The sequence below is a fragment of the Geobacter sp. AOG2 genome, assembly GCF_019972295.1.
Taxonomy (GTDB): domain Bacteria; phylum Desulfobacterota; class Desulfuromonadia; order Geobacterales; family Pseudopelobacteraceae; genus Oryzomonas.
Genome location: NZ_BLJA01000001.1, coordinates 1,188,069 through 1,418,754, shown reverse-complemented (window position 1 = coordinate 1,418,754; position 230,686 = coordinate 1,188,069). Strand labels below are relative to the sequence as shown.

General features: G+C 54.6%; 197 protein-coding genes, 7 tRNA genes and 1 pseudogene (2 of these 205 only partly in view). 92 read left to right on the top strand and 113 right to left on the bottom strand.

Annotated features, from left to right (window positions below; genetic code table 11):
• From LDN12_RS06490 to LDN12_RS06480, 3 genes are all read left to right on the top strand, one after another.
• On the top strand, positions 1-1,382 hold the 3' portion of the coding sequence (locus LDN12_RS06490; protein ID WP_223921866.1) for a c-type cytochrome. Its footprint begins 400 nt before the window's first position; the window shows 1,382 of its 1,782 coding nt (coding positions 401-1,782); its start codon lies beyond the left edge, outside the window; the stop codon is at positions 1,380-1,382.
• Positions 1,379-2,434 (top strand): hypothetical protein, encoded by a 1,056-nt coding sequence (locus tag LDN12_RS06485; protein WP_223921865.1) that lies wholly within the window; start codon positions 1,379-1,381, stop codon positions 2,432-2,434. The genes LDN12_RS06490 and LDN12_RS06485 overlap by 4 nt, the downstream gene beginning before the upstream one ends.
• Positions 2,435-2,565: 131 nt before the next feature.
• Positions 2,566-4,260 (top strand): mechanosensitive ion channel family protein, encoded by a 1,695-nt coding sequence (locus LDN12_RS06480; RefSeq protein WP_223921864.1) that lies wholly within the window; start codon positions 2,566-2,568, stop codon positions 4,258-4,260.
• Positions 4,261-4,343: 83 nt separating this feature from the next.
• Here LDN12_RS06480 and LDN12_RS06475 read toward each other — a convergent pair whose 3' ends face one another.
• Positions 4,344-5,822 (bottom strand): FAD-dependent oxidoreductase, encoded by a 1,479-nt coding sequence (locus tag LDN12_RS06475; RefSeq protein ID WP_223921863.1) that lies wholly within the window; start codon positions 5,820-5,822, stop codon positions 4,344-4,346.
• A 68-nt stretch (positions 5,823-5,890) separates the two neighbouring features.
• A complete protein-coding gene (rbr, locus tag LDN12_RS06470; protein WP_223921862.1) occupies positions 5,891-6,427 on the bottom strand; it encodes a rubrerythrin in 537 nt (178 codons plus the stop codon).
• A 458-nt stretch (positions 6,428-6,885) separates the two neighbouring features.
• Between rbr and LDN12_RS06465 the strand changes: the two genes are divergently transcribed.
• Both LDN12_RS06465 and LDN12_RS06460 read left to right on the top strand, forming a co-directional pair.
• On the top strand, positions 6,886-7,284 hold the full coding sequence (locus tag LDN12_RS06465) for an iron-sulfur cluster assembly scaffold protein (RefSeq protein WP_223921861.1): 399 nt from the start codon (positions 6,886-6,888) through the stop codon (positions 7,282-7,284).
• Positions 7,285-7,410: 126 nt separating this feature from the next.
• Entirely contained in the window at positions 7,411-8,298 is an 888-nt protein-coding gene (locus LDN12_RS06460; protein ID WP_223921860.1) for an Mrp/NBP35 family ATP-binding protein, read from the top strand.
• Between the two features lie 181 nt (positions 8,299-8,479).
• On the opposite strand, the gene LDN12_RS06455 is transcribed toward LDN12_RS06460, so the two are convergent.
• From LDN12_RS06455 to LDN12_RS06375, 17 genes are all read right to left on the bottom strand, one after another.
• A complete protein-coding gene (locus LDN12_RS06455) occupies positions 8,480-9,433 on the bottom strand; it encodes an L-lactate dehydrogenase (RefSeq protein WP_223921859.1) in 954 nt (317 codons plus the stop codon).
• A 330-nt stretch (positions 9,434-9,763) separates the two neighbouring features.
• Positions 9,764-10,747 carry an MDR family oxidoreductase gene (locus tag LDN12_RS06450; RefSeq protein ID WP_223921858.1) on the bottom strand — a complete coding sequence of 328 codons (984 nt, stop codon included), beginning with the start codon at positions 10,745-10,747 and terminating at the stop codon, positions 9,764-9,766.
• 566 nt (positions 10,748-11,313) lie between these two features.
• Positions 11,314-12,351: an ABC transporter substrate-binding protein gene (locus LDN12_RS06445; RefSeq protein WP_223921857.1), complete on the bottom strand. Its 1,038-nt coding sequence runs from the start codon at positions 12,349-12,351 to the stop codon at positions 11,314-11,316.
• A gap of 19 nt (positions 12,352-12,370) precedes the next feature.
• Positions 12,371-13,183, bottom strand: a complete 813-nt coding sequence (locus LDN12_RS06440) for an ABC transporter ATP-binding protein (RefSeq protein ID WP_223921856.1) — start codon at positions 13,181-13,183, stop codon at positions 12,371-12,373.
• Positions 13,183-14,193 carry an iron ABC transporter permease gene (locus tag LDN12_RS06435; protein WP_223921855.1) on the bottom strand — a complete coding sequence of 337 codons (1,011 nt, stop codon included), beginning with the start codon at positions 14,191-14,193 and terminating at the stop codon, positions 13,183-13,185. Before LDN12_RS06435 ends, LDN12_RS06440 begins: the two co-directional genes overlap by 1 nt.
• A gap of 21 nt (positions 14,194-14,214) precedes the next feature.
• Positions 14,215-14,991 carry an energy transducer TonB gene (locus tag LDN12_RS06430; RefSeq protein WP_223921854.1) on the bottom strand — a complete coding sequence of 259 codons (777 nt, stop codon included), beginning with the start codon at positions 14,989-14,991 and terminating at the stop codon, positions 14,215-14,217.
• Between the two features lie 4 nt (positions 14,992-14,995).
• A complete protein-coding gene (locus tag LDN12_RS06425) occupies positions 14,996-15,613 on the bottom strand; it encodes a class I SAM-dependent methyltransferase (RefSeq protein WP_223921853.1) in 618 nt (205 codons plus the stop codon).
• A gap of 19 nt (positions 15,614-15,632) precedes the next feature.
• The gene (locus LDN12_RS06420; protein WP_223921852.1) at positions 15,633-17,603 is read right to left on the bottom strand and encodes a TonB-dependent siderophore receptor; all 1,971 of its coding nucleotides are present in this window, start codon (positions 17,601-17,603) and stop codon (positions 15,633-15,635) included.
• Between the two features lie 35 nt (positions 17,604-17,638).
• Entirely contained in the window at positions 17,639-18,220 is a 582-nt protein-coding gene (locus tag LDN12_RS06415; RefSeq protein ID WP_223921851.1) for an FmdE family protein, read from the bottom strand.
• Positions 18,210-19,112, bottom strand: coding sequence for a DUF364 domain-containing protein (locus tag LDN12_RS06410; protein ID WP_223921850.1), 903 nt, complete (start codon positions 19,110-19,112; stop codon positions 18,210-18,212). Before LDN12_RS06410 ends, LDN12_RS06415 begins: the two co-directional genes overlap by 11 nt.
• Positions 19,109-20,251 carry a hypothetical protein gene (locus LDN12_RS06405; protein ID WP_223921849.1) on the bottom strand — a complete coding sequence of 381 codons (1,143 nt, stop codon included), beginning with the start codon at positions 20,249-20,251 and terminating at the stop codon, positions 19,109-19,111. Before LDN12_RS06405 ends, LDN12_RS06410 begins: the two co-directional genes overlap by 4 nt.
• Positions 20,248-21,258, bottom strand: coding sequence for a radical SAM protein (locus LDN12_RS06400; protein ID WP_223921848.1), 1,011 nt, complete (start codon positions 21,256-21,258; stop codon positions 20,248-20,250). The genes LDN12_RS06405 and LDN12_RS06400 overlap by 4 nt, the downstream gene beginning before the upstream one ends.
• The gene (locus LDN12_RS06395) at positions 21,255-21,650 is read right to left on the bottom strand and encodes a biopolymer transporter ExbD (RefSeq protein ID WP_223921847.1); all 396 of its coding nucleotides are present in this window, start codon (positions 21,648-21,650) and stop codon (positions 21,255-21,257) included. The genes LDN12_RS06400 and LDN12_RS06395 overlap by 4 nt, the downstream gene beginning before the upstream one ends.
• Entirely contained in the window at positions 21,631-22,065 is a 435-nt protein-coding gene (exbB, locus tag LDN12_RS06390) for a TonB-system energizer ExbB (RefSeq protein ID WP_223921846.1), read from the bottom strand. The genes LDN12_RS06395 and exbB overlap by 20 nt, the downstream gene beginning before the upstream one ends.
• Positions 22,066-22,964: 899 nt before the next feature.
• The gene (locus tag LDN12_RS06385) at positions 22,965-23,222 is read right to left on the bottom strand and encodes a hypothetical protein (protein WP_223921845.1); all 258 of its coding nucleotides are present in this window, start codon (positions 23,220-23,222) and stop codon (positions 22,965-22,967) included.
• A gap of 647 nt (positions 23,223-23,869) precedes the next feature.
• Positions 23,870-24,826 (bottom strand): hypothetical protein, encoded by a 957-nt coding sequence (locus LDN12_RS06380; RefSeq protein ID WP_223921844.1) that lies wholly within the window; start codon positions 24,824-24,826, stop codon positions 23,870-23,872.
• A gap of 276 nt (positions 24,827-25,102) precedes the next feature.
• Positions 25,103-26,029, bottom strand: coding sequence for a hypothetical protein (locus LDN12_RS06375; protein ID WP_223921843.1), 927 nt, complete (start codon positions 26,027-26,029; stop codon positions 25,103-25,105).
• Positions 26,030-26,335: 306 nt separating this feature from the next.
• Between LDN12_RS06375 and LDN12_RS06370 the strand changes: the two genes are divergently transcribed.
• Positions 26,336-26,623, top strand: a complete 288-nt coding sequence (locus tag LDN12_RS06370) for a hypothetical protein (protein WP_223921842.1) — start codon at positions 26,336-26,338, stop codon at positions 26,621-26,623.
• Positions 26,624-26,769: 146 nt separating this feature from the next.
• Here the strand turns inward: LDN12_RS06370 and LDN12_RS06365 are convergent, their stop codons facing one another.
• The 18 genes from LDN12_RS06365 to LDN12_RS06280 form a co-directional block, all read right to left on the bottom strand.
• Positions 26,770-27,222 carry a DUF2147 domain-containing protein gene (locus LDN12_RS06365; RefSeq protein WP_223921841.1) on the bottom strand — a complete coding sequence of 151 codons (453 nt, stop codon included), beginning with the start codon at positions 27,220-27,222 and terminating at the stop codon, positions 26,770-26,772.
• Positions 27,223-27,328: 106 nt separating this feature from the next.
• Positions 27,329-28,216 carry a YihY/virulence factor BrkB family protein gene (locus LDN12_RS06360; RefSeq protein WP_223921840.1) on the bottom strand — a complete coding sequence of 296 codons (888 nt, stop codon included), beginning with the start codon at positions 28,214-28,216 and terminating at the stop codon, positions 27,329-27,331.
• A 101-nt stretch (positions 28,217-28,317) separates the two neighbouring features.
• Entirely contained in the window at positions 28,318-30,327 is a 2,010-nt protein-coding gene (locus tag LDN12_RS06355) for a PAS domain-containing sensor histidine kinase (RefSeq protein WP_223921839.1), read from the bottom strand.
• A 23-nt stretch (positions 30,328-30,350) separates the two neighbouring features.
• A complete protein-coding gene (locus tag LDN12_RS06350; RefSeq protein ID WP_223921838.1) occupies positions 30,351-31,691 on the bottom strand; it encodes a sensor histidine kinase in 1,341 nt (446 codons plus the stop codon).
• Positions 31,692-31,725: 34 nt separating this feature from the next.
• Positions 31,726-31,875 (bottom strand): lmo0937 family membrane protein, encoded by a 150-nt coding sequence (locus LDN12_RS06345; protein WP_223921837.1) that lies wholly within the window; start codon positions 31,873-31,875, stop codon positions 31,726-31,728.
• Positions 31,876-31,972: 97 nt separating this feature from the next.
• Positions 31,973-32,287 (bottom strand): BON domain-containing protein, encoded by a 315-nt coding sequence (locus LDN12_RS06340; RefSeq protein ID WP_223921836.1) that lies wholly within the window; start codon positions 32,285-32,287, stop codon positions 31,973-31,975.
• A gap of 118 nt (positions 32,288-32,405) precedes the next feature.
• Positions 32,406-33,542, bottom strand: coding sequence for an OmpA family protein (locus LDN12_RS06335; protein ID WP_223921835.1), 1,137 nt, complete (start codon positions 33,540-33,542; stop codon positions 32,406-32,408).
• A 943-nt stretch (positions 33,543-34,485) separates the two neighbouring features.
• Positions 34,486-34,998, bottom strand: a complete 513-nt coding sequence (locus LDN12_RS06330) for a Spy/CpxP family protein refolding chaperone (protein ID WP_223921834.1) — start codon at positions 34,996-34,998, stop codon at positions 34,486-34,488.
• Between the two features lie 119 nt (positions 34,999-35,117).
• A complete protein-coding gene (locus tag LDN12_RS06325) occupies positions 35,118-35,297 on the bottom strand; it encodes a CsbD family protein (protein ID WP_223921833.1) in 180 nt (59 codons plus the stop codon).
• Between the two features lie 74 nt (positions 35,298-35,371).
• Positions 35,372-36,043 (bottom strand): DUF2959 family protein, encoded by a 672-nt coding sequence (locus LDN12_RS06320; RefSeq protein WP_223921832.1) that lies wholly within the window; start codon positions 36,041-36,043, stop codon positions 35,372-35,374.
• 37 nt (positions 36,044-36,080) lie between these two features.
• Entirely contained in the window at positions 36,081-36,692 is a 612-nt protein-coding gene (locus LDN12_RS06315) for an outer membrane beta-barrel protein (protein WP_223921831.1), read from the bottom strand.
• A 382-nt stretch (positions 36,693-37,074) separates the two neighbouring features.
• The gene (locus LDN12_RS06310; protein ID WP_223921830.1) at positions 37,075-37,890 is read right to left on the bottom strand and encodes a Crp/Fnr family transcriptional regulator; all 816 of its coding nucleotides are present in this window, start codon (positions 37,888-37,890) and stop codon (positions 37,075-37,077) included.
• Between the two features lie 9 nt (positions 37,891-37,899).
• Complete coding sequence (locus tag LDN12_RS06305) at positions 37,900-38,223, bottom strand: putative quinol monooxygenase (protein WP_223921829.1); 324 nt, start codon at positions 38,221-38,223, stop codon at positions 37,900-37,902.
• Between the two features lie 108 nt (positions 38,224-38,331).
• On the bottom strand, positions 38,332-38,895 hold the full coding sequence (locus tag LDN12_RS06300) for a hypothetical protein (RefSeq protein WP_223921828.1): 564 nt from the start codon (positions 38,893-38,895) through the stop codon (positions 38,332-38,334).
• A gap of 98 nt (positions 38,896-38,993) precedes the next feature.
• Positions 38,994-39,149, bottom strand: coding sequence for a DUF3309 family protein (locus tag LDN12_RS06295; protein WP_223921827.1), 156 nt, complete (start codon positions 39,147-39,149; stop codon positions 38,994-38,996).
• A gap of 395 nt (positions 39,150-39,544) precedes the next feature.
• The gene (locus LDN12_RS06290) at positions 39,545-40,261 is read right to left on the bottom strand and encodes a PEP-CTERM sorting domain-containing protein (RefSeq protein WP_223921826.1); all 717 of its coding nucleotides are present in this window, start codon (positions 40,259-40,261) and stop codon (positions 39,545-39,547) included.
• Between the two features lie 637 nt (positions 40,262-40,898).
• Positions 40,899-41,270: a hypothetical protein gene (locus tag LDN12_RS06285; protein ID WP_223921825.1), complete on the bottom strand. Its 372-nt coding sequence runs from the start codon at positions 41,268-41,270 to the stop codon at positions 40,899-40,901.
• 15 nt (positions 41,271-41,285) lie between these two features.
• Positions 41,286-41,612 carry a BON domain-containing protein gene (locus tag LDN12_RS06280; protein ID WP_223921824.1) on the bottom strand — a complete coding sequence of 109 codons (327 nt, stop codon included), beginning with the start codon at positions 41,610-41,612 and terminating at the stop codon, positions 41,286-41,288.
• 892 nt (positions 41,613-42,504) lie between these two features.
• Between LDN12_RS06280 and LDN12_RS06275 the strand changes: the two genes are divergently transcribed.
• The 4 genes from LDN12_RS06275 (at position 42,505) to LDN12_RS06260 (ending at position 45,413) form a co-directional block, all read left to right on the top strand.
• Positions 42,505-44,028 (top strand): B12-binding domain-containing radical SAM protein, encoded by a 1,524-nt coding sequence (locus tag LDN12_RS06275; RefSeq protein WP_223921823.1) that lies wholly within the window; start codon positions 42,505-42,507, stop codon positions 44,026-44,028.
• 226 nt (positions 44,029-44,254) lie between these two features.
• The gene (locus LDN12_RS06270; protein ID WP_223921822.1) at positions 44,255-44,407 is read left to right on the top strand and encodes a hypothetical protein; all 153 of its coding nucleotides are present in this window, start codon (positions 44,255-44,257) and stop codon (positions 44,405-44,407) included.
• Between the two features lie 122 nt (positions 44,408-44,529).
• Positions 44,530-44,712, top strand: a complete 183-nt coding sequence (locus LDN12_RS06265; RefSeq protein ID WP_223921821.1) for a hypothetical protein — start codon at positions 44,530-44,532, stop codon at positions 44,710-44,712.
• Between the two features lie 59 nt (positions 44,713-44,771).
• Complete coding sequence (locus LDN12_RS06260) at positions 44,772-45,413, top strand: DUF4124 domain-containing protein (protein WP_223921820.1); 642 nt, start codon at positions 44,772-44,774, stop codon at positions 45,411-45,413.
• Between the two features lie 85 nt (positions 45,414-45,498).
• On the opposite strand, the gene galU is transcribed toward LDN12_RS06260, so the two are convergent.
• The 6 genes from galU to LDN12_RS06230 form a co-directional block, all read right to left on the bottom strand.
• On the bottom strand, positions 45,499-46,368 hold the full coding sequence (gene galU, locus LDN12_RS06255; RefSeq protein ID WP_223921819.1) for a UTP--glucose-1-phosphate uridylyltransferase GalU: 870 nt from the start codon (positions 46,366-46,368) through the stop codon (positions 45,499-45,501).
• A 70-nt stretch (positions 46,369-46,438) separates the two neighbouring features.
• Positions 46,439-46,990, bottom strand: a complete 552-nt coding sequence (locus LDN12_RS06250; protein ID WP_223921818.1) for a PLDc N-terminal domain-containing protein — start codon at positions 46,988-46,990, stop codon at positions 46,439-46,441.
• 76 nt (positions 46,991-47,066) lie between these two features.
• A complete protein-coding gene (locus LDN12_RS06245; protein ID WP_223921817.1) occupies positions 47,067-47,294 on the bottom strand; it encodes a GSU3473 family protein in 228 nt (75 codons plus the stop codon).
• A 339-nt stretch (positions 47,295-47,633) separates the two neighbouring features.
• The gene (locus tag LDN12_RS06240) at positions 47,634-47,906 is read right to left on the bottom strand and encodes a hypothetical protein (protein ID WP_223921816.1); all 273 of its coding nucleotides are present in this window, start codon (positions 47,904-47,906) and stop codon (positions 47,634-47,636) included.
• Positions 47,907-47,981: 75 nt separating this feature from the next.
• The gene (locus LDN12_RS06235) at positions 47,982-49,706 is read right to left on the bottom strand and encodes a sigma-54-dependent Fis family transcriptional regulator (RefSeq protein WP_223921815.1); all 1,725 of its coding nucleotides are present in this window, start codon (positions 49,704-49,706) and stop codon (positions 47,982-47,984) included.
• Positions 49,693-52,350, bottom strand: coding sequence for a chemotaxis protein CheB (locus LDN12_RS06230; RefSeq protein ID WP_223921814.1), 2,658 nt, complete (start codon positions 52,348-52,350; stop codon positions 49,693-49,695). The genes LDN12_RS06235 and LDN12_RS06230 overlap by 14 nt, the downstream gene beginning before the upstream one ends.
• A gap of 384 nt (positions 52,351-52,734) precedes the next feature.
• On the opposite strand from LDN12_RS06230, the gene LDN12_RS06225 reads away from it, so the two are divergent.
• The 17 genes from LDN12_RS06225 (at position 52,735) to LDN12_RS06145 (ending at position 80,473) form a co-directional block, all read left to right on the top strand.
• Positions 52,735-54,006, top strand: a complete 1,272-nt coding sequence (locus tag LDN12_RS06225; RefSeq protein WP_223921813.1) for an alpha/beta hydrolase — start codon at positions 52,735-52,737, stop codon at positions 54,004-54,006.
• 19 nt (positions 54,007-54,025) lie between these two features.
• Positions 54,026-54,811 (top strand): VacJ family lipoprotein, encoded by a 786-nt coding sequence (locus tag LDN12_RS06220; protein ID WP_223921812.1) that lies wholly within the window; start codon positions 54,026-54,028, stop codon positions 54,809-54,811.
• A 99-nt stretch (positions 54,812-54,910) separates the two neighbouring features.
• Positions 54,911-57,391 carry an AMP-binding protein gene (locus LDN12_RS06215; RefSeq protein ID WP_223921811.1) on the top strand — a complete coding sequence of 827 codons (2,481 nt, stop codon included), beginning with the start codon at positions 54,911-54,913 and terminating at the stop codon, positions 57,389-57,391.
• 79 nt (positions 57,392-57,470) lie between these two features.
• Entirely contained in the window at positions 57,471-58,598 is a 1,128-nt protein-coding gene (locus tag LDN12_RS06210; protein WP_223921810.1) for a mechanosensitive ion channel family protein, read from the top strand.
• A 323-nt stretch (positions 58,599-58,921) separates the two neighbouring features.
• Complete coding sequence (locus tag LDN12_RS06205; protein ID WP_223921809.1) at positions 58,922-59,290, top strand: HPF/RaiA family ribosome-associated protein; 369 nt, start codon at positions 58,922-58,924, stop codon at positions 59,288-59,290.
• 67 nt (positions 59,291-59,357) lie between these two features.
• A complete protein-coding gene (locus tag LDN12_RS06200; protein WP_223921808.1) occupies positions 59,358-59,744 on the top strand; it encodes a DUF302 domain-containing protein in 387 nt (128 codons plus the stop codon).
• Between the two features lie 19 nt (positions 59,745-59,763).
• Positions 59,764-60,168, top strand: a complete 405-nt coding sequence (locus LDN12_RS06195; protein ID WP_223921807.1) for a hypothetical protein — start codon at positions 59,764-59,766, stop codon at positions 60,166-60,168.
• A 127-nt stretch (positions 60,169-60,295) separates the two neighbouring features.
• On the top strand, positions 60,296-60,613 hold the full coding sequence (locus tag LDN12_RS06190; RefSeq protein ID WP_223921806.1) for a lipopolysaccharide assembly LapA domain-containing protein: 318 nt from the start codon (positions 60,296-60,298) through the stop codon (positions 60,611-60,613).
• 64 nt (positions 60,614-60,677) lie between these two features.
• On the top strand, positions 60,678-61,595 hold the full coding sequence (locus tag LDN12_RS06185; protein ID WP_223921805.1) for a mechanosensitive ion channel family protein: 918 nt from the start codon (positions 60,678-60,680) through the stop codon (positions 61,593-61,595).
• 16 nt (positions 61,596-61,611) lie between these two features.
• Positions 61,612-63,930 carry a heavy metal translocating P-type ATPase gene (locus tag LDN12_RS06180; RefSeq protein WP_223921804.1) on the top strand — a complete coding sequence of 773 codons (2,319 nt, stop codon included), beginning with the start codon at positions 61,612-61,614 and terminating at the stop codon, positions 63,928-63,930.
• An 89-nt stretch (positions 63,931-64,019) separates the two neighbouring features.
• Positions 64,020-64,382 carry an STAS/SEC14 domain-containing protein gene (locus tag LDN12_RS06175; protein WP_223921803.1) on the top strand — a complete coding sequence of 121 codons (363 nt, stop codon included), beginning with the start codon at positions 64,020-64,022 and terminating at the stop codon, positions 64,380-64,382.
• A gap of 28 nt (positions 64,383-64,410) precedes the next feature.
• Positions 64,411-64,881 carry a universal stress protein gene (locus tag LDN12_RS06170; RefSeq protein WP_223921802.1) on the top strand — a complete coding sequence of 157 codons (471 nt, stop codon included), beginning with the start codon at positions 64,411-64,413 and terminating at the stop codon, positions 64,879-64,881.
• Between the two features lie 265 nt (positions 64,882-65,146).
• A complete protein-coding gene (locus LDN12_RS06165) occupies positions 65,147-67,576 on the top strand; it encodes a plasma-membrane proton-efflux P-type ATPase (protein WP_374045084.1) in 2,430 nt (809 codons plus the stop codon).
• A 37-nt stretch (positions 67,577-67,613) separates the two neighbouring features.
• On the top strand, positions 67,614-68,852 hold the full coding sequence (locus tag LDN12_RS06160; protein ID WP_223921800.1) for an MFS transporter: 1,239 nt from the start codon (positions 67,614-67,616) through the stop codon (positions 68,850-68,852).
• Between the two features lie 215 nt (positions 68,853-69,067).
• Positions 69,068-70,108 carry a hypothetical protein gene (locus LDN12_RS06155; RefSeq protein WP_223921799.1) on the top strand — a complete coding sequence of 347 codons (1,041 nt, stop codon included), beginning with the start codon at positions 69,068-69,070 and terminating at the stop codon, positions 70,106-70,108.
• Complete coding sequence (locus LDN12_RS06150; protein WP_223921798.1) at positions 70,105-71,034, top strand: DUF6268 family outer membrane beta-barrel protein; 930 nt, start codon at positions 70,105-70,107, stop codon at positions 71,032-71,034. The genes LDN12_RS06155 and LDN12_RS06150 overlap by 4 nt, the downstream gene beginning before the upstream one ends.
• 277 nt (positions 71,035-71,311) lie before the next feature.
• Positions 71,312-80,473, top strand: coding sequence for a GH36-type glycosyl hydrolase domain-containing protein (locus LDN12_RS06145; protein WP_223921797.1), 9,162 nt, complete (start codon positions 71,312-71,314; stop codon positions 80,471-80,473).
• Positions 80,474-80,915: 442 nt separating this feature from the next.
• Here LDN12_RS06145 and LDN12_RS06140 read toward each other — a convergent pair whose 3' ends face one another.
• On the bottom strand, positions 80,916-82,202 hold the full coding sequence (locus tag LDN12_RS06140) for an ATP-binding protein (protein WP_223921796.1): 1,287 nt from the start codon (positions 82,200-82,202) through the stop codon (positions 80,916-80,918).
• Between the two features lie 287 nt (positions 82,203-82,489).
• Here LDN12_RS06140 and LDN12_RS06135 point away from each other — a divergent pair, with 287 nt between their 5' ends.
• From LDN12_RS06135 to LDN12_RS06120, 4 genes are all read left to right on the top strand, one after another.
• A complete protein-coding gene (locus LDN12_RS06135) occupies positions 82,490-82,867 on the top strand; it encodes a ribbon-helix-helix protein, CopG family (protein WP_223921795.1) in 378 nt (125 codons plus the stop codon).
• Between the two features lie 77 nt (positions 82,868-82,944).
• Complete coding sequence (locus LDN12_RS06130) at positions 82,945-84,204, top strand: replication initiation factor domain-containing protein (protein WP_223921794.1); 1,260 nt, start codon at positions 82,945-82,947, stop codon at positions 84,202-84,204.
• Complete coding sequence (locus LDN12_RS06125) at positions 84,201-84,503, top strand: AlpA family transcriptional regulator (RefSeq protein ID WP_223921793.1); 303 nt, start codon at positions 84,201-84,203, stop codon at positions 84,501-84,503. Before LDN12_RS06130 ends, LDN12_RS06125 begins: the two co-directional genes overlap by 4 nt.
• A 78-nt stretch (positions 84,504-84,581) precedes the next feature.
• A complete protein-coding gene (locus tag LDN12_RS06120; RefSeq protein ID WP_223921792.1) occupies positions 84,582-85,883 on the top strand; it encodes an Arm DNA-binding domain-containing protein in 1,302 nt (433 codons plus the stop codon).
• A gap of 16 nt (positions 85,884-85,899) precedes the next feature.
• Here the strand turns inward: LDN12_RS06120 and LDN12_RS06115 are convergent.
• From LDN12_RS06115 to LDN12_RS06105, 3 genes are all read right to left on the bottom strand, one after another.
• A tRNA-Gly gene (locus tag LDN12_RS06115) sits at positions 85,900-85,974 on the bottom strand.
• Positions 85,975-86,052: 78 nt separating this feature from the next.
• Positions 86,053-87,438 (bottom strand): threonine synthase, encoded by a 1,386-nt coding sequence (thrC, locus tag LDN12_RS06110; RefSeq protein WP_223921791.1) that lies wholly within the window; start codon positions 87,436-87,438, stop codon positions 86,053-86,055.
• A gap of 72 nt (positions 87,439-87,510) precedes the next feature.
• A complete protein-coding gene (locus LDN12_RS06105) occupies positions 87,511-88,125 on the bottom strand; it encodes a YdcF family protein (protein ID WP_223921790.1) in 615 nt (204 codons plus the stop codon).
• A gap of 82 nt (positions 88,126-88,207) precedes the next feature.
• On the opposite strand from LDN12_RS06105, the gene rpmB reads away from it, so the two are divergent.
• Positions 88,208-88,399: a 50S ribosomal protein L28 gene (gene rpmB / locus LDN12_RS06100; protein ID WP_223921789.1), complete on the top strand. Its 192-nt coding sequence runs from the start codon at positions 88,208-88,210 to the stop codon at positions 88,397-88,399.
• Positions 88,400-88,513: 114 nt separating this feature from the next.
• Here the strand turns inward: rpmB and LDN12_RS06095 are convergent, their stop codons facing one another.
• From LDN12_RS06095 to LDN12_RS06075, 5 genes are all read right to left on the bottom strand, one after another.
• Positions 88,514-88,894, bottom strand: a complete 381-nt coding sequence (locus LDN12_RS06095) for a RidA family protein (protein ID WP_223921788.1) — start codon at positions 88,892-88,894, stop codon at positions 88,514-88,516.
• Positions 88,891-91,041, bottom strand: coding sequence for a bifunctional (p)ppGpp synthetase/guanosine-3',5'-bis(diphosphate) 3'-pyrophosphohydrolase (locus LDN12_RS06090; RefSeq protein ID WP_223921787.1), 2,151 nt, complete (start codon positions 91,039-91,041; stop codon positions 88,891-88,893). The genes LDN12_RS06095 and LDN12_RS06090 overlap by 4 nt, the downstream gene beginning before the upstream one ends.
• Positions 91,042-91,146: 105 nt before the next feature.
• Entirely contained in the window at positions 91,147-91,356 is a 210-nt protein-coding gene (rpoZ, locus tag LDN12_RS06085) for a DNA-directed RNA polymerase subunit omega (protein WP_223921786.1), read from the bottom strand.
• Positions 91,357-91,415: 59 nt separating this feature from the next.
• A complete protein-coding gene (gmk, locus tag LDN12_RS06080) occupies positions 91,416-92,024 on the bottom strand; it encodes a guanylate kinase (RefSeq protein WP_223921785.1) in 609 nt (202 codons plus the stop codon).
• A gap of 372 nt (positions 92,025-92,396) precedes the next feature.
• Entirely contained in the window at positions 92,397-93,275 is an 879-nt protein-coding gene (locus LDN12_RS06075; protein ID WP_223921784.1) for a YicC/YloC family endoribonuclease, read from the bottom strand.
• A 221-nt stretch (positions 93,276-93,496) separates the two neighbouring features.
• Here LDN12_RS06075 and LDN12_RS06070 point away from each other — a divergent pair, with 221 nt between their 5' ends.
• The gene (locus tag LDN12_RS06070; protein WP_223921783.1) at positions 93,497-94,801 is read left to right on the top strand and encodes an aminotransferase class I/II-fold pyridoxal phosphate-dependent enzyme; all 1,305 of its coding nucleotides are present in this window, start codon (positions 93,497-93,499) and stop codon (positions 94,799-94,801) included.
• 104 nt (positions 94,802-94,905) lie between these two features.
• Here the strand turns inward: LDN12_RS06070 and LDN12_RS06065 are convergent, their stop codons facing one another.
• Positions 94,906-96,225, bottom strand: a complete 1,320-nt coding sequence (locus tag LDN12_RS06065; RefSeq protein ID WP_223921782.1) for a DEAD/DEAH box helicase — start codon at positions 96,223-96,225, stop codon at positions 94,906-94,908.
• 255 nt (positions 96,226-96,480) lie between these two features.
• Between LDN12_RS06065 and recC the strand changes: the two genes are divergently transcribed.
• Both recC and recB read left to right on the top strand, forming a co-directional pair.
• Positions 96,481-99,711, top strand: coding sequence for an exodeoxyribonuclease V subunit gamma (gene recC, locus LDN12_RS06060; protein ID WP_223921781.1), 3,231 nt, complete (start codon positions 96,481-96,483; stop codon positions 99,709-99,711).
• Positions 99,708-103,316: an exodeoxyribonuclease V subunit beta gene (gene recB, locus LDN12_RS06055; RefSeq protein WP_223921780.1), complete on the top strand. Its 3,609-nt coding sequence runs from the start codon at positions 99,708-99,710 to the stop codon at positions 103,314-103,316. Before recC ends, recB begins: the two co-directional genes overlap by 4 nt.
• A gap of 84 nt (positions 103,317-103,400) precedes the next feature.
• Here the strand turns inward: recB and LDN12_RS06050 are convergent, their stop codons facing one another.
• The 4 genes from LDN12_RS06050 to rsmD form a co-directional block, all read right to left on the bottom strand.
• Entirely contained in the window at positions 103,401-104,513 is a 1,113-nt protein-coding gene (locus LDN12_RS06050; protein WP_223921779.1) for a PilZ-like domain-containing protein, read from the bottom strand.
• A gap of 51 nt (positions 104,514-104,564) precedes the next feature.
• Positions 104,565-104,756, bottom strand: a complete 192-nt coding sequence (locus LDN12_RS06045) for a DUF1858 domain-containing protein (RefSeq protein ID WP_223921778.1) — start codon at positions 104,754-104,756, stop codon at positions 104,565-104,567.
• Between the two features lie 108 nt (positions 104,757-104,864).
• A complete protein-coding gene (gene coaD / locus LDN12_RS06040; RefSeq protein WP_223921777.1) occupies positions 104,865-105,350 on the bottom strand; it encodes a pantetheine-phosphate adenylyltransferase in 486 nt (161 codons plus the stop codon).
• Positions 105,347-105,910, bottom strand: coding sequence for a 16S rRNA (guanine(966)-N(2))-methyltransferase RsmD (gene rsmD, locus LDN12_RS06035; RefSeq protein WP_223921776.1), 564 nt, complete (start codon positions 105,908-105,910; stop codon positions 105,347-105,349). Before rsmD ends, coaD begins: the two co-directional genes overlap by 4 nt.
• 180 nt (positions 105,911-106,090) lie before the next feature.
• Here rsmD and LDN12_RS06030 point away from each other — a divergent pair, with 180 nt between their 5' ends.
• The 3 genes from LDN12_RS06030 (at position 106,091) to LDN12_RS06020 (ending at position 107,975) form a co-directional block, all read left to right on the top strand.
• Entirely contained in the window at positions 106,091-107,026 is a 936-nt protein-coding gene (locus tag LDN12_RS06030) for a tetratricopeptide repeat protein (protein ID WP_223921775.1), read from the top strand.
• A gap of 95 nt (positions 107,027-107,121) precedes the next feature.
• Positions 107,122-107,889: an Ig-like domain-containing protein gene (locus tag LDN12_RS06025; RefSeq protein ID WP_223921774.1), complete on the top strand. Its 768-nt coding sequence runs from the start codon at positions 107,122-107,124 to the stop codon at positions 107,887-107,889.
• A 9-nt stretch (positions 107,890-107,898) separates the two neighbouring features.
• Positions 107,899-107,975, top strand: a tRNA-Arg gene (locus tag LDN12_RS06020).
• 505 nt (positions 107,976-108,480) lie between these two features.
• Here the strand turns inward: LDN12_RS06020 and LDN12_RS06015 are convergent.
• The 13 genes from LDN12_RS06015 to LDN12_RS05955 form a co-directional block, all read right to left on the bottom strand.
• Positions 108,481-108,981, bottom strand: a complete 501-nt coding sequence (locus tag LDN12_RS06015) for a JAB domain-containing protein (RefSeq protein WP_223921773.1) — start codon at positions 108,979-108,981, stop codon at positions 108,481-108,483.
• Positions 108,971-109,207, bottom strand: a complete 237-nt coding sequence (locus LDN12_RS06010; RefSeq protein ID WP_223921772.1) for a hypothetical protein — start codon at positions 109,205-109,207, stop codon at positions 108,971-108,973. The genes LDN12_RS06015 and LDN12_RS06010 overlap by 11 nt, the downstream gene beginning before the upstream one ends.
• A gap of 286 nt (positions 109,208-109,493) precedes the next feature.
• The gene (locus LDN12_RS06005; protein ID WP_223921771.1) at positions 109,494-110,096 is read right to left on the bottom strand and encodes a hypothetical protein; all 603 of its coding nucleotides are present in this window, start codon (positions 110,094-110,096) and stop codon (positions 109,494-109,496) included.
• Between the two features lie 537 nt (positions 110,097-110,633).
• A complete protein-coding gene (locus LDN12_RS06000) occupies positions 110,634-111,785 on the bottom strand; it encodes a cysteine desulfurase family protein (RefSeq protein ID WP_223921770.1) in 1,152 nt (383 codons plus the stop codon).
• Positions 111,772-111,978, bottom strand: a complete 207-nt coding sequence (locus LDN12_RS05995) for a hypothetical protein (RefSeq protein WP_223921769.1) — start codon at positions 111,976-111,978, stop codon at positions 111,772-111,774. The genes LDN12_RS06000 and LDN12_RS05995 overlap by 14 nt, the downstream gene beginning before the upstream one ends.
• Positions 111,978-113,432, bottom strand: coding sequence for a BREX system Lon protease-like protein BrxL (gene brxL, locus LDN12_RS05990; RefSeq protein WP_223921768.1), 1,455 nt, complete (start codon positions 113,430-113,432; stop codon positions 111,978-111,980). Before brxL ends, LDN12_RS05995 begins: the two co-directional genes overlap by 1 nt.
• Positions 113,433-113,453: 21 nt before the next feature.
• A complete protein-coding gene (pglZ, locus tag LDN12_RS05985; RefSeq protein ID WP_223921767.1) occupies positions 113,454-115,553 on the bottom strand; it encodes a BREX-4 system phosphatase PglZ in 2,100 nt (699 codons plus the stop codon).
• Positions 115,554-115,557: 4 nt separating this feature from the next.
• A complete protein-coding gene (locus LDN12_RS05980; protein ID WP_223921766.1) occupies positions 115,558-119,712 on the bottom strand; it encodes a transposase in 4,155 nt (1,384 codons plus the stop codon).
• A 29-nt stretch (positions 119,713-119,741) separates the two neighbouring features.
• Positions 119,742-122,027 (bottom strand): phosphoadenosine phosphosulfate reductase family protein, encoded by a 2,286-nt coding sequence (locus LDN12_RS05975; protein WP_223921765.1) that lies wholly within the window; start codon positions 122,025-122,027, stop codon positions 119,742-119,744.
• A gap of 58 nt (positions 122,028-122,085) precedes the next feature.
• Positions 122,086-123,234, bottom strand: a complete 1,149-nt coding sequence (locus tag LDN12_RS05970) for a helix-turn-helix domain-containing protein (protein WP_223921764.1) — start codon at positions 123,232-123,234, stop codon at positions 122,086-122,088.
• Positions 123,235-123,613: 379 nt separating this feature from the next.
• Positions 123,614-124,210 carry a FlgO family outer membrane protein gene (locus tag LDN12_RS05965; protein WP_223921763.1) on the bottom strand — a complete coding sequence of 199 codons (597 nt, stop codon included), beginning with the start codon at positions 124,208-124,210 and terminating at the stop codon, positions 123,614-123,616.
• 71 nt (positions 124,211-124,281) lie between these two features.
• Entirely contained in the window at positions 124,282-124,953 is a 672-nt protein-coding gene (locus tag LDN12_RS05960; RefSeq protein WP_223921762.1) for a FlgO family outer membrane protein, read from the bottom strand.
• The gene (locus LDN12_RS05955; protein WP_223921761.1) at positions 124,946-125,287 is read right to left on the bottom strand and encodes a lipoprotein; all 342 of its coding nucleotides are present in this window, start codon (positions 125,285-125,287) and stop codon (positions 124,946-124,948) included. The genes LDN12_RS05960 and LDN12_RS05955 overlap by 8 nt, the downstream gene beginning before the upstream one ends.
• 133 nt (positions 125,288-125,420) lie before the next feature.
• On the opposite strand from LDN12_RS05955, the gene LDN12_RS05950 reads away from it, so the two are divergent.
• Positions 125,421-125,762, top strand: coding sequence for a helix-turn-helix domain-containing protein (locus LDN12_RS05950; protein WP_223921760.1), 342 nt, complete (start codon positions 125,421-125,423; stop codon positions 125,760-125,762).
• A gap of 409 nt (positions 125,763-126,171) precedes the next feature.
• Here the strand turns inward: LDN12_RS05950 and LDN12_RS05945 are convergent, their stop codons facing one another.
• The 3 genes from LDN12_RS05945 to LDN12_RS05935 form a co-directional block, all read right to left on the bottom strand.
• Positions 126,172-127,095 carry a hypothetical protein gene (locus LDN12_RS05945; RefSeq protein ID WP_223921759.1) on the bottom strand — a complete coding sequence of 308 codons (924 nt, stop codon included), beginning with the start codon at positions 127,093-127,095 and terminating at the stop codon, positions 126,172-126,174.
• A gap of 88 nt (positions 127,096-127,183) precedes the next feature.
• Positions 127,184-127,765 carry a hypothetical protein gene (locus LDN12_RS05940; protein WP_223921758.1) on the bottom strand — a complete coding sequence of 194 codons (582 nt, stop codon included), beginning with the start codon at positions 127,763-127,765 and terminating at the stop codon, positions 127,184-127,186.
• Position 127,766: 1 nt separating this feature from the next.
• Entirely contained in the window at positions 127,767-128,231 is a 465-nt protein-coding gene (locus tag LDN12_RS05935) for an AlpA family transcriptional regulator (RefSeq protein WP_223921757.1), read from the bottom strand.
• 456 nt (positions 128,232-128,687) lie between these two features.
• Between LDN12_RS05935 and LDN12_RS05930 the strand changes: the two genes are divergently transcribed.
• On the top strand, positions 128,688-129,512 hold the full coding sequence (locus LDN12_RS05930) for a transposase (protein ID WP_223921756.1): 825 nt from the start codon (positions 128,688-128,690) through the stop codon (positions 129,510-129,512).
• Here LDN12_RS05930 and LDN12_RS05925 read toward each other — a convergent pair.
• The 8 genes and pseudogenes from LDN12_RS05925 to LDN12_RS05890 all read right to left on the bottom strand — a co-directional run bounded on the left by LDN12_RS05925 (position 129,491) and on the right by LDN12_RS05890 (position 145,212).
• Positions 129,491-130,843, bottom strand: a complete 1,353-nt coding sequence (locus LDN12_RS05925) for a site-specific integrase (RefSeq protein ID WP_223921755.1) — start codon at positions 130,841-130,843, stop codon at positions 129,491-129,493. The two genes, LDN12_RS05930 and LDN12_RS05925, sit on opposite strands and share 22 nt — an antisense overlap.
• 488 nt (positions 130,844-131,331) lie before the next feature.
• Complete coding sequence (locus tag LDN12_RS05920) at positions 131,332-132,249, bottom strand: PLP-dependent cysteine synthase family protein (protein WP_223921754.1); 918 nt, start codon at positions 132,247-132,249, stop codon at positions 131,332-131,334.
• A 231-nt stretch (positions 132,250-132,480) separates the two neighbouring features.
• Positions 132,481-135,162: a response regulator gene (locus LDN12_RS05915; protein ID WP_223921753.1), complete on the bottom strand. Its 2,682-nt coding sequence runs from the start codon at positions 135,160-135,162 to the stop codon at positions 132,481-132,483.
• 8 nt (positions 135,163-135,170) lie between these two features.
• Positions 135,171-135,296 (bottom strand): annotated as a pseudogene (locus tag LDN12_RS17955) (hypothetical protein); the annotation flags it as partial.
• Positions 135,297-135,505: 209 nt separating this feature from the next.
• Positions 135,506-136,735, bottom strand: coding sequence for an EAL and HDOD domain-containing protein (locus LDN12_RS05905; protein ID WP_223921751.1), 1,230 nt, complete (start codon positions 136,733-136,735; stop codon positions 135,506-135,508).
• 161 nt (positions 136,736-136,896) lie between these two features.
• Complete coding sequence (locus LDN12_RS05900) at positions 136,897-140,127, bottom strand: PAS domain S-box protein (protein WP_223921750.1); 3,231 nt, start codon at positions 140,125-140,127, stop codon at positions 136,897-136,899.
• A gap of 40 nt (positions 140,128-140,167) precedes the next feature.
• Positions 140,168-141,976, bottom strand: a complete 1,809-nt coding sequence (locus tag LDN12_RS05895; protein WP_223921749.1) for a bifunctional diguanylate cyclase/phosphodiesterase — start codon at positions 141,974-141,976, stop codon at positions 140,168-140,170.
• A complete protein-coding gene (locus LDN12_RS05890) occupies positions 141,925-145,212 on the bottom strand; it encodes a PAS domain S-box protein (RefSeq protein ID WP_223921748.1) in 3,288 nt (1,095 codons plus the stop codon). Before LDN12_RS05890 ends, LDN12_RS05895 begins: the two co-directional genes overlap by 52 nt.
• An 821-nt stretch (positions 145,213-146,033) precedes the next feature.
• Here LDN12_RS05890 and LDN12_RS05885 point away from each other — a divergent pair.
• Both LDN12_RS05885 and LDN12_RS05880 read left to right on the top strand, forming a co-directional pair.
• On the top strand, positions 146,034-147,461 hold the full coding sequence (locus tag LDN12_RS05885; protein ID WP_223921747.1) for a bifunctional diguanylate cyclase/phosphodiesterase: 1,428 nt from the start codon (positions 146,034-146,036) through the stop codon (positions 147,459-147,461).
• 162 nt (positions 147,462-147,623) lie between these two features.
• On the top strand, positions 147,624-147,863 hold the full coding sequence (locus LDN12_RS05880) for a hypothetical protein (RefSeq protein WP_223921746.1): 240 nt from the start codon (positions 147,624-147,626) through the stop codon (positions 147,861-147,863).
• Between the two features lie 145 nt (positions 147,864-148,008).
• Here the strand turns inward: LDN12_RS05880 and LDN12_RS05875 are convergent, their stop codons facing one another.
• The gene (locus tag LDN12_RS05875) at positions 148,009-148,599 is read right to left on the bottom strand and encodes a hypothetical protein (RefSeq protein ID WP_223921745.1); all 591 of its coding nucleotides are present in this window, start codon (positions 148,597-148,599) and stop codon (positions 148,009-148,011) included.
• 317 nt (positions 148,600-148,916) lie between these two features.
• Here LDN12_RS05875 and LDN12_RS05870 point away from each other — a divergent pair, with 317 nt between their 5' ends.
• Complete coding sequence (locus tag LDN12_RS05870; protein WP_223921744.1) at positions 148,917-149,297, top strand: hypothetical protein; 381 nt, start codon at positions 148,917-148,919, stop codon at positions 149,295-149,297.
• A gap of 167 nt (positions 149,298-149,464) precedes the next feature.
• On the opposite strand, the gene LDN12_RS05865 is transcribed toward LDN12_RS05870, so the two are convergent.
• Both LDN12_RS05865 and LDN12_RS05860 read right to left on the bottom strand, forming a co-directional pair.
• Positions 149,465-150,670 (bottom strand): TCR/Tet family MFS transporter, encoded by a 1,206-nt coding sequence (locus LDN12_RS05865; RefSeq protein WP_374045083.1) that lies wholly within the window; start codon positions 150,668-150,670, stop codon positions 149,465-149,467.
• Positions 150,671-150,794: 124 nt separating this feature from the next.
• The gene (locus LDN12_RS05860) at positions 150,795-151,400 is read right to left on the bottom strand and encodes a hypothetical protein (protein ID WP_223921742.1); all 606 of its coding nucleotides are present in this window, start codon (positions 151,398-151,400) and stop codon (positions 150,795-150,797) included.
• 539 nt (positions 151,401-151,939) lie between these two features.
• Between LDN12_RS05860 and LDN12_RS05855 the strand changes: the two genes are divergently transcribed.
• A complete protein-coding gene (locus LDN12_RS05855; protein ID WP_223921741.1) occupies positions 151,940-153,976 on the top strand; it encodes an ABC transporter substrate-binding protein in 2,037 nt (678 codons plus the stop codon).
• A gap of 115 nt (positions 153,977-154,091) precedes the next feature.
• Here LDN12_RS05855 and LDN12_RS05850 read toward each other — a convergent pair whose 3' ends face one another.
• The 3 genes from LDN12_RS05850 to rimI form a co-directional block, all read right to left on the bottom strand.
• The gene (locus LDN12_RS05850; protein WP_223921740.1) at positions 154,092-155,006 is read right to left on the bottom strand and encodes a dihydroorotate dehydrogenase; all 915 of its coding nucleotides are present in this window, start codon (positions 155,004-155,006) and stop codon (positions 154,092-154,094) included.
• Between the two features lie 2 nt (positions 155,007-155,008).
• Entirely contained in the window at positions 155,009-155,827 is an 819-nt protein-coding gene (locus tag LDN12_RS05845) for a dihydroorotate dehydrogenase electron transfer subunit (protein WP_223921739.1), read from the bottom strand.
• Positions 155,828-155,972: 145 nt separating this feature from the next.
• The gene (gene rimI, locus LDN12_RS05840; RefSeq protein WP_223921738.1) at positions 155,973-156,401 is read right to left on the bottom strand and encodes a ribosomal protein S18-alanine N-acetyltransferase; all 429 of its coding nucleotides are present in this window, start codon (positions 156,399-156,401) and stop codon (positions 155,973-155,975) included.
• Between the two features lie 229 nt (positions 156,402-156,630).
• Between rimI and LDN12_RS05835 the strand changes: the two genes are divergently transcribed.
• Together LDN12_RS05835 and merA are read left to right on the top strand one after the other, a co-directional pair.
• Entirely contained in the window at positions 156,631-156,996 is a 366-nt protein-coding gene (locus tag LDN12_RS05835) for a hypothetical protein (RefSeq protein WP_223921737.1), read from the top strand.
• A gap of 123 nt (positions 156,997-157,119) precedes the next feature.
• Positions 157,120-158,538, top strand: coding sequence for a mercury(II) reductase (gene merA / locus LDN12_RS05830; RefSeq protein ID WP_223921736.1), 1,419 nt, complete (start codon positions 157,120-157,122; stop codon positions 158,536-158,538).
• 146 nt (positions 158,539-158,684) lie between these two features.
• Here the strand turns inward: merA and gabD are convergent, their stop codons facing one another.
• The gene (gene gabD / locus LDN12_RS05825; protein WP_223921735.1) at positions 158,685-160,139 is read right to left on the bottom strand and encodes an NADP-dependent succinate-semialdehyde dehydrogenase; all 1,455 of its coding nucleotides are present in this window, start codon (positions 160,137-160,139) and stop codon (positions 158,685-158,687) included.
• Positions 160,140-160,285: 146 nt separating this feature from the next.
• Between gabD and LDN12_RS05820 the strand changes: the two genes are divergently transcribed.
• The 12 genes from LDN12_RS05820 to LDN12_RS05765 all read left to right on the top strand — a co-directional run bounded on the left by LDN12_RS05820 (position 160,286) and on the right by LDN12_RS05765 (position 174,343).
• Positions 160,286-160,873, top strand: coding sequence for a TetR/AcrR family transcriptional regulator (locus LDN12_RS05820; RefSeq protein ID WP_223921734.1), 588 nt, complete (start codon positions 160,286-160,288; stop codon positions 160,871-160,873).
• Between the two features lie 68 nt (positions 160,874-160,941).
• On the top strand, positions 160,942-161,526 hold the full coding sequence (locus tag LDN12_RS05815; RefSeq protein ID WP_223921733.1) for a flavin reductase family protein: 585 nt from the start codon (positions 160,942-160,944) through the stop codon (positions 161,524-161,526).
• Positions 161,523-162,101: a flavodoxin family protein gene (locus tag LDN12_RS05810; protein WP_223921732.1), complete on the top strand. Its 579-nt coding sequence runs from the start codon at positions 161,523-161,525 to the stop codon at positions 162,099-162,101. The genes LDN12_RS05815 and LDN12_RS05810 overlap by 4 nt, the downstream gene beginning before the upstream one ends.
• Before the next feature lie 14 nt (positions 162,102-162,115).
• A complete protein-coding gene (locus LDN12_RS05805; protein WP_223921731.1) occupies positions 162,116-162,970 on the top strand; it encodes an epoxyqueuosine reductase in 855 nt (284 codons plus the stop codon).
• A gap of 48 nt (positions 162,971-163,018) precedes the next feature.
• Positions 163,019-163,822 carry a nitroreductase family protein gene (locus LDN12_RS05800; RefSeq protein WP_223921730.1) on the top strand — a complete coding sequence of 268 codons (804 nt, stop codon included), beginning with the start codon at positions 163,019-163,021 and terminating at the stop codon, positions 163,820-163,822.
• Between the two features lie 83 nt (positions 163,823-163,905).
• Positions 163,906-164,559 (top strand): flavodoxin family protein, encoded by a 654-nt coding sequence (locus LDN12_RS05795; RefSeq protein WP_223921729.1) that lies wholly within the window; start codon positions 163,906-163,908, stop codon positions 164,557-164,559.
• A gap of 1 nt (position 164,560) precedes the next feature.
• A complete protein-coding gene (locus LDN12_RS05790) occupies positions 164,561-164,989 on the top strand; it encodes a cupin domain-containing protein (RefSeq protein ID WP_223921728.1) in 429 nt (142 codons plus the stop codon).
• A gap of 272 nt (positions 164,990-165,261) precedes the next feature.
• Positions 165,262-165,840, top strand: a complete 579-nt coding sequence (locus LDN12_RS05785; RefSeq protein WP_223921727.1) for a TetR/AcrR family transcriptional regulator — start codon at positions 165,262-165,264, stop codon at positions 165,838-165,840.
• A gap of 31 nt (positions 165,841-165,871) precedes the next feature.
• Entirely contained in the window at positions 165,872-168,511 is a 2,640-nt protein-coding gene (gene pepN / locus LDN12_RS05780; RefSeq protein WP_223921726.1) for an aminopeptidase N, read from the top strand.
• 44 nt (positions 168,512-168,555) lie between these two features.
• Positions 168,556-170,121 carry an efflux transporter outer membrane subunit gene (locus tag LDN12_RS05775; RefSeq protein WP_223921725.1) on the top strand — a complete coding sequence of 522 codons (1,566 nt, stop codon included), beginning with the start codon at positions 168,556-168,558 and terminating at the stop codon, positions 170,119-170,121.
• Positions 170,118-171,239 carry an efflux RND transporter periplasmic adaptor subunit gene (locus tag LDN12_RS05770; RefSeq protein ID WP_223921724.1) on the top strand — a complete coding sequence of 374 codons (1,122 nt, stop codon included), beginning with the start codon at positions 170,118-170,120 and terminating at the stop codon, positions 171,237-171,239. The genes LDN12_RS05775 and LDN12_RS05770 overlap by 4 nt, the downstream gene beginning before the upstream one ends.
• 2 nt (positions 171,240-171,241) lie before the next feature.
• On the top strand, positions 171,242-174,343 hold the full coding sequence (locus tag LDN12_RS05765; protein WP_223921723.1) for an efflux RND transporter permease subunit: 3,102 nt from the start codon (positions 171,242-171,244) through the stop codon (positions 174,341-174,343).
• Positions 174,344-174,709: 366 nt separating this feature from the next.
• On the opposite strand, the gene LDN12_RS05760 is transcribed toward LDN12_RS05765, so the two are convergent.
• The 14 genes from LDN12_RS05760 to shc form a co-directional block, all read right to left on the bottom strand.
• On the bottom strand, positions 174,710-176,209 hold the full coding sequence (locus LDN12_RS05760; protein WP_223921722.1) for a hypothetical protein: 1,500 nt from the start codon (positions 176,207-176,209) through the stop codon (positions 174,710-174,712).
• 69 nt (positions 176,210-176,278) lie between these two features.
• Positions 176,279-177,031 (bottom strand): Ig-like domain-containing protein, encoded by a 753-nt coding sequence (locus tag LDN12_RS05755; protein ID WP_223921721.1) that lies wholly within the window; start codon positions 177,029-177,031, stop codon positions 176,279-176,281.
• A gap of 92 nt (positions 177,032-177,123) precedes the next feature.
• A complete protein-coding gene (locus LDN12_RS05750; protein ID WP_223921720.1) occupies positions 177,124-178,749 on the bottom strand; it encodes a S8 family serine peptidase in 1,626 nt (541 codons plus the stop codon).
• Entirely contained in the window at positions 178,742-179,221 is a 480-nt protein-coding gene (locus LDN12_RS05745) for a hypothetical protein (RefSeq protein ID WP_223921719.1), read from the bottom strand. The genes LDN12_RS05750 and LDN12_RS05745 overlap by 8 nt, the downstream gene beginning before the upstream one ends.
• Positions 179,222-179,236: 15 nt before the next feature.
• Positions 179,237-180,619 (bottom strand): hypothetical protein, encoded by a 1,383-nt coding sequence (locus tag LDN12_RS05740; protein ID WP_223921718.1) that lies wholly within the window; start codon positions 180,617-180,619, stop codon positions 179,237-179,239.
• 17 nt (positions 180,620-180,636) lie between these two features.
• Positions 180,637-182,259 (bottom strand): multicopper oxidase domain-containing protein, encoded by a 1,623-nt coding sequence (locus LDN12_RS05735; RefSeq protein WP_223921717.1) that lies wholly within the window; start codon positions 182,257-182,259, stop codon positions 180,637-180,639.
• Between the two features lie 26 nt (positions 182,260-182,285).
• Complete coding sequence (locus tag LDN12_RS05730; RefSeq protein ID WP_223921716.1) at positions 182,286-183,485, bottom strand: multicopper oxidase domain-containing protein; 1,200 nt, start codon at positions 183,483-183,485, stop codon at positions 182,286-182,288.
• Between the two features lie 35 nt (positions 183,486-183,520).
• Positions 183,521-189,151 (bottom strand): right-handed parallel beta-helix repeat-containing protein, encoded by a 5,631-nt coding sequence (locus LDN12_RS05725; RefSeq protein WP_223921715.1) that lies wholly within the window; start codon positions 189,149-189,151, stop codon positions 183,521-183,523.
• A gap of 312 nt (positions 189,152-189,463) precedes the next feature.
• Complete coding sequence (locus tag LDN12_RS05720) at positions 189,464-191,137, bottom strand: cytochrome c (RefSeq protein WP_223921714.1); 1,674 nt, start codon at positions 191,135-191,137, stop codon at positions 189,464-189,466.
• A 119-nt stretch (positions 191,138-191,256) separates the two neighbouring features.
• On the bottom strand, positions 191,257-191,685 hold the full coding sequence (locus LDN12_RS05715) for a pyridoxamine 5'-phosphate oxidase family protein (protein ID WP_223921713.1): 429 nt from the start codon (positions 191,683-191,685) through the stop codon (positions 191,257-191,259).
• 532 nt (positions 191,686-192,217) lie between these two features.
• Positions 192,218-193,216 carry an adenosyl-hopene transferase HpnH gene (hpnH, locus tag LDN12_RS05710; RefSeq protein ID WP_223921712.1) on the bottom strand — a complete coding sequence of 333 codons (999 nt, stop codon included), beginning with the start codon at positions 193,214-193,216 and terminating at the stop codon, positions 192,218-192,220.
• A 192-nt stretch (positions 193,217-193,408) separates the two neighbouring features.
• Complete coding sequence (dxs, locus tag LDN12_RS05705) at positions 193,409-195,283, bottom strand: 1-deoxy-D-xylulose-5-phosphate synthase (RefSeq protein ID WP_223921711.1); 1,875 nt, start codon at positions 195,281-195,283, stop codon at positions 193,409-193,411.
• Positions 195,284-195,326: 43 nt separating this feature from the next.
• On the bottom strand, positions 195,327-196,319 hold the full coding sequence (hpnA, locus tag LDN12_RS05700) for a hopanoid-associated sugar epimerase (protein WP_223924034.1): 993 nt from the start codon (positions 196,317-196,319) through the stop codon (positions 195,327-195,329).
• A 148-nt stretch (positions 196,320-196,467) separates the two neighbouring features.
• A complete protein-coding gene (gene shc / locus LDN12_RS05695) occupies positions 196,468-198,516 on the bottom strand; it encodes a squalene--hopene cyclase (RefSeq protein ID WP_223921710.1) in 2,049 nt (682 codons plus the stop codon).
• 243 nt (positions 198,517-198,759) lie between these two features.
• Here shc and yhbY point away from each other — a divergent pair, with 243 nt between their 5' ends.
• The 17 genes from yhbY (at position 198,760) to LDN12_RS05610 (ending at position 209,344) form a co-directional block, all read left to right on the top strand.
• On the top strand, positions 198,760-199,080 hold the full coding sequence (gene yhbY / locus LDN12_RS05690; RefSeq protein ID WP_223921709.1) for a ribosome assembly RNA-binding protein YhbY: 321 nt from the start codon (positions 198,760-198,762) through the stop codon (positions 199,078-199,080).
• Entirely contained in the window at positions 199,077-199,730 is a 654-nt protein-coding gene (locus LDN12_RS05685) for an HAD family hydrolase (RefSeq protein ID WP_223921708.1), read from the top strand. Before yhbY ends, LDN12_RS05685 begins: the two co-directional genes overlap by 4 nt.
• Positions 199,731-199,736: 6 nt before the next feature.
• Positions 199,737-201,476: an aldehyde ferredoxin oxidoreductase family protein gene (locus LDN12_RS05680; protein WP_223921707.1), complete on the top strand. Its 1,740-nt coding sequence runs from the start codon at positions 199,737-199,739 to the stop codon at positions 201,474-201,476.
• Positions 201,473-201,895 carry a YraN family protein gene (locus LDN12_RS05675; RefSeq protein ID WP_223921706.1) on the top strand — a complete coding sequence of 141 codons (423 nt, stop codon included), beginning with the start codon at positions 201,473-201,475 and terminating at the stop codon, positions 201,893-201,895. Before LDN12_RS05680 ends, LDN12_RS05675 begins: the two co-directional genes overlap by 4 nt.
• A gap of 16 nt (positions 201,896-201,911) precedes the next feature.
• Positions 201,912-202,760 carry a nitrilase-related carbon-nitrogen hydrolase gene (locus LDN12_RS05670; protein WP_223921705.1) on the top strand — a complete coding sequence of 283 codons (849 nt, stop codon included), beginning with the start codon at positions 201,912-201,914 and terminating at the stop codon, positions 202,758-202,760.
• Positions 202,760-203,581, top strand: a complete 822-nt coding sequence (locus LDN12_RS05665; RefSeq protein WP_223921704.1) for an NAD+ synthase — start codon at positions 202,760-202,762, stop codon at positions 203,579-203,581. The genes LDN12_RS05670 and LDN12_RS05665 overlap by 1 nt, the downstream gene beginning before the upstream one ends.
• Before the next feature lie 74 nt (positions 203,582-203,655).
• A complete protein-coding gene (locus LDN12_RS05660; RefSeq protein WP_223921703.1) occupies positions 203,656-204,102 on the top strand; it encodes a hypothetical protein in 447 nt (148 codons plus the stop codon).
• A gap of 30 nt (positions 204,103-204,132) precedes the next feature.
• The gene (locus LDN12_RS05655; protein ID WP_223921702.1) at positions 204,133-204,477 is read left to right on the top strand and encodes a stress response translation initiation inhibitor YciH; all 345 of its coding nucleotides are present in this window, start codon (positions 204,133-204,135) and stop codon (positions 204,475-204,477) included.
• Positions 204,478-204,573: 96 nt separating this feature from the next.
• Positions 204,574-204,658, top strand: a tRNA-Leu gene (locus LDN12_RS05650).
• Between the two features lie 63 nt (positions 204,659-204,721).
• A complete protein-coding gene (tig, locus tag LDN12_RS05645; RefSeq protein ID WP_223921701.1) occupies positions 204,722-206,038 on the top strand; it encodes a trigger factor in 1,317 nt (438 codons plus the stop codon).
• Positions 206,039-206,047: 9 nt separating this feature from the next.
• A complete protein-coding gene (gene clpP, locus LDN12_RS05640) occupies positions 206,048-206,647 on the top strand; it encodes an ATP-dependent Clp endopeptidase proteolytic subunit ClpP (RefSeq protein WP_223921700.1) in 600 nt (199 codons plus the stop codon).
• Positions 206,644-207,900, top strand: a complete 1,257-nt coding sequence (gene clpX / locus LDN12_RS05635) for an ATP-dependent Clp protease ATP-binding subunit ClpX (protein ID WP_223921699.1) — start codon at positions 206,644-206,646, stop codon at positions 207,898-207,900. The genes clpP and clpX overlap by 4 nt, the downstream gene beginning before the upstream one ends.
• Before the next feature lie 216 nt (positions 207,901-208,116).
• Positions 208,117-208,398, top strand: coding sequence for an HU family DNA-binding protein (locus LDN12_RS05630; RefSeq protein WP_149309799.1), 282 nt, complete (start codon positions 208,117-208,119; stop codon positions 208,396-208,398).
• A gap of 29 nt (positions 208,399-208,427) precedes the next feature.
• Positions 208,428-208,504: transfer RNA gene (locus LDN12_RS05625), tRNA-Asp, on the top strand.
• A gap of 9 nt (positions 208,505-208,513) precedes the next feature.
• Positions 208,514-208,589: transfer RNA gene (locus LDN12_RS05620), tRNA-Val, on the top strand.
• Between the two features lie 154 nt (positions 208,590-208,743).
• A tRNA-Asp gene (locus LDN12_RS05615) sits at positions 208,744-208,820 on the top strand.
• Positions 208,821-208,876: 56 nt separating this feature from the next.
• On the top strand, positions 208,877-209,344 hold the full coding sequence (locus LDN12_RS05610; protein WP_223921698.1) for a PaaI family thioesterase: 468 nt from the start codon (positions 208,877-208,879) through the stop codon (positions 209,342-209,344).
• A 53-nt stretch (positions 209,345-209,397) separates the two neighbouring features.
• On the opposite strand, the gene LDN12_RS05605 is transcribed toward LDN12_RS05610, so the two are convergent.
• Positions 209,398-210,381: an AMIN domain-containing protein gene (locus LDN12_RS05605; RefSeq protein ID WP_223921697.1), complete on the bottom strand. Its 984-nt coding sequence runs from the start codon at positions 210,379-210,381 to the stop codon at positions 209,398-209,400.
• A 455-nt stretch (positions 210,382-210,836) separates the two neighbouring features.
• Between LDN12_RS05605 and LDN12_RS05600 the strand changes: the two genes are divergently transcribed.
• Positions 210,837-211,229: a TonB C-terminal domain-containing protein gene (locus tag LDN12_RS05600; protein ID WP_223921696.1), complete on the top strand. Its 393-nt coding sequence runs from the start codon at positions 210,837-210,839 to the stop codon at positions 211,227-211,229.
• Positions 211,230-211,388: 159 nt separating this feature from the next.
• On the opposite strand, the gene LDN12_RS05595 is transcribed toward LDN12_RS05600, so the two are convergent.
• On the bottom strand, positions 211,389-213,251 hold the full coding sequence (locus LDN12_RS05595; protein WP_223921695.1) for a lipopolysaccharide assembly protein LapB: 1,863 nt from the start codon (positions 213,249-213,251) through the stop codon (positions 211,389-211,391).
• Between the two features lie 275 nt (positions 213,252-213,526).
• On the opposite strand from LDN12_RS05595, the gene LDN12_RS05590 reads away from it, so the two are divergent.
• From LDN12_RS05590 to LDN12_RS05565, 6 genes are read left to right on the top strand one after another with little or no spacing between them, the layout of a single operon-like run.
• Complete coding sequence (locus LDN12_RS05590; RefSeq protein ID WP_223921694.1) at positions 213,527-214,486, top strand: GTPase-activating protein; 960 nt, start codon at positions 213,527-213,529, stop codon at positions 214,484-214,486.
• 31 nt (positions 214,487-214,517) lie between these two features.
• Positions 214,518-215,153 carry a DedA family protein gene (locus LDN12_RS05585; protein WP_223921693.1) on the top strand — a complete coding sequence of 212 codons (636 nt, stop codon included), beginning with the start codon at positions 214,518-214,520 and terminating at the stop codon, positions 215,151-215,153.
• Positions 215,150-215,893, top strand: a complete 744-nt coding sequence (locus LDN12_RS05580; protein WP_223921692.1) for an RNA methyltransferase — start codon at positions 215,150-215,152, stop codon at positions 215,891-215,893. Before LDN12_RS05585 ends, LDN12_RS05580 begins: the two co-directional genes overlap by 4 nt.
• A complete protein-coding gene (locus LDN12_RS05575; RefSeq protein ID WP_223921691.1) occupies positions 215,890-216,153 on the top strand; it encodes a SemiSWEET family sugar transporter in 264 nt (87 codons plus the stop codon). The genes LDN12_RS05580 and LDN12_RS05575 overlap by 4 nt, the downstream gene beginning before the upstream one ends.
• Positions 216,154-216,193: 40 nt before the next feature.
• Entirely contained in the window at positions 216,194-216,778 is a 585-nt protein-coding gene (locus tag LDN12_RS05570; RefSeq protein ID WP_223921690.1) for a LemA family protein, read from the top strand.
• Positions 216,779-216,803: 25 nt separating this feature from the next.
• Positions 216,804-217,691 carry a YgcG family protein gene (locus LDN12_RS05565; protein WP_223921689.1) on the top strand — a complete coding sequence of 296 codons (888 nt, stop codon included), beginning with the start codon at positions 216,804-216,806 and terminating at the stop codon, positions 217,689-217,691.
• A 19-nt stretch (positions 217,692-217,710) separates the two neighbouring features.
• Here LDN12_RS05565 and ruvA read toward each other — a convergent pair whose 3' ends face one another.
• The 6 genes from ruvA to LDN12_RS05535 form a co-directional block, all read right to left on the bottom strand.
• A complete protein-coding gene (gene ruvA, locus LDN12_RS05560; RefSeq protein WP_223921688.1) occupies positions 217,711-218,310 on the bottom strand; it encodes a Holliday junction branch migration protein RuvA in 600 nt (199 codons plus the stop codon).
• Entirely contained in the window at positions 218,307-218,843 is a 537-nt protein-coding gene (gene ruvC / locus LDN12_RS05555; protein ID WP_223921687.1) for a crossover junction endodeoxyribonuclease RuvC, read from the bottom strand. Before ruvC ends, ruvA begins: the two co-directional genes overlap by 4 nt.
• A gap of 138 nt (positions 218,844-218,981) precedes the next feature.
• Positions 218,982-219,164 (bottom strand): hypothetical protein, encoded by a 183-nt coding sequence (locus LDN12_RS05550; RefSeq protein WP_223921686.1) that lies wholly within the window; start codon positions 219,162-219,164, stop codon positions 218,982-218,984.
• Positions 219,165-219,171: 7 nt separating this feature from the next.
• Positions 219,172-219,897 carry a polyprenol monophosphomannose synthase gene (locus LDN12_RS05545; RefSeq protein ID WP_223921685.1) on the bottom strand — a complete coding sequence of 242 codons (726 nt, stop codon included), beginning with the start codon at positions 219,895-219,897 and terminating at the stop codon, positions 219,172-219,174.
• 168 nt (positions 219,898-220,065) lie between these two features.
• A complete protein-coding gene (gene amrS, locus LDN12_RS05540) occupies positions 220,066-221,079 on the bottom strand; it encodes an AmmeMemoRadiSam system radical SAM enzyme (protein ID WP_223921684.1) in 1,014 nt (337 codons plus the stop codon).
• 37 nt (positions 221,080-221,116) lie between these two features.
• Entirely contained in the window at positions 221,117-222,364 is a 1,248-nt protein-coding gene (locus LDN12_RS05535; protein WP_223921683.1) for an NAD(P)/FAD-dependent oxidoreductase, read from the bottom strand.
• 173 nt (positions 222,365-222,537) lie between these two features.
• Here LDN12_RS05535 and LDN12_RS05530 point away from each other — a divergent pair, with 173 nt between their 5' ends.
• Positions 222,538-222,858 carry an Hpt domain-containing protein gene (locus LDN12_RS05530; RefSeq protein ID WP_223921682.1) on the top strand — a complete coding sequence of 107 codons (321 nt, stop codon included), beginning with the start codon at positions 222,538-222,540 and terminating at the stop codon, positions 222,856-222,858.
• 125 nt (positions 222,859-222,983) lie between these two features.
• Entirely contained in the window at positions 222,984-223,475 is a 492-nt protein-coding gene (locus tag LDN12_RS05525; protein WP_223921681.1) for a DUF4118 domain-containing protein, read from the top strand.
• Between the two features lie 6 nt (positions 223,476-223,481).
• On the opposite strand, the gene LDN12_RS05520 is transcribed toward LDN12_RS05525, so the two are convergent.
• Positions 223,482-224,183: a GGDEF domain-containing protein gene (locus tag LDN12_RS05520; RefSeq protein WP_223921680.1), complete on the bottom strand. Its 702-nt coding sequence runs from the start codon at positions 224,181-224,183 to the stop codon at positions 223,482-223,484.
• A 268-nt stretch (positions 224,184-224,451) separates the two neighbouring features.
• Between LDN12_RS05520 and LDN12_RS05515 the strand changes: the two genes are divergently transcribed.
• The 7 genes from LDN12_RS05515 (at position 224,452) to LDN12_RS05485 (ending at position 229,499) form a co-directional block, all read left to right on the top strand.
• Positions 224,452-225,399: a CopD family protein gene (locus tag LDN12_RS05515; protein ID WP_223921679.1), complete on the top strand. Its 948-nt coding sequence runs from the start codon at positions 224,452-224,454 to the stop codon at positions 225,397-225,399.
• A gap of 8 nt (positions 225,400-225,407) precedes the next feature.
• Entirely contained in the window at positions 225,408-225,734 is a 327-nt protein-coding gene (locus LDN12_RS05510; RefSeq protein ID WP_223921678.1) for a cupin domain-containing protein, read from the top strand.
• The gene (locus tag LDN12_RS05505) at positions 225,727-226,347 is read left to right on the top strand and encodes an HAD family hydrolase (RefSeq protein WP_223921677.1); all 621 of its coding nucleotides are present in this window, start codon (positions 225,727-225,729) and stop codon (positions 226,345-226,347) included. The genes LDN12_RS05510 and LDN12_RS05505 overlap by 8 nt, the downstream gene beginning before the upstream one ends.
• A gap of 47 nt (positions 226,348-226,394) precedes the next feature.
• The gene (locus LDN12_RS05500) at positions 226,395-227,264 is read left to right on the top strand and encodes a YitT family protein (protein WP_223921676.1); all 870 of its coding nucleotides are present in this window, start codon (positions 226,395-226,397) and stop codon (positions 227,262-227,264) included.
• A 61-nt stretch (positions 227,265-227,325) separates the two neighbouring features.
• Entirely contained in the window at positions 227,326-227,748 is a 423-nt protein-coding gene (locus LDN12_RS05495; protein WP_275951772.1) for a (deoxy)nucleoside triphosphate pyrophosphohydrolase, read from the top strand.
• Positions 227,745-228,671, top strand: a complete 927-nt coding sequence (locus LDN12_RS05490) for a DMT family transporter (RefSeq protein WP_223921674.1) — start codon at positions 227,745-227,747, stop codon at positions 228,669-228,671. Before LDN12_RS05495 ends, LDN12_RS05490 begins: the two co-directional genes overlap by 4 nt.
• A gap of 132 nt (positions 228,672-228,803) precedes the next feature.
• The gene (locus LDN12_RS05485; protein ID WP_223921673.1) at positions 228,804-229,499 is read left to right on the top strand and encodes a Bax inhibitor-1/YccA family protein; all 696 of its coding nucleotides are present in this window, start codon (positions 228,804-228,806) and stop codon (positions 229,497-229,499) included.
• Between the two features lie 313 nt (positions 229,500-229,812).
• Here LDN12_RS05485 and LDN12_RS05480 read toward each other — a convergent pair whose 3' ends face one another.
• Positions 229,813-230,067, bottom strand: a complete 255-nt coding sequence (locus tag LDN12_RS05480) for a hypothetical protein (RefSeq protein WP_223921672.1) — start codon at positions 230,065-230,067, stop codon at positions 229,813-229,815.
• A gap of 290 nt (positions 230,068-230,357) precedes the next feature.
• Between LDN12_RS05480 and LDN12_RS05475 the strand changes: the two genes are divergently transcribed.
• Positions 230,358-230,447: transfer RNA gene (locus LDN12_RS05475), tRNA-Ser, on the top strand.
• Positions 230,448-230,559: 112 nt separating this feature from the next.
• Here LDN12_RS05475 and LDN12_RS05470 read toward each other — a convergent pair.
• Positions 230,560-230,686, bottom strand: partial view of a hypothetical protein gene (locus LDN12_RS05470; protein WP_223921671.1) — the 3' portion only. Its footprint extends 29 nt past the window's final position; 127 of the gene's 156 nt are visible here — the last part of the coding sequence; its start codon lies beyond the right edge, outside the window; the stop codon is at positions 230,560-230,562.

Below are 230,686 nucleotides of genomic sequence, written 5' to 3'. Positions count from 1 at the left end.
TGGGCTGGATTTATTTCATCGCCGCCTGGTTCAGCCTATTGCTGATCAACGGAATCATCAACTTCATGCTCTCCCCCGGCGCCTGGCTGGAAAACGGCTCCTTCTGGTCCGGCTTCTTCAATCCTCTCTTTTGGCCGTCGCTCTTTTTCAGGACCGCCGTTGCCTGCATGCTGGCCGGGGTATATGCATTCCTCACCAGCGCATTCCTGAAGGATATGGCCACCAAACTAACCATGACCAGGTTCTCCGCAAAGTGGGTGCTTGCCTCATACCTGGCCGCCATTCCTTGCGGAATATGGTATTACTCCAGTACCCCGCCGCCGGCGCGGGCTCTGATAGCCGGTACATCGCCGACTATACAGCGGGCGTTACAGGTCGGCTTCTGGGCGCTGATCGCCCTTGCCGTGCTGACGCTGGTCCTTGCCATCCTACGGCCATCTCTCCATTCCCGACCGACGGCACTATTCGTCTTTGTCAGCGCATTTTTGTTCATGGGGGCGTTCGAGTGGACCCGAGAGGCGGCGCGGCGCCCCTATGTGATCAACAATGTGATGTACTCCAACGCGATCCTCAAGGCTGAGGCGACAGGCCTGAAACAGATCGGCTTCCTTCACACCGCCCGCTGGATACAACACAAGGATCTTCAGGAGGAAAGCCTGCTGGAGACAGGCAAGGAATTGTTCATAAACCAGTGCTACGCTTGCCACAGCATTGGCGGAATTAACAACAATATACTAACCCGCACCAAAGCGATGTCCTATCCCGCCATGCTGGCCTACCTCAAAACAATCCACGATACCCGGTATTTCATGCCGCCCTTCGCCGGAAACGAGGCCGAAGCACGGGCATTGGCCGCCTACATTGTCGAGGGACTCCAGGGGAAAACGATTACCGAAGGCAACGCTCCAGGCGGCGGTAACGGACAGGAATTGTTCGAAGCACATTGCACAGCCTGTCACGATCAAAACCGTATCCGCTCCCTGACAAAAGGATGGGACCGGGCCAAGGTCAGAAAAGGCCTCGAAAAGTTGAGCGCCCTCAACCCTGCAATGCCGGATTATCAGGGGACAGCAGCGGATAAAGAGGCTCTGGCAGATTTCATCGTTTCGCTTAACAGCCAACAGCCGGCAGCGGCTACTGTGGCCCCCGGCCGCGGCAAGGAGATCTTCGAGCAGCACTGTTCCATGTGCCACACCTTGCGTGGAGGAGGCAACCCGCTCCTGCCGAAACTAGCTGGCTGGGATCGACAGCGCATCAGAAGCACACTCGACATGCTCGACAAGTTGCGGGGTGGCATCATGCCGCCATTGAGTGCGCCGCCGGCTGACAAGGATGCCCTGGCAACGTTCCTGTCATCATCACTGCAAGGAGGTGTAGAATGAATGCGCTTATTCCAGCCCCCGACACCATTCCGGTTGCCTGGGGCTGGTTCCAGGTTTTCTTGATGCTTGTGTTCCCACTCCATCTGCTCCTGATGAATGCCATGCTCGGCAGCACGGCCATATCCCTGTACGCCAGAATTAAGGGAGGCGAAACCAATCTCAGGCTGGCCCATGAACTGGCCAAGGTGCTCCCATTTCTGATCGCTTTCACCATCAACCTGGGGGTGGCGGCCCTGCTATTTATCCAGGTGCTTTTCGGAAATTTCCTTTATACCAGCTCGGTGTTGATGGCGGTTTTCTGGCTAAGCGTACCCCTGCTCCTGATCGTTGCCTATTATGCGGTCTATATCTACGATTTCCGGTTTGCCTCGCTCGGTAAGGGAGGTACGTTCCTGATTGGTCTGGCGCTGGTCATCTTGCTGGGAATTGCCTTTTTCTTCAGTAACAACATGTCCCTTATGCTGGAACCACCGCGTTGGAGCGCCTATTTCAGGAATCCGGGCGGCACCATTCTGAATGTCGGCAGCGCAGTAATCTGGCCCCGCTATCTTCATCTCGTCACTGGCGGTTTGGCCGTGGGGGGGCTGTTCGTTGCCCTCTATGGCCGGTTCAAGGGACGGCACGATACACAACTCGCTGCACGCGCGGCTGAAGTCGGCATGAAGGTGTTCATATCTTTTACGATGGTGCAGTTCGTGATCGGTTCCTGGTTTCTTCTCAGGCTGCCTCGTCCGGTGATGCTCCTGTTCATGGGTGGAAATCCGGCGGCAACGACTTTGTTTGTCATTGGTATGCTTTTGACCGTTGCCGTCTTGGGGGCAGGATTCAGAAAAAAAATTGTCTTAAGCGCCTCCCTGACATTCCCATTGGTTTTTGTCATGGCTTTCATGCGCGATGCGGCTCGCGGCGGCTATCTGAAGCCGTTTTTCACTCCGGATATGCTGAGGGTGATCCCACAATACTCGCCGATGTTCATGTTCATCGTTACCCTGATCGGCGGGATTGCCACTATTTTCTGGATGTTGCGCAAAACAGTCAAACTCTACAAGTAATCCCGGTTTTCATTACTCCGTAAAATAAGTATAAACTATTTTCAAAGGCAGATATGCCATGCGCTTTGACTGTCGGAAAATCAATGGGTTCCCGTGTGTCAATGAAAGAGAGCTGCCCTAGAGGAGCGCCCGTGGTCAAGAAAATCTTTGCTGTAACCGCTTTTTTCGTCCTCGTGGGTACTTGTGCGTTTGCCGATTCTAAGCCGACAACGAACAAGCCGGTCGTCCCGGTAACGGCCCAACTTCCCGAAGGGCAGGTAGTTTTAGATGGGAAAACCATTTTCAACATCAAGGAGCGAGTTCTTTCCTTTACCCCGGCAGACAGGGCTCGCGCCATTTCCGGCCGTCTTGCCAATATACTCAAAGACCCGCTGTTTCGTACCGACTCCATCACAACTATTGACGGTGAAGCCACAACTGACATCCTGGTTGGCGACACCGTCTTGATGTCCGTCACGGAGAGCGATTCCAAAGCCGAGGGGAAGCCACGCAAAGAGCTGGCAGAAGATCTGGTCCGGAAAATCCGTGCTGCACTCGTAAACCACAACAGGGAATACAGCTTGAACAGCCTCCTGATCGGGGGGCTGTATGCCGTTGCGGCAACAATTGTTCTTTTTGCCCTTATCATCTTTATCAGACACATTTATCCCAAATATGTTGCAAAGGTAGTGTCCTGGCGGGGTACCCGCATCCGCTCAATTCGATTCCAATCAATTGAAATCATCCAGGAAGAGCGCATCGCAGCTATACTCATCGGAGCGGCAAAATGGGTAAGGCTCCTCGTTATCCTGGGCCTTCTCTACCTGTATATTCCCCTCGTCCTCAGTTTTTTCCCCTGGACAAGGGGCCTTACGCCGACACTCTTGGATTATGTCCTGATTCCGGCTGAGAAGAGCGGACACGCGGTTATATCCGCCATGCCCAATCTTTTCTTCATTATTGTCATCCTGATCATCACTCATTACATCATCAAATTCACTCGTTTCTTTTTCAAGGAAATCGAGAAACAGACCATCACTCTCCCCGGGTTCTATCCTGACTGGGCCGACCCTTCCTTCAAGATCGTCCGCTTTCTGATCATCGCGTTTGCCGCGGTAGTGGCCTTCCCCTACCTTCCCGGATCAGATTCGCCCGCCTTCAAGGGCATCTCCGTCTTCCTCGGTGTGCTATTTTCCCTTGGCTCAACTTCTGCCGTCGCTAACGTCGTCGCCGGGGTCATTCTTACCTATATGAGGGCGTTCAAGCTGGGAGACCGGGTTAAGATTGCCGAAACGGAGGGCGACGTGGTGGAGAAAACCCTGCTGGTAACGCGTGTCCGCACTATCAAGAACATCGACATCACCATTCCGAACGCCATGGTCCTTAGCAGCCACATCACCAACTACAGTTCCTCGGCCCAGGCATACGGCCTCATCCTTCACACTACCGTCACCATCGGTTATGATGCCCCCTGGCGCCAGATACACGAACTCCTGATATCTGCGGCAGTCGCTACGGAAAGCATCCTGGAGATTCCTGCCCCTTTCGTATTTCAGACCGGCTTGGATGACTTCTACGTCCGTTACCAACTGAATGCCTATACCGATAAGCCTTCGATTATGGCGAAGACCTATTCTTTGCTCCACCAGAACATTCAGGATAAGTTCAACGAAGCCGGGGTCGAAATCATGTCTCCGCACTATTCACAGATCAGAGACGGAAGCAGAACAACCATTCCCGAGACCTATCTGTCCGATGATTATGTGCCTGATGCTATTAGGATTTTTCAAACAGGCAACCATACCCGCCAATCCGGGGGGAACCGGAAAGATGGCACGGAGGTTTAACGGGGGTCCGATAGGGTTTGCTTTTATGATGGCGAAGCAAAGTAATGAGATCTTCGGAATTCTGTGCGGGACAACACCACGGATTACAGCTTCAACATATTGGATTTATCTATTAACTGGCCTAGTTCCGGACATTCGGAAACCTGCCGGCGGCTTTCCACTATCTCCTTGAGTAATCCAGCAAGGTTCGTATCACCGTAAAGGACTGCTCCGACAAGTTGCCCGTCCCGACAGAATAATGCGCGGTAATTGTCTCCGTGAACATCCTCATAACACATCGTACTGGCATCTTCTTGTTGGATCTGGCCGATACTGAACAAGTCAATATCAAGTACCTTGATTCGATTTGAAGGTGCCACACCATTAAATTCGGCCTGCCCTCCGACTGCATTGACTCCGGCGATTATACCTTGGGCATAGCTGGCTGGCCAGATGCCATAAAGTTTGCCAAGATGTTCCGCAACATCTCCGGCGGCAAGAATCGCCGGGTCGGATGTGTACATCCAGTCATCGACAATAACACCATTATGGACTTTCAGACCGCTCTGCCGGGCAATATGGCTGTTGGGACGGACGCCTGCGGCAATGACAACAAGATCAGCCGGCAACTCTTCCCCATTGTTCAACAAAACGCCATGCACACTCTCGTCACCAGTCAGTTCCATCACCTGCACCCCACAACGAACAATGAGTCCCTGAGACTCAAGCCTTTGCTGTAAAAGCAGTCCTGCCCGAGGGGGCAACTGTCGCGGCAATAACCAGGAAAACCCCTCGACGACCGTGACATTCAAACCATGGCGAGCAAGGGCGCCAGCCGATTCAAGCCCCAACAACCCACCACCGATACAGACAACATTTTTTACTGAGACAAGTCTGGCCAAAATGGCATTGGCATCTTCCCGGGTCCTCAATACATGAACGCCTTCGCGTGTTGCCCCGGGTAAAGGGGGGATGAACGGATGCGCGCCATTAGCCAAAACGAGCCGGTCATATGCAAGCGTTCTTCCATCACGCAAGCAGACCTGCCGCTTTTCCCGGTCAAGCCCCGTGGCATCTGCCACCAGAAAATCAATATGCTGCTCGTCAAACCATTGTTGCGGCCGCATGCAGATTTCAGATTCTTTTATATCACCGGCCAGAAAACGCGTCAGGTTAAGGCGGAAGTAAGGGGGGGCCGGTTCTCGTGACAGGACGGTGATTTTTACATCCGGCGAGCTGCGTCGGGCTTCGCCAGCCGCGGTTATACCGGCAATGCCGGCCCCCAGTATAATGACATGGCGAATGTCGGTGTTATAGGTGGAGTTTGGATGCTTACCAGCCTGGGGCCTGAAGAGATTACCCGGCGAGCCACAGACCGGACAACTTGCCGGCGGTTCCGGTCCCTGGTGCAGGTAGTCACATATTCCGCATTGCCAGGCACCGGACGTTGCCGGGATAGCGATCTCACGTTGGATTTCCATTAAACTGAACAAACCTTGATCTGCACCACAAACCGGGCAAGGGCTTGGAGGCCCTTCACCGTTATGAATGTAGCCACAAATCTCGCATTTCCAAGCTTTCATAGCGCTTGTCCCGTTCCCGGAGATTCCTCCATCGGTTTGCTTAAAATGGTCCAGACTGTTCGATGCCCTCAGTAATGCTCTTCCACCAACTCAAAATATGCCTGGGGATGTTTGCAGACAGGGCAGATTTTGAGGGCTTCCGGACCTTCATGGACGTGGCCGCAATTACGGCATCTCCAGCGTACCGGCTCATCTTTGGCAAAGAGGGTATTTGTTTCCAACTCCTCGAGTAGTTTCTGGTAGCGTTCCTTATGAGCTTTTTCGATTTTACCTATTGACTCCAGCACAAAGGCGATTTCGGGGAATCCCTCTTCCCGGGCTTCACTGGCCATTCGCGGGTACATGTCGGTACATTCTTCGAGTTCACCGGCCGCAGCAGCTCTCAAATTGTCGGCAGTTGAGCCTATCCCGTTGAGGTACTTGAAATGGAGTTTGGCATGCTCCTTTTCATTTTCGGCTGTCTCGAGGAAGATGGCCGCCACTTTTTCATACCCCTCCTTCTTAGCAACCGAGGCAAAGTAAGTATACTTGTTGCGGGCTTGCGATTCTCCGGCAAATGCATCCATGAGGTTTTTTTCTGTTTTTGTTCCTTTGAGTTCAGGCATCGTCATTCCTCCTTTGATGGTTTCTTTACTTAATCAAGACAAAAGCTCCTTAACCACTTCCCGCAGAAATCAGTTTATTTCTGCAGTGGATTCTTCTCTTGGCAGTTTACCCACACCTCCCTGCTATGGCAGCGCCTATCAGGAAAAAATTATCTCTCCCATTCTCTGGCTGTCAAGGTGCTGTAATGACAGAGGGACATGTTTATTCTCCACTGAGACGGTTCCGTGAAGAAATATGACTTTTATGCCTCGCGTGCCATGCAAAAGGCAAGAATCACTAACTTCTAGATATTATTTCATATTTTGGAGCTCACGATCCAGCCAACAAGAACGTGGTCCAGTATATCTTTTTTATACTGCTAACGGAATCCATAATGTGTTTATGCACAAAATTTAATTGACATACAGATATACGAATGTAATTATGTGCATATACACAATACGAAAGGAATCGCTCAGTGAGTGAATTGTATTCAGCGAAGGTATTGGATCATGTCCAAAATCCGCGCAATGTTGGATCTCTGGAGGATGCCAATGTGGTGGTACAGACGGGCGATCCGAACTGTGGCGATGCCCTTGTCTTTTTTATCAAGATTGAAAATGACGTCATTTACGACATCAAGTTTCTCATCAAAGGATGTGGCGCAGCTATCGCGACATCCTCGATAGCCACAGAACTGGTCATGGGCAAAAATCTAGATGAAATTCTCACCATCAATGACCAAGGAATAGCCACAGCTTTGGGGGGATTGCCGGAGGAAAAGATGCACTGTTCGAACATGGCGGCTTCGGCATTACATGCGGCGGTACAGCAATACCGGGCAACTGTCGCTGGAGAAGCACGCCCGGTTGTTTAATTTAGCAGGTTACCCCCTTAAACGTTTGGAAGTGGCAAACAGTCAAAAAATGTGTATGCCGAGGGGTGAGTCAAAGGATATCTCCCGGCAGAGCCGTTTCATAAGTAATTACAGAAGGGAGCACATGTGAGCAGCGAACATCATGGCAGTACTGTCGGCGAAGCTTGCTGGGGCGCAGAAGAGACGCGACGTCTTCGGGAACTGAAGGAGCAACTTGACCTGCAGGAAAACCTGGTCAAGATCGGACACAAGATCGTTGTCCTGTCCGGCAAAGGTGGTGTGGGCAAGAGTTCCGTAGCAACGAACCTGGCGGTAGCCCTCTCTCTTCAAGGCCAAAAAACCGGTCTTCTCGACGTGGACCTCCACGGGCCGAGCATCCCGACACTTCTCGGCATTGAAAGACAGCTTACGCCAACCGGTGGTACCCGCATTGAGCCGGCCGCCTATAACCCAAACCTTAAAGTGATGTCCGTTGGGTTGTTCTTAAAGGATCAGGACGAAGCAATGATTTGGCGCGGCCCTGCCAAGCATGGCGTCATCAAGCAACTTCTGACTGCCGTCGAGTGGGGCGATCTTGATTATCTAATCGTCGACTGCCCGCCGGGGACCGGAGACGAGCCGCTGTCAGTGATCCAACTGTTGGAGGGTGCCGCCAGCGCCATCGTCGTAACCACTCCACAGGATGTAGCACTCAACGATGTTCGTAAGTCAGTCACCTTCTGTCGCCAAGTAAAGTTGCCGGTGATCGGGGTGGTGGAAAACATGAGTGGTTTTGTCTGTCCCCATTGCGGCGAAAGCATCGATATCTTCAAAAGTGGCGGCGGCAGCAACATGGCCGGAGAGATGAATGTTCCGTTTTTGGGAAGGATCCCGCTCGATCCGGCCCTGGTCTCCGCAGGGGACAAAGGATTGCCGTTCGTGGAACACCTAACTGCGTCGCCAACGACCGAAGCCTTCGACAAGATCGTGGCTACCGTTATAGCTTGGTGCAATCCCACAGCTAAGTCGGCATAGGGGCAGCAATGATGGCCAAAATCGTGGTATTAAGGACGAAATTGAAAAAGGTGTGCGAAGGACAAGAAAAATACTGACAACGAAATCCGCCACGTTCAGCATAAACTTTTATAAATGACAGACCACGCGAGACTACGATGGATACTCTTGTGCCAAGCCAAAGCGTTATCTTGACCGTATTTTATGTCTTGGGCGGCACATCCAACCCTTCGATGGCACTGCGGACCACTGCGGCACTGGCCTGGAGCGACGATTCCTCCTCAGGAGTCAGGACCGGCGAAAAGGTCGCCAGCACTCCCGCCTCACCCACCAAGTGAGGTAGCGAGACGGTCACGTCGCCTTCCGTCCACGATTCAGACAGAGGGGTGCAGACGGTAAGGATGGCCCGCTGATCACAGAGAATCACATCGACAATGCGCGCCAACGCGCTGCCGACCCCGTAATAGGTGGCCCCCTTCCCCTTGATGATGGCATAGGCAGCCCCGCGCACGCTGTGATCGATCCTTAGCCGCTGGTCGACATCAAACTGAACGCCGCGCAAACGGCAAAACTCTTTCAAGGGAATCCCCCCAACCGTCACCAGCGACCAAGTCAACACCTCGGAATCGCCATGTTCCCCAAGCACGTAGCCGTGGACATGGTGCGGGTCCACACCAAGGTGGCTTCCCAGGAGGGTACGAAAGCGGGCGGTATCAAGCATGGTGCCGGAACCGAGGACCCTGCTTGACGAAACTCCGTGAACCTTCGCGTAGCGCGCCGCCAAGTGGGTCATCACATCCACCGGGTTGGTGGCGATCACCAGTACGGCGTCAGGAGCATGGGCAAGTACCTCCGGCACAACATCACGAAACACGGCAGCATTGCGTTGCAGAAGTTCCAATCGGCTCTCGCCCGGCTTCTGGTTGACACCGGCGGCGATGATGACGGCGCGGCTCCCCTTCAGGTCGGCATAACCGCCGCTGGTCACTTTCAGCGGCCGGGCAAAGGGAACGGCATGGTAAATATCGTTCGCCTCAGCGCGGCTGCGGGCTTCATTCTTGTCGATCAGTACGATCTCCCGGCCGACTCCCCCCATCACCATAGCGTATGCCGCGGTCGCCCCAACAAAACCACCTCCGACAATACCGACTTTCATACCATCTCCTCGTGGCGAAACAGAGCCAGTTGCAGCATCTCCAGAATACGGCACGCACAGCCATTTCAGCCATGGACATGCCACCAGCGTATGCCGCAATTCTCCTAAAAACAACTACTGTTCCGAGTGCTGAAAAAGATAAGACGTAAGCAACTTGGGATGGAGACGCCAGCAATGTTGCTGCAATCGGGACAATATCACTCGCGACAGACGAAATTACAGGGGCAAATGCGGCCTGGACTGGCCGTGTTCACAGGGTCTCTCCGTAATGCCAAACTTGTCACGGGGATGTGCCCCAGAGTAACACGCGACGGAACACATAGCATTAAGTCAGGCATTCACATCAACGACAATCCGCCCGCGAACCTGACCGTCCAACAGTTTTGTTGCCATGGGAATGGTTTCACTGAGGCCAATCTCATTGGTGATCAGGCTCAGTTTAGAAATATCAAGGTCCGTGCCCAAACGTTGCCAAGCGATGAGACGGTCGTTACGCGGGCACATCACGCTGTCGATGCCGGCGAGGGTCACCCCGCGAAGAATAAAAGGCGCGACAGTCGCCGGAAAATCCATGCCACCGGCAAGACCACAGGCGGTCACAACACCACGGTACTTGGTTGTAGCGCACACGTTAGCCAGTGTATGGCTGCCGACGACGTCGACCGCACCGGCCCAGCGTTCCCGCCCGAGAGGCTTACCCGCAGAGGAAAAGACTGACCGTTCCAGCACCTCGCTGCCTCCCAGACTTTTAATGTAGTCCGTTTCCTCCGGCCGTCCGCTCACGCCAACAACCGTATAGCCGAGCTTTGACAGTATCGCCACAGCGATGCTACCAACACCGCCGGCAGCTCCAGTGACCAGGATTTCTCCCTTGTCCGGCGTTACGCCGTAACGCTCCAGAGCGAGCACACACAGCATTGCAGTATAGCCCGCGGTACCTATGGCCATGGCTTGCCGGGGTGTAAATTGTGGAGGAAGTGGAACCAACCATTCACCTTTCAAGCGCGCCTTCTGAGCCAACCCCCCCCAATGACCTTCACCTACTCCCCAACCGTTCAGGAGCACGGTGTCGCCGACCCGATACGCCGGGTTGCCGGTTTCCTCGACAATACCGGCCAAATCAATCCCGGGCACCATCGGGAACGCGCGAACGACAGGACCCCGACCAGTAATTGCAAGCCCATCTTTGTAGTTGAGGGTTGAATGACTTACTCGTACGGTTACGTCTCCTTCAGGCAATTGTGCCTCATCACACTCTTTGAGAGTTGCCCGGTAACCCGCCTCGTCTTTCTCAATCATGATCGCTTTGAACATTTAGCTCTCCTTTTAATACCCGTACCGGACAGGGTGACCAAAATAAATGCTCTAGCCTCTCAAGAGAGGAGTGAGTCTCCTCAACAAGATGACGATTCTGCCTGCGTCAGCCTCCCTGCACGTACACAATGATAAAGCAATTTAAAATTAGGCACTTTAATCCGGCGTTGACCTGAAACTCGAATTTAGGACGGTCTGCCTGACGGTGTTACTTGTTGTATAACATCTTACAATAGGCTGAGAAATCAGCAACCGGCATCTATTTATTTTCCCTCTTTCGCTACCTGTGACTTCACGGGTTTAAGTTCACCTTCTTTTTGCGGGGTTATGTTCGCCGATACTCCCCCAACTCCTTACAGTATATCTTTGATGGAGCGCACTCAAAACTGAAAGGGGCTCTGTGGTGAGCCCCCTTCTCTCTTGCCTGCCAGTGCTGCCTCCGCCCCACCCCGCGCCATGTCGGTGTAATGGACAGAGTGCCAATCGTTGGGCGCTCGGTTTTCCGCCAAATACCGACACATAGGAACCCCGGCGGGTTTCCGCCGGGGCTGTTTCGTTCCTGCCGGCTAACGGTAGACGATCTTTTTTACATCCCCATTGGAAAGCGTTACCCCGAGGAACAGTTTGTAGAACTCCTTGGTCTCCTTTACGATATCGAGAGGAAATTCTTTCGGGTACAAGCAGTTCATAAGCCACTTCAACCCGAGGATACGCATGAATGACGGGGGACGGTCAAACCAGTTGAACGGGGTGCGCGGCACTAGGTAGACACGCCCATCGCGTACCGCCTTGACGGAACGCCATGCCGGATCGCTCTTTATCTTATCATAGAACACTTTCTCTTGAGCCACGATCACGTCAGGGTTGTACATGATGACCTGCTCCAGGGAGATCTTTTCAAACCCCTTGTGGTTCGACGTATGGCAACGGTGTACATCAACGTCGCCAGCGAGTTTCATAAGTTGTACATGAATGGAGTCGTCACATTCAGTGGAGAGGCCATCCACCCCTTCCGCATAGTAGACTTTCGGCCTTCGGCTGGTGGGAATCTTCCGCACCACAGCATCCACATCATGCAACGTTTTCCTCGTGTATTCAGCCTCTTTCGCCGTTTTGGCCTCCTTGCCCATCAGTTTGCCGAAAAATGCATAGGCGGCCGGATAGTCGTCCAGAGTATCCACCGTGGCATAGACAAAGGGTATATTCAGTTTTTTCAGAACCTCTTCTGCCTTCCGATTAAACGGAGTCGCCTTTCCCGCCCAGATCACGATGACATCCGGTTTTGCCCTCATCAGCACCTCGATGTTAGTCTGCATCGACTCGCCGGAAAACCCCCCGATCAACGGCAGATTACGAACGCTCGGATGCAGATACGGCTTATCCTCCTCCTTGAGCGCGAACATGAGCCCCGCCAGTTTTTCCGGCGCAACCGAGTACATCATGTAGGAACCGTAGGGAGACGGAGCATAGGCTTTCCTGATGACGTCCGGCACCGTCACCGTGCGTCCCGCCATGTCGGTGATCTCCCGCGCCTGTGAAGTGCCAGCCATGGACAGTGCCAACAGCGCCGACAGCCGGATGATACTTGCCAAGCATGATTTCATTGTTTTCCTCCGATCCATTTTATAAAGTGTTCTGCGCGGGGTGCCTGGCCGCGTGTTCCCACCGCAACGCCGGGATACAAACCGAAACCCCCGGCTCAATCGGGCAAAGGCGGACATCCACGCTGTAAAGTTCCAGCAGGTTTTTGCTGTTGATCGTTTCTATCACCGTGCCGTCATGGGTGATGCTGCCGCCGCGCATCATGACCACCCGGTCGGCGACCGCCATGGCATGGTCCGGGTGGTGGGTGGAAAAAACGAACGTGTACCCGTCTGCCGCCAGTCCTTTGAGCCGCTCCAGCAGGCGGATTTGGTTGCCGTAGTCCAAGCCGTTGGTCGGTTCATCCATGACGAAAACACGCGCGCCCTGAGTCATAGCGCGTGCGATCAGGGTCAATTGGCGTTCCCCGCCGCTGATCTCGGTATAGGGTTGTTCCGCGAGGCGCACAATACCGAGCTTTTCCAAAGCCTCGCTTGCGATCTGCCGGTCCGTGGCGCTATACGGCGAAAAGAAGCCCTTGTGCGGCATCCGCCCCATGAGCACCACGTCGACGACTCGGTAGGCAAACGCCTCCTTGTGCATTTGCGGCACGTACGCCATCTGCCGTGCCACTTCCCGGTGCCCGAGGGTGCGGATATCCGCGCCGTTCAGGTGGACATTGCCCCGCGTCGGCTTCAAAAGTCCGATCAGCAGCTTGAGCAGTGTGGTCTTGCCGCTGCCGTTGGGCCCCAGCAGCGCCGTTACCGCTCCTTCCCTAATGTCGAGATCGACACTGTTCAAAACCTCCAGCCGGCGATAGGAGAAGGCGATGTCCCGCACTTCGATCAGCGCCATCACTGCCACCCCTTCCGGCTGTTCTTCAATACCACCATGAAAAAGGGGATGCCCACCAGGGCTGTGACGATACCGATGGGGATCTCCACGTTGAACGTCAGGCGCGAGATGTCGTCCACCACCAGCAGATAGGAGGCCCCCACCAGTACCGATGCCGGCAGCAGCGTTTCGTTGTCCGGGCCAACCATCATCCGCACGATGTGCGGGATGATCAGGCCGACCCAGTTGATGATGCCGCCCAGCACAACGGTCAGCGTGCTGATGACCGTGGCGCAGACGATGACCGCCGTCCTGACCAGTTCCACGTTGACCCCCAACGCGCGGGCCTCTTCGTCCCCCATGCTGAGTACGTTGAGGTAGCGGGCCATGAAGATCAGGCAGATGATACCGAGACAGATCGGCACGCCGCACCTGACGGCCATATCACGGTCCGCCATGGTGGTGTTCCCCATGAGCCAGAAGGTGATGGCCGGCAACTGATTGTATGGATCTGATAGGTACTTGACGATGGAGAGGAGCGCGCTGAACAGCGCCCCGCTGATAATCCCACCCAGTACCAGCATGATGGTGCTGGGCATCCGGTAAACGCGAGCAATGCCGATGGTGACCGCCACAGCGGCAAAGCCGCCGATGATGGTGGAAATCTGCACGGCATACCAGGTTTTCATGAAGACCATCCCCAGTGCCGCTCCGAAAGAGGCGCCGGCAAGAACGCCGAGGATCCCCGGGGACACCAGGGGATTGATGAACATGGCCTGATAGGAAGCCCCCGACACCGACAATGCGGCACCAATGAGCGCAGACGTCATGATCCGTGGCAGGCGGATATCAAAAATGAGATTGTCCAGCAGTTGCAGACGTTCGGTACTGAACGAGCCATAGCCGGACACCCTGTAGAACAGAAAGCCGGTTATCTCGGCAAGGGGTAGCGGGTATTTCCCCAAGGTTAGGGACACCAAGACAACAGCAACGAAGAACAGGGCAAAAATGACAAGTTTCAACGATTTCATGAGAGATGCCAGCATTCCTTCCTATTCGAGCACATACTCCACCGGTATCACCAGCCGGGCGCTGACCGGGGGCCGGGGAAAAGGAGCGCTCCTTCGGACCGTATCCTCGGCGTTGCGGTCCAGAAGCGGCACTCCAGAGCTTTTGGCTACCCGGATAGCCTGCACGGACCCATCTTCCAGCACGAGGAATTCGACCTTGAGAGCCCCGCTCCACCCCAAGCGGCGAGCTTTTCCGGGATAGCGCAAATTACTGTTAATAAGGTCGCGGATGTAACCGTAATTCTTCCTGATGTAACCCTCCCGAAGGCTTTCGATACTTTCGCCCCGGGCCCCCGAGCCTGTTCCGGCAAGATCCAGGCCTTCTCCGGCACCGCTTCCACCATTTCCATGACCGGACGGCGAGGAGACGGGACCGGCTGCGGCCAGGGTGACGACCGCTGGGCCGGGCGCGACATTAACCGTTTCCGGCATTGCGGCAACAGCGACCGGCGCGGCTTCCGGTGCGGTCGACATCACCTCGGGCCGGGTGTTTGGACTGTCAGGTACGATTTCCCGAAGAGACGGTTGGGGAAGAATCGGGACAGGGAGAAAGCGTCGAGCATGGATTGCCGCCGGAGCGGTTGTTCCGGGGTTGCCACCCTGAGCCGCACCATCTGGCTGTTCTGCCGGGAGCAACGTAACGTCGACCGGAACCGGAGCAGGAGTTGCCTTGGGGAACGTGGCGCTCGCGACAGCGGCTCCCACAACCGCCAGATGCAGGCATGCCGAGATGAGATATGCCTTGCCTTCGGCCTTCACCCTGTTATCCTTTCCCGAATTCGATCCATGTCCCCTCGTCGCTACGGGTAACCGTAAAGTTCGCTATGCCGGCGGCGTTGAGCGCCTCCCGGTATTCAGCCGTGTCACGCCGTGGGATGGCATGTTCCCGTCCCTGCCATCCGGGATCTTCCCGCCGGGCCTGTTCCCGGAGCGCATCCCTCAGTTCCGGAGGGCCGAGCCCACCCCCTACGTAAGCCCGTCCCAAGGGCGCCAATACCCGGTGAATCTCCCGGAATGCCGCCGGAAGGTCATCCCAGAACGGCACCGAGCCCCTGCTCACCACCAGGTTCACGGACGCGTCATCCAGGGGGATGGCCTGAACCCGACCCTGGACGATGCGGCTTCTGGCGGCGAGCCCTTCGGCACGGATGTTTGTCTCGGCACAGCGGAGCATGGCCGGCGACTGATCGAGGAAAACGAAGTCGAAGTTTGAAAGCCGCGACAACGCCAATCCCAGATAGCCGCCGCCACAGCCGACGTCCAGGCATTTCCCCATTGAAATGCCAGTCCTTTCGAGAATACGGGTGGCGTAGAATGCATATATCGACACATTCGCGCTCAGGGCCACTCGGTTATATGCCGGAACGTCAGTTTCCTTCATGTCTCGCTCCCCGACAGGTCTAAAAACCGGCTTCCAGGCGCACCCCGAATGTGGTACCGACGTCGGCGTAATTTTGCGAGGTCTTGTACCGGTCATCCATCAGGTTGCGGCCAAAGACCATGATGCGACCGCTCAATTGATTGATCTTATAGTCGTAGCCGATATTGGCATCGAGCTTGAGCAGGTTTCCGTGAGGGGTGCTGGTGCCCTGGTCGTAGGCCGACACATACCGCATGGATACATTGGTCTTCAGTGGTCCATAGGTATGGCCGACCAGGAACGAGGCAGAGTCACGCGGCATACTGTTGTTATTTGATGAAACCGTGGATTCTTTGTGGGAATAGTTGGCCTTGTAGTCGAATCCATAGGGGACGCTGCCGCCGACGGAAACTTCGCCCCCCCACTGCCCTTCGTTGTACGAGTCGAACACGTTGTAGGTATACTGTACCCCACCGGAACTATACGTCTGGGTCTTCGCGACATTCTTCGAGTCCTTGATGTCGTAGTAAAAGATCGTCACCGTGGGGTTGAAGGCGGGGTGATAGGTTGCTCCCACCCCCAGTTCGTACTTGAAGCGTTCCTCGGCAGGCAGGTTCTTGTTGTCGACCGTGGCCAGATAGGAATCAAGGTCGGCATGGGTGTACCCGAACCGGGCATTGAGCGTGTAAATCGGGTCCAGTTTGTAGGCCGTGCCGATGCTGACTTCGTACACCGGCTTGGTCCATTCGTTCTTCATCTTCTTGTTCGTCACCATCGTAGGAGAATATTTGTCGACGCCGGTGGTCATGTAGTCCGCGTCTATTCTGAATCCACCGTCTACGGTAAGCCTGCCTCCCATGAACTTGTGTTCGTCCTGGATATAGCCGCCGATAAGGGTTTCTTCGCGCTCATTGCCGTCGTAGGAGGCATAACCGGTCGGTTCGTGCCACCAGACCATCTGGCCGCCCGCCTTGAGCGTGTTGTTGCCGAAGACCGCAGTGTGCCAGAGGTGGTAGTTGTCCGAACTGTCGCGCTGATGGCTGGATTTTGGGGTTTCCACACCTGTCGTGCCATTATAGGTGCTGGTCCACTCCGTATCCTCGACCATACCATGGCCGTAGTTCAAGGACGTAATCTGGGTCGGTGTCCAGAGCAGGCTGGCATTGAAGGAGAACCAGAGCCCCTCCAAGGGATCGTATCCCCAATGAGGGATGTTGGTGGCGACAGGACTCGTGCCGTCGGCTATCTGGAAATCACGCTTGCCGTTGTCGTAAAACAGCATGGAACTCACCTTGAGCTTCGGTCCTTCGTAACCGTTGCTGAACAGAAACGACATGGATTTTGCGTCGGCATACTCACCTGACCTGCCGCTGGTGCCGGTCGAGGTGCCGGTCAGGTGGTAGTCGAAGTTGCCGATTTTGTTGCCGTGATAAAATTGAAACTCGCGCGTATCAAGGGAACCATACTGGGCTACCACCCCTCCATCGGGCCGGTAGCCGCGTTTGGTGGTGATGACGACACACCCCTCATTCGGAGCGCTGGCATAGGAGGCGAATGCCTTGACCGGACCCAGTGACAGGCTTGTCGAATCGCGAATGATCCTGACCGACTCGATGGCGTCCACGGGGAATTGTGCAAGGATTCGGGACGCCTGGGTGCTGGGGATATACATCCCATCGAGGATGAGATTCAGCCCGCCGCCCTGACGGACGGTCATGAAGTTCATGATCTTGCGCCCTTGGAAGCTCTCCTGCATACCGGCGCCGCGGCTGATTAGGTCGTAAAAATCCACTGGGTTGGTGGCTTTTATCTCCTCACTATCGATGATCTCCGTAGTTAGTTTCGTGCTTTCCGTGGCGGCAACCGGGCTATACACAGGGAGGACATCCCGTTTGGCCTTTACCCCGATCCGCTCCATCTCCACCTGTTCGACGTCCGCTGCCCAAACTGCTGCCGGCGTAACCGCCACCCCCAGACAGAGAGCCAGACTTACTGCAACCAACCTCCGCATATCATCCTCCTCCTGTTATTGTAGTTACATCAAGTTCATGCACTGACCGCACGGGATGCAGGAGTGCGATAGTAGTCCGCACCATCGAAGCATGGCTTGCACAGGGTCTCACCCTGATGCTCTACTTCGCGCCCGTCCATCACGCTCTCCCCACACCGGTCGCAGATAACCCGACGCAACGGTTTCCCCGGCATATCCTCAGGCCTCAACGGCACCTCCACTTCCATGATGGAGAACAACTCATTCTCCGGCGCTCCCGCGAAATCAGGTTTCTCCCGCGGCGCTTCACTGTTCTGCTTGCGGCCCATCCGGGTCACGACCCGGATTGCCTTGCCCGACTCCAAGTTGATGAATGTAGCGGCCATCTTGCCATAATCGCGGATTTTCATGGTTCGCTTGCCCGGTTTGCAGCCGGTCAGCGCCATGATCGCATCAGTTGTGCACCGGTCCACCTCGACGAACACCATCAACTTTTTCCGGTCGGTTCCCTTGGGGTCGCTGATGCCGATACGTGCGAGCCCGCACATGGTCATACGTGTGCCGATCTCGATCCCGGTGCACACCTCACCGTGAAATTTGCCCGCCTCGGCCAGCAGAGCCGGATAATCATCCATCATGAAGGTTCCCTCCTCGAACTGCGTGATATGGTATGCCCAACTCTTCCAGCCGTGAGCCGTTCAACAGGTTTAGCTTGCGGACGCAGGTCCCGTACAACTGGTAGGCGCCGCCTCCCTCGGCCAGAATATCCAGGGCCCGGTTGCCGTCGTTGATGATGGCGGTTCCGGTCATGGCGACGTTTCTGCGGAAAAGCGCGTCCGGCACGCACCCGGCCGACGGCCCGACGACAGCCATCGCAGCAGAGCGGCCGACCATCGCGATCAACCCCGCCAAGGTCCCGTTGGCCATGGCGGCGCCGGTGAAGATTGCCGTATCGCACGCCGCCAAGGCGGAAGCGGCATCGTCCGGGTCGCTCAGGATGACTTCCGGTAACAGTTTCCGGGTATCCTGCTTGTGATCTATGACTATGATCTCGGCTGCCAGCCCGCTAATCTTCCTGATCAACGGCACGATTGCCCCCACCAGGCACACCCGGCGGCCGGCGAAGAGCGCCGTGGGTCCGGCTCCACCGGAGCTGTCCATCAGGTACTCTCCGCTGGTCAGCAGCGGGGCGGAAAGGGCGTTCAACAAGGCAAGCCGGATGACCTCGGCAAATTCGCCCGAGACGCCTCCGTCCAGTGCTTCACTGACCTGCATTCCTTTTACCATCCGGGTGTCGCGGGCCAACAGCCTGGTGCTGCCCCGGTTGATGATTTCCGGCGGTGTATAGGCAATGCCGGTCTGACCGTTGTCCAGCATGACCCCCACGAAGTATATCCCGACGATTACCCGTGCGATGCGGACATCGGCCTCTCTTCCTCCATACAATCGGCGCAGGACCGCCGCCGTTTCATCCAGAAGTACGGCGTTTTCGACACGCTCGACGCCCGTTCCGTCCGCTGTACCGGTCATGCCTTATCCTCGCGATGTACCACAGCTAGGGTGCCTTGGTTGTAGAGGTTCCGGGCAAAGCACTCCACGCAAATATCCGTACCGGCCACCATGTGCATGAACATGCTCTTATTGCCCACGGCAATGCTTCTGCCTGGAAAATCGACGCCGATGGTCCCGGCTGGAATTCGGTTGAAATATCCCGACAGCGGATATTCCTTGTGGCCGGAATCTTCAGCGTAAAAACGGTATCCCGGCGGATAGTCGAAGACCCGATGGGTTCCACCGGTAATGGTAAGATACTGGGCATCACCCGGTTCGTAGTGAAACCATCCTTTGCCGTTGCGGCAAGGGACGGCCTCCGCCGGAAAGTCGTCCATGCCGACCCCCTCTAGGACGATGAGAGCGACACGTCTCCCCCGACCGAGGGCATCCATGATGGCCGGCTTGATGGCGGTGATCTCCCCACCCGGTAAGATGTCACCCATGACCGGAATGTATTCGCCGGCCTCGGGAATCATGACAGAACGCCGGATCGTACAGCCCAAAGCACGGAAGGCGTGCCCCGGTTTGGCGACGAGCAGGTAATCGGGCACACGCCCCGCCTGCTCGTCTTCCCCGGCGAACAGGGCGAGGAATTCGGCCCGCGACACGATTCTCGCGACGTGTTTGTCCGCCGCCAGCAGTTCCAGATCGGCGGCGCTCGGGCCGTGCAATCCCGCATAACGCGCCGACCAGTGGGACAACGTAGCCAATCCGTTAAGCTTGGTGAGATCGATCTCGCCGGCCAACGGCATCATGCCGCCACGGCCCACGATCATGGTCTCGCAGCCGGACTGCCGGGCAAAGTACTCCGTCTCGGCAAAGACGTCCGCAATCATGGCGCGGCGCTCCGACTGCGTCAGCGAGCCGAATCGATCCACAAAGTACTGGCGGGCATAGGTCAGGAAAACGAATTGGGGCGCATACGTCTCGATCACCTTGAGCGCCATGTCCGATACCCAACGGTTGCTGGCCGGGTCCATATCACCGGGATAATAATGTGTCCCGATGATCCGTTTCACCTTGTCGGTGAGCGGGCCGGAGGCGTCCGCCTTTATGCCTGTCCGCAGATCAAACTGTTGTTGCCATTCCCGGGCGTCGATGATGGCGATGCTCATGACGTCGCCTCGCCGGAGTTCCAGGAGGTGAAGGTACCTGCGAGACGTATGGGCTCATGGCATTCCGGGCAGCGGCCATCTACACAGGAATAGGCCTGCAACCGGTCTCCGCCGCACCCCAGACTGAAACGTTCCATGACCGTCTCGCCGCAGGCTGGACAAACGGTATTGACCCAGTCGGAACCGACGAAGTTATGAAAGTAGATATAGGCAAGCCTGGACCGGACCGAGTCGAGGGTTCTGTTGATGGTCTCGATATCCGGATAATCCGCTGCTTTCATCTCGTCTTCCGGTAAAAGCCTCAGGACATGCCAGGGGATATTCCGATCCACCCCGGCTATGAAGTCGGCTATTTCTCCGATCTCGTTGTCATTTATTCCCTGGATTATCGGCGTGGTGATTTCAACGTGGCATAACTCCGCCAACCGGCGGATATTGCGCAGCACCGGCGCCGCAGAAGGGATGCCGATGCAGGCCCTGTTGAATTCCGGTGCCAGCCCTTTCAGGCTGACGTTGATAAACGAAAAAATCTTGGCCAATAGCTCGGTTGATTCTTCAGTGGTGTAGCCGTTGGTGAGGCATCCCATGTGAATCCCCGATCGCCGGGCCTCGTCGGCGACCTGTTCGAGGGTCGGCAACGAAACCGCGGGTTCGTTGACATTGAAAACAATGGCGTGACAACCCAGCTTGGCGGCCATGTTCACAATTTCATGCGGCGTGAAGGTATAGAGCGTTGGAAGCACATCAAGCGGGTCCTTTTTGGCGACGAAGGCGTTGGAACAGTAGGTGCAGGAAAAATTGCACCCCACGGTCCCGATGGTCAGGCAACGACTTCCGGGCCAAGCATGATAAAACGGTATGGTCTCGATTCGCGCCACCATATAGCCGCTCCACCTGCCGGGGAACCGCTCCCGGATGCCACCGTCAGTCGCCAGGTACATCCGGCAACGGCCACTGGCCGTTTCATCGAGACGACACCGCCATTCGCAATAATGGCATTGGGTCATATTCCGCTTCCTCCTTGTCTTTGATCAGTCTGCACGCTGACCTTGGCAAAACCGCTCCCCTTGATCAGGTCGAGCACATCAATAAAGTCCTGGAGCGGGATACCGCGGTCGGATCGGATGAGCACCGGCGTCGACCGAGGAGCCGGTTGCAGCCGTTCCCGAAGAAGCGGCAGCGTGACAGGCTCGGCTTTGAAGAAGATCGTGCCATGTGAGTCGATCTCGATGGTCAGGGTCTTCAGACCCTCCTCATGGCTGTGGGCCGCTCTGGGGAGGTCCACAGGGATTGCGCCCCGAGCGATGAAGGTCGAGGTGGTCAGCACGATGGTCAGCAGCACCAGCATGACGTCCACCAGCGGGATGACGTTCAGATAGTCAAACTCCTTCTCGTCCATGACGAATATCCCATTTCATAAGGAGTTCCTTGGCGTTGCGCAGCAACAGGTTGTAAAGCGTCACCGATGGGATGGCCACCAGGAGTCCCACAGCGGTGGCCTTCAAGGCCAGGGCCAGTCCGGTCATGATCCGGCTGCTGTCCATCATGCCCTCCTGCCCCATGGTGGCGAAGGTCAGCATGATGCCGAGCACCGTGCCCAAGAGCCCGATATAGGGGGCATTACTGCCGATCGTGGCGATCAGATGCAGTTTTCTCGTCAAGGCCAGTTCCAGTTCCCGTTTACAGGTAAAGTCACCGATACATACCCTTTTGAAGTACAATCCTCGCTCAATGGCGATACCCACCGCAGCCACGCTCAAGATAATCAAAAGCCCGATGACTCCGTAATCGATTGCCACTTTCAGCCAGTCCATCCCTTGTCCTTTTTCCCGAGTGGGGTTATCGCACCAGTCGATATATATGTATTTATATTTCGACTGGTGCTTGAGTGCGTCTAAAAAAGGGGGGGACTGTTCCCCCACCACATGAAAAGGAGGCTCACAAATGAGCTCGTGTAATACTGAAATTTCGTGTTGCCAAACAGAATAACCAGCGAGTCTAGCATCGATATAAATATATATTCATAACGCATGCCAAATTAACGCTAGAATACAAATACCTGTAAATAAACATTATTTATTTTACAACCGCTCAACGTTATTACATTATTTATACAACAACATATATCAGCTACTGACCCTGTTTAGCCTCAGCCCTATCGCCTGAACAGATAGGAGCCTGTAAATAAAAGCATGCTTTACCGTTTTGATAATAGATAGATCATTTTGATAATACCTGAAGAGGATAGATAAATAACAACGACAAATGCAGCTTTCATGAGCATCTTTTAGTCTGTTTGCGCGGTACGCAGTTCGTTATAGTTGAGGGCGCGGCCTGGCCTGGTTCAAAAGAGGCGGCTTCAACTCTGTGACATTCTTCATGCTGTTTCTAAAGTCCGACTACGGGAATACTTATCTGCGCAGACTCGGCGCATTTTCCATGACAACCTGCCGTGGTCGTTCCGTCTATTCTGTTGTTTCTACACACGAGGGTCCCCCATTACCGATGCCGCCCTTGCCCTAGATAACTCCCTGTCTCATACTCTTGCTCCGCTAATGAAGTCCAAGGGACAAAATGTTTCTCGTCCACACGGCATTTCCCTGTGCCGACAGGCGAATACCGCACGTCGTTATGCGGCGTCGGCGACTTCATCACCGTTTTTGTGCCGGCAACCGCCTTGGCCCCGAACCTGGACTGCCTATGGACATGAAGTTTAACTTTGTACTTCGTGGCCCGCAGTCATAGTCATCTCTCTTCTTTTCCTGCAACTGACGGCTAAAGGAAGCACGACGCTATGCTGCATAAGTGCATCTTCTTCATTCTGACCGTCAGTTACAAAAACATCCTCCGGGCTGTAGCGGGTGAGTGCAAAGCATTTTCCGTTTGCCCGCGAAAACACCTCAATGCCTAACACAGTGTCCATTAACGTAATTTCAGTTTTCCAGACCATCCCAGTCTGTTCCAGTTCCATGCGGCACCTCCTCAATGGAAACCGCTTGCGGTGTTTATTCACCTCATTTGCTTGGGGTAAATAAGAATCGTTTGACCACACCTTTGTGAAGAGCCCCACCTTTACCGGACATCTCTTATGTTTTATACGTCTGCGCTCCATACCTCGATATGTATGTGTATATATAACGAGCCGCACGGTTCAATGTGAATTCTGCGCCTTTGAAGACACTTAAATATTCCATTATTAAATAAATACACAATGCATGCCAAAATTCCGTTTTTATATCTTGTTGTAATAACGTAACAATTATTTTAAAAAACCATTTCGTTATATCATTTGATATATATCGATGCAGTCCATCCAAAAAATGCAACATTTTGATGCAATGAGGGAGGGGTGATTGTGAATCGGCTCTTTGCTTCGACCCGTGGTCGATGCCGATTCAGATCCCCCAATAGTAATAACTATCTATTATGATTGTAAAGTGGGTCAATTATATAAGCCGATTAACACCGGAGGAGCCAAACGCCAAGACAAACCTGAGCAGGCCAGAAAAAACACCGGCAGTGTCACTGGAGAAAAGCCTCCCAAACGAAAAAAAGGACCGGGGGGTGAAGGAGGCGAAGTATCCCCCGGCCAAAGTTTATATACCGAAGCGGTCAACTTCAAAACCGATAACCGATGCCGCCGAGGAATATGTCCGTGTCGCGGTCGTACCTAGTAATGATCCGGTCCCAGGTTGCCCGCATGAGCCAGTCCTGACTGATTCGAAAGCTCCCCGTCGTCGAGAAGATTATCGGGATTCGCACATGCTTGGCGTCGACACGGCGATCAATGGCAAAATAGGGACCACCGCCAACACCCAGGGCGAGACGGTCATGCAAAAAAGCTTTTGCCAGCCAGAGCTGGGTGGTCGCACCGTATCGGTCGATCAAAGAACTTCGTCCCTCGTAAAGGGCACCCGCGGTCCATTCCAGGTAACGCCAGAGCCCGCGCCGATATTCCAGGGCAACGGCGCCTGAATGACCGTTACCGGGAATGTTCACGACCGTTTCGCCGCCAAAAACCGTCAGTTCGTTGTCGGTGGTTCTTCCGGCCTGATGAGTTCCTTTTACGTCAGGTCCCTTTAAAGGCGGGGCATCGAGTTGGTAACCGATGCCGGCGAGCGCCGACAGGGAATCAAAGCTCTTGTCGCCCTTGATCCAGTAGCCTTGCACCTGAAAAAACACACGGCTCTTGGTATACCAGGTTGCCGCCACTTGGACCATGGTCCCCCAGCCGTGCAAGTCCCGGGGCGGGGCGGTGGCGGATAGTTTGGTGTCGTAATAGAAAACCCCCCCGACGCCGGCTCCCAGGGAAAGCTGCCGGTCGAGCAGGTTGGTTCGTACCCAGAGATTGGCGGCATTGCCGTCACGGTGGTGCGCGATAAAGTGTCCCTGGTTCAGGTACGACAAGGAGTAGGCGAAATGATCGCCAAGCCCCTCCATGTACTGCAATTGCCAGGCAAAGGTTTTCTCGACAGGGTTATCTGTCGCCCCATAACCGCTGAGTAAGCTGAGTTCCCCTGCAAAAGCTTGGCACGAAAGAAGACCGAACATAACAACAAAGACAATAAGCCGCATGGATAATCCCTCCTGACTTAATTTTGCAGAAAGCATGATCGAACTTATGCTCTGTAAAAGGGTTCAGCGCAACAAACGCGCCAAAGAGCACCCACGAGGACTGTGGTTGTAAGGGGCTAATTGTACTGGGCAAAGCGTGAAGGGAAGGTACGAGTGGAGGAAAATTCGTTAACGACATCCGTCATATTTAACATAACCACCATATATGGCGGACCGGATCGACTTCGACGTAACTTACTTTGTGTGTTACATGATTGGGGCGCTGTGTCCGGGCACTCACTGATTACCTGCCCCGATCCGCCGCTGGAGCGTCATCTGGTTCTCATGCTCTTTTACCTTGAAGGTAAGATAGTCCTTCTTGTCCAGATCGAAGAGCTGTTTTCTGTAGCGGGTTGTGAGATCGTACCACTCATTGGTTCTCATACTGAAACGGCTTTTTTCTGGGTAGTGTAAGGTATTCATAAAGGACTGGATCGCGAAATAGTACCGGACCGCACTGCGCTCGATCGCGCCGCGCGGTCCGCCGATATAGACGGGGCCGTCGTTTCCGTCCGTTCCAGTCACCGTGAACCCAACTTTGCCCCGGCCAAGTGTAGCGAAATATATCTTTGACACGAGGCGAAGCACAACACTGTCGCTGTATGCATACCTGACATGGACAAAAGTCTTTCCCCCGTCAAGCGGCAGTGCCTCGAACCTCATCCTGATATCCTTCGAGCCGAAGGGGCCGGTATCAGCATTTAGGGTGACATCCAGATATCCCGCTTGATCAATGCTCCGGTAATGGGAAATGACTTGGTGCGTGTCTTCAAGAGGCTGGTAGGTTTTGCTGCCGATGTAAAAAGTCAGGAGACTGCCATCCAACTGTTTCTGGTAGGTACATGCCTTGACATTAGGATGGAGCGATACGATATCGCACCAGTTTGCGGGAACATTGAGCACGTTGGCAACGCTTCTGAAGGGGAAATCTAAGATTCCATAAACATCCACGCGTATCCTGTCGTCAAGCTCAAAAGACTCCAGAAAAAGAGGAAAACCAAAGCTGTTTGCCTCAAGTCTTGCCTTGTTTTCGTGATAGATGTCGAGCAGGAGATCTTTGCCCTGCCGAGACACTTCGACCGCTGAAGCCGAACCGGTAAAGAAAAAAATTGCGGTGGCCACCATGAACAAGAATATTTTCGAAAGGTATATCATCTTATGCATCTGATTTCTGTGTTACCACAATGTTCGAATACCCAGAGTCGAGGCCAAATATGTCTATGGACATAATAACAAAAAAATTAATCGCTTTCATGGCAATATTGTACCAATAAAAAGCGTATTAGCCATTAGTCTCCACTTATTTCGCACATGGGTACTAACTTTATTTTAATATATTAGCAACTGATAGTTATAATTAAATATGTATCAAGTTTTAAATTGGGTTTATCAATAAATATGCGTACATAATTATCTAAAAGCGGTATAATTAGATAGTAGAGTGTGTAGCACAGAACTGAGGTTGACATCATGGACAATAAAACAGAGTACGTCGAAAAGCTTTCTGCTCAGCTGGTCGAATGGGATATGCAAATCGACCAACTCAGAGACAAGGCAGAGAGCGCCCCCCCCGAGTCGAAGACCGATTATTCCAAGGCAATCGCAGCGTTGCAACTCAAGCGGGATGAGGCTGCAGTAAAACTGCAAGGGATATCGGTCGCCAGCGACGATGAATGGGAAGACCTCAGAACAGGGACGGAGCATGTCTGGGGTGAGGTCAGGACGATCTTACACGACACTATCATGAAAATCACATGAGCAGACCGGTCGTCCAGACAGTCACTACTGCGGCAAGAGCGCCCTGATGTAAGTATGTCCCGTCGTCCATTGTTGTCACCTCCGTATGTGAAAATGGTGCAGAGAACTTCTCGCACATAACGGTTGATGCAATGGGCGGCTATTTCCTAACGGGTAAGGACGAAGTTGCGGCCAAAGAGAGAAATCCCGATATAGCCGCGCAACTCCAGTCGTTTCGGCGACTTCAGGTACATTTTGCACTTGTAGCTCTTGCCGGTTTCAGGATCGTAACAGACCCCGTGTTCCCACCGATTGCTACCCTTGGCGGTAAGCCCTTTCATTATCGGAAGGCCGAGAATAGGTCGGCTCCTCAGCGCCGGATTGGGATTTTTCCTGTCGGTCTTTGTTTTACCGACGGGCCCATCCTTCCTGTCGATGTAGTTAGGCACCTTTAGCCAGATGATTTTTCCGCAGATTTTATCCCCACACTTGAAAAATTCCAGTTGCGAATCGCCACCAGCAGTCTTCCAGAGGCCAAGAATGTCGCCCTGCCCAGCACCAAAAACGTTTGCCGCCGCCAGCAGGATTGCCGTGAATAGTGTCCAAGCCCATATCTTCATAAAACCCCTCCGTTACACAATTATGGAAAGATCAGCACGCGGAATCCGACTTCCCTCTCATGGGAGCCCCCTCCCCTTGGACTTCGTGTTTCATGGAAATACCTGCCTAAGATTCAGATTGGTCCTCATTGGCCGACCTTCCGGGCCGACGCTCCAGTTCTGCGATGACCTGGGCTCCAAACAACAGTATTACTGCTACGACCTGTATACTGAGAAGGGCCACCACTGTTATGGCAATGGTTCCATAAATGACGTTAACCATGGACACTGCAGCGTAATACCAGATCAGCACCCGGCGGGTGATCTCCCATAAGATTGTAGCGGTGATCCCGCCCGTGAGCGCATGACGAAATCTGACCCGCACCACGGGCATCACCGAGTAGATGGATGCAAACATCAGCACCTCGCCGGTTATCCCCAGGATATACAGTGCTACCCCGGTAGCGCCGCCAAGGTCCAGACTCCAACCATGCATTACCAACTGCCTGTTTTTAAGTGCCCCTAACGCCCCAACGACAAATGACACCAGCAAAATTCCCAGACCGATCAAAAAGATGTACGCATAGGGTATGATCGCAGAGACAAGAAAATTACGGCGGTGGACCTTGGCCCGCTGAGAAAAGATCACCTTCATAGCGTTTTCGAGCATGGAAAAGGCTGTGGAACCGAAAAACAGCATTCCGACAAAACCGATGGCACCGATCACCTTTCGGTGTCCAAGAAATGCCCGCACCTGTTCGGTCAACGTCGTTGCATAGTCGGGGATCACCATTTCCAGATACGTCGACAGGGTGTGGATCAACTGCCGTTCTTCTATAAAAGGGGTCAGGACGGTTAGGGCAAGGATTGATAGGGGGATGATCGACAGCAGGGTATAGTAGGCGATAGCACCGGACAGCAAAAGGCCCTGATTATGGTTGAATCCCCGTACCACCCGTTGCAGGAAGCCGAAGAGGCGACTCATCGCCCGTTTGATATCTTGTCGTCTGCTCATGATTGGGTACGATCCATCACAGCAACCGGTGCGGGATGACACCACGTCAGGTCTCGATCCCGTGCACAGCGCTTCTAGCCGCCAATAGCGGCATATTCCCCTCACCGACCCAGCAGAGCCTCTTGCACCTTGTTAGCTAGAACCGTCATGGAGAAAGGCTTCTGGATGAAGTTCACCCCTTCGTCCAGAACTCCTCGATGGGCGATCACGTCGGCCGTATAGCCCGACATGAACAGGATTTTCATGTCGGGACACAGGGACAGCAACCGTTTCGCCAAATCCCGGCCATTCATATCCGGCATGACGACGTCGGTGATGATAAGATTTATCTCGCTGGCGTGTTCCTCCACCAGTGCAATGGCCTCGCCCGGTGAACTTGCAACCAATACCCGGTACCCCAACTCTTCCAGCATTATTTTTCCCACTGTCTGAATCGCCGGTTCGTCCTCCACCACCAGCACCGTCTCGCCATGGCCCCGAGGGATTTCCGCCTTCTTCTCACGCAGGGAAACGACGGCTTGGTCGGCGTGGCGGGGCAGGTAGATTCTAAAGGTCGTTCCCTTGCCCGGTTCGCTGTAGACGTTGACGAAGCCGTTATTCTGCTTGACGATTCCATACACCGTCGATAAGCCCAGACCGGTCCCCCTACCTGGTGGCTTGCTCGTAAAAAACGGTTCGAAGATTTGGCCGAGTGTTTCTTTATCCATACCGTGGCCATCGTCGCTAACGCCCAGCAGAACGTAGTTTCCCTCGAGGAATCCGGTATGCCGGGCGCAGTAGGCCTCGTCAAAATAGGCATATCCTGTTTCGATAGTGACCTTGCCGATATCGGCAATAGCATCCCGTGCATTAACGCAAAGATTAGCCAGGATCTGGTTGACTTGCACAGGGTCCATCATGACCGGGCAGAGCCCATTCTCGGGCAGCCAAGCCAGATCAATGTCCTCACCCATGAGCCGACGGAGCATAGAGAGCATGCTCTCCACGTTCCGGTTCAGATCAAACACCACGGGCATAATGGTCTGCTTGCGGCCGAACGCCAACAATTGCCGGGTGATCTCAGCGGAGCGTTGTGCCGCCTTGAAAATCTCCTCAAGGTTGGCATGCAACGGTTGGTCCGGGTCCACCTTGTTCATGGCCAGTTCCGTCTGGCCGAGGATCACGCTAAGCATATTGTTGTAATCGTGGGCCACGCCGCCCGCCAGCAGGCCGACCGCTTCCATCTTCTGGGACTGGAGGAACTGGGACTCCAGGGAAAGTTTCTCGGTGATGTCCTCGACCAGTTCGATCGCCGCCTCAACCTCGCCGGACGAGTTGAAGATCGGGGACGAAACGATGCGGTAGTTACGCACGCCGGCTCTTTGCGTGGAGTGCGTTTGCGTCGTGTCTTCGTGAACCAGTCCGTCCAGCAGTGTCTTTTGGGTCGGACAGTTGTCGCACACGGCATCGCGGGGCGGTTCGTTGAACGTTTGGTAACAGATGCTGAGCTGCCTCTGCTCGATGGTTGGGAACCATTCGCGCATCTGGCGGTTCAATTCGAGGATCTCCATCCTGGGACTGATGAGGGCTACGCCGATGCCGATATTATCCAGGATGCTGCGCGTCTTGGCCTCGCTCTCCGCCAAGGCCTTCTCGGTCCGCTTGCGCGCGGTAATGTCGCGGATGTTGCACTGGATCACCTTGCCGCCGTCCACCAGATACACATTGCTGACAAACTCCACGGAAATGAGCTTCCCATCAGAGGCTTCCAACGGCAGATCCTCGTAACGGATATACTCATTGTCCTGCAGGACCTTGAAAGCTTCCCTGGACGCGGCGATATCCTTGAACTTGCCGACCTCCCAAAGATATTTTCCACAAATTTCCTCGTACGAGTAACCGAGCAACTTCATCAGGAAAGGGTTGGCATCGACCACCTTGCCCGAATCGGCATCGAGGATCAGGATACCGTCCTTGGCCGATTCAAAGAGCCTCCGGTAGCGCCTCTCGGAATCTTGCAGTGCCGCCAGGGTCTGTTCCTTTTCCCGTAATGCTTCTTCCAGCAGCGCAGTTCGCCTATTCAGTTCGTCGTTGGCGAGGAGAAGTTGGTTTTCGCCCACTTTTTCTGGCATAGCAACAGCCTCGTAAATTCGTGTCAGACCTCTAACCTGAACTCCGCTCCACTCCCAGTATTGCGCGCTGTCAGCCGTCCCCCCATGTTCTTCTCGATGATGGTTCTGGACATGAAGAGGCCAATCCCGGTTCCCTTATCCGGCCCCTTGGTGGTAACGTAGGGATCAAACAGGTTGTCAACAATCTCGTCGGCGATGCCGCCGGCATTATCGGAGATAGTCACCACCGAAGCGCCTCCTTCAGTGAAGGAGCGGATCACAATCCGGGCGTCACTGACATGGTCCCCGATCAATGCATCCCTGGCGTTTGTCAGGATATTCAAGAGCACTTGGGCGTATTCGTTGGGGTAGCCGCTGACTATTGGGTCGCCTTCCGTCTGGTGATCTATGGTTATGTGCTGGTCCTGGAAGCTTTTTTCGATGAGGGAGAGTGTGCGCGCGATCACCTGGTTGATGCCGAACGTAGTCATTTCCTTGTCGGAGCTGAAGAAGTTCCTGAAGTCGTCGATGGTCCGGGACATATGCTGAATCACCTCCATGCACCTTACGGTATGCTCCTCCAGAAGTTCCCTACAGGAGTCGACCGCATCATGGGAAAGTGTCAGATCCTGTATGTAGAGGGCAAGGATGTTCAGCGGCTGCCGCCATTGGTGGGTGATATTGTTGATCATCTCGCCCAGAACGGCCCGGCGGTCCTGCAGGACCAGTATCTGATCCTTCTGACGTGCATCGTCCACGGCTTGGGCAATCCGCGCCTCCAGGGAACGGTTGAGTTCTTCAAGCTTCCGACGTTTTTCGGCGAGCGCCGCCTCGGCACGTCTGCGCCCGGTGATGTCGATGACCGCGACGCGGCACTCTCGCCCTGACGCGAAGGCAACGGCCTCAATCTGCACGAAGAGCCGATTTTCCCCTGGCACGAGCGTTATCTCGCAGGACTCCTTGCCTTGTCCAGCAAATACCTGATCGAGAAAAGCGGTGAAATGCAGGCGGGCTCCGTCAGCGACGAATTGCCCGAAGCGCCTGCCGATGAGCAGGGAACGCTCGATCCCAAGCAGTGTGGCGCCGTTCAGGTTCAGGGCGCTGATGGTCCCATGGCGATCAAGGGTAAAATAACCGACCGGGGCGAAATCGTAGAGGTCGGCGTACCTTTCCAGAGCCTTCTCCATCTCATCCCTGGCTTGGCGCAACTCTCCATTTTGCACCTCCAGCTCGATCCGGTGCACCTCCAACTCATGGACAAGCCGCTGCATTTCATCCCCGGTGCGAGGGGACGTCAATTCAGCCGTTTTCGCACGCAGCCGTTCTTCCGCATGGCGGCGCAGTTCGGCGACTGCTGACAAATCCTTGTCGTTATCGATTCCCATTGGTAGCGCTCTCCGGTCCCTGGCATTTCGCGGCCTACAGGACCTTCCGCCCCTGAATGACGCGTACCAGCACCACTATTATAGCAATTACGAGCAGAATATGGATCAGGCCGCCCATGGTATATGACGTAACCATACCCAGCAGCCACAGTGCTATCAGAATCACACAGATTGTCCACAGCATGATATCCTCCCCATTTATTGGCGGTCGTCCGCCGCCACCCGGCAATCACTCGGCAGTGTCGAAAAAACCCGCCTGAGCGGGTCGTGAGATTATGCCGCTATTTTACAACCAAGTCGTTTTTCACCGATACGACACCATTGACGGTGCCGGCGACCTCACCCGCCTTTTTTACGCGCTGAGCTGAATCGACAAAGCCGCTTAACTGAACGACCCCTTTATAGGTTTTGACATTGATCTGCAACATTTTCAATGTTGCCTCGTCAAAGATTGCGGCTTTTACCTTAGTTGTGATGGCGGAATCATCGATATACTGGCCGGTGCTTTCGTGTTTTTGCGTGGCTGCGCACCCCATGAGTGCGGTTATCAGCGCAAAGCCGGCCATGGTTTTCATAATGTGATGCAGCTTTAACATGATGCTTCTCCTTTCCGTGTTCCGAAAACCTTAGAAAGCGAACGGTATGCTCTCCGCTCCGAGGTAAAGAGCGTAAGAGGGCGTACCGGGCACGCCCTCTTACGTGCGATTCTTCCCATTACTTCACGATCACACAGTCGATGATGGCATTGATTCTTCGGTTTTTCTGCCTCCCCTCGGGTGTGTTGTTATAGGCGATACGCCGGGTGGGACCGTATCCTTTGGCAGAAAGGCGGGAGCGTTCGATCCCATATTTTTCCTCCAGATAGTTCACCACATTTTCCGCACGCTGCCGGGAGAGCTTCATATTGTGCTCAAGGCCGCCGACGTCGTCAGTGTGCCCCTCAATCACGGCGGTGGTCGTCGGGTACTTTTTCATGTATTCGCCAACCTGGTCGATCTCGCCGTAATAGCTAGGTTTGATCTCTGCGCTATCCGTAGCGAATTCCATCTTCAAGGTCATGCAGAGCCTCTCGGGGGGTGGAACGAGTTCCTTGACGTCAAGGGCACAGTCTATGATGGCGTCGATGCGCCGGTTTCTCTGTTTTCCAGCGTCTGTTGCGTTGTCGGCAATCGGCCGCGCCTTGCCGTACCCCTTGGCGGAAAGGCGGGAGGGGTCGATACCAAAATCTTTCTCGAGGGATTTCACCACACTCTCGGCACGTTGCTGTGAGAGCTGCATGTTGTAATCATCACTGCCGACTTCGTCGGCATATCCTTCGATGACGGCGGTGGTTGTCGGATATTTTTTCATGAAGTCGCCGACTTTCGCCACCTCATCGTGATACTGCGGGCGAATGTCGGCCTTGTTGATGTCGTACTCAATGTCCAGGGAAACGCAATATTTCATCCGCTCCGGAGTCGGCTCAGCGGCCGGAATCGCTACAAGCGGGGCTACCGCCGGCGCGGCTTCCTCTTTCATGGCAGTTTGCGGAGGGCAGAGGGCGTTGGCCATTGCCGTGGCCTGTTTTGCCAGCGCGGCACCTTCCTCGGTGTGGCATGCCCTGAAGACATCATAGGCATGGTTCTTGGCATCCTCTGCGGCCTTGAATTCGGCAGGACAGGTCTTATCCTTCCCGGCCTGCCGCGCCGATTCCACCGCACGATCCGACTCCTGCATCTCGGCGCGGATATAATATCCCGGAATGTCGCCGCGCCCTGTATTCACCTCGTAATGAGCACACCCGAAGAGCATGGCTGTGGAGGTTGCCGCGATCAAAAAAGAAGAACTTCTCAATGCTTTTGTCATGTCCATTTTTATCTCCTTTACATAGGGTGTTGTTGCCCTACCTTCTCTCCTGCTTGTCCTCTGCACCTCTCTCAGGCCTTCCCTGTTGAGGTTTTGATTGCCGTGGCGCCTCTTGGTGCTGCGGCTGTACGTGCTGTGGTTGGCCTTCCCAGGGTTGCGGTCGTTGTCGTTGCGGCTGTTGTTGCGGCTTCACCGATTGAGATTGTGGCCTTGCCCGCTGTGGTTGGACCTCACGAGGTTGCGGCCGTTGTTGTTGCGGTTTAGCGGCCTCTCTGGATTTCGGCTTCGCCGATTGAGATTGCGACCGCGGTTGCTGCGGTTTGACATCTCGGGGTTGTTGCCCCTGTTGATGAGGTTTTACAGCCTCTCGAGGTTTCGGTTGGACCGCCTGAGACGGCTGCTGTGACCGCGCTCGGGGTTTCAGGCCTTGGACGCCCCACGTCTGTTGCTTCTCCCAATGTTTGTTCTTTTCCCAGCTACGCCAATTCCGTTGAACCTGTTGCTGTGGTATGCGCCGGTAGTTCCACTGGTGGCCTTCCCAACGATGTTCCCGGTAGTCATTCCTCCAACCTGACGGTATCCCGGTATAGAAGGATGGAACCCTTTGATAATAGGACCAACCCGAGGCATAGAATCGTGACCGATACCAACGCCCGTCCCACAGACGCCACCACCAGCCGTTGTAGAAATACATGTCCGCATCTATGTCAGGGACGGCATAGACATAGGTCTCTGGCAGCACGATCACCTCTGGTGGTGCGGAAAAGACTATGGGCGGGGGCAGAGAAATGCTGATGCCTATATCTACCCCGGCCATCGCAAGAGGAGGTGTTACCTGAACCAACGTAAAAATAAGCGTTCCTAAAAATAATTTTTTCATTGTGTCACCTCACCAGAATAACATAGCAATAAGTGAATTCATTGCAGGCTCTCCTTTGATTGCTTGTAACTACTTCTTCATCCTCTTCTTTGATGATTTTTTGTTATCCATCTTCATGGGCACCATCGTTTTCATTTTTTTGAACTGTTCGTCTGTCAGGATAGCCCTCATTTCTTTCATGTCCTTCAGCATTTCCAAATGATGGGCGGTTTTGATGTCGGCAATTTTTTTAACAGCCATACCGGCCTTCTCCAGGTCAAAGTCCTTCACGTCCATGATTTCCATAAGCTCGATCTCTGCAATCTTCACGTCGGCTTTAAATCGAGCCTGTTTCTTTTGCATTTCCCAATGGATAGGTTTCATCTTCCTGGTTTGGTCTTCGGAAAGCCCCATCTTGTCTGCATGCTCGGCGCACATGTTCGCCATGTCGCCCATCTTGTCCATTGTGCCCATTTCCATCGCCTGGCCTTTATGTGCGTTTGCGGACATGTCCATCATTTGTGAAAAGCCGGGCGCCGGAGCGCTGAGTGTCAGTAGGGTTGCAACCACCGTCGCCAGAGACATCGAATAGAGTGCTTTCATGGTATGTTTCCTTTCTCATTTTTAAGCTGTTTCTAAACTCTTTACTCCAAAGGCCTTGCAACCTTCGGAGTTTTATGGCGTATCACGCAAACACGGGACACGAGGGCACGCAGCGTTCACTACTTCCCCACAACCTTCTTGACTTGTCCGATCTTTTCCTGAACCTTGCCGGCTATCCTTTCACCGGTGCCTTGAGCTTCCAATTTTGGATTATCGCTCAGTTTCCCGGCGATTTCCTTGGCTTTGCCCTCCAGTTGGTGAAACACGCCTTGCGCTTGGTCCTTTGTGCTGGATTTCATGATATTCCTCCTTAATCTTAAATTGGACTGTTGGTTTGTTAGCCGCAGTACTGTTTTTTCGTCTGCATGTGCCATCACTTCCGGTTGCCACCGGTTGCAGGCTCCTTATTCATTCCGCCCTGGACCATATCGACCTTGACCAAGTCAATAGCGGCCAGCACGGGTTTGACCGTTTCCTTAAGGTTGTCGCCATCCGTCAAGGCCCTTTGTGCAATCGGCCTGATGGAGTCGACCCCCTGGGGCGTAAGGTCGTTGGCAAGGTACTTCTGAATTTCCCTGATATCCGTCAGATAGGATTTGAGAGCGCCTTTGACTCCGATGCTGGCCTCGGAAATTTTTACGTAACCCTCACGTATATCGATGCGCCGCCGTTCACTGAGTTCCCGGATTTCGGGATTTGTGTATGAACTTTCCCACTCCGTAAAGTATTCATTGCCCCGCACCCTCATCTTTTCGGTGTGCGTGTCCAGTTGTTTGCCTGACTTTTCCATCTTCTGAACATTATCGGTGTAGGCGTCGAAGGCCTTCTTCATATCGGCCTGGTTTGGTTTGACAAGCTCCTCCAATGATGCCCTGGTGGCATCTATCTGGACAGAGGCGTGCTTGTAATCCCCTTCCACCATCTGCATCGAGTTGGTGGTTTTGGTGGCCCGATCCATGCCGGTGGTCGCGCAGCCGGTCAGGCTGGTAAACGCTCCAAGGAGTACGGTGGTGAAAAATACGGCTGATTGGAATCTGAACTTCATGGATATTCTCCTTTTTTAACCTGCCTCTCGGCGAGGCTTAGAACCTGAATCCGAGATCGGCTGTCGTGGTAAACCCGTCCAGCCTGATATGCTGACCGCCGAATGAAGGCTCGGCCCAGAGGTATTTTCCTTCAACCCCCACAAACATGCTGTTCGAAAAATTGATGTTGAAGCCGCCCCCGGCGTGCAATCCATAGGTAATTTTCGTGGAACCATGAAAGTTGCCGGTATTGCCTGACACGTCCAAATCCGTGACATAGGCACCGATCCCGAACAAACCGTATGGCTCGAAGATACCGAGCGGAAGCAGCACCTTGCCGGTTGCAACCAGCGGTACGACTTTCAACATCGTGTCACCCGGTTCTGCCGCCGGGGAGCCCTTGCTCTGAAAGTAGCCGGCTCCAAGTTCCAGGGCCAACATGGGAAGGAAGTAATGACCGAGTGCGACCTCGCCGGCGAATCCGGTTTTGCTGTCCAGATGGGTCGTGCTGCCGCCGTTGAAGTTATTAACGTCGTGAGACAAACTGGGCGAATAGATCCCACCTTTGAACGCCACGTAGTTTGCCGGTTTATCCTCTGCGGCCGCCGGGGACGCGATACAGATCAACAAAACGGCGAGAGCCAGGAACAGAATATTGTTCGTTTTCATTAATTCCTCCTTGATGTGATGACATGTTTCTCTGCCGCCAAATAGCTCCCATTCGTGGAGTTCTCTATGCTGCTTTTCCATAACCTACCTCCTTAGGATAACAACAACTAAATTTGCATATTGAAGTACGATAGTCTTCATGCTCTACAAAGAAGGTACATCGCAACGAACATGCCAGAGAAAATTAGAACGAGGTGAAGGTTCAACTAGCGGATTGTACTGTAGTAAATGGAAAGAGTGGATTTGCGGTGAGAGGAAAGCCGTCAGTGTCATCCATCACATTTAACATAACCGCCAAATATGGCGGCCTCCCCCAGAGGCGAACCCGATGCAAGACATAGGTCAGTCCGAAAAAGGTTGCCACTACTTCTTGCAAAAGCGGCTAATGTTCATTCAATGTCAGGGATCGGGAAAACTTGGATTTCTCGAATTTTTCAAAAAAAGTGGTAAGTAGCTTAAAGTGCCGTCCCACCATCTCTATCTCATGTTGATCCTTCATTTTTTTCAGCACTCTGGATACCGTCTCGCGTTTAACTTGAACGCGGTCGGCGATATTTTGCTGTGAGAATATGGAGTTGATGATGATGCCATTGCAGTTTTGACTCCCCAATGACTTGCTATAATGCGCCAGGGTTGCCCTGACCTTTGATTCCGCATCGTTTGTCCCAATGAGGTCGTGAAATATCCAACTTTCACGCAGGCGCCCGCACAGTACCGCTATGACCTGAACCAATGCCTTATTATTCTCAAAAAAAAACTCGTCAAACACCCTCTTTGAAACCAAAAGAACCTTGCAGGGTTCCATGGCGATTACCGTGGCGGAATCGGTTTTGCCGTCAAGGAGACCCATATCACCGAAGTAGTCGCCGCGGCGGCGAAAAGCCATCACCCGCTCTTCGCCGTCGACAGTTATGTCCACAACCTTGACCCGCCCCTTGAGAACGATGTACATCTGGTTATTGTGTTCATCTGCCTGAATAATAATTTCATCCTTGCGGTAATTGTAGACGTTGGTTCTATCAAGCAATAGGGATAGTTCCTGTTCGGTAAATTCAGCAAACAGCGGAACCCCCTTCACAACTTTTTTCGCAAGTTCAGGATCAAAAAAATTGTGAATCATTGGTATACGTTCCCTCTCAACATGCATCTTTTTTGTATAACCCTTTCCCTGCTGCGCAGTGTACATCTCCGGCGGCATGCCAGGCTGTCACCACGTTCGCGCCGTTTTTATCGCCTCCGCTCCCGCCGTGGAGGCGATCGTATGGAACCTTATCTCCGGCTCCATGTCGAGCAGCTTCATTGCTCCGATCAGCACGCTGAAATGGGCGGACCTCAAGTGGGTGCCCAAGGCGTCCCTATTTTCCCACTCTTCCTTGAAAAAAATCGTGTTTTCGCTCTCGACATCCACGTAGCAGTTGCAGCTTATGCACCCATGTTCGCAGCGAATTGGGCCGAGTATTGCTTTAAAAGTCAGAAGGACCTCTTTACGTTTTTCGGGTGGCACGGTTATGGTAATAGAGGTGTCGATCATGAGCATATCCTTGAGTTATACCTTAAGAAGAATGGTGTGCCATAACTAACAGGAGCGGTACCGGAGCGAAAAAATTTTCCCCTTCGGTGGCCGTTTGTCATGCAAAAACTACTTGAATCTGTTTATATCCTTTTCCAGAGAATCAAGCCGGTTGGAAATATCTGTTCTCTCTTCTGACGTAGAGGATCTGCCGTCTTCCGTCATCCGCAGATATTCTCTCCGAATGGAGTCCAGTCTGTCCTGATACTCTCTCCCCTCCGTTGGAGGTAAGCGACCGCTGGTTCTTCCGTCATCAATTCTTCTTTGAAGTGTGACAATCCTGTCCCCATTCATCGGCCCTTCAATCTTCACAGGACGGGAAAGGGCTCTGTTTATTTCTTCTCCAAGCGCATCAAGCCGCACATGAAGCTTGTTCCATTCTTCCTCGGATACCTTTTTGTCTCTCAGTTCCGCATAATCAGTTCGAATAACCTTCAGCGTCTTCAGAAACATCTGGGACTGATCAAGGGAAAGCGCCCCGGTCTTCAGGCCATCCCCGATCTTCTCCTGGATTACGACCATCTTGTTCTCGGCGCTTCTTTCAGAATCGGGCCATGTGTGCATCGTGGCGCAGCCCAAAATCAAAGCCGACCCCAAAACCATTGCCATAGCCAAAATAATAAACTTCTTCATTTCGCTCCTCCTGTCTTTTGGGTTGGCAGAATCACGGGTTCATGCTAACCACTCCACTCTCAAAACCGCTTGAACCATCTTCCGCACATTTCGAGTACCTAAATCCGGCCCAGCACCAACAGAATTATAAGAATCAAAAGGATCAAACCAAGCCCGCCGCTCGGAAAATAACCCCACTGCCGGCTATGAGGCCAGGTGGGTAGCGTGCCTAACAACATCAAGATTACGACAACGATCAAAATGGTTCCCAACATAGCATTTCTCCTATATGAGCTAATCGCTGACCAGCGAACAGATTACGCGGCCTTGCCCATGTGAACGTTGCGTCTGCATCTATTGGAACGCGACTATTCATCCTCACTACACATTTTGCCGAAGACATGACCGTATTTCTGCTCTGTCCGAAAGATAAATCGCAACAAATATGCCAGAAGACACCTGCAGGCACTAAAAGCTCAAATAGCTTATTTTAAAGGATAAACCTACTAATACGGTAAGGGAACCGGGGATAAAGCCTCCAGCGCAATCCATCATATTTGGCATAATTGCCATATATGACGGACCACGCTGGTGACCATTACGGGTGAATCCTGCGAGACGATGGAGCGATGATATCAGCGCCTTTATGCCAATCCGTACCAGGCATGGATCAGGCTTCCAGATGGTTCATGCGGCGCTTACAGCAGGTGGCAACGGCAAACAGGCCTATGCCGAGCAAAACCATGGTGCCAGGCTCGGGTACGGGAAGCGCTGAGTTTCCTATCGCAATATTGTCAGCCTCGAAGGCAAAATTGGTACTTCCCATAACGAACCTGTCGAACAACGGGAGATCAAGAAAGTTCACATAGAGATTTGTTGAGGAAGCCGTCTGGTTTCCGTTCGCCACGCTTGCACTGATCGCATCCGCTCCGGTAAAGGATGCAACCAACATATCTCCATTATAAAAGGAAAGGGTGTTGTAACTATCCACAGAGCCCCACCACAGGCCAAAGTAATTGTACAGCGCCCCCAACTGAACGCGTACGCTGCCATTTGCAGTTGGATTCGGAACCGCCAGGAAATTGGATGTATCGGCTGTTCCCGCCCCAAATGGCGCAGCATACAGCCCGGTAGCAGAGCCATTTACAACCGTAGCCGTTCCGGTCCAGGTCCAAGGGAGATCGCTTTTGGTACTTGACGAATTGACATTCCCAGGGGTCGTACCATCAAACGTTAGCAACTTAAAGTCATTCAACGTACTGGAATAGTTAGATGTAAATTCAGAACCAGTTGTGGCATGCGAGTAATCGATAGTATATGCATTTACCGCTGTGTTTTGCGTTAGTAGCAAAACCGCCCCTGCCAGTAGTACCATCATTTTTTTCATAATCTTATTCCCCTTTTAACTGCAATTCCTCACACGAATCTGAGCGCTATTGCTCCAATTGCTACAAACAGCTCACCAACCTGATTAACAATGTATTCACCCCCTCTCTTTTTACTGCACAGGTTTTTAATGCAGAGTGTTCTCAATCATTACGTTGCAGGCATCAGGCATTGCTCATAACCGCTGAATCCTCACAGAATATGGCAGCGCATAAAGTCTCGCCTCCCAGGAACATCGCAACAAGTGCGCCAGAGTGGCACCTGCCAATATCATGTGAGCAACACTTTGAATACATTGGGATAAACGGAAGAATGGTACGCAGGAGAAAGAAAAAACCGCCAACAAACCCGTCATTGTTGACATAATTACCATATATGGCGGGCGATGCCGGCGGCTTTTCGGGGTGAATACTACTAAACTCAAGGTAGTATCTCGGCCAAGCGCACAGCACTTACCTTCGCCTTACCGGCGTGACGACATACCTCATTCCAAAGGGGGATGGCAGCCAAAAACTGTTTTTTACGTCGTTCTCCGGGTAACTCTGCCCGATGGCATCCCGTACCCAGGTCTCATGGCACCGGGCCAATACCGTTGGGCCTTTGTTCGCTTGGTATTTCTTCAACACGCCTGCCTCGATTCAGACGATCTTGCACGGGATAAGTTCGTCCTCGCTGAGCGAATAGACTGCGCACATCCTGTGGTAACCGTCCGCGACGATGACTTTACCATTGCTGCTTTCTCTAACCAGCAGAATCGGCGACAGCGGTTTCCCGTCTTCAATTTTTCCGCGGTCCTTCTCCACCTGGGAATTGCTGATACCCAACAACGACAACCCCGACGCCCTGAATATGTCCTTGGCCTTGAAGGTGGATACGGGAGCTGTCTTCAGCTTGCTCACGACCGCCTCGGTGGTCTTCTCGTCATAGATGAGGCTTAAGTACGATTCTGCCGCCGGGTAGTTCTTTTCCTCGGGTATCGGCAACCATTTGATCTCGATCTGTTTGCCCATTAAACAACTCCCAAACTATTTCACCAGCAGGTCGTTTTTCACCTCTTTAACCCCCTCGACGCTGCCGGCAACCTCTCCTGCTTTCGTCACGCTTTGGGGCGAATCGACAAAACCGCTCAACTGAACCACTCCTTGGAACGTCTTGACGTTAATCTGCAGCGTTTTCAGCGTTTTTTCCCCGAAGATCGCGGCTTTTACCTTGGTGGTGATGACGGAGTCATCCACATACTGGCCGGTGCTTTCGTGTTTTTCCGTTGCTGCATACCCCGTGAATGCGGTAAGAGGCGCGGCCGTCAGCATGGAGCAGACCAGTAATTTCAAAATGCGATGCGATGTTACCATGATGTTTTCTCCTTTTTGTTTGTGGATCGTTGTTGTCGTACGGAGGCCTTTCCAGCTCGCCCCGCAAGCCGCCTGAGCCGTTTTTCATCACGCTCGTGCCGCTTTAATCGCCTCCCGTTCCCGCCTGAAGGTTCAGGTGTGTTCAATGGCATTGCTGCTTGAATAGATACAAAGCAACTAACGCGCCAGAGAATACTACTGGATACTGCGAATGCAACGGCCTGATTGTACTGGCAAAACAAGGTAAAAAGCATCTGGTGTGGAGGGAAATACATCCATAATTTCCATCATATTTGGCATAACTGCCATATATGGCGGTCCATGTTGTGGCAAACTGTTTGTCCGCTTTGCATAGTATTCCATTTGATTACCTGATAATGCCGTACTTCCTCATTCAAATGCGAAGAACGCCTGAGGAGAAGCCTGTGAGCGCCTCCGACTCATTTTCCACTCGCTCTCCTACCGGTCTCATGAAATGCGTATAACCTTCCCACGTAGTCAGATCGTCAGACTGCCAAAGCCGCGCCGGTGCGCAGCACCTTCTCATCAATCCGCCCATCATAATCCGTCATATATGGCAGCCATGTTAAATCTGACGGATTCCGTTGGCGGCTTGCCCCTTTTCCGGCACTGCTCATCTTCATTTTTCTGCATACAATCAACCCCTTTTAATCCCCGTGTTCCCAGGGCTTCTCTGGCACGTTAGTTGCGATTTGCTCCATCATAGAACACGAGCTGTATCGTGCTTTGAGTCAAGGTTCTGCTGATATTTGGAAAGTAAACCCTACGAAATTCGCGACAGGGGCTTTTGCGGCATGATTATGCAAATGAAGTACGTGATGACCATGAAAACCGGTGAGAGAAAATCATTAATAGCGAGGCGAAAGAATATATGAAAATTTTGTTTGTTTATCCCGAGTACCCTGACACCTTCTGGGGGTTCCGCCATGCCCTGAAATTCGTAGGCAAAAAGGCGCCGTTCCCTCCGTTGGGTCTTCTGACAGTGGCCGCGATGCTTCCCAAGGCGTGGGAAAAAAGGCTCATAGACATGAACGTGCAGAAGCTTGCCGACAAGGATATTTCATGGGCGGACTATGTCTTCATCAGCGCCATGAGCATCCAGCGGCAATCCGTGAACGACATCCTGGAGCGGTGCCGGGGCCTGGGCGTCAGGACGGTTGCTGGCGGGCCGCTTTTTACCACTGCTCCGGCAGACTTTGACGCTGTCGATCACCTGGTTCTCGGCGAGGCGGAGATCACTCTCGGTCCCTTTCTGGAGGACGTGGAGAAGGGTTGTGCCGGCCACGTTTACCGCGCCGACGGATTTCCGGCTATGAAAGAAACTCCGGTTCCGCTCTGGCGATTAATTGATTCCCGAAAATACGGCGCCATGAATATCCAATATTCCCGTGGATGCCCGTTCGACTGTGAATTCTGCGATATTACCCAATTGTTCGGCCGAAAACCCCGGACAAAAAGCAGTGAACAGCTTGTCCGGGAGTTGGACGCCCTCCACCAATGGGGGTGGCGGGGAGGAGTGTTTTTCGTAGACGACAATTTCATCGGAGACAAACGCAAACTGAAGACCGACACACTGCCGGCGATTATCGACTGGGCGGACAGACATAACCACCCCTACGATTTTTACACCGAAGCGTCCATCGACCTGGCTGATGATGGTGTACTGATGGCCCTGATGGTCAAGAGCGGCTTTGAGGAGGTCTTTATCGGCATTGAAACCCCACATGACGAAGGGCTTAGCGAAAGCGGCAAGGTACAAAATAAAAACCGTGACCTTTTGGCCAGCGTCAGGAAGATCCAACTGGCGGGCTTGCAGGTGCAGGCCGGTTTCATTGTCGGCTTTGACAGCGATCCTCCGTCAATATTCGAGCGGCAAATCTCCTTCATCCAGGAGAGCGGCATCGTTACCGCCATGGTCGGGATGCTCACCGCCCTGAGCGGCACCAAGCTCCACCAGCGGCTGCTCCAGGAAGGCAGGTTGCTTGGGGAAACCTCGGGCAACAACACCGCCGTATCCCTCAACTTCATTCCAAGTATGAGCCCCGAGGAACTTATCAGTGGCTACCGCACCATTCTCACCACCATTTATGCCCCTCGCCAGTATTACCAACGGGTGATCAAATTTCTCAAAGTGTACCGTTCGCAACATCAAAGGCCGTTCCGCCTCAAGTCCGGATATATCGGCGCGTTCTTCAAATCAATGCTGTTCCTTGGGGTCATCGGCAAGGAGCGGTTCTACTTCTGGAAGCTCTTTTTCTGGTCGATTGTCAGGCAGCCCCGCCTGTTCAGCCTGGCCATCACCTTTGCCATCTATGGATACCATTTCAGGAAGATTACCGAAAAAATCAGTTGGGTCGGCATGTTCAACGACAACAGGTACCTGGAACAGCGATAACGGCCCAATGATACGTCCCCACCATAATCCGTCATATCTGGCGCTTATGTTAAACGTGACGGATTTCCATGGCGGCTTTTCCTGGCCGCGGGCTCATTCCAAACGAATATGCACAGCAGGATCAGCCTGTTGCGCTCGTGGCCTCCGCAGACTTCATCTGGCTCGTTCGTTGCTATATGATTATCAGATGAAAAGATTAAATTTAACGTACAGGGAGAACAAACACATGGACCACGCAAAAGACCAACACAAGGTGAACGCCTCCGGCAAAGAGAACATTGCGGATAAAGAACCCGGCAAAGGGACCGGCAAAGAAAAGTCTCCTTGCTGCACAGACCAGCACAAACAGCACACCCCGGTCAAAGAGCACCAAAAATAACAGGACCACGGGGATGTGAAACGAGGCGGCCCCCAACATCTATGCTGGGGGCCTTCTTACTTAAAAATGGGATATAATTAACTAGGGAAAGATATCGGTTGGATGGAGATGAGAGGTGGCAGATGAAAAAACATATCTGGGCCAGATTGGCAATCCTGATTGTTACGGTTTCGGCGCTGTCCGGTTGTATTTGGGTGCCGTATGATGACGGCGGCGGACGTGGACGCGGACGCGACAGTGGCAGAGAAAGAGAAGGCGGGCATTATGAAGAACATCACGGCGGCGACGAAGGCGGTCGTCGTTGATCGTGTTGCCACGTAACAGCGCTTCCGGATGGAAACTGACAAACGAGCGGAGACATACGATGAAAAGAGCTATGATACTCCTGCTGCTGATAATTTGTAGCGCGGCAACGGCCGATGGCGGGACCTACAAATGGACCGACGACCGGGGAGTGGTCAGTTTCACCGACGATCCCTCACAGATACCTTCCCGGTACCGCAGGAAAGCGGGTAAGGTACAGGATGTCACCAGCCGCGATCCCAAGGTTCTACAGGAGTTGAGGGAAGAGGTGGATAAGCCGCGCCAGGATACATCCACAGCGTCACGGAGCGTCACGACAGCCGGCAGCGAGCAGGCCACGCCGGCGATACCGGGAAGACAGCAGGAAATCAAGGGGCATCTGGGGGGCGATCAGGTGGACCCTACGCCACAGAACGTGAATAAGTCGCTACCAGTGACACCGAGGAGGCAGCAGGAAACCAAGGGCCATCTCGGGGGCGATCAAGCCGACCCCACGCCGCCGAGCATGAAACAGCCTCCGCCTCTGCCACTGGGCGATCAGCCCAAAAAAACGCCGGCGGGAATGGAACAGCCGAAACCGATACCGCTGGGGGATCAGCCGAAATCGATGCCCGCGGGCATGGAGCAGCCCAAGCCGATACATCTGGGGGATCAGCCGAAAGAGATGCCGGCTGGCATGGAGCAACCTGCGCCGATGAAATAGGACCAGAGGCGGAAAAGGGTCCCTGACCCCTGTTTTTTCCTGCTTGCCGGCGTGTCCCCAAAACAGGGCCGTTCGTACCGGCCTCTCATTCTTCCAGGCGCTGTTTGAGATACGATCTGAATTTGGCGTTGAACTCATCCCGTTTCAGCGCCATGTCAACGGTAGCCTTCAAAAAACCCAGTTTGTCGCCGCAATCATGACGGATGCCCTCGAATCGGCAGCCATAGACCGGTTCATGAGCCAGGAGCTTGCAGAGCGCATCGGTGAGCTGGATCTCTTCCCCCTTGCCCGGTTCCTGCTTTTCCAGGATCGGAAAGATGTCGGGGGTCAGAATATACCTGCCGATAATCGCCAAGTCCGAAGGGGCTTCCTCCTGCTTCGGTTTTTCGACCATATCGAGTACTCTGTAGGTCTGCTCGGAGATCATGGCTGCCTTGACGCAGCCATAGGCTGATATGTTTTCCATGGGGACCTTTTCAAGGGCCAGCACCGGCCCGCGGTATTCCCGGTAAACATCAATAAGCTGAGCCAGGCAGGGCCGTTGTTCCGCATCAATGATGTCGTCGCCCAGAAGAACCGCAAACGGTTCGTTGCCGACGAATTCCCGTGCGCAGAGGATGGCATGTCCGAGTCCCAAGGCCTGTCTCTGGCGGACGTAGAAGATATTGGCCATGTCGGCAATGTTCCGCACCTGGCGGAGTTCCTCTGTCTTGCCCTTGTCGTGAAGGATGGCCTCCAACTCGAAGGAGATGTCGAAATGATCCTCGATGGCACGCTTGCCCCGGCCGGTTACAAAGAGGATATGATCGATGCCGGAGGCGACCGCCTCTTCCACAACGTACTGGACCAGGGGCTTGTCGATGAGGGGCAGCATCTCCTTGGGCGATGATTTCGTGGCCGGCAGAAATCTCGTGCCGAGCCCCGCAACCGGGAAAACCGCTTTTTTGACCTGCATGACCATGCCTCCATCCCCCTCCTGTCTATCGAAAAACCCGACGCAAACAACCGCTCTCGTCTCGGATGGTTCAATTGCTTTTCTGACCAAGCCCCAGGATATAATAGCATACCATGCCAATACCGGGCATGAGGATCACCACGAACATCCATGCCGTTTTGATGGATGGCGTTATGAATTCGCTCTTACGTATATCGAAAATAGTGGCTATCCAGGCGATTGCAAGAAATAGCGCCGACAGTATGCAGACAACGACTGCGGTTGCCAATGAGGGAAAGCCATCCCTGACGTTCCTGGCGCCGACAGCGGTGGCCTTCGCCTGCATCTGTCGAATCGACGCCGCCGGCTGTCTTTGTAGATCAGGATATTCCTGATTGGCTGCGATCCGGCTTTCCTGGATGACAACCGGTAGCTTTCGCCGCGTTGCCTCAACCCTGGCCTGAAGAGGAGGGTTCTTGATCTGCCCCATGGCCTCGGAGGGCACCTTTTCGCGATACTTTTCGGGCACGGATGCAAGATCGTCCGTGAAGTTTATGCTGTTTTCGTCCTCCCACCGGTATATTTCCGCAGATGCAACTGAGGCGAGAAGAGCCGATAGGTAAATGATGATGGCCGTTTTCACTGTGCACCCATGTCTCCCAATAAACTGCCAAACGAACAAGAAAATCAGATATTTTCAAAGATCTGCCCAGGCCTGCCTAATTATTCGAAATCCGCACCAGAGACCTTTGATTGCTTCCTGTTTTCCGGTCCTTCCAACTCGCTCCTCTCCTGCCTTCCGGATCGCGCATCTCATCAAAACCAACCCTTACCCAGCCATCCGAACGGCGAAATGCCAATAAAGCATTCTTATGTAATAATTCATCAAGTTCGTCACTGTCGACGTAGCTTGGCGAAGCATTTGAAAATATTGCCGGGACTATCATCCGACGCCTCCTCTCTTCGAAGGAATTAATTACCCTTCAGCTCCTGATTTTCATCGCGTAGGGCTATCCATCCAACTTTCACAAAAAGGCATGACAATGGATGCTCTTCTGCCAAGAAGGTAAACAGCAACTAACGCGCCAGAGAGCGCTTGCGGACACTGCGAATGCAACGGTTTGATTATGTGGTTAAAATAGAAATTATAACGAGAGGAGTTAAATGAAAACCGTTAACGGCATCCATCATATCCGACATAACTACCAAATATGACGAGCCACGTTGAGGCAGACTTTTTGGGATGAATGTCCCTTTAGCTTTCAACAAAAATGCACAATTGCCGGTCAGCGCGGCACGATCTTGCGTTTGTCTGCTGGTGGTGCGGTCGTTGCCCCCTCCGGCTGTAAGGACTGCTCGGTCTGAAAAGGAAGGCGCTCGCCTTCGTTGGTCAGTTCAGGAGCCTTCTCGATTACCTGCCAGTTTTTGCCGACCGGCACGGCCAGAGGTTTGGGGGACTGCACTCCCGATGCCGGGTCGGGTTGTTTGTTGTAGAAAAGGGTACACGAGCAGAGGAAGAAAAGGGCGGTGGAGAGCATTGGCAGGTGCATGAATTTCATGGCAGGGTCCTTGGATTTGATTCTGATTTTTATGTATCCGGCGCATTGGGGCAAACTGACGCAAGGTATATTCCATCATTGCCGGGCGATGCCGTACTTGCGCATCCGGGCGCGAAGGGTGCTGGCGTTGAGGCCGAGGAGTGTCGCCGCCCCGTTTTTCCCTTCGATGCGCCAACCGGTTTTCTGGAGTACCTGGAGGATGTGGTCCTGTTCCAACTCGGCAAGGGCTTTGACCTCCTGCCCTGGCGACTCCCCCGCCTTCTTGAAGGTTTCGAACCGGTCCACAACCTGGAGTGCGCTCCCCTGGCTGGTGATTACCGCCCGTTCGATGACATTTTCCAACTCCCGAACGTTGCCGGGCCAGTGATACTCCTCAAGGGCGGTCATGGTTTCTTTTGATACGGCCTCTATCCTCTTACCCATCTTTTTGTTGAATTTGCCAATGAAGTGATTGACGAGCAGCGGGATGTCTTCCGTGCGCTGCCGGAGCGGCGGGATGGTGATGGGGAACACGTTGAGCCGGTAGAACAGGTCTTCCCGGAACTTGCCCTTCTTGATCTCTTCCTCCAGGTTCCGGTTGCTGGCGGCGATGATCCGGACATCTACCTTGGTGGTGCGGGGGCTGCCCAACCGCTCGAACTCGCCGTCCTGAATGACCCGAAGCAGCTTGCTTTGCAATTCCAGGGGCATTTCGCCGATTTCGTCGAGGAAGATGGTGCCGCCGTCTGCCAGTTCGAAGCGTCCCATCTGTCGCGCATGGGCCCCGGTGAAGGCCCCCTTCTCACGCCCGAAGAGTTCGCTTTCGATGAGGTTTGCCGGCAGCGACGTGCAGTTGACCGTTATCATCGGCCGATCCTTGCGGGCACTGTGACTGTGGATGGTGCGGGCGATGACCCCCTTGCCGGTGCCGGTTTCGCCCAGGAGCAGGACGGTCGCGTCCATGGACGCCACCTGCTCGACCCGGAAAAATACATACGAGATGGCGCTGCTCTGGCCGACGATCTCGCCGAAGTTGTACACCCGGGCGGCCTCCTGTTGCAGATAGCTGTTCTCGGCCTGGAGCCGGTCTTTCAACTGCTTTATTTCCGCATAGGCGTCCTGGAGCGCCGCTTCCGACCTCTTGCGTTCTTCTATCTCCTTCGTGAGGTGCTCATTCGCCTTGACCAGATCTTCTGTCCGTTCTGCGACAATCAGCTCCAGGTTGTCATGCGCCTTTTTCAGTTTCTCTTCCAATTGTTTGCGGACTGTGCCGTCAACGATGGAGGTAAGGATGTAGCTGGCCTTGTCATCGATGGCGACCACGACGCTCTGAAGCTGGCCGTGGATCACCGTGCCGTCTTTTCCCGTGAGTTTGATCTCACATCGCCGTATGACCTGCCGTCGCATAACCAAGGCAAGGTGATTGGAAAAGATCTCTCTCTCATTCACATCGGAAATAAAACCGGTAAAAGGCATGTTGGTCAGTTGTTGCCTCTCGACCCCCAATAATTGAGCACCGGTGAGATTTACCTCCAGGATGGTCCCGTGGGTATCAAAGGTGAAATAGCCGACAGGAGCATAGTCATAGAGTTCGGCATACTTGTCCCGGGACAGCTCAAGCTCATTCTGGGCGTCGCGCAACTCTGCATTCTGCATCTCCAGCTCGATCTGGTGGACCTCCAACTCATGGCCGCACCTCTGCATCTCGGTTTTGATGCGGTTCGGCTGCAATCCATCCCTTTTCGCCTGCAAACGGTCCTCCGCATGGCGGCGCAGTTCGGCGGCATCGGCTGATGGGCTCTTATCTTTAATGGTTCCCATGGCTACCCCCCCCCGCCTCAAGCAGGCCCTTGAGCCGTTCATTCTCCGCGCGCAGTTCGGCTTCAGCACGTTTGAAAGCGGTTATGTCCGCAAAGGTCATTACCACGCCGCCGATCACGTCCTCCATGGTGCGGTAGGGCATGATGCGCACCGAGAACCAACGCCCGTCGGTGGCGGCGATCTGCTTCTCGGAAAAGATCAGCGTCCGCAGCACCTCCCGCGCCTCTTCCATCATCTCGGGATAATTCAGGTCACTGGCAATGTCGCTGAGCGGCCGCCCCACATCCCCCGGAATCAGCTTGAAGAGCTTGTCCGCCCCGCTGGTGAACCGCCGGACATGGAGTTTGCCGTCCAGGAACACGGTGACGATCTCCGTGCTGTTGAGCAGGTTCCTCATGTCATCGTTCACCCGCGCAAGGTCGTCCATTTTGGATTGCTGCTCGGCATTCACCGTCTGCAGCTCTTCGTTCAGGGACTGCATCTCTTCCCGCGAGGTGGTCAACTCCTCGTTGGTTGACTGCAACTCCTCGTTGGTGGACTGCAACTCCTCGTTGGTGGATTTCAGCTCTTCCTGGGAGGATTGCATCTCCTCGCGGGTCGTCTGGAGCGCTTCGCGTAATTTCTGGAGTTCCTGCTCCAACTCAACAACCCTGGCGGAACCGGCAGTCGCAGACCTGGAGCGGCCCGACACTTTCTTTTCCAGGGGCGTCGCCACGTCGTTGAAGACGATCATCACCATACCCCGCATGGCCTCGGGTTCTTCAACCATCTTGACCGTGATATCGACGCTCTGGGGACCGCTCCCTCCCTCGACCTTGAGCCCCGTGACAAGGATCGCCTCTTTTTGGCGGAGCGCCTTCTGAAAGGCGGTGCCCAGATCGAACCGGAGCCCTTCGCGGGCCATGGCGAAGATGTTCCAGTTGGCCTTGCCGGCCGCCGGCTCAAGATATTTGCCGGTCCGGCCGCTGATGTAGAGGATATCGCCCTTGTCGTTGGTCAGTACGGCCGGCGGGGAAAAATACTGCAGCAGCAGTTGGTCGGCGAGTGATTGGAGATTGGCGGCTGGCTTCGGCATCATTAGTTCCTTGTGCGCTCCCGCTTCCAGGTGCGTGAATGTGGCGGGAAACGCGAGCGGTTCGGCACGCAGGACGGCTTCGCGCCGCCGGAAGAGTCTCGATTTGATGTTCAGCGGCCCAAAGAGGTCGGTGAAGGTGCTGACGGTTTCCGCGCTCCCCAGGAACAAGACCCCGTCCGGATTCAGGCTGTAGTGAAAGAGCGGCATGACTTTTTTTTGAAGCTCCGGCGTCAGGTAGATCAGAAGATTGCGGCAGATGAGGATGTCCAGTTTGGTAAAGGGCGGGTCCATGATGAGGTTCTGGGTGGCGAAGGTGACCATCTCCCGGATCTCCTTGCCGACCCGGTAGCCGTTCGCTTCCTTGATGAAAAACCGTTCGAGCCGCCCGGCGGAGACATCGGCGGCAATGTTGTCCGGATAGAAGCCCTGGCGGGCTTTGTCGATGGCGTCCGCATCCAGGTCGGTGGCAAAGATCTGCAGTTTGAAGTTCCCCGTGGGCTTAACCAGCTCCAGCGCTTCCTTGAACGCAATGGCCAGGGAATAGGCTTCCTCGCCGGTCGAACAGCCGGTTGACCAAGCCCGTAGCGTCCCTCCGGCCGGGCGGGACGCCAGGAGCGCCGGGATGGCCTCTCCCAGCAGATGTTCCCAGGCCGCCGGGTCGCGAAAAAAACTGGTCACGCCGATCAGAAGCTCCTTGAAGAGCAGATCCACCTCCTGGGGGTTCTCCTGAAGATAACGGACGTAAGCTGCGATCCGGTCGATCTGGTGAATGCCCATGCGCCGCTCGATCCGGCGATAGACGGTGCTCCTTTTGTACATGGAGAAGTCCTGGCCAGTCCTGGCCCGCAATAGTATCAGGACCTTCTCCAGGGCGCTTTGGTCCTTCTCCTCCAGCGGGTGCTCGGCCTTGGATATGATCAGGGCGTGCCGGAGATAGTCGCCGATTTTGGCCGGCAACTCCTCGGCCGGGGCCACCAGATCGGCCAGCCCGGCATCGATGGCGCTCCTGGGCATGCTGTCGAATTTGGCGGAGACCGGCTCCTGCACCAGCACCAGCCCCGCTTTTTCCTTGATGGCCCTCAGCCCCATGGTGCCGTCGGAACCCATGCCGGAGAGGATCACGCCGATACTCTGCTCCTGCCGGTCCTCGGCCAGGGAACGGAGGAAAAAATCGATGGGGAGCCGCAGACCGCGGGGCGCCGTCGGATCGAACAGGTGCAGCACACCGTGCAGAATGGACATGTCCCTGTTGGGGGGGATCACATAGACGCTATCCGGCTTGACCCGCATCCGGTCCCTGACCTGGAATACCTCCATTCCGGTCATGCGTTGGAGTAATTCGGGGAGGATTCCCTTGTGGGTCGGGTCCAGGTGTTGGACGATGACATAGGCCATGCCGCTGTTTGCGGGCACATGCCCCAGGAACTGCTCCAGCGCCTCCAGCCCGCCGGCCGAGGCGCCGATGCCGACGATGGGAAAGGGTGGCCGCTCCTTCCGGGGTGAGGTGGCCATTGGGGAGGTAGCGGCAGGTTTCTTATCGTTTATCGACGAGTTAGGTTCATTTTTCATAGCGTTTTAGTATATCAGCATTTTCTTTAATTGCACTAACAAGGAATGCAGGGCAGCGGAATTGAGGCCTGACGGGATTGTCCCTGTGGAAGTTAGACCGTGTCCCTGCACTACATCCCTCCATATATTGCGGTTCCACCAAATATTGAGGCTAACCGAATCGTTTCCTACTTCCCCGATCCCTTCCCGGCAACCTAATGGCCTGTTATTAAAGAGCAACTCCAGACTCCTGATTCTTTCGGTTCTTGGCAGGCTATTTGCCTTTATATTACCGATCATTGTCCTCTCGTATAACAGTGAGGCAATCACCATGGAGGACAAAATGAACGTCATCAAGGTAGTGGTGATCGTAGGTTCCCCGCAAAAGGCACAGGAGGCCTCCGCATGAAGCATCTGAGACTGTTGTTCATCGCCTGCATCGTCCTGTTGCCTTTGCCAGTCCTTGCGGCGGATGACAACTACGGCTACCCGATCACGGGAGCATATGAAGCCTCCATCATCGGGACACCGGCGAACCTCATCCCCGAATTCCCCGAACCTGCACGCACCCGCCAGCTCGTGCTCCATATCTTCCCGGACCGGCAGAGGGCGCCGATCTTCTTTTACGAAGATGGGCTGCACTGCACCTTTGCCTACCAGAAGCAAAAGGCGCCGCTGGTCTTTCTGATAGGCGGAGCCGGCGCCAACGACCGGACTTCCAAGCTGTTGACCATGATGAAGGCCTTCTACCAGGCCGGCTTCCATGTCATCACCCTGCCGTCGCCGTCCACCTCCAATTTTATCGTCACCGCTTCACAAAACGGCGTCCCCGGCGACCTGACCGAGGACGCGGCTGACTTGTACCGCGCCATGGAGGCCGCCTGGAAGCAGGTAGAAGGCGATATCGAGGTTTCTTCATTCTATTTGGGCGGCTACAGCCTGGGAGCTACCCAGGCCGCCTTCGTGGCCAAGTTGGACGAGGAGCGCCGGGTCTTCAACTTTCGCAAGGTACTCATGATCAACCCATCGGTAAGCCTGTACAATTCGGTGACACGGATCGAGGATATGCTGAAGCAGATCCCCGGAGGGTCCAAGAAACAGGGCGTCTTTTTCAACAGGATGTTGGCCAAGTTCAGCCAGTTCTATCGCTATGGCAATTTCGTCGCCATTAACGAGAACTTTATCTACGCGATCTATGCGGAGAAACTGTTCTCCCGCGAGGAAACCGCCGGATTGATCGGGCTTTCCTACCGCATTGGCCTGGCCGGCATGATCTTCTCGTCAGACGTGGTGACCAACAGCGGCTACGTCGTGCCGAAGAACCGGGTGCTGAGCCCCACCGACTCCCTGTTCGACTATTTCCTGGTCTCCAGCCACCTGAGCTTCTTCGACTATTTCAACGAGTATTTGTTCCCCTTTTTCCAGAAGCGGCGACCGGGGCTCACCAAGCAGGAGTACGTCGCTTCCCTGGGCCTCAGGAGCATCGAGGGGTACCTGAAGTCGTCCGCCAAGTTCGGCGTGATGACCAACGAAAACGACTTCATTCTGACCAAGGCGGAGCTCGATTACCTGCGGCAACTCTTCGGCGAGCGGGCCAAAATCTACCCGCGCGGCGGCCATCTGGGCAACCTGGAGTACAAAGATAACCTGGCCTACATGGTCGCATTCTTCAAATGATAAAAAGGAGGGTGCTTTGATGACTGTTATCCGATACCGGACCTGCCGGACAATCCTCGCCCTGAGTCTGTCGATAGTTTTAGCGGGGTGTGCCGCAACCGGGGCGAACATCCGGGCCGAGGTGCCCCCGATGCATACGATCGATGAGGTAAGGGATCAGCGCTTCGCCGATGTGGCGGACCCCTGGGAAGGGTTCAACCGGAACATGTACCGGTTCAACTTCTACTTTGACAAATACTTTTTCCTCCCCATCGTGAACAGTTACGAATTCATCACCCCCACCTTCCTCCAGAAACGGGTATCCAGCTTCTACAACAACATCGGGGAGGTCAAAAATCTCACCAACAGCCTGTTCCAGCTCAAGGGGGTCGAGTCCGCGACAACGTTTGGCCGGTTCCTGACCAACAGCACCGTGGGGCTTGGCGGCCTGTTCGATCCGGCCACCACGTTCGGCCTGGAACGGCACGACGAGGACTTCGGCAAGACCCTCGGCTACTGGGGGGCAGACTCCGGCCCCTATCTGGTGCTGCCGATCTTCGGCCCCTCGTCCGTGCGGGACGCGGGGGGGCTTGCCGTGGACACCGGCATCACGTACGGAATATATACGGGGATCGACCCGTTCGGCAGCGTCAACTACGGCTACCTCTACGATTACGGGATAACGGCCCTGGACGAGATCGATGCGCGCCATCAGCAGAGTTTCCGCTACTACGAGAGCGGCTATCCCTTCGAGTACTACATGGTCCGCTTCTTCTACCATGAGAAGCGCGAAATCGAGACCGGCAAGCCGCTCCCAGCAGAGTGACGGAGTTCGGCAGTCGGCTCACGGGCGAGCGGCCGGATTTTGTCATATCCTTGGGTCGGATTAGATACCGGTGGCGCGCCACGGATCGAAGGGGCATTTATGCAGACGTTGATCGATCTTTTCGGGACATTCGAGGCACTGGGTGATAAAACCGCCTTTGTGAACCGCACCGGCGTGCGGCGGCTCGTGGTCTCCTACCGGGAATTTCACAATCTGGCCCTGAGGATGGCTAACCTCCTGGCCCAAAAGGGCGTGGAACCGGGGGATCGAGTGCTCATCTGGGGGCCCAACTCCTCCTGGTGGGCGGTAGCCTACTGGGGAATCATCGTACGCGGCGCAATTGCCGTCCCGGTGGACTTCATGTCCGATCCGGCGCGTGCGGACTCCATCCGCAGCCTCACGAACGCCAAGGTCGTCCTGCAGAGCCGGTTCAAGGCCGAACGGCTGACCGCTGCCACATCGAAATCATTGCTTCTGGAAGATCTCCAGTACCTGCTCGAAGACATCAGCCCAATCGAGGGGATCGCTTCCGTCGCGCCGGAGGATACGGCTCAACTCATTTATACGTCCGGTACTACCGGGAATCCGAAAGGAGTCATCCTCACCCACAAGAACCTGATCGCCAACCTGACCCAGATCAACCGGCAGGTGCCGATCATCACCCCCGAGTTCACCTTCCTCTCCCTGCTCCCCTTATCCCACATGTTCGAACAGATGGGGGGGCTTTTCACCCCGCTCTACCGCGGCGCGGCCATCGTGTATCTGCGCACCCTCAAGCCCTCCGCGATCATGGATGCCCTGAGCGGGGAGGACATCTATGTCATCATGTCCGTTCCTCGACTCATGCAACTGCTCAAAACGACCATTGAGCGGGAACTGGAGGAAAAACACCTCGCGGGAGCGTTCCGGTTCATGACGCAACTCGCCACCACGTTTCCGAACAGGGTCCGCCGGTTACTCTTTTTACCGGTGCAGAAGAGGTTCGGCCGCAATTTCACCGTATTCGTATCGGGAGGCGCCCCCCTGGACCCGGAGGTCTTCGCGTTTTGGAGCAGCATGGGATTCACGGTCCTGGAGGGGTATGGACTCACCGAGACCTCGCCCGTGCTCTGCGTCAACACCATGGAGCGCCAGGTGGCCGGTGCGGTCGGGCCGCCTCTGCCGGGGGTTGAGGTGAAGATCGAGGGGAAGGAGGTCCTGGCGCGCGGGGACAACGTTTTCCCCGGCTACTACGAAAACGAGCAGGCAAGCCGCGACGCCTTCACGAGCGATGGCTGGTTTCGTACCGGCGACCTGGGGGAGATCGGCCCGGACGGTTGGCTGGTCATCAAGGGGAGGGAGAAGGAGTTGATTGTCACCGGTTCAGGGGTCAATGTCTATCCCGACGAACTGGAAGCGGTGCTGAACAGGGTCCCCGGGGTGAAGGAGTCGTGCGTCATCGGCGTCGAAAGGGGCGGCGGGGAAGAGGTGCATGCCGTGCTGCTCCTGGACGGAAGTGGTAAAGCCCCTGAAGATATCATCGCCCAGGCGAACAATAACCTGGACGCGCTGCACCGGATTACCGGCTACACCCTCTGGAGCGAGCCGGAATTCCCCAAGACCACGACGCTCAAGATCAAGAAGTTCGCGGTAAAAGAGACGCTTGAGAAGGGACCGGAGGAAGGGGATGCAACCGTCAGCCGGGACAGCCTGCTCAACCTGCTCGCCAAGGTAACCGGCACCGGCGTTTCACAGATCCGCGAGGAATCCCTGCTCGTGGCCGACCTGGGGCTTACCTCCATCGACCGGCTGGAACTGGTCAGCTTTCTGGAACAGGAATACCGCCTCGATATCGAGGACTCCCAGATCGGCTTGCAGACGCGCGTCTCTGATCTGCGCCGTATCATCGCAAAACGGGAGAAAACGACCCGACGCAACCACTTCCGCTTCTGGACCAATGCCCCCTTCTTCCGGGGGGTGCGGAGGGTCTGGGACGCCCTGTTCCACCAGCCCTTGTTCCGAAGCTTCGTCACCCTTGAGGTGCGGGGGCGGGAGAAACTGGAAAGCCTGGAAGGGCCGGTGTTTTTCGTGGCCAACCATTTAAGCTACTTGGACCAGCCTGCCGTCATGATCGCGCTGCCCCCGAAGATCCGCTCCAGATGCGCCACCGCTGCCTGGGCGGAGTTCTTTTTCGGCGACTACCATGGGTTTGATCGAATCCTCAGGCGCTTGAGCTACGAGTACGGCACCGTGCTGTTCAACCTCTTCCCCTTGCCACAGTCCCAGGGGTTCAGCGGTTCCCTCGCATACATGGGGAAGCTCGCCGATGCCGGCATCAACATCCTGATCTTCCCCGAAGGGGGGCATTCCAGGGACGGCAAACTGCATGACTTCCAGATGGGGTTGGGTATCATGGTCAAGGAGGTGAGGATTCCGGTCGTGCCGGTCAAGATCACCGGAACCGATCAGGTCCTCCCCCATGAGGCGCGTCTCCCCAAACGGGGCACAGTGACGGTAACCTTCGGAGAGCCGCTGCGGTTCCGCTACGAGGAACCGGCCGAGATCGCGGAAAAGGCGCGCCAGGCGGTGGAAAAGCTTTGAACCGCCGTGGGGGCGCACTGACCCAGCCGGGGCCGCTGCATATACTTTGAAATTGATGCCGATCATGATGGGGTAACGGATGGAGCAAATTCTACATCTCGGTGGGCTCGGCGAATGGTCGGCTACTGCTGCCTCTGCAGTGGCTTTGGCCGCTGTGGTCCTGTTCGGCTTGCTCGGGTACGTGATCCTGTTCAAGGTGCTGTTACGCTTCGCCGCCCGTCCGGACACCGCATTACACCAGGCGTTGGTGCGTCGCTGGCGGCATCCTGCCAAACTACTGTTGCCGCTCCTGGCTATACTCCTGACATTGCCCACGCTTCAGTTTTCCGATGGGTTAGCATCGTTGTTGCAGCATCTGTGCAGCCTTGCCCTGATCCTCGCCATTGCCTGGCTGCTGGCCGCCACAATCCTGGGCTTGCAGGAGATAGTCCTGCTGCGCTACGACGTCACCGCCAGTGACAACCTCAAGGCGCGAGAGGTTTCCACCCAGGTCAACATACTGGTCAAGATCGTCATGGTACTGATTCTCATTATTGCCGGGGCGGCCATGCTGATGACCTTCGACAGGGTGCGGCAGGTGGGTATGAGTCTGCTGGCCTCGGCAGGGATTGCCGGGGTCATCATCGGTTTCGCCGCCCAGCGCAGCCTTGCCACCTTCATCGCCGGCATCCAGATCGCCATCACCCAACCGATTCGACTCGACGACGTGGTAATCGTAGAAGGCGAATGGGGCCATATCGAGGAAATTACACTGACCTACGTGGTGGTCTGCATCTGGGATTTACGACGTCTGGTGCTGCCGATTACCTACTTCCTGGAGAAACCCTTCCAGAACTGGACCCGGGTCTCTGCCGACCTGCTCGATACGGTGACCCTGCACTGCGACTATCGGGTGCCGGTGGCAGTGGTTCGCTCCGAACTGGAGAGCATTCTTGCGGGCACTGACCTTTGGGATGGGAAGGCATCCGGCCTGGTTGTCCTTGACGCAACCGACAGGACGGTGGTGCTGCGGGCGCTGGTCAGTGCAAAAAATTCAGGGGAGGCCTGGGACCTGCGCTGCCATGTGCGGGAAAAGCTGGTCGAATTTCTGCAGCGCGAGTATCCGGACTGCCTGCCACGGGTACGGGCCGAGGTGGAAGGGCTTCCGAACGGAGTCCCTCGAACGCCTGAAAGAAGTTTATTGGATGGATGTTCCCATTCTGAATGAACCCAAGGAAAGATATGTAGTAGTACGATTGGTCACCTCAATATGGCCCGTATTATTTGGCAGTTATGTTAAATATGACGGTTTTCGTAGCCGACATACTCTCGCCGGCTCTTCCATTTTTTACTTTCCAGCCCACAATCAAATAGTTGTAAACCAGGGTTTATCGGTATGCCATGGCGCGCTAATTGCTCGTATCTTCTGCAGAGAACATCATCAAGGAGATATTTATGAGGAGAAAAACGGGAGATCACGACAAGTTTTGATGAAACTATATTGCATCAGTCGAGTACGATTTCCTACAAGAAACCAAAGGGGAGAGCACCATGCAGATCCAAATCAATACCGACCGCAACATTGAAAGCAACGAAGCTCTGGCTAACTATATCAGACAAGAAACCGAACAGGCCCTGAGCCGGTTCAGCGACCACATCACTCGGGTCGAGGTCCATCTGAGCAATGAGAACAGCGACAAAGAAAGGGGCAAAGACGGGCAGCGGTGCGTTATGGAAGCCAGGCCGGAAGGCCGTCAGCCCATTGCGGCCACTCATCAGGCCTTAACCCTGGATCGGGCCGTCAAGGGCGCAGCAGACAAGTTATCCAGATTGATCGAAAACACCACTGGAAGGATAAACAATCAGCGAAGTCTCAGAACTGAGCCGACTCTGGCCGAACTGGAGGAGTCGGAGGAGTGATGACGAATCCGCGCATCAAAAAAAGCGATTTAGTATTTAGTCCGGAATCTCAAACTGGAGGTTCACCATGCCGTTCTGTTTCAGCAAAACGATAGACAAGGGTTTTAATGAAGCCATTGCGAGTGCCACGGAAGAATTGAAGAAAGAAGGTTTCGGGATTCTTACTGAAATTGACGTCACTGCCACCCTGAAAAAGAACCTGAATGTCGATTTCCGAAACTACAGAATTCTTGGCGCCTGTAACCCGCCCTTTGCCTACAAGGCATTACTGGCGGAACCCCGGATTGGCACCATGCTCCCTTGCAATGTCATCGTCCAGGAACTGGATGACGGGAAAGTTGAGGTGTCTGCCGTTGATCCTCTTTCCTCAATGCTGGCAATACAAAACACCAAGCTTCAGGTAATTGCCGAAGAGATACGGTTGAAACTCAAAAAAGTAATCGAGCAATTGTAAACTCACAGAGGAGACGGATATGAAAACCAAAGCGGGCTTATGGATCGATCATCGGCAGGCAATTGTGGTGTTTGTTACGGCCACGGGTGAAGAGATCAAACAGATACCTTCACATGCCGAAAAACAACTGAGGCGTACCGGCAACACACCTCTTCAGGGTAATTTTGAGGCACAGAAGGTACCATCCGATGACAGCCGGCAGAGAGTCTTTACCGCTCAACTCAACGCATTTTATGATGAGGTTATTGACAGCATCCGTGACGCAGAATCCATTCTGATTATGGGCCCCGGTGTGGCAAAGGATGAGTTGAGAGTGCGTATCGAAGAAAACAAGCTCGGTGACCGCGTATCGAGTGTTGAAACGGCTGACAATATGACGGACCCTCAGATTGCTGCAAAGGTCCGACAACATTTTGGTGGATAGCCGATCGGTTCAAAATGAACAGAGAAGAGAGTCGCCATGATGAACTAGGCAAGGGCTTGGATGCCGGGCCGTCAATCCGGCTGACAACTAGTACCCCCACTGCGGAGGCGCACCAAGGAGGATGATCATGAAATTTGCGCTGGTAGCGGCAATAGCTCTTTCGGTAGTGATGGCGTTTTTTGCCATACAAAACGCTCAAACCGCACAAGTGACATTTCTGGGCTGGTATTTCAATGGCTCCCTGGTGATCATACTTCTCATGTCGTTTGGGGCCGGTGTGCTCGCGACGTTCCTTGCCATGTTGCCCGGCTCGGTGCGCAAGTCGATGGAAATTTCAAAACTTAAATCCCGAGTAATCGAATATTCGTCAAAACTGGAGGCGTGTGAAAATAAACGGGTTGATGACCTGTCTGAAAAGGAGACAAATTATCGGCAGCAGAGTTGAGTGCATCCGATTTTGCTGACCCCGCCCGATAGATATTCAAGCCAGTCGGGTTTGAGGTGAAGTCATGGACAACAAGCTATGGACCGAGGTAATAAACTGGGTTTTAGATCCAACTGTCGGGAAGATACTGACAGTTATCATAGGTTTTATTATCATCCGTATTCTTACCCTTGCCGTGCAAAAAGGGCTGTTGAGTCGCATCGCAAGTAATGATACCCGGTATCGATTTAGAAAATTAGCCAATTTCACCGGTTCACTTGCTGCAATTATCCTCCTCACTATTGTATTCAGCAATAAGCTGGGCAGTCTGACCGTGGCGTTTGGCGTAGCTGGTGCCGGCATCGCCTTTGCTCTGCAGGAGGTTATTGCCAGTATTGCCGGGTGGGTCGCACTTTCGTTCGGCAATTTCTATTCAGTTGGCGACAGGGTCCAACTGGGGGGCATCACTGGCGATGTGATTGATATCGGAGTACTGCGCACCACACTTATGGAAACAGGGCAGTGGGTCAATGCTGACCTGTATAATGGGCGCATTGTGAGGGTTGCCAATAGCTTTGTCTTTAAGGAGCCTGTGTTTAATTACTCCGGGGATTTCCCCTTTCTTTGGGATGAAATAACCGTTCCGGTCAAGTATGGAAGTGACGGCAAACTTGCTCGCAAAATTCTTCAAAAGGTTGCCGATGATGCACTTGGTGGATTCGTGCCCGAGACACGGAAGACCTGGCATGAGATGGTAAACAAGTACCGGATCGAAAATGCCAGGATCGAGCCTACGGTCACGTTGATCGCCAATGACAATTGGATGGAGTTTACCGTCCGCTATGTGACCGATTTCAAACAGCGCCGCTCTACCAAAGATGTGTTGTTCACCCGGATTATGGAGGAGTTCGATGCCACCGAAGGTAGGGTGTCCCTCGCTTCCTCCACATTCCAACTGGTGGATGCTCCCGTATTTAATGTGAGGATGACTGCGGATAAATAGATGCGCAGGTGTGCACATGGGAACAAATACGAATACAGAAAATAATCGGCGGAAAGATCCTGTCTGTGACATGCTGGTATCAACCGATTCCGAACACTCTTACGAATATGCCGGTATCCAGTTTTTTTTCTGCAGTGGGCATTGCCTGCACAAATTCAAGGAATGCCCAGAACAGTACCTCAATAAAAGATCCGCCCCACCCCTTGTAGAAAGTGATGAAGCAGGCGCCTACACCTGCCCCATGCATCCGGAAGTGATTCAGGATCATCCCGGTAGTTGCCCCAAGTGTGGCATGGCATTGGAACCGGTTACATCGAGCGGTGAAGAAAAAAATGAAGAACTGGTCGACATGAACCGTCGCTTCTGGGTCTGCACCGCGCTAGCCTTGCCGGTGTTTTTCCTGACCATGATTGCCGACATGATGCCGGCCTGGCTGCCGGCTTGGCTATCCATGCAAACGGTTCAATGGATTGAATGTGCGTTGGCATCACCGGTCGTGGTATGGGGTGGCTGGCCGTTTTTTGTTCGCGGCTGGCTATCCATCCGGACCTGGAACCTCAACATGTTCACCCTGATAGCGCTCGGTGTCTCGGTCGCCTGGAGCTACAGCATGGTGGCCCTTTTCTTTCCGGGACTCTTCCCGCCCGTCATGCAGATGCAGGGCGGACTGGTGGGGGTCTATTTCGAGGCCGCGGCAATGATTACCACGCTGGTTCTGCTCGGGCAGGTGCTTGAATTGCGAGCCCGTTCACGTACCAATGCGGCCATCCAGATGCTGCTCGGCCTGGCACCGAACACGGCCCGCATTGTGCGGGAGAATGGTACGGAAGAAGACATCCCGCTGGACCAGGTACAACCCGGTGATACCCTGCGGGTGCGTCCCGGCGATAAGGTGCCGGTGGATGGTACAGTCATTGAAGGTGAAAGTAACATCGATGAATCCATGGTCACCGGTGAATCCATCCCGGTGGCAAAGACAACCGGCGAGAAACTCATCGGCGCAACGGTCAATGGAACCGGCAGTCTGTTGATGCGGGCAGAAAAGGTCGGCTCCGATACCCTGCTGGCACAAATCGTTACCATGGTGGCCAATGCACAACGCACACGAGCTCCGATTCAAAAACTGACCGATGTCGTGGCCGGTTATTTTGTCCCCACCGTGGTCGTCTGTGCCGTGCTGACCTTTATCGCCTGGTGGGTGTGGGGCCCGGAACCGTACCTGGCACATGCCGTTATCAATGCCGTTGCGGTATTGATCATTGCCTGCCCCTGTGCACTGGGACTAGCGACGCCAATTGCCATCATGGTGGGAACGGGTCGCGGTGCCATGGCCGGTGTCCTGATCAAGAATGCCGAAGCGCTGGAGATCATGGAAAAGGTCGATACCCTGGTGGTAGACAAGACCGGTACGCTGACCGAGGGCAAGCCGAAGCTGACCGCTGTGCAGGCGGAAGCGGGTTTTACCGAGGATGAACTGGTATGTCTGGCCGGCAGCCTCGAACGGTCCAGCGAACACCCCTTGGCGGAAGCCATCGTGCGTGGAGCTGAAGAAAAGGGGATTGAGCTGGCCAAGGCCGAAAACTTCCAGTCTATCACCGGGAAAGGCGTTACCGGAGAAGTTGATGGGCATACGGTCGCGGCCGGCAACGCTGCTCTGCTGGAAAGTCTTGGTATCGACGCGGGAAACCTGTCGCAACAGGCGGACAAGCAACGCGCCGAAGGGCAGACGGTCATGCTGATCGCCATTGATGGCACGGCAGCGGGTTTGATCGGCGTAGCAGACCCGATCAAGGAGTCAACCGCCGATGCCATTCGTGATTTGCATGCCGGAGGTATCAAAATAGTGATGATAACCGGTGACAATCAGATCACCGCCAATGCCGTTGCCGGCAAGCTGGAAATCGACCAGGTGCATGCCGGGGTATTGCCTGAGCAGAAAGCCGAACTGATCAAAAAGCTTCAGGCAGAAGGTCACATCGTTGCCATGGCGGGTGACGGCATCAACGATGCCCCAGCACTGGCACAAGCCCACGTCGGCATTGCCATGGGCACCGGCACCGATGTAGCGATAGAGAGCGCCGGTGTTACGCTGGTCAAGGGCGATTTGCGTGGCATTGCCAGGGCCAGGCGATTAAGCCGCGCCACCATGCGTAACATCAGGCAAAACCTCTTCTTCGCATTCTTTTATAACGCGGCCGGGGTGCCGATTGCCGCGGGTGTGCTGTTTCCTTTCTTCGGCATACTGTTGTCACCGATGATCGCTGCAGCAGCAATGAGCTTCAGCTCAGTTTCCGTGATCACAAATTCGCTCAGACTCAAGCGGGTGAAATTATAAGCTGCAAGTAACTATGCAGGTAACTACTTTTATATCAGGCGTGAAAGAGGAAAGTTGAATAAACGTAGTAATTGAAAGTGAGGCGCTAAATGTTAGAACGCATACAGGGATTACCGGAGAATGTACTCGGCTTCACAGCCAGGGGAGAGGTAACCGGAACTGACTATGAATCTGTGCTTATACCTGCCGTGGAAAAGATGCTTGCGGATAGAAAGAGCATCCGCTTTCTTTATCACTTCGGAGACGAGTTCACGGGGTTTGATGCGGAAGCCCTTTGGAATGACGCCAAGGTGGGTTTGCAACATCTCACCTCCTGGGAGAAGGTTGCTGTCGTTACCGATGTGGAGTGGATCCGTACGTCAATGAAGGTATTCGGATTTGTCTTGGCCGGCCATGTCAAGGTTTATAGCAACAACGAGCTTACAGAGGCCCTGAAATGGATGAGTGAATGAGTACGGAATTTATGAACGGAGGTACATCATGGAAAACATCAGACGCATTCTCGTTATCAGCAGGATGACCCAGTACTGCCGGAAAGCCATCCACAGCGGCGTCTCCCTCGCCCGTAAATACGATGCGGAGCTCCAAGTCCTGCATCTTGTCTCCAATCCTACGGCCATGAAGGCGGTAAATGCACCGGGGTTGTTCCCCGAGGAGGATTACAAGAATTACCCGAACATTCAAAGGGAAGCGAAAGAGGAGTTGGATAAAGTCATCAAGCAAGAAATTAAAGATGGCTTCCCCATAAAGGAACTGATCAGCGATCATGATCCGGTGAATGAGATCGTGAGGGTGGTCGAGGAAGGCGCGATAGATCTGATCGTCATGCTTGCCCATGAGGAGGGGCGCCTTGAACATGCGCTCTTTGGCAGGGAGAAAGATGCCATAATCCGCAGGATGCCCTGTTCGATCCTGCTGGTAAAGAGTGAGCCCGGCCCGGTGAACTGGTAGCCTGTTTTCAGTGCTCGCGCCAACACTTTTGACCACCTGCCGCAGACCGGAAGCAAGGTAAAGGCTCTATCAAAAGAGGAAATGTAACCCGTAAGATTCAAAACGCCGTGGAGGTAAGCAACTTGTCTCCCACATCTCATGAACACCGATGCTTTGCAAAAACAGGAGAACGCCCGATATGAGACTCGAGGCAGACCAACCCAAAGCTCCGGGAGTGAAGCCGAAATCGAGACCCGAAGCGAAGGACGAGCTAAAGTCCCTGCCCATGCCGGAACTACAGGCAAAACTGGGGGCGACGCCAGACGGTCTTAGTCAGGCCGAGGCGCAGAAACGGCTGACCCATTACGGGCCGAACGAGATTGTAGAAAAGAAAACCAATCTCCTTCTGAAATTCCTCAGCTATTTTTGGGGCCCCATCCCGTGGATGATCGAAGCGGCCGTGATCCTTTCGGCCGTGGCCCGGCATTGGCCGGACTTCGGGATAATCCTTCTTCTCCTTCTGGCCAACGCTGTGGTTGGATTCTGGGAAGAGCGCGAGGCGGGCAACGCCATCGCTGCCCTCAAGGCCAAGCTGGCGGTCGAGGCCCGGGTGAAACGCGATGGGAAGTGGATCACCTCGTCGGCGGCCGAGCTGGTGCCGGGCGATGTCATCCGTCTGCGCCTGGGAGACATCGTACCGGCGGACGCGCGACTGCTGTCCGGCGATCCGGTGGAAGTGGACCAGTCCGCATTGACCGGAGAATCGTTGCCAGCCAGCCGCAAGTCGGGCGAGGCGGTGTTTTCCGGTTCGATTATCCGCCAGGGAGAAATCGACGCCTTGGTCTATGCCACGGGTGCAAACACCTACTTCGGCAAGACGGCACAACTGGTTCAGGGAGTGAACATCGTCAGCCACTTTCAACGTGCGGTGTTGAGAATCGGGAACTACCTGATAATCCTGGCGGTTGCTCTCGTGGCGGTGATTATTGCCGTTGCGGTCTTTCGCGGCGACCCTATCCTTACCACGTTGCAGTTCGCCCTGGTGCTGACCGTGGCCGCGATCCCCGTCGCAATGCCAACGGTGTTGTCGGTGACCATGGCGGTCGGAGCGCGCTTGCTCGCCGGCAAGCAGGCGATTATAAGCCGGTTGGTGGCAATCGAGGAATTGGCGGGTGTCGATGTACTCTGCGCCGACAAGACCGGCACCCTAACCCGGAACAGACTGACGCTGGGCGATCCGTTCAGCGTGAACGATGTCACCGCCGATCAAATCATTCTCAACGGCGCGCTGGCCTCACGAGCGGAAAATAACGACACTATTGACCTGGCCGTGCTGGGCGGCATGAAAAGCGATCAGGACCTGAAAGACTATCACGTGGTCCATTTCCAACCTTTCGACCCGGTGCATAAACGTACCGAGGCCACCGTCCAGGGCAAGGATGGAAGACAGTTCAGGGTGACCAAGGGTGCTCCGCAGGTGATCCTAGAGTTGGCGGCCACTTCAGGGCAGGTAAAGACCGTCGTCGAGAAGGCGGTCAACGAATTCGCAGCGCGCGGTTTTCGTGCGTTGGGAGTGGCGCGGGCCGATGGAGATGGTCCCTGGCAGTTTCTTGGAGTGTTGCCACTGTTCGATCCGCCACGGGAAGATGCCAAGACTACCATTGCGACCGCACGTGCGATGGGGGTGACCGTTAAGATGGTTACGGGCGACGCACTGGCCATCGCCAAGGAAACCGCCAAGAAGTTGGACATGGGCTCGAACATTCTCGATGCCGGAAGCCTGGGCGACTCAAAGCATGATGAAACCACAGAGGTGGCCGCGTCCATAGAGAAAGCCGACGGCTTTGCCCAGGTATTCCCTGAGCACAAGTTCCATATTGTGGATGTTCTGCAGAAACTCGGCCACATCGTGGGCATGACGGGCGACGGAGTGAATGACGCGCCGGCGTTGAAGAAGGCTGACTGCGGCATCGCCGTTTCGGATGCAACGGACGCGGCGCGTGCGGCGGCATCCATCGTACTGATGACACCCGGCCTGTCTGTTATTATCGATGCGATCAAGGAGAGTCGCCGTATCTTCCAGCGGATGAACAGCTATGCCATATACCGCATCACCGAGACTCTACGCGTGCTTCTGTTCATGACCTTTTCGATCCTGGTATTCAACTTCTATCCGGTGACCGCCGTGATGATCGTAATGCTGGCGTTGCTCAACGATGGGGCGATCCTGTCCATTGCCTATGACAACGTTCACTACAAGAAGCAGCCCGAAGCATGGAATATGCACATGGTGCTAGGGGTTTCCACGGTACTGGGCGTCATTGGCGTCGTCTCCGCATTCGGCCTGTTTTATCTCGGTGAGCGCGTCTTTCATCTCGACCGAGCGCACATCCAGACACTGATGTATTTGAAACTTTCCGTGGCAGGACACCTGACGATTTTCCTGACACGCACACGCGGCCCGTTCTGGTCGATCCGTCCGGCACGAATTTTATGGATGGCCGTGCTCGGCACACAGATTGTGGCAACCCTGATAGCGGTATACGGCCTGTTTATGACCCCCTTGGGCTGGGGCTGGGCTGGGTTGGTTTGGGGATATGCACTGGTGTGGTTCCTTGTGAATGATCGTATAAAATTGCTTGCATATCGGGTATTCGACCCAACTGTCGCGCCACTCGTGGCCAGGATATCTGTCGAAGAAACGAAAGAGTCGTGAAGGCGGATTTACGTTGAAGAGGTGGAGGATACATCGTATGAACGCCGGCCCCATATCACTCACCTACCGCCGCTACGCCCTGGGACTTCTTTTGGCGGTGAACCTGCTCAACTACATTGACCGGCAGGTGTTGTTCGCGGTATTCCCCCTGATCAAGATCGATCTCAGTCTCTCCGATACGGCACTGGGGTTTCTCGGAAGCGCCTTCATGCTCAGCTATCTGCTCTTCGCCCCACTCTTCGGCTGGCTCGGCGACCACTGGAGCCGGACCAGACTTGCCGCCGGAGGCCTGGTTGTCTGGAGCATGGCCACGGCCTTGGCCGGTTTTGCCCCCGGCTACCGGACCCTCTTGGCCGCCCGCGCCACTGTCGGGGTTGGTGAGGCGAGTTTCGGCACGGTATCGCCCGGGCTCATCGCCGACTTCTTCCCAAAGGAACGCCGTGGACGGGTCCTTTCCTGGTTCTATGTCGCCATTCCGGTCGGCAGTGCGCTGGGCTATCTTCTGGGCGGAGTGCTGGGACAAAAGTACGGCTGGCATGCCGCATTTCTGCTGGTCGGTATTCCGGGCCTGCTGTTGGCCGTTCCCATCGCACTGCTGCGCACCCCACCCCGCGGCGGCAACGCCTCGCCGCAGGCCGAGCATGGAAACGTCTCCCGAGGCTACGCCGCCTTGTTCAGAAACCGCTCCTTCGTGTGCAACACCCTCGCCATGGCGGCCATGACCTTCGCCATCGGGGGGCTCGCCCAGTGGATGCCGTCATTTCTGTATCGCGCCCATTCCCTTGACGTGGCAAAGGGAAACACGATGTTCGGCGCGACCACAGTGGTGACCGGAATACTGGGCACCATGGCCGGCGGCTGGCTCGGCGACTTCTGGCAAAAGAGGAGTGGCAAGGGATATCTGCTCATATCCGGATGGGGCTTCCTCATCGGTACCCCGTTCGCCGTCTGGGCCATCCTTGCCCCCGGCCTGACCGCTTGCATTGTTGCGATCTTCATTGCCGAGTTTTTTCTCTTTCTCAACACCGGGCCGCTCAATACCGTCATCGTCAACGTCACCAACCCGGCGGTCCGCGCCATGGCCTTCGCGGTCAACATCTTCTTCATCCATGCCCTGGGTGACGCGGTTTCTCCCTCAACCCTCGGCTGGCTATCCGACCAGTGGGGTTTGCGCAGCGCCCTCCTGATCACCCCTGGTGCAATGGCGCTGGCCGGCCTCTTTTGTTTCATCTGCGGCAGGTTCGTGGTGCGGGACATGGCCCAAGCCGAGGGATGACGGTCATGGGCGCGGCAGATTTTCACGATACAAAGGTGTTTTCCGGCAAAATACAGATATGTTCAAAAACGTTGACTTCATCCCGGCAACGTCAGCAATTGGCATTGATGTCTTGGGCGCCCGATTGCCGATCCGGCATTCTGGAGTAAAATTCCAATGCAAAGGCAAGGACCGCCATTGGGCTGATCTTGACGAGGTTCTTAGGGGATACGGATATGAAACGGTTATCTACCTTCCTGATTATGTGGTTATCCTGTGCCGTGGCCGCACCGGCTCCGGCGCATGCCTCCGATCCGCTGGAGACTTTGAAGAAGTTCAGCAATTTTCAGGAGATTGATGTGAAACGCTTGATGGGAGGCGAAATACTCAGCCAGCGCGGCCCCCTGATGAGTTTTCCCAACGGCATTTCGACCCAGATATGTTTTTATGTGCCGCTATCTCCGGAGGAGGTGTTCAAGCGGCAACAGACCTGGGATCCGACCCGCTGTACATCGATGAAGATATATGCGACGAGCAGACTGAGCACTCCTTGCCAACTGAAGGAATTCAAAAAACTTCATCTCGATCCCAATGACCATCCGATCAAGTGGCTGTTGGAAAAGACCCTGACGACCGCTTCAGGCAAGTTGGAGCTAAACCTGAGCCGTTCCGAAGCGCGCGAGCTCGCCGCCTGCGTCAGCAAGGATTCCTCCCCCGATTCCATCAGCTCCTGTTGGGCCACGTTGCTGTTTGAGCGTGCCACCGCTTTCCAGCGCAGGGGACTTAGTGGCATCTTACCTTACGAGGCCGCGGGAGATATCTTGTCTCCCACGGTACAACTCCGTTCAATGTTGCAGGAACAGGGAAAAATCATCCAGGAATTTGCCCCGCTTTTGCAACAAACCGGAATGTTGGGCAATAGCACAGGGGGTTCTTCCCTCCAGCCTTTGTACAACTGGAGTTTTTTCGAAGCCGACCACCATGCCACCCTCAGTCTCGAAGCGGTGTATCGATTGACCATTGGAGATCATTACCAACTTCTGGACATCGATTACTATGCCAGCGGCACCTATTACGCAGCCGCGACCCTCTATGAGATCTGGCCGATCCACGATGGCAAAAAAACCGGCTCCCTCGTCTGGCGTGGAGATTTTCTTGCCGCCCCCATGCTGAGATATACGAAAGGTATCGAACGGATCGCATACGGCGTCATCATGATCCAGGAGATCAAGAAGGTGATCCACTGCTTCCTGGATGATATAAGGACCAAGCCATGAGACAGAAATTCTGTAATGTACGGGCGACGATGAAACGTATCTCCAGCAACGCATTCATACTGATTACCTTGCTGGCAGTTATGCTATCCGCGCCAACCAGATCCATGGCCGGTGAATCGATGGCCGTTGCTCACGAACTTGATCTTGAACTGGGATATGCAGGCAGGGGGCTAACGTATCAGGATGGGCGAAATATCGGCTCCATCGACGAACTCGCCACTGACATCAAGTATGTCATCTCGCCGCAAATAACGAATAACCTGTTATTGCGGTTGGGAGTCGATTGGGAACGTTTTGCCTTCGACACCTCTCAGACCGGCGCATTGCCTGATATTTTACAGCATGTCAGTGCGGTCGTGGGCTTTGACTACCAGTTGGCCGACCAATGGCTCATGCGCACCGAAGTTCAGCCGGGCGTTTACGGCAGTTTGGCTCAAATAGGCTGGCGAAATGTCGATGCACCACTCTTTATGGGGGCTGTTTTTTTGAAAGATGCCGATTTGCAATGGTTCTTCGGCCTGCGTGTTGATCTCAGGAGCCAATACCCCGTGTTCCCTGCGCTTGGCGTCCGCTGGAAATTCACCGATGTCTGGACATTGAATTTCCAATTGCCGAAGCCCCGACTGGAATATGACGTTAACGACGATCTTCAGGCATACCTGGGTGCGGGCATCAAGGCCGGAACGTTTGTGGTCGGTGAACATTTCGGGGATACCCATGGCATTCCGGCACTCAACCATGCCACGGTTGATTACACCGACGTGCGCCTGGGTCCAGGCATCGCGTGGAAGGTTCTCCCAACCATGACTCTCGAAGCCGAAGCAGGATACATGATCTACCGCACCTGGGATTTTTTTGACAAGCACGTGAAGCTGGACAGCCATCCGGCGCCATACTTTCAACTAGCCTGTCACGCCAGGTTCTGAACGCCTTACCAGAGAGTGCACCTGACCGACAACGGGTCTTTGACAGTAATATACCTGGCTATAAACCGGATAACAGCGTACAGTTAGCCCACTGACCTTTCACCCGAAATCATTTCTCACAAGCATTTCACCCCCTCTGTTTTCCGGTCATATCCCTCCACCTCCCTGTACCCACTCTTGGAACGGATTGTACGGTTCCTTTCCGGCACATCCTGTCACGTGAAATCCTTCACCATGGCCGGACGTTCGGAAAACGCAGTCAAGCAAAGGACATAGAGTGAACGTTGGCATTCTCGTTGGTTACTATGCAAAGCACGATGAAGCCCGGAAAGCTCTCCGGAAACTGGCACGGCAGGGCTTCAGCCGCATTGCCCTGGTACAAAAGGGGATGGGCGGGGAGGTACATATTACCGACCCCTTTCTCCGGCGCCGCGCCATCGGGGTCTCCCTGGCCGCCTGCCTGTGCGGAGTGATCGGCAGAGCTGTCGCCCTGCACCTGCCCTGGACGCAATCGCCTCCGGCCTGGAGCATCTTAGCTCCCCTGGCAGGCGCCGCAATCGGCGCCCTGGCAGCTCTCCTCTGGCTGGGACGCTCCCGGTGCGGCGTTGCTCCCCAGGTCATACGCGATCATGTCCGCTGGCTCGTGTCCGGGGAATCCGTCCTGATCATCCAGGCGCCGATCGAATCCTTGCAGGGGCCGGTGGCCATGCTGCGAGAGAACACCGATATCCCTCCGGCGCTGTTCGTCATGCATCCCAAGCGCGAGAGGCGGGCAGAGGCGCGGGGGATTGCGGTAAAGCTCTCCCCGGCACAGATTCAGGAACATGCCCAGCGCCACGCCGGCGAGCAGCAGGTGGCCCCCAGAACGCGGCATAGTGCCGAACTGCTCAAGCGTCTCAAGCGGTCCCGTCACTGGGTCCGCCAGGTCTGCGCGGACATCGCCGCAGCGAGCCGCCTGGAACAGAAGGCCACGCCGGCCGCCGACTGGATCCTCGATAACGAGTATATTCTGGAGGGAAATGTTCGTGATGTCCTGCTGAACCTGCCTCAACGCTTTTACCGGCAGTTGCCTACCCTGGCCTCCGATCCCCACCGAGGGTCGCCGTGCATCTACGGCTTGGCCAAGGATCTCATCTCCCATACGGAACTGCGCCTGGACCGGGAGAATATCCTGGCGTTCATCGAGGCCCACCAATCGGTGCGCCTCCTGACGATTGGTGAACTCTGGGCGATCCCCCAGATGTTGCGTATCGCGCTCATCGAGAGTATCCAGAGCATGGCCGTTACCGCACTGGCGGACCTGCGCGAACTCCAGTTGGCCGATTTCTGGGCAAACCGGCTGATCGCCGCCAATCGGCGCGATGCCAACCAACTCTTTGGGATCCTGGCGGAGCTTGCCAAGACGGAGCCGTCTCCCAGTCCCTATTTCGGTGCACAACTGGTCGGCCTGCTCTACGACGAGGCGGCAGCGTTGTCCGCGGTCCAAGGTTGGCTTGAGCGCACCCTGAAGACCCCCCTGCACGACCTGCAACAGCATGAGCAGAACCGGCAGACCAGGGAGCAGATATCCTGCGGCAACGCCTTTACCAGCCTTCGCCAGTTGGCCCTTCTGGACTGGCGAGAGATTTTCGAGAAGCTCAGCCTGGTGGAGCACGTGCTGCGCCGCGATCCCTCCGGGATTTACAGCAAGATGGATTTTGCAACCCGCGACCGCTGCCGTCGGGTGATTGAAGAACTCGCCCTGGCTTGCAACCAGAGTGAGGTGCGGGTGGCGGAGCGGGTCATCGAGTTGGCGGCCCAGGCACGGCACGGATCAACACCCGACGACCGAGCCAGCCACGTGGGTGCCTGGCTCGTCGGAGAGGGGAGGGCCGAGTTGGTCCGGCTGCTGGCCTGCCGCGAAAGGCGGCGTTATCGCATCCTGCAATGGATCTATCGCCGCCACACCGTTGTCTATGCCACGGGCATCACCGCCTTCACCGTCCTGTTGTTTGCCCTGATCGCCGCGTTCGTCCCGGCCGGGCGATCCCTCCCCCTTCGCTTCGGACTGGTTTTGCTTCTGCTGATTCCGGTCAGCCAGCTGGCGATCGAGGTGGTCAACTACCTGGTCACGCGCTTTCTGCCACCACGGACACTTCCCAAGATGGATTTCGAAGAGGGGGGCATCCCCGATGCCTTCCGCACCCTGGTGGTCGTACCGATGATGCTGTCGAACGCGGAAACGGTCCGCGCCGAGGTGGAAAAACTGGAGATCCGCTACCTGGCCAACAAGGAAGCCAACTTGCTCTTCAGCCTGTTCACGGATTACACCGATTCGGCCACCCCCGTTCGCGAAGACGACAGCCTGCTGCTCCGGACCGCCCGGGAATGTATGGAGGACCTCAACCGGCGTCACGGCGGCGAGCGGTTTTTCCTGTTCCACCGGGAGCGCGCCTGGAGCGAATCGGAGCAGAAATTCATCGGCTGGGAACGCAAACGGGGCAAGTTGGAGGAGTTGAACCGCCTGATCGACGGCACGCGGCCGGAAAACGCACCTTCCATGGTCTATGTGGGTGACCCGGAGCGGCTTGCGGACGTCCGCTTCATCATCACCCTGGACAGCGACACCCAGTTGCCCCACGCCACAGCCCGCAGGATGGTGGAGACCCTGGCCCACCCCCTCAATCAGCCGCGCTTCGACGGGGCCGGCAATATCATGGCCGGCTCCTACACCGTTATCCAGCCGCGGGTGAGCCCGACCCTGCCGAGCACGAGCGCCTCGGTCTTCAGTCGCCTCTTTGCCGATTCGGTCGGCATTGACCCCTATACCCAGGCGGTCTCCGACGTCTACCAGGACTTAAGCGGCGAAGGGTCGTACCACGGCAAGGGAATCTACGACGTGCGCGCCTTCAGCCGTGTGCTGTCGGGACGGTTCCCCGAGGCGCGGATCCTGAGTCACGACCTGATCGAAGGGTCGCACGTCCGGGTGGGACTGGCCAGCGACATCGAGCTCTTCGACGAATTCCCCCAGGGGTATCAGAGCTACAGCAGCCGGGCTCATCGCTGGGTTCGCGGCGACTGGCAGATCGCGGGATGGATCTTTCCGAGCGTGCCCCTCGCTCCGGGCGGCCGGGGGACCAACCCGCTTTCCCTGCTCAATCGCTGGAAGATCCTCGACAACCTCCGCCGCAGCCTGCTACCCGCCGCCAGCCTGGGGCTTTTGATCACCTCCTGGGTCATCTCCCCCCGGATCGGCGGGATCGCCAGCCTGGTAATCGGCCTGCAACTCCTTTTCCACCCCCTGGCCCAGCCCTTCACCATGGCTACCACCCTCAGGGGGCTGAAGTACTTCTCCCCCGCCAAGCTGCTGCACGACCTGCTGCGGGCGGCCGCCGACGCCGCGCTGCTGCCGCACCAGGCAGCGGTGACCCTGGACGCCATTGCTCGGGTCTGGTACCGGCGAGCAGTTTCCCGACGCAACCTGCTGGAATGGACGGCCCAGGCGACCCATTGGAGCGCCTCCCGCCGGCAACCGCTCTTTGTCGCAAGCCTCGCACTGGGGAGCCTCTTCAGCGCCGCCGTGGGGTGGGCGATCTGGCGCGTAATGCCGGCCAGCCTGTCCCAGGCCGCGCCCTGGCTTGTTTTGTGGTTTTTCTCCCCACTGCTCGGCTGGCTCCTGAACCTGCGGCCCGTTGAGCGACATCAGGCACAGCCGCTGCCGGAAACGGACCGTCGTTTCCTCCGGCAGGTCGCCCGGCGGACCTGGCATTATTTCTCGGCATTCGTCAGCGCCGACACCTCCTGGCTGCCGCCTGATAACTACCAGGTATCCCATCAGAACAGCCTGGCCATGCGGACTAGTCCGACCAACATCGGCCTCTGGCTGACCAGCGTGCTGGGAGCCCACGATTGCGGCTACCTGACCATCAACCAGGTCGTGGAAAAGCTGGCCGCAACCATGGCGACCATCCACACGCTGGAACGCCATGAGGGGCATCTCCTCAACTGGTACGATATCCAGACCCTGAGACCGCTCGAACCCCGCTACGTCTCCACGGTGGACAGCGGCAACCTGCTGGGCGCTCTGTGGGCACTGGAACAAGGGCTTAATGAGTTGCTGCACGTCCCGCTCCTGGATGGCAAGGCATTTACCGGTTTGGCCGACACCGGGGAGATCCTGAAACAAGCGGTGACTCAGGCCGGGATCGCCGGTTTTTGTCGTCAGATCCTTGAGGCGCTCTTACGAGAGTGGCACGCGCCCCCGTCCGACATCGTCGATCTGCTCCGCCTGCAACGGAGGATGCAGGTCAATGTCAGCTCTGTCGTCGCTGCCGCCGGGGTCGCATCGTGGGGCACCGAGCTTCAACTGCAGGTCTCTGCCGGGATTAGCAACAGCAACCGCTACCTCGCCTGGATCGAGATCCTGGCGGAAAAGGGCGAGGAGGATCTGGCGCCACTGGGAACGGCGGCCCTGCTCGCCATCCGCCAGGACCTGTCGAGGGCGCCGACGCTCTTCGACCTGGCCCACGACCGGATTCCGTCGATAACGATCCTTCGCGCCATCCGCGCGGGCGCTTCCCAAACTGGTTCGTCCCTTGACCCATGGATCGACCGGGTTATGGGGGCATTCGCCACGAGCCGATGGCTGGCCGGAGAGACCCTGGGCATGGTCGAGCGCTTGCTGGCCGATATCCGGGAGCTGTCGGCCGGGATGAACCTGGGATTTCTCTATGACCCCAAGCGGAAGTTGTTCACCATCGGCTACAACGTTTCCTCGGATCAACGGGACGTCTCCAGCTACGACCTCCTGGCCAGCGAGGCACGGCTGGGCAGTTTCGTCGCCATTGCCCGGGGCGATGTCCCGCTGGAACATTGGTTCTCCCTGGGCCGTCCCTACGGGGCAATCGGCCGTCAGCGGGTGCTGCTCAGCTGGACCGGGACCATGTTCGAATACCTGATGCCACTCCTGTTCCAGCGTTCCTACGTCAATTCACTCCTGGACAAGGCGGCCCGGGATGCGGTAGCGGTCCAGGTCGCCTATGGCCGTGCGCATCGGGTGCCGTGGGGCATCTCCGAGTCGGCCTTTGCCGATCTGGACAGCAACAAGACATATCAGTACAAGGCCTTCGGCGTACCGGCCCTCGGCCTGAAGCGCAGAATGGAGGAACAGATGGTCGTCGCTCCCTATGCCACCCTGCTGGCGCTGAACGTGGCGCCGGCCGAGACCGTGCGGAACCTGAAACGACTGGCCAAGCTCGGGCTTCTGGGCGAGTACGGCTATTATGAGGCCATGGATTTCAGCCGCCAGCCGCAGCGCGAGACCGGGAAGCCGTCGCTCAAACGCGGACTGATCGTGGAGGCGTACATGGCCCATCACCAGGGCATGGCGTTTTTGGCGTTGACCAACTTCCTCCAGGGCGACCCGTTCTCACGCCGTTTTCACAGCGACTCACGGGTGCGGGCCTTTGAGGCCCTGCTGCAGGAACGCATACCGACCCTGCCGCCCTTGCAGTTGATCTCGACCCGGCAGAGTGAGCCGGCGCCGACGACCCGTGACTTGGTCGCGCCAGCGGGAAACTCTTTTACGACGCCCCATACCACGACGCCCAAGAGCCTGTTGCTCAGCAACGGTCGCTATAGTGTAATGGTCACCAACAGCGGCGGCGGTTACAGCCAGTGGGGGTCACAGGAACTTACCCGCTGGCGGTCGGATCAGACCCGTGATGCCATGGGGACCTTCTGTTATATCCACGAGGCCGATCCGGGACATCTCTGGTCCAACACCTATCACCCGGTGGGCGGGAAGCCTGAAGGGTACTCGGTCGATTTCGCCCTGGACCGGGCCGTGTTCCGCCGCGTCGATGACGGCATCCACACGGAGACGGAGATCGTCGTCTCCCCGGAAGATGATCTGGAGGTGCGCCGTATCACCCTGGTAAACCGTTCCCCGCGCGTCCGCCGCCTCAACCTCACCAGCTACGTGGAACTCTCCCTGGCGCCCCACAACGCAGACCGCCAGCACCCGGCCTTCAACAAGCTATTCATCCAGACCGAAGCGCTCCCCGAGCAGCAAGTCCTCCTCGCCTACCGGCGGCCGCGCAGCGAAAACGAAGCGCCGTTGTATGTGGCCCATTGTCTGACCCTGGAACAAACCGGAGACGACGGCCAACAGGAAACGGCGTGGCAGTTCGAGACCGACCGGGGGCGATTCATCGGCCGCGGCCGGACCCTCGCCAACCCCATGGGAGCCATGCAGGAACTCGGCAACAGCCAGGGTTTCGTCCTTGATCCGATGCTCGGCCTGCGGCGGAGTATCATCCTGAAGCCGGGCCAGCGCGTCCGATTCTGCCAGGTGCTTGCTGCCGGGTCAAGCCGTGACCAAGTGCTGTTGCTAATGGATAAACACAGCGACCCCCATGCGGCCGAACGGACCATGGATTTCGCCTGGCATTCGACCCAGCAGCAGTTGCAGGTGTTGCACATCCAGGCCGACGAGGCGCGCCGTTTCCAGCAACTGGCAAGCCATCTGCTGTTTCCCAACCGCCTCCTGCGGGCACCCGTCGCACGCCTGGAAGCAAACCGCAAGGGACAGGAGGGGTTGTGGCCCTACGGTATTTCGGGCGACCTTCCCCTGACCCTGGTCACCATCGGCGAGGCGCGTGATATGGGCCTGGTCCGCCAGATGCTCCAGGCCCATACCTACTGGCGGATACACGGCTTGGCGACTGACCTGGTGATCCTCAACGAAGAGGCGGGCGGCTATGAACGGCCACTCCAGGAACGGCTGGAACAACTGATCCAGGTCCATACCCTCTCCCCGGCAACCGACCGTGCGGGCGGGATCTTCCTGAAGGGCGCGGATCAGATCCAGGAGGCGGACCTGACGCTTCTCAAGACCGTAGCCAGCGTCGTGCTGGTGGCGGCGCGGGGCACACTTCCGCAACAGTTGGGGGTCCCGGTGGAGGTTCCTGAACTGCTGCAACGACTGGCCCGGAAGCGCGCGCCCCGTGAGCCCTCGACCCCGCTTCCCTTCATGGAGTTGAGCTACTTCAACAGCCTGGGCGGGTTTACCCCGGACGGGCGCGAATACGCGATTTACCTCGGTCCGAACACCAACACCCCGGCACCTTGGGTGAACGTCATCGCAGGGCCCTCGTTCGGCACCCTGATCAGCGAGACCGGATCCGGTTTCACCTGGTTCGGCAACAGCCAGCGTAACCGCCTGACCGGCTGGTCCAACGACCCGGTGCTGGACCCGGCATCGGAGGCGCTCTATATCCGCGACGAGGAGAGCGGCATTTTCTGGACGCCCACCGCGGCGCCGGTCCGCGAAGAAGCCGCCTATCGGGCCCGGCACGGGGCCGGCTACACGGTCTTCGAGCATAACAGCAACGGAATCGAGCAGGAATTGACGGTCTTCGTGCCTGTGGATGAGCACGGCGGGGAGCCGGTCAAGCTCCAGCGCCTGCGGCTCACCAACGCCTCTCCCCGGAAGCGCCGGCTCTCCGTGACCTATTACGCGGAGTGGACCTTGGGCGAGAACCGCGAGACCTCCCAGATGCACGTAACGACGACCTGGGATGGCGAAATTCAGGCCCTACTGGCCCACAACCGCTACCACCCCGAGTACGGCGAGCGGGTCGCCTTCATGGCCATGGTTCCCCCGGTCGACTCCTACGGCGGCGACCGAAGCGCCTTCATTGGTCGTAACCGCTCACTGGCCGATCCGCTGGCCATGGAACTGACCCGGCTGTCACGCCGGACCGGTGCCGGGCTGGACCCGTGTGGAGCGCTCCGGGCGACCCTGGAACTGGCTCCGGGCGAGCAGCGCGATATTACCTGCCTGCTGGGCCAGACCGACTCCGCGTCCCATGCCCAGGACCTGGTGCTGGCCTACCGGGCGGACCGAGCCTTCGAGGACGCCTTCGACCGAACCAGGGCCTGGTGGGATAGCCTGCTCGGTACCATCGAGGTGCAGACCCCCGAGCTTGCTGCCGACCTGCTGATCAACCGCTGGCTCCAGTATCAGTCCCTGAGCTGCCGCATCTGGGGGCGTTCCGCCTTTTACCAGTCCGGCGGCGCCTTCGGTTTTCGCGACCAGTTGCAAGATGTCCTGGCGTTCCTCGTTGCCCGGCCGGAACTGGCGCGGGAGCAGATCCTGCTGGCCGCAAGCCGGCAGTTCAAGGAGGGGGACGTGCAGCATTGGTGGCATGAACCCACCGGCGCCGGAATCCGTTCGCGGATCTCCGACGACCTGCTCTGGCTCCCCTATGTGGTGGCCCGCTACGTCCAAGCCACCGGCGATGCGGCGATCCTGCTGACGGAGGTCCCCTTCCTCAACGCTCCCCTGCTGGCAGACGACCAGCACGAGCTGTTCTCTACCCCTGAGGTCACCTTCGACCGGGCCACGCTCTTTGAGCACTGCCGCCGCGCGGTCACCCACGGCCTGACGGTCGGTCCCCACGGCCTCCCCTTGATAGGAACGGGGGACTGGAACGACGGCATGAACCTGGTTGGCGCGGCCGGGAGAGGGGAGAGCGTCTGGCTCGCCTGGTTCCTGTGTGATCTGTTGCAGGGGATGGCCGAGCTGTCGGACCTCATGGAACAGCCGGAACAGGGCTTGGCCTATCGGGAGGACCGCTACGCCCTGATCCAGCGGACCGAACAGACTGGCTGGGATGGGGAGTGGTATCTGCGGGGGACCTTCGACGACGGCTCACCGCTCGGCTCCTCGGCCAACAGCGAGGCGCAAATCGATTCTCTGCCTCAATCGTGGGCATGGCTTTCCGGCGCCGCCGATTCGTCGCGCGCGGATCAGGCCCTGGAGTCGGCCTGGGACCATCTCGTCCAACAGGATGAAGGCCTGGTGCTGCTCTTCGAACCGCCCTTCGATATATCCATGCCTTCGCCCGGCTACATCAAGGGGTACCCCCCCGGCGTGCGGGAGAATGGCGGCCAGTATACCCACGCAGCCCTCTGGATGGCCATGGCCATGGCCCGCAAGGGGGATGGGGAGCGGGCGGTACAGCTCTTGCGCATGCTCAACCCGATAGAACATGCCCGGGATGCGGAAGCTGTCTGGCGCTACGGGGTCGAGCCCTACGTGGTGGCGGCCGACGTGTACCGGCTGCCCGGCCGGGTCGGACAGGGTGGCTGGTCCTGGTATACCGGCTCGGCGGCCTGGATGTATCGGGCCTGGGTAGAGGAGGTGCTGGGCTTTCAGGTGCAGGGGGATCAAATGAGGGTCAATCCAGTTATCCCGGCAACATGGCCCGGCTTCAGCCTCACGTACCGGCACCACGAAACGATTTACGCGATCCAAGTGGAGAATCCGGACGGCTGCCAGCGCGGCGTCGTCTGGGTAGAGATGGACGGCCAGCGCGTGGCTGATGGCGTGATCCCTTTAGAGCTAGGCTTGGTGAAGCATCGGGTAGTCGTTCGGATGGGAATCCCTGGGTAGGTGACGCGAGATGCAATGATTTGACTCTCTTCTGTCCGGTTAATAGTTGAGTAGATTACTGGCGCCTGTACCACGGTTCCACTGCCTTGGCGGACGCAAAGGCGTTTTCCGGCCAGTAGTCTACAATCATCCTAGTTGGGCCACAACTGAGTGGTTACACACAAAAGTAAAGGGGCTAAGTCATTCGACCTAGCCCCTTGATTTGTTTGGAGCGGGAAACGGGATTCGAAACTAAATTAAACTAGTTGGTTATAAATTTGTTAGGCATATACTAACGTAATATCGAACAGTTATCAATCTCTTCGGCGTGTCAAAAGTTCAATTGAGTTCATGCAAATTCGTATTAATTCAAGTGGCGTAGGAACGGTTCAGGTACGGCTTTTCGTGCGATTATTGGCTCCTCTGTGTGAAAAAAATGGGCACTGGATCGAGGACATCAGAATTAATTGCTAGTTGCCACGTCCTTCGATCTAGAATAATGAACAAGCCAGCCTAACGGCGTGACCTGAATGGTTTTTCGACGTTTGTCGCCATCATCTTGAGTACTTACCAAGACACCTGCTTCTTCAAGATCCTTGACATGAGGACGAATCGCTTCGACGCTATTAAACCCGAACTCCTCATAATCGCTTGGCGCAAATACTCCTCCGCGTTCCACAGCTATGTCGAAAAGTTCAATAGCACGAGTGCGAAGTTTACTCTTGAATGCCAAATATGCTCGATCAGATTGCTCTTTTAACCATTCCTGGAAATATCTTTTTTTGTCCGAGGTTGTAGTTGGTAAAGGGCGATCTGCAGCCCATTGGCAATAATCATCAGCCTTGCTGAGAACACTTCGGAGATTACGATTAAGAATCTCATAAAGGTCTTCAAAATCGCCTTCAAGTAAAGGCAGGTAAAATCCTTCACCTGACGAGAATGCTGATATTCTTGAAGAAAGCACCCTTTTGACAAGGTCATCGGAAAAGCTTTCTACTTCGATCGGAGTGTGTAACCAGCCTTCAAGACGAGGGGATGACGCTACGCCGAGAACGATCCCCAATGCTCCGCATAAGACCCACCTTAAGCCCTGAATGGTTAGTATTTCATCTCTCAAGGCCTCTAGCATAGCACGGGCTTTTTTCGACGATTCTAAAAGTTCAAGATTATCTATAACACAGACAACGCCACCGCTCTCCATGCTTGGGAAAATTTCCTGAAGACAGTCAAAGACCATCTTTTTTAGCCCACTTCTCTCAAAACCAGCAGATGTGTTCGTCTCAGCAGATTCACCCAACGAAAAAACCGGAATCCCTGCATTATAGCTCCTAAGATGAGTTTCGTTTAACCAAGCATCCAAGGCTTTAAGCTTATCCGAGCCTTTGAATTTAGGAAGAGTTTTTACATTAGAAATTAGGGTCTGGGCTACAGCCATAACTACTTCATCAACAAAAGCAGATGCGTTTTTATCAGGATGAAGCTGGAAGTTCTGAGTGCATGGGACATATAAAGGCGCATTACCATCATATCTTTTAGATGCCTTATAAGCGGCAACGTTTACAAGGCTTGTCTTTCCGACGCCATTAAGCCCCTCAATCGTAACGATCTTAGGTGGATTAAATATCCTACGTGTCAGAGCCGTTAACTCTGTGTCTCTTCCAACTAGAAGAAGCTCACCAATTTCATTTGGGGGAAGAGAAGCTGTCCCAAAAACTGGCTGGGTAAACCCCCACTCCGTATAAATATTCATTCTGTCTCTCCTTTATACATCTTAGTCCGCTTTGGTAACACGGGGGCCTGTAAATACATCCCTCCAATATCACATTAATTCCATCCTATAAAGTCCAATTTACAGCACGCCCCAGGAGGCCGTAAAGGCGCGGGGCGGCGCCGACTCGGCCGAGGGTGCGGCGAGTTTTGCGAGCGCAAGTGCAAGGCGGGGCCTTTGGCCCTGCCGTATACTTCATTGCAATTATTATCTTGACAAAATCACGTTTGAGTCATAAATGATTCATATAAAATTCATTGGAGGTTCATATGGCAAAAACAATTCTCAAAGAGGAAGTACAGAGCCAGGGTCCATTCATGTCGCTGTTGCACTTAATATCACGCAAATCATTTAGAGTCATTGAAACAAAAGAAAAGGGAGAGACTGCCATAACCGTGCGTGTTCCTCCTTTAACCGCTGAACGTCTTGACTCCTATGCAAAAGCAGCCCGTATATCTCGCTCGTTCCTGATTCGAATGCTCATTGAGGGAGCCCTTGACGAAATGGACGACCTTGTAATCAAGGAAAATGAATACCTGGAAACACAGAATGATCTTCTGAGTGCTACCTTTGAGGAAATGGATAAAGAGAAGAAGGAGAAGGAAAATCGGGCAAAAGCGATACTTGAACAATGGCAGGGAAAATAAAGCGAAAGGGGAGCATTGCTTGGCGGCTGGCTCCCCTCTCTAAAAACCACCCCATTCGCAAAAACAGGAGGCTTCTTTTGAAAACGTACCATGATAGCGACTTAGTTGCAACAGGCCAATCCAGCCTTAAAAAGCCCGGCTTCCCGGCGGGGCTTGCCGGCTCTGCCGGTAACCCCGGCGGGAAGCCGGAACCGCCGACAGGCGGAACGAACGAGGCACAGCCCCCCTTAACTAATAGGGGGGCACTAATTACAACCCCCCTCTTGAATCAGTTCCTGATTGACTGGGTAGCATTCACCGTTAAAATCATTGATCCTCAAGAAATACTGCAAATCATCGGCTTGAAATCCGAGCTATTTTCAGAACTTGATCGCGGTCTCTACGGTTATCAAAAGTCCCTGCGCTTCGGCAATATCTGCGTTTATTTTGCGGGTCGGCCCGATATGGGCTGTCATGTCACCATGTCCGGCCAGGGCTGTCGCCAGTATGAATCCCAGTTCCCCAAAATCCCCTGGTTTGCCCTCTTCGCCACTGCAATCACCTTCAAGGCAAAGTTCACCCGTCTGGACATAGCCCATGACAACGTGGACGGGGCACTTGATCTTGCCAAGCTCAAAGAGGCAATTATCAACCGTGAAATCAGGTCACGATTCAGGAAAGCCAGTGAAACGCAAAATTTCGACCTCTCACCAGACATAGAACAATCCACGGATGGTCATACCCTATATTTCGGTAAACGAAGCTCTCGCGTCTTTCTCCGTTTCTACGACAAAGCAGCCCAGCTTGGACTTCCCTTTGTTTGGAACCGGGCTGAACTTGAACTGAAAGATAAACGCGCCCATGAAGCCGCCAAGTATCTTTCATCAGGCGTTCCCGTTGGTCAGTTGTTCATCGGTATCCTCAATCAGTATCTTTCCGTTGTCTGCCGTGATGACAGCAACACCACCCGGTGCAGCATTCAGCCCTGGTGGTCGGCCTGGCTACAAACGGTGGAAAAGATCAAACTTACCACTGCTCAAGAAATCAAAACAGTCGATGAAGTCATGCAATACGTCAAGCGGCAGTATGCACCATCTCTCGCCATGATCAAAACTCACCTGGGAGCTACGATATTTGGCTATTACATTCGGGAGCTGCTCAAAGACGGTTCAGAGCGCATGGGCATGAAACATGAGCAGATATTGCGCGTATCCTCCAAAGGTAAAGCCGACAACTATGATGAGGGTCAGGAAAAGTTCGAAGAACGGGCGGCAATTATCGAGTATGACGGCGGCCTGGACAGAACAGATGCGGAAGAGCTTGCACGTCGGTTGCTGGATCAGGAGGATCAGCCATGAATGGGGCAAGCCTTTCACCAATGCCACAAGAACTCCTTACCCCGGAGCAATTCGCGCAACGTCTTGCCATGTCCCGCACCACTTTGTTCGAATGGCTGAAAACCGGTGCACTGGAACAAGGGAAACATTACTTCAAGGTAGGCCGGATTCTTCGATTTATTTGGGATGAGTCACTTCTTCTTAAGATCGGCATGGGCGGAAAGGTTCGGAAAGAACGGAAACAGGTGAAACCCCAAAGGCCGAAGAACAAAAGGCAGGTACACAGCCCTTCGGAACGCCCTGTCAATCTTGACTATTGATAATGTTATGTGATGCCGTTATCCTCCCTGTGAACTTTTGGCACACTGAAGGGAGGGTAACGGATGGAGAGATAAACAATGAAAGCCAAAAAAGGGACGCTGGCCCTGGAAGAACCGGCAAAAGAGATCGGCAGCGTCAAGCGGCGCAAGGATTCAAAAAAACTCTATGTGGACTTCTATTACTTCGGCCACCGGATCATTCGTTCAACCGAGTTGAACGATACCCCGGCCAATGAACAGATAGTCCGGGACTTCCTTAGACGGAGCATGGAGAAAATAGAAGCGGGAACGTTTAAGTTTGCCGAAGCGTTCCCAGGGGCTACCAGAAAAGAGAAGGTATTCTTTACCACCCTGGAAGGTCGGGAGTATCGACCGGAACCGCATAACGTCAAATTCGGGGAGTATGTCAAGGAGTGGCTGAAAACCACCTTTCCCTCCTTCGGATCACCGACCAAGCGGCGGGACTATAAAGAAGCCATCCAAACCAGGATACTGCCCCATTTCAGGAATATGACCTTTCACCAGATCAACGGCCAGGAGTTGTTCAGATTCACCGAGTCGTTGAAATGCTCACGGGGAAGTAACAAGGGCAAGCCCTTATCCCGTGCCAGAAAGATCAATCTCCTGATACCCTTCCGCGCCATCTGGAACGATGCCTGCGATCATCACCGTTGGGTTATCAAAAGTCCCTTTGACAACCTGCACAAGAAGCTGCCCAAGACTGTGAAGAAAGAGCACACCGTTATCAGGTTTAACGATTGGCTCCTGTTCCTTGACAACCTGGAAGAGCATTACCGCCCCATTGCGGAATTGATGATCCTGACCGGGATGATTCCTTCGGAGATGGCCGGACTGAGGAAAGAGGATATCACGGGCGATTATATCAACCTCAACAGGTCCTATGTCCTGGGTGAAGAGAAGCAGACAATGAAGACCGCCTTCCGTAAGCGGCAAATCTTCATCACCAGGGCCATAAGGAGCCGCCTGGACGTTCTCCAAGCTCGTACCCCCTACCCTTACCTGGTGACAACGCCACGGGGAACCAGACTGAACAGCACCGACTTTGCCAAGGTTTGGAAAAAGGCCGTCACGCTGTCAGGCATACCGGAAGTCACGTCCTACTCTGCGCGGCACTCCTTCGCCGCCTGGAGTCTCACAATCGGTATTAACCCGCTACGTCTGGTCAGTCTCATGGGTCATGCGTCAAAGCAGATGGTGTTCGAGGTCTACGGGAATTATGTGGAGGGACTAGAAGAGGATGCAGAACAAATCTTCGAATACTTCGGCCAGGATTTCATCATGCCTCGGAAAACGAAAAACCCGGCACTTTTTAGTCACAGTACCGGGCACAGTTTCGGAGTTTCAGCCATAAGCAACTGAAACTATGTCGTTAAAATGGAGCGGGAAACGGGATTCGAACCCGCGACCTTCAGCTTGGGAAGCTGACACTCTACCACTGAGTTATTCCCGCGATGGGTTTGTATAAATGCCAAGAGACGGGCATTTTGTCAACCATTTAATTGCAGTCTCGCTCTCTTTTCAGGAACGATCACCCAATGGTTGCCACAATGAATTCACGGACAGCAGCCAGGTCAGCATCCATTACCTTGCAGCGAGTCGGCATACCCTCCAGAGCTGCAACAGCAGGAGGAACCGGGGGCGGCGCGCCGATAGCCTTTTCCACCGCTTCACCGAACTTTGCGGGATGGGCCGTGGCAAGACACACGCGCAGAGCATTGTCGGGAAGCTGTTCCAGGGCTGCGCGCACCCCCACGGCAGTATGCGGATCGAGCAGATAGCCGGTCTCCCTGTAGAAGGAGCCGATGGTATCCAACGTCTGCGCCTGATCCACCGACATTGAACAAAAGTCGCGACGAACCTGGGCCATCTCGTCATTACCGAATGAGATCCTACCCATGTCTTTTAACTCGGTAAATGCGGCCCGTACCCGAGCGGGATTCTCACCAAAAAGATGGAACAGGTAGCGTTCAAAATTGGACGCCACCTGGATATCCATGGAAGGAGACACGGTGGAGACCACACCTGCCAGGGAGTAATCCCCCTGATTGATGAAGCGGGTCAGGATATTATTTTCGTTGGTGGCAAGCAGGAGTTTTTCGATGGGCAGCCCCATGCGCTTGGCCACGTAACCGGCAAAAATGTCGCCAAAGTTGCCGGTGGGAACCGAGAAGCTAACCGGGGCCGCACCAGCTTCCGTTACCCGCAGCCAGGCATAGACGTAGTAGACCACCTGGGCCAGCACTCGAGCCCAGTTGATGGAGTTGACCGCACCAAGGGCGTATTTTTCCTTGAACTCCAGGTTATTGAAGAGTGCCTTGACCATATCCTGACAGTCGTCAAAGGTGCCGCGAATGGCGATGTTGTGGACATTGGCATCAGTGACGGTGGTCATCTGAAGGGCCTGCACCGGTGAAGTCTTGCCATGGGGGTGCATAATAAATATGTTGATTCCCTTTTTGCCGCGTACGCCGTGAATGGCTGCGCTGCCGGTATCTCCCGAAGTTGCCCCGACAATATTCAGGTGTTGACCTCGCTCGCTCAGGATATATTCAAACAGATTGCCTAGGAACTGCAGAGCGACGTCCTTAAAAGCCAAGGTCACGCCGTGGAACAGCTCCAGGATGTAGACGCCGTTCTGTCTGACCACCGGTGTCACCTCGGGGTGGGCGAAGGTCGTGTAAGAACGATTTATCAACGTCTTCAGGTCGACAGGCGGGATATCATCCGCAAAACGGGAGATGATCTCGAAGGCCAACTCAGGATAGGAGAGCTGCCGCCAGGCGTCCAGTTGCTCCGGGGTGATCGTAGGATAGGATTCGGGCAGGAGCAGGCCGCCATCGGTAGCCAAACCCATCATGACGGCATCCTTGAAGGTGATCGGTTGAATGCCGCCGCGCGTGCTGAGGTAACGCATGTAATAATTCCTTTCGGGTCTTGTCAGGGGTGAAGGCTAATTTAGCAGAAATTCTCCAAATAGGGAAGTGCCTCAGCCGCCGGAAGTGCCGGGCAGGATACCGTCGCGGAGTTCGCCAGGCACCAGCAGGAAGAAAAAACGAAACATGCAGTATTTGTAAAATTCGCTGAACAGCAGATGGAAACTGCCACCATGGCTCCACCAAGCCTCCTTTAGATTTTTGCTGTCCACCGGATAGGGGTAGATGGCCACATCCTTGGGCAGCGCGTTGCGAAACAGGATTGCCGCCCGCTTCATGTGGTAGCGCGAGGTGATCAGAACGATGGAGCGGACATCAGCGCGCATGATGACGTCGCGACCATAGATAGCGTTTTCCAGGGTGTTGCGGGAGGCCTTTTCCAGCACAACACCTTCTGACGAGGGGTCGCCGGCCTGGGGGCGATACAGGTCTCCCTTGCGGACGGAAGGATCCACTCCGATCAGAAAAAGGTGCCGTCCCCGCTGTTCCCGGTACAGCCGTACCCCCTCCTCGACCCTTCCCTTGCCGCCGGCCAGCACCACAATGGCGTCGCCCTTGACCGGCCGCTGACGGTACGAAAAGGTCTTGTAGGTAAAATCGATGAACAATACCGCAATGACGATGAGCAGGATAATGACGAGGGTTATGAAGGCTTTGATGATATTCATGGATTATCCAATTTTTCCCTTGCAACCGACCAATAAATCTGCTAAAAGTTTTTTTTCAGCAATTAATGGAGGTCATAATCATATGTCGAGAAAATGCGAAATCTGCGGAAAAGGCCCAAGCTTCGGCAACAACGTGAGCCACGCCAACAACAAAACCCGTACCGTCTGGCATCCGAACATCCAGAAGGTCAAAACCGTTAAAAACGGCACGGTCGCAACCATCAAGGTCTGCACCCGCTGTATCCGTTCCGGCTTTATCACCAAAGCGCTCTAATCGCGGCGGCATTTGAGCCGCTTGATCTGTACGCGATTCAAAGCCGTGGCACACCATGTGTCCACGGCTTTTTGCCGTTTTCAGGCAGAAGCGCGAGCCTTGGTGTCCCAGGCATCATGTCAGGGCGACTACCTCAATCTCAACCAGCGCTCCCCGGGGCAGGCCCCTGACCGCAACCGTTGAACGGGCTGGTTTGTGATCAGTGAAACAGCGGCCGTAGATCTCGTTCACCGCACCAAAATCACTCATATCCGCCAGAAAGATGGTCGTCTTGACCACCTGTGGAAACCCTGTACCGGCAGCAGCCAGAACTGCGGCAATGTTCGCCATCACCCGTTCGGTCTGCACAGCCACATCCCCTGTCACCAACTCTCCGGTTGCCGGGTCAAGGGCGATCTGGCCGGAGCAGAAAAGCAACCCATTGGCCTTGATGGCCTGTGCATAGGGCCCGATGGCAGCCGGGGCCTTGTCTGTCGTTATCGTTTCGCCTGTCATTGTTTTAACCTCTCCACTTTAATGACACCCTTCACCTTCATGATGGCGTTCATCACCTTGCGCAGGTGCGCCAAGTCGCTGACATTTACCTCGAAGGTATTTTCGCCGCGCTGGTCGATGGTACTCTGTATATGGGCACTGGCAATATTGGCCTCGCAATTGGTGATGGCCATGGTGATGTTCGCCAGGATACCCTTGACGTCGTGGCAGATGACCTTGATCTTGACCGGCAGGGCTGCGGTTTTGATCTTGTTCCAGGCCACATCGATCTGCCGTTCCGGATCGCTCTCCAAGGCGAACTTGCAGTCGGCGGTATGGATCGTGACTCCCTTGCCGCGAGTGATGAAGCCAATGATATCGTCTCCCGGCACCGGGTTACAACATTTGGCGAAGCGTACCAATACATCATCAACGCCGCTGATTTCCACCGCACTGGAGGTCTTACCCTTGAGTTTGTTGATGACTGCTGTGAGGCGTGACTCCTTGCGCTCAGTCCGCTCCTGCAGCTTTTCGGCAGGCACGAGCTTACCGATAATCTGACCGCTGGAGATCTTGCCGTACCCCACCGCGGCCAACAGGTCATCATCTCCGGCAAAACCGAACTCTCCCGCAATTTTTTTGAAGTCGCCGGTCTTCTGAATCTTCTGCAAATTGATGGAATATTTACGAAAATCTTTCTCACAAATCTCGCGACCCAGCACGATGCTCCGCTTACGCTCCTCAACCTTGATCCAGGCGCGTATCCGGTTGCGGGCACGGGAGCTGTGGACGATCTTGAGCCAATCCTTGCTGGGCGTATGGTGGGGCGAGGTGATGACCTCAACGATATCGCCGTTCTTCAGCTCATACTTGAGCGGTACCAGTTTACCGTTAACCTTGGCGCCCACACAACGATGCCCCACGTCGCTATGCACGCTGTAGGCGAAATCTATCGGCGTGGAACCTTTGGGGAAGCCCTTCACATCGCCCTTGGGGGTAAAGACGTAGACTTCCTCGGGAAAAAGATCCACCTTGACCGAATCCATGAACTCCTTGGAATCCTGGAGCTCCTGCTGCCATTCCAACAGTTGCCGCAGCCAGGCAAAGCGCTTGACCTCCTTCTCGTCGTACCCCTTACCCTCCTTGTACTTCCAGTGGGCTGCAATGCCGGCATCGGCCACACGGTGCATCTCGTGGGTGCGAATCTGCACCTCCATCCTGTCGCCGTGGGGACCGATGACCGTCGTGTGCAATGACTGGTACATGTTCCCCTTGGGCATGGCAATGTAGTCCTTGAAACGGCCCGGTATCGGCTTCCAGGCCGAATGGATCACCCCCAGCACCTCGTAGCACTCGCGCACGTCCTCCACCAGGATGCGGATGGCCAACAGGTCGTAGATTTCCTCGAACTCCACGTTGCGCTTCTCCATCTTGCGATAGATGGAGTAAAGATGCTTGCTCCGACCGGAAACCTCGCCATGTATGCCCTGAAAGGCCAGCTTTTCGGAGATGATCGATTTTGCCTCCTCAACGTATGCCTCGCGCTCCTTCTTCTTTAGGGAGACCTTGCGGGCCAGGTCAAAATATATCTCGGAGTTGAGGTAACGGAACGACAGATCCTCCAGCTCCACCTTGACCCAGGATATGCCCAAACGATTGGCGATGGGAGCATAGATGTCCATCGTCTCCTGGGCGATGGTACGTTGCTTGGCCTCCGGCTGAAACTCCAGGGTGCGCATATTGTGCAGACGATCGGCCAACTTCACCAGAATGACACGGATGTCGTTGGCCATGGCCAAGAGCATCTTGCGAAAGTTCTCGGCCTGGCTTTCCTGCTTGGTCTTAAAATGGATCTTGCTGATCTTGGTGACCCCATCCACCAGCTTGGCAACCTCTTCACCGAACATCTCCGTCAATTCGTCATAGGTTGTGAGGGTATCTTCGATGGTATCGTGGAGGAAGCCGGTGACGATGCTGGGGACGTCCAGACGCAATTCAGCCAGCAGACCGGCCACCTCCATGGGGTGGATGATGTACGGCTCCCCCGACAGGCGCGTTTGGCCCTGATGTACCTTGGCGCAATAAACGTAGGCCTTACGGATGATATTGAGATCAGCCGTAGGGTTGTACGCTGTCACCTTGTCGATAATGTCGTTAAGCCTGATCATGCGCCGTCATCTACTCGCAGGACGAAAATGGGTGGATAATGTGGGGAAATGGATACAAAAAGGGTGAAACCGCTCCATGTGCGATTTCACCCCGGTTCAGTCTGCTTAGCGGGCTTGCTGCTTCTTGTTTATCTCGAAACTGACCTTGCCGGCAGCAATTTCCCGCAAAGCGGTCACCACCAGGCGATTATTCTTCGGGTCAATCAGCGGATGGGCCCCTTTGTAGAGCTGCTTAACCCGCTTGGAGGCCAACATCACCAGAAGAAAGCGATTATCAACCTTTTCAAGGCAATCTTCAACCGTTACCCGTGCCATATGCTACTCCTTCCTACTACTGTTAGAAAAATGGAACGTCATTTTTACATGATTTCATCTCAGATATCAAACAATTTCGCCACCTGCTCCAGCATGCGGGAGGTGCGGCGGCGCTGCGCCAGAACAATGGCCGACAATTCCTCGGCAGCATCCTGGAAACGGTCATTAATGACGATGAAATCGTACCAGCGGCATTCCTTAATTTCGTCCGCGGCCCGCACGATACGGCGCTCGATAACCTCCCTGGCGTCCGACGAACGGCTTTCCAAACGATGACGGAGTTCCTCCATACTCGGGGGTAGAATGAACACAAACACACCGCCGTCAAGGCGCTCCTTCAGGATCATCGCCCCTTGACAATCGATATCCAGTACCAGATCAATGCCGTTGCGACGGGCCTCCTCCAGGGTTTTCAACGCGGTACCGTACAGGTTGCCGTGCACCTCGGCCCACTCGGCAAAGGCGTCTTCGGTCACCATGCGTTCGAACTCCGGCCGGGAGACGAAGAAGTAGTCCTGACCATCTACCTCTCCGGCCCGGGGGGATCGGGTCGTGTAACTGACCGACTCCTTCATGGACGGGAAGCGCTGCAAAAGTTCATTGCAGAGGGAGGTTTTACCGGCCCCGGAGGGAGCCGAAATGATAAGGATCAGGCCTTCGCGTTTCATGAAACATCCTTAAGGTTGTTGAAAAACAGCCATCTCACCGCCGTCCTCAAAGGCCCTTTTGTGCGGCGTAGCGCTGCTACGCCTCCGCATGGCCTTCTGCGGGTGCGATGATCTGACTATTTTTGAACAACCTGAGTTTTTTCAACCGTCTGTTAAAAATCCTTCGCAGGCAATTAACAGAAGGTAACACAGATCGGCGGCAAAAGGGAAGCCTTGCACCCGCCATTCCAGTTTTCAATTTGGAAACGAGCAATTTTTTCGTCATGGCCAGAAAATTGAGGGATTGCGCGGGGGCGTACATCGGTACGCCGCACAAGCAAACCCCATGATTGACGCCGCAATGGCGGAAAAGGGTCGTTTCTGGATGAAAATCTATTCGACGTTCTGCACCTGCTCGCGCATCTTCTCCATCTCGGCCTTGACCCGAATGACCAGCGAGGTAATCTCGGCGTCGCTGGATTTGGAGCCGATGGTGTTGACCTCCCGGTTCATCTCCTGCATCAGAAAATCCAGTTTGCGCCCCACCGGTTCCGGCAGGCGCAGCGCCTCGTCGAACTGGGCAAAGTGGCTGGCGAGCCGCACCAACTCTTCGGTGACATCGCACCGGTCGGCCATCAGGGCCACCTCCTGGGCCAAGCGGGCCTCGTCCATCTCCGCCCCTTCCAGAAGCTGCTCCAGGCGGGTCTTCAGCTTCTGGCGGTACTCGACCACCACAACCGGGGTCCGTTCCCTGATCAGGGCGGTCCATTCCGCCACTTGGTCGCGCCGGGCCGACAGATCGACGGCCAACGCCTCCCCTTCCCTCGTGCGCATGGCGTCGAGTGCTGTCACGGCGGTCTGGACCGCCGACATGAGCTGATCGCGGTAATCTTCCTCTTCAAAGGTGACGCTGCTCTCCCGCAGGACCCCTTTCTGGGCGATCACCAAGGAGAGCGGCACCTGCCCCAGGAGTCCCAGTTCTCCAGCCAAGTGGTTAAACGTCGTGAAGTAGGCCCGCGCCAGGGTGGTGTCAACCTGAGGCAGCGATTGGCCGGCCATGGCCTCCTCCCACTGTATGAAGACATCGATCTTGCCCCGTTTGATCAGAAACAGGACTGCCCGCTTGACATCGCTTTCCAGGGCCATGAAGCCACGCGGCATGCGCACCGACACCTCACCATAGCGGTGATTGACCGAGCGGATCTCCACCGTGAAGGTTCCCCGGTCGGAAGCTGCTTCCCCCTTACCATATCCGGTCATACTCTTTATCATTGAAGCTCCTTTTCAACGGCATACATTACACGGCCAAACAATACATCATCGCGAGCGTTTCAGCAACGACAGGTTTGCCCGATGCAATAAGGAGGCACGGTATATTGTTTATCGATATTCTCTATTGACAAAGCGGAACCGGTGCTGTTCAATTATAATTTTACGGCTTCAGGTACGATTGTGTGTGAGACAATCTTTCAAATCAGCTCCGGAGGAAAGTAATGAACCCATTGGCACAAGAACTGAACGACCTGCTCGCCCAACACAACCCCCATGTTCTGGAAATGCTGTCCGATCTCGGGAAAAACCTCTTCTTCCCCAAGGGAATCCTGACCCAATCGGCCGAAGCCAAGGAAAAAGCACACAAATTCAACGCCACCATCGGCATTGCCACCGAGAACGGCGGGCCGATGTTCCTGTCGTGCATCCAGGACAAGCTGTCAGCCTTCGACCCCAAGGATATCTTTCCCTATGCCCCCCCTGCCGGCAAGCCGGAACTGCGTTCCCTGTGGCGGGAGAAACAATTGCGGGAAAACCCGAGCCTTCAGGGTAAACATTTCAGCAACCCCATCGTCACCAACGCACTGACCCATGGCCTCTCCATCGTCGCCGACATGTTCATCGACAAGGGGGATCACCTGATCCTTCCCGACATGCTCTGGGGTAACTACAACCTGACATTCGGCACCTGTAGCGGTGCCATCGTCAAGAAGCACCCGACCTTCACCGTAACCGGCGGCTACGACATCGACGCCTTCAAGGCGGTTCTGAAGGACAGCGCCGAGGAAAAAGGCAAAGCCGTCGTCCTGCTCAACTTCCCCAATAACCCCAGCGGCTACACCCCGACCGTTGCCGAAGGCGATGCCCTGGTGGCGGCTATCAAGGAAGTGGCCGAATCCGGCTGCAACATCGTCGCCGTGACCGACGACGCCTACTTTGGCCTCTTCTACGAGGACAGCCTCAAGGAGTCCCTGTTCGGCAAGCTCGCCAACCTCCATCCGCGCATCCTGGCGGTCAAGTTGGACGGCGCCACCAAGGAGGAGTTCGTCTGGGGCTTCCGTACCGGGTTCGTCACCTTTGCCGACGGCAATGAGTACGAAAACGCACCGGTCATGACCGCCCTGGAGAAGAAGACCATGGGGATCATCCGCGCTCGCATCTCCAACTGTCCGCACCCCTCCCAGACCTTCGTCATCGAGGCGCTGCGCTCGCCCCAGTTCCTGGCCCAGAAGGAAGAAAAATTCCAGATCATGAAAGGACGCGCCCTGAAAACCAAGGCAGTCCTCAACAGCGGGAAGTATGATTCTGTCTGGACATACTACCCGTTCAACTCAGGGTACTTCATGTGTCTGAAACTAAAAACGGTTGATGCCGAAAAGCTGCGCGTCCACCTGCTGGACAAGTATGGGGTTGGTGCCATCTCCACCAGCAAGACCGACCTACGCATAGCCTTCTCCTGCATCGCCGAGGAGCATATCCCCGAGCTGTTCGATATCATCTACCAAGGGGTACAGGATCTGGCCTGATTAAGATTTGATTTGATGATTCATCGAAACAAAAAAGAGCCCGCACAATGTGGGCTCTTTTTTGTTCTCTCGATTTTGCGATTGATCAAGTGGAGAGGCTAGCTCTACCGCACCGATCTACTTCCCCGACGACCAGTCTTGGGGACGGGCCGCTCTGCCACCGGTTTCCCCCTCCGGGGAGGTGTGCCTTTTTTTGCCGGCTCCTGCGCCTGCTTGTCCTTTTTCTTCCTTGCCCTAGACAACGTATCGACCTGCTTGATCTCTCTGACCCGAATACTTCGCTTGGCCGCCAAACGGGGAAATTCTGCAAGGGTCTGTCGCGGGATGGAATTCTTGAGCAGTTTCTCGATGGCAACCAACAGCGGCCGTTCTTCCGGACAGACCAGGGAGATAGCGACCCCCTCTTCTCCAGCCCGGCCGGTGCGACCGATCCGGTGCACATAATCCTCGGGAACCTGGGGCAGGTCGTAATTCACCACATGGGGCAAATGCACGATGTCGAGTCCGCGCGCTGCCACATCGGTCGCCACCAGCACGCGCACTTCACCACGCTTGAACTCCGCCAGGGTGCGCGTCCGGATGGATTGGCTCTTGTTGCTGTGGATGGCGGCCGCCTCAATCCCGTCCAAGCGCAATTCTTCAGTCAGTTTGTCCGCGCCGTAACGGGTGCGGGCAAAGACCAGCACCTGACTCCACCCCCCTTGGCGGATCAGGAACGAAATCATTTCCCGCTTGCGACTTCGTTCCACCTCGTAGACGGCCTGGGTCACCGCGTCGGCGGCGATATTCTTACGTATGACCTCGATCCGCCGGGGGTGATCGAGCAACTCGTCGGCAAGCTGCTTGATGCTCTTGGAATAGGTTGCCGAAAAAAGCAAGGTCTGACGTTTGGCAGGCAGGTATTCGGCAACAGCTTTGATTGCGTCGATAAACCCCAGGTCCAGCATGCGGTCGGCCTCATCAAGAACCAGGAACTCGATTTTTGAAAGGTTCACCGTGCCCCGTTCCGCATGATCGAGCAACCGCCCCGGCGTGGCGACCACAATATCGACACCGCGGTGCAACCGCTCGATCTGCGCCTGAATGGTCACCCCGCCGTAGATCATCGTGGAGCGCAGGGAAAGGCGCCGGGCGAAATTATTCATCTGTTCGCTGACCTGTGCCGCAAGCTCCCGGGTCGGCACCAGGACCAACGCCCGTGGAGCCCGCCGTTTTTGCCGAGGGGGATTTTCAGCCAGTCTCTGCACGATCGGCAGGGCAAACGCCGCCGTCTTGCCGGTGCCGGTCTGGGCGCCGGCAAGCAGGTCGCATCCCTCGAAAATCACTGGGATTGCCTCGGCCTGGATCGGAGTTGGAGCGGTATAGCCTTGGGAGGCAACGGCGTTCAACAGTTCGGCACGCAGGCCGAGGGCTTCAAAAGACATGGACAGTGCTCCTTAGGCAAGGCCTCCCGATACCGAGCCAACCGGAATGGAGGGCACATGCTCTCACTAACGCCCGCAATCTGTTGATCGGGGCGCGTAAAACAAAAACCACAGGAATGTCCCCTGTGGTTCAGGTGTTATCTACGTATAGCATGCCAGCCGTGACGGCGGCAATGCCTTTCTTGTGGAGGGTGGCCTGGCCTTGCCTCCACTTCCCCCTTGTTTGTCCTGCCATTTTCGGTATAGTTTGGCGTCATGGGCATCCTTAACGTCATCACAAGCAGTTCCCTGCAACGCCTCATTGGCCGCATGGCGGCTGATTTCGCCGTGCAGACCGGTTCTCCCCTGGCTCCTGAAACGGTGGTGGTGCAGAGTTCCGGCATGGCGCGCTGGATCGCCATGGAACTGGCGCGCCTGAACGGAATCTCCGCCAACCTGCGTTTCCCCTTCCCCAACGAGCAATTGGAGGAGATCTTCCGCGCCGTATTGCCCGACATCACCTCACCCTCCCCCTTTGCACCCGACGTCATGGCCTGGCGGATCATGGCGGCCTTGCCGGAGTTGCTGGATCGGCCGGGATTCGAGCCGCTACGCCGCTACTGCTCCGGACGCCGGGACAGCCGGGCTTTGTTGCAACTCTCCCGCACAATTGCCGATACCTTCGACCAGTACACCATCTTCCGCCCCGAAGCGCTTTTGGCCTGGGACCGAGGCGACGGTGACAACTGGCAGCCCCAGCTCTGGAGGGCTGTATCATTTGAGTTTCCCGGACAACACCGTGCAGCGCTCCTGCGCCGGTTCAGAGAGCGGTTAGCAGCCGGTCCCATCCCCGCGGGGCGTTTGCCGGGACGCTTCAACCTGTTCGGCATCTCCTACCTGCCCCCCTTCCACCTGGAAGCGATCTCGCTTCTGACCCGGATCGCCGATGTGCGGTTCTACCTGCTCAACCCCTGCGGCGAGTATTGGGGCGACATCATCTCGCGCAAACGGCAGGCTGACCTGCTGCTCCGCCCGGAGTTGCCGGTCGATGCCGATGAATATTTCGAGACCGGAAACCCGCTCCTTTCCTCCTTGGGCACCCTGGGGCAGGAGTTCTTCTCCATGCTTCTCGACAGCGGCGCCGACACGGAGAACATGGACGAAGGGGTTACCCTGCCGACGGGTGCCAGTCTCTTGTCCCTGATCCAGGCAGATATTCTGGAACTGCGCGACAGGAGTTCCGGAAACGCGGAAAAAGGTATCGTCGCGGCCAACGACAACTCCATCCGGGTCAATAGCTGCCACAACCCCATGCGCGAGATGGAAGTACTCTACGACAACCTGCTGGCCATGTTTCAGGAACTGCCCAGCCTGGAGCCGCGCCAGGTCGTGGTAATGACACCGGACATCGAAACCTATGCTCCTTACATCTCGGCCGTGTTCGGCGCAGGCAGCGGAGACAGGCCTGCGATCCCCTACACCATTGCCGATCAGAGCCAGCGACGGGACAACCCGGCCATCGAGACCTTCCTGCGCATCCTGGCCCTCCCCTCCAGCCGCTTCGGTATTAACCGGGTACTGGAATTGCTGGAATCGCCCCACGTAATGGCACGTTTTTCCCTGACTTCCGACGAGTTACAGGATATCCGTTCATGGCTGCGCGATAGCGGCGTCCGCTGGGGGCTGGACCGGGACCACCGCTCTTCCCTCGGTTTCCCCCCCTTTGCCGAGAACAGTTGGCAGACTGCGTTGGACCGAATGTTCTTGGGCTATGCCATGGTCCCCGACCATAACCGGCTCTTTGGGGAAATGCTCCCCTACCCCGGTATCGAGGGGACCCGTGCCACGGCCCTGGGCAAACTGGCCGGGTTCATGGGTTCAGTCCGCGAGGCCGCCGCCCTTCTGGGACGCCCGCACACTCTGGTGGAGTGGGCGGAGTGTCTCGCGTCGGTTGCCGACAGCCTGCTCAGTCCGGTCGAAGCAGCGGATACCGGCCTCAAACCGCTGCACGAGGCTTTTGGGCAGCTCAAGGACATGCAGGAAAAGAGCGGTTTTTCCACAACCCTCGACCCGGAGGCCCTGACCGACCACCTCACGACCCTACTCGACCGGCCGGGGGCCTCCTACGGTTTTCTGGGGGGCCGCGTCACCTTTTGCGCCATGCTCCCCATGCGCAGCATCCCGTTCCGGGTGGTGTGCCTGACCGGCATGAATGACGGTGTCTTTCCACGGGTCAAACGCTCGCCTGGCTTCAGCCTGCTGGCCGGCAAGCGCCGTCGCGGCGACCGGTCGCTCCGGGACGAAGACCGCTACCTATTTCTTGAGGCTCTCATGTCGGCCACGGAACGCCTCTACATCAGTTATACCGGCCAAAGCGAGCGGGACAACAGCGAACTTCCTCCCTCGGTAGCGGTCAGTGAACTGCTGGACTACGTCAAGATGGGGTTCGTGACCGATGGTTCAGGTGGCGAACAACGCCCTCCGGCTGTGGCGACACACCATCGCCTGCAAGGCTTCAACCCTGCCTATTTCAACTCCAAAGGGGATGGGGCACTGTTCAGCTATGCGCAGGGCACCTGCAAGGCACTGGAAACCAGGCGAACCGCCGGCCGCCGGTCTCTCCCCTTCATAGCAGGGGAATTGCCGGAACCGGACGGCACTTGGCGCGAAGTGGAGTTGGACGACCTGATCCGCTTCTTCACCAATCCGGCTGCCTATTTCCTGGCTCTACGCCTGGGAATACGCCCCGTCAGGCCCGGCAGCGAGGCCGAAGAGCGGGAAGCCTTCAGTCTGGACGGACTGACGGGATTCAACCTGAAACAGGAGATGGTAGCGCTTTTGCTCGAAGGAAATGATTGCCGGGGACTCTATACCGCAGCCCGTGCCGCTTCCCGGCTACCGCCGCTGGCTGCCGGGCAGGTTGCATTCGACAGGGCACTGGACGAGGCGCGGGGCTTTCGTGACCGGCTTGCCCCTCATCTCGCCGACCACCTGGCCCCCCTGCCGTTCTCCCTGGAGTTGGGCGCATTCAAACTTTCCGGGACCATGAATGGCATCCGTCGTGAACGCCTGCTTCGCTACCGTTGCGCTCGCCTCAGATCCAGGGACCGGCTTGCCCTCTGGATCGAGCACTTGGCGCTCTGCTGCGCTCCGGCCCACGGTTACCCGCGGGAAAGTCTCCTGGTATGCCGCGACAGCATGCTCTCCCTACCACCTCTGGAGGATGCGGCCCGCTTGCTGGAAGACTTGCTCGATATCTACGGCAGTGGGTTGCGCTGCCCCCTTCCCTTCTTCCCCGAAACCTCCTACAGTTTTCTGAAAAAGGGACAGCAGGAGGCGCAACGAAGCTGGTTCGGTGCCCCCTTCAGCCGACTGAAGCCGGAGTCGGCCGACCCGGCCTTCACGTTCTGTTTCGGGCGTAACAACCCGCTTGAGGACACCTTTGAACAGCTTGCCGAAAGGGTTTTCGGGCCGTTCCTGACGGTGGCTCGGGAGGGTGCACCATGAAGCCGCTCACCCCCGGAGACATCGGCCTGTCCGGCCTCAATCTGATCGAAGCCAGTGCCGGCACCGGCAAGACCTGGACTATTGCGGCACTCTACATCCGGTTGCTGCTGGAGGGCGAACTACGCCCCGAAAACATCCTCGTGGTAACCTATACCAAGGCCGCCACGGCCGAACTGCGCGACCGTATCCGCCAACGTATCGCAACAACGCTGGAGTTGTTCACCGCAGGCATCAAGGCGCGGGACGAACTGGAAGCGTTACTGCTGAAACGCTGCCGCAAACGGGACCGGGCGGTCCGCTTGCTTACCAGGGCACTCTACTCTTTCGACGATGCGGCCATCTTCACCATCCACGGCTTCTGCCAACGCGCGCTGGCGGAGAACGCCTTTGAAAGCGGCTCCCTGTTCGACACCGACATGACGGCCGACCAATCGGCGTTGGTGCAGGAGGCGGCCGACGATTTCTGGCGTACCGCCCTCCTGGGCCGCAAGGACGCCTTTCTGGAACGACTGGTGGCGGAGGGGCTCACCCCGGAATCGCTCCTGACGCCCTTCAGAGGGCATGTGCAGACGCCGGGCCTGCATATCGTGCCCGAGACAAAAGGCACGGTTTTCAACACTGTCGCCGCACGGCGCGACGAATTGTTTCGCCAAGCGCTCCCCATCTGGAAGGAGGAGCGGGATGGCATCCTCACCATGCTGAAACGTCCCGGCCTCCATCAGGCCAGTTACAAACCGGCCCAAATCGAGGCCGCGGCTGCCCTGCTGGATGCCTGGTTTGACGGTTTGCCTTCCCTAAGCTGCGACAGGTTGTTGCTCTTCACCAGTGAGCACCTTGAGAAAAAAACCACCAAAGGGAACGAAGTTCCTTGTCATCCGTTCTTCGTGCTCTGCCAGCGTCTGTACGAGGCTTGCCATGAGGCCGATCATGCCTTTGGCGAGGAATGGGCTCACCTGCTGTCCCGGTTTCACGCCTGGCTGCTGGAAGAACTGCCCCGCCGGAAGAGGTTGCGCAACGTGCGCAGTTACGACGACCTGCTGCTGGACCTGCACCGGGCGCTGGAAGGGGACGGCGGCGACCAACTGGCCTCCAAGCTGCGGGAACGCTACCATGCGGCCCTGATCGACGAGTTCCAGGATACGGACCCTTTGCAGTGGCGCATCTTCGGACGCTTGGCGGGGCTGAATGGGAAGCAGGTGTCAAGCGGCTCGACAAAGATTGCGCCATACCCCCTCTACCTGATCGGTGACCCTAAACAAGCTATCTACAGTTTTCGCGGGGCCGACCTCTTCGCGTACCTGGAGGCGGCCCGTTCCGTGGACGATGCCATGCGCTGGGGACTGGACACCAACCGCCGCTCGACGGCGGCCCTGGTCCAGGCGGTCAACACCGTTTTCAGGGCGGACGATCCCTTCCTCTGCGGTGCCATTGGTCATGGACCGGTCAAATCGGGCCGCGATCCCCATGACGGGTTGCTGGTCGACGGGCGGCCCGACACCGCGCCACTGCGCTTCTGGATCTACCCACGCTTGGCGGAAAAAGTTCCCGCCAAGGGGGAAGCCCGTGGGCCGATTGCAGCCGCTGTAGCCGCAGAGATTGCCCGTTTGCTGGCGGGACCGTACCTGCTGCGCAACGCCGGAGAGGAGCGGAACCTCCTCCCCGGCGATATCGCCGTACTGGTGCGCACCCACACCCAAGCCAACTTGATCCAGGAAGCACTGACAACTCGAGGCATCCCATCGGTACAGCAGGGCAACATGACCATCTTCGAGACCCCTGAAGCCCTCGACCTGCTGCGCATACTAAGGGCAGCCGCCGAGCCATACCGGGAACCCCTGGTAACAGAGGCGCTTCTGGGGGGATTGGGGGGACTCAACGTAGACATGGTGGTCGCGGCGCAGGAGGATGGTTGGAAATGGGAACGGTGGCTGGAGTCTTTCCACGGCCTGCGGGAGGCGTACCATTCCGGCGGCATCATGTCCCTGGCCTCGTTCCTCCTGGATGGCTGCGGGGTACGGGAACGGCTGCTCTGCCTGCCCGACGGCGAGCGGCGTCTGACCAACCTGCTCCACTGCGTGGAACTGCTTCACGGGTTCGCTCAAGAGGGTGACGACGCCATCGAATCCCTGATAGCCTGGCTGGAACAACGCATAACCGGCATAACCTCTGACGAGACCGCCCTGCTGCGCCTGGAAACGGACGACAATGCCGTCAGGATCGCAACCATTCATGCCAGTAAAGGGCTCCAGTATCCTCTCGTCTTTCTCCCCTTTGTCTGGGACGTTCCGGCAAACGGCCCCGAACAGGTGATCTTTCATGACGCGGCTGGCCACCTGACTCTCGACCTCGGCTCCAGCCAGCAACAGGAGCACAGACAGGCGGCCTGCCGCGAGCGGGATGGGGAGGCTGCACGCCTGCTTTACGTCGCCCTTACCCGTGCCGAATTCCGCTGCTACGTCGTCTGGGGCGCCATCAGCCAGGCCGACGCCTCACCCCTGTTCCGCCTGATCCACGGTCTCGGCTCGCCACCGTTGAAGGAGTTGGACGATGCCGCTGTCCTGGCGGCGCTACGGGAGCTTGAAGAGGCGGCGTCCGGCATTAACTCCGAGATCATGCCGCCACCCGAACCAACGCCCGCGTACCGTCCACCAACAGAGGACGACCGGCCTCTGGTCTGCCCCCCGTTCACCACCAGTATCCTTACCGATTGGCGGGTCTCCAGCTTCAGTTCTCTGGCAGGTGGGTTGGAGCGCCATCTACAACCCCAGGATTACGACACCCTGGTTGTCGGCGCCGCTACGGAAACGGGAAATGATGAGCTCCTCGAGCGCGAACGTGGCGGCATCTTCGATTTTCCCCGTGGTGCCGCCTCAGGGACCTGTCTGCACGAGATCTTCGAGCGGTTGGACTATGCCCGGATGGAGCAAGCGGACATCACCCGGGCTGCGGCCGAACGACTGCGAGCCAACGGTTACAGCCAGGATTGGCTTCCGGCGGTCAGCGCCATGGTTACGGATGTGACCCGGACAGCTCTCCTTCCTGACGACCCGGACTTTTGCCTCTCCCGCCTGCAGCCCGGATCGTGGCGAGCGGAAATGGAATTTTTCCTGCCAATCAGGCAACTCTCACCCGACGCGCTCAGGGCGCTCTTCGACGGTCAACTCGACCAACAAGTGCACGGCGATTTCAGCCGGACCCTGAACGAACTCAGCTTCAAACAGGTGCGCGGCATGCTGCAAGGGTTTATGGACATGGTCTTCGAGCATAACGGTCGCTACTACATCATCGATTGGAAATCCAACCACCTGGGCTATCGGCGGGAGGAATACGGCCCTGCCGGTCTCAGGGAGTCGATGGCACGACACTCCTACGTCCTCCAATACCACCTCTACACGTTGGCCCTGGACCGGATACTGCGCCTGCACTTACCGGAATACGACTACGACACCCATTGCGGCGGTGCCATCTACGTCTTTCTGCGAGGGGTTTCGCCAGTATCGGCCCAATACGGCATTTACCGTGATAAACCCTCGTCCGCATTCATCCGCCGGGCAGGCGAACTGCTGTTAGCGAGCGGTGAGACAGCCATGAAACATAATGTTTAGGTGATCAGCCCGCTTGTCGCAAAACGAACGAGCCCGGACGTTATCCGCCCGGGCTCGTTCACCTTCGATACAGGGTCAAAAAACTTATTTGAATTTCTCCAGATACTTCTTGATCCCCCCCTCGAATATCTCCTCAATCTCATTTTTGGGATGATCCTTGGCATAGTGTCTGAAATAATTAAAGATGAACAGCGTGATCATCAGGAAAACAAGGGTATAGCCAAGCCGCCTTCCGATGGTGGCCCAGTTAAGCAGGGGCGCCGCCTTCTGTTCTTCGTTCCCGGCAGAGGGGCCGTCCCGAAAGATGAATTGTTCGCGCAACTGGCGTATCCGTTTGAGCTGGACATTGGAGATGTGATTGATGATGGCGTCCCGGTCCCGTTCGTCGATAAAAACGAACTGCAGGCCGGTATTGAAGTATTCCCGATCCTTGCCGGCAGCATAGTTGCGGTTGGCAGTGATGACTCGCGCCACAATATCTACGATACGGCGCGGCATGGGAACCAGTATTTCCAGCAGCACATAGACGCCGCTTTCAAACTCCTGGTGGGTTATGATGCGCACGCCACCACCGCTGATATTGGCAGCCAGCGGAATAATAGTGTCCCAAGGGTCGCTCTGTTCCTCAACCAACTCCTCGTCCAACTCTTTGTCCTCGTCTACGTCCTCCCCATCGTCTTCCTCTGTTTGTTCAAGCCGCCGTTCCGGCGGAAGCTCCGCACTGCCCAGGACTAGACTGCTGTCCCAGCGTTTTTGCCTGCGTTCGGCATCTGCGGCTTGCCGCTGCTCGCGGCGCTCCATCCACTCCCGCTTGAGCGTATCCACGTTCTGCTCAAAGGAGATATAATACTTGAGCGGCAAAAAGGCATCGATGCGGTAAAATTCGCGTAATTCGTCGGAGACTATTTCGCCGATCAGGCGGAGGAGTATTTCACGGGCAGGGCCTTCGGCAACGATGATGGCCCGGCAACTGTAGCCGCTGTCATCCTTGCCGCCTCGCAGGTCGAGGATCTGGCCCACATGGAGCGAAACGTTGAGGGGTAATTGGTCGCGGGAAAGCTGGAGGGAGACGAAATCCTCGTCGATCTCGTGGATTATGGCCCCGTCGCGGAACACCCCGGCATTCGCCAGGGGGATGCCGACGACGACCTTCATGCCGACGGAAAAATAATTGGCGTAAATGTCGAAATCATTCATGGAGCAAAATCACCAAGGGGAACAACCTGCCGGCGCTCTTCAGCTGGGATGTCATTCCAGAGAGTTGTTCAACGCTTCGAGCAGTTCGACGATACCGACCTTGTGAACGCCGGCGCCGTGTTCGATGGTTTCGAGGTCGGCGATCTGGCATTCGTAGCAGTCAAGATGGTAGCGCTGGAATACCGGAAGTGTTTCAGGGTGTTGCCTGATAATGTCGGCGATAATCATGTCTCGTGTGATCATGGTATGCACCTCGCTTGCCGGCAAAAAAAGATGGGCTCTTGAGCGCCGGGAGAGTTCTGCTTCGTTGCACGTTTTGGTTCCGTTCGGCACCGCCCCGTTGGCGGCCGTTCACTCGAGTCCGAATTTCGTCTTCAGGGCGGACTTTACCTCTGGAGGAACAAACCGGTCAATATTTCCATTCAGCAGGCAGACCTCCTTGACGATGGAGGAAGAAAGATACCCATATTGGAGGGAAGTCATCATGAACAGCGTCTCCACGCCCTGACCGATCGTGCTGTTCATCTGGGCGATCTGGAATTCGTACTCAAAGTCCGATATGGCGCGAAGCCCCCTGATGATCACATGTGCTTGTCGCGAGGATACATAATCTATCAGAAGGCCGCTGAAGGTGTCAACCACCACCCGCCGTTCATCCTTGAACACGGCGCGGATCAGACTGACTCGCTCGTCGATTGAAAACAGGGGATTTTTCTGGGAATTGGCAGCCACCGCCACCACCACCTCATCAAAAATCTTCAATCCGCGGTTTATGATATCCAGATGACCATAGGTAATGGGATCAAAGGAACCAGGATAGACTGCGATCTTCTTCATGCACCCTCCAGTGTCAAAAACTCCAGCGCCGTGTCACCGTAGACCCGGCGGTCAACCCTGATAAGTGTTCCCACCCGCTCCGGCAAAGGGTTACGTGCTGCGCACTCTACGATCAGGAGCCCATCATCCGCCAGCAGGGACAGGCCGCCCACGGCCTCCGGCACGGTGGTGTAAAGAGCCGAGGCATAGGGAGGGTCAAAGAACACCACGTCAAAGCGGCGTCCCTGGGCTGCAAGAAGCCGCAAGGCCTTGAGACAATCAACGGCAAGAATCTGCGACTTGGCGGTGAATCCGGTGGCCTCCAGATTCTTCTCCAGAACAACCAGTACGCGCCGCTCCTGTTCCACAAAACACCCAAAACCGGCTCCCCGGCTCAGGGCTTCGATCCCAAGACTCCCGGTCCCCGCGCAGATATCAAGAACCTGCGCTTGACCCAGTTCGCGGCGGCTCGTAATGATGCTGAAAAGTGCTTCCCGGACCCGGTCGGCTGTTGGACGCGTCTGCATCCCCCGGGGCGCCGCAAGCCTCATCCCCCGCACACTTCCCGCAATTACACGCATCTCCGGCGTCGCCTTTCCCGTATACTCTATCTGCCGGAAACTACCTTAAAACAGTATAGGCGTCAAGCCGGAAGCACTCCAGGCAAAAATGAGTTGCCGAAGAAAAAACAGTTGAAAACAAACCATGCTCCAGTACAATAGCGCAGTCGGCCTTATCCTTGAAAATGTTGGGAAATTCACGTGAAAACAGGACGAACAACAACATGCCGTTTCGTGGGTCTCATGATGCTGGCAGCCTTCATGGGAGTTGTTGTGCCGGGAAGTGCCCCGGCCGTCCAATGGCGCCCGCTGACCCGTACCACGCACCATGATGTCGCTCTCGACATGGATTCGTTGAAGCTGACCCCGCTGGGCAGGGTTACCGTGTGGCTGCGGTTTACCCCCCTGGGCGAACCGCAACGCAAACTCGCCGCCACCGAATATGGTGAAAAGCTGTATCGGCTCCACCTGGAATACTATGAAATCGACTGTAGCGAACAGTCCGACGTTCTGCAACTTATCGACATCATCGGACCGGACGGGAAAAGATTGGCCAGAATGAAAGGCGGCGGCCCGCTGGCTGCCATTTTCCCCGGCTCTACCCTGGATCTGGCGGCCCAAAAGGTGTGTCCCTCATTTGAAAACGAGGCGGTCCCGGACGAGGAGGTGGAAGCGCCGGACAGCAGCGACGCAACGAAGACGGACACGCGCCAAATATCCGAAGACATCCGAGCCCGTATCTCCGGAGCGCTCCAAAAGACGCAAACGGAACCGGATAGTCAGGCTGCCTGGCGTGACTTGGGAAATGCCTATTACGACGGCGACCAGCCGCAACAGGCCATCGAGGCCTATGACCGGGCACTGGCACTCTCACCCGAAGATGCCGATGTGCTCAACGACCAGGGGGCCATGTATCGCCAGTTGGGCGATTTTACACGAGCCCTGGCGAATTTCGAGAAGGCGCTCAAAATAGCGCCCAACAACCTTGAAAGCCTTTATAATGTCGGCTACGTCAATGCCTTCGATCTGAACCGTATGGGAAGAGCGCTGGAGGCGTGGCGCCGCTACCTCGAGTTGGACCGGACCAGCGAGACAGCCCGCCAGGTGCAGGGCTTCATCGAGCGTTACGGGAAATAACACGCCATTCCCACGGGCGGTAAAACGGGCAATCCTCCTTGTGCTGTTGCTACTATTGCGAAATATGATACCTTATAGTCATGGAGGATACGACTATGACACTTCGCTATTTTATACGCTCGCTTCTCGCTCTTCTGGTTGCGACAATCTTCGGTTGCGGCGGAGGTGGTGGAGGCGGGGGAACAACGGCAGATACTACGCCGCCAAGTGTATCCATCAGCGCTCCGGCCAGTAACTCGTCGGTAAGCGGAACCGTTGCGATTACGGCCAGTGCGAGCGACAACGTCGGCGTAAGCAAGGTCGAGTTCTATGTTGGCGGGATATTGCAGACCACAGCGACGACCTCTCCCTACACGTTTAGCTGGGACACCTCGTCTCTGTCGGCTGGGACCTATAGCCTCACGGCCAAAGCATACGACGCCGCAAACAACTCCACAACTTCCAGTGCAGTTTCCGTGGCGGTGAATGGTTCCATAACAGGCCCGGCCAATGCCACCCTCACCCTGAGCATACCGAGCCTGCCCGCAAACACCCTTGCGGGGGGGGCGATACTCACCATCAATCTGCCGTCGGGGGTTGTGCCGGCTGTTCTCTCCGGCACCGACGCGTCGGGTTCGGTGACCTCTATTGGAGGGGCCATAGGCAGTCTTTTGATCGCCGATTTCAGCTCTTCCCAAATAACATTCGCCAACGTAACCCTGAACAGCTTCGGCACCGGCAACTTCATGATCGTGAACTGTGTTGTCCCCTCAGGAGTGACCGTCTCCCCAAGCGGCTTTTCGGTGCTGAATCCCCAGGTTTTTGACTCTGTCGGAACCCCGATACCTTCGGCAACCATCGCCATGTCGGTATTGTTGCGATAACCGCAGTATGCGCCCGTAGCTCAGCCGGATAGAGTCCCTGGCTTCGAACCAGGTTGTCGGGAGTTCGAATCTCTCCGGGCGCGCCAATATTTACAGGAACTTACACTAATAGAACCAAGTCATTTTCATGTTGATATCGGATACTGTTGCCGTTTTGTTGCCGTTTTATTTTATCAACTTTAAAAAAATTGATTGGCCCCATATGAAATAGCATGAAACATTCCTCTATTTTTTAATACGCTATAAACACAACTCATAAATTAAGCTGACATTAATATTCATCAGGGAACAATACCGTCGTCACCGACCGGTCCCATTCCGTTATTATCCATACCGGCGTCAATCCCTCCCGCGTATAGGCTGAGAATAATCGCTCCCCATCCAACAGTGCTGATTCATTTGCCAATTTGTCCGCCGCGCCTATTTCCCCCCAATCTCCTGCCATATGCCGATTCAATGATGTATATATGTGAGTGGCAAATTCGGGGTTCTCGGTCATCAAGTCATGTACGCTTCTGGTTAAGATTATCTGCCCTAGATTGAATATCATAGCGTAGGCTCCTTTCGATATTTGCAAAGTTATGATGTTGGCTACAGCAGGCCGTAGCTTACGAATGATTTATAACTGTCGCCGATGATGATGTGATCGAGCACCCGCACCCCAATAATCTCGCCCACCTCCCGTAACCGCTTTGTTATCTCGATATCTTCCCTGCTTGGTGTTGGGTCGCCGGTCGGATGGTTGTGAAGCAGGATGATGGCCGATGCCGATGACAGCAGGGCCGTTTTGAACACTTCCCGTGGGTGGACGATGCTTTGGTTCAGGGAACCGACCGATACTTCGTCAACGCAGCAGATACGATTTTTGCCGTCCAGGTGGATGGCAAAGAAATATTCCTTAGTTTCCTGCCGCAGGAAGCCGAATGTGGCAAAGACCTGATCCGGGCTGCTGTACCTGGTGAATGGCTGGAGATAGCTGTTGACCTCTTCCTTAATGACCAGGGTTTCATACACCGCCCTGATTTGCTTGAGCTTGAGTTTTCTGGATTTTGCCGGGGCCTGTTCCTGGCCGAATAAGTTGTCAATTGTCACGGTTTGTCCTCCTGAGCCGGTTGGAATTAAAGTCGGTGGTACAGCCGTTGGTTTCCAGGATTGACCAGAGATCGCCCAAGGCCGAAGCAAGCAGTTCGGCGTCATCTACGCCGATGTCGTATTCCTCGATTGTCCCTGTTAATGTTTCAATGCTTCTGATTGCTGCCGCAACAGCCTGCAATATTCTGCGGTCGATCTGCCCTTCCGGAGAGAGCTTTAAACTCATGGATCACCTCCTTACATTTTTTGTGAATAGGACTTCTCGCTACAGGATCAAATTAATGTCGTTCAAGGCGCAACCGTGCCGTACGACTGTTTATGCTTGATTTGGGCACAAAATCAGTCACTGATATTTTTCAAACTTTTGCTGATGACCAACTACGGAACCAATAAATTCCTGGTGGCCACTCATATGTCGTGTGGGAAAAGTTGAAAAGCTGGGAGAACGGCTTGTAAAGCGGGTTAGAAACAAAAAGTTGCCGTTGAAACAGCAGCGGCTCTACGGCGAGGGGCTATACGCTAATTTTCCTTAGCAGGAGGCATTCTCGCTCATTGGTGCAACCCAAAACATACTTGTACTCGTCAGCATTTATTATTTTTTTGATTTTCTTATCTAGCCAGTCTAAATGAATTCTTAAGTTTGGGGCTTGTCCGGTTGCCGAGATAAATTGTACGGCATCAGTACCGATAAACCTCTTGGAGCGGGGCAAAGGATCATAGCAATATAGCCACCCTTCTTCAAATCGAAGGCCAAGTATGTAATGCCAGGTATCCCGGTTCAGCTGTACACACAACAATGCCGCGCCATTTGAATTAATGCACCGAACGATCTTGCTCTGTTGCTGGAAATGCACTTGGTTGCCGGTGATGAATTCCGACTCAATAACAAAATTATTGAAATTTTTTTCCTTATAGTGGCTAAGCCAAAAACCTAGATCCTGAATCGCGCGACTTGATGTCCCACGGTAGGCTTTGATGTCCAGACACTCCTTATAAATTTGTCGGACAATGAATGGTGGAATTTCTCTCCTGTCAAATAGATAGCTCAACGCATTTATTATCGTGGTCGGCACGCAGTCATAATCAGAAGTTTGTTGCCTAAATGGTACTTTCATTGTTGCTCCATTTTCTAATCACCTCATGTATTTGAGTATTTCAGCTACAGCGTTGCCTTCTTTCACAACGACATTAATGTATCGTTGCGGCATAAATCTTTGACCAAGTGCAGGACGAACCCGTACGAAACTAGAAATATACTGAAATATATGCAAATTATTGCTGGAATGGGGATTTGAAGAGGAAAAACAGGTGAGCTTTACAACGACAAAAACAATTGATGAAATATACATATTCAACAATATTAATGATACACTTGCAAAATAAAGTGTCGCTAAAAACACATTTTGCTATTTTATTAATTATAACATATTTTACGCTTAATAGCAATTATTTATTGTTTATTATCAGATACTTATGCATTTAAAAGGGTAGTTTGACTCTGTTAGCATTGATATTGAACTCGCTGGCCCTCACAGTTCCACCGTACTTTTCCGGCACTGACATTCCCATGCTGCGGAATATTGAACCAGATGCGGTCTCCTGGTGAATGCCTAAAGAATGTCTGATTGCACACTCTAAAATTATTGGATGCTCTATAACTTTGCTGTTAAAATTTTGTTGTAGGCATTGCAAATGGTGGCTACAATAGTTTCAACGTCATTTATATTGTTGTACCTTCCATATGAAATGCGAATAGCAGATTTAGCTTGCTGTTCAGTTAATCCTAATGCCATTAGCACATGTGAAGGTTTGCCTTTTCCAGATGTGCAAGCTGAGCTTGTAGATACACATATTCCCTTTAAGTCCAATAAATGCATAAGCGATTCGCCTGTAACACCATTAAAGACTATGTTTACAATTCCTGGCAACCTATTACTTTCATCACCATTAATAATAATACCTGGAATTTGAGTTCGTATCCCGAATATCGTTGCATGCACAAAAACCGATAGTTTATCGGCCATTGCTGTCATATCATTTACGCTTTCACCAATGGCATATCCCGTTGCCACAATTCCCGCAACATTCTCAGTTCCGGCACGAACCCCGCGCTCTTGCTCTCCTCCGAAGATCAAAGGAGGCAGTGAGGCGCCGTTCCTTTTGTAGAAAATGCCCGTTCCTTTTGCTCCATTGAATTTGTGGCTGGATGCAGTCAGGAAATCTACTCCAAGTTCCTTGACAATGACGGGGATATGTCCGACAGCTTGAACTGCATCAGTGTGAAACAAAACATTGCGCTCACGCAGATATTCCCCGATTTCAGCAACTGGTTGAATTGTCCCGATTTCATTATTTGCGAGCATAATAGAAACAAGTTTAGTATCGGAGCGAATGGCTTCCTTTATGTCGTCTAACGAAACGCGTCCCCTGCCATCAACAGGCAGGTAAGTCACAGCTATACCCTTACGCTCAAGTGAATGGCATGCATCGAGCACAGAGTGATGCTCGATTGAAGATGTAATAACATGTCCATTGTTGACGGAGGACAATACCCAGCTATTGCTCTCAGAACCACCTGAAGTAAACACGATTTCAGAAGGCTCTGCTCCGATAGCCCCGGCAACCTGCTGGCGAGCCTGTTCAATGGCACATTTTGCTTTTATTCCGAGTGAATACTGGCTGGAAGCGTTGCCATATTGCTCCTGCAAAAAAGGGAGCATTTTCTCTAAAACACTGTCAGATATTCTTGTCGTAGCAGCATTATCGGCATAAATCAAAGTATCGCCTCTTTCAAAATAATTCACAGCCTTGCCGCTTAAAACCTTCTATCATCTCTTTCAATTCCTCTTCCGTCGTCTCGAAGTACGCTGCCATACACGTCATACACATCATCCGTTCAACCTGCTGATTTATGAGTTTTTTGTTAAGTCCAATCTCATTTTTGGAAAGCTTCTCTTTGGCGCAATAGGCACAATTGATTTGTTTTCCTCTGTTCATTAATCTACCTCGCGTAACGTATATGCGGCTACGTTCTTCCCTCCGTATTCAAGCGGGTCTATCTTCTGCAATTGTTGTCGAATCACCGTTCGCATCTGTACGGCGGGCCGCAGACAGTATCGCTTGAACTCCCCTCTGTCAATACCGTCCGGCTCTGTAGCGTGCGGGAACAGCAGTTTGAGGTAGGCTGTGCATAGCCGTAAAACCGCTTCAGTGTCACGGGTGTCCGCCCCAGAAGGATAGTCCACCAGTCTTTCGACGACATGCCGGTAAATCATTGTTTCCGCCGGCTGACGCAGCAAATGCATGATTTCAGAAAAATACTCCGTGTTCAGCGCCCAACCGCAGATCTTCAGGTTCTCACTCATGCGTGGAATGTCACGCCCACGGATAAAACCGTGGAATCGGTCCAGCAATGCCGACTCGTGAAACACTTCCGGTAGCCTCTGGAACATATCTTTGGTTTCGTCCATCTCTGTTTGCAGGATGTTCCCAAGCAGGATGACACCGGCCCCGCCTATGATACGGTTCTTACCGACTGTAATCTCCCCACTTTCCATGTAGGCTTTCAGCCCGCCCTGCATTTCGCTCGGGTCATGGAAGTTGATCGACTGGATTTCGTCCAGTGCCACAAAGTCGTTCGACGCGATCAGGCCGGGGCTCTTCCCATTGATATCTCCGAACATCTTCGCCCGCGTCAGCGTCCCCCCACTGACCAGCCAGCCGTATTTCCCTACCCGCCCGAACATATACGACTTGCCAGTCCCCTTGGGTGCCAGCTCTATCAAATTCAGACGCGGTTCGATGAACGGCAACAGGCGCGTCAGTACCGTATGTTTCTGCACCCAGTCTTCGTAACCTTCCGGGTTGTAGTCGATCGCACCCAACACAACGTCGATCCATTCCTCAGTTGTGAACTGACAGCGGGCCTCTCTATAGGCGTCCAGATCTATCGAGTACGGACAGAAATTCTTGTACTCTAAGAGCGTGAAACATCCACGCGAATTCTCGTCGTCCGGGCTCCGGTACCCAAGTTGTACTAGTCCCCAGCCGCCAGCAGTTTTTACGACATCATCTTTGATCCTGTTCCAGACATAGTCCTCGATCAGCGTTTCCGCATGCCCCAGACCCAATTCCGGAATCGCGAATGTGTACTCGTTGGACCGCACAATGAATTGGATTTCAATTTTGGCCAGAAACTTCTTCGTGCGCCCCTCACTTCGCGCCACGTCCTTCAATTCCAGTAAATTCTCCCGGCGCGGAATAATTTCGTAAATGTATTTTCGTAAAGCCTCAGCATCGTGGATTCTCCCGTCCGATTCCGCCTTGCGCTTCAAAATCCAATCCCGTAAGAACGACGGAATCGACGCCGCTTTGAAGATCGCCACGATGTTTGGGGCCTTAAAGACCGTTGTGTCCGGAAATGCCGCTCGCAGTTTTTCAGTATTGACCATGTTTGATTGCCCTCGTTGAAACTACAAATCGAAATCGTCTTTCTCAACAATCTGCGCCCGTTTGCCATCAGTCTTTGCCTTTGTCACGAACTGCCCCAATTGCGAGAAAATCACTACCGGCACCAGCCGCTCTTCCAGCGACGCGCCGCCGTGTAGCTCAAAGCCCTGTCCGCCCCCCCTCTTGGGCAGCCGGTCATACCCACGTATCACCCAATACCTGCCATCCATAGTTTCTTCCAGTTCCGGTGGGCATCCACCTTGCGCCGCCCGCTCTCGGTAGCGCCAATCGGCGACTTCCGCGCCAGCCTCACAGGTAAGCGTCCGCGCCAGCCTCGGTTCGGCCTGCCATGCCAACACCGCTAACCGTGAACTTCCGTGGTCTGCTGTGACAAGCACTCGCTCAAATCGCGTCAGCCCCTCCGCCACGCGCGGCAACACATCACTGCCGATCACATCCAGCGCCGCAGCCAGATTTTCCTCCGTGCGCCGGGTCTCGTGCGCTTCCGCTCCATTGTGCGCAATGTTGTCGAAGCGCTTAATGTCCGGCAACCGTCGTGTGACATCTGGCCAATAGATGTTGTTGAATATCGTAGATGTCGGCAAATGCACCTCGCTGACCGCAATCGAATCCACGCCTATATTCCGTTGTAACGCCAGTGCTACCAACATCGGCAACCATTCCACGCCCATCGCGTCCACCACCAGTAACGCGCACCCGTTGTCCGAGGTATACCGTTGCACCATTGCGTCCCGCGATTGTACCGAACTCGGGGGGGCCACCCGTTTTGCCTTCTCATAAAACTCCGGCGTCATGCGACCAGCTATTTTCAGTTCTCGGTATTCCATGAAATATTCTTCCAACATCTCGTCGCCAAAAACGAGATCGGTGTTCAGATACGCTGCCGCTTCTGGATACACATCTTTTACGACGTTTGACACAATGCTATCTACTGAGCAACGCCGCAGTAATTCTGCCAGCTCCGCGTCAGTTCTGCAATTCAACCAAGGCGCAACTCGCGACGTGGATTCACCCGCACAACGCGCGATGAATTGCCGGATTTCCGCGTCGGATCTGCTAACGTCTGCTTCCCGTATAGCATTCCTGCGTTCGCCAGCATATACCAATGATTCATCCAGCCATTCCACGGCACCCGCTACGTATGCGGAGCGGAAGTTGCCGACATGGACCCCCTCTTGCTTTACGACACACTCAAGGTAACTCCCCTTGTATGCGATGTATTTTACCAACCACAGTACTGCCTCGCGTTTAGCCCCTCTGTGCTCGTCAAACACACGCAAGACGCACTTTGTGACTCCATTTTCCGGAAAAAATAGCTTCTTGAGCGTTTCCGAAAGCGTCTTTTCCACACCTTCTTTGCCCTGCTCGCACATCCACCGCAAGGCATCTTCGGACAATCCCGAATCATCCACGCCGTAAAACACGCGAGCGAAATCCCGCAGACACACTACCTGCCGTACCTCGGCGCTTAGCCCAGCTAATTCTCGCCCTTCCGAGGCAACCACAATCCGCCTGACAAAGCTGTCACTCGGATGTTCTTCGGTATATCGCAAATACTTCTGAAATGTGTCGCATGCTTCCGGGATGAATGATGCTAAATCGTCCCCGACCAGCATCACCTCCGTACGTCCAGCAAACTTCGGCACATAATCTCCAGAAATTTCAATCAATTGTTTCCCCTGGCGGTAGCGTGGATTAGCGAAAACATTCTTGAGTATCAAATCCGTGCCGTCATCGCTCCGCAAAAAGCAAACAGCATCCCGCTCTGACGTACCGTCTACCCATTCGCGTAAAGCGACAATCGCAGCCCGCTTATTCTCGTCCGTTAACAACGCAAGATAACCTGGCAGCCCCAGAAATACTACAGCATTACCGCTTGCCTCCTGTGCCGACATCACATCGCGTACCCGACCGAAAACTTCGTCAGGCATTGGGAGCCACGCGCCTTCCCTCACTATATCGCTCAAACGAAACTCAATGCCGCCGCGCTCTTGGTAGAACCTGCGTAGCGCTGTCCAATCTCCCGGAGGCACGATTACCACCCGCGCCTTCGCCTTCGCGAGGGGATTCATGATGTATTCGCAATACTCGCTCAGTGTCATGGTATCACTCCAGCACCGAAAGCCCTACATCGGGAATTTGATCAATCATCTTCAGGAGCAGTATCTTCGCCTCGGCATCAGGAAGCATATTCACCTTTTCTGTAGCCTGCTTCCGCGCATGACTCTCATACCTCTGCTTGACGAATGCCTCAACCGCATCGCGAAGCTCTCCATCCGTCAGCCATCGGCCCGGTGCGTCACCCAGTTTTCTGCATAACCAATCACTCAGATCACCGGCACTGAACACGATCTTCTGATAACGTGGGGGCAGCACCCGTTTGAGGAATTTTTCACCTGCCGTGGCCACGTCTACAAATGCCCCCTCTTTTTCAAGTTCGTCATGCACGGACTGTAAGCGTTCCGCCGACACCCCTCCCGGCCTTGTAACCGCATCGACGAAGCCCTTGGCATCGTCTATCGCCAAAACACACTCTGCTGGCAGCGCGTGTTTGCGGCTCCATTCGTCAGGCGATTCCGTGCCTGTGCGTTCACGCCATAGCACCGCCACCTGTTTGGAAACCAGCGTCCGACTATATTCCTCAATAGTGACTCGCCCCTGCGCCTTGAAACTCTGCTCATCGACTCTTGCTGTATCCGGTGGAAAGACATTGTAAAGCTCGCGCCCTTCCGTGATCGACATTGGCCAGTTCTCTCTGAATATTTCCCGCATCGCATCCAGCTGTCGCGCTTGCGCCACGTCGAAAAACGCCTCGCGGATAATCCTGCCTTGCAGTTCCAGAATCTCTTCAAAGACCTTCACGTCCTCGCCGGACAACGACGGCCTGCTGAGCAATTCAAAGAAGCGCTGCAACGCCGGATGTTTTTTCGCCCAGAACTCCGTCGGCACCTTGTTCTCGCTCAACACCGCATTGCGCAAGCAGTTCAGCGCGTCCTCAAAGCTCATGTACCCTGACGAGCCAGCCAGCCCACGGATATGCTCGGTGCATAGCGTCTGCCGGAAAATTTCTTCCAGTACGGACTCGGCGTCAACGCGTTTCCACAGCCAGCTGCTCGTCGCCGCAAACCGGTCTTTGACCGCCTTGCAATAGATATGCGACGTGCCCCCCATACGCTCCGCCACCGCTTTTAACTCCGGCTTGGCACTATCGACATAAAGTTGGAATGCCTCCTCAAACACCACCGGTACCATATACTTGGCCATTGCCTCAGCAAGCCCCGGCGTTGCCAGAAGAATCTTGCCGATTTCCTTCACATAATTGCCGCGAGTCTCGGTGTCTCCTTTGGAACTGATGCTGTTTGCCGCGCACAGCGCATCAATGACTTTGCCCATTGCCTCCGCGCTCGGCTCAGCTTGTGCGCTAATATGTTCCGGTAGCACCCACAGCGGAACACGTTGCGAAATCTGCTCAAGCCGCGCCCTGACCGCATTCAACGCCGCCTCCACCGTTCCATCCGCAAGCGGACTGCTCCCGAAAATCATACTGCTCTGATCGATGAACGCCTTTTCCTCTTTCGACAGGCGACAGACTAGTTTCTCGTTCCTGATGGAGTTGCTGCCGTCGTCCTTCACCACCGCCTCGATGATTTCCGCCAGCACCACTGCGTCGAGAGCTTTGCTTGTCACGCTATCCGTCCATTGCAGTTTGCGCTGTCCAGTCAACCATGTTTTCAGCACGAAGCCCAGCACGAAGGCCGAATGCGGAACCCCAAGCAGTCCAAAAGGTGGACGCTGTAGATCGATGTAGAGTTTGCGTATAGAGCAGGGATTACCCGCGCCAACCGTGCTTTCTTGGCGTTTTTTGCAAAAATCCCGTAACTGTGTCAGCGCATGGTTCGGATTCGCATCGAACCATGCTTCCTCGCCGGTGACACCGCTTTTCTGCCACGCCGTCACCACGGTCTTCCACTGGCCGGGCTTCGCAAACTTGTCGAACTCCATGCCCGCCAGCGCCCAACTCTGCAAGTGGGTCAACTGGCCGAACGCACTGATGTTGAAGCTGCACAGATCGTCCGTATATGCCTCGAACGACTGTTTCGCATAGCCAGTAAGCCAATCCTTTTTCAGTTGTCCCCACGTCACTTCCTCAACGAATGGCTCCCCATTTATATTAGGCTTGTACACTATGAGTTTGGCAGCACTCGTGACTTTGGAATGCCACGCTGCTTTCGCGCTACTGACCTGCGTCTCGAACACTTTCTTGCTCGCGCTATCGCTTGCCAATGCGAGACGGGCACTGTTTTCCGTGAACTCATCCCATGCCTTCACGTTGTCGTGGCAGAAGCTGACACCTGGCAGCATCACAAACAGCATCCGGTGGTCTTTGAACTGTTTTGCCAAGTCTTTTACCTTCTCGGGGATACGCAATTGCTCCTGTTCGTCCCGCGCCAGAATGAACTGCACAAGCACTCGGTTCCCGTTGTCACCAAAAAACTCGCGTTTTGTGATGCTTGATGCTGAAAGACCGTTGATGCCTGCCGCGCGCACATCAAAACGCCCGCCGTAGTTGACACCTTTCAACTGTTTAACCAGCTCCGCCTCGGTGTCTTTCAGCACAAGATCTCCAAACTTGCCATCCAACGTCGTTTTTTTCTCCTCAATCTCTTTCGTGTCCGAGCGGTCACGGAAACGTTCGCAACGCTCGTTCATAATCGCGAAACAATGCTTCTGCTCCAGATTGCGTAGGATCGCATCCATGCCCTGCAAAGCGCCGTCACCCTCGAAACTGCGCTGGATATTTTCCACCGCCACGCTCAACAGCGGATGTCCCGTTCCCTGAATCTGTTCGATCAAGCCAAACAGCAATACCGCCTTGAACACGCGCCGCTCGTCCGGCTGCAAATCCTGTTCGCGTCGAGCGTATTCCCCTCGCGCTTCCTGCACGGCTTGCCCCGTTCCCAGGTCATCTCGTTCCACAAAATACCGCCAGAGATGATCTGCCGTCAGAAACTGGTGGCCGGCAATATCCAAACCGCCTTTTTCAATGAACGCTTTGAATTCCTCGCCGTTCAGGAACTCGAACATGCTCCGCTGGTTTGCTCCTACCGCCACCGACAGGTGTTTAAGTAGGAACGCCGCCATCGGGTGCAGAGGCAGGATATTCTTGAAATCCGCAGCATCAATACCTGCCTTGTTAAAAGCCATGTAGTTTTCAGCCACACCGTTCACGCTGTGCCACAGCACGTCCCGTTCTTGCGTCCACTCCGTTGCCTTCTCCGGCTTAACAACGAAGGCGTCTGCCGCCAGTTTCAGCGCGGTTTCATTCGGCAGGTCAAGCCGCTTGAACGTGAACCGGTTGTTCGCCTTCTTTGCACTCTCGGATCCTGCCGCCACATACGACGAAATATCCGTGTGCGTTACAGGCACAAAATAGAACCGCCCCTGCTGTGCGGCCTCCGCTAGCTGCTCCAGTGTCTTTAATTCCGAACGGTTGCGTTCCATGAACGACGAGAACTCATCCCAGATATACACTAACTTGGAAAGTCCATTCACTTTCAAGGAAGCGTCCACCCACGCCAGAAAATCCTCCGCGCTCAAATCCAGATAGATGTGCCGTGCCACCAATACCCGCATTGCGTCGCTGACCAGGCCCGCCTCCTGATTTGCATCCCGCAACTTTTTCTCCAGCGCATCCGCAGTTTTGATACCCGCGTTCAGGTGCGAGAGCCGAGCCTGAATCGCATCACGTTCTGCGAAGAAATGCGGCTCGTCCTGCCGGATGCGCTCAATTACTTCATCCAGCTTGCCTTTCAGTGGAATCGTGTGCCCGCCCGCCTCCAGCGCTTTAGTGATACCGCGCTGCAAGCGCATTAGGAACTGATTCTTCGCGTCCACGCCGTCAGCGTTCACATCATAGACGACGAGCGCTTTTTCCCCGCGCCGAGCCAGCAACCCCTTGCGCACGGGTTCTGGGATCTGCGCGTTGCGCAGTTCGAGCCATTTTTGGACGCGCGTTTCGTCGTCCATGAACAGTTTTTGCAGAACCAGCGACGCGTGGCTCTTTCCCGTGCCATAGGCGCCTGTGATCCACAACGTCTTGTTCCCGCCCTCTAAACTCCTGAGCAGCTCCCGCAAAATTTCCACGAACGAATCGTGCGGATAGAATCCCAGCCAGGTATCCGGCGTCTTATTGATGTCTGCCAGCGTCATGCACGGCGCGTAATCAGGTCTGATCCCAAAATAGTCTTTGTAGAATGCCATTTTTTCAAATCCTCTGTTGTTGGCTACTTTCACAAAATCAATTCGACCACATCGTCCCGTTTCTTCGTTTCAGGGAACAACTGCACCTCGTCCAACCCTAGCGTGAAGCTGCATGTGATGAAGTCAGGATGCACCGCCGCCAGCCCCATGCACTGTTTTTTGAACTCATCCGGCTGGATGCCGAACGTCGTTAGCGGCGACACGACTTCCTCATCGAACTCCGCCGCCATCATTTGCCGCACCGTGAACGCACTGCGCCCAGATTTCTCCGCCATCACATAAAGCCCATAGAGAACAACCAGCGGATCCACCGAACGCGAACGGCGCATGAGTTTTTCAACGGTTCTGCCCTTCATTTCGGCTTCAATTAACGCCTCGCCACCTTCGCCAAGCGGAGAAGACTTAACCAGTTGGCAAAGCGACTGTAACGCGCCCTTCCTCACCGATGCCGATCCAACGGATTGCGCGAGGCTTTCATCAATCTGCTTAATTGGGTATCCGGTATCAAAATCCGTATTGCAGACATACCATTTCACAAGCGGGGAAACATTTGCCAGACGGAACCACAACAACTGCCAAAACAGCAAATCGTTGAAACCGCGTTTCTTACCAACCTCCAAAAGCAGCGTTGTGGTTATAGCCGTTGAATCTCCAATCAACCCCGCCTCACGGAACCACGTCACGGCTGCTGGAACCATCCGGTTACCCAGCGCAGTTGTCTGACGGAAATTCGCGCCCTCGTTCGCCAGAACTTCAATCCATTCCGGTCTCAGTCCAAAAGTCATGTATTTATTGATACCGCTGATGTTCATCGTATTTGCTCCTGCGTATCGTTTTGAGTAATATCGCCAACACCCATCGTTAGGAGAATAGCACCTCATGCAATGGACGCACGTTGCTTCGTCAATTATAACCTTCACCTTGTCGCTACAGTTGTCTTTGCCCAGCCGCAACGCACCGGTAGGACATTCCGCCTCGCATGCGTTGCACCCAGTGCAGGCAATAGCCTTGTGAACGGCGTAGGCCAACCACTTGGAGACGGACTTGTCGGCTTTACCGTTTGTCCAGACACATTCTAACAACCCCCTCTGTTCGTCTTTGCGGAATGATAACTCCGCACCCTCAATTTTTCCAATAGCCTTGAGCCATTCCGTTAAGGCTAGTTCTGTTTCAATTGGGAACTCACAAATCACACGGTCACTTTTGCGTTCTATGCCAGGTTCTGTAATGACTTTTTTTAAAGAAACGCCGCTTTTCCGCGCATACCAGCCACCTTCATAAACAAACGCATCTGCGTCTTCCTCGGAAGAAAACTCGCGGTCAATTGTATAGCGCACTGCATCAGCAAACTGCTCGGTCTCTTTGGGGAAATTCATCCGGATTAGATCATTCTGTCGGTCGGTTGACATCGGGCACATTAGGCATCCGACACGGGGCAACCCCTTTCGGTATGCTTCGTTCAAAACCAGATCATGCTCAAAAATGTAAAGCCACAGTTCATGCGCGGACCACGCCAAAATCGGCATGGCATTCACCTGTGATTGGCTTTTCAAGCCATCTCCAATATCGTCGTATTCCGAACGCCTTTGGCTCTCCTCACCACGTACCCCGACAAATGCCAGCGTTTTGATTGACCTTCTCCCGAGTCTTTCCTTGAGCGCTAATATTGCGGGAGTGCTCTTGTGGACGGAACAGCACCAACGCAACGCTTGCGACGGCGGTCCGAAAAGTCGCCAGTTTTCCAATGCAGGGGTCTTGGCGGAAACCTTCAAAAACGGGCGGCCTTCATAGCGCCTTTGGATTTTTTCCCAGACGCGGTAGGTATCCGGCAGTTCCATATCCGTATCACTGAAAACAACCGGTACGTCCAACGGGAGAACTTTATGGCAGAGGTCGAGCAGAACCACCGAGTCCTTGCCTCCGCTGAAGCCAATATAGACCGCATCGCATTTTTTCATGTAGGCGTCGTACATCTCTTTGATGCGCTTAAGCGTGTCCACTACCAGCGCGGTCATGATGTCATGGTTTTTCGCCACCATTGCCTCGACATCTACCGGAACCAGCTTCACTTTTCTTCGCGTCTTAGCGCCTTCGTGCGAGCCATTGTCCCCGTGCAACGTACCCTTCCATTCGATGTCCAGCGGTTTGCCGTAGCCTGTCTTATTGACTTTCGCGATTTCTTCGCCGCGATACAGATACACGTTCTGCCTCGCCCAGAGGAGCGGACGCCGCTCCGATGAATCAAACACCAACTGTGCTTCAAACCCCGTGATCGCCAGTTCCTCCGCGAAGACCGGACGGATTTCGCTCGCCACGAACTTTCCCGTCTGCGTCGTCAGGCGGTACCCGCTTGTACGCCTGTCCCACTCGTAACTATACATTCGCGGTGCCCTTCGGCACGATGCTGTTCTTTTCACAAATTAGAAAATAGCGATCGTGATTCTTAATATATTGCCTCACAGTCGAAACCGTGAGACCATTTTCGTTTGCAATTTTCTCCACACTTTCTCCATTTTCCACACGTCTCACCCACTCCGCGACACGCGGACTGCTGCCGACACTTTTGAACAATCGCCAAGTCGATGGTGATAACGGACGTCCCTCTAAGCCGATAATCCCGTTTTCCAATTCGTGAACTTTAGTGTGCGGAGACATCTTCACTGTCTGATATTCGTCTTGTTTGTCCGCCCGCTCCAACCGCAGCCGTCGCCCTTTCGGAAAGACATCGTACCTGCCTTGGTAGTGTTTCGCGCAGACACGCATGAAGGTGTCGTTATCCTTCAAGGCGTATTCCTCGCGTAAATGGATGCGGTAGAACAAATTTAGGGCAAACTCAAGTTTTGCAGCGGACACTTTTTCATTCAACTCAACCAACGTATCGACGGCGGTTGTCAGTATTTCCGAAAAATCCTCCGGTAGAGGGATCCCCTCTGTACTGCACCAGCAGGGCATCCCACCGACTTCCGTCTCATGGACTTCCGGCAGGAAGTGCACGCGAATGCTCTCTAATGCCTCGGCGCTTAGGTGAGGCATCGCCTGTTCGATTTCATGAAAGGTCAATGTGCCGTCCGCCTCTTCAATCCATCCGGCGATCGCTTCTGAGATTGCCAACAAACTATCGTCAAGACTAGATGGGGGCTTGAAACAGAAATAACCTCCCTTTTTCCACACAGCAACCGCGAAACCCAAATGCCTAAGAAATGCTGCGCAATCCTCAGGCGTGACAATATGGCGGAAAACACCGCAAAAATTTTTAAATAGCTGTTCGACCGAAAAGCAACTGTATTCCTTTAGCCATTCCATCGCCTGCCCATGGAACGCCAACAGGGGCTCATCACCTGAAACCATCTCGCGGGAAAACCACAACCCATTCCTCAGTTGGAACATCTCAGCTTTCAGATTTTCAATCTGCCAATCCTCAAACGGAACTTTCTGCCGCAACAGCCGCATTGCCATTGGATCGAATGACACGCCGTTGGGGCATTCTCGTGCCACTGCCGCCAAAAGTTCAGCAGTCGTCATGTCGCCCTCCATTCATGGGTGAATTCGGGGGGCATCATCATTAATTGTCGGGCAGAGCGTTTCCACGCATAGGTCTGGAAGCAGGGGGTCGGTGTGGGCATTTGTTCAGTGCTCTTATTTCAATCTAATTTATTTAGGAAATATACACCTTTTTGCAACGAGTGATAAAGCTTATAATCTAAGGTAATGGCTGATGAGAGGCTGTTGCGTAAAAAAATAAGAGCCACCGTCGTGTCCCAAGGTGGCTCTCCTAAAAATAAATCACTTATTCAATTATCATTTTTATTTTTTTTAAATCGTAAATGGGGTAGATATAGAAACGGAAAAATGAAAAAAAGTTAATACTGGTAGGCGCCAAGCAGAGCTCATCCTTTGAAATTTACCTGACCGAATACTTCAACGACCTCCCAAGGCAGGAATAATTGACCTCACGGGTCACCATCCGGGATATCTTCCCCGTTGTGATATTGATTCTCCTGACAAAAATGACCACCTTGTTGTTGCTCAGATAGTTGTAGGTTCCCACTATCGCCTCGGACTGGAAATACTCGTCTTTTTTGATCTCGTTCACGTTGCGCGTCAGCACCACCAGCCCGCTTTCCGACAGCTTGAAGTATTTGGCGAATTCGGCCTGGATGATCTTGTAGCAACAGGTCTTGTTGAGGCTGGCCCGCATCAATTCCCCCATTAAGAGGCCGGGCTGGTTCGGTATGAAGGTTTGGAGGTCGGCGAAGTCGGTGACAAGCACGGTCAGGCGATTCGCCTCATCGCTAGGTGCATTCGCCGGTATGGCTGCTTTGCCGTCAGGGGTCCGTGCCGCGCACTCGGCGCAGGTATCCACGCACAGTTCGGCGGCGATATCTTGGAACAGCGCTTTCAGGTCGGTGGCATCGAGCAGCACCGGCAACGACTTGTTGTAACAGGCTCCATATATATCAGGGTGGTAGGTCGCACAGCCAGTCAATATCTGTATCAATACAGCACCAGCCGAAACAAGGAAAAATAGTCGGATCATAACGGGATAATTGCCTTTCATCTTTACCGGGCTCAATGTATTTCCGCTCCAACAGCCTGAACAGCCCCTGCAACTGGCGGTGTGTCACCAACAATCTTCATGGGCTTGCGGTTATCTTCGCTGAACAGCAGAGAATCGGTGAACCAGTTGACCGGCATATGCACCTGAGCCGACGAGGCCACCAGTCCGCTATTGATGTCGATTATCCGCGCGTTGACAATAACATGGTCTTCCGCCACGGAGTAGGTGCCGGTCACAACCCCACCGATCTTGTACATATCCCTGAGCTTCTTGATATCGCGGCTCAATGAAAATTCGCCGGTTTCATTGATGACAACATCTTTGGTCAGCCTGACCTCGAACACCTTCCATTTACGTACTTGCAGTTCATGTATCAGGTTCTCGGCCACCAGCCGACCAAACGGGGTGGTTTCCGAGAGTTTATTAAGGTTGGTGAAACTGGTGACGATGAAGGTGTTTTCAAGGCTTTTGCGGTCTACGTTCCGTTCGATCTGGTCAGCCATAAAGATCATTTGCGCATTGAAGCGACCGGCCGTTGTCTGGCTTGGTGCCACCTTTATCTCTTCGTTCATTACATACCGTTCTCGGGGTTCTATCATGGCAACATCTGCACATCCGCCAAGCAGCGACATAGCAGCAATTGCGACACCTGATACCCTTATTGCCAGCCGCTTGCTAATCATGTACCACCTCCTGTGGCATAATTATATTGCCGCCTGCCGGAAGCGTTACCAAGTATCCATCGGCCCCAGTCACAAAAACAGTTTCTTTGCTCCTTGAGGAAACCGGATAATCGAAGCCGTTGCCATCATACCTACAACCATGCCGCGTCAATTGACGATTATTGGAATTGCACCATGAATCCCAGGTCACGTCATAAGCATTTTGAAAACAGAAGGTATCGCTGGCGCATTGGGTGAAAACCTTACGCTGAACATGGTTCTCCATGACTATCGGCGGCGTTGCGCAGCCTGTGACGGCCACTAGCAGGAATATGAGGTACAGCGGTCTTTTCATGAAATCCTCCTTCTGTAATTAAACACAGCCTTTTGGCTAAATCGGCATTATAATTTCATATATAGACTGTATTGTCAAATATTAACGCCAATCGCCTATTACCTTATTGAGGATTTTGCATATGTTCTAACACATGGGACAAAAAGACTTTTTGATAGTTTTGGGAAGTACGATACGCGCGCGACGGAAGGCGCGTGGTTTGTCGCAGGAGAAGCTTGCCGAGCTTGCAGACCTCCATCCGACCTACATTAGTGAGATTGAGAGGGGGAGTGTTAATGCCTCGGTCTACAGTATTTTTGTTATCGCCAATGTTTTGGAAATGGAGTTGGCCGACTTAATAAACCTTCCTGCTGCACCTATCAATCGCCAATTTGAGAATGAGCTTGCCGAGATTTTAGGAAAAATTCGAGGATTGGATGAGAGCAAACAGAAACTGTTGCTGAACGGATTAAAAGGTATGCTAAGCGGTCTCTGAGGTTGGTTCTAAACTCGTAACCAAATGATACTATGGATATGGTGGTCAATGACCGCTTTGGGGAGTTTGCGGTGACGCGAGGGAGGCTTCTGTCGAGGGTGAAATGGCAGCCATGTCATTCGCCCTGCATGACGACTTGAGGGCATACGAAGTATCGAGGTCAACTAATTCACAGGCCCTTTACTCTCAGTGTCCATCGTATCACTTATCATAAGTATAAATGAATTACATCACATTCAATAATATCAACATGTTACATCGCTATCATATATCGACTAAATATACCCAAATACATCAGTTTTGAACATGGATAACCCGCCATATTTACGTAATACATCGAATTTGACAAATATTTCAGTCAATTACGATAACTCGTAAATACGGCGGTATTATCCAATAGTGCCATCAGTTAGATATCGTCATCTTTAACCAATTTGTAGCCGGATTTTTCAGATATCAAATTTAGCACCTCATGCTCCGGTAATATTGTGGATAGCCTGGATACCGTATTTCTCAACGAACTCCCCAGACGTTGAGTCTTCTTTGCTACCGAAACACTTTCGGATTCTTGTCTGTGCGCTCGCTGTGCATCATGTACGGCCTTCCACTTGATCTTTTTGATGTCGGACCCTAGGAAGGCCTCCCAGGATGGCTGTTTCTCGATAACACGACGCCTTTTGCTTGATGGGGTTACGAAGTTGATGCAGCTATCGAGCAGTTGAAGGCATCTTTTGTGAAACTGCTGCGGGTATTTAGTGCTGTATTTTTTCAGGATATACCCGATTTTGTCCTTATTCTTCACCTTGATTTCAATGCGGAAGAAACCAGTATTAGGGCGTCTGTATATTGTCCCGTAGTTCATTGTTGAACGTGCAGAACCAAGTTGAATAGCATCAAACTTACGCTCGACAGTAAGGTATTTTGGCGGGTTACGAGCAACTAAACTGCCGGTACAGTACTCTTTGCTGTTTCTGACCCAATGTCTTAATTCCCTTAATGTGAGGCAATTCAGATCGTCATTGAATGCAACATCAAGTTGCTTGAATGTATGCTTAAATATTGATAGAAATACAAGAAACTTTCTGAGTCTGAAATCAGGTGAGTTGTCAAAAAAGGACCCGTGTAAAATCAACATAACATAATCACATTCCGAATTTATAGTAATGCAAACACTTTCTTCATCTTTGAAAGAATATGTCAATTTTGTCCTTCTTTTAATACTATCAATAACAAAACTATTAACATTAATATGTAGTAAAGACAACAGGTTAATTCTGTCATCTTTACAAATATTGTGGATTACTACAACAAGCCCATGAATTTCTATTTGCATAATTATTTCTCCCTTTTGTTGATATAGTCTGTGGAGCCCTTGATTTTGCTCAAGGGCTCCACAGAAGGTTATAGAGTTATCTCCTCAACTACGCGATATGCGGCGAAAAGGGGAGAGATAGCTGCTTGCTTTGCACGATCTTACGAGTGCGTTCAACTTTTTTATCGAGAGAACCCACACGGGGTAATCCCATCTTCTTTGCCGCTCTATCCCGCACCCTCTCATAATCGAGATCAGTTAGCTTGGCCAGAATACTGACGATTATGTCATCACCCACAATTTTGACATTGCCCGCCAACCACGATTTCATCAGGATCATTGGGTTCGATTTATAAGCTTCGAGTTGATTCCTCAGATCGGATAAAGACTTTTTGCGTATCGACCTCATTCCTTTGAGAATATTTTTATACTTGCGTTTACGTTTGTCATTCATCGCTTCGAAAATGTTGCCATACCAAATTTTCGACCAATTTCTTTCAATACAACCATAAAGGGCAACATTAGGTCCATCATCGTCACCATCAACATTTCCCAAGAGGCACCACCAGTTTTCCTGATTGGAAGGTTCTCCTTGAACAACAAAATGTTGAAATTTACTGTCTGTGTCTATATCAAGCTTGATGCCGTACTTATTTATGCGATCTTTTAATTTACCGATGGAAGTATTCATTTTAATTCTCCTGTCGTGACTGTCGCCACGCTTCTAAAAGTTGTCTCGAAAAACCGATTGCTCCCGAACTCATTCGAATCTTGGGCGGAAATCCGGAAGTAGGGTCCTTAGCCAATCTCCAGCATTGCGTCCTACTAATTCCCAATACGAGTGGAAGATCGCGCGGCCGGATTATTTCGTAGTTTGAAACGTCTCGCGTCTGTTGATCCGATTTCCTCGACGTTGAAATGACAACGTTTTGAACCGCATCTGAAGTATCGCTGAGTCCGTTTATGTAGTCGGCAATCAGCCTAACGTTTAGCGGATCGCTTAAGATGTTTCTCACCAGCTGTCCCATGATTAGAGACAGATCAATTTTCATCTGGTGAGAAAAGTTGTTGCTGTTTGAACTTGCTTTTGGGCTTGCCCGACTTTGATTGTTAAACAAACGATCACGCGCTTCTGATTTTTTTTCTTTCATTTTCATCATTGACCTCCAAGGAAATTGATCTTGCGCGTGTGATTTACAGTTTCTATATTCAGTTAAAATGTGGTGAATAAACGTGGAATTCACGCTATAGCGTCAAAATTTTAATAAACATGGTGGATAAATAATCAATGCAATTAACAATAAAAATGTGAGAATAATGTTGTTTCTAAAACACGGTGGTTATATAAACAAGGTGGTTAATTAATCAATATTTGAAAACTCAAACATGGCGATAAAATAACCAAGGATATTAAAAAATGAATGATGATTGATAAATGTATGGCTGGATAGCATAGTGGGTATATATCCAAGGTATCCATTTTGGGACAAACGGCATTTTCAGTTGGTTAAATGTTCAAGATTTTTTTGGGGAGGGTTGACCAAATATCAAAGATAGGCAGTTAATGGCGAGAAAATGTTAGAAGCAATTAAAACCATAATGAGGAGTAAATAATGAAGAAAAGAGATGGAAGGAAACTCAGTGCTGACGATCAGTACAAACGTCGAATAAAAATTGTAGAATTGCGTGATAGTGGAATGCCCAACGTGGAGATTGCCAGGCAGGTCGGTTGCAACCTCAGTCATATAAGCACTATTTGGAAACGATATCAAGAAGGTGGATTGAGCGAAATAGAGTCAGGGATTAGAGGGCGTAAAAATGGGGAAAACCGGGTCTTGTCGCCAGAGGAAGATGCAGAAATCAGAAATCTGATAATTAAATATACTCCGGATCAACTTGGTCTCGATTATTACTTATGGTCTAGAGATGCTGTTCAGTTAATTGTTAAAGAAAAATACAAAATTGATATGCCGCTGCGAACAATAACTGACTACATCAAAAGATGGCGATTCACTACGCAGAAGCCACCAAAAGAAGCTGAAAAACTACCTAAATGTCCATTCAAAAATTGGCTTACTAAAGACTATCCAAAATTGGTTGCAAAAACGGAAAAAGAAAAATATGATATTAACTGGGTAAATAGCAGCAATATTAAGAATAAATATAAATCAAATTATAGCAAAGTTAACATTAGCATGCTGTCATCTATATCGAATCAAGGTAAAATTAGATTTATGATATATAAAGATGAAATAACCAGTTCAAAATTTACTAAATTTATCGATAATCTTATAAAGGAATCCAATAAAAAAATATTTATTATCTTTTACAATGAAGAGATATATCAAAGCAATTCGGTTCATAAGTGGCTAGACAGGAGGAAAAAGAAGATTGATGTGATCTATCTTGAAGATTGTTACTTTGGATTGCATTCATAATTATTGGAATTAATTATACTTAATAGTTTGATTTCCCATGCTAGAAGGGCCATTTGCTTTTCTTTATCATAACGGTAAAGGTTATAAACCTTGATTACACCTTGCTTGGCGTGATTCAAAACAGCATCAATTACCTCGTCCATTTCACCAGCTTGAGCCATAAAGGTAGCCGCAGTTCTTCTAAGATCATGAGGGGTGAAATGGTCAACGCCCAAGCGGTTCTCGGTTGCAGGCTCTCCATCTTTCCCGAATAGTGGATTACCCTTCTTGTCCAACAATGGCCAAGCGAGGTTCCTGTGTACAGCAATCGCTACGGCATGGACATCAATAGACTGAATTTTTTCCCTATGCGGGCATGGGAAAATATGACCTTCATATTTGACTTTTGGCGAGATTTCTCGAACAGCCTTAACCCTATCGATGGATCGCGTAATGAGTCCCTTTGCAGAAGGCGTCAGAAACACTCGATGGGCTTTCCCGTTTTTGGACCTCTCGCTAGGAATAGTCCACCAATCGCCATCAATTTCGTTGGTATGAACTCCTATAACCTCTCCGGGGCGCTGTGCCGTCACAAGCATTAATCTGAGCGCGGCCTTAATCTCATCACTAATGGCAGCATTATCTAGGGTCCACCATAGTTTTTTTATTTCGTCAGCAGAAAGCGCCCTTTCTCGCGCAACTTTTGGAGCCAACGCCTTGACACCGGTTGCCGGCGAATAAGGTAAAATGTCACGCTCAACGGCAAAATTCAGCATCTTGCGAATGACTTGGAATGTATTGTTACTCATGCCAGGAGAGCCACGTTCGATTATCTTTTCAAGCAATAAAACGACATCACGCTTCACAATATCTATCGCCTTGCGCTTACCCCACAAAGGGATTACTTCTTTATTGAGGATACGTTCATCCTCTGCCCAAGAGCGCTTAAATTTTTTGGCATGTTTCTCAATATATTCAATTACGAGGTTCTCTACGGTAAATGCTTTGCAACGCTCTTCCTCATTCGTGACCCTTTTTGCTGCCGCTTCCTGCTTAACCTTTGCGGGATCAACACCATCGGATCGCCCAGCTTTTAAAGCAGTAACCTTACCTTTCTCAATATTAAATGCCCTTCTGGCTTCCTCCAGTGTGATGCCGTTAGGATGTTGTTTGTCCTTATAATCTCCCAAATTCAGAAACCGGCGGACACCATCAACACGGTAAAGATAGAAGAAAACCTTGCGGCCCGACGGATGCACCCGGACTCCAAAACCGCCTCGCTCCCTTTTGGTATATTCGTTTCCAGTTGCTTTCATATTTCGAATTGTCATATCATCAAGAATATCTGGCATGGGCTACACCTCACATTTACTGTTGCCGTATTGTTGCCGTTCTAAATCGTGTTTTGACGAAACCATTTGAAACAATTTGTATTGGCATTTTAGCTATAACTGTATAAATGTAAAGTATTTACTACGTAAGTATGAAATTATCAGAATATGCTTGAAACTGGCCGAAACAGATCTATAATCTTACTTCGAACCAGGTTGTCGGGAGTTCGAATCTCTCCGGGCGTGCCAATAAATTCAATGAGTTATATATTTATCACCTGAACCATAAGATGGCAAAATTGTCATCTTATGGTTCATCACTCTTTTGTCAACTTATGCCTCATTTTTTGAATATCTGTTTCCTCACCGATTGCTTCCCAATATTTTTGTTTGTTCAGATTTTGTCGTGATTCAAAGGAAAAGGCCAACTTAAATCTAAGATGGCCTTTTGCATGACATTGCAGTGAACTGGTGAACGGCAAAATAGGATAAGACGTTTTTATTTGTATCTACGGCGGACAATCCGCACACATAGATTTAAAGAGATTCGTACTAAGGTAACGATCACCTCGATCAGGAATAATGACAACTAACATACCTGATTCAATATCTTGTGCTAGTCTGAGCGCACCAGCCATTGCTGCGCCGCCGGACATGCCACAAAAAATCCCTTGCCGGACAGCAAGCATTCTCGCACTTTCGAAAGCCTCATCGTCTTCCACAACCAACTTGCAATGATAGGCAGTAGGATCGTAAATAGGAGGAACTATCGCCTCCTTCATATTTTTCAGGCCTTGGATCTTATGCCCCAACACTGGCTCAATTGCCACCACCTGCACCTGAGGCCCATGTTCCCGAAAATAGCGTGATACCCCCATCAGCGTACCGCCTGTACCCATCCCAGCCACAATATGTGTCACATTACCCTGAGTCTGACTCATTATCTCCGGAGCTGTCGTCTCATAGTGCGCCAACACATTGTTGGGATTTGCATACTGGTTCGGCATGTAATAGTGGTCAGGATTCTCTTCATAAATTTTGTGAGCCAGTCTGATCGCTCCATCGGTAGCCTCGCAACCAGGAGACAAAACAATCTCTGCACCGTAGGCCTCCAGCACACTGCGCCGTTCCATACTGACACATGCCGGCATCACCAGCTTGATGCGATAACCTCGTGCCGCCGCAATCATCGCAAGGGCAATGCCAGTGTTGCCGGATGTCGGTTCCAGAATGACTTTATCAGGTGTTAGTTCCCCACTTGCTTCGGCCGCAAGGATCATGTGCCGGGCTGGTCGATCCTTAACCGAACCGCCAGGGTTGCTTCCTTCCAACTTTGCCATGATTCTAACCCCCGGTCGTGTCGATAGGGAGCCCAACTCAACAAGAGGAGTTGAGCCGATTGATTCAAGAAGACTTTGTCCTTTCATATCTGCCTCGCCTGTCCGGGAAAGTATTTCACCATAATAAATGCATTTTTTTTCGTCAAGTTTTTGTCATTTTTTGTTTCATCAAATATCAACTAATGAATAGGTTGAATATTCACCCTATTTTGCCATAATATGATTAATTTCAATACCATAATAGCGGTTCAGGCGGTAGGCTACAGGGCTATGAACCATTTTTTCATCAGTTGGACTTGTGAAACTTTTATTGAACTATTAGATCTTCTGAATTGCCTCTTTCAGTGCCGATAACTTGTAGGGTTTCTGAATAAATCCCGCCAAGCCCTTGCCCGCAAACTTCTGAGTAACTTCCTGTTCGCTGAATCCGCTGGAAATAATGACCTTAACATCAGGTTTTAACTGCCTGAGTTCTCGATAACATTGTTCGCCGTCCATATGCGGCATAGTAAGGTCCAGGATCACAAAAGAAATGCCAGGGGTTGTTCTGAATATTTCTATCGCTTCCCTGCCGTCGTTGGCGGTCATAATCGTGAAGCCAAGCTCTTTAAGCATTTCCGTACCGATGTCTTTCACCGTTTCCTCATCGTCTACTAAAAGGACCGTACCACTACCTTTCCAGATATGCTCAACGCTGGCACGATTGGAAATCGCAGCGGGCTTGCTGGATGCCGGCAAGAGTATTTTAAAGGTAGTGCCCTTGTTGGGTTCACTGTAGACCTTGACCGTCCCCTTATGGCCACGAACAATGCCCAGCACGGCAGCCATGCCCAGCCCCCTACCCGTGAACTTGGTAGTAAAGAAGGGATCGAAAATCTTGGATAGGGTTTGCTTGTCCATACCACAACCGGTATCGGCAATCTCAAGATAGACGTAAGTGCCTTGACTGATGTTTTCAACCAGCCAAACATCCTTCAGGTAGTTCTTGTCGCACTCCATGCAACCGGTGGTGACGGCAATAACACCACTCTTGTCGCCAATCGCCTCAGAGGCGTTTATGACCAGATTCATGACAATCTGGCGGATCTGGGTGGCATCAGCCTCCACAGCGGGAATATCCGGGTTGAGATTAAGCCTCAGGACAGCCTTCTTCGAGATTGAAACCTCCAGCATATGCAGCATATCTTCCAAAAGCCGGTTCAGATTGATGCTTTCAATCACGAATTTACCTTTGCCGGAGTAGGCGAGCATTTGTCTCGCGAGGTCAGCGGCGCGGGTTGCGGCCTCCTCGATCTTGTGCAGGTTCTCGACACCGGGCGATTCCTTGTTGATGCGGAGTAATGCCAAGTCTGCGTTTCCAATAATTGACGTTAGAATGTTATTGAAGTCATGCGCGATACCACCAGCCAAGACACCCAGGCTTTCCAGTTTCTGGGCGTGCAGTAATTGTTGTTCAAGTTTCAGGTGTTCTTGTGCCGCCTTTTTGCGTTCGTCAACGTTTCTGGCAACGCCCATGATTGCAGGGTATCCGTCATAATTGATATAGCTGGCATGTATTTCTACGCAGAATTGTGAATTATCTTTCCGAAGGTGTTTCGTCTCGAAGGTAACCAATTTTGAGTCGGTCAGGTTCCGTAAAAGGGCTTTGACCTCCTCGGGGTCCGGGTAATAAGCGTCAAGTTCGGTAATATGCTTGGTGAGCAGTTCTTCGTATGAATATCCAAGCTCATTGCAGGCCTGGACATTGGCATTCAGGATTTTTCCCGACATATCGGAGATATAGATTGGATCTGCTACGTTTTGGAATAGATCCCTGAATAGCTGTTCCTTTCTTTTTCTTTCAATGATTTCACGTTCCAGTTGGTTGTTTTTATCTTGCAGCAAATCTTCCGCCAGTATTCTGGCACTCTCTTTTTCCGCCAGCGATTCGGTCATGGCGTCGAATGATAGTGCAAGTTGTCCAATTTCATCCTCCAAATAGGTTAAGCCGCTTTTTGAAGACAGGTCCCCATTTTCAACGGCCCTGACGGTTGTTGATAGTTTCTCTATAGGTAGAATAAAGGCTAATCTCGCGAGAATACTGGAAAAAAGATATGAAACCATAACCGCTACGAGCGATATGCCCAGAATAATGCCAAGGAGCTTATAAGTCTTCGAAATAACAAGTCTGTCTGGAACAGATGCCCTGATGTAGAGGAAAGGAGCCTCACCGGGCCCAAGACGTAATCGCTGAAAACCAAATACCCGTTTAACGCCATCACGACCAACATCTACGAATACTCCACTCTCATGGTCATTTATCATTTGTTTCCACAAATGGGGGGCATCAGAACTTCCATATTTCAATCTACTCAGATCAGGATATCTGTAGAGGAGGACCCCCTTATGATCGATTAAACTGAATGCAGAACCAGCAGGAAAATGCTGTGCTTCAAACTGACTTTTTAAGCGCGTGAGATCGAGAGCCGCATAAAGAACGAATTGGGGATTTCCGGAAGGGTCGAGAATCGGAAGAGCAAAATGAAAGGTCGGTTTTCCGACCGCCCTGCTGACAGTAAACTCACCTGAGCTGAATTTCTTGGTTCGTAATGCATCTTGAAAGTATTTCCTGTCGTTGACCTTGTAACGAATAGGCAAAGATTGTTTCACCCCCGTGGCTATGACATTTCCATCAGGGTCCGCAATACCGATGTTCAGGTTAGAAGGGCTCTGCACGAGGATATGGTTGAGGATTTTCATACATGCTTCCGGGTCCATTCGCTGGATTTCGGGAAACTGGGATAGAGTTATGAGAAGGTTCCTTATTCCCTCAACCTGAGAATTATGTTCCAAGGCGATCGATTGTACAGCGACAAGGACATCATGCTTGGCTTCTCGGTAACTTTGATCGTATTCGAATTTCAGAAAATAGAGGAATGCCAGCGCAATCGGCATTGCTGAAAACATTATGATTAAAAGGAGCTTCGTCCGGATTGAACGACGATTAAAGAATTTCAGCATTTGTTATCCTAGCGAGCCAAAGCTATAAATAATGTTACATAATAATTAAGTATCAAATGTCTGCCGCAAAACATGGGTTCCCCGGTATGCGGGTTGAGGCCGCGACGGTCTGCCTCATGCTCGACCATGAAACTGCCAAAGCCGGTTTAGTCTAAAATTCTCGCCGGATTCCAAAGTGCTTTTCAGGATTGAAAGCATTTTTTCACCATTTATGCGAGCCCTTTCCTGAAAAACTGATCTCAGACCGTACTCTTCCGGCTGTGTCGACTTCGATAATCTCTATTACTTCGCGTTTGTAAACAGAGCATTTCCAACCTTGGGATTCCTCCTTGCAGGCTTCATTTCACGTTTTAAGTCCCCCATGCCAATTAAAGGCCCTTTGCTGACATTCATGGGCCACGGAAAGCGAGATACCCAGTTCTTCAAAACGCTCGATCGCCTCGTCAAGATTGTTCCTCTCAATCAATTTTGCAAGACTAAGTAGATCTCCGATCTCACCTTTACTTCCATCCAGGGCCTGCCGTATATCGTCGGAAAGACTGAGGCCCGTCGCCACCTCATCCAGGGGAATGTCATAGACGTCTATCAACATGGAGAGTGTTCCGGCCATAAAAGCCTCATCGGTTGAGCACCCACCAACGCGCGGCGATACACGAGCAAGTTCTTCCATGAAAGTGGCGCGGGTCACCGCCATGTCCATGATCGGGTTAGTAAGTTCCTCGCGGCCATCTTCGGCAAAAAGAGCAATCTGTACCCAACGACTAAGCTGCTGCCGCCCGATAATACTGAGTGCATGACGAATAGTACGAATTTTCTCCTGCAGGCCGAATGATACCGAGTTGACCAGTATGAGAAGTTTGTAGACAAGCACCGGACTTTCTTTAAATGTTGTCTCAAGGTCGGTTATTTCGGCATCATTGACCAACTGTTGCATGAGCTTGAGGAAACTGGTGACGGTATTTGCGAGCCTCTGCTTTTTGATAAGTGCAGGGCGGGCAAAAAAGTATCCTTGGAACAGTTCGATCCCCATGCTGCGACAGCGCAAAAAGACGTCACGGGAATCGACCTTTTCCGCGAGGAGTTTGACCGGGTAAGCCCGGAATTTTTCCACAACATCGCGGAGACTACTTAACGGTGTTGTAAACAGATCGATCTTGATGATATCGACAAGACCGTTGTAAAGTGGTTCATATGCGAGACTGTATTCGTGATCATCAAGAGCCAACTGATAGCCGAGGGATTTCAAGGTCCGACAGCGCTCTACGATCTCTGGTGTAATTTTGATGGATTCCAACAGTTCCAGACCCACCTGCTGGTGGGGTAAAAGTTCTATAATGTCGCTCATGAGGAGTTCTGTATCGACATTGATAAACCCCTGTTGATTGCCGAGGAGCTTTGAAACGCCTACCGAAGAGACGGTATTGAACATCACCCGGGTACTAGCCTGGGTAGCACTATCGAATTGGGCAGACGAGAAGGATTCAGGCGATCTGAAGAGCAATTCGAAGGCTGTAATCTCTTCCAGGGCGGTTAAGATTGGCTGCCTGCCGATAAGGTATGCATCATCCCGCATTTACCCCTCCGGTTATCCATGCATAGACATTTCAATAAAAAATGGTCACCCGTCAGAGCAGGGTAAGGCCAAAATACAACAAATACTATTTAATTACAGCTCATCAGATATTCTGTGTAAATTACTTTTTGGGCTTGCTCTGGCAAGTGTGCCGTATTATTTTAACCTCTACACACGATTGAACTCAGCAGTTGACTCAACTTACTCAAGTTGTAAGGCTTTGTCACCGCACCGATAAAGCCATAGGAACCATAGTCGGCCATGGTTAAATCGTTGGAATAACCGCTCGACACGATCAGGCTCGCTTTCGGATCAAAGGCAAGTATTTGCTCTGCTGCTTCCCTTCCGCCCATCCCGCCTGGAACGGTCAAATCCATAATAACCGCCGTAAAGGTTTTTCCCGAGTCAAATTCCGCTTTATACTTTGCAACTGCCTCCGTGCCATTCTCACATGTAGTCACGTGGCACCCCAGGTATTCCAACATTTCAGTCAATAGTTCCAGAATCATCTTCTCATCGTCCATAACCAGAATTGAACCGCCAATATGGCCATCTGTCGTCTGGGTAACGCTGTCCGACTGGTGGTTTGCGTATGCTTCATCAATTGCTGGCAGGTAGATTTGAAAGGTCGCCCCTTCTCCTGCAATCGATTTTACACCGATATACCCGTTATGCCTTCTTATTATTGAGTTAGCAGAGGCTAGTCCCAAACCGTTTCCGCCGGCTTTTGTGGTGAAGTAGGGATCAAATATCTTCTTCAGATCTTCTTCCGAAATACCGCAGCCTTGATCGGTAAACACCAGCATGACATACGTTCCCGGCGGGAGCAGCATCTTGTTTTGAGCGACCAATGTGACATTTTCCGCCTTGATAGTCAGCGAACCTCCCTTAGGCATTGCTTGCACGGCGTTGATTATAAGGTTATTAAACACCTGACTTAATTGCCCTTCATCGGCTTCTATCGCGTGAAGCGACTCGGGAATATCAACGACTCCTTTGACGTTTGCCCCCCTAAGAGTCAATGAGAGTGTTTCCTCCAAAATATGGCCAACTGACACCTTTTTCATAATAGGCGTGCCACCCTTTGCAAAAGTCAGGAGTTGGGTAGCAAGCGAAGATGCCCGCATGGATGCTTTCTCAGCATTTTCAAGCAGTTGATCCGCTTTGTCAGGCTTTCCGAGTGACATGCGGGCAAAGGAGATGTTCCCCATGATACCGGTGATAATATTATTGAAATCGTGTGCGATACCGCCAGCGAGGACGCCCAGTGATTCCAGTTTTTGATTTTTCAGGAGTTCGTTTTGAGTCAGGCGCTTTTCTGTGATGTCTTCCCCAGAAAAAAGCACGCCACTAATCCCGGCCTCGTCACGCAGAAGCGTGTTGTGAAAGGCAATGAGCCGTTCTTCGCCATTTTTTTTGATCACCGAGTTCTCATAGAACTCAACAGGAGTCAGTTCGCCGGCAAGTTGTAATGCAAAAACGCCTTTTACCGACTTTCGGACGTGATACGGCAGGCACACGTCAAACCAGTTCTGGCCCAGCAGTTCATTATCGTCATAACCAAGAATCTCGGCGCCCTTCTTGTTTATGAGGATGATCTCACCTGCCCTGTTCAGGGCGCAAAACATTACTCCGGCGATATCAAGATAGCGCTGGGCGGCCTCCTTCTCTCGGGTAATCGTTTCAAGAGCCAAATGGTGCTCTGTAATGTCACGGGCGACGCCTATTACACCTGCCACCTGACCGTTGGTGTCATAAAAAGGGCTTTTGACCACTTCGACCAAGGTCTTTTGTCCATTTGCCAAGGTAATCCAGTGCTTGAGCATCAAAGGTCGTCCCGAACTAATTACCTGACGGTCTGACTCGATATATTTTCTGACCGACTCTCGATCATTGATGAATTCTCCGTCAGGATGGCCGATAATTTGATCCTTAGAAAGGCCGATATAACGTGATGCATATGAGTCATTACAACCCAGGAACATGCTGTTTTTATCTTTGTAAAAAATAAAGTCCGATATGGAATCAAGTATGGTCTGCAAAAAACGCTGGTCTTCTTCACGCTTGAGGGCTAATAGCTTGGTGGAGGAAATATCTTCGAGGAGAGCCAGAACATAGTCAACAGAGCCATCAGTGTGACGGACACAGCCAACCGAAAGATTTGTATGGATAATCGATCCGTCTTTGTGCATGAACCTTTTTTCAATGGAATAATCGTTGATTTCGCCTGACAGGAGACGGTTGAATTTATCAAGATCGAGAGCGAGATCCTCCGGATACGTAAGTTCTTCCCAGGATAGGATTGCCAACTCTTCACGGGAATAACCCAACATCTTGCAGAGTTGATCGTTTACCTGCAGCCAGGCCTTCTCGGGAGATGTAATTGCCATACCAACAATCTGGTGTTCGAAGAAGAGCCGCATTCGTTCATCACTCTTCCGCAATTCATTCTCCGCCTGCTTGCGCTCGGTGATGTCGGCTATGACCCCGACCAGTGCGTGTAGGCTCCCGTCCGGGTTTTCCAGTCTCCGCCCAGACAAGTGCCCCCAGAAAGACGTGCCGTCCTTACGGATATAATGCCGATCCAGCGATACCGATTGAATCTTGCCCTGAATTAGTTGGTGCATTTGCGCATCGCCAATCTGCTTTTCCGACTCATGCAGGTGATCTTGGTAGGGAGTACCGATCAATTCCTGAGGTGACTCCCCAAACATATCCGCCATCCGTCTGTTACTAAATTCAATAATTCCTTGCGGAGACACCTGGATAATGCCTGCCTCCGAAGCATCGAAAACCACCCTCAACTGTTCCTTGCTGACTCGAAGCGCCTCTTCAGACTGCTTGTGTGTTGCAACCTCTTTCGCAAGTTTTTCATTTGTCTCTATAAGTTGATAGTTTGCCTCGGAAAGTTGCCTAGTCCGTTCGACAACAAGCTCTTCCAGAAGCTTATTGCGTTCGACCAACTCTTGGAGAGGGTAGACTTCTCCTTCACGAACAAGAGCGTAAGGGATGGAAATACTACTATGAGATATTTTCCAGCCTGCTGATTCCTTTCGGAAGATCAGGACAAGGCGTGCAGTCTCTCGTGACAGAATGTGGTCTTCAATTGGCAAATGAATGTTGAAAAACCCGGTTGTGACGGCAACCGTATCAGACAGGGACTGGATTGCAAGATCCTTGAGCTCGATACGGAGCGGCTCCTTAACCTGGGCGAAATCCTTACGGGTAATCGCTACCCACTCATCCCTGTCTTTGACGAGAAAATCACCGCCTCCGGTAAAGCCGGAAAAATCGTCACTGAAATAGCTCGTGAGACGATCATCGCGGAATGCGTACATTTGCAGGTATTCATCAAATAGTTGCCGAATTTCCTGGTAGTCGTTTGCACCCATTATGCAGAACCTCATTATTTGAAATAAGTATTGAGTACCACTATGCCGTAGCCACGCAATACCTAATACATGCCATACCGGAAAAAATAGCCGACATATCTTCGACTCGCAGTGGTTTGCAGAAATAAAATCCCTGAATTTCCTCGCACTGGCGGTCAACCATGAAATCCAGTTGCTCTTTTGTTTCGACACCTTCAGCGACAATTGTCATGTTCAAACTATGGGCCATCGAAATAATTGACTCCGCAATGGCTACCGAGTTTTTCTCATGGGGAAGATTCATCACAAAAGAACGGTCAATTTTGATCTCATGGAACGGCATCCTCCTCAGGTACGAGAGCGACGAGTAGCCGGTACCAAAATCATCCAGCGAGAGTTTTAGGCCCATATCCGCAATGGTTTGAAGGGTCTCAAGCGTCTGGTTGATGTCCCTCATGACGATACTTTCAGTAAGCTCAAGACATAGGCATGATGGCTCCATTCCGGTATCGTTCAGGACCGCACCAATCATATTCACGAGGGTGCCTGAATGAAATTGGTGAGCGGAAACATTTACCGAAATCTTCAAAGGGGACATTCCTTCAGATCTCCACTTAACATATTGTGCGCAAGCTGTTCGCAAAACCCATTCGCCAACCTGGTCAATCAAACCTGTCTCCTCCAGGATGGGAATAAACGTCGATGGTGCAACAATCTGCTTTTCTCCGGTGGGGTGCCACCGTACCAGAACCTCCATTCCAACGACAAGATGGGTCTTTGCGTCGAACTTGGGTTGATATTGGAGAAAATACTCACCTCGCTGAAGGGCATGGCGAAGGCGATTCTCCATCTCCAGACGTTTCTGAACCTTAAGACTGAGATCATTGGAATAGAATAAATACTTATTCTTACCAAGCAGGGTTGCCTCGGACATTGCGGTTTCAGCACTCTGGAGGAGTCTGTCGAGAGATTCGCCATCGACAGGGAAAACAGCAACTCCAATGCTTACCCCCAGAAAAAATTCGTGCATATTTATACTAAACGGTGTGTCAAAAATTTTGATGACGTCATTGATAAGACTCAGCAAGTTCTGTCCATCTACAGTCATTATCGCAAACTTGCTGCCCGTAACTCTTGATATTACGTTAGGATCACGTACCAACTCTACAAGGCGCTTCCCTACTGCGACGAGCAGATGGTCACCAAATTCATACCCGTATGTCTCGTTCACAAATTTGAGACTGTTTATTTGCAGTAATAGGATGGCAACATTTCCCGAAAAATGTTTCCTGGTGACAGCCTCATAAAAGATGTCACCCAGTCTGGTTCGATTCGGCAGGCCGGTGATATTGTCGAAGCTTTCAAGCACCTGAAGTTTTTCCGACTGTTTGTTGACCAGCACCTCAAGGTTTCTCTGATATGCATTGGTTTCCTTTATCTGTTTGGAGCGCTTCAATACTCTTTCAATGACCTCCTGAAGATCACGCAAGCTCTGAACAGGCTTTGTGATATAATCCCATGCCCCTCTTCTAACGGCCTCTATGGCATCATTCACCGCTCCGGCCCCGGAGACCACCACAATCGGGACTTCCGGGTTACGCTCCTTTATCCCTGAGATGACCCCATAACCATCCATAACCGGCATATTAAGATCGGTCAGAACAAGGTCAGGACGCTCAATATCAAATAATTCGAGCCCTCTCGCCCCATTTTCAGCCTCAATGACCATAAAACCGAGGTCTTCTAAAAATGCCACAAAACACATGCGGATGCCCGGGTCATCCTCTATGGCCAGTATTTTTGCATTTTCGCTGTTCATCATGGCGCACCTTTTAATTGGTTGACCAATGGCAATTTTATCGTAAAGCATGTCCCCTCGCCAGGGCTGGACTCGACCTCAATGCTTCCTCTATGATTGTTGGTAATCAGCATGTACGAAACCGCAAGGCCAAGGCCGGTGCCTACCCCCACTTCTTTGGTGGTGTAAAAGGGTTCAAAAATCCTCTTCTTGACATCATTGGTCATGCCGGGGCCATTGTCAGCCAATTTTATCACCAATGTTTCGCCATCCCTGGAGACGCTAATCCTGATCGTAGGATCTTCCACGGCGTCATCCTCGCACATCGCCTGCGCGGAGTTTTTGATCAGGTTGATAAGGACCTGCTCTATTTCGGTAATGTTGATCAAAATTCGCGGAAGGTTGTTTTCGTAATTTCTTATGATTTTGACATTTCTGATGTCATATTTTCTGCGCAGATCGTAGTCGCTCTCCGACATTTCGATGGCCTGTTCTATGACATCCGGCAAGTTGCTCAACTGGTTCCAGGAATCGCTTTTGTGCGCAAATTGCAGCATGTTTTTGATTATCTTTGTTGCGCGCTTTCCCGCTTCTTTCATACTGGTGATAAAATTAAAGATTTCCCGTCTCTCCAGATAGTTACGCACCATCCCGAGATCAACGCCAACTTCCTCGGCAACTCTGGTATTCACCACCAGTTCGGGGGAGAGGCGTCGCTCCATAATTTGTATCGCTTGCACAACGATGCCGACCGGGTTGTTTATCTCATGTGCCAAACCGGCGGCCAGGCAGCCAATCATCGTCATTTTCTCGTTTTGGATCATCATCTCCTGGGCCAGCTTCCATTCTGTGATGTCCTGGGCAATGGATATGACGCCGCTTACCTCTCCCTTAGCATCCCGCAGGGGGGTGTTGGTCCACTCACAAAGAATAGTCCTACCATCTTTGGTCACGTTTTCGCTGGTACCCGTGGCTTCCAGATCTCCTGCCGGCAGTCTCTGCCAGACCTGATCAACAAGTGGTCTTGCTGATGGTGGCACAATCAGCTCAGTAGCTTTCCTGCCCGCAGCCTCCTCCGGTGAATAACCAAAAGTTCTTTCTGCAGCAGGATTCCAGCTTTGGACGGTATAATCCTTGTCGAAGACAATACAGGCAATCGGTAATCGTTCAATATAGAGCCTCATCCGTTCTTCACGATCAACCAATTCATCCTTAATTAATTTACGTTGGGTATCATCAGAAAGGAATCCTTCCAGCACCTCGACTTTGCCCTGTTCATTCCGCATTGCCCTCATGTAGAGGTTGGCATAGAAATGAGAGCCGTCCTTCCGTATCGCTTCCAGCTCTTCGCAAACCACCAGATCAGATACTTCAAGTTGTCGCAGGATTTTTTCCCGTTGTCTAGGCTGAGCATAGAGTTGATGGGGGATATCGGGAACACCTGCAATCATATCTTCAGCAGTTTCATAGCCAAAAATATGTGCATATACAGTATTGACCGTTATGAATTGTCCGCTAGGCAGCGACTGGAAAATACCGATAGGAGCGTTTTCAAAGATGTTCCGGTATTTTTCTTCAGACCGGCTGAGATTTTCTTCTGCACGTCTTTTTTCGGTAATATCCTGGGACATCGTGATGCCATACTGCTTACCTGAGATCTCGATTGCTCTTGCAGAAATCAGCATGGAAACCAGGTTGCCTTTAAAATCGACACAGGCCATTTCCTCTTGATCAATGCTGCCGGTTTCAATAAATATTTTATTGAATCGCTGGAATTCGGCTTTTGACATAATTCCCAGTTCATCAGCTCTTTTACCTATTGCCAACTCCTTGCTGATGCCGTGGAGCTCGCAACAACGATGATTAACATCGACAAATTCTCCGGTTTCAATTTCATGAAGGAAAATGCTCAAGGGGTTTTCATCGAAAATAGTCTGGAAACGCTTTTCACTTTCCTTCAGGGCTTTTACGGCCTTTATTCTTTCAGTAACATCAAGCACCATAACAACGAAACCTGCCGATGTATCTCCACGAACCAACGGCGCAATGCCTACCAAAACGTCGAGCCTATACCCCAGCTTTGTGACACCTTGGATTTCAAGCATTGTTGCATCATTTACCATTGCCTTCGCGTAAATATCCGATCCGACTGTCTCGAAATCTTCCTCACTCGCGTAAATTATTCTTGTCTTTTGCCCGATCAACTCTTCCCTCGTGAACCCGTACATGGCGCACATGGCATCATTAACCTTCAGGAATATCCTATCTTTGACATACGCAATCCCAACCGGGGCAGCCATGTAAAGCGACTGCAACTCGGCCTCACGTTGTCGTAGCGAGTCCTCCGTCCGTTTACGGGTTTCAATTTCGTGTTCGAGCTCAATAGTTCTATTTCGTACCATACGTCGCAACTGGACAATAAAGGCCAGCGCTATACCGGCTACAGCCAGAGCCCATTTGATGACGTCGCGCGGACGAATACCGTGTTCGTAGCGGAGTGAGAGCCATTTTTGTTCTATCCCGCGATGCTCCTCGGCAGGTATCGACATGAGCGCCTTATCGAGAATACGCGCCAGTTCGGGCCAGTCCTTGCGGACACCCATGGCGTAGGCATCCTCGGGATAGGGAGAGGGTGCAACCACCTTGAGATTCACAAGGCCTTTCTTCTCAATGAGGTAACTTGCAACAGCCAGGTTGCCGACATAGGCATCGGCTTTCCCCGTTGCGACCGCTTCAAGCGATGTAGCAGTTGTGGGAGTTTCGATGACCTTTACTTCAGGGACATCGTGCCGGATCTTGGCCGCCTCGATAAAATCGTTTTCCGTGGCGATTACGCCACCGGAAAGATCCTTAATATTGGAAATAAATTTACTATTTTTACGAGTGAAGATGACTTGCGGGAATGATATATAATTTTTGGTAAATTCGATAAAACTTTCCCGGTTCTTATCATGAGTTATCATCAGGGCAAGGTCAACTCCGCTCTTGTTCTTGAGGGACTCAAGCGCATCCTTCCATGACATGTCGGGTTCCGGCCGAAACTCGATGCCCAGCTGTTTGCCAATAAGCATGAGATGGTCGTACGCCATGCCTTGGAAATGGCCCTGATCGAAGAATTCAAACGGTGGGTAGGTTCGACTGATCCTGACACGCACGACCGGGTGTGCGGCAAGCCAGGCATTCTCTTCCGGAGTCAGTATCAGCATTCCTTTGGAACTTTTAGTTGATTGCGACGCGCCGCCGGTACCCGTAAGAGCAGATACTGTTATGAGCACTATGAACCACCAAGAGCGCGTGCGAAAATTCATGGGAACTGCTCCATTCCGGGAAAAGCTATTCTTATGCATCTTAAAACGGTAACGAGAAGTCTAAGGCCCGTCACTGCTTTTGCCAAAACATACGATCCATCTTCCCGACTATCAATAATTTGTCGGCGCTATTAATTACTACAGTAAGAAGTCCTCATTCATTGTACCAAAAATTATCGAAGATAGCGGTTGGTTATCGCCACGTAGAATGGGGTGATATCCGAAAAACCATCAACGACAAAACCAGTCAAGCTAAACGGTACACATAACATCTGCCAGAAGAAATAATATAATACCAAAACAGCTAGTTAACCTCGCTTTGATTTCAAAATTTGAAAACGTGGCTCACCTCCGGGGGTGATACCCTGTTAAAAAAGCAGGAGAGGCACCAAACAAATATAACAAATAATATTATATCTTTACAAACAGGAGACTATAATAAGGCTTGAGAAAACAGGGTATCGAAAGGCTTGTGTCGTTTGTTGCGGTGGATTGTGTAAACACATCAAGCTTCGGAAAATTGAAACCATAGAGATTAATATAATCAAATACTAATTTAGCTTCATAGTCCAAACTGTTGAGATCGTCAAGTTTTTTTGAAATTTTGAGCAGGTAGAAGTCAAGAATTAGTGGGCCGGAGTTTCATTTCAAGGAACCAGGGTACTCTATCTTCATTAAACCCTTGTACTTCCGCAAAAAAAGGTATAAAGAGTATTTAAATTTCATATATGTGCGCTGTTCGTCGGGACGATGCGATCTCCCGCAGCTTCCAGGCTTTAAGTGGTCATCTTTCGATTGAAACCGTAACGACGGGAACTTCAATGCACGATGCTACCAGAACGCGGCGACACCTTGAAAAAGAGATAGGTACACTACGAAACCGGGTTTCTTTCCTGGAGAACGCGGTTGCGAAGATGCGGCGCCGGGGTGACATCAACGGCCCCCCGCCCTTGATAGACCACGTGACCGGCCTGCCAAGCCGGATACAATTCTACAATACCCTGCACGATGCCCTTGTCTCCTCCAAAAAGAGCGGCGAAAAACTTGCCGTTATCTTTCTCTCTCTTGATCGCTTCAAACTCATCAACGATACCCTCGGCCAGTTCGTGGGGGACGCCCTGTTGCAGGAGGTGGCCAAACGCCTTGGGATGTGCCTGCAGAAGCATGACAACCTGTGTCGGCCGGGGCGGGACGAATTTCTGCTGCTACTCCCCCGGACCGGGGACAGAGATGGGGTCGCACGAGTGGTGGAAAGAATTTTTCAGGCCCTGTCCGATTCCTTCCAACTGGGCTGCCAGGAGCTCATCATCAACTCCAACATGGGGATCTGCGCCTATCCCGAAGGGGGAGACAGCGCCGACGCGCTGATCAGAAACGCCTATGCCGCCCTGCTCAAGGCACGTGACCTGGGGCAAAACACCTTCCGCTTCTTTTCGCCTCAAAGCTACGAATCGGAATTCAGCCGACTGCTGTTGGAGAACGACCTGCGCCGCGCCCTGGATCGCCGGGATTTTTCCCTGAACTATCAGCCCCAGGTTAACCTTCAGAACGGCAGGGTTGTGGGGGTGGAGGCGTTGGTCCGCTGGGACCACCAGACCCTAGGCCCCATCTCCCCCGATCGGTTCATCCCCTTGGCCGAGGACATGGGCATCATGGCCCCCCTGGGCGAATGGGTACTCCGCACCGCCGGCGAGCATCACCTCGCCTGCACCGGTTACGGCTGCCAACCGGTCAGGTATGCGGTCAACCTCTCTCCTACCCAACTCCACTCCGGCAACCTAGTGCCGTGGATACTCGCAATCCTGAATGAAACCGGTCTGGAGCCGGGCTATCTGGAGTTAGAAATAACAGAGGGCGCACTGCTCAGGAACCGCCAAGCGACGGTTGCGGCGTTCGAGGCCCTGCACGCCAGAGGGGTGCAGATCGCCCTAGACGACTTCGGCACCGGCTACTCCAGCCTCGCCTACTTGAGCCAGTTTTCCATCAGCAAGCTGAAAATCGACAAAGCTTTCACCAATGCCGTCACAACGGACGAACGGTCCGCCGCCATCTCCCGGGCGATCATCTCCATGGCCCACAGCCTGGGCATGCGGGTTATGGCCGAGGGGGTCGAAACCCAGGAACAAGTGGACTACCTTCGGGACCTGGGATGCGATGAAATCCAGGGATACCTGGTGTCGTGCCCCCTACCCCCCGACGAAACCATGCAATTCCTCGCCCGGCACTCCGGGGCAGAATTCCCTTTGTAGGTCACGCCAAACCGCGAATTCTCACGCTTTACGAAAGTGTCGCCGAGGGAAGCCACGCCGAATCCGCTTTCAAATTTTTCCGCTTGCAAAGAAATAAAGATGTGATATAGAGGATCAAAAGGCTGTGGGTGTTACAATATATCAGCGTCATCGAGCGATGATATGGCCGAGTCTATCGATACTGATGTTTTCATGCGGACGCACGTCATGGTTGACTGCCGAAGAATGACAGCCCGAATCACCGTAGAGGCCTGCGTAAAATATCAGAAGAACAACGACGCCCTGGCCTGCGTCGGCTGCAACCGTTGTGTCCCCGGCGAACTCGGCAGAGCCGCGGATTGGCTACCCTATATCAGATCGCGACTGAGCCTCCCGAAAGAACCCTGGCAGGAGCCGGATTGACGAAAAATAAGCAAGCCTCGTACAACAACCGGGCCGGAACCCTTAAAGGGTATCTGGCCTTTTTGCGTCCCCGGAACGGCCAAACGAACAGGGGGCCAAGCTTTTGTCTGCCTGACCCCCTGTTTTTTATCGCAGCATGGATTTGCTAGCGCCGGTCGCCGCCCCCGCGCTCGTCGCGGCGTTCGTCTTTCATCTCCCGACGCTGTTCCTTCATCTGCTGGTGCTCGTCGCGGCGCTGTTCCTTCATCTGCTGATGCTCATCGCGTCGCAGTTCTTTCATATCCCGACGTTCATCGCGGCGCTGTTCTCTCATCTCACGGTGTTCTTCCCGCCGCTCTCCTGTCGGCCGGAAATATCTACCCCGGTAGCTATTCCGGTCCCTCGAATACATACGGTATTCCCGGTCGCGGAATTCATGAATCCGTCTCATCCGGTAGCGGCGGAGTTCGGGGGGGAGTTCCCGCGGCCGCACCTTTATCCAAGGGCCGCCGTAATAGTCGGTGCGGTACCAGCCCCCTCCCCGGAAGATGAAGTAGGCGTTGGAGAGGTAGAACATGTCGTAGGGCACACCAACAGCCACGCCGAAGCCCAATTCGGGCGGGTAGAGAAAATCGGGGGGTTGGGCGACGACTACCGGCGGTCCTCCCACGTTGATACTGAAAGATATACCTGCTTGGGCCGCTGAGGCGGCCTGTAGGAGGACCACTGCCGCAGCAACCGCCAACACTTTTTTCATAAAACCTCCCTCTTCTGTAGTCCCGTAGTGAGCAATTACTGATCGCTTTTTATAAAGAGTACACCTTCCCGAGGCCGAGTCAAGACCAAACCCTTTATATTTATTGTAACATTTTTAGGGTTTTTTGCGTAATTCCTGTCCCATCCTCCCCAGCCAATGTACAAAATTGTGCGCTGTCTCACAGATTTTTTCCACCAGAGGGCTATGATGGGATAAACAGTTGCGCCTCAAAGCCAACTCCTTCGAGGTTGGGACACATTAAAACATTTATCCCATCCAGATCACCTGTCCGCACCCGAAAACATGTGGAGGTTTCCATGAAAAAGGCAGTATATGCACTCCTTCTCGCCACAGCCGTGTACGGCGCCGGCGAAATCCCGGCGGCTAACGCCGCGACGGCAAAGACCGTTTCCCTCCAACTAACGATCAACAGTCCTGGCGCCGGCGGTTCTCAGTTCGTACTCCAGGGGCTTCGGACGCCGACAGACCCCGTCTACTCGTGCAGCAAAACCGCGGCTGCGGCCGGCGACGGCACGAGTAGCGTCCGCTTCGCCGTGGTGGACCTGAGCGGCGTCAACAAGACCACGATCACCGTAAGCGGCACGCAGGTCGGCACACTAGCCGTGACGGACGCCAAGTATGTGGACCAGTTGGGCAACGCCATTACCGGCGGCGTGACCGTCAAGCGGGTCAGGTAACCACGCACCGTCTGGGCAGCTTACACAAAAGGGGGCATCCGGTGGATGCCCCCTTTTGTCAATGACCTGAATTTTATTTTTATTCCTACGGCTGTTCTTCCATCCCCACCCTCTCGACCAATACCAATCTTTGAACCCATTGATCTGCTTAGGGGTACCTCGACCTTTCATTCCTCAGCCCCTCGCTGTTCCCGTTCGTGGCGAAAATGGAAATACGCCAGCGCCAGCGACGTCGCCTGGAGAGCGGCGCAGAAATAGAACGGCGCGCCGATGCGCCAATCCCCACGAGGCAGGTGGGACACCGCCGCCAACAGCGGCGCGCCGCACAGGGGAGCCACCACCGCCGTCAGGCTATTCAGGGAGCTGACCGCCCCCAGTGCCTGCCCCTGGCTGTGGGGATCTGCGGCACTGGAGATGATACTCTGGAACGCCGCTGTAATGGTGAAGCCGAGTATGTTCAGGAAGATTACCGCGTACATCATCCACCCCTGGGTGGCTGCACCCCACGCCACAAAGGCCACGGACGAGGACATGAGCCCCGCGACCGCCAGGCGGCGGGGGCTGAAGCGTTTCAACAGACGGCCCAGCAGAAAGCCCTGCACGATCAGGGACATGATACCCACCGCCGCCAGGGACCACCCGTTTTCCCGCGGCCCCCAACCAAACTTGAAGGTGGTGTACAGCACCCACGTGGTCATCATTACGAACTGGGCCAGGCCGCTCAGGGCAAGCACCGCCACCAGTCGGCCCACGCCGTGCAATTGGGCCAGGGCGCGCAGGGATGCCAGCGGGTTGGCCTGCCTCCAGTGGAATGGCCGCCGCCGCTCGGGAGGGAGCGATTCGGGCAACACGAAAAAGCCGTAGAGCCAGTTGATCATGGCCAGGCCGCCTGCCACGAAAAAGGGGAGCTGGATAGAGATGGCGCCCAACAGCCCGCCCATGACCGGCCCGATGATGAAGCCGGCGCCGAACATGGCGCCCAGAAGCCCAAAACGCTTTGCCCGCTCCTCGGGCAGGGTGATGTCCGCCACATAGGCGCTGGCCACAGCCGCGTTGGCCTGCATGGCGCCCCCCACCAACCTCACCGCGATCAGCATCCAGAGCGCCGTGGCAAGACCGGTGGCGAAAAAATTGAGGCCCAGGCCGCAGAAACCAAGCAGCAGCAGGGGGCGGCGGCCGTGGGCGTCGGACAGCCCCCCCAGGATGGGCGAACCCAAAAAGTTGGCGATACCGAAGGCGAATACCACCACCCCGTACCAGAAGGCTTGGTCCGCCTGGGAGCTGGTGAAGCCGCCCACCAGGGTTGGCAACACCGGGATGATAAGGCCGATGGACACCATGTCAATCAGCACGGTCAGCATGATGAAGGGCATGGCGGCGGCGCGGTCGCGGCGGGCGGTAAACAGTTTGAAGTCAATCACGCGTGAATACTCGATCCGTTGGTTTCAGGTCTGGGGTTGTTGAGGGGGCGGTTGCGGGACGGTGGGAAGTGGCCGATTATTCATCCTCCGACCAGGCGGCGTATTTGGCGTTCTTCGTGACAATCACCGATACCTGCTGGCCGGGGGCCACATCCAGGAACGGCATCAAGCGGCGGACCAATTCGGCTTCAAACGTATTCATCTCTTCATTGCGTTCGTCGCACAACTGGCGCACGATCTTTTCGAACTGGGCCGCCGCGACCGGTTGTTTCACCAGGCCGGTCAGGCCGCTTCTGCCATCGGGGGAGGCAATGTAACCCGTAATGTTCAGGTTGATGACCTTCGCCTTGTCCTTCGTTACACAGGCAAGGGTGGACAAACGGTAGTAGACCCGCTCCGTGGCAAGATCGCCACGCCCCTCCGCCACCACATAGCAACCCGCCACCTCGTCCACGATCCGGGGGGGCAGAAACTCCAGGCTGTTGATCCTGAAAAGCGTGGGAGAAGGCTTGACGTCCTCTCCGGCGGCATAGTAGCCCCCGGCAATCAGCGACGCCGGCATGACCCCCACCGGAACGTAACCCGATACAGCCTTGGGTCGGGCTTCCCGAAAGGCGGGCATCCCAACGCAACCGGAGACAAACAGCATAACGGCACAAAGCAACGATATTGTTGTACGCATGACAGCCTCCTAAAATGGGCGCAGACTTCGACGGCCTGGCTTGGTCATTCCAAATCAGCTCGAATAATCCTCATTAGCAATCCGCTTGTCAAGCGACTAGTTCGTCCATACCCACGGTCATAGGTTTCCTGGTCAAAACACTCTTTTGGACCTTATAAACTCTCGAGCAAATTACGTGAGATCTTCCATGCCGATTCATGCTATATGCAGATTGGCACATTATCCATAAAATTCGCCACCCTAAACGGAGGTATTGGTGAAACGCAACACCTGGAGATGACTTAAGTCTTCACCAAGCGAAAGGAGTCATTGACTACATACAAAATTTATCGAAAAATCTGTTGACCGACTCAAGCAACCCGATGGGCGACACCGTCAAGTTTACCCATCACGGAATACCACATAAAATACTTCACATTAATGCTTTGGGACGTTATAGTTAACTTTTTAGCTCAACTTTATGCAAAATCATTACGGGTAGTAATATACTGTCAATCACGCAGACTCAATTTACAGAGAAACTGGTTTCTGGAGTGTCCATGACGAGGCGTTTCCTGATTGCCCCCTGTCCGGCGAGATCCTTTTCATCGTTCCTGAACGCCCTGCGTCGCAGCATAATCCTGACGACACTTTTCCTATTTTTTCTCCCCTCCACACCGCTCCTGGCCGGCACTACCACCCTAACGCCGATTACCCTTCAATTGAAGTGGAAACACCAGTTCCAGTTTGCCGGTTATTACGCTGCCATTGAAAAAGGGTACTACCGCGATGCCGGACTTATGGTAACGCTCCGTGAGGCGACTCAGGGGGTCGTTCCCGCAGAGACTGTCCTCAGCGGAGACGCCCAATTCGGGGTGGGAGACAGCTCTCTCGTCCTGTTACGGGCAAAGGGAAAACCGGTCGTGGCCCTTGCCGCTATCCTGCAACATTCGCCCCTGTGCTTACTTGCCCTCAGCGAAAACCACATAAGAAACGTACATGATCTGGCGGGAAAACGGGTCATGCTTGACCCTATGACGACTGAGATTATGGCGCTTCTCAGGGCGGAGGGTGTGGCTGGCGACGCAATAAAGGCCGTGCCCCACGAATTCTCCCTCGACAAACTCCTGAACGGGGAGGTAGACGCAGTCTCCGTCTACAGCACGACCGAACCCTTCCAACTCGACAAGCGAAAAATTGCTTACGACATCATCTATCCCGAGCAGAGCGGAATAGATTTCTATGGCGACACGCTTTTCACCCGCCAGGACATGGTACAAAAGCAGCCCGAGACGGTACGGCAATTCCGCGACGCAAGCCTGCGCGGCTGGAAATATGCGTTGGAGCATCAGGACGAAATGATCGACCTCATCCTGAAACGTTACAACACCAGCCACCTCACCAGGGCGCAGCTCAATTACGAAGCGAAGGAAATAAGGAAACTGATCAGACCCGACTTGGTCGAGATTGGCTATATGAATCCTGGCCGTTGGCAGCACATAGTTGATACCTATTCCCGGTTGGGGGTCATCCCGGCATCAAAACCGTTTCCCCTGAAAAGCTTTCTCTATTCCGGCGAGCTGCCGCGGCTCCCTGATTGGCTTTACGGGGCCTTGGCCGGCGGCATGGCCATCATCATCGCCGTTTCGGCGGTGGCAATCCGCTTCCACTCCCTTAACGTGGCGCTCAACGACCAGATGCAGTTGCGCGACAAGGCAGAGGAAAAGTTGCGCAAGTTGTCGGCCGCCATTATTCAAAGCCCGGTATCAATCGTAATAACCGATACCACTGGTGAGATCGAGTATGTAAACCCCAAGTTCTGCGAGCTTACCGGCTATACGGCGGAAGAGGTCGTCGGCCAGAACCCTCGTATCCTACGAGGCAGCATCCTGACGCCCGAATTCTACGGCGACCTCTGGAATACCATCCTTTCCGGAGGACTCTGGCATGGGGAGTTTCTGAACAAGAAAAAAAACGACGAACTGTTTTGGGAACATGCCACCATCGCCCCCATCTGGAATCCTCAGGGTGAACTCACCAATTTCATCGCCATTAAAGAGGATATCACCGAACGCAAGATGCTGCAGGAAAAGCTGGACCACATGGCCCATCATGACGAGTTGACCGGCTTGCCCAACAGGGCGCTCTTCTTCGACAGGATCGGGCAGGCACTGGCCCATGGCAAAAGGAGTAACACGGGATTCGCTCTAATGTTTGTGGATCTGGACGGCTTCAAGGATATCAACGACACCTACGGGCATGACAGCGGCGATGCGTTGTTGCAGGAAACTGCCCGACGCCTGGCAGGGTGTGTCAGGGACTCGGATACGGTTGCACGGATGGGTGGAGACGAATTTGCAGTCATGCTGCTGGATGTTGCCGATCCTGGCCATATCACTCAGGTGGCGGACAAGATGCTGGCTCTCCTTGCGGTGCCCTTCCGGCTCAAAGGGATTGAGTGTCGTGTAGGGGCCAGTATCGGCATCAGCACCTTTCCCCAGGATGGCGATGCCGTTGACACCCTTATGAACATGGCCGACATGGCCATGTACCGTATCAAGCAAGGTGCAAAAAACAACTACGCCTTTGCCTCATGAGACGCCCCGAGTCAGCAGGCTGTTGAGAAACGTCGTGAGGAAGCCGCCCGGAGCCGAGATTGTGAGTACCGTGAACGCCACAGACGGCTCTCCGTAACAGCTTTTCAGCAACCTTTCAGATCTCCAGCGCTCCGATCAGGCTCTTCACATCCCCAACACCGTTCTCGGCCAACCAGGTTTCCATGCCGGCGACAATTGCCTGGGCAGCACCCGGATTGATAAAACTGGCAGTTCCGACCTGCACGGCTGTCGCCCCGACAAGAATAAATTCCAGGGCATCGCGGGCGTTCATGATGCCGCCGATACCAATGATCGGCAAGGCGACCGCCTGCGCCACCTGCCAGACCATGCGCAATGCCACAGGCTTGACGGCCGGCCCCGAGAGGCCACCGGTGATGTTGGCCAGTACCGGCCGGCGGCGATCCAGGTCGATGGCCATGCCGGTCAGGGTGTTGATCAGCGACAGGGCGTCGGCACCCGCATCGGCGCAGGCCCTGGCCATGGAGACGATATCCGTGACGTTGGGCGAAAGCTTGACGATCAGCGGCTTGATGGTTGCCTCGCGGCAGGCCGTGACCACCTCGAAGGCGCACCGGGGGTCGGTACCAAAGACGATTCCCCCTTGCTTGACATTGGGGCAGGAAATGTTCACTTCCAGACCGGCGACTTCCGGGATGGCGTCCAGGCGACGGGCCATCTCGGCGTACTCATCAATGGTATTACCGAAGAAATTGGCAATGGCCGGGGTGGCTACCGTGCGGAGAAAGGGGACCTTTTTCTCGGTAAAAGCGTCGATGCCTACGTTCTGCAGGCCGATGGCGTTCAACATGCCGCCCGGCGTCTCCACGATGCGCGGAGTGGGGTTGCCGGCACGCGGCTTGAGTGACAGCCCTTTCGTCACGAAGGCGCCGATAGCCTCAAGGTCCACGTATTCCGCAAATTCCTCTCCATAGCCAAAGGTGCCCGAGGCGGTCATAACCGGGTTGCGCAACTCCAGTCCGGCGATAGTGACAGACAGGTCAGGTTTCATGGTCAGGCCTCCCACTTCAGTTCGGTAGCGTCAAAGACCGGTCCATCGGCGCAGACGCAGCGATAATCGGGGGCTTCGCCGGAGTGGCGATGACCGGGGGTGACGCACCCCAGACAGGCCCCCATGCCGCAGGCCATGTACCCCTCAAGAGAGACTTGGCAGGGGATACCCCCTTGGGCGGCAATACCGGCCACGGCGTTCAACATGCCATGAGGGCCGCAAGCGAAAATGCGTGGCTTGCCATCGCAAGCAGCCAACCGTCTGATCAGAGCCTCGGTAACCAAGCCGCTTTCTCCCAGAGACCCGTCTTCGGTAGCTACGTAGCACTCCACCCCCAGGCGTTCAAACTCCGTAATGCAGAGGATGTCGTCCCGCGTCCGGCCCCCGACAAAGAGCCTCACCGACGACTGTTTCACCAATTCCTTGGCCAAAAGGTAGAGCGGCGCCAGCCCAACGCCTCCCCCAACGATCATCTTTTCCTCCTCGGGAGAGCCTAAATTAAACCCCTTTCCCAGGGGGCCGAGAATATCCAGCAGATCGGTTTCATGCAGCGCCGACAGCATGGAGGTCGCCTTCCCCACCACCCGGTACAGCATCTCCAGGTAGGGCTGAGGCGCTGCGCCGGTCTGAGCCGGGGTATGGATGCCCACATCGAAGATGCCGAAAGGACGCCGCAGAAGCGGGTCGATGGCCTCGTTCACTCGCACCATCACGAACTGACCCGGTTGGGCGGCGGGCAACTCGGGAGGCGCGGTCATGCGCATGCGCCAGTAGCCGGGCGAAACCTCCACGTTGGAAATGATCATAGATTTGAACTGCATTTAACAGTCTCCTTAGCAAGTTGTTGAAACACCCAGGTTGTTCAAAAATAGTCAGATCGTCGCCTCCGCAGGAAGCCCCGCGGAGGCGTAGCAGCGCTACGCCGCACAAGGAGGCTTTCGAGGATGGCGGCGAGATGGCTGTTTTTCAACAACCTGTTGAGAGTGATTTTTCCATCAGCAGCGCGTCCTCCACGCCTTCGTAGTACTTCGGCCGTATTCCGGTCCGGGAGAAGCCGAACCGCTCGTAAAGGGCGATGGCGGTCCTGTTTGAGGCGCGGACCTCTAGTGTCATGATCTCGGCCTGCCTCGCCCGGGCGATGGCAACGGCATGTTCCAAAAGGGCCCGGGCAATACCCCGACCCCGCAGCTGCGGCGAAACGACAATGTCCAGGATTTGGGCCTCTTCGAAAAGCGACATCAGACACACATAGCCGCTCACCGCGCCTCCTATTACAGCGACGAACGGAAATGAATAGGGCGACGACAGTTCGTGCAGGAAATGTTCATAGCGCCAGGGATGGGGAAATGAGGCCTGTTCGATGGCCAGCACGCTGTCCAGGTCGGTTGTGGTCATGGGGCGGATATCGACGGTTCCCGGCATAAACATGGAGAAATATGATATGCAAACGACCGGGTAAAGTAAACGATTTTGTAGTGCCACGGTTAGTATCCCCCACGGGTGCGCCGACTTCGGCAAATAGCACCATCTGAATTGCAAAAACAGGCGTATAATAAATCTAAGAAGTAGAGCACAAGCCGGTTCGGGAGGACGCGTTACCAACAGCCGGCAAAGGAGGTGTGCAATGAAAGGGCGCGAAATAGCAGCAAGTGTCAGGGAACATGCAACAGCGGATCATCGTTTCGTCAAATGGTGGCGCAAGGAAGAAGATTTTCTCGATTACGACTTGATCGACAGGTTTCTGGAACACACCACAAAGGACGAAGAAATCGGCGGGTTACAGCTCTTGACCATGAACGAGATGCGAGATGAGGTCAAACGGGTCGGAGGAACACGGGTGAAATTCATCCATGAAGCATCCGGGGACAAGATTGAGTGGGTACATCAAGCCAAAGAAGGGGGGATGCGCACCCATGTGTGCGCCTACACACCGGAAGCCCTGCTGACTATCTTCGACGTGGAGACCCATGGCAATCCGGTCGATTCTTAAAAGATGCACCTGGACCTAAAGGCTGCCGGCCGCTAATCGGCAGCCCTTTTTTTGCCGATGCCTGACACGGGGAGCTTTCGAAGGCATTGAACCAATTGCAGCTAACGTTGAGGAGGATTTCCCATGACAACCGAAAGCACAGCCGACCTGATCATCCTCGGCTCGGGCTCGACCGCTTTTGCAGGGGCTCTGCGCGCCACCTCCCATGGAGCACGAGTGCTCATGTTCGAAAAAAGCGTTCTGGGAGGGACCTGCGTTAATTGGGGCTGTATCCCCAGCAAAACCCTCATCCACGCGGCCCTGTTCAAGCACGATGCCCAACTGGGGATGAAACTCGGACTCGGGTTTCAGGAGGTCAGAGAGGACGTTGATTTCGAACCTCTTTTCGCCCACCGGGAGGAGGTCGTGCGCAAGCTTCGCCAGGAACGCTATCTGGACGTACTCAAAAACATGTCCGGCCTGAAACTCGTCAAGGGGACCGCACGCTTTGTCGATTCGAAGACCATCGAGGCAAACGATAAAGTTTATCGTAGCAACCGATTCCTTGTCGCAGTTGGAGGCAAACCACGCATCCCCGCCATTCCGGGAATAGAGGGATGCAATTATCTCACGAGCCGGAGCGCTCTGCTGATGAAACAGCTTCCCAAATCCCTGGTCATCCTGGGAGGCGGCGTCATTGCCGTCGAACTGGGACAGATGTACCATCGCCTGGGCTGCCGCGTCACGATCCTCGAACACGGACCGCGCCTTTTGCCGGCCGTGGAGCGGGAAGCGGCCGAAGCGATCCGGGATGTATTGATTGTGGAAGGGATCAAGGTGGTGGCCGGCGTCACCGTCTGCTCGGCTGACCGTGCGGGAGATGTGAATGTACTCTCCGCCGACGTTGGCGGCAGGCGCCACGAATACACCGCCGAGCGGCTGCTCCTGGCGGTGGGGACCGGCCCGGCCACGGAAGGTCTCGGCCTGGAACGGGCGGGCGTGGCAACGGACCCGAAAGGCTTTATTGCCACCGATGGGCGCATGCGCACCTCAACCGACGGCATCTGGGCGGCCGGGGACGTGACCGGCAGGATGCTGATCGCCACGGTCGGAGCCCGCCAGGCCATCGTGGCGGTTGACGATATGTTCGACGAAGGGTGCGGCTGCACCATGGATTACCTGTCTGCCCCCATGGCGGTATTCACGGACCCGGAGATCGGCATGGTCGGGCATACCGAGGAAAGCGCACGGCAAGCCGGCTTCGACGTGGCGGTCAATACCATGCCGGTCAGTGCCATCCCCAAGGCCCATGTCACCGGACATACCGCCGGGGTAATCAAGATGGTCGCCGACCGGCTGACCGGGCGGCTCCTGGGGGTACACCTCGCCTGCCACCGGGGGGCGGACATGATCAACGAGGCGGCCCTGGCCCTGCACCTGAAGGCGACCGTGGCGGATCTGGCCACCACCATGCACGTTTACCCGTCCATCGGCGAAGGGCTGAAACTCTGCGCCCAGGGGTTCGACAGGGATATCAGCAGGCTCTCCTGCTGTGCCGAGTAGCAGGTTGTTGAAAAACAGCCATCAGGCCTTCGTCCTCGAAAGCCCTTTTGTGCAGCGCAGCGCTGCTACGCCTCCGCCGGGCTTTCTGCGGGTGCAGCGATCTGACTATTTTTGAACAACCTGGGTTTCACAACAACCTGCCACTATCAGATGCCGCCCATGCACAGATACTTGATCTCCAGAAAATCATCGACGCCGTACCGGGAACCCTCCCGGCCGACACCCGACTCCTTTACCCCGCCAAAAGGTGCTACCGCGGACGAGATCAAGCCGGTATTAATGCCGACAATCCCGTACTCCAAGGCCTCCGCAACCCTCCAGACCCGGCCGATGTCCCGGCTGTAGAAATAGGAGGCCAGCCCGAATTCTGTGTCGTTGGCCATTCTGACCGCCTCTTCGTCGGTGGTGAAACGGAACAGCGGCGCCAGGGGGCCGAAGGTTTCTTCCCGGGCCACCGCCATGGAGGGGGTGACATCGGCCAAGATGGTAGGCTGGAAGAAGCTGCCGCCCAACTCGTGCCGCCGTCCTCCGGTGACGATGCGTGCCCCCTTGGCGAGGGCGTCGGCGATGTGCTCCTCCACTTTTTCCACCGCCTTCATGTCGATCAGTGGCCCCTGCTGGGTATCTCCCTTAAGCCCGTCACCAACCTTCAACCTTGCCACGGCAATGGACAATTTTTCCGCGAAAGCATCGTAGACGCCGGCCTGTACCAGGAAACGGTTAGTGCAAACGCAAGTCTGGCCTGTATTGCGATACTTTGAGGCGATGGCCCCCTCCACCGCGGCATCCACGTCGGCATCGTCGAACACGATGAAGGGGGCATTGCCGCCCAGTTCCATGGCCACCTTCTTGACCGTTCCGGCGCACTGCTGCATGAGCAGCTTGCCGATCTCGGTGGAGCCGGTAAAGGTCAGCTTGCGGACGATCGGGTTGGCGGTCATCTCGCCCCCGATAGCGTTGGAAGCACCGGTAAGGACGTTGAAGACGCCTGCCGGTATGCCTGCCCGCTCGGCCAGTACCGCCAGCGCCAGTGCCGAATATGGGGTCTGGCTGGCCGGTTTGAGAACCATGGTACAACCGACTGCCAACGCTGGCCCAGCCTTGCGGGTAATCATGGCGGCAGGAAAATTCCAAGGGGTGATGGCGGCGCAGACACCGATCGGCTCCTTGATGACAACAATTCGCTTGTCGTTCTGAAAGGTGGGGATTGTGTCGCCGTAGACCCGCTTTCCCTCCTCGGCAAACCATTCGACGAAAGAGGCGGCGTAAGAAATTTCACCACGGGATTCGGCCAGCGGCTTGCCTTGTTCGGCGGTCATCAAAATAGCCAGATCCTCCTGATTTTCAAGCAATAATTCGTACCAGCGGCGCAGAAGCCGGGAGCGCTCCGCAGCCGTCTTGGCGCGCCAAGCCGGAAAGGCCGCGTTGGCAGCTTCGATGGCGGAGCGGGTCTCAGTCGTCCCCATCTTGGGAACAGTGCCGATGATCTCATCAGTAGCGGGATTGTTGACCGAAATCGTTCCACCGTCCGCTGCATCGAGCCACTGTCCGTTGATATAACATTGCTGGCGAAAAAGGGTCGGGTCGTGCAATGTGAGCATGGCATTAATCCTCCATTTATTCAGGTACATTTTCATACTACTGGTATAAACCGGATGTTATTTTAACGTGTCTTTTTACAAAGTATACACAAAAAGTGATGACGTTTTTTGTTGACACGTTAGACCGACCGGTCTATTTTTGCCTCATGAAAAAGAAAGACACACAGGGCGAGATCATCCGGATCGGCACCGAGATGATCGCCCGCCAGGGTTACAATGCCACCGGCATCGATGCGGTCCTGAAAGAGGCAGGCGTCCCCAAGGGATCGTTCTACCATTACTTCAGGAGTAAAGAAGATTTCGGCCTGGCGGTGATCGACCACTTCGCCGAACGTTTCGAACAACGCCTGGAGATGTTTCTCTACAACGAAGATCTCGCCCCGCTCGACCGCATCCGCGAAATGTTGGAGAGCGGGCTGACGCGGGCGATCCACAACCAGTGCACCAAAGGGTGCCTGATCGGAAACCTGGGACAGGAGTTGGCAGACCTGAACGAACGTTTCCGCGCCCGCCTGGACGAGATCTTCGGCATGTGGCGGGAACGGTTCGCCGTCTGCCTGCGTGAGGCGCAAAAACGAGGCGAACTTTCCGATGATGTCGATCCTGCTATAACGGCCGGCTTCATCCTTTCCGGGTGGGAAGGTGCGATCCTGCGGGCCAAGGTGATGAAGTCGCCCCAGCCGATGCGGGATTTCGTTGATGTCCTTTTCAGCGCCATCTTACGGCAGAAGTAAGCTTTTTTTCCGGGTATTAGTAGACTGGTCTATTTTTGCAGATTGCCGAATCAACCAAGGAGGAGAACATGAAACAATCCGTGGGAGCAAAGACGTTGGCGACCCCTACCCCGGTGTGGCTGGTTGGAACCTACGATGAAGGAGGTGTGCCAAACATCATGACCGCTGCCTGGGGCGGTATCTGCTGCTCCCAGCCTCCCTGCCTGGCGGTATCCCTACGCCGGGCAACCTACAGCTATGCCGCCATCGAGGCGCGCAGGGCGTTCACTATCAGCATTCCCGCACGGACACAGGCGGCTCAGACAGACTACGTGGGGACCGTCTCGGGCCGCAATGGAAATAAGTTCGCCGACTGCGATTGGACAGCGGTGGGGAGTGACCTGGTTGACGCCCCCTACGTGGACGAAGTACCGCTGGTGGTGGAGTGCCGCCTGCTGCATATCCACGACCTGGGTCTGCACACCCAGTTCGTGGGCGAGATCGTGGACGTCAAGGCTGATGAAGCGGTGATCGGCGCCAAAGGATACCCGGACATCACCAAGGTGAGTCCCATGATATGGGACACGGCTCATCGTGGCTACTATAGTGTGGGGGAATTCCTTGGCTCGGCTTGGGAGATTGGCAAGACCGTCGCAACGGAGAGAATAAAATGAAAATTGTCAGCCTGTTGGGAAGCCCTCGAACCACGGGGAACAGTACCGCCATAGCCAACCATGTATTGAAAATCGCCGGAGAATTGGGAGCAAAAACAAGGGCCTTCGAGCTAAACCGCCTTACCTACCGTGGCTGCCAGGCGTGCTATGCCTGCAAAACCAAACTCGATAAATGCGTACTCAAAGACGACTTGAGCGAGGTATTGGCGGCGGTGAGCGAGTCAGACGCAGTGGTGCTGGCCTCACCGGTCTATTATGGGGATATCACCAGCCAACTTAAGGGGTTCATCGACCGCACCTACTCCTATTTGGTGCCCGATTACATCTCCAACCCGCAGCCAAGCCGCCTGGCATCCAAAAAACTGATCTTTGTCCTAACCCAGGGGCAACCTGAGGAGGCTGCGTTTTCCGATATTTTCACGCGCTACGAAGGATTTTTGAAATGGATGGGGTTCAGCGAGACTACGCTGATCCGCGCCTGCGGTATCGGGCCCGGCAGAACCAACGTCGTTCCGGGTCGTATCCTGCAACAGGCCGAGGAAGCGGCACGCGCCTTGATGGCATCTGCCCGATAAGAAAGGAGACCGGGATGGAGGAGCGCATCCGTACCATGATATGCCGCTTTGTCGAGGAAAGTCCGGCTGGCCGCTTTCCCGAGAACGGCGACCCCTATTTCGATGAGCCGCTGGTCGGCTACGCCTCTGCCGACGACCCACTCTTCGGCGACTACAAACAGATTATCGGTGAGTTTCATCGTACGCCGCACGAGGTGATGGAGATAGGTTTCGGCACCGGTGTGCGTGCGGCCACGGTAATTTCCTGGATTCTACCAATTACCCAACCGACACGGGAAAGCAACCGCCGGGAGACACTCTACCCTTCCGCGGCCTGGGCTCGCACCAGAAACTTCGGCGAGCAGTTTAATGCCGCCCTACGCCGTCATGTGACGGAGTGGCTCGCCGAGCAGGGCCACCACGCCGTTGCACCCCAATTGGAAACAACTTGGCGTGAATACGCCGACACCCCGATTGGAAGGGCCTCCACTTGGTCGGAGCGTCACGCAGCCTATGCCGCCGGCTTGGGCACCTTCAGTTTGAACGACGCCTTGATCACCCCCCGGGGCATCGCCCATCGCTGCGGTAGCGTGATTACCGACCTGTTGCTGGAGCCAAGTCCGCGCCCCTACCCCGATCATTATCACAACTGCCTTTATTACCGCGAGAAGAGTTGTGGTGCCTGCATCGGACGCTGCCCGGTGGGCGCTATTTCGCCGCAAGGACACAACAAGGATATCTGTAGCCACTATGTCTACGGTACGGCGGTGACAGCGGTCGCCGAGCGATTCGGTGTGACTCACACTGGTTGCGGCCTCTGCCAGACCAAGGTGCCATGCGAAGGCAGCATCCCGGTCGGATCGGCCAAGGCAGGACGCGCACGTCCGTAGGGAGCATTATGCGATTTCAACGGCAGGTTTCACTTTAAGGAGGAGATCATGAGTTTGGTAACAATTAACCACACCACGTGCCGACGTGACGGCATGTGCAGCGCTGTATGCCCCATGGGACTTTTTGACCGGGATGGGGACGGATTCCCAGTTTTTCGTGCCGGTGTGGATCAGCGCTGCATCGCTTGCGGCCACTGCGTCGCCGTCTGCCCGCTTGGAGCGATTCATCATGAGACGCTGCCGTTGGAGGACTCTTCTCTCATCGATCATGACCTGGCCGTCTCCGTCCCTGCCCTGAATCAGCTACTGAAGAGCCGCCGTTCCATCCGCGAATTCCGGGACGAGCCGGTACCAGAGCCGTTAGTCAGGGAGGCTGTTGAGGTTGCCCGCTGGGCACCGTCGGCTGTGAACCGCCAACCGGTGCACTGGCTGGTCATCCAGACCCCGGCCGAGGTCAGGCGCCTGGCCGGTCTGGTAGTCGATTACCTGCGCCAGATCAACACGCGGGAACCACGGTATGCGCCTTTCATCGAACAGTGGGAACAAGGCAAGGACCCGATCCTGCGCAATGCTCCCCATTTGGCCATCATCCACGCTCCGGACGAATGGATTTGGAGTTCGGTGGACAGCACCATTGCGCTTACCCAGTTCGAACTGGCGGCGGTTGCCCGGGGTATCGGCACATGCTGGGCGGGTTTCCTGATGCGGGCCGCCAACGGGCATCTACCGTTACGTGAAGCGCTTGGCGTCCCTGCGGACCACAGCGTATTCGGGGCGCTGATGTATGGATTCCCCCGTTATAGTTATCATAGCGTCCCCCTGCGTCAGGCGGCGCGGATCGAATGGAGATGATCCGGCGACCGAGCACTGAATTATAAACAAAGATAGCATGGCGTGAGATGTTCTAAAAAACATACAACAGCGGAGATATGACTATGAAGCTCATTGCGATAAACGGAAGTCCGAGAAAAAAATGGAACACGGCAACTCTACTGGGTAAGGCCCTGGAAGGCGCCGCCGCACAAGGAGCCGAGACGGAGGTTGTCCACCTCTATGACCTTAATTTTAAAGGGTGCATAAGTTGTCTTGCTTGTAAGACCAGAGGCGGCAAGAGTTATGGTACCTGCAGTTTCACTGACGGTTTGACGCCGACCCTTAAAAAGATCATTGAGGCCGACGCCCTAGTCATCGGGTCGCCGATCTATTTTGGTTCGGTAACCGGCGAGACGCGCTCCTTCCTCGAGCGCTTGCTGTTTCCCTACCTGACCTATACCGTGCCCTATGCATCCATAGCACCCAAGCAGATCGCCACCGGATTCATCTATACGATGAATGTCACGGAGGAGCAGAGCAAAACGTACGGCTACGATCCCCTTTTCAACTCCCACGCCCGCTATCTGCAGTTGATCTTCGGACAGCAGCCCGAGTCCTTATGCAGCTTTGACACCTGTCAGGTTGACGATTACGGGAAGGTGCTGATAGAAAGCTTTGATCCCGCCCACAAGGCGCAACGGCGCAAGGAGGTGTTCCCAGATGACTGTCAGAGAGCATATGAGCTGGGGGCCAAACTTGTCGGAAAGGAGCAGTAGCATGACGACTCAGTCAAAAAACTTCGCTGCAGCCCACATTGGTCCCTTCGAAAACCTTTTGGATCATGAATTCAGGAGCTTACAAGGCAAATACTTCATCGGCGAGGAACTTGGCCTTACCGGTTGCGAGGTATCCCTCAACCGGCTTCCGGCAGGAAAGTGCATGCCCTTTGTCCATGCCCATAAGAAAAACGAGGAGCTCTACATCGTGCTGCGCGGCGACGGTACGTTCCTTGTTGATGGAGAAGAAATCCCGATTCGAGAAGGCAGCTTGGTACGGGTCGCACCCAGTGACGAACGGTCCTGGAAGGCCGGGGATGAGGATCTGTACTTCATCTGCATCCAGGCCGAGGCAGGGAGTCTCACCCAGGCCACCCTTGAGGACGGGTTCAGGATTACGACTACCAGGCCCCCCTGGACGACTGACTAGCACATCGGCCAAACCGGCCGGCGTCGAATTGAAACATGCAGAAGGCCCTGTTTCCCGGATGGAAAACAGGGCCTTCGTATATACACGGACAACAACTGATTTTTCTTGAAAAAAGCTCGTAGAATCTCCGTATTTGTAGGATGGTTCACGTTATTCCGATGACAGGAGGAATTTAAACAACTATAAGAACACCTTGACAAAAAATTTGTACCTATTATAAATTAACATTTTGAATGACTGTTCATTCGATACTTAGAGGGAGTCGGTGGCGTATGGCAAGACCTGATAAGCGTAAGGATATTGTTCGGGCGGCGTTACAGATCATTGCCGATCAGGGATTCCATGGTGCTCCCATGGCCATGATCGCCGAGCGGGCCGGGGTCGCAGCTGGGACGATCTATTGTTACTTCGAAAGCAAGGATATTCTCATCAAGGAATTATACCGGGAAGTTGAGGGAAAGCTGTTGGAGGCTCTCCGGGAGGGATACCAGACGGAGCGCCCCATCAGAGAGCGTTTTCTGCATTTGGGCGTCGGACTCCTCAAATACTGGACTGCTCACCCCCTCGATTTCAAATACATGGAACAGTTTCATAACTCCCCCTATGGGGCGGCTCTCCGCCGCGGCAGGTTTGCCAAGGAGTTCCACGACGACGACCTTCTGTATATGGAGTTGTTTGAGCAGGGGGTCTCCCAGCAGGTTATCAAGGATCTACCCGACATCGTACTCTTCGCCCTGTCTTTCGGGCCGTTGATCACCTTGGCCCGGGACAATATCCTAGGCTTCATCCAACTGAACGACGCTCTGATCGAAAAAACCGTTGCGGCATGCTGGGACGGCATTAAACGGTAGACTGCCGGGACAACTGCAAACGAGGCCAAGCATGACAGAATCGGCTCATACCACTATCCATCGTCACGATTATCGTCCCCCCGATTATACGGTTGACAGTATCGATCTTCGCTTTGAGCTGGGGGAGGATACAACCCTCGTCCGCTCCCGCCTTGCCCTGCGAGCCGCCTATGATCGCAGCCGTGAAGAACGGCCGCTGATTCTGGACGGCCATCGTTTCGCGCTGCGCAGCCTCCGCCTGGATGGAGTGCTCCTTGCCCCGGAGGCCTTCCATGTATCGGAAGAAACACTCTTTGTACCCTCGGTTCCCGCCGCCTTCATCCTGGAGGTGGAAACCGAGTTGCGTCCCCAGGACAATACCTACCTGGAGGGGCTCTATCGCTCGGGAGGGATGTTCTGCACCCAGTGCGAAGCCCAGGGATTCCGCTCCATCACCTACTACCCGGACCGTCCCGATGTGCTTTCCGTTTATACCACCACCATCATTGCCGACCCGAAGCGGTATCCGGTACTTCTGTCCAACGGTAACCCGGTAGACAGGGGCGAACTGCCGGACGGCCGCCACTTCATCACCTGGCACGACCCTTTCAGAAAACCAAGCTACCTCTTCGCCCTGGTAGCCGGTAAGCTGGCCTGTATCGAGGACGTATTTTCGACTTGCTCTGGCCGGAAGGTGAGCCTGCGCCTCTATCTCCAGGAAGCCAACCGCCTCAAGGGGGCACACGCGCTCCGTTCCCTGAAAAAAGCCATGCGCTGGGACGAGGAGACCTTTGGCAGGGAATACGACCTGGACTGCTACATGATCGTGGCGGTGGACGACTTCAACATGGGAGCCATGGAAAACAAGGGGCTCAACATCTTCAACTCCCGTTACGTCCTGGCCACTCCCGAGACCGCCACCGATGAGGACTACCAAGCCATAGAGGAGGTCATCGGCCACGAGTATTTCCACAACTGGAGCGGCAACCGGGTCACCTGCCGCGATTGGTTCCAGCTCTCTCTCAAAGAGGGATTGACCATTTTCCGCGATCAAGAGTTTTCGGCCGACATGGAATCGCGCGGCGTGAAACGCATTGCCGATGTCCGCTACCTGCGTAGTGCACAGTTCGCCGAGGACAACGGTCCCTTGGCTCACCCGGTCCGGCCCGACTCCTACATGGAAATCAACAATTTCTACACCAACACCGTCTATAACAAGGGTGGCGAATTGATCCGCATGCTGCGCACCCTCCTGGGTGCTGAGCGTTTCAGAAAAGGTATGGATCTCTACTTTGAGCGCCACGACGGTCAGGCCGTCACGATCGAGGATTTTGTCCAGGCCATGGCCGATGCGGGAGAAAGGGATCTGGGACAGTTCCGGCTCTGGTACAGTCAGGCAGGAACGCCCCATATCAAGGCATCAGGCATATTCGAAGCGGCAGACGGCGTCTTCACCTTGAGGGTGTGTCAGTCGTGCCCGGAGACTCCAGGACAGACTGAAAAACAACCTTTCCATATCCCCCTGGTCGTCGGCCTCCTGGACCGCGATGGCCGGGAGCTTCCGGTCACCCTGTTTGGCGAACCGGTACCCGGCCCAACGACCAGGGTACTTGAGGTGTGCAAGACCGAGCAGACGTTCCATTTCTCCGGTTTGGAACATGAGCCGGTACCGGCGCTGCTACGCAACTTCTCCGCGCCGGTAAAGCTGGACTACCCCTACCGCCACGACGACCTCGTGCTGCTCATGGCCCACGAAACAGATCCGTTCTGTCGCTGGGAGGCGGGCCAGCAATTGGCGTCCCAGGTCCTTCTCGGCTTGGTGGCCGACCAACAGGCCGGGCGGGAACTTAGGCCAGACCAGGCTTTCGTGGCGACCTACCGGGCAACCCTCACCAGTGGAGAGCAGGATCGGGCCTTTCTGGCCGAGGCGCTCACGCTGCCATCGGAGAAATACCTAGCCGAACTGATGCCGGTCATTGACCCTGAGGCCATCCACATCGCCCGAAAATTCATCATTCATACCCTGGCAACGCTGCTGCGGGACGATTTTCTGGCAGTTCGCGAAGTGTGTCGCAGTACGCAGCCCTATGATATTGACGACGGCCGTTCCGGAGAACGTCGCCTGTCCAACCTCTGCCTGGCCTACCTGGCGAGCCTTGAAGAGCAGGACATCACAAACCTCTGCATCCAGCAGTACCGTGCAGCCGACAATATGACCGACGCCGTGGGAGCACTCGCGCCGCTGGCTTCATGCAATTGTCCGGAACGTAACGAAGCTCTGGAGGATTTCTATCGTCGCTGGCAGGGGGACCGCCAAGTGGTGGATAAGTGGTTCTCGCTCAGAGCCATGTCCGACCTCCCCGGCACCATTGACGACGTCAAGGCTCTCATCGGCCACCCGGCCTTTGAACTCACCAACCCCAACCGTTTTCGCGCACTGGTTGGGGCATTCAGCCAGAATCAGCCACATTTCCATGCCGCTGACGGCTCCGGCTACCGGTTCCTGGTTGACCAACTGCTCCGCCTCATCCCGCTCAACCCCCAGGTTTCCGCCCGCCTGCTTGCGCCACTGACCACTTGGCGCCGTTTTGAACCTGGAAGACGGGCGCTTATGCAGCGGGAACTGATGCGGGTCCAGACCCTCCCCAACCTTCCACGGGATGTCTACGAAGTCGTTACCAAAAGTCTTTGACAAATACATTTCTCCATGTATCTTCTAGCAGCATGAGATCACACATGACAGAATTGCGCACCCCATACGGAAAGAATGACGGTGCATGCGTCTTAGGTTTGAGGACCGGACTCTCAGCCGCTGCCGTATGCCTGGCAATGTGCGGCTGCACGGTTGGCCCCGATTTCCGCGCCCCGGCGGCGCCGTCGGTCACAAACTACACAGCCACAGCCCTGCCGGTGGAGACTGCGGCAACTCCGGGCTGGGGGGGCGCGGCGCAACGCTTCACGACGCAGGAGGACATCCCGGCCCAATGGTGGGAACTGTTCCACAACCCGGCTCTGGACCACCTCATCCGCCAGGCACTGCAGGAGAGCCCGACGCTGGCCGCAGCTCAGGCGACCCTGCGCCAGGCTCGGGAAAATCTACTCGCACGCGGTGGAACCGAGTATTATCCCAGTGTGGACGCCTCGCTCAACGGCTCGCGCCAGAAGGTATCGGGCGCAGCCAGCGGTCAGCCTGATTACCCTGGCCTGACGTACAGCCTTTACAACGCTTCAGTGAGCATTTCCTACACCCTCGACCTGTTCGGCGGCGGCCGGCGCGAATTGGAGGCACTCCAATCCCAGGTCGATTTCCAGCGATATCAGCTGGAAGCCGCTTATCTGACCCTCACCGCCAACATCGTCACCACGGCGGTGCAAGAGGCCTCCCTCCGGGCACAATTGAAAACCACGCAGGAAATCATCACGTTGCAGGAAGAACAATTGGTGCTGGTGGAACGGCAGTTCCAGTTGGGCGGGGCGGCGCGTTCCGATGTCCTGACGCAGCAGGCGCAAGTGGCCCAGACCCGGACCGGTCTGCCACCACTTGAGAAGTCACTGGCCCAGACCCGCCACCAGTTGGCGGTGTATGCCGGCAAATTTCCAAGCCAAGCGGCGCTCCCCGAATTTGATCTGGATAAACTTCACCTGCCGCAGGAATTGCCACTCAGTGTTCCCTCAAAGCTGGTGCGCCAGCGTCCGGACATCCTGGCTGCGGAGGAACTGCTGCATGCAGCCGGTGCCCAAGTGGGCGTGGCCACGGCAAACCTGTACCCCCAGATCACCCTGAATGGTAGTGTTGGTTCCCAGGCAGGCAGATTGGAGGACTTGCTTACATCCGCCACTCCTATATGGAGCCTGGGAGCAGGCCTGTTGCAGCCTCTCTTTCACGGCGGCGAACTGACCGCCAAACGCCGTGCCGCTATTGCCGCCTTTGACCAGGCATTGGCGCAGTATCGCGAAACCGTTCTCCAAGCCTTCCAGAACGTGGCGGATGTGTTGCAGGCGCTCGAATCCGACGCACTAACGCTCAGGGCGCAGGCGGAAGCCGAAACGGCAGCCCGTGATTCCCTGGAGCTGACGCAACGGCAGTTTGCGCTCGGCGCGGTTAGCTACCTATCGCTGCTCAACGCCCAGCGCCAGCATCAGCAGGCGCTCATAAGCCTGGTACAGGCACAGGCCGCGCGTTTTGCCGACAGCGCGGCGCTCTTCCAAGCCTTGGGAGGTGGGTGGTGGAACCGGGAAACGAAATCCGCCGCCGGAAACGGCAGTAACGGAGTACACGTGAACGGAGACATCAAACCATGAAAAAACGCCTCATCCTCTCCATATTCGGCCTGATTGTCATCATCGCCATCCTCGCAGGCGTCAAGGCCATGCAGATCGGCGCCATGATCGATCAGGGAAAGAAGTTCGTCCCGCCCCCCGAGACGGTCACATCGGCCCAGGTCAAAGCCGAATCATGGGCGGCAGACCTGACTGCGGTCGGCACGTTGACGGCGGTGCAGGGGGTCACGGTAGCCGCCGAATTGACCGGCAAGGTCGTGAAGATCGGGTTCGAGCCGGGCGCAAGGGTGAAAAAAGGTGATCTGCTGGTGCGGCAGGACACCTCCTCGGAGGAGGCACAACTCCCCGGTCTTACGGCCCAGGTGAAACTGAACCGCACCGAACTGGCGCGTGCGGACAAGATGGTGGCCGATAAGATCATCTCCCAGTCCGACCACGACAAAGCCGTGGCCGCCTATGACCAAGCGGTGGCCCAGGTCAACAACGTCCGGGCCACCATCGGCAAGAAGACCATCCGTGCCCCCTTCACCGGGCGCCTCGGCATCCGTCAGGTCAACCTCGGCCAGATACTCCGTGAGGGAGATCCCATCGTCTCCTTGCAGACACTCAGCCCGATCTTCGTGGATTTCACCCTGCCGCAGCAGCAGATGGCCCGGATACATTCCGGCCTGCCGGTACGAGTCACGTGCGATGCCCTGCCGGGTGAAACGGTAGAGGGACGCATCACCGCCATAAATCCGCTGGTAGACAGCGATACCCGTACCATCAAGCTTCAGGCCACTGTGACCAACCGCGCCGAAAAATTGAGGCCAGGCATGTTCGTCAACGTGGCGGTCGGTCTGGCCGCGCGCCCGAAGGTACTGGCCATTCCGGCAACGGCGGTGCTCTATGCCCCCTACGGGGACTCGGTTTTCGTCATCGATACGCAAAAAGATGGCAAGAAGGGGCTGACGCTACGGCAGCAGTTCGTGCGCCTCGGCGAAAAGCGAGGCGATTTCGTCGCCGTAACCAGCGGGTTGAAGGAGGGAGAATCGATCGTCACCACGGGGGTTTTCAAACTACGCAACGGCCAGTCGGCGGTCATCGACAACAAGCTCTCTCCTCCCTTCCAGCAGTCACCCAAGCCGGAGAATAACTGACGATGAAATTCACCGATCTCTTCATCCGCCGTCCCGTCTTGGCCCTGGTTGTCAACCTGGTGATCATCATCGCCGGCTTGCAGGCCATCCGGACCCTCAATGTGCGCCAGTATCCGCACAGCGAGAATGCGTCGGTAACCGTCACCACCGTCTATACCGGCGCTAGCGCCGAATTGGTGCGCGGCTTCATAACCACCCCTCTGGAACGGGCCATCGCCGCAGCCGATGGTATCGAATACATGGAATCTCAAAGTGCTCTGGGGCTCTCCACCATCACGGTACGCCTCAAGATCAACTATGATTCCACCAAAGCCTTGGCCGAGATCAGCTCCAAGGTGGACCAGGTGCGCCGCGACCTGCCGCCGGAGGCAGAGGTGCCGGTGATCAACATCGAGTCGGCCGACAGCCAGTTTGCTTCGGCCTACCTGAGCTTCACCTCCGACATCCTCAAACAGAACGAGATCACCGACTACCTGGTGCGTGTCGTCCAGCCCCGCCTGTCGGCCATCTCCGGTGTTCAACGGGCCGACATTCTGGGCGGCCGCACCTTTGCCATGCGCATCTGGCTGAAACCGGAACGAATGGCGGCACTCAACATCAGTCCGGCCCAAGTGCGCCAAGCCCTGGCGGACAACAACTTCCTCTCGGCCCTGGGACACAGCAAGGGGTCGTTGATCCAGGTCAACCTGACCGCCGACACCAATCTCAACACCGTGGGCGAGTTTAAACGCCTGGCTGTGCGTGAGCAGAACGGCGCCATCGTGCGAATCTCTGATATTGCCGACGTGACGCTGGGGGCCGAAGACTATGACTCCGAGGTGCATTTCTCCGGCCAGACTGCCGTATTCATAGGCATCTGGCCCTTGCCCAACGCCAACTCCATCGACGTCATTAAAAAGGTGCGGGCCGAGATGGCGGCCATCCAGCGCGACCTGCCCAGCGGCATGCAGGCCCACGTGGCCTACGATGCCACCGATTACATCAACACCGCTATCCACGAGGTGCTCAAAACCTTGGGGGACACGCTGATGATCGTGATGGTGGTGATCTTCCTCTTCCTGGGTTCCTTCCGTTCTGTAGTAATACCAGTGGTGGCTATCCCGGTCTCGCTGATCGGGGCGGTCTTTCTGATGCAGGCCTTCGGCTTTACCGTCAACCTGCTGACCCTCCTGGCGGTGGTGCTCTCCGTAGGTCTCGTGGTGGACGACGCCATCGTGGTGGTGGAGAATGTGGAACGTCATATGGGCGAAGGAAAATCCCCCCTGGAAGCGGCACTGCTCGGAGCCCGGGAACTCGTGGGACCTATCATCGCCATGACCATCACCCTTGCGGCGGTCTACCTGCCTATCGGCCTGCAGGGCGGACTGACCGGCTCACTCTTCCGCGAGTTTGCCCTGACCCTGGCCGGTGCTGTAACCATCTCCGGTATTGTAGCCCTGACGCTGTCACCGGTCATGTCGGCCAAACTGCTCAAACCGGGTAGCGAGGAGCATGGCTTGGCGGGCCGCATCACCCGCGACTTCAACCGCCTGAAAAACGCCTACGGTCGCTGGCTCTCCGCGACCCTGACCGCCCGGCCTGCTGTCTACACGGTCTGGATCGTGATCACGCTCCTGACTATCCCCATGTTCACCATGTCGGCCCGCGAACTGGCACCAACCGAGGACCAGGGGGTAATCTTCGGCATCCTGGACGCTGCGGCCAATTCGACGCTGGACCAGAATAGCCGCTATGCCGCAGCCGCCAACCAGATTTTCATGGGTATACCGGAAACAGACTTCACCTTCCAAATAACCATGCCCAACTCCGGTTTCGGCGGCATGGTAACCAAACCCTGGAACAACCGCAAACGCACGATCTTCCAGATCATGCCCGAAGTCCAGCAGAAACTTCAGGGTATTGCCGGCATCCAGATGTTCCCGGTCACCCCCCCGGCGCTGCCTGGCGGCGGCCAGTTTCCGGTCGAATTCATCCTGGCCTCCACCGCGGACACAAACCAGATTCTGGAATTCGCCCGTCAATTACAACTTAAGGCCATCCAGAGCAAAATGTTCGCATTCCCACCTCTCATCGACGTCAAAGTGGACCAACCCCAGACTGAGTTTGTCATCGACCGCGACAAGGTCGCCGCCCTGGGGCTGAACCTGGGACAAGTCGGCGCCGACCTGGGTGGCATGGTGGGGGGCAACTATGTTAACCGTTTCGATATCTCCGGCCGCAGCTACAAGGTCATTCCCCAGATAGAGCGCGTAAGCCGCCTTAACCCGGCCCAGTTGAAGGATATCTACGTTACCGGGCCCGGGGGTAAGCTGATCCCGCTCTCCACCGTGGCCACCCTGAAGGAATCGGTCGTACCACGTTCCTTGAACCGTTTCCAGCAGTTGAACGCCGTCAAGATAAGCGGTGTGGCCATGAGGCCTCTGGATGAGGCGTTACGCTTTCTGGAGGGTGAAGCTGGCAAGATCCTGCCAAAAGGGTATGTACTGGACTACACCGGCGAGTCGCGCCAGTTGCGCACCGAGGGAAACAAATTTCTGCCTGCCTTCGCTTTGGCCATAATCCTGATCTTCCTGGTGCTGGCGGCCCAGTTCAACAGTTTCCGCGATCCCTTTGTCATCCTGGCCGGTTCCGTACCGCTGGCCATCTTCGGCGCGCTGATCTTCACTTTTCTGAAAATGCCCGATCCCAACACCCCCTTCTGGACCCGTGGCTGGACCACCACGCTTAATATTTACTCCCAGGTCGGACTGGTGACGCTCGTGGGGTTGGTGTCCAAGAATGGCATTCTGGTTGTCGAGTTCGCCAACAAGTTGCAGTTGCAGGGTCTCTCCAAACTTGATGCCGTGCACCAAGCCGCCATGACCCGCCTGCGGCCGATCCTGATGACCAGTGCCGCCACCATTGCGGGCCACTTTCCCCTGACCCTGGTCACCGGTGCCGGCGCAGCCGCCCGTAACTCCATCGGCTTGGTGCTGGTGGGAGGTATGTTTGTCGGTACCCTCTTTACCTTGTTCGTCGTTCCCTCCATCTACATGCTCATCGCCCGCGACCACGGCAAGGACCGGGAGCGTGAGGCTGCTGTGACGGCGGCAGAGGTTGCATAGCTTCTCCTGCACGATTATCTGAAACGCAGCAAGAACAGTCCCCGTCGTTTCCAACCCTCGAACTTGTCCGTAGGCAACTTCGGCGAGGTATCGCCCTCGGACTCTGGGGCGAAGCCCTTCCTTGGCTTTATTTATTTGAACGAAAGCTGTAGCGTGGGTTCGGCGATATTTCACGATGGAATATGGGAGGACGCCCTGAATACGGGATGCAGAACCGTAAAACAAATGATGTAAAAATCCGTAGCGGTGTTAAACGGTTATTTTGCAGAATTGTTTGCGATCATAGGATTGACTCATAAAAAAACAGTTACGTGCCATTATGATGTGCTGGCACGTAACTGTTTCTACGTTGGCGGAAGTCGCCTGTTACCGGTAAAGCTCTGCGCTGGAAAGCGTCATATAGGTTATCTGCAGGTTTCCGTTGGAATCGGTGGTTTGGAGTGCGGTATTTCCTCCGATTACCAGGATCCTGCCGTTACCGGGCAGCAGTACGGCGGTATGGTTTGCCCGCGATTGTGCCAAAGCTCCCGTGGCAGCAAACAGATGTGCAACAGGATCATACAGTTCTGCGCTGGCAAGGTAGGTTGCCCCGCTTGCGGCTGTGCCGCCGAAACCACCTGTTACCAGCACCGACCCAGCCAAGTCTGCCAGACGGGTTGCCGTATGATGACCACGTGGATCGGTGAGCGTGCCGGCTATGTCGCTGAATCGTGCGCCCAAGGCTGCAGCAGGGTCGTAAAGTTGTGCGGTGTTGAGATATGAGGGGTTTGCGGCATGGGTACCCATGTCTCCCCCGACAATTACAACGGAACCATCCTGTAGAAGCGTGGCCGTATGCAGCCAACGCCCGGTGTCGACAGCCGGGTCCACCAGCATGCTGTCAGTAGCGGTAAACGTATCGGTTATGGGGTCATAGAGCTCTGCCGCCGGCAACCGCGCTCCGCCGATGCCGACACCGCCCGTCAGGAGTACCTGTCCATCGGGTAGTAGCGTCGCGGTGTGATAGTAGCGCGCGGTAATCATCGGCACTGTTGCCGTGAAGCGACCCGTAACCGGATCATACAACTCAGCGCTGTCCAGTGCATTGCCGGCGGCCAGGTTGCCATTGGAATTGCCGCCGCACACCAGTACCTTGCCGTTTGCCAATAGAGTTGCGCTGTGAAACGCCCGCGCGGTGGTCATGGCCCCGGTAGCGGAGAATTTCCCGGTGGCGGGATCATAAATCTCGGCGCTGGCCAGCGGAACATTGGTTGCGTCCACGCCGCCGGCTACCAGAATCTTGCCGTTCGTCAGCATGGTTGCGCTCTGGTATGCCCGTGGATTAGACATGGAGCCGACCGACGTGAAACTGGCGAACGTCGGCCGGAATACCTCAGCCGATGCGATGGCCGTTCCCAAGCTTCCAAGTCCCCCAGTTACCAACACCTGACCGTTTGTAAGCAGGTTGGCAGTATGATTGGAACGCGCGGATCGCATCGAGCCTGCTGAAGTAAAGGTGCCAAAATAGCTGACCGTGCCGGTGACCGTGATTGTGGCCGAGGCTTTTTTCGAAGTATCGGCGGCACTGGTTACAGTGACTGTCGCCGTGGCGGGAAACGTCCCGCTTGACGGCGCGGTGTACACACCGGTAGCGCTCACGCTGCCGACACCCGTGACAGCCCACGTAACAGCTTGGTTTGAGGTTCCGCTCACGCTCGCGGCAAAGGGGGTGCTTGCTCCCGCCACAAGGGTCGCAGTTGTTGGGCTGATGGTTATGGAGACAGACGTTCCTCCCCCTCCCCCTCCGCACGCGGAAATCAGCAGTATCGGCACGACAATCAGCACCCGCCGGTATTGTTTCAGTATTCGTGAGCATGATCGGATCATGGCGCCCCCTCGATGTTAGTAAACAGGTACATAATTTTGGTCAGCATGTGAGTATCAGTGGTCTCCGCATTACGGATAAAGCTGTTTCCCGTTTTGATCGTAATACACCGATTTCACCGCAAAACCCGGAGTCGGCCGCACCGTCGACAAATTGGTGAATATGGCGCTGACCGACGTCGAATCGACTGCGAAGTTCGGCACATCGGTCGGTATGGTGTAGTGCAGTTTCATCAGGAACGCTGACGACGTGTCGAGTGAAAAACTAGTCCCCGATGCCCAACTTGCTGACAAGTTCTTCGGAGTAAGCGCCGCTGCGAATGAAAGCGCGTTTCCAGAGGGTACCGTTGTGCTATAGTTCGTGAAGGTGGCCGGAAGTGCATTTGTCACATTAAATGTCAGGGCACTCAGATTGTTGAGATTCTGCTTGCTTGACACCAGAACATCGACCGTGGAAGGCTGCGTAATGAACGAAACCGGAGCACTGCCTGCAAATCCGGGATATGCAGCTGTCACCTGATAGGTGCCTGGGGTGGTGCTTTTTATTTTCGTGGTGGCGATTCCACCCGAACTTGTTACGCCGGTCGGGGTAACCGTGGCGCCGGGAGTCACGCTAAAATTGACGACGGATCCGGTTTTGACAGTGGTGACATAGGACGAGAAATCGGCCGAAACGGTTGTCGAATAATTGACCAATAGCGGATTTTGAGCCGCCGTTACCGTAACTGGTGTTGTCGAACTTCCGCCGCCACCACCGCCGCAGCCCTGGAAAACCAGCGTCAAACCGGTAAGAATTGCCATGTGCATACAGGATCTTAATTTCATCAAGTACCTCCTTGTGGCGTGAGCCTCGTAAATATGGAACAAGTTGCGGTGTGCGATTGCAGTGTAATTCTCCCGTAGACAATCATCTCAATCTAGAATGGGTCGAATCCGACCGCTTTCTGCAGGATAAAGAGCGCGTCCTGAATGGTGAGATCTCCATCGGATTTGGCAATTCCAGTTGCCAGAGGCGATACATTGCCATTTTTTGCTATCAGCGGTGTCATGGGCGTGCTCCCCATAATGGAACGCAAGACAATCACCACGTCCGCCAGATCTATTTTTCCATTCCCGTCGACATCGCCAGGCAATGTCAGGTAGGAAAGCGCTTTTGCGACGTCAAGCCTGCCGTATCCAGTGACATTATCCGGGCCGCTTGCCCCCGCGACGGATTTTTCAAGGGCTTCTTCCGCCTGCTGCAACGTCAGCGCCGGAACGGCGGACTTGAGCAACGCATAGGCTCCGGCCACGTGCGGCGCCGAAAAGGACGTTCCGGAATTATACCCGTAATTACCGGCCAGAGAGGTCGATCGCACTTGCCAGCCAGGTGCCGCCAAGGCCGGAAAAAACGAACCATCAAATGCCGAAGGGCCCCTGCTACTGAATGACGCAATCTGGTCACTGGCCATCGTTGCCCCCACGGAAACGGCGCCCGGATTATTACCGGGGCTTGTGGATGTATTGGTTCCCGGTCCGGAGTTTCCCGCCGAAAAAACCACCTCGATACCCGCCGCAGCAAGAGCCAGAATGTCCGGTGCGAATTCTCCGTCATAGCCACCGGGATTGTTGAGATCCCAGGAATTGTTGACCACATCGGGGACATCCCTGTTCGCCGGGTTTCCGTCCGGGTCGAGGACCCAGGCGAAGGCAGCATGAATAAGGCTTGTCTGCGCATTACCCTGGTCATCGAAGATCTTGGCCGCTATCCATTGCGCTCCCGGTGCTACCCCGACAGGATTGCCGGTCATATCCCCCCCCGCAAGTATGCCCATTGTAGCTGTCCCATGTCCGCTTGCATCATAAGGAACGGTTGTGGAACGGTACGGGTCAAACCAGTCATGGGCTCCTCCCCGCCACTTTGGCCCCACAGCGGGATGGCTGACGTCCACTCCGGTATCGAAAGACGCTATCACCGTACCCTGGCCGGTAAACCCCTGCGCCCAGACTGTGGGGGCACCGATGGCATCCAGGTTCCAGGCGCCGGTTGCCTGTGGTGTCGCCGTAAGGCCGGAAGGCTCCGGATTGCCGACGGAAGCATCAGGTGAAGGCGCCAGATGCAGAACCCTGTCGAGGGTGACCGTGTCCACGTCATCACGGTCTGCCAGCGTTTGAACGACATCCGCCGTTGCGGTCAACGAAAACCCGTTAAAAATCCAGAAGGGCCTGATTCGCCGCGCTGTTCCCGCGACGGCTCTCTCGTCAAGATAGCCCTTCAGGTCCTGCTGAGACTGTTCCGCGTTACTCCGCAGCGTACGCACCACCTCGGCAACCCGGGCATGTCGCCCAAGGTTCTTTACCGATGCGGACAAGACGCTACGATTCACCACTGATCTCATTCTGACCAGAATGTCGAATTCCTGGCCAAAGGACGCATCCTTGATCCGCTCAGCCAAGTCGGGGGCAAGCATGCCGGCATGCAACGGAACAGTGTCCCCCAACATCACCACAAGTGAGAAAGAACTGAGTATGAATCTGAAAACGGCATGAAAATGATCAGTCAACAACGATGCCCTCAATTTTAAGGTCGCCGATGAAAAGGGTGACACTGCTTCCCACTCTGACCGACTTCTCGGAATTACCGAAAAACATCCAGTAGATACGTTGCGTGTCCTCAAAGGCGCCCGGTAATTGTCGGAGCTTTCCAACTTTCGCCATCGACGGGACTACCAGAATCTTACCGGTAGCGTTATCCACCATAGTTAGCTTGACGCCACGATGCAGCACAGACATTGCCTTATGAGGATCGGCAATCCTATAGCGCATATCCACCATCATGCCGTCCATTGCCAGCTTGACACGAACCACCTGAATGCCGCCAGCCTCCCATCTTGAGGCGGCGGGCGCTTTTTCCTCGGGCGGCGGTGCAACCGGTGACGTTGCGCACGAGGAGCACCCCAGTGCGGTTGCGATAACCACGAGCCGGAATAATAGACGTCGCTTTCCACAAAATGGCGCGAGGCGGGATAGTTGCATCTGATCACTCCACCATCAGTACGGATTGAGCCCGATTGCTTTTTTCAACAGAATAAGTGCATCGGCTACAGTCAAAGCCCCATCCCCACACGGCAGCCCCGAGGTTGAAAGGGGAGTAACATCGTAACTGGCGTCATAGCCTCCGGCGACGACAATCCTCAGAGCTTTGACAACATCAATCAAGGTCACGTTGCCGTCATTATTCGCGCTTCCCTTGAGCGGACTACAGTTTTGGGTTGCCTGATCCCAACTGGCGAGAAAGGTGAGCATTCCGCCGGGGAATTTACCTGCGTTGGTCAGCCCGAGCCGACGGTCATAGATACTGTAATAGCCGGGTGTCGCCGCCTTGGTGAGATCAATCATCACATCCAGAGTTTTTCCGGCCGTCAGGTTCGGAGCAATTTCGTTGCGCGGATAGGTAAGCAAGTTACCGTCTTCGGCAATAACCGACGGATAAACGGCATGTCCCTTGGCAACTGCCGGATCGGCGCTGTCCATGTAATTGCCCTGAATTGCCGGAACAACACTGTCGTTACCGGCATTTATAAGGCGAAGCAGGGTTTTCCCGTTCGTGCCGTAGGGAGCGTACGGTCCGGGCTTGATGGTTTCCGGAAAGCTTTTTCCGTTAATCAGATAATAGAGAGCCCGGTAATCCAGCAGGGTACGCGAAGTTGTCGGCGCAGCAGCCACATCCTCGTTGAGGGTTACGAAACGTTTATTGGCAAAGTCGTAGCGCGCCAGAATTGTACTGAATAACAGTACTTCCTGATGATTGAACGTTGTAGCCGCGCTGCCGCTATATGCGGTTCCCGAATCGCCGGCCGGACCTACGATCAGAGCGCCGTAGAGGCCCAAAGGGATCTGGATCGCCGGGTTGGTCCCGCTCTCGTAGAGATAGGTGCCCTCTTTGGCGGTAAACGAATAACTTGCCGTACCGCCGTTGGCTGCCGCCTCGGTTGTGAACGACCGGACACGGAGTTTGTTAGGGAACGGCCCCGGCGTAAATCCGAAGTAGGGATTGACGGATACGTTTCCCGATGGCTTCGCGGCATCGTAATTCGGGCTGGTTGCAGTATTCAACGCGTTGGGCGTGATAGCGAGCGGCTGACCGGGAAAAACCAGCGAAACCGGCACCGGCAACCGGTTGGTAACGTTGATGGTGACTGCTTCTCCAGGTGCTGCCGTCAGTTTCGGGCCCGGCACCGTAACGGCCCCATTCCCGGCGCCGACGGTTGTGTCGTCGGCAAACCCCCAGACAGTGACGGTTGTGCCGTCCGCCATGGCGATGGTTGCCGTATCGGCCCGCAGGTTGTAGGTTGCGGCCTCCGCAGCGGCGTTCAGGCTGACGGCGGAGACCAGGAAGGTCATCAGAAACAGCGTGTATTTACAATAGTTCATGTTCAATGACCTCCGGTTTATTCTGCGGGGAGCGATAGAGACCACGGCACAACCGCTGCCATATTCAGCATCCCGCCCGGGAATATGTTGTTGCTGGTAATTTCCCGCTCGGCATGGCTGTGCCACATGAAGTAGTAGCTCTGGCCGCCGTAGTTGAAGCTGACGTTCGATGGGGGTAACGGCTCGGTACTACCCAGGTAGGGACTGCCGCTGAACCATGGGCCAAACGTGTATGTCAGTTGATCAGGTGAAAAGAATGTGGGGAGCGCCTGGAACGGTATCGAGGCACTGTCCCCTGTTTTCGGTGCGAACTGGCCGTTGGCGTAACGTCCGGTTACCGGGTCCTGTGCTCCTGGAGCAATAATGTCGCTGTTCGGGCCGCCCACATGGTCACCCAGATATTCATAGGGTGCGGGCAAATCGCCCGGCTTGTGTCCAAACGGGTCAAAGCCGAGGCCCTTACCGGTCCAACTGTAGAGAGAGTCGAAAGAACTGCCCGGCACCATGGTAAGGGTGAACTGTTCAGACGACAGGTCCGCACCGGTTTGCGAGGTCAGGGTCTGGTCCAGAGGATCAGCCGCTGACGACACGATCAGGCCTCCTTCGGCGACAATTCGCTGGTGGTTCCCGTGGGTGTGCAGGGGATGAAAGTCGCGCCCCATGTTGACGAAGCGGGTCAGTACCATTTCGCCCGGATGAAACATCACCAGACTGTTGTAGGGCTGGCTCGGTAATTCCGGATCATAGGCTTCTCCCATGATATCTGGAGCAGTCCTGCCGTTGATGAACCAGTAATTGGCCTTCCAACTGATAAAGGTTTTCTGTTTATTGAAGTCGATCCAATCGCCGTAGCTCACCGGCGACTTGGCTTTATCGCGGTAAAGTTCCATCCAGGTGTGGAAGTTGGGGTCCATTTCACTCAGGAAAAAGAGGAATTCCCGGTCATAGCCGGTTGATGCACCGATATTGCTGATAGGTGTGCCATTCACCGTAACAGTATCCGGCACTCCGGCTTCGTTGTAAGCAAACTTGCTGAAGGTTTTGTTTGGTCCCGGCGCGTAATGGTTCGGGAAAACGTCGGTGTAGGTCTTGGATGTCGGATTTTGTTTCGGACGCACGATGATGCATCCAAAAAGTCCCATACGCAGTTGAACAGCCTGGTTGGAACCGCTCTGGTAGTAGTAGGTGCCCGGGCGCGCGGCGATAAACGTGTAGGTCTGGGTGCCGCCGGGAACAGCTTCCGGCGTAATGGATGAGAGAGTACCATGGTTGAAAACCGGCACTACCGGCGTCTGGACATCCAACCCTGGGAAATTGATCGAAACCGGTTCGCTCAACTGGTTGGTCAGTTTAATGGTGACGGTGTCTCCTTCGGAGACAATCAGGGTCGGTCCCGGGTACTGGACCGCTCCCTTCACCGATTTCGAACTATCCTGGCCATCATCGTCGGCAAACCCCCAGATCAGTACGCTGGCACCTTCACCAGTGGAGATATGTCCCTCCTTGGCCGTAAGATTGAATGCCGGAGCGGGGCTGATGCCGGTATGTCCATCGATATGCGCCTTGGCATCGGGACTATACGCCATCAAGCAGCATGCAACACCGATGATCAGACTGAAATGCTTTCCTGCGTTTATCATACTCGGTTCCTCCACATTATCGAAGCTTAGGGATTGATCCGTATTTCGGTCATGGCGCCACTGCGGTCCATCTGGTCCGCACTGAGTTGTTCCAGGTTGCGCGAATACATGTAATAGGTTCCCGGTGCCGCGCCGGTGGTATCGATGATGAAATCGATCGATTCACCGCCGCCGATAAACACCGAATTGGCGGCATAGCTCAAATCCCTGCCGTTGGGCCGACGCAGAAACTTGGCATCCCTTGCCACCACACGCATGGGAAGCCCCAGAACCTCGATGGTGCAAAATTCCTGAATCGAGAGATTGGAAAGGCGCACAAGAATCTTCTGCCCAACAGTGGCGGTAATCAACGATGGTATCTTTTGAGCGGGATACGGGGCCTGGTCCAGGTACTGATCGACACTGTTCAAGATGACACCGTTATCGACGGTATCGGGGTAGCCCCGGCCGTTCAGCATAAAGTAACGCGCTTCAAACCCGGCGAAATCAAGTGGTTGAGCAAAAGAGTCCGCATCGTGGAATTTCGGGTCGATGTCGGCGAACTGCACGATCAGTTCCTGATCATACCCAGTGCTGCAGTCTCCATCGTCATAATCAAATCCTTTATAAGAGCCGGGACCAGTAGCCGGCCGACCATCCGTGCATGTAAGTCCGGTCCGGTTGACATCCTGCTGGGGCCGCACGACCAAGTTGCCCAACATGCCCATTTCCATATGTTCGGTAGCTTCGTTGTGGCAGTGATACATGTACGTTCCCGGATCGTTAAGCTGATAAAAATAGGTAAAATCCGACCCTTGGTTGACCGCAATTGTCGACATGGGTTCTCCGTCATAGAACGCGGTGGCCTGGGGGAATCCATGGAAATGGACCGTATGAGGGTCGAAGAGATCCGGTCGCATGGCCATACCCAGAGTTGACAGGCTCAGATAATGATGATTTCCCTCCATCATATCCAGGGTGGGTGCCGGGAAGTCAGCGTGGGTTTTGCCCAGGATCGCATTGGAGGTCGAATGATTGTTAAAGTGCACATGGGACGAAATGTTGGTGAAACCGAAAACATAGATATCTCGTCCATCAGGCATTTTGATAAAGCCGTCGGTAGCACCAAAGTGATCGCGCGTGTCCTTGGTACCCGTGCCGTACTGGACGAAACACAGTGCGGGTACTGCGCTGATGAACAGCAGCACAACCAGATATGCCGACACTTTCCTGAAATCAATCTTCATCTGACTCCTCCGTTAAAAGCTGGCGCTGCCGGGAGCTACCAGGTAATCAAGCCTATAGCCCGTTTAAGTATGAGCAGCACGTCCGCCAGACTGACGTCGTTGGTCGGCGGGACTGTGGTGAGGTCATAGTGTGCCGTGCCACCGGCGGGTCGGCCGGTCACGCTCAAGGGAGCGACATGGACATTTCCCAGCATCGTCGCGGTGACGCTGGACTGAGGTTCCGTACCGACCATCAGGCGCATGGCAATCACGACATCGGTCAGATCGACGATTCCATTGCCGTCAAGATCGCCTTTGGCATTGTAGTTGTCCGCGCCTTGGTCGATGTCCACTCGCGTATCTCCATCAATATCCAGATCAAGATTGGATGGCGACAGCCAGGTTTTGACCCCCGCGCCCCGTGCCGGTGATGTGCCGGTAATATGGTAGTTTCCGGTCAACGTCACCGGCGTATAGGTAAAGGCGACGAAATTGCCCAGCGCCGCCCCCCCTTGGGTGGCGGAGATGCTGTTGCGATACCCTGAGACAAAAGATGGATCTGCCTGTTGGTTACCGTTTATGGACGGGTCATAACGCAGAATGAGTCCAGGACCGTTTTGTCCCCCGATTTGAGACGCCCCGGTCAACAGGGAGTTATGCGCAACCAGGAAACGGGGTGCGAGGTCTGCGGGAGTTCCGGGATCGCCAAATACGCCCAAATCCCAGATCCCCGCTTCGGTGAGGGTTGCAATCCCTGCATTGGTGGCGGGATCAAAACCGTTCCAGAAATAGGACTTGTTGCCAAAAATCACGTCGTTGTACATTTCGGGATTGACTGACCAGACCGGATTGCCGTTGGCAGGGTTCTGGTAGTCGGATTGCTGCCTGAGCGGAGCGGTCGCCGGCGCGGTGCTAATCTTGGCGATCAGCAGTCCGCTGACAGCCTGAGTGGCAATGCCTGCCGGAAGCGGTTTGGTTATGGCGGTATTCGGCAGGCTGAAACCTACGTCGGCGCCGTTGAACGGAACGTTGCCGAAGGCCAGCTCTCCGGTGGCCGTGCTGTCGTTGTAGGAGACCGTATTGTTGGTGATTTTCACGTCCAGGGCGTCGGAGATCGCGATACCGCCACCATAACCGGCACTCAGGTTGTTGACGATCATGTTGTTGTCGATGCTGGTCCGATACCAGGAGAACGCCCCCTGCGTATTGTCGGGATTGGCGCTGACATCCTGCCCGTTGCAGCGCAACAGGGCGATGCCCCCGCCCAGGTTGCCCGCCTTGTTACCCTGTATCAGGTTGGCGTTGATCATGACGTTGCCGACGCCTTCCGAGACTCCGTCAAAGGGTGCCGGGACGGTTGCAAGCGGCACTTCACCGGCAAGGAAGATCCCCGCACCCTCGTCAAAGGACTCATTGAACAGGATCTTGTTGTTCTGGATCAGGCCATTGTTGCTGACGCCCTGGTGGGTGATGCCCGCGCCTCCCAATTGGGCATAGTTGCCACAGATCAGGTTATCGGTGACCCGGTAGCTGTCCGAACCGGTAAAAAGGCCGATCCCTCCGCCGCTGCCGATATTGAAGCCGGTGCCGCCATTGAAGGTGATCTCATTGTTGCTGATCAGCATGTTGTCGTTCAGGGCAGAAGCATATACCGGAACGGCCGCGACAGTGCCGCCGCCGGCCAGCGGCTTGGTCACGCTATTGGTGGCCTGGGCGGTGGGGACACCGATGCGGATGCCACCGCCGAAGGTGCCGTTGTTTGAGTAGATCTTGTTGTTGGTGATCTGCAGATAGTGCGCATAGGCATTGACGTTGATCCCGCCGCCGTTGTTGGCGCCGGTCAGCGCAAAACCGTCGATCAGCGCCTGGTTGGCGCCGCTGTCAAAAGGCTGTACAGTCAGAGAATGACCCGGCACGCCGGGGTCGCTGGCCGTGCTGGGCGCAAAGACCATCACGGCAGCGCCCTGCTCCAGGAAATAGTCTGGTTGTTGAGCGTCAACGATGAAGTTGGGGTTGGCCGTAACCGCGGCAAAGATGGTGGTGAAAGCGGCTTGGGCAGGCGGCGTGAAGTTGCCGGCGTTAATCAGGGTTACGCCTGGACCATATCCCTGCAACTTTACCGGCTTCCACATGATCAGGTTTTCCAGGTAAGTCCCCGGCGGCACGAGCACCAGATCGCCGTTGCCAGCCGCGTCGATAACATCCTGGATCGCGTGGCTGCCGCCCGGCACGACCCTTCTGATTGTGGACGTGGGGGCAACATGCAGGGAGATGCCGGTCTGGGTGGTTTTGAGATTGTCGTCGCGCGCCACCATAATCTGGTACATACCGGCTGCCAGGGGTGCGGCCGTGGTACTGTCAACCGGCGACGCAGTAATGGTGGTGGATGACCAGCTCAGGACCTTGAGCTTGATCGTCGAGGGGCTGCCGAAGTCGGCCCCTTTGGGCGTTGCATAAACACTGCCCGATTTCCCAAAGGAGTAGTCCTTGAGTATCGTTGAGTTGGGCACGCTCTGGTCGGGATTCAAGACCTGTTGCAGGCCGGCCGACGTAATGGTCAGCACTTTCTGGTCCACAGGCGCCAGCACGATCGGGCCGTCGTCGGTGCTGTTGAGTTCGGCGATGACCGGAGTGCCGTCACTGTAGTTGCAGTCGATCGGCGTGGAGTCGATGGCCGGCCTGATCGGAACGATGGGGGTGTCGGCGTAGGTTATCTTGCCCGGCCACACATCCATGGGGAATGTGGCGGTAGGATACCCCGGTTTGTAAAACCTGTCCTTAGTGCCGTCCGGCTTGAACTGTCGGTTGAGTACGATATTGATAATATGCGGACTGACACCGGTCGGGTTGGGGGTGTTGGTCCAAAAGGTGGAGGGCACCAGCATGTTGTACTGGCCCCATTCATCAGTGTAGCTGCGCAGCAATTCGTTGCCGTTGAAGTCGTCGATGGAAACCGGCATGAATGATGGACCCAGTTTGTCCCCCAGGCGCGGGTTGCCTTGGCGGAATTCAAGCGTCAAATCGTCGGTGACAAGGCCGATGATCCGGCCGGCCAGTTCGACCGGAGTAAAGATTCTGAAGTCCGCGCCGACGTTTTGTCCGAGCGGCAATTGCACCACTTTCATGGTGCAGAGTGGCGTGGTCTGGCCTGCCGTTGGTATCGGTGTCACACCGTCGTAATCATAAAACGCCGGCACGATGTGATCCGGTCCGACGCAGCGCGGTGGGCTGACCGCAGGCTTGGCGCTGGACGTTCCCTGGACTTTGTGATTGCGGAAGGCCAGGAACTGCTGGAAAGTGGCTGGCCTGCTGGTCAGGGACGCCGGTTGAGGGACCGATGGGGTCAGATCGGAGCCGCCCGGTCCCGAGAGGATGAAGTTGGTATCTTCCTCCTTCTGGATCTCATACCCGGTGGGCGGCACCGCCTCGACCACGTAGTCGCCGGCCGGCAAAGCGTTGCCTTCGCTGTCCTTTTCGAATACATATGTACCATCGAATACGCCCGGCTTGATCTGGTTCCAGATCGGCATGGTCTCGGAACAGTCTATATATTTATCCAGTGGTATGCCGCCGGCATTAATATCGATCCCGGCCGAGCGCATGCTGTCCAGGCACCCGGTAGGGAAGTTTTTATCCCAACTGTCGGTATGGGTGGTGGCGATCACCTTGGGGTTGCCGTCAGTGTCCTTGACCAGCAACGGTTTGCCGGAAATCCGGTCGTAGCCGTTAAGATACTGACTATCGGTCACTGACGAGTCAACCCGGTAGAGTTTCATTTCCACATCCGGCACTCCCGGTTCCCATGGTGCCTGAGCTGCCAGAGAGGGATCAACCGGAGCGCGCGTGAAGGCATAGGACACCATTCCGAATATGTAGCCCGCTTCGTTGGCGGCATAGGGCTGCTTATACCAGTCGATCCGGCCGGTGTTGTCCATATACTGGATGATCGCCTCGGTTACCACATTTCCCGTGTCGGTGCGCTTCTCCAACAGCGGCACGTCCTTACCAGGCGTATTGGAGGGGATAGCAAGCGCCGAAGAGCCCGAGGGAATGAAGGGGCCTCCCTTGTCCACATAAACCGTGGCTCCCACCGGTTTATAGAAGGTTGCGTCATTTTCCACCACCAGCCACTTGAAGAAGGGGAAAAATTCGGAAAATGAGTAGTTGCCATCCGGATCGGTTACGGATGACTGGAAAATGGAGCCATCCCTGAATCTGAGATTGACCAGTTGGTTGGACAACCCCGATGTGGTCGGTACGAGTTTCCCGTTGGAGAGGCTGCCGGAAAGCACACTCCCCTCCAGATTACCGAACCACTGGTAAATAGGGCTCGGACAGTAGGGAAAGGCCGCATCGGTGGACGGGCAGCCTTCGGCATTTATTTGGCCGCCGGTGGCCGGGACCGTGATGGTTCTGAAATCGATGATCTGATCAAGGGGCAAATCCCACATGCTCAGCGTGTAGGTTCCGGGCGGGACGTTCTTGATACTGAACTTGGCATTTGCGTCGCATACCGAACCGGTGACCGGGTCTGGAACTCCGTTGCACTGCAGAGCAAAGACCGCCGCGTTACCGTTATTTACATCAGAAAGCCCGATAATGGCCGTGGGAACGGGGTCGCCGGGGTTGAGCCCCAATTGCAGGGGTGGACGGTTGATGCGGTTCTGTACTACCTGTCCGTCGATCTCACCGGCGGTTTCTCCCGTAGCCAGTGTCCGAAACTTGGGAACGAGGCTCTGGCAGTCGGTATTGCCCAGAACCACATCGCCACAGGGAGCAGGCGTGCCGTTGTTGTTAACATAACCTGCCGGAAGTACAAACCCGAGGAAAGAATGGACACCGAAGAACCCGACCTCAGTAAAGTAGTTGGGTTCCCCCGCCAGGACCCAGTTATCTATGCCCGGAGTTCCCTCAATGGTTGACACCTGCATCCAGGGGCGGCCGTCAGCCGGTTGCACCCAGATACCATATTTACCCGGTGCCAGATTGGGGACCACGGCATTGTAGTTAAAATTGGTATCAATATAGTCATTCTTGGAAAGCACATAACCTGGTCCGACGCTTTTGACTGTTGCATTGCCGCCGGCATCCAGAATTGGATTACCATTGGCATCGCTGTTGTAGGTGGTGCCGATCGGGTTGCCGAAGGCATCCTGGGACTGCTGGCCGAGTTGGTCATATAAATAAATTCTGAAGCCGCCCAATGGCGGTTCATTGGGGATGTCCGGCGCTCCGTTGATCGGCATATTGTCTTGAAAAACCAGTACGGTGATCTGGGCCAGTTGGACCGGGAACGGGTTGGCAATCAGGGTGACCTGCGTGTCGCCCGGTTTGACCATGCCGCCTGAGATCGAGTAGTGCCCAGGGGCATTGATGGAGACGAAATAGCGACCCGTCGGGGGCAGGTTGACCACCGGATTGGCGCCGGTGCCGCTGGCAAGAACCTTGGCGTGGCTCTTGTGGATCGACACCGACAAGGCATCGAAGTTGTTGTAGACGCCGGCTGTTCCTCCGGGTCCGTCGTAGTTGGGGTGGGTGTTATCCTCCTGGACCACCCATTTGAAATCGGTGAGGTACCCGGTAATTTGTCCGGAGGCTCGATCCTTTTCCGCGACCTTGATAGTAAATGAGGCCATGGCGTCAAAGGGGCTACCCACGATCAGTATACCCATAAGCAGTGCCAACATACACCATGTCTCACACCAAACGATCACTCCAGATTTTTTTGCCATACAAGACCTCCAGCAGCATTTGATCGCCATTAATTGGTATGCAGGGTAACGCTCTGTCGATTCGACACAAAATATCAATTGCCGTCAGACATAATGGTTCTTAGCCTTGTTTATTCCATTAAATAAGTCAAGAATAAAACAAGTAAGTGCTAGAATTATTGAGCAATTTAATCGTATATGGAAATCGTTGCGTTTCAAATCAGTAACGTTGCCGGCACCAGTTACAAGGTGAAAAACGAAATTTCGGAACAGACATCCAAGGCCTGACTAGTGGATCACCCAATCGCTTTTGGCAATAAGCTGTGGCTTGGAATCTTGTGACAGTTGGACGATGTAACACCCCTTCGAAGTGTAATGCTGCCCTGGGCCAAAGCTGAGCCGAACGTAATCGGGGGAGGTTGAGACATCCCGTAACATACTGATTACGTCCAGAAAATAATCTCGGTAAAAATTGCGCTTCATATGCATGAGAGATTCCACAACAAGACTGATCAAGGAGAATGTCCTGGTTGCTATCCTCTGGTTGTCTGCTGTGATCCGACGGCTGTTGAGCCAGATAACAGCCAAGTTTTTGTAGACCATTTCATCTTGGGGGAGACGATAAGGGTAGGTGATGTAGGTTGTTGGACGCAGTTTGGCGGGTAGATCGCGGAATTTTTCGCCGAGCAGACCTGATGATATGAAAAATTCTTGAAAATCTGCATCAGTCCCAACCATTTCCGACGTTTGCAGACTGAGCTTATCGGTCCAGAGCAGAACAATCGCCATGGGATATTTTTTGTGAAGTTCTTCAAGGTAACCCACGGTGATTGCCTCGTTGGACCTTAAAGTCTGGACTGTGGAGGAGGGGCGTCCCAGTTCAGCCCATGTTTCTTCAAATCCCCGGGCCAACTCAGCACTACGCCGTGAAGGTGCAACAACCTGTACAACGTTGAGGGTTTCAGTGGAAGGTTTTCTGCCCGACAGGAAGCGGGCAGCGGCCTCTCCCTCCTGGTACAGCCCTTTTGAAAAATAGAGCGTATACCAATCATTGTCTGAAATGACTGGAAGATCGGTAATGGGGAAAATGCAGGGAACGCGATTGTCTTCGCAAAATCGGTGTATGGGAAGCCATTCATTGTCGGTTATGCCGCCAAGCAGTGCAAAGACCGGTTTATCGTGGTAAAGCTTATCCAACTGTGCGCGCCAAGTTTCGGAGGGGCCCTTTAATTCCCACACATCCAGCGTGATCTTCCTGTAGGCCAAGTCCATGATCTCCGCACCGATTCCGCCGGTCCTCGCCCGGGATACGTACGAAGAGGCCTGGTTGTTGTGCATGGTTATGTAGGATTCGAGAGGCTTGACAAGCGCATCACGATTAGCTGAAGTAACAGCATCGGTGATAACGGTGGCAAAACGAATGGTTGTATCTGAAACCCCAGGGGAATAGGTGGCTGACAATTGTTTCAAGTAAGCAATGAGCAACGCCATGTCGGCATCGTTGAGCAGGTAGCGCGGCATGACTGAATTCAACTCACGCCCCGATGGGTCGATACCACTTCCCAATGCTCGCGCCAAGGTGGCGTCCGTATAGGCTGGCCTGCGAATCGGTTGTCGATAGAGCTTGGGGATCTTGGCCAGTTCTGCGTCGCTCAGGGAGGGGCCGCCATAATAAGGCCTAAAGAGCGTTGTGCCATTGGTAGGTGGAGTTATAACCTGTCCTTCGTATGAGCCCAATCCACTACGCATATGGCAACTAGTGCAGGAAAAAACAGTCCCGTAGACAACAATGTCTCCCTTTACGATAGCTTCCATCGGCTCTTTTGACGGCAGAATCCCTTCAAGGTACATTGCCTCTCCCAGGCGTATTTTCTCAGGTGGCACATTTTCGGCGGCATAGCTTGTCCCGCCCGCCAAAAGGCTGATCAGGAGAGACAAAACAATGTTCCGCAGAAGAGTCATACTTGGTATCATGGTTGCCGACCTTACCCACCAGTAGATGCAAAGAGAGTCACAGAATCCAGAATGTTTGAAATCGTTGAAGACGTTTTCAGACCGGCCAGCCGAATTACTCTGAGGCGTCACCCACCTTCCGGCAGGTCAAGCGAACAGTTGGGATCAATGGGAATATCGAAATGGACGCCCGTTGAGAACTCCATGATCTTTTCGACCTTGACCATGAACCTGGTCAATGCCAACGTAGTTCCTGACGGCGCAACCTTGTGACCAGAAATCTCGAGAACCGCGTCGTCACGGGGCTTGACGACCCTGCCGAGCAACTGGTAGCCTCTCGTCGAACCGGGTACTGACAAAACGACGGCAACATGAGAATTGCAGGCAATATTGTGCAAGGTTACCGGACAGAACCAATTTTCAAACACCAGCAGCGACTCGTTACTCACCGTCAAATGGTTCCCGGCGGCCAGATGCGGACACCCCTTTGCATCCGCTGAAGCGACATAGACTAAGGGGATGCCTTCTATAAATCGACGAAGTGCTTCCGAAATCATTTGACTGCCCCCACCGGCATAGAACGGGTGACTGAAAAAAACCTCTGGTGCAACGTGTGTTACCATATTTGCATAATTACCTAAGGCAGTTTCTACGCCAACTTTGCAATAATAATATCCGCAGTAAAATTAGCATATTACACCTAAACACGTTTTTGCCCCCAGATACCAGATGCAATAAATATTGCGGATATGATGGATATTAATCCAGATAATCGGCCTGAAATAGCCAACGGAGAGCTGAATACATTATTATTGCTTATGCAACTTATATTGCAGACTAAGGCGCCAACGAAGAGAGGAGAGCCATAGGTAAGGGTCGATTATCAGGTATTCTGAACCATACGTATTTCTCCAGAGCGAACCCGGGATCACATCCATCGACCGTTTGGCTCCGTTGTTTCTCTCACGTTTGGTCTCGCTCAGTAAGGTAAGTAGCTCATAAAGATAAAGCCCACTCCGAGAGGAGTGGGCTTTTCATTGAACAGGTCACTTCAAATCGTTTAGCGACCCTGGTCAGCAGTAAAGAAGTCTATGTCAGATTCCAGATCATCATTTCGACAATATCCTTAAAGCTCTTGCCGATCTCTCCGACAACTGTCGGCTCAAAGCCGCAATGCATCATGCACTGCGCACAACGAGGATCCTTGCCCACACCGTATTTGTTCCAATCGGTCTTATCCATCATCTCCTTGAAGGTTGGGTAATGGGCATCGGTAATCAAGTAACAGGGAGCCTTCCAGCCTTGCGGATTGCGAGTGGGGTTGCCCCAGGGGGTGCACTCCAACTTCTTCTCCCCCTTAAGAAAACGCAGATACATGGGGGTCGAAAAGAAGCGATGCTTCTTGCTCATCTCATAGACCTCGGCAAACTTCTTCTCTATGTCGCGACGTTCCAGAAACAGCTTTTCCCCCACTGCCTCGTAACCGAAACCGGGGGCCACCAGCAGACCGTCCACCCCGATCTCCTCCAGATGGGTAAAGAGCATTTCGATTTCCAGCAAGTTGGTTTCCTTGAAGATGGTCGTGTTGGTGCAGACGCGAAACCCCAGTCTCTTGGCTTTCTTGATCCCTTCCATAGCCATCTTGAAAGCGCCTTTGCGCTCCAGAATGCGGTCGTGCGTTTCCTCCAGGCCGTCCATGTGGACGTTAAGGGTGAAATTGGGATGGGGCTTCATGTTGTCCAGCGCCTTTTCCAAAAGTACGCCATTGGTGCAGAGATAGATATGCTTACCCCGGTCGAGCACGCCACGGATCAGATCGTAAACAGGGGGGTAGAGAAACGGCTCGCCGCCGGTGATGGTGACGACGGGCGCGGGACATTCGTCCACTGATTTCAGGCAGTCCTCCAGACTCATCATCTCCTGGATGGTATCGGCGTATTCCCGGATACGGCCGCAGCCGGAACAGGCCAGGTTGCAAAGATGGGTCGGTTCGAGCATGAGGACAAGGGGGTATTTTTCTACCTTGTTGAGTTTGTTACTGACAATGTACTTCGTTAGGTCGTAGTTGAGGCGCATCGGAAAACGCATGTGCTTAATCCTTTCAATTTTTACAACAATGAATCTGCCACGGAGACACAGAAACACAGGGGAAAACCGGAGAAAGTCAGATTCAAGGGGTTACTCACGCAAGTCAAAGGTTTATTTTTACCCATATTTTGATGGTGACATTCTCCGCGTCTCTGTATCTCAGTGACAGGTATTAGTAATGCTTAAAGTGTATTACGATCTCACAAAATCTTCAACAGCGGCCACGACACCTTCGGCGTCGATACCCAGATCCCTGCGCAGTTGGGCTTGGCTGCCATGTTCTACATAATGGTCCGGGATGCCAAGACGCTTGATCTTCACATCGTGGCGGCCGTTATCGATGAGCAGTTCCAACACGGCGCTGCCGAAGCCTCCTTGCAGGGCATTTTCCTCAACGGTGACGATACGGCCGGTCTTCCCGGCGGCGGTCAGAATCAGATCGGCATCCAGCGGTTTGACGAATCGGGCATTGACTACACCGGCCGAGATGCCCCGCTCCTTCAAGGCCTCGGCGGCCTGTAGGGCCGGATAGACCGTTGAGCCGATGGCGACAATGCACACATCGCTCCCCTCGACGAGCTGTTCTCCCTTGCCGATTTCCAGGGATTTCAGCTCGCTATCCATCTCTACGCCAAAGCCTGCTCCACGCGGATAGCGAAGGGCCATAGGCACGCCGGAGTAAAGAGCAGTCTTGAGCATATGACGCAACTCGTTCTCGTCTTTGGGGGCCATCAGCGTCATGCCGGGCAAATGACGCAGATAGGAGAGGTCAAAGACGCCGTGATGGGTCGGGCCATCGTCGCCAACCAGTCCAGCCCGGTCCATGGCGATGGTCACCGGCAGATTTTGCAGGCAGATGTCATGAAAAACCTGATCGTAGGCACGTTGCACAAAGGTGGAATAGATGGCGGTCACCGGCCGGAAACCGTCGGCGGCAAGGCCGGCGGCAAAGGTCATGCCGTGCTGTTCGGCGATGCCCACATCGAAGAATCGCTTCGGGAAACGCTCGGCAAAACGGTTGAGGCCGGTTCCATCCGGCATGGCCGCCGTGATGGCCACAATCTTGGGGTCCTGTTCGGCCAACTGCACCATGGTTTCGCCAAATACGTCGGTGTACGACTTGCTGCCCGCCTTGGGTGCGCCCTTGCCGGTGGCAACATCGAACGCTCCAACTCCGTGGTACTTGTCGGGTGTCTCCTCAGCCGGCCTGTATCCCTTTCCCTTGGTGGTCATGACATGCACCAGAAGCGGGCCGTCCAGTTGGTTGATATTGTTGAAGACCTCTACCAGTTGCGCCAGATCGTGGCCATCCAGCGGCCCCAGATAATCGAACCCCAGGGCTTCGAAAAGCGATCCTGGAGTAAGAAAGCCTTTCAGCGAGTTTTCCGCCCGTTTGGCAAAGTGAAGAATATCCGTACCGATGGCCGGGATATTACGCAGAAGCCCCTGCATCTCCTTCTTCAGGTCGCGGAAGTAGCGGCCGGTCATCTTGCGGGAGATGAACGACGAAAAGGCACCCACATTCTTGGAGATCGACATTTCGTTGTCGTTCAGAATGACAATCAGGTTTTTCTTGAGATGCCCGGCTTGGTTGAGTGCTTCGAATGCCATACCGCCGGTCAGGGAGCCATCCCCGATAACGGCGATGGCGTGGTTCCTGGTCCCCTCCAGTTCACTACCCACCGCCATGCCGAGGCCGGCCGAAATGGAAGTGGACGAGTGCCCCACGCCAAAGGCGTCATGCTCGGACTCGCAACGTTTGGGAAACCCGGAAAGCCCTTTGTATTGGCGTTGAGTGGGAAAACGCTCACGCCGCCCGGTGAGGATTTTGTGAGTATAGGCCTGATGCCCCACATCCCAGATGATCTTGTCCCGGGGCGAGTCGAAACAGTAATGCAGGGCAATGGTCAACTCCACCGCACCCAGATTCGAGCCCAGGTGGCCGCCCGTGGTCGAGACCGTCTCCAGCAGGAAGCTCCGCACCTCTTCCGCCAGGGCCGGTAATTGCTCGGGCTTGAGCTTTTTCAGATCAGCCGGAGAGTCTATCTGGTCGAGATATGTGTACATGATTCTTTCTCCATCGAAAAATCACTGTGCAGGACAGCGATGGTTACGGATTGCGCGCGTACCCGTTGTACCTGAACCACTCTACGGCGCGTTGCAGAGCGTCTTTCACCGACGTTTGGGGCAAGCCCAGTTCACGGACCGCCTTGGTCGAGTCAAAAAACATGAATTTTGCTGCCATCTGCACCCCTGCCAAGGGGATCAGCGGCTCTTTGCCGGTAATACGGGCAATACCCTCATTGACATAGGCCGCCAGCAGGATCGGCGTGTAGGGTAACCGCACCCGTGGCGCCGCCAGGCCGGTAATTTCCTCCAGCAGCCCAAAAATCTCCCGCAGGGTCAGGTTGGTGTTGCCAAGGATATACTTCTCACCCACGCGGCCCTTCTGCTCCGCCAGAATATGGCCTCGGGCGCAATCCTCAACGGCGATGATGTTGAGCCCCGTATCCAGGTAAGCCGGCATTTTACGGTTGAGAAAATCGACAATGATCTTGCCGGTAGGGGTCGGTTTGATATCGAGCGGTCCGATCGGCGTTGATGGGTTGACGATTACCAGATTAAGTCCGCGCCTGATAGACCTTTCGGCCTCCCGTTCCGCCAGGAATTTGCTCTTTTTGTAATGTCCCACCATGTCGGCCAGGGTCACCGGAGTATCTTCGGTACCCGGCGTACCATTGCCAGGATTGCCAAGGGTACCCACGCTGCTGGTGTAGACTACCCTTGAGAGGCCATTTTCCAAGGCCGCCCCCAGGATAGCTTGAGTCCCTTCGACGTTGATGCGGTACATCTGCTGAGGGTTACGGGTCCAGAGACGATAATCGGCGGCAGCGTGATAGAGCACGTCACAGCCTTTCAGCCCCTGGCGCAGACTGTCGTGGTCCTGCAGATCGCCCTTCCAGATCTCGATGTCGAGACCCGCCAGGTTTGAATTGTCCGACCCGGCCCTCACGAGGGCGCGCACCTCACGGCCGTCCTTCAGCAACTCCCTGACAATGCTTGCGCCGATGAAACCGGTCGCGCCGGTGATAAATGTTTTCATAGCCATTCAATGTATCCGCTGAATACCTCCCCAGAACAGCATGCACCGTTTGAGGAATATTGCCAACTTCATAAATGGGGAAAGCCCCGGAATACGGAAAATTCGGGGCTTCCCAGCGAATCAGGATATACGTGCCGGCTGTATGGCGCTATTTCCTATCCCCGCCTTCCGCGATCAGGCGACGGTACTTGCCCAGCGCTGTCAGCGGGAAACAATTACGGTAAATGTGGTACTTGATCATGAAAAACTTGGGAAACCCGGTACCGGTGAAGGCGTCTTCGTCCCAGGTTCCGTCCTGTTTCTGGTTGTTCAACAGGTAGTCAATGCCACGGGTCACTGTTTTGGAATGGACTTCCCCAGCAGCCATAAGAGCCAGTAGCGCCCACCCTGTCTGAGAAGGGGTGCTCGGACCGCTGCCCATCAGAGATCGGTCGAAGTAGGAGTCGCAGACCTCTCCCCATCCGCCATCCATGTTCTGCTTGGACTTGAACCAGTTGACCGCTTTTTTGATATACGGCTGGGTCATATCCTCGCCGATGGCTTGCAATCCGCACAACACCGACCAGGTGCCGTAGATGTAGTTGACCCCCCAGCGGCCCCACCATGGGCCTTCCGGTTCTTGTTCCTTCTTCAGGAATGATAGGGCGTGCATGGCCGCCGGATGATTATTGGAATAGTTAAAGTTACCCATCAACTCCAGCATACGACCGGTCAAGTCGGCAGTAGGCGGGTCAATCAGGGCTTCCAGGTCAGCGAAGGGAATTTTGTTCAGCAGGTATTTCGTATTGTCCTTATCGAAAGCTCCCCACCCGCCATTCTTGCTTTGCATCCCCAGACACCAGGCAATGCCGCGCTTGATAGCCTGCTCCTTATGTTTGCGATCCCGGACCTTGATGTCCTTGATTGACAGCATGACAAAACCGGAGTCGTCAACATCCGGATACCAGTCGTTGAGGAACTCGAAGGCCCACCCGCCCGGCTCCAGTTCGGGGGCCTTGACCTGCCAGTCCCCCTTACGGCGCACCTCAAGATCCAGCAGCCATTGGGCTGCCTTGACCAGAGCCGGGTGATCGGCGGGGACACCGGCCTCCTGCATGGCGACAAGTGCCAGTGCGGTATCCCAGACCGGCGATATGCACGATTGCAGCACCAAGCCATCTTCGTCTTCGATACAGAAGTTGGCCAGGGCTTCAAGCCCTTTGACAACAGCAGGATGATCGTTGGCGTAGCCCAGGCAGTTCAGGGCCAGGATCGAATTGAGCATGGCCGGCTGTATGCCGCCCCAATCGCCGGTCGGCTCCTGATGATCAAGTATCCACTGTTCGGCAACGGAGGTGGCCTTCTTCTTGAATGGCCGGATAGGGCTGGACTCGTAAACCTTGAGCAGGTGGTCCACGCCGATGAAAAAGTTTTTCCAGGTAAGAATGCCGTCTTCTTTGCTGAAGGTATAGTCAGTCGGCCGCGGCGGGCGGACGTAAAGTTCCTGTACCCGCGCCCAAGGGGGCAGCTTGCGCACCGGACGCTCGGCCATGACCACCGAAAGCGGGATAATGGTTCCCCGTGCCCAACTGGACAGCTCGTAGACATTAAAATAGGCCCAGTTGGGCAGGAGCATCAACTCGATCGGCATCGACGGAACGCCAAGCCAGGAAAACTCGCCGAACAGCGCCAGGAATATCTTGGTAAAAACACGCGACTTGATGATGCCGCCATTGGCCAGGATGAACTCCCGCGCCTTGCGCATGGCCGGGTGATCTGCCGGGTATCCCGCCAATTTCAAGGCAAAATAGGCTTCAATGGTGGTCGAGAGGTCACCGGGGCCGGTGTGCCAGATAGCCCAATATCCTTCCTCGGTTTGCTTGCTGAGGATATAGTGGGCCATCTTCCGCTCGCGCACCTTGTCCACCATTCCCAGAAAGTGGAAGAGCATGAGATATTCGGCGATGATGGTGACGTTCGATTCCAATTCGGCCCACCAGTAACCGCCCGGCAACTGCTCCCGGAAAAAGAAATCACGGCTCCGTTCGATGGCCTTGTCAAGCGGGCTTTTTGCATCGCCCACCATCTTCTTCCAGATGGAAGGGGGCAGATGGTGTACCTTGGCAATCGTTTTTTTGGGGGAATCACTAGCTGGTGCAGCCGTTTCCGAATTGAAAGATGTCAGTGCCGCGGAAATCGGGTATTTATTTGAATTCATTAACAAAGCTCCTGATGAGCGCAATAGGGCAATGCCGGGGCATTTGTCAGCTAAATTGTGCTTTCATAACATATTAACCGAAAAATGTATATTCTTTTTCATATTCCCGATACATAACTGTGACACTGACACAACGCACCGTCGGGCATATCGGCTTCATATTGTGGTTTGCCACCCAAGGGTTGGTATGTTATACACGATAAATCAGCCACGAACGTGACAAAAATCAAGGAGATATTCAGTATGTTGTCGGGAAAACAGAAACGCCACCTGCGCGCCCTCGGGCATAGCCTCAAACCGGTCATCCATATCGGGAAGAAGGAGATTGAAGATGCCTTGATCAAGGAAGCCAATGCGGCTTTGGACTGCCATGAGTTGATCAAGGTAAAACTGCAGGAGAGCTGCCTTCTGGACAAAAACGAGGCCGCCGACATACTGGCAGGGTCGTGCAATGCCGACATTGCCCAGGTATTGGGCAGAACTTTCCTGCTCTACCGACCGGCGACGACGCCGGTTATCGTCCTGCCGAAAGCGGACAAACCTGCCAAGGCAAAGCAGTCATGACCATACGTGCGGCCCTGTTCGACCTGGACGGTACCTTGGTGGATTCGCTGGACGACCTGACCGATGCCGTTAACCACATGCTCTCCGGCTTCGGGCACCCTTCCCTGACAGCTTCCTCGGTGCGCCGACTGGTGGGCAAAGGAGCCCATAATCTGGTTCGGCGCGCGCTCGAAACCGAATCGGAGGAAGCTATCGCACGTGGTATCGAACTGTTCGTGGACTACAACAGCGCCCATGTGGCAAACAAAAGCCTACTTTATCCCGGCGTACGGGAGATGTTGCAGCGGCTGGCCGAAAACGGCATCCGCTTGGTGGTCATCTCCAACAAGCACGAGGCTCTCTGCCACCTGATCATGGAAGCGCTCGGTATAGCCCGGCTGTTTGAAATTATCTGCGGAGGAGACACCTTTCCGGAGATGAAGCCTGCTCCCCTACCCCTGCTCCGGGTTATGGAGCGCCTCGGCATTACCGCCCACGAAGCGATCATGATCGGGGACAGTATCAACGATATAGAAGCCGGCCAACTGGCAGGTGTTACCACGATTGGCTGCACCTGGGGCTACGGCGGGGCGGAGGATTTGGCGGGGGCCGATCATCGCGCCTCTGCGCCCCATGATGTGGCAACCATCCTGTTAAACAATGGTGTCTAAGAGACCATGAACGGCTGGACCGGCACAATACTCAGGGTTGACCTGAGCGCAGGAACCGCGCAACGCGAGGCAATCCCTCACAAATTGTTGGAGGAATACCTCGGCGGCCGTGGTCTGGGGGTGCGCCTGATGCGTGACCATTTTCGGCTTGCGCCTTTTGACCCGGCCATGCCGCTGATCTTTGCCGTCGGCCCGCTGTGCGGAACCCCGGCCCCGACTGCTGCACGCCTCTCGGTGATTTCCCGCTCCCCATTGACTGGCACCATCTACGACTGTTCCGCGGGCGGCAGGTTCGCTTGGCGCCTGAAAGCAGCCGGGCTGGATTGTCTTGCCATTACCGGCAGAAGCCCCGAGCCGGTTGTGCTGGCCATCCGGTCCAATATTGTCGAGATATTCCCGGCCCATCACCTGTGGGGCAAGGACATCCCCACCACGGTGGAGGCACTGAAGGAGCACGGCAGTGTTGCGGCCATCGGGCCGGCCGGCGAAAACGGCGTCCCCTTTGCCAGCATCATGATGGGCGAAGGCAATTCGGTCGGCCGGGGTGGCCTGGGCGCCGTGATGGGGTCCAAAAACCTCAAGGGTGTCGTGGTTGATGGCGACGGCGTGACGGCCATCGCCGACCCCATCCTGTTCGACAAGGCCCGCCAGGACGTGATGCGGCTCTTCAAGGCCTCACCGGTGATCTTCGGCCCCCTGGGCATTGCCGAATTCGGCACCCCGGTGCTGGTGGACCTGATGGCCCAACGCCGCATGGCCCCCACCGAAAACTTCCGCAAAACCTTCTTCGAGCACTCGGCCAACTACTCCGGCCCCGCCATCAAAGAGGCCTGCGGGGCACGCAAAGACGGCTGTTACGGCTGCCCGATCCAGTGCAAAAAATCGTCGAAAGATGGTGGCCATCTGCCGGAGTATGAGACCGTTTCCCATTTCGGAGCGCTCAACAAGGTGGACGATCTCCGCGCCATTGTCGAATCGAACCGCATCTGCAATAATTTGGGGTTGGACACCATCACGGCTGCCGCCACCCTGGCGGCCTGGGGCGAGATCAGGGGACAATTCCCCACGGCAGAGCAAATTCCCGGCCTGCTGGAGGATATGGCCCTGCGCCGCGGGGACGGCGAACTCCTGGCGCTTGGCTCCCGCAGCCTCGCGGAAACCATGGGACGGCCGGAACTTTCCATGAGCGTCAAGTCTCTGGAGTTGCCCGCCTACGATCCGCGCGGGGCCTACGGCATGGCACTGGCGTACTGCACCAGCAACCGGGGCGGCTGCCACCTGCGGGCTTATCCCATTTCCCATGAGATTCTACGCAAGCCGGTGCCCACCGACCGTTTCTCCTTTTCCGGCAAAGCCCGCATCATCACCATCGCCGAGGACACCAACGCCGCCGTGGATTCCCTGGTAGCCTGCAAGTTTTCCTTCTTCGGCGCCAGCTTGGAGGAATACGCCGAACTGTTGACCGCCACCACCGGCACCGAGTACTCCCCCCAGCGATTAAAGGAGATCGGCCGTCGTATCTGCCTGACCGAACGTTTCTATAACTGTGTCAACGGCTTCTCCCGCAAGAACGATTGCCTGCCGGAGCGTTTTTTCAGCGAACCGGGCACGAGCGGTGATGGCATACACATCCCCCCCATCGACCGGCAACGCTTTGAAGAAGAGTTGGACAAGTATTACCGCATCAGGGGGCTGAATGCCGATGGCTGCTTTGATGATGCAGGTTTCCTGGAAAAATTGCCATGAGATGGTTCGGCAAGGACGCCTCTCCCGGTCAAGCCGAACCGCTGCCCATGGACAACAGGAGTATCGGCAACCTGGGGGAGGATTTGGCTGTTTCGTTTCTCAAAGATAAAAGATATCACATCCTGGAACGGAACTACCGCTGCAAGGGAGGCGAGGTGGACATCGTCGCCCGCGACCCGCGTGACAAGAGTTTGGTCTTCGTGGAGGTCAAGGCCCGCCGTGGCCTCTCTTACGGTGTGCCCCAACTGGCAGTCACCCCGTTCAAGCAGCGCCAGATATCCAAGGCGGCCCTGACGTGGCTGGCCCAAAACCGGCAACAGGACGTGAATGCCCGTTTCGACGTGATCGCAATCCTCATAGCAAATGGCGGTCCACCTGAGATCGAGCACATTTTAAATGCGTTTGAATTGGCATACTGAAAAGAAGGAGACCCACATGAATTTCAAGGCCGTTCTGGCCCAGATCAAACCCAAGCTCGGCTGCGTCGCCGATAACCTAGCACTCATCAAAGAGCGTATCGAACAGGCTAAAGCTGCCGAAGCCGACCTGATTATCTTCCCCGAACTGGCCCTGACCGGCTATTTTCTCAAAGACCTGGTGCCCGATGTGGCCCGGCGGCTTGATTCACCCGAGATCGCCCGGTTGGTTGAACTCTCCCGCGACATCTCCATCGCCGTGGGTTTCGTGGAAGTGACTGACGACTACCGTTTCTTCAACTCGGCCATCTATCTGGAAGACGGGGCGATCAAACACCTCCACCGCAAGGTCTACCTCCCCACTTACGGCCTGTTCGACGAGCAGCGCTACCTGGCCCGGGGCGAGCGTTTCCGCGCATTTGACAGCAAATTCGGCCGTTTGGGCATCCTGATCTGTGAGGATATGTGGCACCTTTCAAGCTCCTACATTCTGGCCATGGATGGGGCCGCTACGCTGCTCTGTCTCTCCAGCAGCCCTGGACGCGGCGTAGAGGGGGAATCACTCGGTTCGGCCATGGCTTGGCAGAAACTGACTTCCACCACAGCGCTATTCCTCAACTGCCGGGTGCTGTACTGCAACCGGGTGGGCTACGAAGACGGCGTCAACTTCTGGGGCGGCTCGGAATATATCGCCCCGTCGGGCGAATCCATCGTGCGGGCCAAACTACTGGAGGAGGGCAGCGTCAGCGCCCAGGTTGAGGAAGGAGCCCTGCGGCGGGAGCGAATTTTCTCTCCCATGCTGCGCGACGAGAACCTGTTCGTTACCATGCAGGAACTCAGACGCATCGAACGGGAAAGGAGACTGTAATGGCGGGTCTGGTAGCCAACACGGAACTGTTACGCACGATCCTGGTCGGCTTCGTGCGGGACGAAGTGCATAAGGTGGGGGTCAGAAAGGCCGTGCTGGGGCTGTCGGGGGGGATCGACTCGGCCTTGGTTGCGTTCATCGCCGCCGAGGCGTTGGGAGCCGAGAATGTGCACGCCGTCTGCATGCCTTATAAAAGCAGCAACCCGGAGAGCGAAGCCCATGCCCGGCTGGTGGCCCAGGCATGCGGCGTGAGTTTCTCGCTGGTGCCGATCACCCCCATGGTGGACGCCTATTTCGGGATGTTCCCGGATGCGGACAACATGCGGCGTGGCAACAAAATGGCTCGTGAACGGATGACCATCCTCTTCGACCACTCGGCGCGCTATTCCGCCCTGGTGCTGGGAACCAGCAACAAAACCGAGCTGCTGCTCGGCTACGGGACCCTCTTCGGCGACATGGCCAGCGCCCTCAACCCCATCGGCGATCTGTACAAGACCCAAATCTGGCAATTGTCCGAGGCCATGGGCGTGCCGAGCGCGGTGATCGAGAAGAAGCCCTCCGCTGACCTGTGGGCAGGCCAGACCGACGAGGAGGAACTGGGTTTTTCCTACCGTCAGGTGGACGAGTTGCTCTACCGCATGGTAGACCTGCGCCTGACCAGGGAGGAGTTGATCGTCGCGGGGTTTGCTCCTGAGTTCATCGACACCATCTACAAAAAAGTGCAGAATTCCCACTTCAAACGGCGCTTGCCGGTGATTGCCAAGGTATCCAACCGTACCATTGACCGGGATTTCAGGTACTCCCGCGATTGGGGCAAGTAACAGCGCCAAATTGAACAGAGTTGGTGTTTTATCGGCGGCTTCTGGTACAATAGGGATAACAGGAGGTGCCCACCATGGTGAAACTTTTTTTCTTTCTGGTACTTATAATGGCCGTGACAAGCGGGTGCGTCTCAGACCGGGGTGTCTACCGGGAGCAGTTGGACAGCCTCCCCTTTCATTACTCCCAATTCGACCTCCAGATGGCATGGGATATCACCGTAACCGGCTCTGAAACCTTCATCGCAGGGGTTGCGAAAAATGTGCGCTATGCCGAGATGGATGGCGTGGAAATCTGGGTTTCAGCTCTCGACACCAAAGGCAAAACGCTGGCCCGCTCGGTGAGTTTCGTCATCCCGCGGCAGTTGAAAGAGGGCGAGATTGCCCCCTTCAGCGTGAAACTGCCGGTGGCGGCCATACCGGGTACCACTTTGCTTTTCACCTACCGTTACATCGCCCATGAGGATGCCGAAGACAGCCTCAAGTGGATGCAAAGCTTCAGGACCGAGGTGTCGGCGCGATGATCGTTATTTTCTGGAGGGACCGGCAAGAGCATGAAACGGAGTGAGGAAACGACCCTAGTCTACTCCAGTGAAACGGGCCGCGTAGGTCACGGCACCAGCAAACGGCAGGATGTACGGCCGGCGAAGCAGCCCTCCGACGGGACGGTTCGTCTGCGCCGTGAGGTCAAAGGGCGGGGCGGCGGGACCGTCATCGTCATCACCGGCATACCACTCAAAGGCGAGGCATTGAAGGAACTGGCAGGGACATTGAAAAAACGCTGCGGCAGCGGAGGAACAGTCAAGGAGGGGGTTATCGAGATTCAGGGGGATCATCGTGACACCCTGCTCAAGGAATTGGAGTTGCGCGGATACCGGGTCAAACTGGCAGGAGGGTGATATTTCAATTAATTCCTTGACCGCAGTGTTTTTTTCAAATATTTTTTGATATTCGTTCAATTTAATGGAGCAAAAAAGCGGGCGCTCAACATTCGGGCGAGAGTGGCGGAATTGGCAGACGCACCAGACTTAGGATCTGGCACCGAAAGGTATAGGAGTTCAAGTCTCCTCTCTCGCACCAAAAAGCGGCCGTGTCCCGAACTTTCGGGAGAAAACAAATTTCAACCAGGAGAGGTTATCCGAAATGCAGGTTCATGTCGAAGAAATAAGCCCGGTTAAAAAACGAGTCAACATTGAGGTCCCGGCCGAGCAGGTCAATGCAGAGATCGAGAAGGTTTATGCGGGCATCCAGAAAAAGGCCAAACTCCAGGGGTTCCGTCCCGGCAAGGCCCCCATGCAGCTCATCAAGCGTACCTACAGCGATACCATGCGCGACGAGGTCATGCGCAGCATCTACCAGCAGACACTTTTCAAGGCGCTGGGTGAGCACAAGATAGAGCCGGTGGATTCCCCAACCGTCGAAAGCGACATCCTCCAGCAAGGGGAGCCTTTCAAGTTCAGCGCCCTGGTGGAGGTCCTGCCGGAAATACTTCTCGACGAGTATACCGGGCTGGAGGTCAAAAAGGAGATCTACGTCCCCAACCCGGACAGCATCGAGGCCGAAATCAAGCGGATGCAGGAGAACATGGCCCAACTCGTGCCCATGAAAGAAGATGCCTCCGTTGAGAACGGCAATATCGTTACTGTCGACTACACCTTTTCGGTGGATGGCTTCCCCAATGAAACCAGCATTGCCGAGGATGCTCAGATCGAGGTAGGCGCAAACCGGCTCCTTCCCGGTTTCGAGGAAGGGTTGATCGGCATGAAGTTTGGCGAGACAAAGGACATCCCCGTCACCCTGCCCGTCGGCTACCGCCTTGCCGAAGCTGTCGGCAAAGAGGGAGTCTTTCATGTCACCGTAAAAGAAGGCAAGTGCAAGGAGTTGCCCGAACTCGACGATGAATTTGCCCGGCAGTTCGGTGACTACGAGTCTATGGAACAGTTGCGGGCCAAAATGACCGAATTCCGTGAAAAACATGAGACCGACCGCATTCAGGGCGAGCTCAAGGATCGCATAGTCCAGGCACTGATCGACAAGAATCCCCTTGAAGTTCCCGATGCCCTAGTCAAACGCCAACTGGACGCCATGCTGGAAAACCTCAAGAACCGTTTGCAGGGCCAGCACATGTCCATCGAGATGATGGGCCTGGACGACAACGGTTTCCGCGAGCGTTTCCGTGACGCCGCAGCCGACAAGGTTCGGGGGGGGATGCTCCTCATGGCCCTGGTGACGAAAGAGAATATCACGATTGCCGATGAGGACTTGGCAAAACGTTATGAGTTAATCGCTGCCGGAAATCCGGACATGCTCAACCGCGTCAAGGAATATTATGAGACGAACCGTAATTTCAAGAGTTCGCTCATCGCCGAGATCAAGGAAGACAAGGCCATCGACTTCCTGCTGAGCAGTGCTGTAATCACCGAAGTTGACGCCTCCGAGTTAAAGCCAGCCGAGGCGTAAGGAGAAACAATGTATATCCCTATAGTGGTTGAACAAAGCGGCCGCGGCGAGCGCTCGTACGACATTTACTCACGCCTCCTCAAGGAACGGATTATCTTTCTGGGCGGAAGCATCGACGACCATGTGGCCAACCTGGTAATTGCCCAGTTGCTTTTTCTGGAGGCTGAAGACCCGGACAAGGACATCCACCTCTATATCAACTCTCCCGGTGGCGTGGTGACAGCCGGCATGGCGATCTTCGATACCATGCGCTACATCAAGGCCCCGGTTTCCACGATCTGCGTGGGCCAGGCGGCATCCATGGGCGCTGTCCTTTTGGCTGCGGGAGAGAAGGGAAAAAGATATAGCCTCACCCACTCACGGATCATGATCCATCAACCGTTGGGAGGATTCCAAGGACAGGCAACCGATATCAACATCCATGCCAAGGAAATACTGCGCATGAAGGACGAGTTGAACGGACTCCTGGCGGAGATGACGGGTCAACCGTTCGAGAAGGTGGAAGCCGATACCGAACGCGATTTTTTCATGTCCGCCGACGAGGCCAGGGAGTACGGCCTGGTTGATTCCACGTTCGTAAGAAAGCCTGATCAGGGAGGTGCAGCATGAGCCGACGCGACACCAATCAGGAAAACCTCACCTGCTCCTTCTGCGGAAAGAGCCAGGAAGAAGTCAAGAAGCTGATTGCAGGGCCGGCGGTGTATATCTGCGACGAATGCATCGAACTCTGCAACGACATCATTGCCGAAGAGATGAAGATGGAAGAGACGCTGGGGCCGGATATGAAGAAGCTCCCCAAACCCCGCGAGATCAAGGAGATTCTTGACGAGTACGTCATCGGCCAGGACAAGGCGAAAAAAGTACTCTCGGTTGCGGTGTACAATCACTACAAGCGCATCGAGTCGGGGACCAAACCGGGCGATGTGGAAATGCAAAAGAGCAACATACTCCTCTTGGGCCCCACCGGTTCGGGCAAAACTCTCTTAGCCCAAACCCTCGCCCGAATCCTGAAAGTTCCCTTTGCCATGGCCGACGCAACCAACCTGACCGAAGCCGGCTATGTTGGCGAGGACGTGGAAAACATCATCCTGAGCCTGCTCCAGGCGGCTGACTACGATGTGGAGCGCGCCCAGAAGGGCATCGTCTACATCGACGAGATCGACAAGATCGCCCGCAAGACCGACTCCCCCTCCATCACTCGCGACGTATCGGGTGAAGGGGTGCAGCAGGCCCTGCTCAAGATCATCGAGGGGACGGTGGCCAGCATCCCTCCCAAGGGAGGCCGTAAGCACCCTCAGCAGGAATTCATGAAGGTTGACACCACCAATATCCTTTTTGTCTGTGGTGGCGCCTTTGCCGGACTGGAGAGCGTTATCCAGCAGCGTATCGGCATGAAAAGCCTTGGTTTCGGTGCCGACGTCAAAAAACGCGAAGAGAAGAAACTCGGCGAACTGCTAAACAACGTGACCCCGGAAGACCTCCTTAAATTCGGCTATATTCCCGAATTCATCGGTAGGCTTCCTGTGTTGGCGCCCCTCACCGAACTTGATGAGGACGCCATGGTGCAGATCCTGAAGGAGCCCAAGAACGCCTTGGTAAAACAATACCAAAAGCTCTTCGACCTTGAAAATGTTCGCCTCCGTTTCACCGACGGCTCCCTGGTAGCAATCGCCAAGGAGGCGCTCAAGAGAAACACCGGCGCCCGTGGCTTGCGCTCTATCCTTGAAAACTCCATGCTGGATATCATGTACGAGGTTCCCTCGCAACAGAACGTCAAAGAAGTGGTCATCAGCGAGGATGTCATCTATCGCAAGGAGAAACCGATCGTCGTCTACGAACAACAGGTTAATGATGCAGCGTAAGGTGCCGGGCTTTCAAGACAAAACACCTTTAATTACATATAGTTAACAACAAAGTAATTCTTGAAAACGTTATTTTATCGTACTTTGCGCCGCAAAAGGTGCTCTAATGCCCCTTAAATAGGGCAGTTTGCGCGAAAATTCTCTTGACAGTCTTCTTGGGAATCTGATAAACACTGACTCGCTTTGTATTCTCTATAACAAAATAGGAGGTGTAACGTGACAAAATCTGAACTGATTAGCGCAGTAGCTGAGAAAGCTGGGCTGAAAAAGGTTGAAGCTGAAAAAGCCGTTGCTGCTTTCATCACCACCGTAACCGGTGCCCTCAAAAAAGGTGACAAACTGAGCTTGGTCGGTTTTGGCACCTTCTCCACCGCCAAAAGAGCCGCCCGCAAGGGTCAGAATCCCCAGACCGGCAAGAAGATCAACATCCCGGCTGCTGTCGTGCCCAAGTTCAAGCCCGGCAAAACCCTCAAGGAAGCCGTCAACAGCAAGAAGTAATTCCGTACGCGTAGTACGCCGAAGACTACGGGGTTGTAGCTCAGTCGGTTAGAGTGCCAGCCTGTCACGCTGGAAGTCGCGGGTTCGAGCCCCGTCAACCCCGCCATAAAGATTAGGGCGAATAGCTCAGCTGGGAGAGCGCCAGCCTTACAAGCTGGATGTCACAGGTTCGATCCCTGTTTCGCCCACCAATTAAAAAGGACTTAAAGCTGATTGGCTTAAGTCCTTTTTTATTGTGTAACTTTTCGTCCCGCTACCATTTTTTATTGACAAAGAAACGGCGGATTGTTATAAGATGGGTTCCTGTTTTTGACCCTCCTTGTTTCATCCAATAGTCGTTTTATTGGGGTTGTAGCTCAGTCGGTTAGAGTGCCAGCCTGTCACGCTGGAAGTCGCGGGTTCGAGCCCCGTCAACCCCGCCATTTAAAAAGAGTATCCGTATCCGGGTACTCTTTTCTGTATGCAAGGGCCCAATCCCATGCACGAACCTCACTACTCGCTACCCATGGTCAAAGACGCTCCCCTCCCCTTTCACCTGCCGGATTGGATAACCTTGGCACCATTTGAATCGTATCTCGGGATGACCATTGACGAGGCTTCAGAAGGCAAAGCAGTGCTCTCCATGCCGTTCCGTGTGGCCCATTGCCAGGGTGCAGGACTCATGCACGGCGGCGCCATAACCTCGCTGGCAGATACGGCGCTCGCCATTGCCATCAAGACGCTGCTTCCCGAAGGGACTCAATTTGCAACTATCGAAATGACCATGTTCTTCAAAAGCCCGGTACGGTGGGGAACAATACGTGGAATTGCCGAGGTGACCGAGAAAAGTGAAAGGGATATTACCGGAACGGTGGCCATCGTGGACGAGGACGGTATTACGGCCGCCAGCTTCCAGGCCCGTTTTCGCGTCAAAAGACGTCACGACGCCTCTGCGCTCCGTAACTAGCCCAACGCGTCACCTCTTGAAAAACAATTCTTTCAGTTGGTCATGCTTGGCCGCTATTTAAAACTGACCCTCAGGCCCTTGGCCGTCGGATTGATCTTATAATTCGGGAACGGCGAACTACCGGCATCAAAAACAATACGGATATGGTCGGAGTAACGACCGATTCTCACCTGCTTGAGACCGAACCGGCGGACCGCGATGTCCTTCGTGTTCAATGGGCTCGTCGCACCGGACACGTCAATGACCAGGCGATTCGGCTGGGTCAGTTTCATCTGTTCAAAAACCTCCAAACGATCGTTTGCTTCGATGTCAACATACGATGTTCCTACCTTTATTGCCCTAATCACCGTGTGTTTGCGATGTGGAGCGCTGGCAGGCACCACCGGTTCCAGCTTCACGGAAGCGGTGGGAGCAGGTACGATCTTCGGCAGTGCGGTTGAGGGTGCCGGCACGTCTACGACATGTGCTGCCGGGTCGCTCATCGTGGTTGCGGTTGAAGGTTCATCCAGTCCTAATGGATCAGTTTCATTTTTTGTTATCGCCGCCGGTATCGCCGCAGCAGAAACGCCGTCAGAGGGCGATATCGGTGCCGAAACGGATCCCGCAAGAGGAACTGCCGGCTTTCCCAAACCGTCGATAGCCGGCTTGCCACCGACAAAGGTCACACTCAATTTCTTTCGATCAGCCGAAGCCGTGGCAGAAATATCCGCATCCGATACGAGATTGAATATCACCCGACTGACCACCATCCCTGCTATCTGGGCCTTATCCACACTAATACTGGAAACAACACCCTTGTTGACGACGATCAACGGCTCAACTTTCTCCGGGTCGGCATCGGCAATATCCACAACCGCCCGCGCCTGCCCCGGTACCTTGTAATAGGTGTAAGTCATGGGGATGTCGGCAAGTATCTCCACAATCAGATCGTTCCCCGCAACCACCGGCTTGACATCCAGAAGTTCAGCCGCAAAGACAGGAACCACGGGCAAGGCGATGATCATCATGAACAGGGTGATGACAAGCGTACGTTTCATGCTCCCCCCTCCTTCCGAAAATTAGTAACACCTTCCCTCGGCGCTACGGATATGATAGGGTGACTTTAGATTCAATACTTTTCAGAACCGTATCCATTCCCTATCACACTATGATGCATTCTCAGATGCCCGACACTCTATCGCCGGAAATAGGCTCCCCCCCCCGCAAACGCTGGATGGGTTACGCATTGGTAATCTCGCTCATGCTGCACTTGCTGGCGATTGTCTTTATCATCGCGGCCGGGAGTGCGACCCGGCGCGCACCGGTTATAAGCGGTATACTGGTCGAAAGCGTTCCACTTACTCCAATAATCAGCCCACCAAAACCGGCGAGCCCCTTGCTTGCTCCCGCGCCGCCTGAAACTGAATCCCCATCCGATGCTTCACCGGACGAAAATTCTTTACAGCCCTCTCCTGCCGCACAAGTGTCAACCCAGGAAAATAGTTCCGAGGGGATGAAAAAACTGATGGCCACCCCATTGGGGTTCGGCATGACCTATGGCTATGTCAGCAGCTTGGCGGAAGGCCGTTCGCTTCGGGAGGACATCCGCGGATATTATTTCGAACTGGTGGAGAAGATCAACCGTGAGTGGTGGAAACGGGCCGAAGGGCTGAAAGAACCAATCCGCCGGGATGGAATCATCGAATTGTACCTGGGGCTTGATGGCTCCATCGTCTCACAAAGGATATATCAGGGAACGGGATCGCGGGAAGCCGATCAGGTCCTCATGGATGCTATCAAAGCGGTGGCACCCTTCCCCCCCCTACCGGCCAACTTCGATCAGAAAACCTTCATTGCTCCTCTCAGGATAAAGGCCCCATCCTTCCTTTTCCGTTTCAAAAACTAGAAGGCAATTGATAAACATCACGGGGAAGACCGGAGGCCAGACGTCCGGAACGAAGCCGCTAAGACATAACAAACTGTTAGTCGCGATTGCGAGTACCGCGGAGGGTTCTCAGCAATAGCTTCCAGCAACCGAACCGTGTCCCGTCCGGTCACGGTTCGGTCACTTCAGTTCAAAGTCCTGCAATTCCTCATCGGAGAATTCAAGGGAACCGCCGGCATTCTTGAGGCGTTCATGGACGTCGCGAAACTCAGCATTCACCGAATCGATCTCCGCCATCAACTCGGCAACCCTCTCATTTTGTCCTTGGGCTTCCAAGACCAATGCCAGCTCGTACTTCACGAGGCAGGCATCCTCAACGCTCTGCTCCGGTTCCGCCAAGGCATTCAGGATTTTTTCTGCGGCATCCAGCTCGCCCCGTTCACGCAGACAGGCAGCTTGCAACACAAGGCACTCCACTCGGCGGGCCGGGTCACTGGCCGCTTGGCGAAACTCGTTGATGGCCTCGTCGTACAACCCCATCTCCCTGAAAGCAACCCCCAGGTCATAGTGAGACTGGGCATCGGAACTGTCGAGACTACAACCGAACTTGACGCTACGCGGAGAACTGGAGATCAGGTCCGCAACATCTTCGAACGTGTCAGGCCACCCATCGGAACTACCGTTCTCCTTCTCACCGGCCGGGGAGCCCTCAAACGGAAAATCGTCGATGTCAACCTCTATTTCGATTTCGCCGTAATCCGGAAACGTTTCAACAGCGTTTTCGGTGCCAACACCATCAGCGGCGTCCTCCTCCGCAACCGGTGATTCACCGTTCTCCGGCATGTAGACACCGGCATCCATGCCTGAAACGCCATCCGTCAATGCTGACAACGAGGGGGCCAGTCCGGCTCCCTCAAAGAGATCGCCCGTCCCAGCAGGAGATCTGTCTGGAGCCGGAAGGGCATCAGTTCCCGACGAAAGCTTTTTCAACGTCTGAATTTTGGACTCCAGTTGAGAGACCTCGTCCATCATGTCGACTGCTTCACAGGCCTTTTTGTACCCTTCGAGGATGCGCAGGTTTATTGGATCAAATTCGGCAAGGTTCCGGTATATGGCCACAAGCTCACCGGATGCACCGGAAGAGACAACATCCTGCTCGTACTGGTCGAGCAGGGCCAATGCCCCCTTGATGTCCTTCTGATCGGCATGGCACGCTATCAAGCCGGTCTTGGCCGAAACGTCATCCGGGAAATAGCGCAGAAAATGTTCATACACCGCCCTAAGCTGCTGGTGTTGCCCAAGATGGCGGTACGCCCGAATGATCAGCTCCCATATATTCTTATTCTTAGGGTCGTTTCGCAACAACGCCTGGAGTCCGCTAACCGCCTTGGCGGCATTCCCTTCTTCCAACTGCTTGGCCAACACTTCGATGACAAATCCTGTTTTTTCAGGAAAAAGTTGCTGAATGCGTGCATTCAGATGAGCAAAAGGTCCAGTTTCACCACGTTCCTGTAAGAGCAGGGCAAGTTGCCTGAATAATGCATAGGACTCATCCTTCTTGCCGGCATTGAAATACGCCTCGGCCAACTTGAGTTTGATGTTGGCATTCTGCTGGTCAACAGCCTGCATCTTTTCGAGTATCTTGAGCGATTCCGACCCGTTGGATTCCCGCTCGTAATAATCGTATGCCAACTTGTATTCGGCCAGGGCGTTGCCGACCAAGCCATGTTTTTCGTTCAGGCCGGCCAATGTCAGGGTAATGGCAATATCACCGGGGAAGAGCTTTTGCACCTGTTTATACACAGCGATTGCCTTCAGGTAGAAACCACTTGAGGCGTAATGTTTTCCGATGGCCTCATACTCGGTTCGAGCACCATCGGACTGCCCGGCCTTGACCAGAAGTTCGGCCAGCTTCTGGCGCAGGTTGATGGCGGAAGGCTCAAGAGACAGCACTTGTACATAGATCTTGACGGCTTTGTCCAACTGGCCGCGCTGGATGTGCTTTTGGGCTTCTTCTATCAGTTTGTCCTTTTTGGAGCTCACCGTATAAAATTCCTTTCGGCTCATCCGACCTGAATGAGACGGAAATCATTTGTAAACATGCGCAAATAGTTAATCAAACGACCATGACATGTCAAGCATATTAAAGTCGTGACGCCAGCCTTCTGTTCGCTCCTTTTTGCCGCGTTGTCCCGGTCAATAACATTTTGACATGACCTGAGAAATACAGTAGGCTAAAATACTTTATACATAGTGATTGTAATGGTGGTCAGCCGCCGTTTTCATCTGAATATTCGAGAATATTCAGGAGACAGAACATGTCGTTATTACCGAAAGCAAACCCGCTCTATGAAAAGATACCCGCTCACAAGCTCGTCCCCCCCGAGGTGCTGAACAAGTTGGCCAAAGGTGGATTTTCCGGCTATCTCAGTTATGGCGATGCTGATTTCGAGGCCAATTGCATCTTTATTAAAGGGGTCTTGATCTCTATCAGCGCCTGTGAAAAAGGACGAGAGAAAACCGGCGTGGAAGCCTTCTCACTGTTGTTCGACAAAGTCCTCTCTTCCAACGGTGAAATCAACATCTATCGTATGACGGCCGACTTGGCCGTGTGCGCCCATGCGTTGATCCTCGGTACCAAACAGTTGAGCAGTAGCGAGGTCCGCCGTACCGATATCAAGGAAACCCTCGCCCAACTCAGAAACCAGGGGCTGAATGGCGTCATCCGTTTTTATACCCCTGACCGCTCCGCCATAATCTTCTATAAGGACGGCCAGCCGATAGGCTATTACCACGACAACGCCAAAACCATCGAGGTGTCTCCCGAAGAGTCCCGCAAGATAGCAGTACTCCCCGGAGCGCTTATGGAGGTCCGTTCCACCAAGCCGATGGAAGAACTGATGCGCTGCAGCCTTCTACACTTGGTCAATCTCGATAAACTCTGGGAAGCGGCACAGGCCCGGCAAACGATCCCACGCCCCAAGGAAGTACCTGATCCACAAAAGATTGCCACGACCTTATTGGATGATGGAAAGTTACAGGGACTAGTAGAAGACCTCATGGAAATTGCCGCGGCATACCTCTCCAAAGAGGGGCGCATTACAGTTGAAAAATGCCTCCAAAAGGCCGGCGGCGCCAGAATCCTTTACGATGACGAAAAAGCCGTGACATTCATCAAACAGTTTGAAAACGAAGCGAGAAGCATCGACGGCAATGCCCGTATCGAAGAGATGATCGAACTGATGAGATCGGAAATAGCGGGGCGGCTGGCAGTATAACCAGTGGAGCGCGTGCTGACGGGAGCAGATAGTGCACTTCCAGCAATTACTCAAGGACTACCTCCAACTCCATGGTTATTGGGTTCTGTTTGTCGGCACCTTTCTCGAAGGAGAGGCAATCCTGATCATGGCGGGCTTCCTGGCTTTCCAGGGGTATCTGAACGTGACAGGCGTGATTTTCACCTCATGGGCCGGTTCCTTCCTCGGTGATCAGTGCTACTTCTACCTCGGCCGCTTCAAGGGTAAAAGCCTGCTGCGGCGCTTTCACTCAATTGCCCGCAAATTCCGCGAAGCGCTTCACCTGATCGAAAAATACGGATCGTTCGTAGCATTCATCTCTCGCTACACCTACGGATTCCGCATTGTGCTTCCCATCATTCTTGGCATTACGAGCCTGGCACCCCGGAAATTCTTCTGGATCAATCTGCTGAGCGCCCTTTCCTGGGCGGTCGTATTCTCGTTGGCCGGCTACCTGTTCGGCAAAAGCGCTGCCCTGGTACTGGATGATGTGGGTAAATACGAACAGTATCTGATGCTGATACTGGTGGGATTCATCATGATGGCTTGGTGTTTCCACGCCTATCACGCCTTTAAACTGAAAGGGCCGGCCCGGCAAAGACTTGCCAGGATGCGTGCCCTGCGAAACGCAAGGAAGACCAACCCATGAAATCCATCTTGGACAACATCGCCATCGTATTGGTGGAACCGCAGTCTCCCGGCAACATCGGCATGGTGTGCCGCGCCATGAAGAATATGGGACTCTCCCGACTACGGCTGGTCAAAGGGTGCGACCGGTTCCACCCCGAGTCCCTCAAATTCGCCGTTGCGGCCAAAAACCTGCTGGAGCAGGCGGAGCAGTTCCCCGATCTGGCCTCCGCCTTGGCAGACTGTGCCCTGACCATCGGCACTACCCGCCGTCACGGAAAATACCGTCAGGAGATCCTCTCGCCGGTTGAGGTCGCCGCCAATCTCAGGGAACAGGCAGGCCCCGGTTGCAGGGCGGCAGTCGTCTTCGGGCGGGAGGACAGCGGGTTGACCACCGAAGAGCTGTCGCTCTGCCGCTGGCATGCCACCATCCCTTCGGCAGATGAATACGGCTCCCTCAATCTGGCCCAGGCAGTCCTGGTATTCTGTTACGAGTTGGGCAAGGCGGGTACCCCCCCCGGCGGCGGCAGGAACACTCCGTTGGCGACATCGGAGGAGATGGAACCGTTTTTTAGCCAGTTGAGTTCATGTCTGCTGAAGATCGGCTTTCTCAACGAGCAAAACCCGGAGCATATCATGCGCTCGATACGGCGGATATTTTTCCGGGCTGAGCTGGACAGCCGCGAAGTTTCCATTCTGCGGGGCGCAATCTCTCAGATCGACTGGGCCAGCAGCGATTTTGACGGAAGGAAGCGGCCGTGAACCCGACGCATCTCGGACTGATTGCCGGCTTGCTGACCAGCATAGCAGCCATTCCCCAGGTCGCAAAGACCCTGCGTACCCGTCATGCACGGGACATCTCCGTCTGGCAACCGCTGCTGCTCTCCATAGGTGTTGCTCTCTGGATGATATACGGTATGCTTATCCACAATCTGCCGTTGATTTTGGCCAATATCGTACCGCTTGTATGCAACGCCCTGCTTACCGGGCTGAAACTTTACTATCGGAACGACACGGCGTGAGTGGCCCTAAATTTTAACCCGTACCAATGGAGGAACAATCATGAAAAGAATCATCGCGAAACTACCCATTTTACTACTGCTGGCCTCGCTGTCTGGCTGTGGCTACAACACCATGCAGGCTAATGAAGAGGCGGTCGTCGCCGCCTGGGGCAACGTGGAATCATCCTATCAGCGTCGGGCCGACCTGATTCCCAACCTGGTGGAGGTGGTAAAAGGATATGCCAAGCATGAGGCCGATACGCTCAAAGCGGTCACTGAGGCCCGCGCCAAGGTCGGCTCCATGCAGGTCAGCAAGGATGTCCTCAACAATCCCGAGAGCCTAAACAGGTTTCAGCAGGCCCAGGGTGAACTCTCCGGTGCCCTTTCTCGTCTGATGGTTGTGGTGGAGAAATACCCGGATTTGAAGGCCAACCAGAATTTCATGGACTTGCAGAAGCAACTCGAAGGGACCGAGAATCGTATCAACGTGGCCCGTGAGCGCTACAACGCGAGCGTGCAGGTATTCAACACCAGCATCCGTACCTTTCCCAATTCGCTCACAAATTCACTGCTGTTGCACTTAAACCGCAAAGAGGCGTTCAAGGCAGAAGAAGGGGCGAAAACAGCACCCAAGATCAAGTTCTGACACGAGCGGCAGCGGGGGCGTTACCATGAAGTTACCAAACATCTTCATACTGGCGTTTCTGGTCCTTCTGCCGCTTCCGTTGCAGGCCCTCGACGTGCCGCAGCTCCACGGACGGGTGAACGACTATGCCCGGATGTTGTCGCCCGAAGCCGCGCAGCAACTGGAACAAAAACTGGCCTCCTTCGAGCATGACTCATCCACCCAGATAGCCGTGCTAACCGTTCCCTCGCTTCAAGGGGACGATATTGACCAATTCTCCATCCATGTGGCTGAGCAGTGGAAGCTCGGGCAGAAAGGTAAGGACAACGGCGTGCTGCTGGTCCTGGCCCAGGCCGAACGCAAGGTGCGCATAGAGGTCGGCATGGGGCTCCAGGGGGTGCTGCCGGACATAACCGCCAGCCATATCATCCGAGACGTCATGCGCCCCTACCTCAAATCCGATAACTTTGACCAGGGCGTCACCGCCGGAGTCGACGCCATCATCTCCGCCACCAAGGGAGAATTCCAGGCCGCTCCACAAGAGAGGCACAAACAGGCACATAAAAAGGGGGCGTCTCCGCTTCCGGTCCTCCTCCTGTTGATTGCTGTTGTCGTGGTTCTGCTCGGCGCGTTTTCCCGCTACCTGAGTGGCCTGGCCGGGGCTATCGGGCTGCCCTTGGCCGCGTTTCTGACTTTTCCCGGCCTAAGCCTCACCATGTTGTTGCTATTAGCCGGCGCCGGACTGGTGGGAGGTTTTCTGCTCAGCCTGCTGTTTTCCGGCATGTTCGGAGGAGGTGGGGGAGGTGGCGGTTTTTATGGAGGCGGCTGGGGCGGAGGCGGTTTTTATGGCGGTGGTGGCGGCTCATCCGGCGGCGATGGCTTTTCCGGCGGGGGTGGCGGTTTCGATGGCGGCGGATCGTCTGACGATTACTGATCCAATCCGGTCATTGCCACTACTTCATCAATATCTTCAGAGCCTGTTTGAGCAACTCCTCAACCGTGGCGCCGCCTGCAGCGTCAAGCCCCCCCAGGGCCTTGCGCACCTGCGGTTCCTTGTACCCTAGGTTGAGCAGTGCCGATACGACATCATCCATGACGTCCTCCGCCGGTATCTCCCGCGCCTCAAAGGCTGGGGCGGAAGCGAGATCCAGTTTGCCGGCCTTGTCCTTCAACTCCAGGGCCAGACGTTCAGCAGTTTTCTTGCCGATGCCCGGAATCGCGGAGAGCTTGTGGACATCCCCTTGGACAAGGGCCTGGGCAAGTGGGCCGGGCTGGATGTTGGAGAGGATGTCGCGAGCCATCTTGGGACCGATGCCCGAAACCGAGATCAGCAGTTGGAAAAAGGATTTTTCCAGGCGGGTGCGAAAACCGTACAACTGGATGGCGTCCTCTCGCACGCTGGTATGGATATGGAGCGAGGCGGCGCCCCCCTCTTCGGGCAGTTCGTAGTAGGTGGAAAAGGGGATCAATACCCGGTATCCGACCCCGTGCACGTCAAGGATGATGTGATCGGGTGATTTGTAGGCAACAACTCCGGTCAGCAGCGCGATCATAGCTTCATGTCCCTCCAGGAGTTGGGTTTCCGTGATAACGGTTTAGCGCTCCCTGTCACCTGTTTCAAGGCAGAGGAGTTGATATGACAGACCGCCACCGCCAAGGCATCGGAAGCGTCGGCCTGGGCGATTTCGGGCAACCCCAGAAGGGCCTTGAGCATCTTCTGCACCTGCCCTTTTTCGGCTCTTCCCTGTCCCACCACGGCCTGTTTAACCTGTAGCGCCGTATATTCGGCCACCGGTAGGCAAGCATGCACCGCAGCCACGATGGCTGCGCCCCGTGCCTGGCCCAACTTTAGGGCGCTCTGCACATTGGTCGAAAAAAAGATATTTTCCACCGCCACCTCCTCGGGCCGATATTCGGCGATAACGGAACATAGGCCGTCGAAGATTTTCTTCAGGCGGCCGGGGAAATCAGCGGCGCTGTCGGTGAAGATAGCGCCGTTATCGACGTGAACGAGACGATTGCCCTGCTGCTCCACAATACCGTAACCGGTGATACGTGAACCGGGGTCGATGCCAAGCACTCTCATGACCGCACCGCTTCAAACCAATTCAACATCAATAATGAAATCAAGACGACGAGGCGTGCGGCGACAAAGGCGTACAGGCGACGCGGTGAGGGTCCGGAGACGAGCCAGCGCAGATAGTGCCTTGACTTGGAATTGGTATCAGGCATTCAGCAACCCGGCGATCCACACGGCATAAAATACGACAAGGACGCCCCCCCACACCATGGCGGGCCGCCTTTCGAAACGTCCCCGTTCGGGGAACGATTTAAAAAGAAAAAGCAGGGTCGCCGACAGCCATCCGGCAAACCCGACGATGGTAACAATAGACCACACTTCGTTCATTATGGCATTATCCTTTCCCGATCAGGCGTCTGAAGAGCGTCCCAAAGCGGAGTTTCCATACCATCGTGACCGCCTCCCTGACGATCTTGCCGGACATCTTTGAGGTGCCGGCATGCCGGTCGATAAAGATGATCGGTACCTCAACGATCCTGAAACCCTTTTCCATGCAATGATAGTTCATTTCAATCTGAAACGAGTAACCGTCCGATTTGACACTATCCAGGTCAAAGGCCTCGATCACGGAACGGCGAAAACATTTGAACCCGCTCGTGCAGTCTTTAACCCGCAGGCCGGTCACCAGACGGGTATAGACGCTGGCGAAGTAACTGAGCATCAGGCGGCGAATGGGCCAGTTGACGACGCTGACACCATTGAGATAGCGCGACCCGACGACCAGATCGGCGTTTTGTATGGCTTCGAGAAAAACCGGAAGCACTGTCGGAGAATGGGAAAAATCAGCGTCCATCTCAATCAGGTAATCGGCTCCCCTGGCAAGGGCGGCTTTGAAGCCGGCACGATAGGCTGAGCCCAGGCCGAGTTTGCCGGAGCGATGGATTACACTGATCCGTTCGCTTTCAGCGGCCAGTTCGTCGGCCAGCTTTCCGGTTCCGTCAGGCGAGTTGTCATCTACAAACAATATTTGCAAGTCGGGGTGCTGGGCGAGGATTTCTCTGGAAAGGCGGACAATATTGTCGCGTTCGTTGTAGGTAGGGATGACGACGATAGCTTTCAAGCTCCGAATTCTCCAGGTCCATGAGATGAGTGTCGCCAGCGCGCTTCGTAGCGAATGAATGTACGGCATGACCGGCGTAAAAGTCAAGGTAGATCACCACGACGGCAACCAGGGGCAAAAGAGCCCTCTTCGCCGGTTTTCCTCATACGTTTCCCGGCAATCATCAGATCAACAGAATATTCCAGCAAGTCCCGCGCCACACTGGGGGCAAACCTTCCCCACAAGCCTGTTATCAAATATTTGGAATCCTCCACGACTGATAACCATGGCACCGCATGCCGGACAATCCGTGTTTTCGCGGCCTCCCACCTGGTTTCCCACGTAGAGAAAGTGTAGCCCGGCCCGCCGCCCAGCTTCGACGGCCCGCGTCAGGCTTGCCGATGGCGTTGGTTCCCGATCCGTCATCCGGTACTGCGGGAAGAAACGCGAGATATGCCACGGCACATCACACCCCAACTCGTCGGCAATAAAGCGGGCAATTCCGTTCAGTTGATCATCGGAGTCGTTCTCACCTGGGATTACCAGGGTCGTGATCTCTATCCAGATCCCGCGCCGGTGGTAATCGCGAATGCACTCCAACACTTCCCCCAGTTGTGCCCCGACAACCCGTTGGTAAAAGTCGTCGGAAAAACCTTTCAGGTCGATATTCGCCGCATCCAGAAAGGGGGCAACGGCGTCCAGAGCCCGGGGAGTGATGTAGCCGTTGGTAACAAAGATATTCTTCAGGCCGGCTGCCGAAGCCAAACGGGCGCAATCAAGTGCGTACTCGCAGAAGATGGTCGGCTCGGTATAAGTGTATGAAATGGAGCGGCAACCGCTCTCGAGAGCCCGTTCGACGATCTGTTGAGGTGTTGTGGGATGACCGGGGATCTCCGCGGCAGCCCTCGGTTCATACTGGGCAATGGTATGATTCTGACAATGGCGGCAGCGGAAGTTGCACCCCACCGTGGCGATGGAGTAACTCTCCGTACCTGGCAACACGTGGAAAAGCGGCTTCTTCTCGACAGGATCGACATGTTCGGCCACGATCCTGCCGTACACCAGCGACATGAGTTGGCCGGTCCGGTTTTCCCTGACACGGCAGATGCCGCGCATCCCAGGAGCAATCCGGCAACGGTGGCGGCACAGTTCGCATCTGACCACGTCGTGGGGCAGCTTTTCGTAGAACAAAGCCTCGCGCATGACACACCTCCCATGCAGGACCCGAAAAGTCCTCCCGTTAGGAAGACCGCCGGGCGGAAGCGGTTATCAACCTGACCTGGCGTTCATGAAACCAATAATAGTAAGCCCAGTTCATCAGCACCAGCAGACGGTTGCGGAATCCGATCAGGTAGTATAAATGCAATATCAGCCAGACCAACCAGGCCGGGTAGCCCGAAAAATGCAAGCCGTGGGTGGTAGCCACCGCCGAATTCCTGCCGATGGTAGCCATGGTTCCCTTGTCCCGATACCGGAAAGCCGGCAACTTTCCGCCTTGCTCGCGGGCAAGGATGGCCCGCGCGACATACCGGCCCTCTTGGCTGGCCACCGGCGCCAACATGGGCAGTGGAGCACCGTCCTGTTCCCGGCAGGCCATGTCGCCGATGACGAAAACCTCCCGAAGACCTTCAATGCTCAAATCCGGGGCCACCACAACCCTTCCCGAGCCTGCCTGGGCGACTCCAAGTTTTCCCGCCAGCTCGACGGCTGCCACGCCTGCCGACCAGAACAGGGTATGGGTGGGGATGGTCTCCCCACCGTCGAGATAGACATGCTCGGCATCCGCACCGCTTACCCGGGCTTCCAGCATAACTTCGACCCCCATGGAACGCAGCCTGTCGAGTGCGTACCCCTGAAGCCGGGGCGGCATGGCGGACAAGAGGGACGAGGCCGCTTCCAACAGGATAATGCGGGTCTCCTCCGGCCGCACCTCGGGATAATCCCGCGAGAGCACATGGGCAACCAGTTCGCGCAGGGCACCGGCGAACTCAACACCGGTCGGCCCGCCCCCAACGATGACAAAGGTCAAAAGTGCCCTGCGCCTCTCCTGATCGCGTTCCCGTGTGGCCTCTTCAAAGGCGAGCAGCACATGATTACGCAGGTCCTCGGCTTGGTCGAGACGTTTGAGGTCGAAGGCGTGACGTTCTATATCGTCCCTGCCGAAAAAGTTGGTGCGGCTCCCGGCGGCCAGGATCAGGTAGTCATAGGAGATGTCTCCATCCTCGAGCAGAAGCCTTTTAGCTTTAAAATCAACGCCCGTCACCTCACCAAGCCTGAAAAGGGTGTTTCTCCAGCGCCGGGCCAGAGCGCGGATCGGGTAGGCAATCGACTCCTGCTCCAGCCCGGCCGTTGCCACCTGATAGAGGAGCGGCTGAAAAAGATGGTAGTTATGGCGATCCACCATCACAACCTCCAACCCACTTCCCGCAAGGGCCTTGGCGGCACTCAAACCGCCGAATCCCATACCTGCAATCACGACCCGCTTCATAGTACTCCTATCCCCCACGTCATGAAATATGCATTGAGGCCTTGCCAAAGACCAGCCATGGTTTTGTTGCGAACACATTCAAAATTTGTCATCATTTTTTTTATGTTATATAATTTCGAAACAAACAAGCTAAAGAATCCAGGTTGTTTTTCGGTGCCGGCGGAGGCCCCTCTATGGCAGTTGACAAACACGCGGTTTTAGAACGAATAGATAATGATCAGGAACTTTTTGAGGAAATATGTACCATCTTCAGGAATGATGGACCGGAACTCGTCCGTAAACTTCGGGACGCTGTTGATGCCGGTCAGATTGTCGTGGCAATCCGCCATGCCCACTCCCTCAAATCGTCATCAGCAAATATCGGTGCAAGCGAGCTAAGCGAACTCGCCCGCCAGGCGGAACTGGCGGGAAATCAAGGAGATACAGGTATTATCCGTGCGCTTCTCCCCACAATAGCTGCCAAACTGCATGAGGTAATCGCTGAGCTTTCCTAAGTTGCTTGCCGAAACTCCTATACTGTCAATGCACACTTTCTTCTCTTTTTTGTAACACGCGCTATTTTTTTTGCAAATGAGTTGGTATGCTGCGCTTCATCTCTTTTTGATCATGGAGCCCCTCCATGCGCTGTAACCATACCCTCACGGCCATTTTATCCGCCTCGCCCGCCAGAGGTCGGGCAGTCTACGCCGGCAGCTTCTTTTTACTGTTACTCATCGGATGGCTCGACTACGTCACCGGTTACGAGTTTGGCTTTTTCATCTTCTACTTCATCCCGGTTTCCGTTTCAGCCTGGTTCGCCGGCAAACGCCCCGGCCTCCTCATGGCCGTTGCCTCGGCCATATGCTGGTATATCTCGGACCAGTATACCAACCATCCCTACTCCCATGCCTATTTCATTTATTGGGAAATGTTCATGCGTCTGATTTCATTCCTTACCACGGCGCTGACCATCAGCAAAATCAGGCAGATGCTGATCAATGAAGTGCTCCTCAATCACAAGTTGGAAGAGGCACTCCACGAGCTTGGCAAACTACGGGAAACCGTTCGGGAAAAAAATCGTCCTGCCCCGTCCGGGCAGAAGGGAGCGCCGGGCGGCGCAGAAGAGGACTGAGGGATGCTAGGGCTCGGCGATGTAACGGTTCTTCCCGGTTTTTTTGGCCTGGCGTAATGCATGGTCGGCTTTACTGATACACTCGAATAGTGCCTGCCCCGGATTGTACTCGCTGAGTCCGATACTGATGGTGGTACGGATACCCGGCTTATGAGCCTTGAATTCGGTCATTGCAACCGATTCGTGAATCTTTTGAGCCACCGCCAAGGCGCCTTCAATCGTCGTTTCGGGAAGGAGGATGAGAAACTCTTCGCCCCCCCAACGGGCGCAGACGTCCTCCTGGCGGACGCACCCCCTGAAAACGCGTGATATCTCCACAAGAACGTCGTCACCTGCATTGTAGCCATAGGCCTCATTGATCATCTCAAAACCGTCGATGTCGGCCAGGATAATAGAAAATGTGCGATTATGACGCTGTGCTCGACTGTACTCCTGCTCAATTTTTTCTTTGATGTGGCAACGATTTGCCAAGCCGGTCATGGTGTCTACCCTGGTGGCCAGGTCAAGTGAGCGGTTTAGCTCCACAAGCTGCGTGGAGATCGATTCATTCTCGCGAGTCAGGCTCTCCGTCCGATGGGCGAGTTTTTTATAGTTCTCCAGCAACAACTTGAACTTCGGGTACAGAGGGTTGCCGTCGGCGATGATGTGTTCAAACTGACTGATGTCGTCAGACAATGCCGATCCCGGCGTTTTTCCGTCTAAGGCCATGGTCCGCCCTCCACAGGTAAATACTGCACAGATCGCCGCCGGGACTTCTCGGCAGGGGTTATAATTTTTGTAGTTTATCCGATTATATAGCTTTTGTCACGTATCATCGCAGACAGAATATGCACAGCCAGCCAGTCCCCGATCATTCGGCAGGTGCGTCTGAAAACTTGCGCCGGATGAGGAAATAACGTAATAACTAACTCAGGTTAAACGAGTCATACGACATGCCTGCGAGCCCGCGAAGGATTAACTGATGCTGGAGAACTGCATGAAAGCGAATGCTCTCATAGTATCTATTCTTGCAATCCTATTTTTCAACACATCAGCCAGCGCCCTCGAAGAATATGCGCTGAAGACCGGAAAGGAATGTGGTTACTGCCACCTGAGCAGGAACGGAGGCGGCGAGCTAACTCCGGAAGGCAAGCGTTTTGAGGTGCACCATACATTTTCGGACGCTACCCCAAAGGCCGCCGAAGCAGTTCCCGGCCACATTGCCCCTGGCGCCTTCTCCCGCATCATGCGACTGGCAAGCGGCTACATCCATCTGCTGATGGCCATGCTCTGGTTCGGTACGATCCTCTACGTTCATCTGGTGCTCAAGCCTGCCTACGCCTCACAAGGGTTACCCCGCGGCGAGGTGAGGGTCGGGCTGGCCTCAATGGCTGCCCTTGCCCTGACCGGTGCAATTCTGGCCCACTACCGGATTACCTCCAGCGAGGTACTCTTCCAGACCCGTTTCGGTATCCTGCTGCTGGTCAAGGTCGGTCTGTTCACCATAATGGTTATCTCCGCCCTGGTGGCGGTGTTCGTGATCGGTCCCCGTTTGCGGACGAAAGCGTCGCCCTCCCCTCCCCTCGCCCCACCCGGCGCATCGACTTTCACGGCCGAGGAATTGGCTTTTTTCGACGGCTCCGCAGGGAAGCCGGCCTACTTCGCCCATAACGGTACAGTGTACGACGCCAGCGCCAGTGTGCTCTGGAGAGACGGCAAGCACATCGGACGCCACCCCGCCGGCCAGGACCTGACCGCTTTTCTCGCTCAGGCCCCCCATGGCGAGGATCGGGTGTTGCGCCTCCCACGCGTCGGGACCATTGCCCGCGTACCGAGCGCGGTGAAGCGACCGCGCCACGAACGCATCTTCTTCTTCATGGCATACCTAAACCTTACCATGGTATTTTTGATCTCCCTGATCGTTGCTCTCTGGCGTTGGTGGTGAGGTGAGCCATGACGGAAGCCGGTAATATATTCTGCAGCGTCCCCTCAGACCTTCCGACTGAGCTGTTCGAACCCCTGGCCCAAAAGGGAGCCGTCCGCATCGAGCGGATCCTGTCCCACGGCCAAGCCACACCTGATGGGGAGTGGTATGATCAGGACCAGGACGAATGGGTGCTTCTGCTGGCGGGTAGCGCCGGTCTGCTTTTCGAAGGAGAGCCGGAACCGCGGCACCTGACGGCGGGCGATTATCTCATGGTCCCCGCCCACTGGCGCCATCGGGTGGTCTGGACGTCTCCGAACGAAACAACGATCTGGCTGGCGGTGCATATTGGTTGACGACGACAGATATATTGATGCTATCTCAGTATGCTCCCACTGGGTTTTCGACCTTGATGGCACTCTGACCGTGGCGGTTCACGACTTCGCCGCCATCCGGCAGGAGTTATCCATTCCGGACGGTTGCGATATCCTCGGCCACTTGGCCTCCCTGCCGGAACACCGGGCGAGGCCCCTGCATGCACGTTTGCAGGAGATCGAGCTGGAACTGGCCCACATCACTGAGGCCGCTCCGGGGGCGCGGGAGTTGCTGGACCGCCTCTACAGCTCCGGTGCCGCTTTGGGCGTACTGACCCGCAATACCCGTGATAACGCCCTGCGCACCTTGGAGATAATCGGCCTGGGCGGTTACTTTGCGACGACCGATGTTTTGGGGCGGGATGAAGCACTCCCCAAACCCGACCCGGAAGGCATCCGTCGTCTGATGACACTCTGGGGTGCGGAAGCGGCGACAACCGTTATGGTCGGTGATTATCTTTACGATCTGCAAGCCGGCCGCCTGGCCGGGGCGCTGACCGTGCATGTGGACGTCTCCCGTTGTTTTCGTTGGCCGGAACTGGCCGACATACGCGTCGGAACCCTTGAAGAGTTGGTACAATGGGTTGGCAGGTAAGGTCGTACAACCATTCATTCCTATCTTGAAGCGAAAGGATTATGACAATGATGGGCTGGTCTCTGTCCCGCAAGGCGATCCTGCGGGAATCCCTGAATACCGCGCTGATTATTTTGGGGGTATTGTCGGCCGGCATGGGACTTAAAGGCTTCCTGCTCTCCAGTAATTTCATCGACGGCGGCGTGACCGGTATCTCCATGCTTCTTTCCCATGTACTGGGCATCCCTCTGGCAATCCTGATCCTGCTCATAAATCTTCCCTTTATTGCGCTCGCCTATCGCCAGATTGGCATCGTCTTCGCGATAAAGAGCATCGTGACAATCGCCGGCCTGTCCCTTTGCCTGACATTCGTCCATTACCCGGACGTCACGCCGGACAAGCTCCTGACAGCGGTATTCGGCGGATTCTTCATCGGTGCCGGCATCGGCCTCGCCATCCGGGGCGGAGCGGTTCTGGACGGCACAGAAATAGCGGCGCTCTTGATCAGCAAGAAAAGCCACATGGTGAAGGTCGGCGACGTCATTCTGGTCCTGAATATCTTCATCTTCGCCGCTGCCGCCTATTTCCTCAGCATCGAATCGGCCCTGTATTCGGTCCTCACCTATCTGGCAGCATCAAAAACCGTCGACTTCCTGATCCACGGCATCGAGGAATACACAGCAGTGATCATCGTCTCGGAGAAGAGCGACGAGATCAGGGAATCAATCGTTCGCGTCTTGAATCGCGGGGTAACGGTATACAGAGGCCGGGGAGGGAAAACCGGCAAGGAAATGCACATCCTCTACTGTGTCGTCACCCGCCTGGAGATCGCCAGCGTCACGAATTCCGCCATGGAAATAGATGAATCGGCTTTCATCCTGATCCACCCCCTGGCGGATGTTGTCGGCGGCATCATCAAAAAACCGGCTTTGCATTAAGCGAAACGACGAACGGCTGCAACCTCGCGCACCTCAAGTACATTGAATGAAAGAGAATCCTGTGAAACCCCACATCCACGTAGCCTGCGCCATCATCGAATATAACGGCAGGGTTCTGGCCGCCCAGCGTAGCGAAATCATGAATATGCCCCTCAAATGGGAATTCCCCGGCGGAAAACTGGAATCGGGCGAAACACCCGAGGCTTGCCTTGTCCGCGAGATACGGGAGGAGTTGGACATCGGCATCAACCTGGGCCAGGCACTCCCAATCATAACCTATTCCTATGAATCCTTCACGGTCACCCTATATCCTTTTGTCTGCACGCCGGCCGGCGGCGTTATGGTCCTGCACGAGCATCGGACCGTAACCTGGATGGAGCCGGAACAGTTGTCAATCCTGGACTGGGCCGAGGCTGATCTGCCGATCATAGCCGGATATCTGGCAACCCGAACCATTGAGGCTGGTGAGAGGCCGCATCCGTGACCCCTCACAAAAAGCCCACAATGGGACAGGTCTACTTCATCCTGATCCTGACCACCTTCTTCTGGGGGGGTAGCTTTCTTTTCACCAAGATCGGACTGCGCGAGATCCCGCCCCAACTGTTTGTGCTAATGCGCTTCAGCCTGGCAACCCTGATCATGGCGATCATCTCCGGCTCACGGCTCAAAAATTTCAACCGGCAGATACTGTGGCGCGGCGCAACCGTCGGCGTCACCTTGGGACTGACCAACATCAGCTTTGTCTTCGGCGTCCAGGGAACCAGTATCTCGCGGGCCGCAATCCTCAATAACCTGTTTGTTCTATTTATTCCCCTGATAGTTAAAATAGTTTGGAGCGATCAGATCGGCCGTATCAACCTGGCCGGCATCATCATGGCCTCGGTCGGCATCTGGCTTTTGGCCATAGGCGGCAGTGAGGGTTTCAACCAAGGCGACCTGATTTCCACTTTCTGCGCCCTCATGATCGCTTGCCAGATCGTAACGGTATCCAAAGTGCTGAAGGACGACAATGTCTACCTGATCTCGCTGGTGCAATTCGCCACTGCGGCCCTGATGGCAGGGTGCATCGTTCTGCTGTTCCCGCTGCCCCACATCACCTTGTCCCGCTCCGCGTTTATGTCAGTGACCTACTGCGCGCTGTTTCCCACCGTGTTCTGCTTCACCCTCCAAAATGCCTACCAACGTTATGTCACCGCCACCCGAGCCGGCTTGATCTACACCCTCGACCCGGTCTGGAGCCTGATTGCAGGCTTCTTTGTCCTGGGCGAGCGTCTCTCTGCCCGCGAATGGATGGGCTGCGGATTCATCTTCATGGCTGTTGTCATTCCTCTGGGCGTGCGTTATCTTATTGAGCAAAGAATGGTGAGGAGATACGTGGGAGCGGCGGACGAGGGAGGGGAAACGTGACGACAACGTGGCAACGAGCAGGCAAGAGTGCAGGCAAGCTCTGGACAAAATGCCCTAAACAAGCCATGATAAAGAATAAAGGAAGTCGTACATGTCAGTTTGGTCGACACGAAAGACGAAAGGAATTTCACCATGAATCAGTTTGATATCAATTATCCCCAAACCCAGGAAAAGACCATAATCGCCCAGAATAGCCTGATCCGTCAAGTCTACGCCTGGATGGGTGCCGGCCTCATGATCACCGCCCTGTTGGCCCTGGCGACAGTCTCCTCCCCGGAGATGCTTAAGGCCATCGTCGGCAACCGTCTGCTCTTCTACGGCCTGATGATTGGCGAACTCGGCCTGGTGTTTGTCCTCTCCGGCGCCATCGCACGGCTAAGCGCCACAACGGCGACACTCCTGTTTCTTGGCTATTCGGCGCTCAATGGCATCACCCTCTCGGTCATCTTCCTGGTCTATACCGCCGACTCCATCGCCTCCACCTTCGTGATATCAGCCGGGATGTTCGGCGTCATGAGCGTCTATGGTTACATGACCAATCGCGATCTGACCTCGTGGGGCAGTTTCCTGTTCATGGGACTGATCGGGGTGGTGATTGCTTCGCTGGTCAACATCTTCCTCCACAGCAATGCAGTTTCGTGGGTCGTCTCCGGTATCGGAGTGCTCGTCTTCACCGGCTTGACGGCATATGACACCTGGAAGATCAGAGCCTTGGCGGCGAGCGGTGCTGGAGGGCGGAAACCGGCCATCATGGGCGCACTGACCTTGTACCTGGACTTCATCAATCTGTTCCTGATGCTCCTCAGGTTTGTCGGCAGGCGGCGCTAACCCCGCGGTATCCCATGGACAAAGTCGTCATCGCCATTTCGTCCTGATCCTTGCGGTGCCGGCGCTCCCGCGTGATGTACGAGACGACCTTTTCCAATGACTCCATATCGGATCTGGATGGCCTGCCAAGCATGGACTTTTTGAGGATATCCGTTGTCTCCAGACATGACGATCAGTCCAGAGGATGGCTGTAGCAAGTGCGAGAGGGGAAAATAGGCAAAGGGGATGACTCGACTCAGCTTCCATTCCATCACGAGAGGGGTAGATTGCTGGTCGGTATCAACGACGGGGAGCTAATCAGTCGCGCAGGATGCTAGCGCCCTCTCGTCCCGGATGCCGCGCTCTTGGTCTGGGCATCTTTGCCGTTTCCGGCTTGCGCTCCGGCCTCTGCGGCCTTTGCCATGGCTTCGCGCGAAATGGTTACAGAATCGCTTTTGGTCTTTTGCGTGTTCTTCTGGGCCATGGTACCAACGACAGCCGCCGTGGTTCCGTCATTCGCCTGGGCCAGTGGATTGAGATTCGCCGGGGTACCTACAACGACGACGGGTGAAAGTTGAGCCAGTGACATTGTCTCCTCCATGAGGTGGATATGGTTATCTTATCGGCAAAATAATGTATTTCATTAACCGTCATCTTCCGCCCAGTCGCCAAAACCTTGTCCCATCCATACTGCTGTTCCCATGACAGAGTAAGCGACTGATCAGCTATAAGCCTAAATTTTCATTAAATTTTATACCCATTCCACGCGCTGTCAATTTCAAAATATGACAAACAACGTGCAAAGCCGCTCAACATCCGCCGCCATCATCTAGAACTTGAGTTTTGGCAAAAAATGATATAAGGTGCCACTTCATTTTTGGAGAAGTGGCCGAGTGGTCGAAGGCGCTTGACTCGAAATCAAGTGTGGGGGTGACTCCACCTAGGGTTCGAATCCCTACTTCTCCGCCAGTAAAAACAGAGGGTTACAGCAATGATGCTGTAACCCTTTTTGTTTTATTCTTATTCAATTTTGCCATAATTTTGCCACAAAAATTGATTTTTAAACAGCTTGAAACAAAAATTACTTTCCCCGCTGGTTGAACTTCTCGATCACCGCCTGATTCGTTTCCCCCCATGCCCGCAATAGCTCTAGGTCGATCAGTACATCCCGCCGGGCTCGGTCGCTCAGACAGTATCCTTCGCCACGC

What these genes read in the sequence shown, in the direction of transcription:
- LDN12_RS05510 (WP_223921678.1), top strand. Translation starts at nt 225,408, where the DNA reads ATGACGGAAGCCGGTAATATATTCTGCAGCGTCCCCTCAGACCTTCCG.
- pglZ (WP_223921767.1), bottom strand. Translation starts at nt 115,553, where the DNA reads ATGACACTGAGCGAGTATTGCGAATACATCATGAATCCCCTCGCGAAG.
- LDN12_RS06235 (WP_223921815.1), bottom strand. Translation starts at nt 49,706, where the DNA reads ATGGGAACCATTAAAGATAAGAGCCCATCAGCCGATGCCGCCGAACTG.
- rbr (WP_223921862.1), bottom strand. Translation starts at nt 6,427, where the DNA reads ATGCCTGAACTCAAAGGAACAAAAACAGAAAAAAACCTCATGGATGCA.
- LDN12_RS05850 (WP_223921740.1), bottom strand. Translation starts at nt 155,006, where the DNA reads ATGAAACCTGACCTGTCTGTCACTATCGCCGGACTGGAGTTGCGCAAC.
- LDN12_RS06350 (WP_223921838.1), bottom strand. Translation starts at nt 31,691, where the DNA reads ATGGGAATCGATAACGACAAGGATTTGTCAGCAGTCGCCGAACTGCGC.
- LDN12_RS06090 (WP_223921787.1), bottom strand. Translation starts at nt 91,041, where the DNA reads ATGATCAGGCTTAACGACATTATCGACAAGGTGACAGCGTACAACCCT.
- LDN12_RS06295 (WP_223921827.1), bottom strand. Translation starts at nt 39,149, where the DNA reads ATGTTGGGAACCATTTTGATCGTTGTCGTAATCTTGATGTTGTTAGGC.
- LDN12_RS06155 (WP_223921799.1), top strand. Translation starts at nt 69,068, where the DNA reads ATGAAACGGTTATCTACCTTCCTGATTATGTGGTTATCCTGTGCCGTG.
- LDN12_RS05945 (WP_223921759.1), bottom strand. Translation starts at nt 127,095, where the DNA reads ATGCAAATAGAAATTCATGGGCTTGTTGTAGTAATCCACAATATTTGT.
- LDN12_RS05735 (WP_223921717.1), bottom strand. Translation starts at nt 182,259, where the DNA reads ATGATAAACGCAGGAAAGCATTTCAGTCTGATCATCGGTGTTGCATGC.
- LDN12_RS06230 (WP_223921814.1), bottom strand. Translation starts at nt 52,350, where the DNA reads ATGAAAAATGAACCTAACTCGTCGATAAACGATAAGAAACCTGCCGCT.
- gmk (WP_223921785.1), bottom strand. Translation starts at nt 92,024, where the DNA reads ATGAAACGCGAAGGCCTGATCCTTATCATTTCGGCTCCCTCCGGGGCC.
- LDN12_RS05980 (WP_223921766.1), bottom strand. Translation starts at nt 119,712, where the DNA reads ATGGCATTCTACAAAGACTATTTTGGGATCAGACCTGATTACGCGCCG.
- LDN12_RS05485 (WP_223921673.1), top strand. Translation starts at nt 228,804, where the DNA reads ATGAATCAGTTTGATATCAATTATCCCCAAACCCAGGAAAAGACCATA.
- LDN12_RS05565 (WP_223921689.1), top strand. Translation starts at nt 216,804, where the DNA reads ATGAAGTTACCAAACATCTTCATACTGGCGTTTCTGGTCCTTCTGCCG.
- LDN12_RS05835 (WP_223921737.1), top strand. Translation starts at nt 156,631, where the DNA reads ATGAAAGGGCGCGAAATAGCAGCAAGTGTCAGGGAACATGCAACAGCG.
- coaD (WP_223921777.1), bottom strand. Translation starts at nt 105,350, where the DNA reads ATGAAGAAGATCGCAGTCTATCCTGGTTCCTTTGATCCCATTACCTAT.
- LDN12_RS06330 (WP_223921834.1), bottom strand. Translation starts at nt 34,998, where the DNA reads ATGAAAGCACTCTATTCGATGTCTCTGGCGACGGTGGTTGCAACCCTA.
- LDN12_RS06415 (WP_223921851.1), bottom strand. Translation starts at nt 18,220, where the DNA reads ATGATGGATGATTATCCGGCTCTGCTGGCCGAGGCGGGCAAATTTCAC.
- LDN12_RS05755 (WP_223921721.1), bottom strand. Translation starts at nt 177,031, where the DNA reads ATGAAATTAAGATCCTGTATGCACATGGCAATTCTTACCGGTTTGACG.
- LDN12_RS05795 (WP_223921729.1), top strand. Translation starts at nt 163,906, where the DNA reads ATGAAGCTCATTGCGATAAACGGAAGTCCGAGAAAAAAATGGAACACG.
- LDN12_RS06170 (WP_223921802.1), top strand. Translation starts at nt 64,411, where the DNA reads ATGGAAAACATCAGACGCATTCTCGTTATCAGCAGGATGACCCAGTAC.
- LDN12_RS05925 (WP_223921755.1), bottom strand. Translation starts at nt 130,843, where the DNA reads ATGCCAGATATTCTTGATGATATGACAATTCGAAATATGAAAGCAACT.
- LDN12_RS05955 (WP_223921761.1), bottom strand. Translation starts at nt 125,287, where the DNA reads ATGAAAAGACCGCTGTACCTCATATTCCTGCTAGTGGCCGTCACAGGC.
- thrC (WP_223921791.1), bottom strand. Translation starts at nt 87,438, where the DNA reads ATGCGTTACCTCAGCACGCGCGGCGGCATTCAACCGATCACCTTCAAG.
- merA (WP_223921736.1), top strand. Translation starts at nt 157,120, where the DNA reads ATGACAACCGAAAGCACAGCCGACCTGATCATCCTCGGCTCGGGCTCG.
- LDN12_RS06410 (WP_223921850.1), bottom strand. Translation starts at nt 19,112, where the DNA reads ATGACCGGTACAGCGGACGGAACGGGCGTCGAGCGTGTCGAAAACGCC.
- hpnH (WP_223921712.1), bottom strand. Translation starts at nt 193,216, where the DNA reads ATGCGTTTTCCGATGCGCCTCAACTACGACCTAACGAAGTACATTGTC.
- LDN12_RS05530 (WP_223921682.1), top strand. Translation starts at nt 222,538, where the DNA reads ATGGCAGTTGACAAACACGCGGTTTTAGAACGAATAGATAATGATCAG.
- LDN12_RS05590 (WP_223921694.1), top strand. Translation starts at nt 213,527, where the DNA reads ATGTCGTTATTACCGAAAGCAAACCCGCTCTATGAAAAGATACCCGCT.
- recC (WP_223921781.1), top strand. Translation starts at nt 96,481, where the DNA reads ATGGGCATCCTTAACGTCATCACAAGCAGTTCCCTGCAACGCCTCATT.
- LDN12_RS05950 (WP_223921760.1), top strand. Translation starts at nt 125,421, where the DNA reads ATGGGACAAAAAGACTTTTTGATAGTTTTGGGAAGTACGATACGCGCG.
- LDN12_RS05935 (WP_223921757.1), bottom strand. Translation starts at nt 128,231, where the DNA reads ATGAAAATGAAAGAAAAAAAATCAGAAGCGCGTGATCGTTTGTTTAAC.
- LDN12_RS06305 (WP_223921829.1), bottom strand. Translation starts at nt 38,223, where the DNA reads ATGATCGACACCTCTATTACCATAACCGTGCCACCCGAAAAACGTAAA.
- LDN12_RS06355 (WP_223921839.1), bottom strand. Translation starts at nt 30,327, where the DNA reads ATGCCAGAAAAAGTGGGCGAAAACCAACTTCTCCTCGCCAACGACGAA.
- LDN12_RS06405 (WP_223921849.1), bottom strand. Translation starts at nt 20,251, where the DNA reads ATGAGCATCGCCATCATCGACGCCCGGGAATGGCAACAACAGTTTGAT.
- rsmD (WP_223921776.1), bottom strand. Translation starts at nt 105,910, where the DNA reads ATGCGTGTAATTGCGGGAAGTGTGCGGGGGATGAGGCTTGCGGCGCCC.
- LDN12_RS06120 (WP_223921792.1), top strand. Translation starts at nt 84,582, where the DNA reads ATGAAAGCCAAAAAAGGGACGCTGGCCCTGGAAGAACCGGCAAAAGAG.
- LDN12_RS05520 (WP_223921680.1), bottom strand. Translation starts at nt 224,183, where the DNA reads ATGGCCTTAGACGGAAAAACGCCGGGATCGGCATTGTCTGACGACATC.
- LDN12_RS06280 (WP_223921824.1), bottom strand. Translation starts at nt 41,612, where the DNA reads ATGGTAACATCGCATCGCATTTTGAAATTACTGGTCTGCTCCATGCTG.
- LDN12_RS05715 (WP_223921713.1), bottom strand. Translation starts at nt 191,685, where the DNA reads ATGATTTCGGAAGCACTTCGTCGATTTATAGAAGGCATCCCCTTAGTC.
- LDN12_RS05890 (WP_223921748.1), bottom strand. Translation starts at nt 145,212, where the DNA reads ATGAATTTTCGCACGCGCTCTTGGTGGTTCATAGTGCTCATAACAGTA.
- ruvA (WP_223921688.1), bottom strand. Translation starts at nt 218,310, where the DNA reads ATGATCGCGCTGCTGACCGGAGTTGTTGCCTACAAATCACCCGATCAC.
- LDN12_RS06010 (WP_223921772.1), bottom strand. Translation starts at nt 109,207, where the DNA reads ATGAGTTTAAAGCTCTCTCCGGAAGGGCAGATCGACCGCAGAATATTG.
- LDN12_RS05865 (WP_374045083.1), bottom strand. Translation starts at nt 150,670, where the DNA reads ATGCCCTTCATCATGCTGACCGTGCTGATTGACATGGTGTCCATCGGC.
- LDN12_RS05480 (WP_223921672.1), bottom strand. Translation starts at nt 230,067, where the DNA reads ATGTCACTGGCTCAACTTTCACCCGTCGTCGTTGTAGGTACCCCGGCG.
- LDN12_RS06260 (WP_223921820.1), top strand. Translation starts at nt 44,772, where the DNA reads ATGAAAAGAGCTATGATACTCCTGCTGCTGATAATTTGTAGCGCGGCA.
- LDN12_RS06215 (WP_223921811.1), top strand. Translation starts at nt 54,911, where the DNA reads ATGCAGACGTTGATCGATCTTTTCGGGACATTCGAGGCACTGGGTGAT.
- LDN12_RS06175 (WP_223921803.1), top strand. Translation starts at nt 64,020, where the DNA reads ATGTTAGAACGCATACAGGGATTACCGGAGAATGTACTCGGCTTCACA.
- LDN12_RS06290 (WP_223921826.1), bottom strand. Translation starts at nt 40,261, where the DNA reads ATGAAAAAAATGATGGTACTACTGGCAGGGGCGGTTTTGCTACTAACG.
- LDN12_RS05670 (WP_223921705.1), top strand. Translation starts at nt 201,912, where the DNA reads ATGAATTTCAAGGCCGTTCTGGCCCAGATCAAACCCAAGCTCGGCTGC.
- dxs (WP_223921711.1), bottom strand. Translation starts at nt 195,283, where the DNA reads ATGTACACATATCTCGACCAGATAGACTCTCCGGCTGATCTGAAAAAG.
- LDN12_RS06380 (WP_223921844.1), bottom strand. Translation starts at nt 24,826, where the DNA reads ATGCGGCTTATTGTCTTTGTTGTTATGTTCGGTCTTCTTTCGTGCCAA.
- LDN12_RS06335 (WP_223921835.1), bottom strand. Translation starts at nt 33,542, where the DNA reads ATGGACATGACAAAAGCATTGAGAAGTTCTTCTTTTTTGATCGCGGCA.
- LDN12_RS06225 (WP_223921813.1), top strand. Translation starts at nt 52,735, where the DNA reads ATGAAGCATCTGAGACTGTTGTTCATCGCCTGCATCGTCCTGTTGCCT.
- LDN12_RS06045 (WP_223921778.1), bottom strand. Translation starts at nt 104,756, where the DNA reads ATGATCACACGAGACATGATTATCGCCGACATTATCAGGCAACACCCT.
- brxL (WP_223921768.1), bottom strand. Translation starts at nt 113,432, where the DNA reads ATGGTCAATACTGAAAAACTGCGAGCGGCATTTCCGGACACAACGGTC.
- rpoZ (WP_223921786.1), bottom strand. Translation starts at nt 91,356, where the DNA reads ATGGCACGGGTAACGGTTGAAGATTGCCTTGAAAAGGTTGATAATCGC.
- LDN12_RS06360 (WP_223921840.1), bottom strand. Translation starts at nt 28,216, where the DNA reads ATGAGCAGACGACAAGATATCAAACGGGCGATGAGTCGCCTCTTCGGC.
- LDN12_RS06315 (WP_223921831.1), bottom strand. Translation starts at nt 36,692, where the DNA reads ATGAAAACGAACAATATTCTGTTCCTGGCTCTCGCCGTTTTGTTGATC.
- LDN12_RS05845 (WP_223921739.1), bottom strand. Translation starts at nt 155,827, where the DNA reads ATGCAGTTCAAATCTATGATCATTTCCAACGTGGAGGTTTCGCCCGGC.
- LDN12_RS05550 (WP_223921686.1), bottom strand. Translation starts at nt 219,164, where the DNA reads ATGAACGAAGTGTGGTCTATTGTTACCATCGTCGGGTTTGCCGGATGG.
- LDN12_RS06140 (WP_223921796.1), bottom strand. Translation starts at nt 82,202, where the DNA reads ATGAATATTTATACGGAGTGGGGGTTTACCCAGCCAGTTTTTGGGACA.
- LDN12_RS06245 (WP_223921817.1), bottom strand. Translation starts at nt 47,294, where the DNA reads ATGATAGTCCCGGCAATATTTTCAAATGCTTCGCCAAGCTACGTCGAC.
- tig (WP_223921701.1), top strand. Translation starts at nt 204,722, where the DNA reads ATGCAGGTTCATGTCGAAGAAATAAGCCCGGTTAAAAAACGAGTCAAC.
- LDN12_RS05790 (WP_223921728.1), top strand. Translation starts at nt 164,561, where the DNA reads ATGACGACTCAGTCAAAAAACTTCGCTGCAGCCCACATTGGTCCCTTC.
- LDN12_RS05860 (WP_223921742.1), bottom strand. Translation starts at nt 151,400, where the DNA reads ATGCGTACAACAATATCGTTGCTTTGTGCCGTTATGCTGTTTGTCTCC.
- LDN12_RS05655 (WP_223921702.1), top strand. Translation starts at nt 204,133, where the DNA reads ATGAAACGGAGTGAGGAAACGACCCTAGTCTACTCCAGTGAAACGGGC.
- LDN12_RS05725 (WP_223921715.1), bottom strand. Translation starts at nt 189,151, where the DNA reads ATGTTGGCACTGCTTATGGGTATACTGATCGTGGGTAGCCCCTTTGAC.
- LDN12_RS06450 (WP_223921858.1), bottom strand. Translation starts at nt 10,747, where the DNA reads ATGTTCAAAGCGATCATGATTGAGAAAGACGAGGCGGGTTACCGGGCA.
- gabD (WP_223921735.1), bottom strand. Translation starts at nt 160,139, where the DNA reads ATGCTCACATTGCACGACCCGACCCTTTTTCGCCAGCAATGTTATATC.
- LDN12_RS06050 (WP_223921779.1), bottom strand. Translation starts at nt 104,513, where the DNA reads ATGAATGATTTCGACATTTACGCCAATTATTTTTCCGTCGGCATGAAG.
- galU (WP_223921819.1), bottom strand. Translation starts at nt 46,368, where the DNA reads ATGCAGGTCAAAAAAGCGGTTTTCCCGGTTGCGGGGCTCGGCACGAGA.
- LDN12_RS05920 (WP_223921754.1), bottom strand. Translation starts at nt 132,249, where the DNA reads ATGAAAGGACAAAGTCTTCTTGAATCAATCGGCTCAACTCCTCTTGTT.
- LDN12_RS05760 (WP_223921722.1), bottom strand. Translation starts at nt 176,209, where the DNA reads ATGATCCGATCATGCTCACGAATACTGAAACAATACCGGCGGGTGCTG.
- LDN12_RS06200 (WP_223921808.1), top strand. Translation starts at nt 59,358, where the DNA reads ATGCCGTTCTGTTTCAGCAAAACGATAGACAAGGGTTTTAATGAAGCC.
- LDN12_RS06310 (WP_223921830.1), bottom strand. Translation starts at nt 37,890, where the DNA reads ATGCCGCCGGAGATGTACACTGCGCAGCAGGGAAAGGGTTATACAAAA.
- LDN12_RS05810 (WP_223921732.1), top strand. Translation starts at nt 161,523, where the DNA reads ATGAAAATTGTCAGCCTGTTGGGAAGCCCTCGAACCACGGGGAACAGT.
- LDN12_RS05815 (WP_223921733.1), top strand. Translation starts at nt 160,942, where the DNA reads ATGAAACAATCCGTGGGAGCAAAGACGTTGGCGACCCCTACCCCGGTG.
- LDN12_RS05775 (WP_223921725.1), top strand. Translation starts at nt 168,556, where the DNA reads ATGACAGAATTGCGCACCCCATACGGAAAGAATGACGGTGCATGCGTC.
- LDN12_RS06135 (WP_223921795.1), top strand. Translation starts at nt 82,490, where the DNA reads ATGGCAAAAACAATTCTCAAAGAGGAAGTACAGAGCCAGGGTCCATTC.
- LDN12_RS06285 (WP_223921825.1), bottom strand. Translation starts at nt 41,270, where the DNA reads ATGGGCAAACAGATCGAGATCAAATGGTTGCCGATACCCGAGGAAAAG.
- LDN12_RS05660 (WP_223921703.1), top strand. Translation starts at nt 203,656, where the DNA reads ATGGTGAAACTTTTTTTCTTTCTGGTACTTATAATGGCCGTGACAAGC.
- LDN12_RS05675 (WP_223921706.1), top strand. Translation starts at nt 201,473, where the DNA reads ATGAGATGGTTCGGCAAGGACGCCTCTCCCGGTCAAGCCGAACCGCTG.
- LDN12_RS06005 (WP_223921771.1), bottom strand. Translation starts at nt 110,096, where the DNA reads ATGAAAGTACCATTTAGGCAACAAACTTCTGATTATGACTGCGTGCCG.
- rpmB (WP_223921789.1), top strand. Translation starts at nt 88,208, where the DNA reads ATGTCGAGAAAATGCGAAATCTGCGGAAAAGGCCCAAGCTTCGGCAAC.
- LDN12_RS05535 (WP_223921683.1), bottom strand. Translation starts at nt 222,364, where the DNA reads ATGAAGCGGGTCGTGATTGCAGGTATGGGATTCGGCGGTTTGAGTGCC.
- LDN12_RS05770 (WP_223921724.1), top strand. Translation starts at nt 170,118, where the DNA reads ATGAAAAAACGCCTCATCCTCTCCATATTCGGCCTGATTGTCATCATC.
- LDN12_RS06210 (WP_223921810.1), top strand. Translation starts at nt 57,471, where the DNA reads ATGGAGCAAATTCTACATCTCGGTGGGCTCGGCGAATGGTCGGCTACT.
- LDN12_RS06425 (WP_223921853.1), bottom strand. Translation starts at nt 15,613, where the DNA reads ATGAAGGAAACTGACGTTCCGGCATATAACCGAGTGGCCCTGAGCGCG.
- LDN12_RS05875 (WP_223921745.1), bottom strand. Translation starts at nt 148,599, where the DNA reads ATGAAAAAAGTGTTGGCGGTTGCTGCGGCAGTGGTCCTCCTACAGGCC.
- exbB (WP_223921846.1), bottom strand. Translation starts at nt 22,065, where the DNA reads ATGGACTGGCTGAAAGTGGCAATCGATTACGGAGTCATCGGGCTTTTG.
- LDN12_RS05960 (WP_223921762.1), bottom strand. Translation starts at nt 124,953, where the DNA reads ATGATTAGCAAGCGGCTGGCAATAAGGGTATCAGGTGTCGCAATTGCT.
- LDN12_RS06270 (WP_223921822.1), top strand. Translation starts at nt 44,255, where the DNA reads ATGGACCACGCAAAAGACCAACACAAGGTGAACGCCTCCGGCAAAGAG.
- LDN12_RS06070 (WP_223921783.1), top strand. Translation starts at nt 93,497, where the DNA reads ATGAACCCATTGGCACAAGAACTGAACGACCTGCTCGCCCAACACAAC.
- LDN12_RS05940 (WP_223921758.1), bottom strand. Translation starts at nt 127,765, where the DNA reads ATGAATACTTCCATCGGTAAATTAAAAGATCGCATAAATAAGTACGGC.
- LDN12_RS06345 (WP_223921837.1), bottom strand. Translation starts at nt 31,875, where the DNA reads ATGCTGTGGACAATCTGTGTGATTCTGATAGCACTGTGGCTGCTGGGT.
- LDN12_RS05905 (WP_223921751.1), bottom strand. Translation starts at nt 136,735, where the DNA reads ATGCGGGATGATGCATACCTTATCGGCAGGCAGCCAATCTTAACCGCC.
- LDN12_RS05930 (WP_223921756.1), top strand. Translation starts at nt 128,688, where the DNA reads ATGAAGAAAAGAGATGGAAGGAAACTCAGTGCTGACGATCAGTACAAA.
- LDN12_RS06160 (WP_223921800.1), top strand. Translation starts at nt 67,614, where the DNA reads ATGAACGCCGGCCCCATATCACTCACCTACCGCCGCTACGCCCTGGGA.
- LDN12_RS05805 (WP_223921731.1), top strand. Translation starts at nt 162,116, where the DNA reads ATGGAGGAGCGCATCCGTACCATGATATGCCGCTTTGTCGAGGAAAGT.
- LDN12_RS06320 (WP_223921832.1), bottom strand. Translation starts at nt 36,043, where the DNA reads ATGAAGTTCAGATTCCAATCAGCCGTATTTTTCACCACCGTACTCCTT.
- LDN12_RS06395 (WP_223921847.1), bottom strand. Translation starts at nt 21,650, where the DNA reads ATGGACGAGAAGGAGTTTGACTATCTGAACGTCATCCCGCTGGTGGAC.
- ruvC (WP_223921687.1), bottom strand. Translation starts at nt 218,843, where the DNA reads ATGAGAGTGCTTGGCATCGACCCCGGTTCACGTATCACCGGTTACGGT.
- LDN12_RS05570 (WP_223921690.1), top strand. Translation starts at nt 216,194, where the DNA reads ATGAAAAGAATCATCGCGAAACTACCCATTTTACTACTGCTGGCCTCG.
- LDN12_RS06220 (WP_223921812.1), top strand. Translation starts at nt 54,026, where the DNA reads ATGACTGTTATCCGATACCGGACCTGCCGGACAATCCTCGCCCTGAGT.
- LDN12_RS05515 (WP_223921679.1), top strand. Translation starts at nt 224,452, where the DNA reads ATGAAAGCGAATGCTCTCATAGTATCTATTCTTGCAATCCTATTTTTC.
- LDN12_RS06150 (WP_223921798.1), top strand. Translation starts at nt 70,105, where the DNA reads ATGAGACAGAAATTCTGTAATGTACGGGCGACGATGAAACGTATCTCC.
- shc (WP_223921710.1), bottom strand. Translation starts at nt 198,516, where the DNA reads ATGAATTCAAATAAATACCCGATTTCCGCGGCACTGACATCTTTCAAT.
- LDN12_RS06105 (WP_223921790.1), bottom strand. Translation starts at nt 88,125, where the DNA reads ATGAATATCATCAAAGCCTTCATAACCCTCGTCATTATCCTGCTCATC.
- rimI (WP_223921738.1), bottom strand. Translation starts at nt 156,401, where the DNA reads ATGACCACAACCGACCTGGACAGCGTGCTGGCCATCGAACAGGCCTCA.
- LDN12_RS05995 (WP_223921769.1), bottom strand. Translation starts at nt 111,978, where the DNA reads ATGAACAGAGGAAAACAAATCAATTGTGCCTATTGCGCCAAAGAGAAG.
- LDN12_RS05895 (WP_223921749.1), bottom strand. Translation starts at nt 141,976, where the DNA reads ATGCTTTACGATAAAATTGCCATTGGTCAACCAATTAAAAGGTGCGCC.
- LDN12_RS06455 (WP_223921859.1), bottom strand. Translation starts at nt 9,433, where the DNA reads ATGAAAGTCGGTATTGTCGGAGGTGGTTTTGTTGGGGCGACCGCGGCA.
- LDN12_RS05885 (WP_223921747.1), top strand. Translation starts at nt 146,034, where the DNA reads ATGCACGATGCTACCAGAACGCGGCGACACCTTGAAAAAGAGATAGGT.
- LDN12_RS06385 (WP_223921845.1), bottom strand. Translation starts at nt 23,222, where the DNA reads ATGGAACTGGAACAGACTGGGATGGTCTGGAAAACTGAAATTACGTTA.
- LDN12_RS05855 (WP_223921741.1), top strand. Translation starts at nt 151,940, where the DNA reads ATGACGAGGCGTTTCCTGATTGCCCCCTGTCCGGCGAGATCCTTTTCA.
- clpP (WP_223921700.1), top strand. Translation starts at nt 206,048, where the DNA reads ATGTATATCCCTATAGTGGTTGAACAAAGCGGCCGCGGCGAGCGCTCG.
- LDN12_RS05785 (WP_223921727.1), top strand. Translation starts at nt 165,262, where the DNA reads ATGGCAAGACCTGATAAGCGTAAGGATATTGTTCGGGCGGCGTTACAG.
- LDN12_RS05500 (WP_223921676.1), top strand. Translation starts at nt 226,395, where the DNA reads ATGATGGGCTGGTCTCTGTCCCGCAAGGCGATCCTGCGGGAATCCCTG.
- LDN12_RS06370 (WP_223921842.1), top strand. Translation starts at nt 26,336, where the DNA reads ATGGACAATAAAACAGAGTACGTCGAAAAGCTTTCTGCTCAGCTGGTC.
- LDN12_RS05880 (WP_223921746.1), top strand. Translation starts at nt 147,624, where the DNA reads ATGGCCGAGTCTATCGATACTGATGTTTTCATGCGGACGCACGTCATG.
- LDN12_RS06065 (WP_223921782.1), bottom strand. Translation starts at nt 96,225, where the DNA reads ATGTCTTTTGAAGCCCTCGGCCTGCGTGCCGAACTGTTGAACGCCGTT.
- LDN12_RS06340 (WP_223921836.1), bottom strand. Translation starts at nt 32,287, where the DNA reads ATGTTAAAGCTGCATCACATTATGAAAACCATGGCCGGCTTTGCGCTG.
- LDN12_RS05600 (WP_223921696.1), top strand. Translation starts at nt 210,837, where the DNA reads ATGAAAAAACTGATGGCCACCCCATTGGGGTTCGGCATGACCTATGGC.
- clpX (WP_223921699.1), top strand. Translation starts at nt 206,644, where the DNA reads ATGAGCCGACGCGACACCAATCAGGAAAACCTCACCTGCTCCTTCTGC.
- LDN12_RS06025 (WP_223921774.1), top strand. Translation starts at nt 107,122, where the DNA reads ATGACACTTCGCTATTTTATACGCTCGCTTCTCGCTCTTCTGGTTGCG.
- LDN12_RS06420 (WP_223921852.1), bottom strand. Translation starts at nt 17,603, where the DNA reads ATGCGGAGGTTGGTTGCAGTAAGTCTGGCTCTCTGTCTGGGGGTGGCG.
- LDN12_RS06435 (WP_223921855.1), bottom strand. Translation starts at nt 14,193, where the DNA reads ATGAAATCGTTGAAACTTGTCATTTTTGCCCTGTTCTTCGTTGCTGTT.
- LDN12_RS06365 (WP_223921841.1), bottom strand. Translation starts at nt 27,222, where the DNA reads ATGAAGATATGGGCTTGGACACTATTCACGGCAATCCTGCTGGCGGCG.
- LDN12_RS06180 (WP_223921804.1), top strand. Translation starts at nt 61,612, where the DNA reads ATGGGAACAAATACGAATACAGAAAATAATCGGCGGAAAGATCCTGTC.
- LDN12_RS06240 (WP_223921816.1), bottom strand. Translation starts at nt 47,906, where the DNA reads ATGAAATTCATGCACCTGCCAATGCTCTCCACCGCCCTTTTCTTCCTC.
- yhbY (WP_223921709.1), top strand. Translation starts at nt 198,760, where the DNA reads ATGTTGTCGGGAAAACAGAAACGCCACCTGCGCGCCCTCGGGCATAGC.
- LDN12_RS06265 (WP_223921821.1), top strand. Translation starts at nt 44,530, where the DNA reads ATGAAAAAACATATCTGGGCCAGATTGGCAATCCTGATTGTTACGGTT.
- LDN12_RS06205 (WP_223921809.1), top strand. Translation starts at nt 58,922, where the DNA reads ATGCAGATCCAAATCAATACCGACCGCAACATTGAAAGCAACGAAGCT.
- LDN12_RS06275 (WP_223921823.1), top strand. Translation starts at nt 42,505, where the DNA reads ATGAAAATTTTGTTTGTTTATCCCGAGTACCCTGACACCTTCTGGGGG.
- pepN (WP_223921726.1), top strand. Translation starts at nt 165,872, where the DNA reads ATGACAGAATCGGCTCATACCACTATCCATCGTCACGATTATCGTCCC.
- LDN12_RS05580 (WP_223921692.1), top strand. Translation starts at nt 215,150, where the DNA reads ATGAAATCCATCTTGGACAACATCGCCATCGTATTGGTGGAACCGCAG.
- LDN12_RS06475 (WP_223921863.1), bottom strand. Translation starts at nt 5,822, where the DNA reads ATGAAAGCTTGGAAATGCGAGATTTGTGGCTACATTCATAACGGTGAA.
- LDN12_RS05610 (WP_223921698.1), top strand. Translation starts at nt 208,877, where the DNA reads ATGCACGAACCTCACTACTCGCTACCCATGGTCAAAGACGCTCCCCTC.
- LDN12_RS05720 (WP_223921714.1), bottom strand. Translation starts at nt 191,137, where the DNA reads ATGACTCTTCTGCGGAACATTGTTTTGTCTCTCCTGATCAGCCTTTTG.
- LDN12_RS05765 (WP_223921723.1), top strand. Translation starts at nt 171,242, where the DNA reads ATGAAATTCACCGATCTCTTCATCCGCCGTCCCGTCTTGGCCCTGGTT.
- LDN12_RS05665 (WP_223921704.1), top strand. Translation starts at nt 202,760, where the DNA reads ATGGCGGGTCTGGTAGCCAACACGGAACTGTTACGCACGATCCTGGTC.
- hpnA (WP_223924034.1), bottom strand. Translation starts at nt 196,319, where the DNA reads ATGAAAACATTTATCACCGGCGCGACCGGTTTCATCGGCGCAAGCATT.
- amrS (WP_223921684.1), bottom strand. Translation starts at nt 221,079, where the DNA reads ATGCGCGAGGCTTTGTTCTACGAAAAGCTGCCCCACGACGTGGTCAGA.
- LDN12_RS05740 (WP_223921718.1), bottom strand. Translation starts at nt 180,619, where the DNA reads ATGAACTATTGTAAATACACGCTGTTTCTGATGACCTTCCTGGTCTCC.
- LDN12_RS06300 (WP_223921828.1), bottom strand. Translation starts at nt 38,895, where the DNA reads ATGAAGAAGTTTATTATTTTGGCTATGGCAATGGTTTTGGGGTCGGCT.
- LDN12_RS05525 (WP_223921681.1), top strand. Translation starts at nt 222,984, where the DNA reads ATGCGCTGTAACCATACCCTCACGGCCATTTTATCCGCCTCGCCCGCC.
- LDN12_RS06325 (WP_223921833.1), bottom strand. Translation starts at nt 35,297, where the DNA reads ATGAAATCCAGCACAAAGGACCAAGCGCAAGGCGTGTTTCACCAACTG.
- LDN12_RS06485 (WP_223921865.1), top strand. Translation starts at nt 1,379, where the DNA reads ATGAATGCGCTTATTCCAGCCCCCGACACCATTCCGGTTGCCTGGGGC.
- LDN12_RS05970 (WP_223921764.1), bottom strand. Translation starts at nt 123,234, where the DNA reads ATGACGACTGCTGAACTTTTGGCGGCAGTGGCACGAGAATGCCCCAAC.
- LDN12_RS06195 (WP_223921807.1), top strand. Translation starts at nt 59,764, where the DNA reads ATGAAAACCAAAGCGGGCTTATGGATCGATCATCGGCAGGCAATTGTG.
- LDN12_RS06375 (WP_223921843.1), bottom strand. Translation starts at nt 26,029, where the DNA reads ATGCATAAGATGATATACCTTTCGAAAATATTCTTGTTCATGGTGGCC.
- LDN12_RS06125 (WP_223921793.1), top strand. Translation starts at nt 84,201, where the DNA reads ATGAATGGGGCAAGCCTTTCACCAATGCCACAAGAACTCCTTACCCCG.
- LDN12_RS06445 (WP_223921857.1), bottom strand. Translation starts at nt 12,351, where the DNA reads ATGAAATCATGCTTGGCAAGTATCATCCGGCTGTCGGCGCTGTTGGCA.
- LDN12_RS05900 (WP_223921750.1), bottom strand. Translation starts at nt 140,127, where the DNA reads ATGGGTGCAAACGACTACCAGGAAATTCGGCAACTATTTGATGAATAC.
- LDN12_RS05820 (WP_223921734.1), top strand. Translation starts at nt 160,286, where the DNA reads ATGAAAAAGAAAGACACACAGGGCGAGATCATCCGGATCGGCACCGAG.
- LDN12_RS05745 (WP_223921719.1), bottom strand. Translation starts at nt 179,221, where the DNA reads ATGCAACTATCCCGCCTCGCGCCATTTTGTGGAAAGCGACGTCTATTA.
- recB (WP_223921780.1), top strand. Translation starts at nt 99,708, where the DNA reads ATGAAGCCGCTCACCCCCGGAGACATCGGCCTGTCCGGCCTCAATCTG.
- LDN12_RS06075 (WP_223921784.1), bottom strand. Translation starts at nt 93,275, where the DNA reads ATGATAAAGAGTATGACCGGATATGGTAAGGGGGAAGCAGCTTCCGAC.
- LDN12_RS06400 (WP_223921848.1), bottom strand. Translation starts at nt 21,258, where the DNA reads ATGACCCAATGCCATTATTGCGAATGGCGGTGTCGTCTCGATGAAACG.
- LDN12_RS05915 (WP_223921753.1), bottom strand. Translation starts at nt 135,162, where the DNA reads ATGCTGAAATTCTTTAATCGTCGTTCAATCCGGACGAAGCTCCTTTTA.
- LDN12_RS05680 (WP_223921707.1), top strand. Translation starts at nt 199,737, where the DNA reads ATGAACGGCTGGACCGGCACAATACTCAGGGTTGACCTGAGCGCAGGA.
- LDN12_RS05730 (WP_223921716.1), bottom strand. Translation starts at nt 183,485, where the DNA reads ATGAAGATTGATTTCAGGAAAGTGTCGGCATATCTGGTTGTGCTGCTG.
- LDN12_RS05800 (WP_223921730.1), top strand. Translation starts at nt 163,019, where the DNA reads ATGAGTTTGGTAACAATTAACCACACCACGTGCCGACGTGACGGCATG.
- LDN12_RS06440 (WP_223921856.1), bottom strand. Translation starts at nt 13,183, where the DNA reads ATGGCGCTGATCGAAGTGCGGGACATCGCCTTCTCCTATCGCCGGCTG.
- LDN12_RS06190 (WP_223921806.1), top strand. Translation starts at nt 60,296, where the DNA reads ATGAAATTTGCGCTGGTAGCGGCAATAGCTCTTTCGGTAGTGATGGCG.
- LDN12_RS05685 (WP_223921708.1), top strand. Translation starts at nt 199,077, where the DNA reads ATGACCATACGTGCGGCCCTGTTCGACCTGGACGGTACCTTGGTGGAT.
- LDN12_RS05605 (WP_223921697.1), bottom strand. Translation starts at nt 210,381, where the DNA reads ATGAAACGTACGCTTGTCATCACCCTGTTCATGATGATCATCGCCTTG.
- LDN12_RS06165 (WP_374045084.1), top strand. Translation starts at nt 65,147, where the DNA reads ATGCCGGAACTACAGGCAAAACTGGGGGCGACGCCAGACGGTCTTAGT.
- LDN12_RS06095 (WP_223921788.1), bottom strand. Translation starts at nt 88,894, where the DNA reads ATGACAGGCGAAACGATAACGACAGACAAGGCCCCGGCTGCCATCGGG.
- LDN12_RS06185 (WP_223921805.1), top strand. Translation starts at nt 60,678, where the DNA reads ATGGACAACAAGCTATGGACCGAGGTAATAAACTGGGTTTTAGATCCA.
- LDN12_RS05870 (WP_223921744.1), top strand. Translation starts at nt 148,917, where the DNA reads ATGAAAAAGGCAGTATATGCACTCCTTCTCGCCACAGCCGTGTACGGC.